This window comes from Curtobacterium sp. MCSS17_008 (genome assembly GCF_003234185.1).
GTDB lineage: Bacteria > Actinomycetota > Actinomycetes > Actinomycetales > Microbacteriaceae > Curtobacterium.
In genome coordinates this window covers 342492-573177 of record NZ_QKSM01000001.1, presented here as the reverse complement: position 1 = coordinate 573177, position 230686 = coordinate 342492, and the positions used below count along the sequence as shown (strand labels likewise).

Below are 230686 nucleotides of genomic sequence, written 5' to 3'. Positions count from 1 at the left end.
CGTGGGTCTCCTCGTGGTCGTCGGCCTGGTCGTTCGCCTCGGCCGGGATCGGCTGCGGCGTGGGCTGACGCGAGGTGGTCTTCGCCTGGATCGGGGTGCCGGGCTTCGCCTCGGCCGGCGCGTCCCCGGTCGCGGGCTGCTGCGTGGAGGACTGCCCCTGCGGTGCCGGGACCGCGCCCGTCGGGCCGGCGTCACCAGCGGCACCGGCGCCCTGCGAGCGGTGGTAGCTCTCGAGCACGGGCCACCACGACTTGTCGACGGAGTCCTTGTCGGCGACGAACTGCTCGTACAGCTCGTCGACGAGCCACTCGTTCGCCCCGAATTCCCCCGCGGTCTCGTCCGTACCCGTCAGATGGCTCGACACAGCCGATCGCCCACTCTCCGTCGATAGATGCTCGTGTGTGTCGTACGGGGCAACCCTGCTCCGCACTGCCCGCAAGCCTAACCGTTCCGCGCCGACCGTTCGGTGACCGTCCGACGCGAGCCGCGCCTCCCGTCCGCGGTCGCGCGTGTCGGGAGCGGGCCCGCCGACCGGGCGACAGCCGTCGTCCAGATCCGCGGGTCCGCGCGGGCGTCGGTGTCACTGCGGGGCCGTACAGTGAGACCCATGAGGTTCTACGAGACGCGGCCGACGCACGACCTGACCTACTCCGACGTCTTCCTCGTGCCGAGCCGCTCCGGGGTGACGAGCCGCTTCGACGTGGACCTCGCCACCAACGACGGCACGGGCGCGACCATCCCCATCGTCAGCGCGAACATGAACTCGGTGACCGGCCCGCGCCTGGCCGCGACCCTCGCCCGCCGTGGCGGCCTCGGCGTGCTGCCGCAGGACATGCACCTGCAGGACCTCGACGCCGCGATCCGCTGGGTCAAGGAGCAGCCGGTCGACTTCGACACGGCCTACGACATGCGCGCCGACACCACGGTGTCCGAGGCGCTCGAGCAGCTCCTGCCGGTCGCCGGCCGCGGCGTGGTCGTGCGGGACGCGGCGGGGGAGTACCTCGGCTGCGTGCCGGCCGCGCGGCTGGGCACCGCAGGCACGGACGCCACGCTCGGCGACCTGTTGCACGGTCCCTCCACCGCGATCGACGCGGACGACGCCGGCACCCCGCGTCACGTGTACGACGTGCTCACCGCGGCCGAGGTGGACTTCGCGCCGGTGGTGCGGCACGGCAAGGTCGTCGGCACCACGAGTCAGACGAGCGCGATCCGCTCCGACATCTACACGCCCGCGGTCGACGGGAACGGCCGCCTCCGGGTCGCCGCGGCCGTCGGCATCAACGGCGACGTCGCCGCGAAGGCCGAGGCCCTGGCCGCCGCCGGGGTGGACGTGCTGGTCCTCGACACCGCTCACGGCCACCAGGAGGGCATGCTCCGCGCGCTCCGCGCCGTGTCGTCGCTCGGCCTCGGGTTGCCGATCGTCGCGGGCAACGTCGTGACCGCCGACGCCGTCGCGCACCTCGTCGACGCCGGTGCCTCGATCATCAAGGTCGGTGTCGGTCCCGGCGCGATGTGCACCACCCGCATGATGACGGCCGTCGGCCGCCCGCAGTTCTCCGCCGTGCTCGAGACCGCGGCGGCGGCCCGGTCCCTCGGTGCGCACGTCTGGGCCGACGGTGGCGTCCGCTACCCGCGTGACGTCGCGCTGGCGCTGGCCGCCGGCGCGTCGAGCGTGATGATCGGTTCGTGGTTCGCCGGCACCCTCGAGGCGCCCGGGGTGCTCCGTCGCGACGCCGCGGGAAAGGCGTACAAGGAGAGCTGGGGGATGGCGTCCGCCAAGGCCGTCCGGGAGCGCTTCGAGCGGCTCGACCCGTACGAGCGGGCCCGCAAGGCGCTCTTCGCCGAGGGAATCTCGTCGTCGACGATCTACCTCGACCCCGAGCGTCCCAGCGTCGAGGACCTGCTCGACATGATCACCACCGGCATCCGCAGCTCGGCGACGTACGCGGGCGCGTCCTCGCTCGCCGAGTTCTCCGAGCGGGCGCTGGTCGGCATCCAGTCGGCCGCCGGGTACGAGGAGGGCAAGCCGCTGCCCGTCAGCTGGTAGCGCGCCGGCCCTTCGCGGGCGGCGACCAACGACGGACGGGAGGCGCGGTGCCAGCCGGCACCGCGCCTCCCGTCCGTCGTCGTGGTGTGCCTAGCGGCGCCGGGTCGCGTCCTCGACGGTGCCGACGAGTTCCTCGAGGATGTCCTCGAGGAACAGGACGCCGACCGTGCGACCGTCGGCGTCGAACGCCCGTGCCACGTGCCGCCCCGCGGCACGCATGGTCGCGAGGGCGTCCTCGAGGTCCATGTCCGTGTACAGCGAGATGAGCTGACGGATCCGCTTCGGGGGCACCGGCGCGTCGAACTCGTCCGGCCGCAGGTCGATGACGTCCTTGACGTGCACGTAGCCGGTCGGGTCGCCGTCCTCCCCGACGAGCACGTACCGCGAGAAGCCTCGCTGCGCGACGGCACGCTCGACGTCCTCGGGGGTGGCGTCCTCGGGCAGCGTGACCAGGTCGGACATCGGCACGGCGACGTCCTTGACCTTCTTCTCCGTGAACTCGAACGCCATCGCGAGCTTGCCGTCGTCGGTCAGCGTGCCCTCGCGACGCGACTGCTCGACGATCGTCTGGACCTCCTCCACGGTGAAGGCGCTCACCGCCTCGTCCTTCGGTTCCACCTTGAACAGGCGCAGCACGCCGTTCGCCGCCGAGTTCAGTCCGACGATCACCCAGTGCAGGCCGTGGCCGATGTACCAGAGGGTCGGGACCAGGAGGAGTGCGGCGCGGTCCGGCATCGAGAACGAGATGTTCTTCGGCACCATCTCGCCGAACACGACGTGCAGGAACGACACGAGCAGCAGCGTGAAGACGAACGCGACGGTACCGATGACCTCGACGCTCCAGCCGGTCAGACCGAGCGGGACCTCGAGCAGGTGGTGGATCGCCGGCTCGGAGACGTTCAGGATGAGGAGCGAGCAGACCGTGATGCCGAGCTGGGTCGTGGCGAGCATGCGCGTGGCGTGCTCCATCGCCCAGAGCGTCATCTGCGCGGACTTCGACCCGGCCTCGGCGCGCGGTTCGATCTGCGAGCGTCGTGCCGAGATGACGGCGAACTCGGCCGCCACGAAGTACGCGTTGCCGAGCAACAGGACGACCAGCCAGAAGATGCCCCACCAGTCGGATCCGGTGGAGGCGGACTCGCCGGCGGCGAGGACCAGGCCGTCGTGGACGGACGCGGCGCTCATCGGGAGCCTTCCTTCGTGGCGGGGATGATGATCCCGGTCGCCGGGCGGGTGTCGGAGGACGGTCCGGCCGCGGACGTCCCGGGGACCGGGTCGGGTTGCGTCGGGGTCCACCGGATGCGGTCGACCCGGCGGCCGTCGAGGCGCTCGACGCGGAAGACGCCGTCGTCGAGCGCCACCTCGTCGCCGACGGCGGGCAGGCGGCCGAGGGTCGACATGATGAAGCCACCGACGGTCTCGTACGGACCGTCCTCGGGCACCTTCACGCCGGCGCGGTCCTCGAGCTCGTCCGGACGCAGCAGTCCGGGGAACGTCAGCCAGCCGCGGGAGCGCACCACGTCGATCCGGGCGCGGTCGTGCTCGTCGGACACCTCGCCGACGATCTCCTCGACGAGGTCCTCGAGGGTGACGACCCCCGCGGTGCCGCCGTACTCGTCGACGACGATCACCATCTGGTAGCCGCGGCTCCGGACCTCGGCGAGCAGCGTGTCGCCCGGCATCGTCTCGGGCACGCGCTCGGCCTCGGTCATCAGGGCGCCGACGGGGACCTCGGGGCGCTTCTCGCGGGGGACCGCGACCGCCTGCTTGACGTGCACGATGCCGACGACGTCGTCCGCGTCCTCCTCGATGACGGGGAAGCGGCTGAACCCGGTGCGTCGAGCGAGGGCGATGACGTCCTCCGCCGGCTCGGACACGCGGATGGTCGACAGCCGGGGGCGCGGGGTCATCACATCGCTGGCGTTCAGTTCGGAGAACGCGATGGTGCGCTGGAGCAGCGTCGCGGTGTCCTGTTCGAGCGAACCCTCCGACGCGGAGCGGCGGAGCAGCGAGCTGAGCTCCTCGGCGCTCCGGGCGCCGGACAGTTCCTCCTGCGGCTCGATGCCCATCGAACGCAGCACGGCGTTCGCGGTGCCGTTGAGGAGCGCGACGGCCGGCTTGAACACGGTCGTGAACGCGACCTGCAGCGGCACCACGAGCTTCGCGGTCTGCAGGGGCAGCGCCAGCGCGAAGTTCTTCGGCACGAGTTCGCCGAGGATCATCGACAGCAGGGTCGCGATGACGAGCGCCACGATCGAACCGACCGTCTCGACGATCGCCTCCGGCAGCTGCATCGCGAGGAACGGCGCCTCGAGCAGCGTCGCGATCGACGGTTCGAGCAGGTAGCCGGTCAGCAGGGTCGTCAGGGTGATGCCGAGTTGCGCGCTCGACAGGTGGGTCGAGGTGACCTTGAGCGCGCCGATAACCGGGGCGAGGCCGGACTCGCCGCGGTCGCGTCGGGCCTCGACCTCGGCGCGGTCGAGGTTCACGAGCGCGAACTCCGAGGCGACGAAGACACCGGTACCGAGGGTCAGCAGGATGCCGCCGACCAGCATGACGATGTCGAGGGGACTCATTCTCCACCTCCCGACACAGGGGAAGCGGGGCTGCTCACCGAGTGAGCGCCGGATGAGTGGGAAGGCGAAGAGGAATTCGGGGGATCGTCCACAGTGAGAGTCATCGTACTGGGTGAGCGGTGTCGGAGCCGAGAGGACGTACAGGGAGCGCCCCGCGCCGCTCCCCACCGGCACGGCCGGGACGGCGTGGGCCCGGTCCGATGTCGGCTGACCGGACGGGAGGCGCGGAGCACGCTGGGCGTGCCTGCCTACGCCGTGACGCGGGCCCGGTGGTACTGCTGCGGCTCGTAGTCGACCGCCACGCCGAGCTCGGCGGCTGCGCGCAGGGCGAAGGACGGGTCGCGGAGGAACTCGCGGCCGACCATGACGACGTCGGCCTGGCCGGTGGCGACGATCTGCTCGGCCTGGAAGGCGGTCGAGATCATGCCGACCGCGATCGTGCCGATGCCGGCCTCGCGGCGGACGGTCTCGGCGAAGGGCACCTGGTAGCCGGGGCCGACCGGGATCGAGGCCTTCGCGACGTTGCCGCCGGTCGACACGTCGGCCAGGTCGGCGCCGTGCTCGGCGGCCCAGCGGGCGACCTGGACGGTCTCGTCGAGCGTGAGGCCGCCGTCGACCCAGTCGGTGGCGGAGAACCGGACGACCACGGGGAAGCCCTCGCCGACCTCGGCGCGCACGGCGTCGATGCTCTCGAGCAGGGCCCGTGCGCGGTTCTCGAGCGAGCCGCCGTACGCGTCGGTGCGGTGGTTGCTCAGCGGCGACAGGAACTGGTGCAGCAGGTACCCGTGCGCGGCGTGCAGTTCGACCAGGTCGAAGCCGGCCTCGACGGCGCGGCGTGCGGCGGCGGCGAAGGCCAGCGCCACCACACGGATGTCCTCGGTCTCGAGCTCGCGCGGCACCGCGTAGCCGTCGAAGGCGACGGCGGACGGGGCGACGGTCTGCCAGCCGCCCTCGGCGTCGGGCACGGTGCCCTGGACGTCGTTCCACGGCCGGTACGTGGACGCCTTGCGGCCGGCGTGCGCTAGCTGGATGCCGGCCGCGGCGCCCTGCGCGTGCAGGAAGTCGACGATCGGACGGAAGGCGTCGCGCTGCTCGTCGTTCCAGATGCCGACGTCGTGCGGGGTGATCCGCCCCTCGGGCACGACCCCCGCCGCCTCGACGACCACCGCGCCCGCACCGCCCTTGGCGAACCCGCCGAGGTGCACGAGGTGCCACGGTGTCGGGACGCCGTCCTGCTGCTCGACCGAGTACTGGCACATCGGCGAGACCCAGATCCGGTTGCGGACGGTGAGGTCGCGGATGGTGATCGGTTCGAACAGGGCGTGCGTCACGCGGGTGCTCCTTCGGCGGTCCGTGCCGCCAGGTCCAGCAGGAAGGTCCGCAGGGCGGCAGGCGACGTGTAGTGGTGGCCGACCGCCCCGATCGCGTCCGCGCCGGTGGCGTTCTCGGCCCTGTTGTCGACGAACACCATCTGCTCGGGCGTGATTCCCAGTCGCTCGCACGTGGTGCGGTAGATGGACGGGTCCGGCTTCAGGACGTGCTCCTCGGCGCTCACCACGACGGTCTCGAAGAGCGAGCCCATCGGCGACCGTCGGTACGGGTCGCCGAAGTCGAAGCCCGCGTTCGACAGGAGGGCGAGGCGCGTGCCGGCGTCGTGCAGCTCCTCGACGATCGCGAGGGCCTCGGGGTCCACCTCGAACCAGCCGGTGAAGTCGACGGCCCAGAAGCGGTGGATGTCGGTGAGGCTCCAGTCCCGCCCGGTCCGCGCGGCGACCGCCCGCCAGTACTCGACGACGGACAGGTCACCGCGGTCGAGGTCGTGCCGGAGCTCCTGGTACACGGGGAGCAGCTCGTCCGCCGGCACGCCGGTCATCGCGACGAGGGCGTCCCACGCGCCGTGCGGCGTCCTGCTGATCACCTCGCCGTAGTCGAAGACCACCACGCGACCGGGCAGGAACAGGCTCATGCGGTCCACCGTAACGTGGCGGTCGTGAACGACTCCGCCCCCTTCGCACCCGCCGACGCCGCAGCCTGGACCACCGCTCCGCACCGTGAGTCCACCAAGTACCGACGGGGCGTCCTCGGCGTCGCGACGGGCTCCGACCGCTACCCGGGAGCGGCCGTCATGGGCGTCGACGCGGCCGTGCACACCGGCGTCGGCATGGTCCGCTACGTCGGTCCCGACCGGGCGACCGACCACGTGCTCACCCGTCGGCCCGAGGTGGTCTCCGGAGTCGGGCGCGTGCAGGCCTGGCTCGTCGGCTCCGGGATCTCCGCCGGTTCCCTCGACGAGCTCGACCCGTCCACGGCGGAGGCCTTCCGACACGCCTCGGACGACGGGGTGCCGGTCGTCGTCGACGCCGGGGCGATCCCGCTCGTCGACCTCGGCCCGCTGGCGGTGCTGACGCCACACGCGGGGGAGCTCGCCCCGGTCATCGACGCCGAGCGTGCCGACGTCGAGCGCGACCCGGCGGACGCCGCCCTCCGTGCCGCCGTGGCGACGGGCAGCGTGGTACTCCTCAAGGGGGAGGCGACGCACGTGGCGACACCCGACGGGTCGGTCCGGCTCGTGGCGTCGTCGGCGACCCCCTGGCTCGCGGCGGCTGGCGCCGGTGACGTGCTCGGCGGGGTGCTCGGCGCCCTCGTCGCGACGCGGCAGGGCGCAGCGGAGGCGGCCGGCGGGACGCTGTCGCCGTCGGACCTCGCACACCTCGCCGCGTCGGCTGCGGTCGTGCACGGGGTCGCGGCCCGACGGGCATCGCGTGGTGGGCCCTTCACGATGACGGCGCTCGTCGAGCAGCTGCCCGGCGTCGTCCGCGACCTGGTCGTGGAGGGCGACGCTCGGAGCGAGTAGGGGTGCACCCCGGCGCACCTCGTCGAGGCGACCAGACGCCGGACGGGAGGCCCGTGCCGGCCCGCACCGCGCCTCCCGTCCGGCGGATGCCGCGTCAGGAGGCGGGGGTGGCGTGCACCAGGAACTCGATCTCGCCCGCGTCGTCGACCTCGACGAAGCCGAGGTCGGGGGCCTGCACGCCGTAGTCCGAGAACGTGATCGGCACGGACCCCGAGACGGCGACGCCGTCCCCGTCGAGTCCGATCTGTAACGCTGCCCGGACCGGCTTCGTCACGCCGTGCAGGGTGAGCTCGCCGTCGGCCTCGACCGAGGTCGTGCCCGACCCGCTCGGCACGGCGTCAGCGACGGGCTCGGTGAGGGTGAAGGTCGCCTCGGGGAAGGCCGCGACGTCGAGAGCGGAGTCACGGAAGTAGGAGTCGCGCTGCGCCGAGTCGGTCGTGATCTCGGCCACCTGCACGGTGATGGTCGCCGCGGTGATCGAGGTGCCCTCGACCGTCGCGGAACCCGTCACGCTGTCCGTGCGGCCGGTGACCGTGACGTCGGAGCCGTTGAGCACCTCGTGGACCCGGTAGCCGGCCTCCGAGCCACCGCCGACCGTCCAGTCGCCGGACACCTGTTCCGTGTCGAGCGTCGACGGAGCGCGGGACGCACCGACGGACGGTACTGCCGAGGCCTTCGCGTTCTCGCTCGACGAGTACACGTTCGTCCCGACGGCCACACCGACGACGGCCAGCACGGCCACCAGGAGGACGACGCCGGCCCACACGAGGGGCTTCCGGGTGCCGGGGCGGGGTGGCTGACGGGGCTCTGGGGTCACGTCGAGAACGGTGACACGTCCTCCTCAGGAGTGGCTGTGGACCGCCCGCTACGCTCACACGGTGCAGCAGCGGTTCCGGTGGGTCGAGGGCGTCTCGCTCGCCGTGGTCTTCGTGCTGGTGCACGCCGTGCTGTGGTGGCTGGCGACGACGGCACCGAACCAGCCGCTCGGCGACGTCACCATCACCTACCGGCGGTGGGTCGAGGTCGGCCGGATCGACCACTCGTGGGTCGGGGTGGACTCCGACTGGGTGTACCCGGTGTTCGCGCTCGTGCCGATGGCTGCTGCGGCGCTCGGTGGCACCGCGGCGATCGCGACCGGCTGGCTCGCCCTCATGGTGCTGCTCGACGCCGTGGCCTGTGCCGTCCTCTGGCGGTTCCGTGCGTTCGGCGTGCGGGTCGTCTGGTGGTGGCTCGTGTTCCTGCTCGCGCTCGGACCCATCGCACTCGGGCGGATCGACACCGTGGCCACCGCCCTCGCCCTCGTCGGGGTGGCCTTCGTCGTGACCCGTCCGGCGGTCGCGTCGGCGCTCTTCACCGCGGCGGCGTGGACGAAGGTGTGGCCGGCCGCCCTGGTGGGCGTCCTGGTGCTGCTGCGTCGAGGACACCGCGGCGCCGTCGTGACCGGTGCCCTCGTCGTGACCGGGCTGATCGTGCTCGTCGACGTGCTCTACGGCGGCGCGGCGCACCTGCTGTCCTTCGTCACCGAGCAGAGCGACCGCGCACTGCAGATCGAGGCGCCGCTCGCGACGCCCTTCATGTGGGCGGCGGCGCTCGGGGCGCCGGGGGCGGGCGTGTACTACAACCGGGAGATCCTGACGTTCGAGGTGTCCGGCGCGGGCACCCACGCCGCGGCTGCGCTGTCGACGCCGCTGATGGCGGTCCTGGTGGTCGGCGGCGTCCTCCTCGCCCTGCTCGCGGTGCGGCGGGGTGCCCGTCGTCCCGAGGTCGCGCCGATCCTCGCGCTGCTGTTCGTCGCGGCGCTCATCGCGGTGAACAAGGTGGGGTCGCCGCAGTACGTCGGGTGGTACGCCGTGCCGGTCGTCTGGGGGCTCGTCGCCGGACGTCCGAGCGCGCGGCGCTTCCTGCCCGTCGCGATCGGGGTGCTGCCCCTGGCGCTGTTGACCCAGGTGGTCTACCCGGGGTTCTACGACGAACTCCTCGCGGTGCACACCTGGACGGTGTTCGTGCTCACGGTGCGGAACGTCCTCGAGGTCGCCGTGCTCGTCTGGGCGGTCGTCGTGCTGGTGCGGCTCGCGCGGCATTCGCCAGGGCGTCGGGGCTGGCTCTCGTCCGGCCGTTCGTCGGGCCGCTCGTCGGAGCCGGCGTCCGAGCCATCGGTGCGCCGAGGGGCCGACCGGGGCAGGATGGACGCATGATCGTCGCGTTCTCCGTCGCTCCGTCCGGTGGTCCCTCGGCGTCCTCGGACGGGTCCGTGCACGATGCGGTGGCCGCCGCGGTGCGGGTCGTCCGCGAGTCCGGGTTGCCGAACCGCACCTCGTCGATGTTCACCGAGGTCGAGGGGGAGTGGGACGAGGTCATGGACGTCGTCAAGCGCGCCACCGAGGCCGTCGGCGCCTACGGCACCCGGGTGTCCCTCGTGCTCAAGGCCGACATCCGTCCGGGCCACACGGGGGAGATCGAGGGGAAGCTCGAGCGGCTCGAGGCGGCGCTCGGCGAGTAGGGCGGGCGCGCTCAGGGGTACATGCGGGCGTTGTTGCGATCGTACGCTGGCTGCAAGGTGCAGGACACGCCGAGCGCCTCCCCGTGATGTCGGTGGTCGGGTGTCTCATGGTCCGCATCGAGCCGCACCGGTGGCTCGGGACGACCCGGACGACGACGAGGAGCGCGTGATGATGCACGACGGCTGGTGCCCCGACTGCGACCTGCAGACGGTCGTCATCGACAGTGACGAGCAGGGCGGCAACGCCTGGGCGAGCTGCACCGAGTGCGGGTCCGGGTGGGTCCACCGCGACGATCTGCCCGAACCGGTGGCGCTCGGCTCCGCGAGCGAGGACCGCCGCGCGGCCTGAGGCCTGTCCCGCCGCGGCGAAGCCGTCCACGCCGATCGGTGATCCGACGGCCGATGTCGAATCGATTCGGCCCGTCGTCTTCCGTCGGCCGTTTGGAGCGGTCTACACTGCTCGGACCGGGCCGCTCCAGGTGTGCCCGGATCGTTCGACGCCGAACACGGACCGACCCTGCTGCCGTCCGCCCGTCGCATCGCTGAGGTGCGTGGGCCGGAGCAGTGGGACCGCGTGGTGACGACGGGGCGGTCCGGATGACGAACCGGAGGCCATCCGGAACCCGGCCTCCTCCGCCCGCCCCGCTCCTCCCGATCCAGACAGGTCGTATGACGCTCACCACGCCGACGCAGCGCGCGTTCGCCCTCATCGCCCTCGCCCTCGGTGGCTTCGCCATCGGGTCGACCGAGTTCGTCGCGATGGGCCTGCTGCCGAACATCGCCGAAGCCCTGTTGCCCGCGCAGTACGCGGCCGATCCCGCCGCCGGGGTCGCGCACGCCGGCTGGCTCGTCAGCGCCTACGCACTCGGCGTCGTGGTGGGCGCGCCGACGATCGCGGCGATCTCCGCGACCTTCCCGCGCAAGGGGCTGATCCTCGTGCTGCTCGTCGGCTTCGTGGTGGCGACGGTCGCGAGCGCGGTGCTGCCGAACTTCGGGCTGGTGCTCGTCGCGCGCTTCGTCGCCGGGCTGCCGCACGGCGCCTACTTCGGCATCGCGTCGATCGTCGCTGGCGAGATCATGGGACCCGGCAAGCGCGGCAAGGGCATCGCGATGGTGATGCTCGGCCTGTCGATCGCCAACGTCGTCGGCGTGCCCGCGATCACCTGGATCGGGCAGAACGCCGGCTGGCGGATCGCGTACGGCGTCGTCTCGCTCCTGTTCGCGCTGACCTTCCTCGCCGTCGCGGCGTTCGTCCCGCGCAGCGCCGCCGACGAGCACGCGACGATCGGGCGAGAACTCCGAGCCTTCCGGTCACCGCAGGTCTGGATCGTGATGGGGCTCGGCGCGGTCGGGTTCGGCGGCTTCTTCGCCGTGTACTCGTACATCTCGCCGCTCGTGCAGAACGTGACGGGGCTGCCGGAGTCCGCCGTGCCGATCGTGCTGGTCGTGGTCGGGCTCGGCATGGTCGTGGGCGGGGTCCTCGGCGGGCACCTCGCCGACCGGAGCGTCAAGCGCACGATCTACATCGGCATGCTGGCGCTCATCGGCGCCCTGCTCGTGACGGTCTTCACCGCGCAGTGGGTGTGGGGTGTCTTCCTCGGTGCGTTCCTGCTGGGGGCGACCTCGTCGGCGATCCCGCCGGCGGTGCAGTCGCGCCTGATGGACGTCGCCGGTGACGCCCGGACGATCGCGGCGGCGCTGAACCACTCGGCGTTCAACATCGGGAACTCGCTCGGCGCAGCGCTCGGTGGGGCGGTCATCGCCGCCGGGTTCGGGTTCCTGGCCCCGGCGTGGCTCGGCATCGTGCTCGCCCTGCTCGGTCTGCTCGTGACCATGGTCAGCTACGGCGTCGAGCGGCGGTCGGTCCGCCGTGCCGCGCTGCGCGCGTCGTCGCCGTCGACCGGGCCGATCACGGCGCCGGTGCCCACGGTCTGACGCGGCGCGCGCCGTCGACGCTGCGCGACCGCTCCCGTCGATGGAGCAGGAGCTGTCGGGTGGGCGGACCGGACCTGACATCGTCTGCTCCACCGACGGGGTGACGGGGTGCTGCGCGCCGACCGGCTGACGCACCCACACGACGGACGGGAGGCCCGTGGCGGTGTCGCCACGGGCCTCCCGTCCGTCGTGTGGGTGCGGTCACAGCCCGACCGGGCTGCCGTCCTGCACGATGATGCCGTCGGTGATGGCGCGCTTTCGCAGCGCGACCTTCGTGCCGACGTCGAAGCCCGCAACGCGGTACTTCTCTCGGATGCGCTTGAGGTAGCTCTTGGCGGTCTCCTCGGAGATGCCGAGCTGGTAGGCGACGCTCTTCACGGGCTCGCCGCCGCCGTACAGCGCCATGACGCGGCGCTCCTGCGCGCTGAGCTTCGGGACGCCACCGACGTCGCCGCTGTTGATCGCGAGGTCGAGCTCGGCGGAGACGTACTGCTCGCCGCGCTGCGCCGCGCGGATCGCCTCGACGATCATGTCGGCGTCCTCGCTCTTGACGAGGTAGCCGAGGGCCCCGGAGGCCAGGGCCTCGCGGACGACGTTCGGCTCGGAGTAGGTGCTCATGACCACGGTCTTCACGCCGGCGGTCTTCAGCGTCGAGATCTTCAGCGAGACCGGGATCGAGTCCTTGAGGTCGAGGTCGAGCAGCACGACGTCGACCGGGAAGGCGGGGCTCGTGAGGAGCTCGGGCCAGGTCGTGACGGCGGCGACGAGCGTGATGTCGTCGGCGGCGCTGCGGATCCACTCCGTCAGTGCGCCGAGCAGCATCCGGTGGTCGTCGACGAGCGCGAGTCGGATCGGTTCCTCTGGAGTCGCCATCAGGCGTCCTTTCTCGAAGGCGGTGCGTGGCCGATCCTAGGTGGAGGGACCGTGCGGGCCGGACAGGCTGACCGGGTGTCCCGGAGTTCTGGTCCCGTCACATCGACGGGTGCCGGTCGACGACGCAGTGCGAGACCACGCGGAGCACACCGTCACGCACCGAGTCGGTGGAGGGACCGATGCGCTGCAGCGCGCTCCAGGCGGTCGGACCGAGACGGCGTCGCGGCACCCCGCGCGACTCGAACACGATCGGCACGTCCATCCGCTCGTCGGACACCGGGTGTCCGTCCGAACCGATCGGGCCGAGGGTCACCGAGACGACCGGGACGCCCGGCTGGGTCGCCCGCCCGTCGCCCACCATCTGCCACAGCGCCTGCAGCAGGCCGTCGCGCTGCGCCGGCGACAGGTGCCCGGCGAGCGACTGGGGGTCGGCGACGCTGACCGAGCGACCGAGGTGGTCCGACTCGGTGATCGCGTGGTAGAGCCAGGTCTCACGGCGCCCCTCGATCAGGTGGAGTCGGAGTTCCGTGGCGAGGGACGCGGCGACCGACGCCGAGGCGTCCGAGAGCGGCAGCGGGTCGGAGCCGTTCGCGACCGCGTCGAGGAGCTTCTCGGCGGCGAGGTCGAGGCGTGCGAGCTCGTCGGAGGCGAGCATGCCGACGGCGAACTGCGGCGCTTGGACGTTGCTCTGCACGAGCACCCGGTCGAGTTCCCGTTGCACGAGCTGCCGGAACCGGTGCACGACGAACAGCGAGATCGACGGGGGCACCACCACGAGTGCGAGCAGCGAGACGATGCCGGGCAGGGTCTCCGGGGTGATGGGCGTCGACACCGCTGCCATCACGGCGAACGCGAGCCCGAGCACGCCGACCGCGGTGCCGACCTCGCGGGCCGGTCGGAGCGCGGCGACGGGCAGCAGTGCGAACCCGGCGGCGACGGACGCGCTGGCGGTGTGGGCGATGTCGCGCTCGGGGAAGATCCCGACGAAGTCGAGGGTCACCACGCAGGCGAGGACCGCGCAGATGAGTGCGAACGCCGTGCCGGTCAACCGCTCGCCGTAGGTCATCAGGCTGAGCCCGACGCCGATGGCCGCCACGATGTACAGCGCCCACGCGGCCGCGGGCAGCCAGGGGTCGGAGTACTCGGGCAGGCGGACGAGGAAGAAGACGATGCCCGCGACGGCCTCGATCCCGGCGAGGATCGCGGCTCCGAGGCCGAGGTACCCGGCGCCGAGTGACGCACCCGGTTTGGCCGCCTGGCGGAGCGACCGGGCCCCCGTCGACGTCGACGGCAGCCCGCGGGCCTGGCGCCGTTCGCTGCCGCGGTAGCGCTCACGCGCCTCCCGGCGGGTGCGCGGGGCAGGCTGGACGGTGTCGCCCGGGAGCCCGCGGGTGATCGTGTCCTCGGGGATGCCGGTCATCGGGGAGCCTCCAGGACGACGGTGGTGCCCGATCCGGGGGCGGAGAAGAGCTTCGCGTCGCCGCCGACCTCACGGAGACGGCTCACGACGCTCTCCTTGAAGCCGAGGCGCTCGGGACTGACGGCCTCGAGGTCGAACCCCACGCCGGAGTCGGTCACCATGGCCCGCACGGTCTCCTGGTCGTGCACGATCGTGACGTGGGCCTCGCCGACACCGGCGTGGCGGCGGACGTTCTCCAGGCACTCGCCGAGCGCGAGCAGGAACGCGTCGAGCACGTTCGACGGCAGCAGCACCTGGCCGGTGCCGTGCCAGCTCACCTCGAGCCCCATGCGGCCGAAGCGCTGCTTGACGGACTCGAGGGTCTGTCCGAGCGGTGACTCCTCGACACGGGTGAGGGAGTAGTCGCCGGACTGCTGCGGTTGCGGGGTCGCACCGAGGCGGAGGTGGCGGAGGAGCCGGGCGTCCTCCGCCGCCTGCTCGCGCATCGCCTGCTCGGAGACGCCGACGCCGGAGTGGGCGAGCAGGGTCAGCGTCGCGAGCACCGTGTCGTGCAGGAGCCGCGCGCCCTGTCGACGCTGCGCCTCGGTCTCGCTCGCCTGTCGCTCGGCGCGGTGGGCGGTGCCGATGCTCTGGATCCGGCGGGCGACCCGAGGGATGCTCCTGGCGATCCACACCGAGACGACGGCGACCAGCACCCATCCGAGCGCGACGCCCGCTGCTGCGCCCGAGAGCACGCTGCCGGAGGCCCAGACGACGGCACCGATCGCGGCGATCCCGGCGGTGATGGTCATCGCGAGCCCGAGCGGCGCCCCGCGCTGCGCCATGAGCGGCGCGGACAGGGAGCCCGCGGCCAGCGGCACCACGGCGCTCGCGACGACGTCGCGGGTGTCCGGGTCTGCGCCGAGGAGCAGCAGGGCGAGGGCGCCGAGTCCGGCGGCGAGCGCGAGGGCCGTCCACCAGACGGAGCCGTTCGTCCCGAACACGAGCAGGGCGGCGATGAGCACCGCGATGCAGGCGAGCGCGCCGAGCAACGGGAGCAGGGGCACGGCGAGCGAGCTGATGATGCCGACGACGGAGACCAGCGCGCACGTGACGCCGACGACACGGGTGGTCGACCGCAGCAAGCGGTCGCGTTCCTGTGCGATGAAGTCCATCGATGTCCTGGTTGGTGACGTCAGTTCGTGTTCGGTGGGTGTCCGGCGGGAAACCGAGCCCCGGTCAGGGCTCCCGACGCCATCATTCCACGCGCGCCACCCGTTGGGGGGTGTTCGGCGCGCGGTGCCGTCCGGATGGCTCGGAACGACCGCCGGGCGCGGCGCGGCACCGCCGCCCGGCGCGCTCGACACTGCCGCCCGCGTGGCTGCTCAGTCGAGCAGACGTCGCAGGTGCGCGCCCACCGCTTCGTGCTCGATGAGGAACCCGTCGTGCCCGAACTCGCTGTCGAGCACCGCGGCGCGGTCCCCGTCGAGCGTGTCCGGCACACCGGCGGCGATCCGGTGCTGGTCCTCGAGCGGGAACAGCCGGTCGCTCGACACGCCGAGCACGAGGGTCCGTGCGGACACGAGTCCGAGCGCCGCCGACACGCCACCGCGACCGGCTCCGACGTCGTGCGAGTCCATGGCGTGGGTGAGCGCCACGTACGACGAGGCGTCGAACCGCCGGGTGAACCGGTTCCCGTGGAAGTCGAGGTAGCTCTCCACCGAGAACCGTCCGTCGTCGCCGAGGGGGGAGACGTCGCTCTGCCACGACCGGGCGAACCTGCCGTTGAGCTCGTCCGGCGCCCGGTAGGTCATGAGTGCCATCCGGCGGGCGAGCGACAGACCGCGGTGCGGGCCCTCGCCGGCCTCGGCCTCGTAGTAGTCACCGCCGTTGTACGCGGGGTCGGTCTGGATCGCGGCGCGCTGCAGGGAGTTCGCCGCGATCTGGTCCGCGGTGGTCTGCGCCGTGGACGCGAGGACGGCGAGCCTGGCGACCCGGGAGGGGTGTGCGATCGCGAACTCGAGCGCGTGCATGCCGCCCATGGAGCCACCGACGACGGCCGCGAAGACGTCGATGCCGAGCAGGTCGGCCAGCTGCACCTGCACGGCGACCTGGTCTCGCACCGTGACGAACGGGAAGCGCGAGCCCCACTCGAGACCGTCCGGCGCCACCGACGACGGTCCGGTCGTGCCCTGGCACCCGCCGAGCATGTTCGGCGCGACGACGTACCACCGGTCGGTGTCGATCGCCCGGCCCGGTCCGACGACGTCGCCCCACCAGCCGGCCGTCCGGTGCCCGGGACCGGCCGGACCGGCGACGTGCGAGTCGCCGGTCATCGCGTGCAGGAGCAGGACCGCGTTGTCCCGCTCCGCGTTCAGCTCGCCCCACGTCTCGTACGCCACGCGCACGGACGGGATCCGGCCGCCGCGCACCCACTGCTCGCCGAGTGCGGCGAACTGCCGCGCACCGGGGTGGTCACCGGGGCGCCAGGCGCCCGTGACGGGCGGCTTGCCGAGCGTCCCCAGCTCGGTCCCGGGCACGAGGGTGGACGGGACCGAGTCCTCGGGGATCGTCTGCCAGTCCATCGCGTCCAGTCTGCCGGGAGGCGCGCCCCACCTCCGCCGTGTTACGTCACGACGGTACGTCCGGGCCGCTCCCGTGACACGCGACGTCGGCGGTCCCTCGCAGCGGTACTGCGCTGCGGGGAACCGCCGACGTTGCGTCGTGCGAGCCCGGTGGGCGGGGTGCTACGCCCGCAGGCCCTCCTGCGAGACCGCACGCGCCGCCGCGAGCCCCGCCTCGAGGTCGGCGCGCAGGTCCTCGACGTTCTCGATCCCGACCGAGAGACGCACGAGCCCGGGGGTGACCCCGGTCGTCAGCTGCTGCTCGGGAGTGAGCTGCGAGTGCGTCGTCGATGCCGGGTGGATGACGAGCGAGCGCACGTCCCCGATGTTGGCCAGGTGCGAGAACAGCCGGAGCTCGTCGACGAACGCCTTGCCCGCCGGCACGCCGCCCTTGAGTTCGAACGACAGCACGGCTCCGACCCCGCGCGGCGCGTACTTCGTCGCGGCCGCGTACCACGGCGACGTCGGCAGGCCGGCGTACGACACCGACGCCACGTCCGGGTGCCGGTCGAGCCACTCGGCGATCTCCTGCGCGTTCGACACGTGCCGCTCGATGCGCAGCGACAGCGTCTCGATGCCCTGCAGGAGCGCGAACGCCGTGTCCGGCGAGTTCGACGCCCCGAGGTCGCGGAGCAGCTGCACCCGCGCCTTCACCACGTACGCGAGCTCGTTGCCGACCGCCTGCGCGAACACCGCGCCGTGGTACGAGGGGTCGGGGGAGTTGAACTCCGGGAAGCGCTCGGCGTGCTCCGACCACGCGAAGCGCCCGCCGTCGACGATGACTCCGCCGATGACCGTGCCGTGTCCGCCGAGGAACTTCGTCGCCGAGTGCACGACGATGTCGGCACCGTGCTCGAACGGGCGGATGAGGTACGGCGTCGCGATCGTGTTGTCGACGATGAGCGGCACCCCGTTCTCGTGCGCGACGCTGCTCACCCCGGTGATGTCGAGGACGTTGATCCGCGGGTTCCCGATCGTCTCCGCGAAGAACAGCTTCGTGTTCGGGCGGACGGCGCGGCGCCACTCCTCGAGGTCGTCCTGGTCCTCGACGAAGGTCGTCTCGATGCCGAGCTTCGCCAGCGTGTACTTGAACAGGTTGTAGGTGCCGCCGTAGATCGACGACGACGAGACGATGTGGTCACCGGCACCCGCGATGTTGAGCACCGCGTACGTCTCGGCGGCCTGACCGCTGGACACCAGGAGCGCGCCCGTGCCGCCCTCGAGCGCGGCGATCCGCTGCTCCACGACGTCGTTGGTCGGGTTCATGATCCGCGAGTAGATGTTGCCCGGCTGCGCCAGGGCGAACAGGTCGCGCGCGTGGTCGGAGTTCTCGAACACGTACGAGGTCGTCTTGTAGATCGGCGTCGCCCGCGCTCCGGTCGTCGGGTCGGGCTGCGCGCCGGCGTGGACCTGCGCGGTCTCGAACCGCCAGGCGGCGGCGTCGTTCGTGCTCATCGGTGCTCCTGTCGGGTTCGGTCCGTCCTCGGGTCGCACCTGCCGGACCGGAGGCCCGCGGCAGCACTGCGACGGTCGTCACGGTACGCAGGTGACCGGGCGGGCACCAGCGTGCGTGACGTCGGACGTAACGCGCCCTGCGCAGGGATCCCGCGCCTCCCGGCTGCCGGCGGCCGCGTCAGCGGTCGACCGCGTCCTTCCGGAACAGCCAGTCGACCTTCGGCTCGAGCAACCAGCGCATCCCGCGGCGCACGAACGGCTGCGCCAGGAACAGGCTCACCGCGCAGGCGACCGCGACCATGAGCAGCACGTACGGCCACGCCGAGTGCTCGCCCGCCAGGACCCCGGACTCGCGGATCGGGTACAGGACGAACGTGTGGAGCAGGTAGACGTACATCGTCGCGGCGCCGAAGCGCGTGATCCACACCGTCCGACGGGGGACCAGCAGCAGGAACGAGGCCGTCAGGAGCGTCGCGAGCAGCACGAGCCCGAGCCGGACGCCGCCGGCCCACCAGGCGTCCTCGCCGAGGCCCGAGTACGAGTCGTCGTAGAAGAACCAGTGGTGCAGGTCGAAGTCCTTGAACTGCGGGATGAACAGCAGGCACGCCACCGCCCACACGGCGAAGACCGCCGCGGCCGCCACGCGGAGCCGGACGACGACCCGCCGCGGGGCCTCGTACCAGCGGTCGAACACGCCCCACTGCTTCACCTGCCAGCCGAGCAGGAAGAACGGCAGCAGGCTGATCGCCCGGCCGAGCGAGAACGTGGAGTCGACGTTGTCGAGGTAGCCCACGCCGACGCTGAGCACGACCGCCCACACGAGCGGCGCCCGCAGGATCGCGAGGTACGGCAGGATCAGCCGGAAGATCCCGAGGGCGAGCAGGAACCAGAGGGTCCAGGTCGGCTTCGTCGGGTTGAAGTCCTTGCCGCCCTCGACGATCGCCTGCACCACCGTCCAGATCGTCTGCATGACGACGTACGGCACCACGATGTCCGTGAAGGTCCGTCGCATCCGGGTCGCGGTGGGCGTGGCCGCGGACGAGAAGTACCCGCTGATGACACCGAACGCGGGCATGTGGAACGCGTAGATGAACGTGTACAACGCGAGGGCGTGCTCGCTGCCGGCGGTCTGCCGCTGGATGGCGTGACCGATCACGACGAGCGTGACCGCCACGAAGCGCGCGGTGTCCCACATCGGGATGCGGCGCGGCGACCGCCCCGGCTCGAGCGTGGTCGCCGGAGCGGAGGGCGCTGGGGGAGCGGCGTCCGTCGTCATGGCCGGTCACGTTACCGGATCGTGACCTCTGCGGTCGGTACGGTGGTGGCCGACACCACCTGGAGGAGCCCATGGCAGCACGTCCCGACACCACCGAGCGGCTCGCCGTCGTCACCGGCGCGAGCTCGGGCATCGGCGCGGCCACCGTCCGCCTGTTCCGCGAGCGCGGTTGGCAGGTCCTGGCCGTGGCCCGGCGACAGGAGAAGCTCGAGGCGCTCGCCGCGGAGACCGGGGCAGCGTCCCTGGTCGCGGACGTCACCGACGCGGACGCCGTCGCGGCGCTCGCCGCGTGGGTCGAGGAGGCCGGCGGGGCGGACGTCCTCGTCAACAACGCCGGAGGGGCCCTCGGTTCGGCGAGCGTCGAGGAGTCCGACGTCGAGGACTGGCGCGCGATGTTCGAGGTGAACGTCATCGGCACGAAGCGCGTCACCGCGGCCCTGCTCCCGCAGCTCCGGCGACGCGCGGCCACCGCGGGCGTCGCGGACGTCGTCACGGTGACGAGCACCGCGGGGCACGTGGCGTACGAGAACGGCGGCGGGTACAACGCCGCCAAGTTCGCCGAGCACGCCCTGGTCGCGGCGTTGCGGCTCGAGCTGAACGGGGAGCCGCTCCGCGTGGTCGAGATCGCACCGGGGATGGTGAAGACCGACGAGTTCGCCCTGACGCGCTTCCGCGGAGACCGAACGCAGGCCGCGGCGGTGTACGCCGACGTGCCGGAGCCGCTCGTGGCCGAGGACGTCGCCGAGGCGATCGTGCACGCGGTCGAGCTCCCCGCCCACGTCAACCTGGACCTGGTCACCGTGCGACCGGTCGCCCAGTCCGCACAGCACAAGCTCGCCCGCGGGCCGCTCGCGCCCAGGAGCTAGGGCGGGCGGACGCGCGCGGCCGCGGGCCACGGGTCGCGGCGGCGGGGTCGCTGCCGGTACCGTGGGCGGATGCCGATCAGCAGCGAACCCGGGTCGACCGCGCAGGCACCCTCGACCGTGACCGTGACGAGCGGGCCCGAGGTGCTCGGCTGGTTGGAGTTCGGCGACGCGGCACGGCTGCTCGCGAAGGACGTCCTGTCGTCCGGCTTCGAGCCCGAGGTCGTCGTCGCGGTCGCCCGCGGCGGGCTGATCATCGCCGGCGCGGTGGCCTACGCGCTCGGTACGAAGGAGTGCGGTTCGATCAACGTCGAGTTCTACACCGACGTCGAGCAGCGCCTGGACGAGCCGGTGATCCTGTCGCCCGCGCTCGACGCCCCGAGCCTCGCCGGCAAGCGGGTCCTCGTGGTGGACGACGTCTCCGACTCCGGTCGGACGCTGCGCCTGGTCGTCGAGATCATCCGCAACGCCGGCGCCGACGTGCGCAGCGCGTGCCTGTACTCGAAGCCCGGCACCGTGCTCGAGCCCGACCACGTGTGGCGTCGCGTCGACGGGTGGATCACCTTCCCGTGGAGCGCCCTCGCCCCGGTGACGGCCGAGTCGTGAGCATCCACCTCGTCGGCGGGGGACCCCTCGTCGCGGCGGACGTCGCCGCCCCGTTCCTCGCCGAGGCCACGGCCCGTTCCGCAGCCGTCGGCCGGAGCGTGCCCCGCATCGCGCTGCTCTCCGTCGCCGACTCCGCCGGTGCGACGCCGTCGTCCACCGCGGACATCGCCGAGGTCCTCGGCGGCGCCCGGCAGGCCGAGGTCCTCGTGACCGAGGTCGCCGCGGGCGACGTGTTCGCGACGACCGTCCTCAGCGACGTCGACGCCCTGGTGGTCGGCGGGGGCGTCACCCCGGCGTACCTCGACGCGATCCAGCCGCTCGTCGACCAGATCCGCCTCCTCGTCTCCGACGGCCTGCCGTACCTCGGCTACTCCGCCGGCGCCATGGTCGCCGCCGACCGTGCCCTGGTCGGCGGCTGGCGCATCGGCGGTGTCGAGGTCTGCCCGCAGGAGGCGTCCGAGGGGATCGACGAGGTCGAGCTCCGCGAGGGTCTCGGACTCGTCGACCTGACGATCGACGTGCACGCCGTGCAGGCCGGCACGCTCGCCCGGCTCGTCGCCGCGGCCGAGGCCGAGTTCGTCACCGCGGGCCTGGCGATCGACGAGGACACGGCGTTGGTCGTCGGCGAGGGCGCCCTCGAGGTCCGTGGGACGGGCAGCGTCTGGCGCGTGGTCGCCGGTGACGAGTCCGTCTCCGTCGCGACCATGGGCGCCTAGGCGCGTGCGCCCCCACCCCCTCAGCGAACTCGTCGACCCGGGCTGGGCCGAGGCGCTCGCCCCCGTCGAGGACGACGTCCACCGCGTGGGCGCCTGGCTCCGGGACGAGGTCGCCGCCGGTCGGCACTACCTGCCCGCGGGCGACGTGGTCCTCCGCGCGTTCACGCAGCCGTTCGCGGACGTGAAGGTGCTCGTCGTCGGCCAGGACCCGTACCCGACGCCCGGCCACCCGATCGGTCTGTCCTTCGCGGTCGACCCGCACGTGCGGCCGGTCCCGCGCAGCCTGGCGAACATCTACCGCGAGCTGCACGACGACCTCGGTCTGACGGCGCCGCAGCACGGCGACCTCCGGGCGTGGTCCGAGCAGGGCGTGCTGCTGCTCAACCGGGTCCTGACGGTCGGGGCCGGGGCGCCGGGCAGCCACCGGGGCAAGGGGTGGGAGGCGGTCACCGACCAGGCCGTCCGTGCCCTCGTCGGCCGGGGGACCCCGCTCGTCGCCGTGCTCTGGGGAGCGCAGGCGGCGTCCGTTCGTCCGCTGCTGGGGGACACCCCGGTGGTCGCGTCGGCGCACCCGTCGCCGCTCAGTGCGTCACGCGGCTTCTTCGGCAGCCGGCCGTTCTCGCAGGTCGACGCACTGCTGCGCGAGCAGGGTGCCGAGCCCGTCGACTGGACGCTCCCCGCCTGACCGGGGTGCACCCCGTAGGCTCGGACCGTGCTCGAGGAGGAATACCAGCGCCGGCGCGTCCTGCCGCGGCACCTGCGCGCGCCCGTGCCGGTCGAGGCCGCGTTCTCGTACACGATCCGCGCCGCGGAGCCGCGGGACCTGCCGGACGTGCGCGAGATCCACACGCACTACGTGCGGAACTCGTCGGTGACCTTCGACCCGGCAGCGTTCACGTTCGCCCGGTGGAAGCAGCGCTACGACGAGGTCCGCCGGCGTGGGCTGCCGTTCCTGGTCGCGGAGAACCCCTCGGGGCAGATCCTCGGGTACGCGCTCGTGGACCCGTGGAACCCCCGTGACCGGTCGAACCACGTCGTCGAGGACTCGATCTACCTCGGCGCCGCATCGGGCGGGAAGGGCCTCGGGCGCGCGCTCATGGAGGCGCTGCTCGACGAGTGCCGGGCAGCCGGCGTCCGCGAGGTCATCGCCGTCATCGCCGACCGCCAGGCCGAGGCGTCGATCCGCCTGCACGAGCGGCTCGGCTTCGAGGAGGTCGGCCGGATGGGCAGGGTCGGCTTCAAGTACGATCGGTGGCTCGGCACCGTCACCATGCGGCTCCGGTTGCGGGGTCCGCGGTTGTTCGCGCGCACCAAGCGCTGACGGCGCGCGGGGCGTCGGCGCGGGTCGACCGCCCCGCGCCTCCCGTCAGGAACCGGGCGCCTCGGCGATGAACTCGTCGCGGGTCACGCGCAGCAGTGCTGTCGCCGCATCGCCCGCGCCGGTCGCGTCGCCCGCGACCACCGCCACCGCGACCGCCTCGTGCCGTGCCGCGGCGTCCCGCGTCCAGCGCGTGATGGTGTCGCGCGACTCGGAGGTCCGGGTGCGCAGGAGCGCCTCGACGGTGCCGGCGAAGTGCGTGAACACCGCGTTGCCGGAACCGGTCAGGAGTGCACGGTGGAACCGGACGTCGGCCTCGAGGTAGGCGCGGCTGTCCTCGCGGGCGCAGGCGTCGAGCATCGCCCGGGCCGCCTCGAGCACGGCGTCGCCCGGTGCAGCACCGCCTCCGTCACTGCCGCCGTCACCCGGGCCGTCGTCACGGGAGACGCGGCCGGCGACGAGCGCCGCCGCCACGGGCTCCACCCCGAGCCGGAGCTCGAGCAACTCGCGCTGCTGCACGAAGTACGCGGGGGAGGCGCCACGCCACCGGATCACGGTCGGCGCGAGGAGCTCCCACGACGAGATCGGGAGCACCTGGGTGCCGACGCGCTGCCGGGGCTCGACGAGCCCGAGGGACTGCAGGACGCGGAGCGACTCGCGGACGACCGAGCGTGACACGCCGAACTCGGTTGCGACGAGCTCCGGTCGGACGACCGCGCCGGCAGGGAGCAGTCCGTCGACGATCCGCTGCCCGAGCGTCTCGAGCACGTGGGCGTGGAGACCGCGGGCGGTGGTCATCGTTCCTCCGGGGGTGGACTCGAGCAGGGCGGCGTCGGCGTGACGTGGACTCCATCGAAGCGGCAGACTGCGTCGCACGGCGGGTGCCGCGCGGCAGATCGCTGTACAGTCTGATTTATCAGATTATTGCGAGCGGCTGGAGGGACCGGCCGCCCGGAGCGTGACGACACGCACACGAAGGCGACGGAGCCGCGAGGCAGCGGCTCCAGGAAGGGGCACAGATGCCTCACGCACCCACCGGAGGGACCGCTCCGACCGACGCGCTGCACGGCCTGACCGTCCTCGCCGCCGAGGGCGGCGGCACGCAGACGGTCGACCCGTCCGGACCGATCGGGCAGCTGATCACCGCCGCGCTCCTCGGCATCGTCGTCATCATCGTGCTCATCACCTGGCTCAAGGTGCACCCGTTCGTCGCCTTGACGATCGGCGCACTCGGGGTCGGCATCGGCGCCGGGCTCGCGCCGGACGCCACGGTCACGAGCTTCGGCAACGGGTTCGGCGCGACCATGACGAGCGTCGGCATCCTGGTCGGCCTCGGGTCGATGTTCGGCCGCATGCTCGTCGACTCCGGTGCCGCCGACCGGGTCGTGGACACCCTCGTGCGGCGCTCGTCGAAGGCGGCGCTGCCGTGGACGATGGCGCTCATCGGGGCGCTGATCGGCCTGCCGATGTTCTTCGAGGTGGGCCTGGTGCTCCTCATCCCGATCATCGTGCTCGTCGCGAAGCGCAGCGAGGTGCCGATCATGCGGATCGCAGTGCCCGCCCTGGTCGGTCTCTCGACGATGCACGCCTTCGTCCCGCCGCACCCGGGCCCGCTCGTCGCGGTCTCGACCGTGGGCGCGAACCTCGGCACGACGCTCGCGTTCGGCATCGTCCTGGCGATCCCGGTCATCATCCTGGCCGGCCCCGTCTTCGCCCGGTTCGCCGCGCGCTGGGTCGACATCCCGGCGCCCGACATGTTCGGCTCCCGCGGTACCGGGTCGTCCGACCCCGCGCACGCGGGCCGGGAGGCACGCCGCGGCCCCGCGACGCAGGACACGGCGTCGCTGCCGAACGGCAAGAGCGACTTCACGCGCGTGATCAGCGAACCGCGCAGCCCGTCGTTCACCGTCGCGCTCGTCGGCATCCTGCTGCCGGTCGTCCTCATGCTCGCCCAGGCCGTGCGCGAGGCCACCGCTCCCGACGCCTCCGGCGGTTGGGTGTCGCTGCTCGACTTCCTCGGCAGCCCGATGATCGCGATCGGCATCGCGACCGTGTTCGCGATGGTGTTCTTCGCGATCGGCGGCGGGATGGACCGGAGCGCGGTGGCGAAGTCGCTCGAGGACGCCCTGCCCCCGATCGCGGGCGTGCTCCTCATCGTCGGTGCGGGCGGCGGCTTCAAGCAGGTCCTCATCGACACCGGCATCGGCGGCGTGATCGCCGACGCGGTCCAGGAGTCCGGCATCTCGGTGCTGCTCGTCGCGTGGGTGGTGTCCGCTCTGGTGCGCGTCGCCACCGGGTCCGCGACCGTCGCCACCGTCACCGCCGCGGGCATCATGGCCCCGATCGCCGCCGACCTGTCGACGCCGGAGACGTCGCTCCTCGTGCTCGCGATCGGTGCGGGTTCGGTGTTCCTCTCGCACGTCAACGACGCCGGCTTCTGGCTCGTCAAGGGCTACCTGGGCACGACCGTCGGGCAGACCTTCAAGACGTGGACGGTGCTCGAGTGCCTCATCTCGGTGATCGGCCTGGTGGGCGTGCTCATCGCCGGGGTGTTCCTCTGATGGTCGGCACCGAACCGCGCGTCCTCGTGGTGATGGGCGTCTCGGGCTCCGGCAAGTCCACGCTCGCGGCCACGGTGGCGGGCCAGCTCGGGTGGGACTTCGCCGAGGGCGACGAGATGCACCCGCCTGCGAACGTGGCGAAGATGCAGGCGGGCACACCCCTCACCGACGACGACCGCTGGCCGTGGCTCGACGTCGTCGCCGGCTGGATCCGCGACCGGCTCGACTCCGGCACCCCCGGCGTGGTCACGTGCTCGGCGCTGAAGCGCTCCTACCGCGAGGTGCTGCGTGCACCCGGGGTGGTGTTCGTGCACGTCGCCGGCGACGCGGCGCTCGTCGAGCAGCGGATGTCCGCCCGCTCCGGGCACTTCATGCCGACGTCGCTCCTCGCATCGCAGCTCGCGACGCTCGAACCGCCGCAGCCGGACGAAGCACACCTGACCGTGTCGGCTGACCGGACGCCCGACGAGGAAGGGGCCGAGGTCGTGGCACGGCTGGGCCTCCGCCCGGTCAGCTGAACCAGATCGCGGTGCCGACCGGCAGCTCCGACAGGGTCTTCGTCATCGCCGCGGAGATCCGGACACACCCGTGCGAGCTGCCGGTCGGGTCCGGGTAGTAGTGCAGCGCGGTCAGGGCCGCGTTGCCGCCGTACTGCGGGATGCGTGACGAGTGCGCGCCGGTGAGGATGATCGGGTTGCCCTGCGTGTAGGTCACGCGGGTGTCGACGTAGGCGGCCTCGACGTAGGTCGCGGTCGCGGTCGGCGTGGGGTCCTCCGGGGTCCCGAGCCGCGCCGGTTCCGACGCCGACACCGTTCCGTCCTTCCCGACGACGGACACCGTCGACGCGGCGACGTCGACCCGGATCATCCGGTCCGTCCGCGCGATCGTGAAGTCGGCGGCCCGGGCCCAGGCGAACGTCGCGCTCGGCGCCGTCGGGTCACCGCCGTCGCCGGGCGTCCGGTTCCGCGCGGGGGTCGAGACGAGGACCATGCCGCCGTCCTTCCCGGCCGACCGGCCCCACACGGCGGTCGCGGCCGGCGTCTCGATCGTGGAGACCGTCGAGGCGAGGGTGGCGACCGGCTCGGCGTCCGGCGAGGCCTCCGCGTAGAGCGCCACGAGACGCTGGTTCGGGGTGGCGATCTCCCACCGGTTGTCGGGCCGCACGTGACTGCCGTCGAGCAGCTCGGGCACGACCGCGTCGTGGAACGCGAGGGGGAGCGCCGCGAGCTCGGCCTCGGACGCGGCCGCCGGGACCGCGGGGAGCGTCGGCGTGGGTGTCGGTGTCGGTGTGGGGGTCGGCGTCGGCGTGGTCCGCGTGGCCGTGGTCGCGATCGGCGCCGGGGTCTGCACCGCCGCCCCGATCCCCACCGCTGCGAGCGTCACCGCTGCCACCGCTGCGATCGTGATGCCCCAGGTCCTGCGTCGCATGTCCCCTCCCGTGTCCAGTCCACCAGATCCTGCCCGTGAGGGCACGTCGGGACGCGCTGGCAGCATGGCCGGCATGGCGATCGACGACTCCCTCGGACTCCTCACCCGCGGTTACGGCTTCGGCGCCGACCTGTGGCGACGCACCCGCCCCGGTGCCCGTGCGGTGCCGTTCCGGCTGCTCGGCAGGCAGGCGTTGCTCGTGCGGGGCAAGGAGGGCGTGGACCTGTTCTACGACGGCGACCGCACCGCCCGGCACGGCGCCATGCCCGCGGTCGTGCAGCGGACCCTGTTCGGGGTCGGTTCGGTGCACTCGCTCGACGGCGCGGAGCACCGCCACCGCAAGGCGACCTTCGTCGACGTCGCCTACGAGGACGAGCAGGTCCGCCGGCTCACCCCGTTCCTCGCCGAGGAGTGGGCACGCGAGCTCGACGCCTGGCTCGCCGGCGGTCGTCGCACCGCGTACGACGCGGCGGTCGGCGCCATCGGTCGTGCGGTGATGCGCTGGGCCGGGCTGCCCGGCACCCCGGCGGCGAAGACGCGCTGGGCCGGGAAGCTCGCCCAGGTCGTCGACGGCTTCGGCGTGCCGTACTCGCCGGAGTACCTGCTCGCCGTGCTGAACCGACACTGGTCGGACCGGCACGCCGCCCGGCTCGTCGAGGCGGTCCGCGGTGGCCGCTTGCACCCCGCCGAGGGCACGGCGCTGCACGAGTGGGCCTGGCACCGTGACCCGGAGGGTGCCCTGCTCCCGCCACGGACCGCCGGCATCGAGCTGCAGAACTCGATCCGTCCGGCGATCGCCGTCGCCCGGTTCGTCGCCTTCGCGGCGAAGGAGCTGCACGACCGGCCGGAGTGGCGCGGTCGGATCGCCGAGGAGACCACCGGGCGGGGCTCCCTCGTCGACGGGCCCGTCGCCGTCGCGTTCGCGCAGGAGGTCCGCCGCACCGCGCCCTTCGTCCCGATGCTCCCGGCCTGGGCCACCGAGGACGTCGAGCTCGACGGCGAGCACGTCCACGCGGGCGATCGCGTGGTGCTCGACATCCTCGGCACGGACACCGACGACCGCTCCTGGTCCGACGCCGACCGGTTCGACCCCGCCCGCTGGCTCGACGTCACGAGCTGGGACGACGTCGAGGCCGTGGAGGCCTTCGTGCCGCACGGCGGTGCGGACGTCGCGACCGGTCACCGGTGTCCGGGGGAGAAGGTGGCCGTCGCGGCCCTCGCCACCGCGGTCGCGGCGCTCAGCGACCCACGGATCGAGGTGCTCGACGAGGGGCTCGGGGTCGACCGGCGCCGGATGCCGACGAAGCCCGCATCCGGCGGACGTGTGACGCGCCGCGGCGCGCGCGCCGCGGGGTCCGGTGGCTGCCCGTTCCACCGGTCCGCGCACTGACCCGACGGGAACGACGGACGGGAGGCACGTGACGGGCCCGTCACGGGCCTCCCGGCCGTCCCGTCACACCTCCGTGACGCAACCCGCCTCGACCCGCCAGCGGCGGTCCAGCCGCACGGTGTCGAGCATCCGCCGGTCGTGCGTGACGAGCAGCAGGGTGCCGTCGTAGGACTCCAGGGCCTGCTCGAGCTGTTCGATCGCCGGCAGGTCGAGGTGGTTCGTCGGCTCGTCGAGCACCAGGACGTTCACCCCGCGGGCCTGCAGCAGCGCGAGACCGGCGCGGGTCCGCTCGCCCGGCGAGAGCGCCGACGACGGTCGGCCCACGTGGTCCGCCCGCAGCCCGAACTTGGCGAGCAGGGTGCGCACGTCGGCCGTCGTCATCTCCGGCACCAGTTCCTCGAACGCGGCGGCCAGGGGCTGCCCGCCCGTGAACGCCGCGCGGGCCTGGTCGACCTCGCCGATCGCGACGCTCGACGCCAGCGACGCCGAACCGCTCGTCGGCGTGGTCCGGCCGAGCAGCGCGCGGAGCAGGGTCGACTTGCCGGCGCCGTTCGGGCCGGTGATGCCGATGCGGTCGCCGCCGGAGACCTGCAGCGACACCGGGCCGAGCGTGAAGTCGCCCTGCTCGTAGACGGCGTCGGACAGGGTCGCGACGACGGCGGACGAGCGCGGCGCGCTGCCGATCGTGAAGGCGAGCTGCCACTCCTTCCGGGGCTCCTCGACCTCGTCCAGGCGGGCGATGCGGGACTCCATCTGCCGGACCTTCTGCGCCTGCTTCTCGCTCGACTCGCTGGCGGCCCGGCGGCGGATCTTGTCGTTGTCGGGGTTCTTCTTCATGGCGTTCCGGACGCCCTGGCTGGACCACTCGCGCTGCGTCCGCGCCCGGGAGACCAGATCGGCCTTCGTGGCGGCGTACTCCTCGTAGGCGTCGCGCTTGTGCTGGCGGGCGACCTCGCGTTCCTCGAGGTACGCCTCGTAGCCGCCGCCGAACAGCCGGTGGGAGGACTGGGCGAGGTCGAGCTCGAGGACGGCGGTCACCGAGCTGGCGAGGAACTCGCGGTCGTGGCTGACCAGGACGGCACCGCCGCGCAGCCCCCGGACGAACTGCTCGAGCCGGTCGAGGCCGTCCAGGTCGAGGTCGTTCGTCGGCTCGTCGAGCAGCACCACGTCGAAGCGCGAGAGCAGCAGGGCCGCGAGCCCGACGCGGGCGGCCTGACCGCCGGACAGTGCCGTCATCGCCGAGTCGGGGCCGACGCCGGTGCCGTCCGCAGCGACGTCGAGGCCGAGCTCGGCGAGCACGACGGGGAGCCGTTCCTCGAGGTCGGCGGCACCGGACGCCAGCCAGCGCTCCAGCGCGGCGGAGTACCGGTCGGACGCCGCGTCGCCAGCGTCCGGAGCGCCGAGGGCGTCGGCCGCGCGGTCGATCTCGGCCGTGGCCTCGGCGCATCCCGTCCGACGGGCGACGTACGCGGCGACGGTCTCGCCCGCGATGCGCTCGTGCTCCTGCGGGAGCCAGCCGACGAAGGCGTCCGGCGGGTTCGTCGAGACGGTACCGGCGAGCGGTTCGTCCACACCTGCGAGCAGGCGGAGGAGCGTCGACTTGCCGGCACCGTTCACCCCGACCAAGCCGATGACGTCACCGGGTGCGACGGTGAGGTCGAGGCCCTCGAAGAGCGTTCGTGCGGCGTACCCGCCGGCGAGGTCCTTGGCGACGAGCGTGGCGGTCATCCGCCAATCGTCCCACGGCCGGGATGCCAGGCGCGGGGCCGGCTCGCACCACGCCTCCCACCCGTCGGTCCGTCCGGACCCGGCGGTCGGCATGATGGAGCCGTGCCGACGCTCATCGTGACCGCCCACCCCGATCCCGACTCGCTGACGCTCGCCGTCGCCCACCGCCTCGACGCGGCCTTGACCGCGGCCGGGGCTGGGCCGGTGACCGTCGCGGACCTCGCAGCGGAGGGCTTCGACCCGCGCTTCACGGACGCCGACCGCCACACGTACCGCAGTGGTACCGACCCGGCACCGGACGTCGCGGCGGAACAGGCCAGGCTCGACGGGGTCGATCACCTGGTGCTCGTGTTCCCCGTGTGGTGGTGGTCGGTGCCGGCACTGCTCAAGGGATGGCTGGACCGGGTGTTCGTCAACGGGTGGGCGTTCGGCGTCGGGGACGACGGGCGCATCGAGCGACGGCTCGGGTGGTTGACGGTGTACCTCGTCCCGATCGCCGGCGACGACGCCGGCGTGTACGAGCGGCACGGGTACGAGCAGGCACTCCGGACGCAGCTCGAGCACGGCGTGGTCGACTACTGCGGCGCGCAGCGCGGGGCGACGGCCTTCGTGTACGAGTCCGAGCACGAGGACCCCGCCGTCCGCGAGCGGGCCGTGGCGGCCGCGGTCGAGCGGGTCGTCGTCGCGGTGCGCCCGCCGGCCTGACACGGCGACCGCACGCCTGTCCGCCTGTCCGGGCGTGCCCGTTCGTTCCCAAAGCGGATGCGATGCCTGGCGGGATCGGGCGTACCTGGTGGAACAGGAGGACCAGGTACGCCCGGAACGACCAGGTACGCCCGGAAGGACCCGCCGCCGCCTGCGCCTACCCCTCCGGCACCGACACGACCCGGTTCTGGTACGCCCACACCACGGCCTGCAGCCGCGAGCGGACCCCGAGCTTCGGCAGCATCCGAGCCAGGTGCGACTTGACGGTCGAGACCTCGACGACGAGCTCCGCCGCGATCTCCTCGTTCGACATGCCCTGCGCCAGGAGCAGCAGCACGTCGCGCTCCCGCGAGGTCAGCACCTCCGAAGCACGGTCACCCGTCACCGGCTGCAGGCTCCGTCGCGACACGAACTCCCGCAGCACCCGGCGGGTGAGGCTCTGGTCGATCGTGCCGTTGCCCGCAGCGACCTGCCGCACCGCCTCGACGATCACGTCGGGCTCCGCGTCCTTGAGCAGGAACCCGGACGCCCCCGCCTCGAGCGCCCCGAACACCAGGTCGTCGAGGTCGAACGTCGTCAGCATCAGCGTCGGTACGGCCGGGTCCGCGTCCGGCGCGCAGAGTTCCCGTGCGACCTCGATGCCGTTCCGCACCGGCATCCGGATGTCGAGCACGGCGACGTCCGGTCGGGTGGTCCGCGCGAGCGCGAGCGCCTCGCCGCCGTCCGCCGCCACGCCGACGACCTCGACGTCCGGCTCGGCCGCCAGGAGCGTCGACACCCCAGCCCGCACCAGCGGCTGGTCGTCCGCGACGAGCACCCGGATCACGGGGTCACCTCCGGCGCCTCACGTCCGAGTCCCAGCGTCACCGACCAGCCTCCCGTCTCCGTCGGACCGGTCTGGAGGCGCGCCCCCACCAGGTCCGCCCGCTCGCGCATGCCGCGCAGTCCGTTCCCGCCCGCTGCCGTGCTCCCCGACGCCGGTGCGGCGGGTGCGGCGTTCTCCACCCGGAGCTCCAGCTGGTCGTCGGCGCGGTCGTCGATCGTCACGGTGACCGCGGCACCGGGAGCGTGCAGGGCGGCGTTCGCCAGGGCCTCCTGTGCGGCGCGGTGGGCGGCGAGCTGCGCGAGGGGGCCGACGCCCTCGGCGAGCGGGCGGTCGCCGGCGAGGACCTCGAGTCGCACGTCCGACCGGTACCGCGCCCGTTCGACCAGGTCGACGATCCCGGCGACGGTCTCCACCGCCCGTTCGGCCGGGGCGTCGTCACGGAGCAGCCCGACCAGACGGCGGAGGTCCTCGAGCACCGCGGTGCTCTGCTCCCGCACCTGACGGACGCCCTCGTGCGCGGCGGCCGGGTCGGTGTCGATCTGCCGGTCGATCACGGCGGACATCAGCGCGATGCCGGACAGGTGGTGCGCGGCGATGTCGTGCAGCTCCCGTGCCATCGCGGCGCGTTCCCGGGAGACCGCCGCGTCGACCCGGGCGTCCTGTTCGCGGAACACTGCCGACGCCTCGGCGGTGCGGGCCGCGACCTCGGCGTCCTTCGCGGCCCGGACCTCGCGCCGGGACCGCACCACGAGCGCCACGACGAGCGGGAGCCCGACGGCACCGATGGCCTGCGTGACGCCCTGTGGGAGCGCGTCGACGAGTGCTTCGCCGAGGGAGCGGCCGGACAGCGCGCCGTTCAGCTTGATCCAGTTGCCCGCGGCGCCGGCAGCCACGAGAGCCGCCGCCCCGACGACCGAGGGCCAGAGCCGCGCGAGGGGTACCCGCACGGCGGCGAGGACCACCGCCACGACGACGGGGAGCGCGGTGATGCCGAACAGGTCGCCGCCGGAGGTGACGGCGACCACGAGGACGGGTACGGCAGCGACCGCGAGCAGGACCGCCCGGGGAGCCCGACGAGCACCGAGCAGGACCGCGGACTGCACCAGGAGCCCGAGCGCGGTCGCCGTCCAGTCAGCACCGCCGACCGCGGGAGCCGAGAGCGGCCGGCCGAGGGTGTCCGGGTCGGCGGCGTCGAGCGGCGGCAGCCCGAGCAGCAGCCCGAGCGAGACGACGGCGGTCGCGACGGCGACCAGGACGTCGGTGCGACGGACACGGCCGCCGCCGGCGTCCCGCTCCGGGCGGGACGGGGCGGCGACGTGCGCGTCGCGGGCCTCAGCGGGTGCCATCATCCGATCCTACGAGGCGGACGGAGGCCGACGCGGGCAGGTGATCCGCGCCTCCCGGCCGGACGTAGCCCAACCGCCCACGGGTCGCCACCAGCAGGACGGCGGCGGCCACCGTCGACACGATCGCCAACCCGTGCATCATCGTGCCCGCCGTCATCCCCGGGTACATGTCCGCCCACAGGGTCGAGATGGTGTTGTTGACGCCGACGTGCAGGAGCAGGGCGATCGGCAGGCTCTCGCCCGTCCGGTTGAACACCCACGTCATCACCACGTTGAACGTGATCGTGAACAGGGCGAACACGAGCGGCTCGGACCAGTGCGCCTCCGGCCACCCGCCCCAGTCGGACAGGTACAGCGGCATGTGCCACAGCGCCCACAGCGGCCCGAGCACCGCAGCCGCACCGAGCGGCCCGTAGCGCTCCTGCAGCCGGGGGAGCGCGAAGTCACGCCAGCCGGGCTCCTCGGACAGCCCCGTGGTGAACAGCTGGACGACGAGGCCGGGGACGAGCGCCAGGAGCGCGAGCGTGCTCGGCGCCTGTACCTGCCCGCCGGAGAACGGCAGCCCGGTGACGACGACCAGGGCGGGGACGCCGACCAGGGCGAGCGCGTACCAGTACCAGGAGACCCGCCAGCGCCAGAGGCGGCCCACCCAACGGCGCAGACCAGGACGGCCGTCGGCCAGCGCGGTCACCAGGAACGCGCCGCCGAGCGGACCGAGGAGCGCTCCCGGCAGGATGCCCGTGAACTGGGCGGAGCCGAGGAACTCCGGGAAGTGGAGGTCCCACACACCCAGACCGTGCGGGCTGAGGATGTACGGCACCCACGCCAGCCAGCTGAGGCCGAGCGCCAGGGTGGCGAAGGAGGCGAGCGGGTGCCGGGACACCACGCCCCGGACCCCCGACGGACGAGGGGTGGCGGTGCCGGCGCCGGGCCGGACTTCGGTCGTGTTCGTCATGACACCGACGCTAGGAACGCCCGCGCGCCGGGACGACCGGCGGAGGGACGCACCACGGGGAGTTCCACCGAAGGATGCAAGACCGGGCCGACCCCGCCGTCCGTGCGTAGCGTCGGGGGCATGACCACCACCGTCCTCGTCGCCGGCGCCACCGGCGACCTCGGCACACGCATCGTGCGCGCGCTCCTCGACCACGACCACGACCACGACGTCCGCGTCCGCGCGCTCAGCCGCTCCGGCTCCTCACCCGCAGCCGAGCGGCTCGGAGCACTGTCCGACCGCGTGTCACTGGCCACCGCCGCGTACGACGACCACCGAGCGCTCGTGACGGCGCTCGCCGGGGTCGACGTCGTGGTCTCGGCGCTCAGCGGCACGCGGTCCGTGATCGTCGACGCACAGACCGCCCTGCTCCGGGCAGCGGTCGACGCCGGCGTACCCCGGTTCGTGCCGTCCGACTACTCGGCCGACTACCGGGCCGTCACCCCGGGAACGAACCGCAACTTCGAGCTGCGCCGCGAGTTCGCCGCGACGGTCGACGCCGCAGCGATCCGGGCGACCTCGGTGCTGAACGGCGCCTTCACGGACATGCTCACCGGCCAGGCCCCGATGATCCTGTTCGACCGCCGCACGGTGCTGTACTGGTCCTCCCCGGACCAGGTGCTCGACTTCACCACGAAGGACGACACCGCCTGGGTCACGGTACGCGTCGCCCTCGACCCGGACGCCCCGCGCGTGGTCGAGGTCGCCGGCGACCGGGTGACGGCGCGGAGCGTCGCGGACACGCTCTCGCGGCTCACCGGCACCCGCTTCCGCACGCAGTGGGCGGGGACCGCGGGCACGCTCTCCGCCATGGCACGCGTCGGACGGCGTCTGTCGAAGGCCGACGACGCCGAACCGTTCCCCGCGTGGCAGGGCATGCAGTACTTCGTGAGCATGTTCAGCGGCGAGGCCGAACTGCACCACGTGGCGAACGACCGCTACGGCCCGCACGACTGGACCACCGTCCGCGACGTGCTCGCGGCACACCTCGGCACCCCCGCGCACGCCTAGGCTCGGGGACCGTGTTCGAACTCCACCACCTGTCCGCCCAGGAACTCTGGGACTGGGTCCGCCGGGGTGACGCCACCGTGCTCGAGGTCACCGAGCACTACCTCGCCCGCATCGAGCGACTCGACCCCTCGCTCGGTGCGTTCGTCACCGTCACCGCCGACACCGCACGGTCGCGGGCGGAACAGCTGGGATCGCTCGTCCCGACCTCCCGACCGCTGTGGGGCCTGCCGACCGCGGACAAGGACCTGTACGACCGCGCCGGCGTCCCCACCCGGCACGGCTCCGTGGCACTGCCCGTGACGCCCGCGACGGCCGACCACCCCCTGGTGGCGGCGCTCGCCGCAGCGGGCACGATCAGCCTCGGCAAGACGACGTCGCCCGAGTTCGGCATGTCGTCGTCGTCGGAGACCCGGTTCGGCACCACCAGGAACCCGTACGACACCACGCGGGCTCCCGGTGGGTCGTCGAGCGGTACCGCCGTGGCTGTCGCCGCCGGACTCGTCCCCGCCGCCGTCGGGACGGACGGCGGGGGATCGGTGCGCATCCCCGCCGCCGCGACGGGCCTGGTCGGCCTGAAGCCGAGCCGCGGCCGCGTGCCGTCGATGCCCGGCCGGTCCGGGCTCGGTGGTCTGAGCGTCGCCGGGCCGATCACCCGGAACGTCGCGGACGCGGGGATGCTCCTCGACGCCCTCGTCGCGCCGACCGGGCTGCCCGAGCCGTCCCCCTCCGCGCTCGTCACGCCCGACGTCGGCGACGGCCCCTTCACCGCCGCCGCCGTCCGGGGCGAAGGACGCTTCGTCGTGGGGCTCCTGGACGGCTCCCCGTGGGACGACGCGGTCGACGTCGTGGTGGACCCCGCCGCCCGGGCCGCCGTCGAGACGGCCGTACGGGTCCTCGGCGAGGTCGGCCACGGTGTCGAGGACGTCGCGATGCCCCGGCTGCCGTACGCCGACGCCTTCCGCGTGGCGTGGGAGTCGGGCGCAGCGGGGCTGCCGCGCGTGCCGGGCATCGACCTGGCGCGGCTCACACCGCTCGTGGCGTGGCTCGTCGACCGGGCGCAGCACCTCACCGCGACGCGGGTCCTCGACGCGATGACCGCGCTCGACGGGTTCTCGGCCGGGCTGATCCGTGCGTTCGACCGCTTCGACGCCGTGCTCACGCCGACCCTGGCGCTCACGCCGCGGCCGCTCGGGTGGTACGGCGACGACCCGGAGGAGGACTTCCGACGACAGTGCGCCTACTCGCCGTGGACGTCGATGGTCAACGTGTCGGGGCTGCCTGCGATCACGCTGCCGGTCGGCGTCACCGAGGAGGGGCACCCCGACGGCGCCGGACTGCCGATGGGCGTGCAGCTGATCGGGCGTCCGGGCGGGGAGCGCGTGTTGCTCGCGATCGGTGCGCAGCTCGAGCGACGACTGCGCTGGCAGCGGAGGCACCCGGCGGTGTGGTGACGCGGGGCTGGCGCCGGCGCGGTGTCGGCTGCCGTGTCCGCGGGTGATCGTGGGCCGACGCCCGGTGCGACGTCGTGGTCGTCGCACGACGGCGGTCCTGTCGCTCGAACCGATGCCCGGTCGCGCCCCCGCTTGCCCCCGCCCGCGCCCCTACGGCAGCGTCGGCGCCGCCGCCACCAGCGCCCGGGTCACGGCGTGCTGCGGGTCGTCGAGCAGCGAGACCGGCCCCTGCTCGACGATCCGGCCGGCCGAGAGCACCGCGACGGTGTCGCACAGCCGCTGCACGACGCCGATGTCGTGCGACACGAGCACGAGCGTGAGCCCGAGGTCGTCGGCGAGGGAGCGGAACAGGTCGATCACCCGGGCGCGGACGACCACGTCGAGGGCGCTCATCGGCTCGTCCCCGAACAGGATCCGCGGCCGGTGCACGACGGCCCGGGCGATCGCGATCCGCTGCCGCTGCCCACCGGAGAACTCGTGCGGGTAGCGCTCCGCGGCGTCGGCCGGCAGGTCCACGCGTTCGAGCACGTCGCGGACCAGGCCGGCGTGCGAGCCGGGCACCCGCAGGGCGCGCAGCGGCTCGGCGACGATGGTGCCGACGCGCATCCGGGGGTCGAGGGACGCGTACGGGTCCTGGAAGACCACGCCGGTCTCGCGACGGAACCAGCGCATCGCGGACGCGGACGCGGAGGCGACCACCGGACGGCCGCCGGCCGACACGGTGCCGGAGGAGGGTGCCTCCAGACCGGCGAGCAGGCGGACCAGGGTGGACTTGCCGGAGCCCGACTCGCCGACGATGCCCAGTCGCGATCCGGGGGAGACCGAGAGGTCGACGCCGTCGACCGCGGTCCGCACCGGACCGGGCTCGAACGGCCCGCGCCGGGGGAGCCGGTACGTGCGGTGGAGGTCGGTGCCCTCGAGGACGGGAGCGGTCACGGGGTCCTCCTGGCGGTGGCGCGGGCGGCCTCGACGAGTGCCGCCGTCGCCGGGTGCTGCGGAGCGTCGAGCAGGGCGCGGACGGAACCCTGCTCGACGACGCTGCCGTGGTCGAGCACGACCGCGGTGTCGGCGATGCGGGCGAGCACCGCCAGGTCGTGCGTCACGAAGAGCATCCCGGTGCCCCGGTCGGTGGACAGCCGCTCGAAGAGCTCCAGGATGCGTGCCTCGGTCGTCACGTCGAGCGCGGTCGTCGGCTCGTCGGCGACCAGGTAGGCGGGGGAGCCGGCCATCGCCATCGCGATGCAGATGCGTTGCCGCTGCCCGCCCGACAGCTGGTGCGGGTACTGCCGGAGCAAGGAGACCGGATCCGGCAGCCCGACCGCGTCGGCCAGCGCGACGGCCGCCGTCGCCGACGCACGGCGGTCGAGGCCGCGGTGCAGCCGGATCGGCTCCGCGATCTGCGCGCCGACCCGCCGCAGCGGGTCGAGGGCGGTCGCGGGCTCCTGGAACACCATGCCGACGCCCGTCCCGCGGTGCCGCGCGCGGTCCCGGTCGCGCAGGCCGACGAGCTCGGTGCCGTCGATCCGGATGCTCCCGGTCACCTCGGCCCCGCTCGGTTCGAGACCCATCAGGGCGAGCGAGGTCATCGACTTGCCGGAGCCGGAGGCGCCGATGACGCCGACGCGTCGGCCGGGAGGCACGGTGAACGTCACGTCGTCGAGCACCGTCCGTCCCGCGATGCGGACCGTGAGGCCGCGCACCTCGAGTCCGTCGCGGTCCGGGCGCTGGTCGCTCATGCCGTCACGCCCGGGGTCGTGGTGGTCGTGGCGGCGTCGTCCGCGTCGCGGTCGCCCGTGCCCGTCGCTGCGCGGTCGCCCGTGGTCAGGCGCGGGTCCGTCGCATCGCGGACCGCGTCGCCGAGCAGCGAGAGCGCCGCGACGACGAGGGCGATGGCCGCGCCGGGCCAGGTGGCGCTCCAGGGGTGGACGCCGATGTACGTCTGCAGGTCGGCGAGCATGTTGCCCCACGAGGCGGTGTCCGACCCTGCGCCGTACCCGAGGTACGACAACCCGGCCTCGGCGAGGACCGCGGTCGCCATCGCGAGTGACAGCTGCACGGTGAAGAGCGGTGCGGCGTTCGGGACGAGGTGCCGGGTGAGCACGCCGACGGGGCCGACTCCGGAGGCCCGGGCGGCGACCACGTAGTCGCTCCGGGCGATGCGGCGGATCTCGCCGCGTGCGACCCGGGCGATCGTGACGCCGAAGGACAGCCCGACGCTCACCACCACGATGCCGAGCGAACCACCGAACACGGCCGTCAGGAGCATGGCGGTGAGCAGCGTCGGGAAGGCGACGAGGATGTCGAGGAGCACGGCGGTGCCCTCGCGGACCCACCGTGCCGTCAGCGAACCGATCGCGGTGAGCGCGATGCCGACCACGCTCGCCACGACGCCGGACCCGACCGCGACGAGCACGGTCGTCCGGGTACCGGCGAGCAGGTAGCTCGCGATGTCCCGCCCGGAGGCGTCGGTGCCGAACCAGTGTGCGGGGCTCGGCGCCGCCCACTGCCGGAAGGGATCGGTGCGGAACGGGTCCTGCGGCGTCCAGACCAGCGAGACCGCGGCGAGGACGACCAGGAGCGCGAGGACCACCACGGCGAAGCCGCCGGTCGGCCGTGCCAGGAGCCGGCGGATCACTCGCCCACCTCCCGCTGCCGTGGGTCGAGCGCGCGGTGCACGACGTCCACCGCGAACCCGACGAGCAGCACGAGGCCGGTGAGCACGAGGAGTTCGGACTGCACCTTCGTGACGTCGCGGCGTCCGACGTCGGTCACGAGCATCCGACCGACACCGGGGAGCGAGAACAGCTGCTCGACGACGACGGCACCGACGAGGAGCCCGGCGATCTGCACGCCGAGGACTGCGAGCACGGTGAGGGCCACGGAGGGCAACCCGTGCCGCAGGAGCGCCTGCGTGCGGGTGAGGCCGATCGCGGCGGCGGTCCGGACGTGGTCGGCGTCGAGCACGGTGAGCGTGGCGGACCGGGTGAAGCGGAGGATCACGGCACCCTCGACGGCCCCGATGGTGAGCGCCGGGAGCACGAGCGACGAGAACGCCCGGCCGGGTTCGTCCCACCCGTCGAGCGGGAAGCCCTGCGTCGGCAGCCAGTGCAGCGTGACGGCGAACAGTGCGATGAGGAGCATCCCGGCCCACACCACGGGCACCGCGGCGACGGCCTGCGCGACGAACCCGATGAGCGCCCCTCCAGCGCGGCGTCGGAGGACCGCGGCGAGCACGCCGAGCGGCACCCCGAGGACGAGCGCAGCGACGAGGGACATGGCCGCGAGCGGCAGGGTGACCGCGAGCTTCTCGGCGATCTCCGGACCGACGGCGCCGTTCGTCACGAGGGAGCGACCGAGGTCGCCGCGGAGCACGCCGCCGATCCAGTCGACGTACTGCACCACGACGGGGCGGTCGAGCCCGAGCTGCTGCCGGAGCTGGTCGACCTGCGCCGGCGTGGACTGGGTGCCGGCGACGACCTGCGCGACGTCACCGGGGAGCACCCGCAGCGTGGCGAACACGATGATGCTCGCCACGAGCAGGCCGACGACGAGCAGGAGCAGTCGCCCGACGAGGAACCGGGTCACGGTTCCGATGCTACGGGGACCGCACCTGCTCCGCGGACCGCACCGCCGCCACACGGAGCCGGGGTCACTCCACCGCCAGCATCGACAGGTCCAGACGGGAGTTGCCGCCGTCGACGGGGAACCCGGTCACGCCCTTGCGCACCGCCGTGATCTCCGTCGCGGTGTACAGCCACTCGCCGGCGGCGTCCTCGCTCACGATGCGCGCGGCCTCGCGGAGCGCCTGCTCCTTCTCGCGCTGCGACGTCGTCGCGATCGACTCGGCGTACAGCCGCTGCACCTCGGGGTTGTCGTACCCGAAGTAGTAGTCGGGGTTCGCCCAGTTGCCGAAGTCCCGTGCCTCGACGTGGTCGACCACCGACAGCTGGAAGTCCTTCTCCTGGAAGACCTGCGACAGCCACGTGGCGAAGTCGACGCGCTGCACCCGGAGTGTGATGCCGACGTCCGCGAGCTGCGACTTCAGCACGTCGCCGATCGTCGCCGGGTACACGTTCGCGTACGTCAGTGTGAGGTCGAGGTCCTGCTGCCCGGCCTCGGCCAGGAGCTCCTTCGCGTTCTCCGGGTCGTACGCGTCGATGTCCGTCAGGTCCTCGTACCCCGGGTCGAGCTCGGGGATGGGGCCGCCCTGCTCGACGCCCGTCCCGCCGATGGCCTTGATGAGCGCCTCCGGGTCGATCGCCTGCCGGATCGCCCGCCGGACGCGGACGTCGGTGAAGGGCGCCTCGGCGTCGTTGAAGGCGAGCGTGTACTTGTCGGTCGTCTTGCCGCGGTGCAGCGTGATGTCCTGGTTGCCCTGCAGCTGGCTCTGCAGCGTGCCGTCGACGGGGTTGAGCACGTCGAGGTCGCCGTTGGCCATCGCGTTCACCGCGGTGGACGGGTCGGTGATGTAGCGGAAGACGATCTCCGCGACCTCCGGTCGGGCGCCCCAGTAGTCGTCGTTCCGGGTGAAGGTGAGCGAGTCGCCCTGCTTCCACGACGACACCTCGTAGGGCCCGGTGCCGTTGGCGCTGTCGGACAGGTCGTTCGTCGCGTCCTCTTCGAGCACGAGCCCGGCGCGACCGGTGAGGTTCCACAGCAGGTCGGAGTCCGGCTCCGCCAGGCGCAGCTCGACGACACCGTCCGAGGGCGACGTGATCGAGGTCACGCCGGCGAGCTTGGCGGAGTCGACGTAGGAGTCGTCCTCCTTGACCTGCTGCAGCGACCACACGACGTCGTCAGCGGTGACCGGCTCGCCGTCCTGGAACGTCGTGCCGTCGCGGAGCGTGAACGTGTAGGTCTTCCCGTCCGACGACACCTCGTGCTCCGATGCGAGCACGTCGCGGATCTCCCCGTCCGCCGTCCGCCCGACCAGGCCCTGGTACACGTTGTCGATGAGCACCTGGTCGAGCGCGGCGCCGGACTGCGTGCGGATGTCGAGGCTCGTCGGTTCGAGCACGAGACCGACGCGCACGGTGGCGTCGTCTCCGCCGCGGTCGTCCGAGGAGCCGGAGCAGGCGGTGAGCGTCAGGGCCGACGCGACGGCGACCGCCGTGGCGACCAGGGCGGCGCGTGCTGCGCGGCCGCTGCGTCGGGGGAGGAGCGGACTCATGGGATGTGGGTTCCTTCCGGGCGCGTGGGGGCGACGGTCGTCGCAGCGCGCTCGCACGAGGTTACCGGCGTTCGGCGCCGGATGACGGTTGTTGGACCTCGTGCAACAACCCGTGCCCCGCGCCCCATGCCCGGATCGCCGACGCCAGTTCGAGGGGTGCCTGGTTCTGCACCGCGTGGCGTGCCGTGACCGTGACGACCTCGGCGCGCGGCAGCCGCTCGGAGAACCCGGCGTGCAGTTTCGGGGAGACGTAGCCACGGTCCCCGCGCACGAGCAGGATCGGGACGTCCAGGGCCTCCAGGTCGGGCCATGCGTCGGCGAACCGGCCCACCGACGCCGTGCGTCCCGCGGGCAGGTGCGGGAAGTGGTGTCGACGGACCAGTCGACCGTCCTCGCCGAGCCGCGTGGTGTGGCGGGCCTCGCGGAGGAGCACCGCGCGGTCGTCGCCGACACGGGCCTCGACGGCGCGGTCGACGACCTCGTCGAGCGACGCGAACGGCGTCTCGTCCTCGAGCGCCCGGGCGATGCGGTCCACGGCGCGCTGCGCGAAGTCGGGCGACATGTCGACGAGGACGAGCCCGGTCACGCGTCCCGGTGCGGTCGCCGCCACCCGTGCCGCCAGGATCGCTCCGAGGGAGTGCCCGACCAGGACGCCGGGCCCGACGCCCAGGGCGTCGAGCGCTGCGAGCACCTGGGGCGCCGTCGCGGTCGCCCCGTAGTCGGCGTCGTCCCGCCAGGACGACCTGCCGTGCCCGGGCAGGTCGAGGGCAACCGCGGGCTCGCCGACCGCGATCGCGGTCTGGTCGAAGCTGTGCGCGTCGATGCCGAGCCCGTGCAGGTAGGTGACCCGCGCCTCCCGGCCGTCTCCCGCGTCCCAGCGGATGGCCGCGGTCTCGCGTCCGTCGGCGTCGCGCACCACCTGCCTGGAGGCGCGGAGCGGCTCCCGCACGCCGCTCGCCGCCGCGAGCGCGGGCAGGTCCGAGAATTCGTCGTCGGGTTCGTGCACGGACCGATCCTCGCACCCGGATCGGTACCTCGATGCCCTGGAAGCCTTAGGTAAGGCATGCCATACTCGTTGATCGTGGCAGCCCGGTACCGTGTCTTCTCCGTCCGCGTGGCAGCCGTCACCGCGCTCACCCCGTCGTTCGTCCGGGTGACGCTGACCGGGGACGCGCTCGCGGACTTCTCCGCGGTGGGCCTCGACCAGCGGATCAAGATCGTGCTGCCCATCCCGGGGCACGGCTTCACCGACCTGCCCGACGGCGACGACTGGTACGGCGCGTGGCGTGCCCTGCCCGACGCCGAGCGGAACCCCCTGCGCACCTACACCGTCCGGTCCTTCCGGCCGGACGCCCGCGAGCTCGACATCGACTTCGTCGCGCACGGTGACACCGGTCCCGCCTCGCGCTGGGTCTCCTCGTGCCGGGTGGGCGACGAACTGCGCATCGTGGGGCCCGCCGTGCCGTCCTCGCCCGCCGAGCTGCCGAGCGGTGCCGCGGAGTTCGCACCGGGCAGCGCGACCCGCATCCTGCTCGCCGGCGACGAGACCGCAGCGCCGGCCATCTGCGCCATCCTCGAGGCCCTCGACGTCACCACCGTCGGCCACGTGTTCATCGAGGTCCCGACCGACGCCGACCGGCTGCCGGTGACCGCCCCCGCCGGGGTCGAGGTCCGCTGGATCGCCCGGAACGGCGCCTCGCACGGTGTCCGGATGACGGACCAGGTGCACGCGTGGGCGTCCGACGTCGTGACGGCGGGCGCCTGCACGGGCGACGTCGGCGCTGCTGCGCTCGAGGTCGCTGCGGTGGATCCGGGAGACGTCGACGTCGACCAGCACGTCCTCTGGGACGTCCCGGCACCCGTCGACGAGCGGCCCGTCTACGCGTGGATCGCGGGCGAGGCCGGATGCGTGAAGGACCTCCGTCGGCACCTGGTGCGGGGGGTCGGGCTCGCGCGGGAGCAGGTCGCGTTCATGGGCTACTGGCGGCACGGCAAGGCGGAGCACTGAACGGCGCGGCGCCGGCCCCCACGCGGGCAGCGGTGCCCACGACCGCACTCGGCGCGCGCGGGCTGACCCTGGCGTACGACGACCGGGTCGTGGTCTCCGCACTCGACGTGGACGTGCCCGACGGGGAGCTCACGGTCATCGTCGGGCCGAACGCCTGCGGCAAGTCGACGTTGCTGAAGTCGTTCGCGCGGACGCTGACGCCGAGCGCCGGGACCGTGTACCTCGACGGGGCGCCGATCGGGTCGTACCGTCCGAAGGCCGTCGCGCGGCGGGTCGGCATGCTGCCGCAGACGCCGATCGCCCCGGAGGGCATCACCGTCCGTGACCTCGTCTCCCGCGGTCGGTTCCCGCACCAGGACCTGTTGCACCCCTCGTCGGGTTCGGACCGGGCAGCGGTGCAGACGGCGCTCGAGCAGACCGACACCGTGTCGCTCGCCGACCGCAGCGTCGGGGAGCTCTCGGGCGGGCAGCGTCAGCGGGTGTGGATCGCGATGGTGCTCGCGCAGGAGACCGACATCGTCCTGCTCGACGAGCCGACGACGTTCCTCGACATCGCGCACCAGTACGACGTGCTCGAACTCGCCTCGGCACTGCACGCGTCCGGTCGGACCGTCGTCGCGGTGCTGCACGACCTCAACCAGGCGGCCCGGTACGCCACGCACCTCGTGGCGATGCGGGACGGTGCGATCGTCGCGGAGGGGACGCCGGCTTCGGTGCTCACCGCGGAGCTGGTCGAGGACGTCTTCGGTCTGCCGTGCGTGGTCGTCCCCGACCCCGAGACCGGCACGCCCCTCGTCGTGCCGCGGCGCCGCGCGGTCTGACGGCGCCTGCTGCCCGCCGTCCGTCTGCTTCCGGTCGCACGACGCGCCGCCCGCGGACGCTCGGGTCGCGCGACCCGCCGTGTCGCCGCTCGCCTCGCGGCGTGTCCTGCGACCGGAACCGTCGCGCGCGGGCACGGGGCCGTCGCGCGCGGGCGCGGAACGGGCGCGCGCGGGCACGGCGCGCCGGCCGTCGCGGGTCGGTCGTCGCTCACCGCCGGGCGAGGCCGGTCCGGGTCAGCGGTAGCCGCCGTCCTCCAGGCCGGCCTCGACCTCGAACCGGTTGCGGAGCGGATCCCGACCGGCCACGGCGTACAGCAGCGGCATGAGGATGCCGTACCGCCGCCACTGCGCGACGTGCACCCGCTCGTGGCGCAGGACCCGTCGCCCGTCGTTGTCGCGGGTCAGGTAGACCGATCCGATGCACGTGCCGCCGCGCCGGAAGACCCAGCGCGGCAGCCCCGTGCAGATCACCAACCCGCCCTCGACGCGGATCCGGCCGGTCGAGAGCGGGACCCCGACGGCGAGCCCGACGGCGGTGGCGAACAACCAGCCCGCTCGGGAGACGGGGGAGTCGAGGAACGGGTTCGCCACCCCTACTCCGGGCGGCCGTAGGTCTCGAGCAGGCGCAGCCAGATCTCGTTCATCGTCGGGTACGCGGGCACCGCGTGCCAGAGCCGGTCGACCGGGACCTCGCCGACGACGGCGATCGTCGCGGCGTGGAGCATCTCGGCGACGTCCTGCCCCACGAAGGTCACACCGACGACGACACCGCGGTCCTCGTCCACGACCATCTTCGCGCGACCGGTGTACCCGTCGGCCTGCAGCGCGGACCCGGCGACCGCGCCGAGGTCGTACTCGACCGCGCGGACGTCGATCCCCTGCTCACGCGCGGCGGCCTCCGTGAGACCGATGCTCGCGACCTCCGGATCGGTGAAGGTGACCTGCGGGACGGCCGCGTGGTCGGCGGTGGCGACGTGCGCGCCCCACGGCTCGGCGTGCACGGGGCGGCCCTGGTGCCGTGCGGCGATCGCCTCGCCGGCGGCACGCGCCTGGTACTTGCCCTGGTGGGTGAGCAGCGCGCGGTGGTTGACGTCGCCGACGGCGTAGAGCCAGTCGGTGCCCTGCACGAGCATCGTGTCGTCGACCTGCAGCCAGTCGCCCGCGGTCAGGCCGACCGACTCGAGACCGAGGTCCGCCGTGTGCGGCTTGCGGCCGGTCGCGGCGAGGACCTCGCTCGTGACGACCGTCGTGCCGTCGTCGAGCGTCGTGGTGACCAGGCCGTGCTCGTCACGGTCGACGCGGGTCGGGTTGACGCCCGTGCGCACGTCGATGCCGAGCTCGCGCATCGCGTCGGCGACCAGCTCACCCGCGAACGGTTCCATGCCGCCGAGCAGCCCGTGCCGGGCGACGAGGGTGACCTTGGCGCCGAGCGACGCCCACGCGGTCGCGAGCTCGGAGCCCGCGACGCCGCCGCCGATCACGAGCAGGCTCTCCGGGACCTCCTGCGCACTGGTGCCCTCCCGCGTGCCCCACGGCTTCGCCTCGGCGAGCCCGGGCACGTCCGGCAGCGCGTGGAGCGACCCGGTGACGACCGCGACGGCGGCCTTCGCGGTGTGCGTCTCGCCGCCCACCTCGATGGTCTTCTCGCCGGTGATGCGGGCGTGCCCGCGGATGAGGGCGATGCCGGCGGAATCCAGCCACGCCACCTGGCTGTCGTCCTGGTAGTCCGAGGTGAACGAGTTGCGGCGGGCGAGGACCTTCGCGGCGTCCACGTGACCGGTGACCGCCTGCGCAGCGCCGTCGACCCGCTTCGCTGCGGCGACCGCGTGTCCGCTGCGGAGCAGGGCCTTCGACGGCATGCACGCCCAGTAGGAGCACTCGCCGCCGACCAGCTCGGCCTCGACGACGGCGACCGACAGGCCGCGCTTGTGGGCGTAGTCCGCCACGTTCTCGCCGACAGCGCCGGCTCCGATCACGATGAGGTCGTAGTCCGTCATGCCCTCGAACCTACGCGCGGCGGCGGAGGACCGGCCGGGTGCGGCGCGTGTTCCCGGACGGGCGCTGCGGCACGACGGACGGGAGGCGCGGGTCCGTCCCGTCGGGCTGCGCGCGACCCCGACGGACTGCGCGCGACGCCGACGGGCTGCGCGCGAACCGGTCGGGCTGCGCGCGACGCCGTCGGGCGGCGTGACGCCGACGGGCTGCGCGCGACCCCGTCGTCAGACCGCGCGCGACGCCGTCGTGAGCGCGCCGACCGCGCGGAGGATCACGCCGAGGTCGTCCACCGCCCGTTCCGGGTCCACCGGTGCGAACCCCGTCAGCGCAGCGCCCACGAGCCGCCGACCGCGGGCAGCCGCCTGGATCCGCTCGACCAGGCCGGAGGCGTCGAGGCCGAACGGTACCGGCTCGAGCAGCCCGTCGACCTCGGCCGGGTCGAGGACGTCGAGGTCGACGTGCACGAAGACCGCCTCGGCGCCGGTGGCGTCGACGGCGGCGGCGACGGCGTCGGGGGTCGCCGCGTCGACGTCGAGGTGCGTGATGCCCACGCGGTCGAGGGCCGCGAGCTCGGCGTCGTCGGTCCCGCGGATGCCGGCGAGCACGACGGCGGCGGGGTCGATCGTCGGCAGGTCCGGGAAGAGCTCGTCGGGCCGGTCGACCAGCAGCCGGAGCACGGCGGTCTCGGCCGCCACCGGCTGCGCGCGGTTCAGTGACCGGTAGCCGCTCGACCCGGCCAAGCGCACGAAGGCGGTGCCCGGGCGCACGAGCACGGTCGCGCCGAGGACGCTCGACCCGTCGCCGCCGACCACCAGGACGGGATCGCTCGCGACCCCTGCCTCCTCCGCGACGCGCTCGGCGACGGCGCGGATCGACGTGTACCGCGCGACCGCGGTCTCGAGCCGGTCGCCGGCGCCAGCGGGCACGTCGACGACGGTGGTGACGGCGCGGGGGAGATCGGCCGCGATGGCCTGGGCACCGTCGCCGAGGCGCATCGCGCGCGACGACGCCGAACCCTGCCACTGACCGACGACGAGGAACTGCATCGCCTCAGTCTGTCAGCACGGCCCGGCGTCGTCCGGGGAACCGCGTCAGATCGACGCGGACCCGCCGTTCTTCATCGCGGCGAGACGGGCCTCGACCTCGGCGTCGCGGCCGACGTCGTCGAGGCTCTCGAACTGCGCGTCGAGGCTCGACGCCTGCAGTTCCTGCTGTCCGAGCACCTTCGCCTCCTCGCGACGGACCTTCTCCTCGAAGCGGTTGAGGTCGCTCGTCGGGTCGGTGATGTCGATGTTGCCGATCGCGTCGTTGACCTTCGACTGGGCCTCGGCGGTCTTCTGCCGCGCGACGAGCGAGTCGCGCTTGGCCTTGAGCTGCTCGAGCTTCTGCTCCATGCCGGCGAGACCCGACTTGAGCTTCTCGACCTGCTCGTTCTGCGTCGCCAGCGGGCCCTCGTTGTCCTTGACCTCCTGCTCCGCGGCGATCTGCTTGCCGATCGCGATCTTCGCGAGGTTGTCGAACTTGTCCGCGTCGGCGGTCTTGCCCTCGGCGCGGTACTTGTCGGCCGCAGCGGAGGCGTTCGCGGCCTTCTGCCCCCACTCGGTCGCGGCGCGCTTGTCCTCCTCGTGGTCCTGCTCGAGCAGGCGCAGGTTGCCGATCGTCTGCGCGATGGCGGTCTTGGCGTCCGCGATGTTGTTCGTGTAGTCGCGCACGAGCTGGTCCAGCATCTTCTGCGGGTCCTCGGCGTCGTCGATGAGCTGGTTCACGTTCGCCCGGATGAGCGAGGAGATCCGGCCGAAGATGGTCTGCTTTGCCATTGCTTTCCCTTTCGTGGAAGGTCTGTCGTCCTGCTGCTGGTCTGTGTCGTCGGTCAGAACCGGCCGCCGCCGGAGAAGCCGCCCCCGCCGCCGAAGCTGCCACCGCGGCCGCCGAGCAGACCGCCCAGCACGAGACCGGTCACCAGGCCACCGAGCTGTGCGCCGTTCCCGCCGCCGCCCTGACCGGGCCACCCGCCCATGTCGTCGTTCGCCGCGTCCATCGCGGCTGCGGCGTACTGCTCGGCGGACCGCGCGGCCTGTACCGCGCGGGCCGGGTCGCTCGTGGCGAGGTCGACTGCGTCGTCGAGAGCGCGCTCGGCCTCCGACAACCGGGTCCTGGCGGTCGGGCCGACGGCACCTCGGCGGAGCGAGATGAAGTCCCGTGCCTGGCTGATGCGCGCACGGGCGTCCCGCAGCGCGGCGTCGAGGGCCCGTCGAGCACGCTGCTGCTGTTCCTGGGCGCCGCGGGCGGCGGCGAGGGCTGCGTCGATGTCGGTGTTCGCCCCGGTGAGCGCATCGACCGCGGCGATCGGGTCACGCGGGTCGACGCCCTGTCGCAGGACGGCCTCCGCCCGGGTGACGGCCGAGGCGAGGGCGGGATCGCCCGAGCGCATGGTCCGCGCTGCGGCGACGTCGCCCTCGATGTCGACGCGCATCGCTCCGGCCCGGGCCGCGGCCTCGGAGAACGCCCGCTCCGCGCCGGTCGCACTCGCGGTGAGCTGCTGGACCTGGGCGAGCGCGTGCTGGGCGTCGCGCACCGCGATGACCGCCTCGCCCTTGTCGCCGGCGGCGATCGCCGCGGTGGCGGCCTGTGACCGCTCGGTCGCGTAGCCGAGCACCCGCTCCGCCTGGTCGACGTTGTCGGCGACCGTCGCGAGCGTCCGCCCGCCGTAGGTCCCGCGGACGCGCTCGACGGAACGACGGGCGGCGTCGAGCTCGATCGGCGCTGCGGCGACAGCGGACGCGAGCGCGGCCGCGGCGTCCTCGACGCCGTCCTCGAGCGAGCGCAGGCGGTCGAACGCCTCGGTCTGCTGGTCGATGGCCGCGTGCGCCTGCTCGCAGATGGCGATGATCTGGTTCGCCCACTGCGCACGCTGCTGCGGGCTGTCCGGGACCTCGTCGTCGAGCTGCTGCTGGTACGAGAACGCCTGGCGCACGTTCTTCTTGGCGGCGGCCACGGCCTCGGCGAAGGGCCTCGCGGCGTCCTCACCGAACTGGGCGGTGGCGAACCCGACCTCCTGCTCAGCGGTCCGGAGCTCGTCGTCGATGGTGACGAGGGCTGCGCCGGCCCTGCGTTCGAGCCCCGCCAACGAGGCCTCCTGCGCCCGGGTGGCCTCGGCCGTCCTGCGCTTGTTGCGCGTGCGGACGACGAGCACGACGACCACGAGCCCGACGACGACCACGAGGAGCAGCACCCACAGCCACGTGAGGTTCGGCGGTGCCTGGGTGTCGACGAGGCCGTCAGCGAACGCGACCGCGGCGCCGGCCCAGTCGCCGTTCCGGAGCTGCGGCACCGCGTCCTGCTGGTAGGCCGACTCGACGTCGCTGCTCGACAGCGTGGTCTCGTTCGTCTGCTGGATGTCGGCGACCCGGTCGTCGACCGCGACGGAGAGCACGATGCTGTCCGCGTCGATCTGGTTGCGCTCCATGAGCGCGTCGCCCCACGCGGTGTGGTCGCTGGGGTTGGTGAAGGTGGGCACGTACACGACGAAGAGCTGCGTCTGCGTCTCGTCGTAGAGGTCCTGGACCGCCCGCTCGACCTCGCTCCGCTGGCTGCTCGTGAGCGCCCCGGCCTCGTCGACGACGTACGCGCCACCGAGGTCGACCGGATCGGTCGCACGTGCGCCCGTGGCCGGGGCGAGCACCAACCCGGCGGCGAGGAGCAGCGCGGCGGAGCGACCGGCGAGTCGGGCACCGCGGCCGTCGGGGGAGGGACGCGTCCGCCGCCGTGGCCGTCGGAGCACCCGACGGGCCACCCGGTCGTCCGTGCTCGATCCGTCGTGGACCGCTCGCATCCGTCCTCCATCCGTCGAGGGAGCCCTCACGATGCCCCACGGCACCCGGACGGGCACCCTCGTGGAGATGCTATCCAGACCACGCACAGAGCGGGTGGATACGTGAAGAACCCCAGGCGACGGGCGTCGTCTGACGGACTTGTACCCCGAACCGGGGTATGGTGGTGGTCATCGTTCGACGACGAACGGAAGGGGAGAGCGATGGAGCGTACGACGAGCACAGAGGTCGTCCCACTGGAGGACGGGTACCACCGCGTCTCGACGCCGGCGAGCGGCGTCATCGGGTTCGTCCGAGAGCAGGACGGCCGGTACGAGGTCCTCCGTGGGCGGGTCCGGCAGGCCACGCGGTCCGAGGGGGCCTACAGCACGATGAACGTCGCGCTCATCGCCCTCACGCACGCCTGACACCGAGGGAGCCGACGGACCGCGGGTCGGTCGGGGGGCGCCGGCCCCGCTGTGCTCGCGGCCGGAGGGCTCCCCGTCGTGGTCGAGGACCGGGTCAGCGCACCGGGCGGGTGAGCACGTCGGCTCCGTCCTCGGTGATCGCGATCGTGTGCTCCGTGTGTGCCGTGCGCGATCCCGTGGCGCTGCGGAGCGTCCATCCGTCCGGGTCGGTGACGAGTTCGTCGGTGTCCGCCATGACCCAGGGCTCGAGTGCGAGCAGCAGCCCCGGCCGCAGGGTGTAGCCCCGCCCCGGCCGACCGGTGTTCGCCACGTGCGGGTCCTGGTGCATCGTCGACCCGATGCCGTGTCCGCCGAACTCCGTGTTCACCCGGTACCCCGCGGCGCTGAGCACGCCGCCGATCGCGTGCGACAGGTCCCCGGTGCGGGCTCCCGGACGAGCGGCGGCGATGCCCGCGTCCAGGGCGCGCTCGGTGGCCTCGATCAGGGCCGTGTCGGCCGGGTCGGCCGTGCCGACGACGAAGCTGATCGCGGCGTCCGCCGCGACGCCGTCGAGCGTCACGGCGAGGTCGAGGGTGAGCAGGTCCCCGTCGTCGAGCACGCGGTCGTGCGGGAGGCCGTGCAGCACGGCGTCGTTCACCGCGGTGCAGACGTGGTGGCCGAACGGGCCACGACCGAACGACGGCGCGTAGTCGACGTAGCAGGACCCGGCGCCGGCGTCCTCGATCATGGACCGCGCCCACCGGTCGATGTCCAACAGGTTCGTGCCGACGGCCGTGCGTTCGCGGAGCGTCTGCAGGATGGTGCCGACGAGCGCACCGGTCCGGCGTGCGCGGTCGACCTCGGTGGGGGAGAGGATCTCGATCACGGGATGATCGTACCGGTATTGTCCGGCCGGTACTAGCATCGGGTCCATGGTCCGTCTCCCGCTCAGCCCGGACGAGCTCGAACGCGGTCGTCGACTCGGCGCGCTGCTGCGTCGTGCTCGCGGCGACCGCTCGATGCTCGAGGTCGCCATCGCGGCGGGTGTCTCACCGGAGACCCTGCGGAAGATCGAGACCGGCAGGATCGCCACGCCGTCCTTCGCGACGATCGCCGCGGTCGCGGGGGTCGTCGGGCTATCCCTCGACGCCCTGTGGGCCGAGGTGCACCCGACCGCGGTCACCGGGGACAGCCGGGTCGGAGCCGCCCGGTCCTAGCCCGCGCCGTCGGCGGGGAGCGCGGGTACGCCGGGTTCGTCGATCCACGGCCCCGTGACCTGCCGCACGGCGAGCACGGGGACCCCGGCTGCGCTCGCGAACGCCTCGTGCACGTCCGCCGCCGCGACGGAACCGTGCCGGTGCTCGGCCGTGATCGTGCGGAGCCCGCTCGTGAACGCCGCGTCGCCGAAGGTCCGACGCACGGCGTGCAGGGCGAGGGCGCCGCGCTTGTACACCCGGTCGTCGAACATGTCGGCGGCTCCTGGGTCGGCGACCACGAGGTCCTGCGGCCCGGCGAGCAGACCCTGTCGGTGGTGCTCGGCGAGCGTGTCAGCCGTGTCCCCGCCGCGGTGCTCCGACCAGAGCCACTCGGCGTAGCAGGCGAAGCCCTCGTGCAGCCAGATGTCGCGCCAGCGCGCCGCGGTCACCGAGTTCCCCCACCACTGGTGCGCGAGTTCGTGCGCGATCAGCCGGTCGGTGCCGTGCTCGCCGTCGACGTGGTTCCGCCCGAAGACGGCCAGGCCGTGGGCCTCGAGCGGGATCTCGAGCTCGTCGTCCGTCACGACGACCCCGTACGACGAGAACGGGTACGGCCCGAAGACGTCCGCGTACAGGGCGAGCATGTCCGGCACCCGGCCGAAGTCCGTCCGCACGGCGGCGGTCAGGTCGGCCGGGTGGTGCACGGTCACGGTGGGGAGGCCCCCGCGGCTCGCGGACCCGGGGGAGCGGCGCAGCGTCGTGGTGCGGTACCGCCCGATCTGCACCGTCGCCAGGTACGTCGCCATCGGCTCGGTGACCGCGTAGGTCCAGGCCGTCCCCGCCCGTGCTCGTCCGCGCCCGAGCAGGTCGCCGTTCGCCACGACGTCGTAGTCGGACTCGGCGGTGATCTCGAACCGGTAGGTGGCCTTGTCGTCGGGCCGGTCGTTGCAGGGGAACCACGACGGAGCGCCGGTGGGCTGCGCTGCCACGATGACGCCGTCGGTCAGTTCCTCCCACCCGATCTGTCCCCAGGGGCTGCGCAGGGGGTGCGGAGCCCCGCGGTAGCGCACGTGCACGGTGAACTCGGCACCGGCGGCGACGGGCGCGGCCGGTGTGACCGTCAGCTTGTGCGTCGAGGTCGACACCTTCGCCGCGCGGGCGCCGTCGACGTCGACGCAGTCGACCCGCAGGCCGTGCAGGTCGAGCACGATCCGGTCGAGGGGCCCCACCGCGCGGCCGGTCACGGTCGCGGTGGCGTCGAGCCGGTTCGTGGCGACGCGGTAGCCGAGGCGGAGGTCGTAGTGCAGCGCGCTCCACCGCCGGTCGCCGCTGTGCGGGGTGTAGGGGTCGGCGTCGAGGTTCGGCTTCACGGTGTCGTCGAGTCTGCCACGGGGACGTCCTCGTCGGCCGCGACGGTGCGCTCCGCGACCGGGACGGGCGGGGCGGAGGGCCACGGCGCGATCGGGTTGCCCGCCCACTGCGTCCCGCCGGGCACCTGCTCGCCGCGCATCACCAGGGACGCCGGCCCCACGGTCGCGCCGGCACCGATCCCCGCGGCGGGCAGGGCGACGCTGTGCGGCCCCAGCGTGGCGCCGTCGTCGAGCAGGACGGTGTCGAGCTGCATCACCCGGTCGTGGAACAGGTGCGTCTGCACCACGGTCCCGCGGGCCACCGCCGCACCGTCGCCGATGGAGACGAGGTCCGCCTCCGGCAGCCAGTACGTCTCGATCCACGTGCCGCGGCCGATCCGGGCGCCGAGGCTCCTGAGCCAGGCGGCCAGTGCCGGTGTGCCGGTCGCCTGCTCGGCGAACCACGGCCGTGCGACGGTCTCGACGAAGGTGTCCTGCACCTCGTTGCGCCACACGAAGGACGACCACAGCGGGTGCTCGCGGGCGTGGATGCGGCCGACGAAGACCCACTTCGCGACGGTGGAGACGGCGGCGGCTACGGCTCCCGCGGCGATGAGGACGGGGCCGGCGAGGAGCACGGTCCAGCCGATGCCCACGGCGGACCACAGTGCGAGCAGGGCCCCGGCGACCCCGAAGGCGATGGCTGCCGACACCATCGGTGCGACCAGGCGCAGCACCTCCCAGCAGGCGCGGGCGACCTTGAGCCTGCGCGGCGGCCGGAACGTGCGCTCCTCGTCGAACTCGGTGGCGGCACGGCGCAGCCGGACCGGGGGCGACCCGAGCCAGGAGGACCCGCGCTTGGCCTTCTTCGGCACGGCGGAGAGCACCGCGACCAGGGCCTCGCGGGGGACCGAGCGCCCGGCGCCGGTCATGCCGGAGTTGCCGAGGAACGCGCGCCGACCGACCTTCGACCGGCCGATGCGCACGGAACCGCCGCCCAGCTCGTACGTCGCGACCATCGTGTCGTCCGCCAGGAAGGCACCGGACGCGATCTGCGTGAGCGAGGGGATGAGCAGCACGGTGGAGATCTCGGTGTCCCGGCCGACCCGCGCACCGAGGACGCGCAGCCACAGCGGGGTGACGAGCGACGCGTAGAGCGGGAAGAGCAGGGTCCGGGCAGCGTCGAGCACCCGTTCGGTGCACCAGGCCTGCCAGCCGGACCGGGATCGCACGGGGTGCCGCCCCTCGTGCAGCCCGAGGGCGAGCAGCCGGACGGCAGCGACCACGAGCGCGGCGTACACGAGCCCCGCGACGAGCGTGGCGAGCGGCACGGCCGCGAGCCCGCGCAGCACGGCCTCGCCGATCGTGCCCACCGGACCGACCAGCGCGACCGCGACCGCGAGCCCCGCGGCGACGCCCACGACCGGCAGAGCGGCGACGACGACCGAACCGACCCCGTACGCGACGAGCCAGCGGCGTGGGGCGGGGGGACGCGCCTCCCGGCCGTGACGCGCCGAGCCGACGCGTTCCGCAGGCGAACCCGCCCAGCGCTCCCCGCCGGGCACCCGTCCGGCCACGGCGGAGCCGGCCTCGATCTCGGCTCCCTCGCCGACGTGCGCGCCGGGCAGCAGGGTGGAGCGGCTGTGCACCACCGCGTCGGCGTCCACCGCGACGTGCCCGAGCCGGAACAGGTCGCCGTCGACCCAGTGTCCGGCGAGGTCGACCTCGGGCTCGATCGACGCGCGCTTGCCGACGGTGAGCATGCCCGTGACGGGCGGGAGGGTGTGCAGGTCGACGTCGCGCCCGACACGGGCGCCGAGCGCCCGTGCGTAGTAGCTGATCCACGGTGCACCGGCGGTCGAGGGGCCGTCGACGGCCTCGGCGATGCGCTCGGCGAGCCAGACGCGCACGTGCACCGAGCCACCCCGCGGGTGGTCGCCCGGACGGACGCCGACGAGCAGGAGCCGCGCGAGCAGGACGGTCACGGTCATCTTGCCGACCGGTGTGACGAAGAGCAGCAGGGCGGCGACGAGCGCCCACCACGGCAGGACCGGCACGACCGGCAGGGTCGTCGCGTGCAGGACCGCCGCCACGAGCGCCGTCCACGTCAGCACGCGCAGCCCGCGGAGCACCTGGACCGGCAGGCCGAGCAGGGTGAGCAGGAGCCCGGTCGTCGGCGGGACCGGGCGCACGGATCGGCGCGCGGCAGCGGCGGGTCCGGCGTCGTCCAGGGCTGCGGCCAGGGCACCGATGCGCGGGTGGTCGTAGACGTCGGCGACGGTCGTCGTCGGGAAGCGCTCGCGGATCGCGGACACGAGCTGCGCGGCGGTCAACGACCCGCCGCCGTGGGCGAAGAAGTCGTCGTCGACGCTCGTCACGGGAACCCCGAGGATCGCCGACCAGCGCTCGGCGATCCACGCCACGGTGTCGGGGAGCAGGGCGGCGTCGGTGGCGCCGGGCAGCGGCCAGGGGAGTGCGGCGCGGTCGACCTTGCCGGACGTCCTGGTGGGCAGGGAGTCGACCACCGCGAGGAGCGGCACGAGGGCGGCGGGCAGTTCCTCGCGCAGGCGGGCGTTCGCCGCGGCCGTGTCGATCGTCGCGCCGGCCGCGGGGGCGACGTACCCGACGAGCACCTGGTTGCCGGCCGGGGTGCGCTGCACGACGGCCGCGCCGCCGCCGACACCGTCGAGCCCCTGCAGGGCCGCGTCGACCTCGCCGAGCTCGATCCGGCGGCCGCCGAGCTTCACCTGGTCGTCGGCGCGGCCCTGGAAGACGAGCCCCTCGGGCTCGTAGCGGACGAGGTCGCCGCTCCGGTACGCCCGGTCCCAGCCGAGCTCCGGGAACGGCGCGTACTTCTCCGCGTCCTTCGCCGGGTCGAGGTACCGACCGAGGCCGACCCCGCCGATGACGAGCTCGCCGACCCCGCCCGGTGCGACCCGCCGACCCTGCTCGTCGACGACCGCCAGGTCCCACCCGTCGAGCGGCAGCCCGATGCGCACCGGCTGGCCGCCGTCCATCAGGGCGCCGCACGCGACGACGGTCGCCTCGGTCGGACCGTAGGTGTTCCAGAGCTCCCGGTCGCGCGACGCGATGCGGGCGGCCAGTTCGGGTGGGCACGCCTCGCCGCCGAAGATCACGAGCCGGACCTGCTCGAGGGCGTCGTCGGGCCACAGCGCCGCGAGGGTCGGCACGGTGGACACGACGGTGATCGTGTGCGCGATGAGCCACGGACCGAGGTCGACCCCGGTGCGGACCAGCGACCGCGGTGCGGGCACCAGGCACGCGCCGTGGCCCCAGGCGAGCCACATCTCCTCGCACGAGGCGTCGAACGCGACGCTCAGGCCGGCGAGCACGCGGTCCCCGGGGCCGATCGGGGCGTCCTGCAGGAACATCCGCGCTTCGGCGTCGACGAAGGCAGCCGCGGAGCGGTGGGTCACGGCGACGCCCTTGGGCACGCCGGTGGACCCGGACGTGAAGATCACCCAGGCGTCGTCCTCGACCGTCGGCGCCTCGGCGCGGGCGTCCGGGTCGACGACGGGAGCGGGCTCGGCGTCCGGGTCCCCACTCGTGCGCAGGACACCGCCGGCCCCGACCACGCCGACGACCCCGGCCTCGCCGAAGACCAGGGCGGCGCGTTCTCCCGGGTCGTCCGCGTCGACCGGGACGTAGGCGGCACCGGCCGCGAGGACCGCGAGGATCGCCAGGTACAGGTCGCGCCCGCCGGACGGGATGCGCACGCCGACCCGGTCGCCGCGTCGGACGCCGCGCGTGGCGAGGTCGTCGGCCTGCGTCCGGACGAGCCGCAGCAGCGATGCGTAGTCGATCGTGCCCGCCGGGTCCTCGAGCGCGAGGGCGTCCGGTGCGGCCGCCGCGGTCGCCTCGAGGACGTCGAGGAGGGTGCGCGGGGCGGGCGCGTGCTGGCCGCGGGCGAGTGCTGCCTGGGGGTCCGTGGTGCCGGTGCTCATCGGCGCGGATCATACTGACGCCGGGTGTCGTCCCCGAGAACACCGGGACGGGTGCTCGACACGGGGAACGCAAGAGCCCCGGCGATGGTCGCCGGGGCTCGCTGTGCCCCCAGGAGGATTCGAACCTCCGCCCCTGCCTCCGGAGGGCAGTGCTCTATCCCCTGAGCTATGGGGGCCCGTGGGTGACACCAACCGTAGCAGGTCCCGCGACCCGGTCCCGACAACGCGTGTCGCGGTGGTGTCGTGACGGCCCTCGGACGGGAGGCGCGGGTCGGGTCGGTGCCGTGCCTCCCGTCCGGCGGTTGGTCGGCTCAGCCCGCCGGCGTCGCCGACGCGGTCGGCTGCAGCACCGCGCGCACCGCGTCGACGACGGGCTGCGCTCCGCCCGGTTCCGTGTAGAGCGTCGACTCCGTCGTGATCCAGTACGGGTCGGGGAAGGCGTCGGCCCGGCCGACGCCGCCGTCCAGGGCGTAGTACCCCTCGACGCGGTAGGTCGGGACGGACCCACCGCGTTCGTAGAGGGCGTCCTTCAGGGTCGTGAGCGACTTCTCAGGCAGGTGCGCGACGGCGAGCGTGATCGTCGTCGACGGGTCGTCCGTGGCGACGAGGTGGCAGACGCGACCACGCTGACGCGCGATCGTCGCCGCAGGCGTGCCCTTCGCGGGCGCCCACGCCGTGTCCTGCTCGAAGGTCTTCCCGTAGACCGCGAGGGCGCTCGTGGGCAGCAGTTCGGCGCACGTCTGCCCCACGGCGGTGCCGATCGGGGTCGCGCTCGCGCTCGGGGCCGCGTCGCCGGGACCGCCCGTGCAGCCGGCCAGGGCGACGGACGCGGACACGGTGAGCAGGGCGAAGGTGATCGCCCGGGCACGGCTGCGGGTGGTCATCCCGACATGATGGTCCATCGGCCGGGAGGCACCTGGGCGTCCCGGTAGACTCGACCCTCGTGACTCCTGCCGAACTCTCCGCCGCGTACCTGTCGATCCTGACCGGGATCGTCGAGCGACGAGGCGCGTCCGACACCGTGACGATCGGGGAGTCCCACGTGGCCCTCGAGCGGCCGAAGAACCGTGCACACGGGGACTGGGCGTCGAACGCGGCCATGCAGCTCGCGAAGCGCCTCGGCACGAACCCGCGTGAGCTCGCGACGGAGATCGCCGGTGAGCTGACCGAGCTCGACGGCGTCGCCTCGGTCGACGTCGCCGGTCCGGGCTTCATCAACATCACGCTCGAGGCCGCTGCCGCCGGCGAGGTCGCGCGCACGATCGTCGAGCAGGGCGGCGCCTTCGGGCACGGCGACCTCTACGACGGCGTCCGCATCGACCTCGAGTTCGTCTCCGCCAACCCGACCGGCCCCATCCACATGGGCGGCGTCCGCTGGGCCGCGGTGGGTGACAGCCTGGCGCGCGTGTTCGAGGCGCAGGGCGGACTCGTCACCCGTGAGTACTACTTCAACGACCACGGTGCCCAGATCGACCGCTTCGCCCGGTCGCTCGTCGCCTCGGCACTCGGCGAGCCCACCCCCGAGGACGGCTACGGCGGCGCCTACATCGGCGAGATCGCGGCGCGCGTCATCGCGACCCTGCCCGCCGGCACCGACGTGCGGGACCTCCCGCGCGACGAGGCGCAGGAGCTGTTCCGCCGCGAGGGCGTCGAGTTCATGTTCGCCGACATCAAGTCGTCGCTGCACGACTTCGGCGTCGACTTCGACGTCTACTTCCACGAGAACTCGCTGCACGAGTCGAAGGCCGTCGAGCGCGCCATCGACCGGCTGCAGTCGCTCGGCAAGATGTACGAGGCCGAGGGCGCGCTCTGGCTCCGCACGACCGACTTCGGCGACGACCGGGACCGCGTGGTCATCAAGTCGGACGGTCAGCCGGCGTACATCGCGGGCGACCTGGCGTACTACCTCGACAAGCGCGAGCGCGGGTTCGAGCGGAACCTCATCATGCTCGGCGCCGACCACCACGGGTACGTCGGCCGCATGATGGCCATGTGCGCCGCGTTCGGGGACGAGCCGGGCACGAACCTCGAGATCCTCATCGGGCAGATGGTGAACCTGCTCAAGGACGGCCAGCCGTTCCGGATGTCGAAGCGCAACGGCACGATCGTGTCGATGGAGGACCTCGTCGACGCCGTGGGCGTGGACGCCGGTCGGTACGCCCTCGTCCGGTTCGCGAGCGACACCTCGATCGACATCGACCTCGACCTGCTCACGAAGCGGACCAACGACAACCCGGTGTTCTACGTGCAGTACGCCCACGCCCGCACGCAGTCGGTGGCCCGGAACGCCGCCGCCTCGGGGGTGGACCGCTCGGCGTTCGACGCGTCGCTGCTCACGCACGAGACGGAGAGCGCGCTGCTCGGGGCCCTCGCCGAGTACCCCCGCGTGGTGCGCCAGGCGGCCGAGCTCCGTGAGCCGCACCGCATCGCGCGGTACATCGAGCAGCTCGCCGGGCTGTACCACCGCTGGTACGACGCCTGCCGTGTGACGCCGCTCGGGGACGAGGCCGTGACGGACCTGCACCGCACCCGCCTCTGGCTCAACGACGCCACCGGTCAGGTCGTCCGCAACGGCCTCGGTCTCCTCGGGGTGAGCGCGCCCGAGCGCATGTAGTCGCTGCGGTGGCGCCGGGACGCGACGCCGCTCGTCGGGCGCACCCCACGCCTCCCAGGCGGGCTGCCGGGGGAGCCTGGCAGGGTGGGAGCCATGTCCGCAGCCACCGAGCCCTCCCGGAAGCGCCGTCGCTGGCCCGTCGTCCTCGTCGTCCTGGTGCTCGTGCTCGCCGCGCTCGTCGTCGTCGCGGAGTTCGTCCTGCGCGGCGTCGTCGACCGGACCATCGCCGACCAGGTGGAGCAGTCCCTGCCCGAGGGCGCCACCGGCGAGGTCAGCGCCCACGCGGACGGCGTCGTCGTCCCGCAGCTGCTCGCCGGAACGCTCGACCGCGTCGACATCACGTCGGACCGCCTGACGGTCGACGGCATCCCGCTCGCAGCGGACGTCACGGCGCACGACGTCCCCGTCGACGGCGTGGGTGACGTGCACGACGTCGACGGTCACGTCACGCTCGCCGCCTCGAGTGTCAAGGACCTCGCCAAGTACAGCCCGCTGTTCGACCGGCTGCGGCTCGTGGACGACGGCGTCGAGCTGTCCGGGTCGACCGCGGTGCTCGGCTACGACGTCACCTACGCTGCGACGGGCGACGTCGCGACCCAGCGCGACGGTCGTGGCGTGAGGATCACCCCGCAGAGCGTGCGGATCACGAACTCCGCGCTCGGCCTCGAGGTCGGTTCGATCCCCGGGGTCTCGAACGTCCCCGTCGAGGTCTGCACCGCGCAGTTCCTGCCCGAGCAGCTGCGCATCCGGTCCCTGGACATCAGCGCGCAGCAGGCCACGGTCCGGGTCACCGCCGACACGCTGCCGCTCACCGAGCAGGGGCTCCGCACGGTCGGCAGCTGCGACTGACCGTCGGCGTAACACCGGACGGGAGGGTCGGTCCGGCTCGGTAGGATCGGGTCCCGTGAGCGCGAACCCCCTTGCCCCGCCGCGGCTGCGGTTCCCGGCCGACGCGTCCGCCCTGACCGCGCGCATCTGGCCGGCCTCCGCGACCCGCACCGACGACGGCGAACTCGTCGTCGGCGGCATCACCGCGTCGGACCTCGTCGCGCAGTTCGGTTCGCCGCTCTACGTGGTGGACGAGCGCGACGTGCAGGCCCGCGCAGCGCGCGTCCGCACCGCCTTCACCGAGGCGTTCGAGCGCATCGGCACCCGTGCCCACGTCTACTACGCGGCCAAGGCGTTCTTCACGACGCAGGTCGCCGCGTGGATGGCCGAGGCCGGTCTCCGCCTCGACGTCTGCACCGCCGGCGAACTCGCGGTCGCCCTGGCCGGGGGAGCGGACCCCGCGCTCCTCGGCTTCCACGGCAACGACAAGTCCGACGCCGAGATCGCCCGAGCGGTCGAGGTGGGGCTCGGCACGATCGTGCTCGACAGCCACGAGGAGATCGGCCGCGTCGCCCGCGCCGCCGCCGACGCCGGCACGGTGCAGCGCGTCCGCATCCGGATCAACAGCGGGGTGCACGCCTCGACGCACGAGTACCTCGCCACGGCGCGCGAGGACCAGAAGTTCGGCATCCCCCTGACCGAGGCGGCCGCGGCCGCCGCCGCCGTGCGGGCCGAGCCGTCGCTCGCGTTCGTCGGGCTGCACTCGCACATCGGTTCGCAGATCTTCGACGAGTCCGGTTTCCGCGAGGCCGCGCGCCGCCTGATGGACGTGCACGCGGAACTCGTGGCGTCCGGTCCGGTGCCGGAGCTCAACCTCGGCGGGGGCTGGGGCATCGACTACACCGAGGCGGACGAGGCGTTCGCGCCGGAGGACGTCGCCGAGGCCCTCGCGACGATCGTCGCCGAGGCCTGTGCGGAGCGGGGCATCCCGGTGCCGGAGATCGCGGTGGAGCCCGGGCGCTACATCGTCGGCCCCGCAGGCGTGACGCTCTACCGGGTCGGCACGATCAAGCCCGTCGCGCTGGAGACCGACGACGGCACGTCCGCGACCCGTACCTACGTCTCGGTCGACGGCGGCATGAGCGACAACGCACGTCCGGCGCTGTACGGCGCCGACTACACGGCGCGGCTCGCCCGCGGATCCGACGCGCCCGCGGTGCTCACCCGGGTCGTCGGGAAGCACTGCGAGTCCGGGGACGTCGTGGTGAACGACGAGTACCTGCCGGGCGACGTGCACCGCGGCGACCTGCTCGCCGTCGCCGCCACCGGTGCGTACTGCTGGTCGCTCGCGAGCAACTACAACCACGTCGGACGTCCGCCGGTCGTCGCGGTCGCGGACGGCGCAGCCCGTATCCTCGTCCGTGGCGAGTCGATCGACGACCTGCTCGCCCGCGACACGGGGGTCGTCGCCGGCTCCGGCCGCTGACCCCGACCGACCGGGCTGACGCCCGACCCACAGGAATGCGCACCACATGATCGAATACCGCAATGTCCGCGTCGCGCTGCTCGGAGCCGGCTCCGTCGGTTCCCAGGTGGCCCGCCTGCTCCTCGAGCACGGCGACGAGCTCGCCTCCCGCGCGGGCGCCGGCCTCGAGCTCGTCGGCATCGCGGTCCGCGACGTGGACGCCCCGCGCGACGTGGACCTGCCGAAGGAGCTCTTCACGACGGACGCGGGGGCCCTGATCCTCGGTGCCGACATCGTCGTCGAGCTCATCGGCGGCATCGAGCCGGCGCGCACCCTCGTGCTCCAGGCGCTGCAGTCCGGGGCCGACGTCGTCACCGGCAACAAGGCGCTCCTCGCGACCCACGGCCCCGAGCTCTTCGCCGCCGCCGAGCAGGTGGGCGCGCAGCTGTACTACGAGGCCGCCGTCGCCGGCGCGATCCCGATCATCCGCCCGCTGCACGACTCGCTCGCGGGTGACCGCATCGAGCGCATCATGGGCATCGTCAACGGCACCACCAACTTCATCCTCGACCTGATGGACCGTGAGGGGTCCACGTTCGAGGCCGCCCTGTCCACCGCGACGGAGCTCGGGTACGCCGAGGCCGACCCGACCGCCGACGTCGAGGGCTACGACGCGGCGCAGAAGGCCGCCATCCTGGCCTCGCTCGCGTTCCACACGTCGGTGCCCCTGGCCGCCGTGCACCGCGAGGGGATCACCGCCGTCACCATCGAGCAGGTCCGTGCCGCGCGCAAGGCCGGCTACGTCGTGAAGATCCTGGCGACCGCCGAGCGCCTGACCGACGAGGACGGCGTCGAGGGCGTCAGTGCCCGCGTCTACCCGGCGCTCGTGCCGGAGTCGCACCCGCTCGCGAGCGTGCACGGCGCGAAGAACGCCGTGTTCGTCGAGGCGGAGGCCGCCGGCGACCTCATGTTCTACGGCGCGGGTGCCGGTGGTGTCGAGACGGCGTCGGCGGTCCTCGGCGACCTGGTGTCCGCGGCACGCCGACACGTCATCGGTGGCCCGGGCATCGCGGAGTCGACGCAGTCGGCACTGCCCGTCTTCCCGATCGGCACCGTCCGGACGCGCTACCAGATCACGCTGCACGTGGCGGACGCCCCCGGCGTGCTGTCGACCGTCGCCGGCGTCCTGGCGACGCACGGTGTCAGCGTCGAGACCGTCGAGCAGTCCGCCGCCACCGACCCGGGTGACGGCACGGCCGGCACCGCGAACCTCGTCATCGGGACCCACCTGGCCCGCGAGTCCGACCTGGCCGCGACGGTCGTCGCGCTCCGGAACGAGGACGTCGTCGTCGAGATCACCAGCGTCCTCCGGGTCGTCGGGGTCTGAGCCCCCGACCGTCCGCCCCCGACTGCACAACACCGAACAAGGAGAGCCTGATGGCCCACCAGTGGCAGGGAGTCCTGCGCGAGTACGCCGACCGCCTCGACGTCAGCGAGGCGACGCCCGTCGTCACCCTCGGCGAGGGCGGCACCCCGCTCATCCCGGCTCGCCGCCTGTCCGAGCGCACCGGCGCCGACGTGTACGTGAAGTTCGAGGGCATGAACCCGACCGGGTCGTTCAAGGACCGCGGCATGACGATGGCCATCTCGAAGGCCGTCGAGCACGGTGCGAAGGCCGTCATCTGCGCCTCGACCGGCAACACCAGCGCCTCGGCGGCCGCGTACGCCACGCACGCGGGCATCACCGCCGCGGTGCTCGTGCCCGAGGGCAAGATCGCGATGGGCAAGCTCAGCCAGGCCGTCGCGCACGACGCCCAGCTGCTGCAGGTGCAGGGCAACTTCGACGACTGCCTCGACATCGCGCGCGACCTCGCCGAGAACTACCCGGTGCACCTGGTCAACTCGGTCAACAACGACCGCATCGAGGGTCAGAAGACCGCCGCGTTCGAGGTCGTCGACGTGCTCGGCGACGCACCGGACTTCCACTTCCTGCCGGTCGGCAACGCGGGCAACTACACCGCGTACTCCCGCGGCTACCGCGAGGACGTCGCCGCCGGCCGCTCGACGAGGATGCCGCGGATGTTCGGCTTCCAGGCAGCGGGCTCCGCCCCGATCGTCTCCGGCGAGGTCGTGCGCCACCCGGACACCATCGCCTCGGCGATCCGCATCGGCAACCCGGCGTCGTGGCAGTACGCGCTCGAGGCACGCGACGAGACCGACGGCTACTTCGGCGCCATCACCGACGAGGGCATCCTCGCGGCGCACCGCATCCTGTCCGCCGAGGTCGGCGTCTTCGTCGAGCCGGCGTCGGCCATCGGCGTCGCCGGGCTCCTCGAGCGCGCGGACGCGGGCGTCGTGCCGCAGGGCGCGAAGGTCGTCATCACCGTGACGGGCCACGGCCTCAAGGACCCGCAGTGGGCCCTCCGCACGCAGGACGGCGGTGAGGTCGCTCCGACGAGCGTCCCGGTCGACACGAAGTCGGTCGCCGAGGTGCTCGGACTGGTCGGCTCCGCGTGAGCCCCGACCGCTCGTCCGGACCGGGGGAGGGCGCGACCGCCCGCAACGCTGTACCGGCCGGACGGGCGGTCCGCGTGCGGGTCCCGGCGACCTCCGCGAACCTCGGTCCGGGCTTCGACTCGCTCGGCCTGGCGCTCTCGGTCTACGACGAGGTCGTCGTCCGCGTCCGCCCCGAGCCCGGCGCGACGGTGACGGTCGAGGGCGTCGGCGCCGGCGAGGTCGCCACCGACGACGCGAACCTCGTGGTGCAGGCCGTCCGTCGCGGGCTGGCGCACGCCGGCATCCAGCAGCCGGGCCTCGAGCTGCACGCGGTCAACGCGATCGCGCACGGTCGTGGCATGGGGTCCTCGGCCGCGGCGATCGTCGCCGGTCTCATGGCCGCACGTGGGCTGCTCGAGGGGATCGTCGACCTCGACGCGTCGACCCTGCTGACCCTCGCCACCGAGATGGAGGGCCACCCGGACAACGTCGCGCCCGCGCTCTTCGGCGGCCTCACCATCGCCTGGATGACGGCGGAGGGCCCGGCGGTCAAGCGGCTGCTCGTGCACCGCGGCGTCTCGCCCGTGGTGTTCGTGCCGACGTCGACCCTGTCGACGAAGCTGGCACGCTCCCTGCAGCCGGCGAGCGTGCCGCACGAGGACGCCGCGTTCAACGTGTCCCGCTCGGCCCTGTTGGTCGCGGCGCTCATCCAGAGCCCCGAGCTGCTGCTCGCCGCGACCGAGGACCGCCTGCACCAGGCGTACCGCGCGAGCGCCATGCCGGAGACCGACGCGCTCATCGGGCTGCTCCGGCAACACGGGCTGGCCGCGGTCGTGTCGGGCGCGGGGCCGAGCCTGCTCGTCCTGGGCAGCGACCCCTCGCAGCGCCTCACCGCGGCCGACCTGGTCGCGCGACACGCACAGTCCGACTGGCGGCCGCTCATGCTGGCCGTCGACCTCGGTGGTGCTACAGTGGTGCCGCACTCGGCGCTCGAAGCCGATCCCGCGTAGGCGCAAGGACTGATCCGCACCGGACCCATCCGCGCTGGCGCAGGGTCCGGTGCGCGGGGGCACTCTCTTTCTGATCACCGAATCCCGGTCCGTCGTCTGAACGGCGGTCGCAGCGTTCATCCGGAGCGCATCCGTGCACCGGGACGGTGGAAACTCTCCGCGTTCTGCGGTTCGAAAGGAAACACCCACCTTGACGAACGTCAACGACTCCACCGCGGTGGAGATCCCCAGCGATCTGCGTGCTCTCCGCCTGCCGGAGCTCCAGCGCATCGCCTCCTCGCTCGGCATCACCGGGCTCTCCAAGCTCCGCAAGGGCGACCTCATCGCGTCGATCGAGGACAAGCGTCCCGAGTCCGCAGCCACCGGCGCCGACGAGCCGGTGGCGGAGCAGGCCGCGCCGGCGGAGCAGCCGACGCTCGCCGCCCCGGCGACCTCCCCGGCCGCCGACGAGGCGCCCGAGCCCGTCGGTGCGGAGCCCGCCGCTGAGCAGGCGACCGCCGAGCCGCGTGGGCGTCGTTCGCGCCGTGCCTCGTCGGGCGGCACGGTGAACGCCGGGCCGACCTCGGCTGCCGAGCACACCAACCACGGCCACACCGGTACCGAGGACCTGCTCGCTGGTCTCGACCAGGTGCGTGCCGAGCGGGACGCCGAAGAAGCCGCGCAGACCGGTCGTCGTCGTGGCCGTCGCGGCGGTCAGGACGCCGCCCAGCAGAACGGCGCCCAGCAGCAGGACGGTGCCCAGCAGCAGGACGCGGCGCAGCGGGAGTCCGACGCCTCCGTCGAGCAGCCGACCTCGGCCCCCGAGCAGGGCGAGCAGTCGGAACAGTCCGACCAGCAGGGCGAGGGCGGTTCGCGCCGCGGTCGCCGCAGCCGTGGGCGCGGCCGTGGCCGCGGGCAGAGCGCCGAGAACGGCGAGCAGCAGAACGGCGAGCAGCAGGGCGGTCAGCAGCAGAACGGTCAGCAGGGCGGCAAGAACGGCCAGCAGGGCGAGCAGAAGGCCGACGCGAAGCAGGACGACCGCCAGCAGAAGCAGAACGGCCAGCAGCAGAACGGTCAGCAGAAGCAGCAGTCCGGCGACGAGGCCGAGACGGGCCGCGGGCGTCGTCAGCGCGACCGCAAGCGCGGCCGCGGTGGGCAGAACGACGAGTTCGAGCCGGAGATCACCGAGGACGACGTCCTCATCCCGATCGCGGGCATCCTCGACGTGCTCGACAACTACGCGTTCGTCCGCACCACCGGGTACCTGCCCGGCCCGAGCGACGTCTACGTGTCGCTCGGCCAGGTGAAGAAGTACCACCTGCGCAAGGGCGACGCGGTCGTCGGCGCCATCAAGCAGCCGCGGGACAACGAGCAGCAGAGCCGCCAGAAGTACAACGCGCTCGTCAAGGTCGACACCGTCAACGGCCAGACCGCGGACGAGGCGGCAGCGCGCGTCGACTTCCAGGACCTCACGCCGCTCTACCCCAACGAGCGCCTGCGCCTGGAGACCGAGCCGCAGAAGCTCTCGACCCGGATCATCGACCTCGTCGCCCCGATCGGCAAGGGCCAGCGCGGCCTCATCGTCTCGCCGCCCAAGGCCGGCAAGACCGTCGTCCTGCAGGCCATCGCCAACGCGATCGCGAAGAACAACCCCGAGGCGCACCTCATGGTCGTCCTCGTGGACGAGCGGCCCGAAGAGGTCACCGACATGCAGCGTTCGGTGAAGGGCGAGGTCATCGCCTCGACCTTCGACCGTCCGGCCGAGGACCACACCACCGTCGCCGAGCTCGCCATCGAGCGTGCGAAGCGCCTGGTCGAGCTCGGCCACGACGTCGTCGTGCTGCTCGACTCGATCACCCGCCTGGGCCGCGCCTACAACCTGGCGACCCCGGCCTCGGGTCGCGTGCTCTCCGGCGGCGTCGACTCGGCGGCGCTCTACCCGCCGAAGCGCTTCTTCGGTGCAGCCCGCAACATCGAGGACGGCGGCTCGCTGACCATCCTCGCGACCGCGCTCGTCGAGACCGGTTCGAAGATGGACGAGGTGATCTTCGAGGAGTTCAAGGGCACCGGCAACATGGAGCTCCGCCTCAACCGGCACCTCGCCGACAAGCGGATCTTCCCGGCCGTCGACATCAACGCCTCGGGCACCCGTCGCGAGGAGCAGCTGCTCTCCGCCGACGAGGTCGAGATCACGTGGCGCCTCCGCCGCGCGCTCGCGGGCCTCGACCCGCAGCAGGCGCTCGACGTCGTCCTCCGGAACCTCAAGGAGACGCAGTCGAACGTCGAGTTCCTGGTCCAGGTGCAGAAGTCGGTCCCGACGACCGGCGGCCACCACAACGGCCACCAGGAGTAGGGCGTGTTCGAGTCGGTAGCGGGGCTGCTGGCGGAACACGAGGACCTGACGCAGCAGCTGTCGGACCCCGCGCTCCACGCCGATGCCGCCCGGGCGAAGAAGGTGAACCGGCGGTACGCCGAGCTCAGCCAGATCAAGGCCGCGTACGAGGCCTGGCAGGCGGCGGGGAACGACCTCGCCGCCGCACAGGAGCTCGCCCGCGAGGACGAGGCGTTCGCGGACGAGGTCCCCGCGCTCGAGGAGCAGCTGACGGAGCGCCAGGAGCGTCTCCGTCGGCTGCTCATCCCGCGCGACCCGGACGACGGCCGTGACGTCATCATGGAGATCAAGGGCGGCGAGGGCGGCGAGGAGTCCGCGTTGTTCGCGGCCGACCTCCTGCGCATGTACTCGCACTACGCCGAGTCGAAGGGCTGGAAGGTCGAGCTCCTCGAGCGCACCGAGTCGGACCTGGGCGGCTACAAGGACGTCCAGGTGGCGATCAAGTCGAACGCGACCGACCCGTCGCAGGGCGTCTGGGCGCACCTGAAGTACGAGGGCGGCGTGCACCGCGTCCAGCGCGTGCCGGCGACCGAGTCGCAGGGCCGCATCCACACGTCGACCACGGGCGTGCTCGTCTTCCCCGAGGTCGACGAGCCCGAAGAGGTGCAGATCAACCAGAACGACCTGAAGATCGACGTCTACCGGTCCTCCGGCCCCGGTGGACAGTCCGTCAACACGACGGACTCCGCGGTCCGCATCACGCACCTGCCCACGGGCATCACGGTGGCGATGCAGAACGAGAAGTCGCAGTTGCAGAACCGTGAGGCGGCGATGCGCGTCCTGCGTGCCCGCATCCTCGCGAAGCAGCAGGAGGAGCTCGACGCCATCGCCTCGGACGCGCGCAGGTCGCAGATCCGCGGCATGGACCGGTCGGAGCGCATCCGCACGTACAACTTCCCGGAGAACCGCATCGCGGACCACCGCACCGGGTACAAGGCGTACGACCTGGACCGCGTGATGAACGGCGCGCTCGAGCCCGTCGTCCGGTCCGCCATCGCGGCGGACGAAGAGGCCCGACTGGCCGCCATCGGCGACCAGGACGCCTGATGGGGACCGCCGCGTGACCGACGACGCCGCGGCCGGCACGTTCGCCGCGGACCGTCTCCTCAGGGAGGCGGCCGCGGCGCTCGGTGCGTCCGGCGTGCCGACCCCGCAGGTGGACGCCGAGCTCCTGCTCGCCTGGGCGACCGACACGTCGCGCGGTGCGGTGCAGGCGCGCGCGCTGACCGGGGGCGCGATCGCCTCCGAGCACGTCGAGCGGTTCCGGCACGCGGTCGCCCGGCGCGCGACCCGCGAGCCGCTGCAGCACGTCACGGGCGAGGCGCACTTCCGCGCGCTCACCCTCGCGGTGGGACCCGGCGTCTTCGTCCCGCGGCCGGAGACCGAGGGTGTCGTGCAGTTCGCGATCGACGCGCTCCGCGCCACCGCAGTACCGGCCCCGGTCGCCGTGGACCTGGGTTCCGGGAGCGGCGCGATCGCCATCGCGATGGACACCGAGGTGCCGAACGCCGTGGTCTACGCGGTCGAGCGCTCGTCGGACGCCCTGCCGTGGACCCGGCGCAACGTCGACGCGCACGGCGGCACGGTGCGGCTCGTCGAGGGGGACCTCGCCGACGCGCTGCCCGAACTCGACGGGACGGTGTCGGTCGTGGTGTCGAACCCGCCGTACGTGCCCGACGACATGGTGCCGGTCGATCCCGAGGTCCGCGACCACGACCCCGCGCTCGCGCTGTACGGGGGAGCGGACGGTCTCGACGCGGTGCGCGCGCTGACCGGGACGGCCTGGCGCCTGCTCGTGCCGGGCGGGCTGCTCGTCATCGAGCACGCGGAGCAGCAGGGTGCCGGCGTGCGCGAGGTCCTCGCCCGTCGGGGGTTCCGGTCCCCGGAGACGCACGTCGACCTGACCGGGCGCGACCGGACGACCACCGCGACCCGCTAGTCGGACCGGCGCCGCGCCTCCCGGCCGTCCCGGAGCTGCTCAGGCGAGCTGGGTGGTGCGCGCGGCGACGAAGTCGCGGACCGCCGTGCGCAGGTCGGTGTGCTCGTCGACGAGCACCGCGTGGATGCCGACGCGGCGTGCCCCCTCCACGTTGACCGGCATGTCGTCGGCGAAGAACGTGTGCTCGGCGGAGACCCCGTGGTGGGCGAGCGCCCGCTCGAAGACCTCGGGTTCGGGCTTCCGCGCGCCGAAGTTGCTCGTCGTGTCCAGGTGCTCGCCGAACAGCGGGGGCAGGGACGGCGCCCAGCGACCGATCCAGCGTCCGGCCAGCGGACCGTTGTTCGTGAGCAGGCCGACGCGCCCGTGCTCCGCGGCGATCCGCACCGCCTCGATCCGCTCGGGGAGCTCCGACATCGCCGCACCCCGGATCCGGGCCCAGTCCGCCTCGGGCACGTCGCAGCCCATCGCCTCGGTGAACGCGGCCAGGTACGCGTCGCCGTCGGCGTAGTGCCCGGCCTCGGCACGGGCCTCGTCCCCGCAGTCCCACCAGCGACGACGGAGCTCGTCGAAGGAGTGCCCGGTGTACTCGGCGAGGGCCGCCATGCGGACGCGCCAGTCGTACCGGACGAGCACCTCGTCCATGTCGAAGAGGAACAGGAGTCGGGGCGCGGGCGTCTCGTTCACGATGGCACCATTGTGGCGCACTATCATCGTCGAGTCATGGCCTCCCGATACGACTGCACCGACCCCGACGGGCTCCTGACCGGGATGCGGCTCGCACGTGCCGCGCTCGGGCGGGGCGAGCTCGTCGTCGTCCCCACCGACACCGTCTACGGCGTCGCTGCGGACGCCTTCAGCGCGACCGCCGTCCAGCGGCTGCTCGACGCGAAGGGCCGCACGCGCCAGTCGCCGCCGCCCGTCCTCATCCCCGGGCCGCCGACGCTCGAGGCCCTGGCGACCGAGATCCCGCAGCAGGTGCGCGACCTCGTGGACGAGTTCTGGCCGGGCGGGCTCACCGTGATCCTCCGTGCGCAGCCGTCGCTCGACTGGGACCTGGGGGAGACCCGGGGCACCGTCGCCCTGCGCATGCCCGACTCGCGGATCGCCCTCGAGCTCCTGCAGGAGGTCGGGCCGCTCGCGGTGTCGTCCGCCAACTTCACCGGCGACCCCGCAGCGATGGACGTCGACCAGGCCGAGTCGATGCTCGGCGACAGTGTGTCGGTGTACCTCGACGGCGGCCCGCTCGCGCTGCACGACGGCTTCGCAGCGTCGACCGGCTCCACGATCGTGGACGCGACCGCGCTGTCCACCGGCGGGAAGCTCACGATCGTGCGGCACGGGGTGATCGCCGACGAGGACATCGTCCGGGTCGTCGGAGCCGACCTGGTGACGTGAAGTACTACCTGCTCGCGGGGGCCATCGCGGCCGTCGTGAGCTTCGTGTGCAGCTGGGCGGTGTGGAAGCTCGGCCTGCGGTACGGCTGGTACCCCAAGGTCCGCGAGCGTGACGTGCACCGCACGCCCACGCCCCGGTTGGGCGGCATCGCGATGTACCTCGGGGTCATCGTCTCGCTCCTGGCGGCCTGGTTCCTCTTCCCGTCGATCGCCGGTACCGACTACTTCCGGCTGGTGTTCTCGGAGCCGGGTCGCGTCCTCGCGGTCCTGGCCGGGGCGACGATCATCGTGGTGCTCGGCGTCGCCGACGACATCTGGGACCTCGACTGGATGACGAAGCTCGCCGGGCAGATCATCGCCGCGGGGATCCTGGCGTGGCAGGGCGTGGCGATCGTCTCCTTGCCGATCGGCAACACGCTCGGCGTCGGGTCGTCGTACATGAGCCTGATCTTCACCGTGCTCGCCGTCGTGCTCGTGATGAACGCGGTGAACTTCATCGACGGACTCGACGGCCTGGTCGCGGGCGTCGCGATCATCGCGGGCGGCGTGTTCTTCCTCTACACGTTCTTCATCAACCGCGTGGTCGTGCAGACGGAGTTCTTCTTCAACCTGCCGTCGCTGCTGACGGCGGTGCTCGTGGGTGCCTGCTGCGGCTTCCTCGTCCTCAACTGGCACCCGGCGAAGCTCTTCATGGGCGACGCGGGGGCGCTGCTCGTGGGGTTCCTCATGGCCACGAGCGCCGTCTCGGTGACGGGCAACATCGACCCGGCGGTGATCCAGACCCGCCAGGCCCTGCTGCCGGCGTTCATCCCGATCCTGCTGCCGTTCGCGATCCTGATCGTGCCGATCCTCGACTTCGGCCTCGCCGTCACCCGCCGTCTGAGTGCGGGGAAGTCGCCGTTCTCGGCCGACCGCAAGCACCTGCACCACCGCCTGCTCGACATGGGGCACTCGCACTTCCACGCCGTGCTCGTCTTCTACGCATGGACGGCGACGGTCGCCTTCGGGTGCCTGCTGTTCCTGTTCGTCGAGTGGTACTGGGTCGTGACCTTCGTCGCCGTGGGCTTCACCGTGTGCGCGATCGCCACCTTCGCCCCGCTCGGCCGCAAGCGCGCCGAGTTCGCCGCGCAGGCCGCCACCCGCTCGAACACCGTGGTCGACGCCAGCCTCGACCCGCTCGACCGCGCCGCCAACGAACGATCGATCCCTGGAGACCCCTCGTGACCGCACCGAACGCCCTCGACCACGTCCGGCCGGTGTTCCGCCGGATCCTCATCTGGGCGGCCGTGCTCGCCGTCGCCCTGGCCGTCGTCGGGGGAGTCACGGGACTCGTCGTCGCCGGCACGCCGGGTCTCGCGGGCGGTCTGCTCGGCGCCGTGCTCAGCGTGGTCTTCCTCGGCCTCACCGCCGTCTCGGTCCTGGTCGCTCTCCGGGTGTCGAAGGGGCAGATGATCTCGGGCGCCTTCTTCGGCATCGTGATGGGCACGTGGATCCTGAAGTTCGTGCTGTTCCTGGTGGTCCTCATCGCGCTGCGCGACCGTGCCTGGGTGGACTTCCCGGTGCTCGCCGTCGTCATCATCGTCGGGGTCGTCGGCTCCCTGGTGATCGACGTCGTCGCCGTGGCGAAGGCCCGCATCCCGATCGGCGTGGCCCTGCCCGGTGACGGTGGCTCGTCCGCGTCCGGCGGCTCCGCCGACGCTGGGAACGACACCCCCCGCCCCTGAGAGCCCGAGAAGCCTCTCGCACCTGATAGGCTTCTCGAAGTCCGCGTCCGGAGCCTCGCTCGGAGCGGACGAGCCTCCACAAAGTCCACCATCGCGTGCCGTGTGTGCGCGCGCCGACACAGGAGACAGCGCTGCTATCCCACGCTCTTCCCCTGTCCCTCACCGCCGCGGCCAACACCGTGGCGGCGGGGAGCAGCAAGGCCGCCGAATTCCATGGTCCGTCGATCAACGAGTTCTTCCCGGACCCGATCTTCTTCGCCGGGACCCCGATCGAGATGGACCGCATCGTCCTCATCCGCCTGTTCGCGGTGGCCGTGCTGCTCGTCTTCGCGTTCGTCGGGACCCGTGCGCTGAAGCTGGTCCCGAACCGCGGACAGGCCTTCATCGAGTACGCGTTCGACGTCGTCCGCCGCAACACCTTCGACAACCTCGGTGAGAAGGACGGCAAGCGCTTCCTGCCGCTCCTCGCCACCATCTTCTTCGGTGTGCTCTTCATGAACCTGACGGGTCTCATCCCGTTCATGAACATCGCCGGCACCAGCCGCATCGCGATGCCGATGATCCTCGCGATCGTCGCGTACGTCGCGTTCATCTACGCGGGTCTGCGCAAGCACCCGGGCACGTTCCTCCGGAACGCGCTCTTCCCGCCCGGCGTGCCGTGGTACCTCTACATCATCGTGACGCCGATCGAGCTCGTCTCGACCTTCGTGCTCCGTCCGGTGACGCTGACGCTGCGACTCCTGATGAACATGGTCGTCGGTCACCTCCTCCTGGTGCTCTTCTTCTCGGCCACCTGGTTCTTCTTCTTCGACGCCGAGAGCCTGTTCAAGCTCTTCGGCATCGGGACCCTGGCGTTCGGCATCGCGTTCAGCTTCTTCGAGATCCTCGTCGCGCTGCTGCAGGCGTACGTCTTCATGCTGCTGACCGCTGTGTACATCCAGCTGGCGCTGGCTGACGAGCACTGACCTACTGACCCCCATACGGCACGACATCCGTCGGGCCGCACTCGAAAGGAAAACACGTGGACGCAACGACCGTTCTCGCGGAGATCAACGGCAACATCGCAACGGTGGGCTACGGCCTCGCCGCGATCGGTCCGGCCATCGGCGTGGGCATCGTCGTCGGCAAGACGATCGAGTCCGTCGCTCGCCAGCCGGAGCTCCAGGGCCGTCTGACGACCCTCATGTACATCGGTATCGCCTTCACGGAGGCCCTGGCCTTCATCGGTATCGCGACGTACTTCATCTTCACCAACTAAGGCTTCTCGATGCAGACTGCACTCATCATCGCGGCGGAGGAGACCCACAATCCGCTGATCCCACCGGTGTACGACATCGTGTGGTCCGCGGTGGCCTTCGTCATCATCTTCCTCGTGATGTGGCGCGTCGTGACGCCGCGCATCACGAAGATGCTCGATGAGCGCACCGAGGCCATCGAGGGTGGCATCAAGAAGGCGGAGGCCGCTCAGGAGCAGGCCGCCGCTGCACTCGACGAGTACAACAAGCAGCTCGCCGACGCGCGTGCCGAGGCGTCGCGGATCCGCGAGCAGGCCCGCGCCGACGCGACCGCGATCGGCAACGAGGTCCGCGAGCAGGCGCAGGCCGATGCAGCACGCATCACCGCCAACGCCCAGGCGCAGATCGAGGCCGAGCGTCAGAGCGCGCTCCAGTCGCTGCGAAGCGAGGTGGGCACCCTCGCCCTCGACCTCGCCTCCGGTGTGATCGGGGAGTCCCTCAAGGACGACGCGAAGTCGGCTGCGGTCGTCGACCGCTTCCTCGCCGACCTCGAGGCGTCGCAGGGCCAGACGGCCGGGGAGCGCTGACCATGCGCAGCGCCACCAGGGAAGCGCTCGCGTCGACGCGGGCGGTGCTCGCCGACCTCGGCGACGCCGTCCAGCTCGGCACGGGTGTCGAGATCCTCGCCGCAGGGCGTGCGGTCGCCGGGGCGCCCCAGCTGCTCGGTCTGCTCGCCGACCCGACGGCTGACGTCGTCGGGAAGAAGGCGGTCATCGACCGCGTCTTCGGCGGCCAGTCCGACGCCACGCGTGCGGTCCTGACCGCGGTGGCCGGCTCGCGCTGGTCCTCGCAGCAGGACCTGCTGGCAGGGATCGAGGACGCGGGGATCCGCGCCGTCGCCCGGACCGCATCGGCGGAGACGTCGATCGAGGCCGAGCTGTTCTCCTTCGAGACCGCCGTCCGTTCGGACGCCGCCCTCGAGCTGGCGCTGGGCACCAAGCTCGGCAGCCCGTCGGAGAAGGGTGCGCTCGTGCAGCGCCTCGTCGGTTCCAAGGTCTCGCCGCAGACCACCGCGATCCTGGAGCACCTCGTGCAGCAGCCGCGGGGTCGCCGCATCGGTGAGATCGTCCGCGACGCCTCGCGCATCGTGGCCGACCAGGCCGGCAAGGTCGTCGCGACGGTCATCACGGCCTCGCCGCTCTCCGATGGCCAGGCGGCCCGCGTCGCCCGTGGCATCGCCGAGCGCTACGGCAAGGACGTCAGCGTGAACCAGGTCGTCGACCCCGCGGTCGTCGGCGGGGTCCGCGTGCAGGTCGGTGGCGACGTCATCGACGGCACGGTGTCCACGCGCCTGTCGGAGCTCCGGCTCCAGCTCGCCGGCTGAGCGTACCGTCGAAGCCGACTCCTCCAAGTCCACAACGGGAACTGCCCCTCACCGGGCAGCATCACCCTCTCGGAGCCGAAGGGCCCCGGAAACCAACAAGGAAAATCCCATGGCAGACATCACCATCAGCCCCGATGAGATCCGTGATGCCCTGAAGGACTTCGTCTCGAACTACGAGCCGACGAAGGCCTCCACGGCCGAGGTCGGGCACGTCACCGACGCCGGTGACGGCATCGCGCACGTCGAGGGCCTCCCCGGCGTCATGGCGAACGAGCTCATCCGCTTCGAGGACGGGACCCTCGGTCTCGCGCAGAACCTCGACGAGGACGAGATCGGCGCCATCGTGCTCGGCGAGTTCGGCGGCATCGAAGAGGGCCAGGAGGTCACCCGCACCGGCGAGGTCCTCTCGGCCCCCGTCGGCGACGGCTTCCTGGGTCGCGTGGTCGACCCGCTCGGCAACCCGATCGACGGTCTCGGCGAGATCCAGGCCGAGGGCCGCCGCGCCCTCGAGCTCCAGGCCCCGGGCGTCATGTCCCGCAAGTCGGTCCACGAGCCGCTGCAGACCGGCATCAAGGCCATCGACGCGATGATCCCCGTCGGCCGCGGTCAGCGTCAGCTGATCATCGGCGACCGCCAGACCGGCAAGACGGCCATCGCGATCGACACGATCATCAACCAGAAGGCCAACTGGGAGTCGGGCGACGAGGACAAGCAGGTCCGCTGCATCTACGTCGCGATCGGCCAGAAGGGGTCCACGATCGCCTCCGTCAAGGGCGCGCTCGAGGACGCCGGCGCGATGGAGTACACCACCATCGTCGCCGCCCCGGCCTCCGACCCGGCCGGCTTCAAGTACCTCGCCCCCTACACCGGTTCGGCCATCGGCCAGCACTGGATGTACGGCGGCAAGCACGTCCTCATCATCTTCGACGACCTGTCGAAGCAGGCCGAGGCCTACCGCGCCGTGTCGCTGCTGCTGCGTCGTCCGCCGGGCCGCGAGGCGTACCCGGGTGACGTCTTCTACCTGCACTCCCGCCTGCTGGAGCGTTGCGCCAAGCTGTCCGACGACCTCGGTGCCGGTTCGATGACGGGTCTGCCGATCATCGAGACCAAGGCGAACGACGTCTCGGCCTACATCCCGACCAACGTGATCTCGATCACCGACGGCCAGATCTTCCTGCAGTCGGACCTGTTCAACGCGAACCAGCGCCCGGCCGTCGACGTGGGCATCTCGGTGTCGCGCGTCGGTGGTGACGCACAGGTCAAGTCGATCAAGAAGGTCTCCGGCACGCTCAAGCTCGAGCTGGCGCAGTACCGCTCCCTCGAGGCGTTCGCGATGTTCGCGTCCGACCTCGACCAGGCGTCGCGCCGTCAGCTCGACCGCGGTGCGCGTCTGACCGAGCTCCTCAAGCAGCCGCAGTACTCGCCGTACCCGGTGGAGGAGCAGGTCGTCTCGATCTGGGCCGGCACGAACGGCAAGCTCGACGAGGTGCCCGTCCCCGACGTGCTCCGCTTCGAGGCCGAACTGCTCGAGCACCTGCGTCGCAACTCCGACGTCCTCACCACGCTCCGCGAGACCAACCAGCTCAGCGACGAGACCGTCGCTGCGATGGACCGCGAGATCGACGCCTTCACCAAGGGGTTCCAGACGAGCGACGGCCGGACCCTCGGGTCCGAGCAGTTCGACGCGGCGGACGCCGAGGACGTCGACCAGGAGCAGATCGTCAAGGGTCGTCGCTAGATGGCAGCACAGGTCCGGGTCTACCGGCAGCGAATCCGCTCCGCGAAGACCACGAAGAAGGTCACCCGCGCGATGGAGCTGATCTCGGCGTCGCGGATCCAGAAGGCACAGGCGCGCATGGCCGCGTCCGGTCCGTACTCGCGGGCCGTGACGCGGGCCGTGTCGGCCGTGGCGACGTTCTCGAACGTCGACCACGTGCTGACCACCGAGCCCGAGTCGTCGACCCGCGCCGCCGTGGTGCTGTTCACCTCGGACCGTGGCCTGAACGGCGCGTTCAGCTCGAACGTCCTCAAGCAGGGCGAGGAGCTCGCCTCCCTGCTCCGCAGCGAGGGCAAGGACGTCGTGTTCTACCTCGTCGGCCGCAAGGCGGTCGGGTACTTCACGTTCCGTGAGCGGGCGTCCGAGCAGCAGTGGATCGGCGGCACCGACCAGCCGGAGTTCTCGACGGCGAAGGAGATCGGCGACGCGGTCGTGTCGAAGTTCCTCCAGGACACCGCCGAGGGCGGCGTGGACGAGATCCACATCGTCTTCAACCGGTTCGTCAGCCTGGCGACCCAGGAGCCGCAGGTCGTGCGCCTGCTCCCGCTCGAGGTCGTCGAGGGGGTCGAGGAGCCGTCCGACGGTGAGCCCCTGCCGCTCTACGAGTTCGAGCCCGACGCCGACGCCGTCCTCGACGCGCTGCTCCCGGTCTACATCGAGAGCCGCATCTTCAACGCCATGCTGCAGTCGGCCGCTTCCGAGCACGCCGCCCGCCAGAAGGCCATGAAGTCCGCGAGCGACAACGCCGACTCGCTCATCAACGAGTTCACCCGGCTCGCGAACAACGCGCGTCAGGCCGAGATCACCCAGCAGATCTCCGAGATCGTCGGCGGCGCCGACGCCCTCTCGTCGAAGAAGAAGTAGTCCGCGAACGTTCGCGGACAGACACCACCCCTCAGGAAGGCACACGCCATGACCGACACCGCCACCACCGCGGTCGAGACGTCGTCGGCGCCCGGTGTCGGACGGATCGCCCGTGTCACGGGTCCCGTCGTCGACATCGAGTTCCCGCACGACGCCATCCCCGACATCTACAACCTCCTGTACACGACGGTCTCCATCGGTGACCAGACGCAGGAGATCGGCCTCGAGGTCGCGCAGCACCTGGGCGACGACCTGGTCCGTGCCATCTCGCTGAAGCCGACCGACGGTCTCGTCCGCGGTCAGGAGGTCCGTGACTCGGGCGCCCCGATCTCGGTCCCCGTCGGCGACGTCACCAAGGGCAAGGTCTTCGACGTGCTCGGCAACGTGCTGAACACCGACGAGAAGCTCGAGATCACCGAGCGCTGGCCGATCCACCGCAAGGCCCCGGCCTTCGACCAGCTCGAGTCGAAGACCACCATGTTCGAGACCGGCATCAAGTCGATCGACCTCCTCACCCCGTACGTGCAGGGTGGCAAGATCGGTCTCTTCGGTGGTGCGGGCGTCGGCAAGACGGTCCTCATCCAGGAGATGATCCAGCGCGTCGCGCAGGACCACGGTGGTGTCTCGGTGTTCGCCGGTGTGGGCGAGCGCACCCGTGAGGGCAACGACCTCATCGGCGAGATGGAAGAGGCGGGTGTCTTCGACAAGACGGCCCTCGTGTTCGGCCAGATGGACGAGCCGCCGGGAACGCGTCTGCGCGTGGCCCTGTCGGCGCTGACGATGGCGGAGTACTTCCGTGACGTCCAGAAGCAGGACGTGCTCCTCTTCATCGACAACATCTTCCGCTTCACGCAGGCCGGTTCCGAGGTCTCCACGTTGCTCGGTCGCATGCCGTCCGCGGTGGGCTACCAGCCGAACCTCGCCGACGAGATGGGTGTGCTCCAGGAGCGCATCACCTCGACGCGTGGTCACTCGATCACCTCCCTGCAGGCGATCTACGTGCCGGCCGACGACTACACCGACCCGGCGCCGGCGACCACGTTCGCGCACCTCGACGCCACGACGGAGCTCTCGCGTGAGATCGCGTCGCAGGGTCTGTACCCGGCCATCGACCCGCTGACCTCGACGTCGCGGATCATGGACCCCCGGTACCTGGGCGCCGACCACTACGAGACCGCGACGCGCGTCAAGCAGATCCTGCAGAAGAACAAGGAGCTGCAGGAGATCATCGCGATCCTCGGTGTCGACGAGCTCTCCGAAGAGGACAAGATCACGGTCGAGCGCGCTCGTCGTATCCAGCAGTTCCTCTCGCAGAACACGTACATGGCCAAGAAGTTCACGGGTGTCGAGGGTTCGACGGTCCCGCTCAAGGACACCATCGAGTCCTTCCGCGCGATCGCCGACGGCGAGTTCGACCACGTGGCCACGCAGGCCTTCTTCAACGTCGGTGGCATCAACGACGTCGAAGAGAAGTGGGCGCAGATCCAGAAGGAGAACCGCTGACATGGCGGCACTCACCGTGAGCGTCGTCTCGGCGGACCGCGAGGTCTGGACGGGCGACGCCACCATGGTCGTGGCACGCACGACGGAGGGCCAGATCGGCATCCTCGCGGGGCACGAGCCGCTGCTCGCGACCCTCGCGCAGGGGCAGGTCCGCATCACCCGGGCCGACGGCTCGACGGTGACGGCGGACGCCGAGGACGGCTTCCTGTCGGTCGAGCACGACACGGTCACGATCGTGGCGCGGCAGGCCGCGCTGGCGTCCTGACCGATCTGACCGTCCTCCTCCCGCCGTCGGAGACGAAGCGGGAGGGCGGGGATCCGACACGAACCCTCGACCTGGGTGCGCTGTCCTTCCCGGAACTGGCCGACGAGCGGGCCGCGGTGATCACCGCGGCCCGCTCCGTCAGTTCCGAGGAGTCCTCCGCGCGGACGGCCCTGAAGCTCGGTCCGAGGTCGATCGCCGAGCGCCTCCGGAACCTCGAGCTGGACTCGTCCCCGACGATGCCGGCCATCGAGCGGTACACCGGGGTGCTCTACGACCCGCTCGGCGCCGAGGGTGCGGACGAGACCACCCGTCGGTGGTGGGCGGAACACGTGGTGATCCAGTCCGCCATGTTCGGGCCCATCGGTGCCGGTGACCGGATCCCGGCCTACCGGCTGTCGCACGACTCGCGACTGGGCGCGCTCCGGCTCGCCAAGCACTGGCCCGCTGCGGCCGCCGATGCGCTCGTCGCGCGGTCCCACGGACTCGTCCTGGACCTGCGGTCCGAGGGGTACCGCGCGCTCGGTCCCGTTCCGGGGGCGGTGGCGCTGCGCGTCGTGAGTGTCGACGAGGGCGGGCGTCGGAAGGCGTTGAACCACTGGAACAAGACGGCGAAGGGGCGACTCGTCGCGCTGCTCGGCCGGACGGCTGCCGAGGTCGTCGACACGGACGAGCTGCTCGCGTGGGCACGGGCGCACGACGTGGTGCTCGAGCGGACCGCGGACGGCTGGGACCTGGTCGCGGATAGCTTGGAGGCCGTGCCGGCCTGATCCTGCACAGCCTGGTCGTCACCGTTCGCGGTCCACAGGTTCGTGCACGGAGCGGTCCGGAGGCGCGTGCTCCGTCACGATCTCGAGCATGACCTCGACGAGACACGGACACCCTGCCACCCCGATGCGCTACCCCCGCGAGATCGCGGCTGCCGTCACCCTCCGCGCGGCGTGCGCCGCACTGGTCGCACCCCCGCCGGCCGGGGCCTCCGCCGACCAGCTCGACCGCAGGCGCGCGGTGGCGGTGGTCACGGCGTGCGGCGCGCTCGCGACGCGGTTCGCGATGGTCGGCTTCCTCGCTGACCGTCGTGGTCCGGATCCGCGCGAGGTGGTCCCGTTCGACCCGTTCCGCGACCCGACGCCAGCGGCGCTCGGCGGGTCCGGCCCGGAACCCGACCGTGCTCGGCTGCGGCTGGCGGGGGACCGGTGCGCCACGGCGTGGCGGGCGTGGCGGACGGACGGCGGGCCGTCGGGTGACGTCGCGATCGGTGCGGCCGGCGCGCTCGCGCTCGGGTCGTGGTGTGCCTGGGCCGTGGGCTCGGCCGCCCGGGCCGAGGTCCGCGCTCGGCACGCACTCGACACCCGTCCGGACGACCCGTTCGCGTGGCTGGTGCTCCGGGCCGTGCGTTCCGGCTACGGACCGGCGTGGTGAGGGAGCCCCACGGGGCGGACCGGATCGTCTACGGTGGGATGACCATGGAGGCAGGGCGGGAACGCGGCGACGACGTCGACGACACGGTCATCCGTGCGCGTCCTGACACCGACGCCGAGGACGACGACCGCGCGGCTCCGGCTGCGGACGACACCGTCGTCCGTCCGCCCGCCGCCGTGCCGGACGACGACGACCCGCTCGGCGACACCGTCCTCCGCCCGCGCTCTGCCCGGCTGCTGCCCGGTGACCCGCTCGTCGACACCGTCATCCGGACCGGGGCGGAGGATCGTGCCGCAGGCGGAGGACCCGTCGACGACACCGTCGTCCGACCGCACCCGCGTCCGGGCGCGGCGTACTCCGGTGCGTCGGACGGCGGCATCGGCACGGCGCGACCGACGGCCGGGGCGAACGGTCCCGGCGGCGGTGCCGCGGGCCTCCCGGCTGGCCCGGAGACCCGCGCACGGGTGCCGTCGATCCGGATCGGCGGCCGTGTCGTCCGCCTCGACCGACCGGTGCTCGTGGGCCGCAGGCCCGCGCTGCCCCGGGTGGTGCGGGGCGCCGAGCCCCGCCTGCTCACCGTGCCGTCCCCGAGCGGGGAGGTGTCGTCGTCGCACCTGTTGGTGCACGCCGAGGGCGAGGCTGCGGTCGTCGACGACCTGCGATCGACGAACGGCACCGTGGTCCGTCCACCCGGAGCCGCGCCGTTCCGGATGGCGGCGGGTGCGTCGATCGTCGTCCTGACGGGTACGGTTGTCGAGATCGGCGACGGCAACGTCATCGAGTTCCTGTCGCCGCATCTCCGGGCCGGACCGGACGACGGCCTCCCACCGTTCCCGTCGGTCCCCTGACGGATCGACCGACCGGCACGCCCCCGACCCCCAGAGAGCGACCCTGAAACCGTGACCGAACTCGGCCGAGCTGCCACCGAGCACGCCATCGACATCCCCGGTGCCGACGGCACCCCCCTGACGCTCTCCTGGGGCGCCGCGACCGACGTCGGTCGGCGCCGTGACCACAACGAGGACAGCTACCTCGTCGGCGCGCCGTTCTTCGTCGTCGCCGACGGCATGGGCGGGCACCTGGCAGGGGACCGCGCGAGTGACGCCGTCGTGCGCCGGCTCGACCAGGCGACGGACGGGCCCTTCACCACCCGGCAGCACATCCAGAGGGCGCTGCTCCTCGCGACCGCGGACATCGAGCGCGCAGCGGGTGGCAACGCCCTCGGCGCCGGCACCACCGTGACCGGCGTGGCACTCGTCGCCGCCCAGGGACAGCCGGCCGCGCTCGTCTTCAACGTGGGCGACTCGCGCACGTACCGCATCGAGGGCGGCGCGCTGCACCGTGTGACCGTCGACCACTCGGTGGTGCAGGAGATGGTGGACGCCGGACTGCTGCGTGCCGAGGACGCCGAGCAGCACCCGGACAGCAACGTGATCACCCGCGCGGTCGGGTTCGGCGAACCGCCCGAGCCGGACTGGTGGACGCTCCCGTTGCGCGCGGGGGACCGGTACGTCATCTGCTCCGACGGGCTGACGAAGGAGCTCGGCGACGCCGGTATCGCCCGCATCGCCGCCCGGGTGCCCTCTGCACAGGCCCTCGCGGAGCGGCTGGTCGGCGACGCCGTGGTGGCGGGCGGGCGTGACAACGTGACGGTGGTCGTCGTCCAGGTCGACGGCGCACCAGCCGACGCCGACGTCGAGGACACCCTCCCACGCCACTGAACACCTCCCCCCCCGAAGTGGGGGATGGTCGCTGTCCACAGGGTCACCCGCACGGCCTGGGCGTCCTGCGGGGCTTCGTACAATGACCTGGCCGCGAGGAAGGAACGGCCGACGGTCGGCCGGGGAACAGGAGGAGGCACTTGGCTCGACGCCTGCCGTCCGACCCGCCTGTCATCGCGGGGTTCAGTCCCGTGCACGTGCTCGGCTCGGGTGGCTTCGCCGACGTCTTCCTGTACGAGCAGGACATGCCGCGGCGCCAGGTCGCGGTGAAGGTGCTGCTCGACGAGGTCGTGGACGACCGGGTGCGCCAGATGTTCCAGGCCGAGGCGAACCTGATGGCACGCCTCAGCACCCACCCGTCGATCCTGACCGTCTTCCAGGCGAGCATCGCCGCCGACGGCCGCCCGTACCTCGTGATGGAACTCTGTTCCTCGTCGCTCAGCGAGCGCTACCGACGTGAGCCCGTCCCCGTGTCCGAGGTCCTGGCGATCGGCGTCCGGATCGGGTCCGCGCTCGAGACCGCGCACCGCGAAGGCGTGCTGCACCGGGACGTCAAGCCGTCGAACATCCTCCGCACCGCCTACGGTGCTCCCGTCCTGTCGGACTTCGGCATCGCGGCGACCATCGGCAGCGCCGCTCCTGACGAGCCCGTCGGCATGTCCATCCCGTGGTCCGCGCCCGAGGTGCTCGGCGACGAGTCCCGGGGCTCGGTCCAGTCCGAGGTCTACTCGCTGGCCGCGACGGTCTGGTCGCTGCTCGCGGGCCGCAGCCCCTTCGAGGTGCGCGGTGGGGCGAACTCGGCGGCCGACCTCATGGACCGCATCGACAAGGGCGGCGTGAAGCCGACCGGACGCACCGACGTGCCGCCCTCGCTCGAGCGGATGCTCGCGACGGCCATGTCGCGTCGGGTCGCCGCCCGCCCGGCGACGGTGATGGAGTTCGTCCGCGGTCTCCAGCAGGTCGAGGCCGAACTCGGGCTCCCGCAGACCCCCGCGGACGTCGCGGTCGAGGCCTGGGCGGTGAGCACGCCGTCGTCGGACGGCGACCGGACCGTCGTGCGCGAGCTCCAGGCGCCGTCACGGGTCGGTGCTCGTCGGCGGGTGCGTCGTCCCGTGCAGGGCGGGACCTCCGTCGGGGTCCAGAGCGTCGGCACGGTGCACCGCACCGGATCGGTGACGCGTGCCCGGCGGCGCAGCCGGTCCGCCTTCCTCTGGGCGGGTTCGGCAGGGGCGTTGGTGGTCGCGGCACTCGCGGTGGTCACCGTCCTGCTCGTGACCCGGGTCGGGACCGCGGCCATCCCGACGGTGTCGGACGTCCGTACGCAGGCGGGCGCGGACTCGGTGTCGTTCAGCTGGGCCGACCCCGGACTCCGGACCGGTGACACCTACGTCATCACCTCCGGCGGCGCCACGAGCCAGCAGACGGGCACGACCTTCGTGGTCTCCGGGGAGCCGGGCGCCGAGGAGTGCATCACCGTGGCGGTGAACCGCGACGGCAAGACCGGGACGACGAGCGCAGAGCAGTGCGGCACGATCGGCGGTGCAGGGTGATCCGCACGTTCCTCGCCAGGCACCGCTCAGCAGCCGTCTCGGTGGGGGCGTCCGTCGTGGTGGGAGCGGTCGTCGCGACGGCGGCCGTCGTGTCCACCGGCTACCACACCCAGCGTGTCGACCTCGGCGACGGCACGGTGTGGGTCCCCTCCGCCCAGTACGGTGCCGTCGGTCGGGCGAACACCGGAGTGCTCGAGCTCAACACGGCGGTCGAGACCCCGGGCGACGACCTGTCGGTCCTGCAGCGCGGCGCGGACGTCTACAGCGTCGACGGCACGAAGGGCACGGTCTCGAAGGTCGACGTCGCGGACGCGACCGTCGGTGACGCCGTGACGCTGCCCGCCGGGTCGCCGCAGGTCTTCCTCGCCGGTGACACCGCGATCATCGGGAACGGTGACACCGGTGAGATCTGGGCGACGCCCACGGCGGACCTCGCCGACTTCGACGTCGCGACGGAGGCCGACCTCACCCTCGGCGCGGACGCGGTCTTCGACACCTCCGACCGCCACGTCGCGGTCTACTCGCCGCGCACGGGACGGGCGTCCCTCGTCGACGTGGCCACCGACCTGACCGTCGACCGACGGTGGGACGTCCGCTTCGACCGCGACCACGACTTCCAGGTCGCCTCGTTCGGCGACCACGTCGCCGTGCTCGACCGCACCACCGGTCAGCTCTCCGTCGACGGCGACACGATCGACCTGGGGGACCGAGTGGGCGACGCACCGGCCCTGCAACGGTCGTCCGACGCCTCGTCCGACGTCGTCGTCGCCGGGACCGCCGGGCTGGTCCGCGTGTCCGCCTCCGGGCAGGTCGACCGCACCGCGCTCCGGGTGTCCGGTCGCGCCGCGCGCCCGGCCGTCGTCGGGACGTGCACGTACGCCGTGTGGGCCGGGGGCCAGGCGATGGACTCCTGCCGCGGCTCCGGGCTGCAGCAGCTCGCCAGGACCGCGGACAGCGAGGACCTGCAGATCGTGCACAACGGCGAGACCGTGGTGGCGAACGACCCGCGGTCCGGACGCTCCTGGGCCATCGACCGCAGTGGGCAGCTCATCGACAACTGGGCCGACCTGATCGAGCAGGACGACGAGCAGCAGCAGGAACGGGTGTCGGACGACGACCCCGAGGTCGACAAGGACCAGAAGCCGCCGGTCGCGGTCGACGACGACCTCGGTGCACGCCCGGGCCGGACGACCAGCCTCCCGGTCCTGCTCAACGACCACGACCCGAACGGCGACCCGCTGGTGATCAGCGACGCGGGCAGCGTCGACGAGGCCGCCGGGAGCGTCGCGGTGGTCGGGGACGGGCAACGCCTGCAGATCACCCTCGCGGACGACGCGCGGGGCACGCTGTCCTTCCCCTACACGATCACGGACGGCAACGGCGGGTCGGACTCCGCGACCGTTCGGGTGACGGTCCGTCCGGGCGCCGAGAACGAACCGCCGCGACAGGTCCGCAGCACCTCGGCCGACGTCGTGCAGAACGGGCACGTCGTCACGAACGTGCTGTCCGACTGGGTCGACCCGGACGGCGACCCGGTGTACCTGGAGTCCGCCACCGCCGACGGCGACCAGGTGTCGACGACCCCCGACGGCATGCTCGACTTCCGGAACGCGAGCGGCCGCACGGGCGAGCGGTCCGTGCAGCTCGTGGTGAGCGACGGGCGCGACCGCGGCCGCGGTGCGATGACGGTCCGCGTCGCGGAACAGGGGAGCGTCCCGCTGCACGCGGACCCGTTCGCCGTGCAGGGGTACGCGGGCAAGGCCTTCACGGTCGACCCGCTCGAGCACGTCCGCGGCGGCAACGGGACCATCACCCTGACGAGCGTGTCGTCCGCCGCCGGGCTGACCGTGACCCCGGCGTACGACGCCGGCACCTTCCGCGTGCAGGGCGCAGGCGCGGGCGACCACCAGCTCGAGTACACCGTGACGGACGGGACGAAGACCGCGAGCGGCGTCGTGCGCGTCACCGTCCTCGCGCCGCCGGATGCCTCGACCCCGCCGATCACCACGCCGAAGACCGTCTTCGTGAACACCCTGTCGACGAAGGACACGGACGTCACCGCGACCGACACGGACCCGGCGGGCGGGGTGCTCATGGTCACGGCGCTCGACGGGCCGGAGCAGGCGAGCGGCGTCCAGGCGGACATCCTCGACCAGCACGTGGTGCGCGTCACGCTCACCGCGCCGCTCGAGGGTCCGGTCTCCTTCCGGTACACCGAGTCGAACGGGCTCGCCACCGCGACCGGCACGATCACGGTCGTCGAGATCCCGAAGCCCGACCGGATCCAACCGCCCGTGGCCCAGGCGGACACGGCCACGGTCCGGGTGGGTGACGTGACGGAGATCGACGTCCTCGCCAACGACACGCAGCCCGAGGGCGAACCCCTGACGCTCGACCCCGACCTCGTGCAGAACGTGCCGGGCGACGGCGGCCTGCTCTTCGTGTCCGGTGACCGGCTCCGGTACCTCGCGCCGGACACACCGGGCAACCACACGGCCGTCTACCGGGTCGCCGGGCCCGACGGCCAGTACGCCGACGCCACGGTCTCCATCTCGGTGCGCGAGCGGGACGCGGCGACGAACAACCCGCCCGTCCCGGAGACCGTCACCGCTCGCGTGGTCGCCGGGCAGTCGGTCCGTGTGACCGTGCCCCTCGTCGGCATCGACCCGGACGGTGACTCGGTCCAGCTCGTCGGCGTCGCGGACAACCCGGACAAGGGGTCGGTGAGCGACGTCACGTCGGACGCGCTGACGTACGACGCGGGTGACTACTCGGCCGGCACGGACGAGTTCAGCTACACCGTCGTCGACGCCGTGGGCGCCCGTGCCACGGGGACGGTGCGGCTCGGGATCACCCCGCGTGCCGAGCAGGCGGCCAACCCGGTGGCGGAGGCCGACCACGTCACGATCCGGCCCGGCGGATCGGTGACCGTCCGGGTCCTGCAGAACGACTCCGATCCGCAGGGGGGCCAGCTCTCGGTGGCCGCCGCCGAGCCGACCGCGGCGGGCGTGACCGCGGAGGTCCTGCACCGGAGCCAGATCCGGGTCACGCCGCCACGCTCCGCGACGGAGGGCGACTTCGCCGTGCTCTACACCGCGGCGAACCCGAGCGGCGGGTCGAGCACGGCATTCCTGACCGTGACGGTGGACCGGGACGCCCCGCCCCTCCGTCCCGAGGTGGACGACACGACGCTCGACCTGCAGGACATCCTGCGTCGCCAGAGCGTCACCGTCGACGTGCTGCGGAACGTCTTCTTCGCCGAGGGCTCGACCGCGCGGCTCCGGGTCGGCGTGGTGGACGGCTACGGCGACACAGCACGGGTCACTGCGGACCGTCGCATCACGGTCCAACTCACGGACTCGTCGCAGGTGATCCCGTTCTCGGTCGCCCGGACGGACCACCCCGACGTCGTGTCGTACGGGTTCGTCCACGTGCCCGGGTTCGACGACGCCCTGCCGCAGGTCGACCGCAGCGCCGGGGTCGTGACCGTGAAGAGCGGGGCGACGGTGCGGATCCCGCTCGACCGGTACGTCGTCACGGCGAACGGTCGGACCGCCGAGCTGACCGACCGCGGCACGGTGAAGGCCACGCACGCGAACGGGCAGGACCTGGTGGTCGACCGCTCGACGCTGCAGTTCACGTCGTCGAAGCTCTACTACGGCAACGCCTCGATCTCGTTCGAGGTCACCGACGGGTCGAAGGCGAACGGGGGCAAGGGCCGGGTCGCGACGCTCGCACTGCCGATCACGGTCACGCCACGCTCGAACCAGCCGCCGGCGTTCACCGGGTCCACGCTCGACATGCAGCCGGGGGAGTCGCGGACCATCGACCTCACGAAGCTGACCGACTACCCGTACCCGGACGACGTGCGCGAACTGCGGTACTCCGTGGTGAGCCGGCCGGGATCGGGGACGACCGCGACGGTGCAGGGGCAGCGTCTCCGGATCACCGTCGCCGAGACCGCGAGGAAGGGCACGGCCGCGTCGATCGGCGTCGGGGTCGCGGACGACGCGAACGCCGGTCGTTCCGGCGTGGTGCAGGTCGGCGTCGTCGGGTCGACCCGACCGCTCGTGCAGCCGGGGGCCGACCGTGCCGTGGTGGAGCGGGGCCGGACGTCCACGATCGACGTCCTGGCGAACGACGAACCCACGAACCCGTTCCCGGACGAGCGACTCCGCGTCGTCGCGATCCGGGGCCTGTCCGGCGGGCTGCCGCCGGGGGTCAGCGTGACGCCGAGCGCCGACCGGACGCGACTGCAGGTCGCGGTCTCCGGGCGGGCCGAGCCGGTGGACGCGCACCTGCAGTACCAGGTCGCGGACGCCACCGACGACCCGAGCCGCTCCGTCTGGGGCGACGTCACGATCTCCGTCCAGGACGTGCCGGACACGCCGGGTGCGCCGAGCCGGACGGGTACGTTCCAGGGCGGCCAGGCGACGCTGTCGTGGTCCGCTCCGCGGGCGAACAACGCGGCCATCACGGGCTACCGGATCCAGGGGAGCAACGGGGTCACGAAGGACTGCGGCACGTCGACCGTGTGCACGATCACCGGACTCGACCCGGCGGCGTCCTACCGGTTCTCGGTCATCGCGCGGAACGCCGTCGGCGACTCGGACCCCTCCGCCACCTCGGCACCGATCAGTGCGGACTTCGTGCCGGCGGCGCCGAAGGGGCTGCGCGTGGCACCGAGCAGCGCGACGCCGAACCAGCTCGACGTGACCTGGGGAGCGGTGAACACGCCGAACGGCGGGTCGCCGGTGTCGAACTACGTGGTGTCCGTCGACGGTCCGGGCCTCTCGACGACGCGGAACGCGGGCACGGCGACGAACGTCTCCTTCTCCGGCGCGCAGAGCGGTGCGGCGTACACCGTGCGCGTCTCCGCCCGGAACGCCGCCGACCGCGACGGCAGTCCCGTGCAGTGGAACGAGGCGTCCGCCTCGGGCTCCGCGGTCGGTGCACCGGCGACGCCGCAGTTGAGTGCCACTGGCGAGCAGAGCGGGGCCACGACGGCCGTCACCCTGCGGGCGTCGGAGTCCGACTGGGGCGGCGGGGGTGCGAGCTGGCGGATCGCCAAGTACGCGAGCACCACCCCCGTGCCCTCCGGCTGCTCGACGGCCGGAGCCGTGGAGGTCTGGAACGAGTCGACGGCGTCCGACCGGATCTCGAGCCAGTACCGGTACGTCGCACTCGCGAGCAACGGCCTCTTCTGCACCGCGTCGCAGCCGGCCAGCGTCCAGGGCTACCAGACGCCGGACGCTCCCACCGGGACGATCGAAGCTGTCCAGGACGGGGAGACCTCTCCGAACTGGGACATCCGCGTGACCGCGAAGCCGACCTCGGAGTACCTGTACTACTCGGTGAACGGCGGAGCCCCGGTGCGCTTCAGCGGGGCCGCCTCGCTCGGCGCTGGGTCCGGCTACGGCATCCAGACCAGCGTGGTGTTCACGGCGTGCGCGACCGACGGGCAGTACTGCGCGTCGGGCGGACCGGTCTCCGACACGGCCTTCACCACCCGGGCGAGCGTCGTCAGCGCAGTCGTCGGCCAGGCGCCTGTGATCAATCCGCCGGACAACAACGGGCGGTTGGTCCCGGAGCCGGAGGACTACCAGATCTCGTACTGCCGACCGCTGCTCGGCTGCTCCGACACGAACCCGGCGACGAACGCGCCGTGGACGACGACCGACCCGGTGCCCGAGGGCTCCTCCTCCATCCGGGTCAAGGCGACCGTGAAGGGTGAGCAGGACCCGGTCGGCGCCACGAAGGACGTCACCACGCCGGACACCGGCGCGACCGACCCACCGCCCGGTACCGGCACGAGCGACCCGGGCGCGGGCTAGTGTCACGACCCGCAACGATCCTGCCCTTCGAGAACGAGGACCCCACCGCATGAGCATGACCCCCGAGCAGGCCACCTGGTTCGCCGACGTCGCCGGCCGCATCGTGACCAACGTCGAGCAGGTGCTCCTCGGGAAGACGTTCGTGATCCGCCTCGCCGTGACGGCCATGCTCAGCGAGGGGCACCTGCTGCTCGAGGACGTCCCGGGCACCGGCAAGACGAGCCTCGCACGGGCGATGGCGCAGAGCGTGCAGGGGACGACGAACCGCATCCAGTTCACCCCCGACCTGTTGCCGGGCGACATCACCGGCATCAGCGTCTACGACCAGCGCGCGCAGGAGTTCGACTTCCACCGCGGCCCGGTCTTCGCGAACATCGTGCTGGCCGACGAGATCAACCGCGCCAGCCCGAAGACCCAGTCAGCGCTGCTCGAAGCGATGGAGGAGGCCGCGGTCACGGTCGACGGCGTGAACCACCGACTCGCGGCACCCTTCATGGTCATCGCGACGCAGAACCCCGTCGAGCAGGCGGGTACCTACCGCCTACCGGAGGCGCAGCTCGACCGCTTCCTCATGCGCACCTCCATCGGCTACCCCGACCACGCCGCGACCGTACGCATCCTCGAGGCCTCGTCGGCGCCGTCGGCGTCGGTACCGCTCGCGAGCGTCGTCCCGGCGGCGACCGTGACCGAGATGGCGGCGCTCGCCCGCATAGTCCACGTCGACCCGACCATCGCGGACTACGTCGCCCGCCTGGTGGACGCCACCCGCGCGGCGAGCGAGGTCCGTCTCGGCGTCAGCGTCCGTGGGGCGATGGGCCTCGTGCGTGCCGCCCGCGTGTACGCCGCGGTGCAGGGCCGCCACTACGTCACCCCGGACGACGTCAAGGCGCTGGCGGTGCCGGTGCTCGCCCACCGCCTCGTCCTCGACGCCGAGGCGGAGTTCGACGGCGTCAGCGCCACGAGCGTCGTCGCGCAACTCCTCGTGGAGACGCCGCCGCCCGCCGACCGAGCGGTGTCGTGACCGACCGCCGCCCGACGGCCACGCGATCACGGCGCGACGTCACGCGGTCGCGGCGCGGGACGACCGTGTCCGAACGGACCAGGACCGTCGCCGGACTCACCAACGTGCGGACCCGCCTGGTCGGGGACCGCGACGGCGTGGCCGCCGACGCCGTCGTGGGCGCGGCGAAGGCATGGGCGTCGGCCGGGAGGCTCGTCCGCCGCGGGTGGGCGGAGGTCGCGTCCGTGGTCACGGGCCTGGGTTGGACGGTCGCCGCCGTCACGCTCCTCGCGTTCGTCCTCGGGTACCGGTTCGGGCTCCGCGAGGTCGTCGTGGTGGGCTTCGCCGGCGCGGTCCTCGTCGTGGTCGCCGGCATCGCCCTGATCGGGCGTTCCCGGCTGGTCATCCGGATGCGGCTGCCGCAACGCCGCGTCGCCGTCGGCGACGAAGCCGGTGTCGTGGTGACGGCCCAGAACCCCGTGCGCCTGCCCTCCGTGCCGACGAGCGTCGAGGTACCCGTCGGGAGCGGCCTGGTCGACGTCGCGATCCCGGCGGTCGCGCCGCAGGGCGTCTTCGAGCAGCAGGTGCCGGTCCCGACCGTGTGCCGGGGCGTCCTCGACGTGGGCCCGGTCACCGGGGTGCGCGCAGACCCGGTCGGGCTGGTCCGCCGAGAGGTGGTGTGGACTGCCCGCGAGCAGGTCATCGTGCACCCGCGCACGATCGCGATCCCGTCGACGAGCACGGGCCTCGTGCGCGACCTCGAGGGGCAGGCGACGACGGACCTCTCACCCGCGGACATCGCGTTCCACGCGATCCGTGAGTACCTGCCCGGCGACGACCCCCGCACGATCCACTGGAGGTCGACGGCGAAGTCCGGCTCGCTCATGGTCCGGCAGTTCGAGGACACGCGGCGCTCCCACCTCGTCGTCGCCCTGGCGACCGGTCGCGGCGAGTTCGCGGACGACGACGAGTTCGAGCTCGCGGTCAGTGCCGCTGCCTCGCTCGGCACACGGGCGGTGCGGGACGGCCGCGACGTCTCGGTGGTCGTGTCCGAGCGCACCCCCGAGTACGCGAAGCGGCCGGTGTACGCCGTGCAGGGGCTCCCGACGGTCACGCCGACCCGCCTCCTCGACGAGTTCGCGACCGTCGGTCTGTCCGACTCCTGCCTGCCGATCGCCGAGGTCGCCCGCATCGTCGGCACGGACACCGCCGGGATCTCCGTCGCGTTCCTGGTCGTCGGGTCGTCGGTCGGGCTGCCGGCGCTGCGGCTCGCGGCGACGCGGTTCCCGGTCGGGGTCGAGGTGGTCGCGGTGACCTGCGAGCCCGAGGCCCAGCCACGGTTCCTCCGCGTCGCCGGGTTGACCGTCGTGACGATCGGCTACCTCGACGACCTGCGTCAGGCGCTGCACCGATCGGCGGCGGCAGCGTGAGCGCGACGTCGACCCCGCCCTCGCGGAGCCGGACGCGGCGGGCGGCGCGGCGCTCGGACCGTCGTCGAGCACCCCTGCGGCTCGCGGGCGGGACGCTCGTCGTCTGGCTCCTGCTCGCGGTCGCGAGCACGTCCTGGTGGCCCGTGCACCGTGACGGTGCCATGGTCGGTGCCGGGGTGACCGCCGTGATCGCCGGTACCCTGGTCGCACTCGCGGGCACCACCGCCCGACTGCCCGCCGTGGCGGTCGGCGCGTCGACCGTCGCCGTGTTCGCACTGACCGGTGTGCCGGCGGCGGTCCCCGAGCAGGCCGCCGGTCTCCTGCCCACCGGACCGGGACTCGTCGACCTGTTCGCCGGCGTCGCCCTCGACTGGAAGCGACTGGTGACCATCAGCCTGCCGGTCGGGTCCTACGAGTCGTTGCTGGTGCCGTACTTCGTGACGACGCTCGTCGCGACCGTGGCGTCCGTCAGCGTGGCGACCCGCGCCTCCCGGCCGGAGCTCGCCAGCATCCCCGCCCTCGTGGTGTTCGCGGCTGGTGTCGTCGTCGGGCCGAGCCGTCTGGACGTCTCGGTGGTGACGGCCGTCGCACTCGGCGGGATGGCGCTCGTCTGGGCGCTCACGGTACGGCACGCCCGGCGCGCCGTCTCGGTGGCGACCACGGTCGGCGCGAGCGTCCCGGTCTGGCGGTCGGTGGTGCGTCCCGCGGTCGTCGGGACCGGGACGATCCTCGCCGCGGCGGTGGTCGCGACCGGGCTCGGACTCGTCGCGCCGCCGTCCGTCGGGCGCACGGTCGCGCGGACCGACGTCGTGAAGCCGTTCGACCCACGCGACGAGGTGAGTCCGTTGAGCGCCTTCCGATCGTACGAGGAGCCCGACGCAGCGGATGCGCCGCAGCTGCGCGTGACCGGGTTGCCGCAGGGCGGGTTCGTGCGGATCGCGACCCTGGACACCTACGACGGCGTCGTCTACCGGGTGGGCGGTGACGACGGGTCCGCGGCGTCGGGGACGTTCGAGCGCGTCCCGACGACGGTCGACGTCAGTGGCATCCGGGGGAGCGACGTCGAGGTCGGGGTCGACGTCGACCGCTACCGCGGTGTGTGGCTGCCGACGGTGGGCGACCTCGAAGCGGTCGCGTTCCGGGGGAGCGACGCGGCCCGCGACCGTGGTGCCTTCTTCTACAACCGGTCGACCGGCACGGGCGCGGTCGTCGGCGGGGTGGGTGCGGACACCCGTTACGACCTCGACGCCGTCCTGCCGGACCAACCGAGCGACGACCAGCTCGCGACGGCCCGGCCGGGCCCGGCCGACCTCCCCGCGCCGACCGGTGTGCCGGACGCGGTCCGGGAACGCGTGGACGCGACGACCGCCGACGCGGGGACCGACGGCGCGAAGCTCGTGGCGGCGATCGCGTCGTTGAAGCGTTCCGGGTACGTGAGCCACGGTGTCGGTGACGAGCGGGCGAGCCGTTCCGGGCACGGAGCCGACCGGATCCAGGAGCTCCTGACGGCACCGCTGATGATCGGCGACCAGGAGCAGTACGCCGTCGCCGCCGCGCTCATGGCCCGTGAGCTGGGGTTCCCGTCGCGGGTCGTGATGGGGTTCACCCCGGGCGGTGACGCGGGCGGCGCGACCTCCGGCGGCGGCGCGGGCGGAACGACCACGCTGCGCGGGTCGGACGTCACCGCACGGGTCGAGGTGGACACCGCCCAGTGGGGCTGGGTCATGGTGAACCCGAACCCGGTGGTGCGGGAGATCCCCGACGAGCAGGACCAGACCCCGCAGCCCGTCACCCGACCGGAGACGATCGTGCCGCCGCCGCCCGTCGAACAGCAGGACCAGGACCAGCAGGCTCCGCCGCAGAGCGACCGGGACACCCCGCCGGTGCAGCCGCTGTGGCTGCAGATCCTGCTCGCGGCGCTGCCGTGGGTGCTCGCGACGCTCGGCTTCGTCGCCCTCGTGCTCCTGCCGTTCGCCGTCGTGGTCGCGCGCAAACGCCTGCGGCGGCGGCGACGACGGCGTGCCCCCACCCCTCGGGCGCGGGTCGTCGGCGCGTGGGACGAGTACCGGGACGCCCTGGTCGACCGGGGCCACGAGGTCGGTCGTGCGGCGACGCGGCGTGAAGCGGTCGCCGGTGCTCCGGGCGAGGGCGGCGCGGGACTGGCGGCGCTGGCCGACCGGAGCGTGTTCGGACCGGACGACGTCGACGACGGCACCGCCGACCGCATGTGGGCGGCCAGCGGCGCGGCCATCGCCAGCCTGCGGCAGGGACGGAACCGGCGGGAGCGGTGGCGAGCCGCCGTGTCGCTCCGGTCGCTGCGGAGCGGGGCGGCGCGACCGTCCGGTCAGCGGCAGGGGCGTACCGCGCGGACGACGGGTGTCGCGGTGCTCGACCACCGTGACCAGGGTCGTCGCGGGCCCCGGGACTACGATGGGCCGGAGGCCGGCGAGCGTCGTGGACGGCCGAGTGAGGACAGAGGCGAACCGTGATCACATGCGAACACTGCGGATCGATGCTGCCCGACGGGGCGATCTTCTGCGGTGAGTGCGGGCGGTCGGTGAACGTCTCGGCGAACCGCCGGCCCGCTCCGGCGGCGCCCGTCGACGACACACCGCCGCCGCCACTGCGTCAGCCGGACCGGCAGGGCCGACACCCCGACCCCGCGTCCGAGGCCTGGCTGCCCGAGGCGACGCTCGACCCCGCCACCCGTGCCTGGCTCACCGGCGAGGACCGGCAGCGAGGGCACGCCGGCCCCGCACAGGACGGGCGTCAGTCCGCCGATCGTCAGTCCGCCGAGCAGCCGCCGGCTCCGGTGCAGGCGCCGGCGCACGTCAACGCCGCACCCCACCGCACCACGGACCGGGCCGAAGCCGGACCCGTGACGGGCGGACGCGCAGGAGATCCGACGCCGACCGGTGCCGGGTTCGCCGACCCGGAGCCGCCGCTCGACCCCGACGCCTACCCGGCGTCACCGGACGACCCGGTGACGGTGACGGACACGCAGCAGACCACACCGCCGCCGGACCGGCCCTCGCACACCGGTCCGGTGCAACCCGTCACGCCCCGTGCCGACTCCTCCCCGAGCGGACCGGAGCGACCGGCGGAGGACGTCGGTGCACGACCGGCAGACCCGGAGACCGCACCGCCCGCCGACCGGTGGGGCGTGCCGGCATGGAACCGGCCCGCGCCGCAGGCACCCGTCCCGCCCTCGCGACCGTCCTGGTGGGTCGGACGCGGTGCCACCGAGGCGGAACCGCCCGTGGGCGAGGAACCACAGGACGTCGACACGAACGCGGACCAGCGGCCGCGGCCCGGGGACACGGCGGCGGTCGAGCCGCTCGTCGACCGCCGTCCGGCACCGACCCCGCTCATCGCACCGGGCAGCGGTCCCGCGACCTGCCCGGTGTGCGGGCACACGCTCGAACCCGACGACATCTTCTGCGCCGAGTGCGGGGCCGTCCGCCCGACGGTGACCGCCGCGTTCACCGGGCCGGTGGTGCCGCTGCCGATGGCCCGGCCCGACTGGGCCGCCGACGAAGAGGCGCCCGACGAGGCGCCGAGCGGCGAGCTGCCGAGCGACGAGGAGCCCGACGAGGCGCCGAGCGACGAGCTGCCGAGCGACGAGTTGCCGAGCGACGACCTGGGCGGCGAAGCGGAGCAGCCAGACGCAGGCGGCGGAGTGGCCCCGGTCGCCGGTGCACCGGTGCAGGGTTCCTCGCCCGCCACGGGCGACGACGTCCGGGCCGGGCAGGTCGACCCGGTCGCACCGGGCGAGGACCCGGTCCGGACCGCCGCTCGCGACGCTCACGAGAGCCTCGACACCACCCCGCGCACGCCCACCCTGCGCACCCGTCCACCGGGCCGACGGGCCCACGTCGCGACCATCGGTGACCCCGACACGGCGGTCCCGTCCGCTCCGGTGTCGCCGACCGTCCCGTCCTCCGCGCCCCTCGCCGGTGCGGACGGCGCTCCGTCCGTGCCCACCGCGGCACCGCTCCCGCCCCTGCCGGGGTCGACCGGTCCGGTGCTCCCGGCAGTCGGACGGGCGCAGGTCCCGTCGAGCGGCGAGACAGGGTTCGACGACGAGGAGGACGTCGAGGAGACGCGCATCGTCGCCGCGAACACGACGAACGCTCCGTTCGTGCTGCACTTCAGCACGGGTGAGCGTGCCGCCGTCCGGGGCACCGGACTGCTCGGACGTCTGCCGCGCCCGCAGCCGGGCGAGCGGTTCGAGGACCTGCTGACGGTGCACGACCCGGGCAAGTCGGTGTCGAAGACACACCTCGAGCTCGGTCGTGACGGTGACGACCTGTGGGTGTCCGATCGCTTCTCCGGCAACGGCACGGTGATCCGCCACATCGACGGCAGCATCCGCCGGTGTGAACCCGGACGTCGTTACCGCGTCGAACGTGGAGCGCGCGTGGACATCGGGGAGCAGTTCTTCCTGGTGCAGTGACGTCCCGTCCGGGCTCGGGGCCGCCCTGGCGTGCCGCACGTTCCTGCACAAGAGCCGTCCAGAGCTGACCCGTCCCCAGACAGCCACGCGCTCCCGCCACGTGGGGTGCGAGGCTGCTTCGCTCGGCGCGTGTCCCCGTTCGCCGCTCGCTGCTGCCTCGTCGGGGCTGCGGTCCTGCTCGCGGCCCTCGGCGTGGTCGCCGAGCTGCCGGGAGCGCAGCGCTCGGTCCTGCTCCTGGCGGCCGGGTGCTGCGGGGCGCTCGACGTCCTGGTCGTCCGGACGGCACCGGTGGCGGAGCCGAGCGGACCGCTCCTGGTCGACCCCGTCGGTGCTGACCCGCTCACTCCTCGCGAGGAAGCACGCGAACCTCGCGCGGTCGTGCTCGGACGGTCGTCGGACGGCCGTCCGGTGCGGATCGCCGTCGGTGCGGGCGGCACCTGCCACGTGGTGGTCGTCGGCGTCGGCGCACTGGCCGAGGCGGTGTTCGCAGCGGTGTCCGAGCAGCTCGCTGACCTCGCCCTCCACAGCACCCTCGACGGTGCCGCAGCCCCCGACAGGGTCCGTACGGCGACCGGTCCCCGACCCGGCCCGGACGTGTCGGCCGGTGCGGGTGTGCCCGGGCTGCCGAGCGGCACGGCGGTGGCCGTGCGCCTCGGACCCGAGGGGGAGCCGCGCACGACGGTCGTCCTCGTGCCGGGCCTCCACCTGCTGCCGCGGAGGTGGGACCTCCTCGTCGAGGTCTCCCGGCACGGCTGCCGGGTGCAGGACGTTCCCGGTGCCGCGCCGACCGCGATCGAGCCCGTCCTGCCCGTCCTCTCCGGGTGACCGGACGTCGCGGGACCGGACGTCGCACGACCGGACGTCGCACGACCGGAGGTCGCACGACCGGACGCCGGGTGTCCGGTCGTCGCGAGGACCGCCGTTCAGCGCAGGCCGGCCCCCGCCCGCATGGAACCGACGGGCACGCCGCCGCCGAGCACCTGCTCGCCGGTCGCCGTCATGACGTCGGCGACGCCCGCGGCGTCGACCAGGCCGTTCCGCTCGAGCAGCGTGAGCGCCGCGAGCGTGCCCGCGCGCTGCGATCCGTCGAGGGTCTTCACCGCGACGGCGGCCCCGCCCGGAAGGCCCATGACCATGACCCCTTCTGCGCCGAACTTCGCGAGCACCCGCAGGCGCTCGATCGTCACGGTGTTCGCTCGTCCGATGCCGTCGATCGCCCACGGGTGATCGAGCACGGCGTCGACGAGCGCCGCGGTGTCCTGGTCCGAGCGGGCGACGACGCCCGCGAAGCCACGTGCGAGTCCGCTCAGGGTGAGCGGGAAGACCGGGGCGCCGCAGCCGTCGGTCCCGACGACGTCGAGGACCTCGCCCGTGAACTCCTCGACGGTCTCGCGGACGCGCTGCTGGAGCGGGTGGGTGATGTCGAGGTAGCTCGCCTCGTCCCAGCCGTTCACGCGGCACGCGGCGAGCATGCCCGCGTGCTTGCCCGAGCAGTTCATCGCCAGACGCCGCGGGCCCGCCATCGTGCGGGCGGTGGCCCGGTCGAAGGGCAGGTCGGGCGGGCAGCCGAGGTCGGCCTCCTCGTGGTCGAAGGACTCGAGCATGTGCAGCGCGAGCGCCTGGTGCGCAGCGGTGCCCGCGTGGCTCGCGGTGGTGAGCACGAGTTCCTCGTCGCTGAAGGACGCACCGGCGCGGCGGATCGCGAGCGCCTGGAACGGTTTCATCGTCGACCGGGGGTAGATGCTCGCGCCGACGTCACCCGCGGCATCGAGCACGTTCCCGTCGGCCGTGACCACGACACCGGCACCGACGTGTCGGCTCTCGTCGAACCCGTTGCGGTCGAGCACCGCGAGCTCGACGGAGCCGGCGGCGGTGAGAGGATGGCGGTCGGTTCGGACGTCGGGGCTCACCGTCATGTCGTCATCGTAGCGAGCGGCGACACGACCACGGCACGCGTGCCGCAGCGCACGGACCACCCCGCAGCGCACGGACCACCCGCAGCGCACGGACCACCCGCAGCGCACGGACCACCCCGCAGCGCACGAACCACCCCGCAGCGCACGAACCACCCCGCAGCGCGGGACCACCACCGCACGAAGGAGCGCACCGTGACCGACCACACGTTCGAGGTCTCCATCCGCTGGACCGGCGACCGCGGCACCGGAACGAGCGGGTACCGCGACTACGGGCGCGACCACGACGTGCTCGCTGCGGGCAAGCCCGACATCGCCGGCTCGGCCGACCCGGCGTTCCGCGGCGACCGCGACCGGTGGAACCCGGAGGAGCTGGTCCTCGCCGCGCTCGCGCAGTGCCACATGATGAGCTACCTGTACGTCGCCGTGCAGCAGGGCTTCACGGTGGTCGGCTACGAGGACACCGCCACGGCGTCCCTCGACGTCCACCGGGACGGCACCGGCGAAGTCACCGGTGTGACCCTGCGCCCGGTCGTCACGGTCGTCGAGGCCGACCGGGTCGAGGACGCCGAGGCCGCGCACGCCGAGGCGAACCGGTTGTGCTTCATCGCGCGTTCGGTGGCGTTCCCCGTCCACCACACGCCGGTCACCAAGGTCCGTGCGGCAGGATAGGTCCCCGTGAAGCGTCTCCGCCTGCTCCCGATCGCCATCGTCCCCGCCGTCGTGCTCGGACTCGCCGCCTGCTCCGGGAACGGCTCGGGTGACGCCTCGGCATCGCCCAGCGCGTCGTCCAGCGCCTCGGCGACCCCGATCTCGTCGTGCCCAGAGCCCGGATCCGCTTCGGAGGCGGTCACGGTCAGCGGCACCGTCGGTGGCGACCAGGCACCGAAGGTGTCGTTCGACAAGGGCATCAGCGCGGAGACGCCGCAGGCGACCACCGTCGTCGAGGGGTCGGGCAAGGCCCTGGAGGACGGCGAGTTCGCGCAGGTCTCCTACGCCGTGTACAAGGCGTCGGACGCGTCGAAGCTCGGCGCGGTCGGCTTCGACCAGGGCAACCCGCAGGTGCTGTCGGTGGGCGGTACCGGCTTCGGTGCGCTCCTCGCGTGCACCAAGGTCGGCGACCGCGTCGCCGCCGTCGGCGATTCCGCGGCGCTCGGTTTCAACACCGGCGGTGAGATCGTCGTCGTCGCCGACGTGATCGCCCAGACGCCGACCAAGGCGACCGGTACCCCGCAGGAGCAGGACCCCGCACTGCCGACCGTCGAGGACAAGGCCGACGGCGAGCCGGAGATCACCATCCCGTCCGGCGCCGAGGCCCCGTCGAAGACGGAGGTCGAGGTCCTCAAGCAGGGCGACGGCGAGGCGATCGCGAACGGCGACACCGCCCTGGTGCAGTACAAGGGCGTCCAGCTCGACGGCGGCAAGGAGTTCGACTCGTCCTGGTCGAAGGGTGCCCCGACGACGTTCACCATCTCGGAGGGGTCGCTCATCAAGGGCTTCGTCACGGGACTCGTCGGGCAGAAGGTCGGCTCGCAGGTGCTCATCGTGACCACGCCGGAGGACGCCTACGGTGCCAACCCCCCGGAGGGCTCGGGCATCCCGAAGGACGCATCACTCGTCTTCGTCGTCGACATCCTCGCCAAGGGCTGAGACCGTGGCCCCGCGTCGCATCGTCGTCCTCGGCAGCACCGGCTCGATCGGTACCCAGGCCCTCGACGTCGTCGCGCGCAACCCCGACCGCTTCGAGGTCGTCGGACTGACCGCCGGCACGAACCACGAGCTGGTCGCCGAGCAGGCCTCGCGCTTCGGCGTCCGGGACACGGCCTTCGGAGCCGAGGACGCCGAGCGGCTCGTCCGGAGCGTCGAGGCGGACGTGGTGCTCAACGGCATCACCGGATCGGTCGGCCTCGGCCCCACGCTCGCCGCGCTGGAGTCCGGTGCCACGCTCGCCCTGGCGAACAAGGAGAGCCTCATCGTCGGCGGCCCGCTCGTGCAGCGGGTCGCTGCCCCGGGGCAGATCGTGCCCGTCGACAGCGAGCACTCCGCGATCGCGCAGGCACTGCGCTCCGGCTCCGACGCCGAGGTCCGTCGACTCGTCCTGACCGCGAGCGGTGGCCCGTTCCGCGGACGCTCCCGCGCCGACCTCCGTGACGTCACGCCGCCACAGGCGCTCGCCCACCCCACCTGGGACATGGGCCTGGTGGTCACGACGAACTCCGCGACGCTCGTCAACAAGGGACTCGAGGTCATCGAGGCGCACCTGTTGTTCGCCGTGCCGTACGACCGCATCGACGTGACCGTGCACGCGCAGTCGATCGTGCACTCGATGGTCGAGTTCGTCGACGGCTCGACGATCGCCCAGGCGTCCCCGCCCGACATGCGCCTGCCGATCGCGCTCGGCCTGGCCTGGCCCGACCGTGTCCCCGGCGTGGGCGTGCCGCTCGACTGGACGACCGCGAGCACCTGGACGTTCGAGCCGCTCGACACCGATGCGTTCGGCGCGGTCGACCTCGCGAAGCACGTGGGCGTCCTGGGTGGCACCTTCCCCGCGGTCTTCAACGCGGCGAACGAGCAGGCCGTCGCCGCCTTCCACGCCGGTGCCATCGGCTTCCTCGACATCGTGGACACCGTCCGACGGGTCGTCGACGAGCACACCGCGGGGGAGCCGTCCCTCGAGGGCGTGCTGGCCGCCGAGCGCTGGGCACGCGCCACGGCGGACCGCGTGCTGGCCGGCTGACGCGACCAGGCGTCGCGAGCCCGCAACACGGGCCCGTGACGAACGCGCCTGCGCCACCCCGTGCCTCCAGACCGGTCTGGAGGCACGGATCACCTCTCAGGAGGCGCTCGGCTCCGTCATGGGCGGGGTCCCGTACCCTCTGACGGTGACCGTCGAATCCGTGCTCCTCTTCGTCCTCGGCGTGGTCGTCTTCATCATCGGCCTGCTGGTCTCGATCGGACTCCACGAACTCGGGCACCTGTCCTTCGCGAAGCTCTTCAACGTGAAGGTGACGCAGTACTCGCTCGGGTTCGGCAAGGCGATCTGGTCGTTCCGGCGGGGCGAGACCGAGTACGGCATCCGGCCGATCCTGCTCGGCGGCTACATCTCCATGGTCGGGATGCTCAAGCCCCGTGCGACGGGTCGCCCGAACGCGATCACCAACACCGGGATGTACGGCGCCTTCGTGCAGGACGCCCGCCAGGCGAGCGCGGAGCAGATCGCTGACGCCGGCGGCGACGACTCGCGGGCGTTCTACCGCCTGACCCCGTGGAAGCGCATCATCGTCATGGTCGCCGGACCGGCGATGAACCTCGTCATCGGCATCGTGCTCTTCGGCGTGCTGCTGTGCGGTTTCGGCGCCCCGACGACCACGTTCACGTCGAGCGTCGACTGCGTCCTGCCGACCAGCCAGTCGACCCGCTGCGCTCCCGGCGACGGGTCGTCCCCGGCGAAGGAGGCGGGCATCCGGGACGGCGACGTCGTGCTCGCGGTGAACGGGACGCAGGACCCGACCATCGCCGAGGTCTCCCGGGTGTTCAAGCGGTCGGCGGGCAAGGCGGTGACGGTCGTCGTCGAGCGCGACGGCCAGCGGAGGACGCTCGAGGTCACGCCGCAGCTCGCGACCCGTGACGTGGTCACCGACCGGGGCACGGTGGCGAAGAACGCGGACGGCAGCACGAAGACGCAGCAGGTCGGCGTCGTCGGCGTGAGCATCGGCCAGTCACTGGTCCGACAGTCGCCGGCGGCCGTGCTGCCCGCGACGGGGGCCCAGATCGCCGCGTCCGCACACCTCATCATCGACCTGCCGCAGCGCCTGGTCGCCGTCTGGAACGCCGCGTTCGGCGCCGAGGAGCGATCGCAGGACAGCCCGGTGTCGGTCGTCGGCGTCGGTCGGGCGATCGGCGAGGTCTCGTCGATGAGCGGTGTCCCGGTCGTCGACAAGGCCTACACGATCCTCGGACTGCTCGCCTCGCTCAACATCGGCCTGTTCGTGCTCAACATGGTGCCGCTCCTGCCGCTCGACGGCGGGCACATCGCGGGGGCGCTGTGGGAGGCCGTCAAGCGCCGCGCCCACCAGCTCGCGGGCAAGCCGGACCCGGGCGCGATCGACCTCGCGAAGTCGATGCCGCTGACCATGGTCGTGGTGGTGCTGCTCGCCGGCATGAGCGCACTGCTCATCTACGCGGACCTCGTGCGGCCCGTGGACCTGTTCGGGTAGCAGGGCGCCCACTACGCTCGGCGCATGAGCACAGCGCCCATGCCCCCCGTCGCGGAGCTCCGCACCGTCGAACGCCAGGGCACCGACGTCATCGCCGAGTCCGACCGGAAGGGCACGCCGCGGGGACTGTTCTGGCCGTGGTTCGCGGCGAACGTCTCGGTGCTCGGCCTGAGCTACGGGTCGTTCGTCCTCGGGTTCGGCATCTCCCTCGCGCAGGCCACGATCGTCTCGGTCGTCGGGGTCGTGTTCTCGTTCCTGCTCTGCGGCGTCGTCGCGATCGCCGGGAAGCGCGGGTCGGCGCCGACGATGGTCCTCAGCCGAGCGGCGTTCGGCGTCCGGGGCAACCGGCTGCCGTCGTTCCTCAGCTGGGTGCTCACCGTCGGCTGGGAGACGGCGCTGGCGTCCCTCGCCGTGCTCGCCACGTCGACGGTCTTCCGCGAGCTCGGCTGGGACGACGGGGTCGTCACGAAGCTCGTCGCCCTGGTGGTGGTCGCGGCGCTCGTCGTCGGCGCGGGCATCGCCGGCTTCGACGTGATCATGCGCCTGCAGACCGTCATCACGGTCGTCACCGCCGTCCTCACGGTCGTGTACGTGGTCCTCGCGGTGCCGTCGATCGACCTCGGCGTGCTCGGAGCGTTGCCGGCCGGCAGCGCGCAGAACGTCATCGGTGCCCTCGTGCTCGTCATGACCGGCTTCGGGCTCGGGTGGGTGAACGCCGCAGCCGACTACTCGCGCTACCTCCCGCGCACCTCCTCGACGGGTGGGGTCGTCGGGTGGACGACGTTCGGCGGCGCCCTCGCCCCGGCGGTGCTCGTCGTGGTCGGCATCCTGCTCGCCGGGTCGTCGCCGGACCTGGACAGCGCCATCGGAGCCGACCCGATCGGCGCGCTCACCACGATCCTGCCGGTCTGGTTCCTCATCCCGTTCGCCCTCGTCGCGATCCTCGGGCTCGTCGGCGGGGCGGTGCTCGACATCTACTCGTCCGGGCTGGCGCTGCTCAGCGCGGGCGTGCGCATCCCGAGGCCGGTGGCGGCGGGCATCGACGGTGTCGTCATGGTCGCCGGTGCCGTGTACGTGGTCTTCTTCGCGAAGGACTTCATCGGCCCGTTCCAGGCGTTCCTCGTCACGCTCGGCACGCCGATCGCCGCGTGGGCCGGGGTCTTCGTCGCGGACGTGCTGCTGCGTCGCGGGGCCTACGCCGACGCCGAGCTCGAGGACGTCCGCGGGCGCTACGGCGACGTCCGCTGGTCCGCGATCGGGCTCGTCGCGCTCGGGACGGCGCTCGGGTGGGGGCTCGTCACGAACACCTACGGCGTGCCGGCGTGGCTGAACTGGCAGGGCTACCTGCTCGGCCCGGCCGGGCTCGGCGGCCGCGAGGGTGCGTGGGCCTACGCGAACCTCGGTGTCCTCGTCGCCCTGGTCGTCGGCTTCGTCGGCACGCTCCTCACCGCGCGGGGGACGGTCCGCCGTCAGGAGCACGCGCCGCAGCCGGGTGCGGACGCGGGTCCCGAGCCGGACCGCGCCGCCGGGCCGGGGACGGCCGCGTGAGCGTCGTGGTGCCGGCCGACGCCTGGCTCGTGGCGATCGACCTGCAGCAGGTGTTCACCGGCGACAGCCCGTGGGCGACGCCCCGCTACGACGAGGCCGCGGCCGGGACGCAACGGCTGCTGCCGCGGTTCGCCGGACGCACGGTGTTCACCCGCTTCGTCGCGCCGGAGCGCCCGCGGGGCGCATGGGTGCCCTACTACCGCGAGTGGTCGTTCGCCCTCGTGCCCGACGCCGACCCGCTCTACGCGCTGACCGATCCCTTCGCAGCCGCCGTGACCGAGGGCCGTGCCCGCGTCGTGACCGAGCCGACGTTCGGCAAGTGGGGGACGGACCTCCAGGCCGTCGTCGGTGACCACCCGCACCTGGTGCTCACCGGGGTCTCCACCGACTGCTGCGTCGTGTCCACCGCCCTGGCCGCGGCCGACGCCGGGGCGACCGTCACGGTCGTCGCGGACGCGTGCGCCGGCGCGAGCGACGAGGACCACGAGCGTGCCCTCGCGCTCATGCGGCTCTACGCGCCGCTCGTCACGGTCGTGGACCGCGGTACGGACCTGGTGACCGGCCAGGTGTGACGTCGCCCGGAGCGCGTAGAGTCACACCCGTGCCAGCAGTGAACCTCGGTCTGCCGAAAGTCCCGGAAACCCTGAGCCCGCGCCGGAAGTCGCGGCAGATCCGGGTGGGGAAGGTCCTCGTGGGCGGTGACGCGCCGGTCTCCGTGCAGTCGATGACGACGACGCCGACGACGAACATCAACGCGACGCTGCAGCAGATCGCGGAGCTCACCGCCTCCGGTTGCGACATCGTCCGCGTGGCGGTCCCGAGCCAGGACGACGCGGACGCCCTGCCGATCATCGCGAAGAAGTCGCAGATCCCGGTGATCGCCGACATCCACTTCCAACCGAAGTACGTCTTCCAGGCGATCGACGCCGGGTGCGCCGCCGTCCGCGTGAACCCGGGCAACATCCGCAAGTTCGACGACCAGGTCGGTGCGATCGCCAAGGCCGCGAAGGACGCCGGCGTGAGCCTGCGCATCGGCGTCAACGCCGGGTCGCTCGAGCCGAGCCTGCTGCAGAAGTACGGCAAGGCCACGCCCGAGGCCCTCGTCGAGTCCGCGGTGTGGGAGGCGTCGCTGTTCGAGGAGCACGACTTCCACGACTTCAAGATCTCGGTCAAGCACAACGACCCGATCGTCATGGTCAAGGCGTACCGCCAGCTCGCCGCCGCGGGGGACTGGCCCCTGCACCTCGGCGTCACCGAGGCCGGCCCGGAGTTCCAGGGCACCATCAAGAGCGCGACCGCGTTCGGCATCCTGCTCGCCGAGGGCATCGGCGACACCATCCGCGTCTCGCTCTCGGCCCCGCCCGCGCAGGAGGTGAAGGTCGGCCTGCAGATCCTGCAGTCGCTCAACCTGCGGGAGCGCAAGCTCGAGATCGTCTCGTGCCCGAGCTGCGGCCGCGCCCAGGTCGACGTCTACCAGCTGGCCAACGACGTCACGAAGGGGCTCGAGGGCATGACCGTGCCCCTGCGCGTCGCCGTGATGGGCTGCGTCGTGAACGGCCCGGGCGAGGCGCGTGAGGCAGACCTCGGCGTCGCCTCCGGCAACGGCAAGGGCCAGATCTTCGTGAAGGGGCAGGTCATCAAGACCGTGCCGGAGCGCGAGATCGTGCAGACCCTGATCGAGGAGGCGAACCGCATCGCCGACGAGATGGGCCCCGACGCCGCCACCGGGACCCCGCAGGTCGTCACCACGACCTGAGCCGTCGCGCCCGACGCGGCCACGCGGCGGACGGGAGGCGCGGTGCCAGCTGGCGCCGCGCCTCCCGTCCGCCGTCAGGTGCCGTGCCGCGCGTGTCGAGCGACACCGTCCGCTCGGCGCGTCCCGAACGCGCCGCTAGGCTTGCGTCCGTGGTCACACGGCTCTCCCATCTGTTCCTCCGCACGCTCCGCGACGACCCCTCCGACGCCGAGGTGACGAGTCACAAGCTGCTCGTCCGCGCCGGGTACGTCCGTCGCCAGTCCCCGGGCATCTTCGCGTGGCTGCCGCTCGGCCTGCGGGTGCGCCACAAGATCGAGGACATCATCCGCGAGGAGATGGTGGCCGCCGGCGCGCAGGAGGTCCTGCTCCCCGCGCTCCTGCCCCGCGAGCCCTACGAGGCGACCAACCGCTGGACCGAGTACGGCGACGGCATGTTCCGGCTGCAGGACCGCAAGGGCTCCGACTACCTGCTCGCGCCCACGCACGAGGAGATGTTCGCGCTCCTCGTGAAGGACCTGTTCGGCTCGTACAAGGACCTCCCCGTCACGCTGTTCCAGATCCAGGACAAGTACCGCGACGAGGCGCGCCCCCGTGCGGGTCTGCTGCGCGGCCGCGAGTTCACGATGAAGGACGCGTACTCGTTCGACCTCACCGACGAGGGGCTCGAGCGCAGCTACCAGGTGATGCGCGACGCGTACGAGAAGATCTTCGCCCGCCTGGGCCTGGAGTACGTCATCGTCAAGGCCGATGCCGGTGCGATGGGCGGCTCGAAGTCCGAGGAGTTCCTGCACCCGATCGGGGTCGGCGAGGACACCTTCGTCCGCAGCGCGGGCGGCTACGCGGCCAACGTCGAGGCGTACGTCACGCCGGTGCCCGACGCCCTGCCGATCGAGGGCAAGCCCGAGCCCGTCGTGCTGCCGGCGGCCGACACCCCGACGATCGACACGCTCGTCGCGCACGCCAACGAGGTCGCCCCGCGTGACGGTGAGCCGTGGACGGCGGCGGACACACTGAAGAACGTCGTGCTGGCACTGACGCACCTCGACGGCACCCGCGAGGTGGTCGTGGTCGGTCTGCCCGGCGACCGCGAGGTCGACCTGAAGCGCGCCGAGGTCGCCTTCGCTCCCGCCGAGGTCGAGGCCGCCGGGGACGACGACTTCCGGAAGCACCCGGGGGTCTTCGTGAAGGGCTACATCGGCCCGCAGGTGCTCGGTGCCGAGAGCCCGTCGGGCATCCGCTACTTCGTCGACCCTCGCGTCGTCGACGGGACGAGCTGGATCACCGGTGCGAACGAGCGGGGCGTGCACGTCTCCGGGCTCGTGATGGGCCGCGACTTCAGCGCCGACGGCGTCGCCGAGGTGTCCGACGTCCGTGCGGGCGACCCTGCTCCGGACGGTTCCGGCCCGCTCGAGACCGCGCGCGGCATGGAGATCGGTCACGTCTTCCAGCTCGGCCGCAAGTACGCCGAGGCGCTCGACCTCAAGGTGCAGGACGAGAACGGCAAGCTCGCCACGGTCACGATGGGGTCGTACGGCATCGGCGTGACGCGCATCATGGCGATCCTCGCCGAGGCACACAACGACGAGAAGGGCCTGGCCTGGCCGAAGGAGGTCGCCCCGTTCGACGTCCACGTCGTCGCCACGGGCAAGGACCAGGTCGCGTACGACCTCGCCTCGTCGCTCATCGACACCCTCGAGGGCGAGCGCTACGACGTCGTCTACGACGACCGTCCGAAGGTGTCGCCGGGCGTGAAGCTGCGCGACGCCGAGCTGCTCGGTGTCCCCGTCGTCGTGGTCGCCGGGCGGAACGCCGCCGACGGCGTCGTCGAGCTGTGGGACCGCCGTTCGGGGGAGCGCCGCGACGTCGCCGTCGCCGAGCTGCTCGAGGCGGTCCGCGCGATCTAGTGGGTCTCGTCCCGGAGCACGCACGTGACGGACGGGAGGCGCGGTGTCGGCTGGCACCGCGCCTCCCGTCCGTCGCTCGTTCTGGGGTACGCTGGTCGCCGACTTCCGCGCAGATCCATCCTGCGGGAGCGACTCAGCTGAATACGGAGGCACCTCGGTGAAGATCGACCTCGCAGTCCTGCGACTCATGGAGCGCGAGCGGGAGATCCCGTTCGACGAACTCGTCCGCATCATCGAACAGGCCATCCTGACGGCGTACCAGAAGCACCGCGCGGAGAACGGCGAGCCCGTCGACCCGCAGGCGCGCGTCGAGCTCGACCGCAAGTCGGGCGAGGTGTCGGTGTACGCCCCGGAGCGCGACGACGAGGGCACCGTCGTCGGCGAGGCCGTGGACCAGCCGAGCGACTTCGGCCGCATCGCCGCCTTCGCCGCGAAGCAGGTCATCAACCAGCGCCTGCGCGACATCGGCGACGACAAGATCCTCGGTCAGTTCCGGGGCAAGGAGGGCGACATCGTCGCGGGCGTGATCCAGCAGGGTCCGAACCCGAAGATGGTGCACGTCGACCTCGGCACCGTCGAGGCGATCCTGCCGCCCGAGGAACAGGTGCCGGGCGAGGAGTACAAGCACGGCAACCGCATCCGCGTGTACGTCACGAGTGTCGGCCGTGGTGCCAAGGGTCCGCAGATCACCGTCTCCCGCACCCACCCGGGCCTGGTCCGGAAGCTCTTCGCGCTCGAGGTGCCGGAGATCGCATCCGGCGTGGTCGAGATCACGTCGATCGCGCGCGAGGCGGGGCACCGCACGAAGCTCGCGGTCAAGGCGAACGAGCCGGGCGTCAACGCCAAGGGCGCCTGCATCGGTGAGCTCGGGGCCCGCGTCCGTGCCGTGACGACGGAGCTCGGCGCCGAGAAGATCGACATCGTCGACTACTCGTCCGACCTGGCGTCCTTCGTCGCGAGTGCGCTGTCGCCGGCGAAGGTGACGAGCGCGTTCGTGCTCGACGCCTCGACGAAGGCCGTCCGTGCCCTGGTGCCGGACTACCAGCTGTCGCTCGCCATCGGCAAGGAGGGGCAGAACGCGCGTCTGGCCGCGAAGCTGACGGGCGCACGCATCGACATCCAGCCCGATTCCATCCTGGACGGCGAGGACTGACGACCGTGACCGGGGTCACGCCGGAAGCGGGTCGTTCCGCTCTCGGCGTGGCCGGTCCGGGCGTGCCGGATCGCGGTCGTCGGAGGCAAGGAGTAAGGTGGAACCCGTCAGAACATGCATCGGCAGTCGTCGTCGTGCTCCCCGGTCCTCTCTCCTCCGTGTCGTCGCCCTGAGCGACGGCCGCGTCGTGGCGGACCCGAAGGCAGTCATGCCGGGGCGGGGAGCCTGGCTCACCCCGACCGTCGAAGCACATGATCAGGCCGTCAAGCGCAGGGCGTACCGCCGTGCACTCCGGCTCGATCGTGAACCCGACACGTCAGCGGTACGTGACTACCTCGAGGCGCTCAGCGCTGCAGAGCAGGCGCGTCACCGGGACACGACAGAACAGGCTGAACGGCTTATGGACAACTGATGAGCGGCTCGAAATGAGACCCGTCATCCAGTGAGTCCTGCCCCCTTCGCGGGGTGGGACCCGTGAAGGAGAACTGTGGCAAAACCACGCGTACACGAGATCGCATCCGAACTCGGTGTCGACAGCAAGACCGCAATGGAGAAGCTCAAGGAACTCGGCGAGTTCGTCAAGGGCCCGAGCTCCAGTGTGGAGCCCCCCGTCGCGCGCAAGCTCCGTGCTGCGCTGCAGGCGGACGGCGCCTCGACGGCGTCGAAGCCCGCGGCCTCGGCGACCCCGAGCGCTCCCGCGAAGACCGCGGCACCGCGTTCCGGCGCCCCGAAGCCCGGCGGTCCCCGTCCGGGACCGGCACGTCCGGCCCCCGCACCGAAGCCCGAGCCCGAGGTGCAGGCACCTGCTGCCGACACCCCGACGCCCGCTGCGCCGAAGTCCGTCGCGCAGCGCCAGGCCGAGGCCGAGGCCGCGCAGAAGGCCGCCGCCGCCGAGAAGAAGGCCGCCGGCGGCTCGTCCGAGCCGAAGGGTGACGCCGTCAAGCCCGGCGGTGCCCCGAAGCCGGGTGCTGCAGCAGGTCCGAAGCCGGGCGGCCCGAAGCCGGGTGCCCGCCCGGGGAACAACCCCTACGCGTCGAGCCAGGGCATGGGCTCGCGCCCGCCGCGTCCGGGCAACAACCCCTACGCGTCGAACCAGGGCATGGGACAGCGTCCCGCCGGCGGCGCCGGTGGCGGCAACGGCATCCCGCGTCCTGCGCCGCCGCGTCCGGGGACCCCGCGTCCCGGCGCCCCGCGTCCGGGTGGCCCCGGCCAGGCGAACCGCCCGAACGGCTTCGGGCAGCGCCCGGGTCAGGGTGGCCGTGGCGGCCCCGGTGGTCGTCCGGGTGCCGGTGCAGGTGCCGGCGGCGGCTTCCCCCGTCCGGCCTTCAGCGGCCCGCGTCCCGCCGGTGGCGGCGGTCGTGGTCGTGGTCCCGGCGGTGGTACCGCTGGTGCCTTCGGTCGCGGTGGCGGCAAGAGCCGTGCCCGCAAGTCGAAGCGGACGAAGCGCGCCGAGTACGAGATGCGGCAGGCGCCGTCGCTCGGCGGCGTGCAGGTCCCGCGCGGCGACGGCAACACGGTCGTCCGTCTGCGTCGTGGCGCGAGCATCTCGGACTTCGCGGACAAGATCGACGCGAGCCCCGGCAACCTCGTGACGGTGCTGTTCCACCTCGGTGAGATGGCGACCGCGACCGAGTCGCTGGACGAGGCCACGTTCGAGGTCCTCGGTGAGGAGCTGGGCTACAAGATCCAGATCGTCTCGCCGGAGGACGAGGACCGCGAGCTCCTCGAGGGCTTCGACATCGACATCGACGCCGAGTACGCCGACGAGGACGACTCCGTCCTGCAGCAGCGTCCCCCGGTCGTCACCGTCATGGGTCACGTCGACCACGGTAAGACCCGCCTCCTCGACGCCATCCGCAACTCGAAGGTGGTCGAGGGCGAGGCCGGCGGCATCACCCAGCACATCGGTGCGTACCAGATCGTCACCGAGCACGAGGGCACCGAGCGTCCGATCACCTTCATCGACACCCCGGGTCACGAGGCCTTCACGGCCATGCGTGCCCGTGGTGCCCAGGTGACGGACATCGCGATCCTCGTGGTCGCGGCGGACGACGGCATCATGCCCCAGACGATCGAGGCGCTGAACCACGCACAGTCGGCCGGTGTGCCGATCGTGGTCGCGGTGAACAAGATCGACAAGGAGGGCGCGAACCCGGCGAAGGTCCGGCAGCAGCTCACCGAGTACAACCTGGTGGCCGAGGAGTACGGCGGCGACGTCATGTTCGTCGACGTGTCGGCGCGCAACAACGTCGGCATCCAGGAGCTGCTCGACGCGGTGCTGCTCACGGCGGACGCCGGTCTCGACCTGCGTGCGAACCCCGACAAGGACGCCCGCGGTGTCGCGATCGAGGCCCGACTCGACAAGGGTCGCGGTTCGGTCGCCACGGTGCTCATCCAGTCCGGCACGCTCCACGTCGGTGACGCCATCGTGGCGGGTACGGCGTACGGCCGTGTCCGTGCGATGACGGACGAGAACGGTGTGGCGGTCAAGGCCGCGACGCCGAGCCGTCCGGTCCAGGTGCAGGGTCTGTCGTCGGTGCCGCGCGCCGGTGACACGTTCCTCGTCACCGAAGAGGACCGCACGGCCCGCCAGATCGCCGAGAAGCGTGAGGCCGCCGAGCGCAACGCCCAGCTGGCCAAGGCCCGCAAGCGCATCTCGCTCGAGGACTTCACCCGCGCACTCGAAGAGGGCAAGGTCGACTCGCTCAACCTCATCATCAAGGGTGACGTCTCCGGTGCCGTGGAGGCACTCGAGCAGTCGCTCCTGGACATCGAGGTCGACGACAGCGTCCAGCTCCGGATCCTGCACCGCGGTGTCGGTGCGATCACGGAGTCGGACATCGACCTGGCCACGATCGACAACGCGATCGTCGTCGGCTTCAACGTCCGTCCGGACGTCAAGGCCCGCGAGCGTGCGGCCCGTGAAGGCATCGACGTGCGCTTCTACTCGGTCATCTACAACGCACTCGAGGACATCGAGCAGTCCCTCAAGGGCATGCTCAAGCCCGAGTACGAAGAGGTCCAGTCGGGTGTCGCCGAGATCCGCGAGGTGTTCCGCTCCTCGAAGTTCGGCAACATCGCGGGTGTCATCGTCCGCTCCGGCACGATCACGCGCAACGCCAAGGCGCGCGTCATCCGTGAAGGTGTGGTGCTCGCCGACGGCCTGGCCATCGAGTCGCTGCGTCGCTTCAAGGACGACGTCACCGAGGTCCGCACGGACTTCGAGGCCGGTATCGGTCTGGGCAAGTACAACGACATCCAGATCGGCGACGAGATCGAGACCACCGAGCTCGTCGAGAAGCCGCGCGACTGACGCCTGGCTATCCTGGACCCCGCTCCTCCCTCGGGAGGGGCGGGGTCCGTCCCGTTCCACCAGAAGATTCCCTGCCCCCAGGAGGCACCCATGGCCGATCCGCAGCGCGCACGCAAGATGGCGGACCGCATCAAGGAAGTCGTCGCACGGCGGCTGGACAAGGGGCTGCGCGACCCGCGCCTCGGTTTCGTCACCATCACCGACGTCCGTGTGACCGGCGACCTGCAGCACGCGTCGGTCTTCTACACCGTGTACGGGTCGGAGCAGGAGCGCGCCGACTCGGCGGCGGCCCTCAAGGCGGCCACCGGCATGCTCCGCAGCGAGGTCGGCAAGAACATCACCGCGCGGCTCACCCCGTCGCTCGAGTTCATCGCGGACGCGCTGCCGGAGACCTCGGCGCACATGGAGGACCTGCTCGTCCAGGCTCAGCAGCGTGACGCGCAGGTGCGTGCCGCGTCGGCCGGCGCACAGTACGCCGGCGATGCCGACCCGTACAAGCACGACGACGACGACGAGGACGAGGAGCGCGACGAGCGCGCCTGACCCTGATCGTCATCCCCGCGGCCGCCGGACACCACGTGGCCGGCGGCCGCGGCCCGTCCGGCTGCCGTCGCCCGTCCGGCGGTCAGGCATCCGGGAGTCGGTAGCCCGTCGCGTCGTCGCCGACGACGAGCCCGTCGCGGAGCAGCGACGCGAGGGCACGGGCACGCTGCTCGGCGTCCGGCCAGACCAGGTCGACCTCGTCGCGCGTGACGGGGACGTCGCTGGCACGGAGCTCCGCCATCACGAGCCCACGCACCTGTCGGTCGCTCCCCGCGAAGCGCGACTGCTTCGGAGCACGCGGTCCGTCGTGCTCCGGGTAGCCGGCGGCACGCCACGCGCACCGGTCGGCGATCGGGCACGCGTCGCACGCGGGGGAGCGGGCGACGCACACGAGCGCGCCGAGCTCCATGACCGCGGCGTTCGTCGCGGCCGCGTCGTCGCGGTCCTCGGGGAGGACCGACTCCATGAGCGGCAGGTCCTGCTTCGCCTTCGCCGGGCCGGGCTCGCCGTGCCCGAGGACGGCCCGCGCCAGCACCCGACGCACGTTGACGTCGACGACCGGGTGCCGGTCACCGTACGCGAACACCGCGACGGCCCTGGCGGTGTAGTCGCCGATCCCGGGCAGCGCCAGGAGCGCCTCCACGTCGCGCGGGACGACGTTGCCGTGCCGCTCGGCGATGGCGGTCGCCGCGGCGTGCAGCGCGAGCGCCCGTCTCGGGTAGCCGAGCCGGTCCCAGGCCCGGACCGCCTCGCCGGCAGGCGACGCCGCGAGGTCCGCGGGTGTCGGCCACCGGGTGAGCCACGCCTCCAGGCGGGGGACGACGCGCGCCACCTGCGTCTGCTGGAGCATGATCTCGCTCACGAGCGTGCCCCAGGCGGGGAACCCCGGCCGGCGCCACGGCAGGTCGCGCGCCTCGGTGCGGAACCAGGCGACGAGCGGGGTCGCGATGTCCCCCCGGTCGGGCCCCGGTCCCTCCACAGCGACTGCGACCGACGGATCGTCCACGACCTGCCGGGAGGCTCGACGCGCGTTCACCACGACAGCCTACGGTGGGTCCATGGCACGCTGGGCACCGCAGGAGACCGACACGATGGCCGCGATCGCGGGGGAGGTGATCGCGCAGGTCGGGACGAACCGCACCGTCGTGGGCATCGACGGGCAGGACGGCGCGGACCTCGAACGCGTCGCCGCAGGGCTCGTCACGGGCTTCCAGCAGCACGGCGTGTCGGCGATGGCGGCAGCGGCGCCGTCGTCGGACGTCGACGTCCTGCGCGCCGACATCGTCACGCCCTTCCGCACCACCGGAGCCGGCGAGGGAGTCCTCGTCGTGCACGGTCACGGACTGCTCGCACCCGGCGCACGCGGGCTCTGGCGCTGGTCGCTCTGGGTCGAGCAGGAGCAGGGGCGGCTCGAGCGCCGGGCCGACGTCAAGATCGCGGCGTCCGCCATCCTCGACGTCACCGATCCGGAGCACCCGCGCCGGGAGTGGAACGACGCCTGCTGACCCGCTGTCCGCCGGCGGCGCTGGTAACCTCGTCCGGTGCTCGCAACCGCGCCTGACGGCATCCTCCTCGTCGACAAGCCGCAGGGCATCTCGAGCCATCGTGTGGTCTCGATCGCCCGTCGTCGGCTCGGGCTCAAGAAGATCGGCCACGCGGGCACGCTCGACCCGATGGCGACCGGCCTCCTGCTCCTCGGGGCGGGACCCTCGACGCGGCTGCTGACGCACCTGGTCGGACTCGGCAAGACCTACATGGCGACGATCCGGCTCGGGGTCGGGACCGACTCGGACGACGCCGACGGCGCGCCTACGTCAGCGCGCGGCGTCGCGGGTGCCGACGTGTCGGACGACGCCGTGGAACGCGCCGTCGCAGCGCAGCGCGGGGTCATCGACCAGGTCCCGTCGACCGTCAGCGCCATCAAGGTCGACGGTCGACGCGCCTACGACCTCGCCCGCAGGGGTGAGGAGGTCGTGTTGCGCTCGCGCACCGTGACCGTCTCCCGGTTCGACGTCACCGGGCGGAACGGCCGGACCGTGTCGGTGGACGGGCAGGAGATCGCCGTGGTCGATCTCGACGTCGTCGTGGACTGCTCGTCCGGCACCTACGTCCGCGCGCTCGCCCGTGACGTCGGCGCCGCGCTCGGAACGGGCGCGCACCTCACCGCGCTCCGCCGGACCGCCGTCGGTCCGTTCGACGTCGCGGCGGCGATCGACCTCGAGGACGACGGCGTCGACGTCGGTGCCGCGCTCGTCCGTCCCGCGGACGTCGCGCGGCGCCTGTTCGACGTCGTGACGCTCGAGCCCGGTGCCGCGAAGGACCTGACCGACGGCAAGCGCGTCGCTGTCGAGCACCCCGACTCGGACGGGCCGGTCGCCGCGATCGCCGCCGAGGACGACCGGCTCGTGGGGCTGGTGTCGGTCCGGCGCGGGCGGCTCCGGGTGATCACGAACTTCCCGGCGCCGACGTCCGCGGGCACGACGAGGTCCGGAGCGGGCGCGTGATCGAGTGGTTCATGTGGGTGCAGCTCGCGGTGGCCGTGGTCGCGGGGCTGTTCGCCGTCGTGGTCGGCTTCCTCGGGTGGAGACCGAACGACTACACCGTCGGGTCGCTCGCGCTCATCGAGCTGCTGCTCCTGGCGCAGGGCGTCATCTCACTCGTGCTGCCCGCGGTCGGCAGTCCGCCGCAGGGGAACGCGCTCGAGTTCGGCGTGTACGCGGTGTCCGTGCTGCTCGTGCCGCCGGCGGCGATCCTCTGGGCGCTCATCGACCGGACGAAGTGGAGCACGATCGTCCTCGGCGCCGGCGCCTTCACGGTCGCCGTGATGGTGTACCGGATGTACCAGATCTGGTTCGCACTGAACTGAACCGCCGCGACCGCCGCGACCGCCGCGACCGTGGTGGGCGCCGTGCGTCGCCCGGGCCGTCGGCCGTCGGTAGACTCGGTGCAATGGCGACCAGATCCTCCCTCGCGACCGGCGTCGGCCGAGTCCTCATCGCCGTGTACGGCATCCTCGCCCTCGCGGCGACCGGGCGCAGCGTCGTCCAGATCATCGAGAAGTTCTCCTTCGCGCCGTTCGCCTACACGCTCAGCGCCGTCGCGGCCGTCGTCTACATCGTCGCGATGATCGCCCTCATCGCGCCCGGCCGTGCGTGGTACCGGGTCGCCTGCGTCACGATCGGCTTCGAGATGGCGGGCGTGCTCGTCGTCGGCACCCTGTCGCTGGTCGACAGCCAGCTGTTCCCCGACGACACCGTGTGGTCCTACTACGGTCTCGGGTACCTCTTCGCGCCCCTCGTGCTGCCGATCGCCGGTCTGTGGTGGCTCCGCAAGCACCACCGCACCGCCGTCGTCGCGCCAGCGCGCGCGTCCGCTCCGGTCGGCGAGTAGGGGGCCGGCCGTGCAGTACTACGACGACGTCGAGGACGTGGCGCAGGGCTTCGGCCCGAGCGCGGTCACGATCGGCAAGTTCGACGGCGTGCACGTCGGGCACCGTGCGGTCATCGCACACCTCGAACGTGCAGCGCGTGAACGGGGCCTCGTGTCGACGGTCGTGACGTTCGACCGGCACCCGCTCAGCGTGATCGACCCGGACCGCGTGCCGCCGGCGCTCACCAGCACGGCGCAGCGACGGGAACTGCTCGAGGAGATCGGCGTCGACGCGATGCTGCTCCTGCGGTTCGACCAGGACCTGCAGTCGCAGGCGCCCGAGGCGTTCGTCTCCGAGGTGCTCGTGGGCACGCTGCACGCCGAGCTCGTGTTCGTCGGCAGCGACTTCCGCTTCGGTGCCCGGGGCGCCGGCGACGTGGCGCTCCTGCGACGGCTCGGGGAGCAGTACGGCTTCCGGGTCGAGCTCATCGACGACGTCGACCTCCGCGACGACGTCCGTCCGTCCGACGAGCGGCGGGTGTCCTCGACCTGGATCCGGGAGCTGCTCGGGGCCGGACGGGTCGCCGAGGCCGCGCGCCTGCTCGGTCGCGAGCACGCGGTGCGCAGCACCGTGGTGCACGGCAACCAGCGCGGGCGCGCGATGGGCTACCCGACGGCGAACCTCGACCCGGCGTGCGAGGGTTTCGTCCCCGCCGACGGCGTCTACGCGGCACGGGTCCTGCACGAGGGCACCGTCTACCCGGCCGCCGTGTCGGTGGGCAACAACCCGACGTTCGAGGGCGTGCCCGCGAAGCAGATCGAGGCACACCTGCTCGACGTCGACATCGACCTGTACGGCGACACCATCTCGGTGCTCTTCGTCTCCTACGTCCGGGGGATGGTCGCGTTCTCGTCGATGGACGAGCTCGCGGCCCAGATGCGGCAGGACGACCTCGACATCAGACTGTTGCTCGGCCTGCCCGCACCGGTCCAGTAGCGCAGCGGCGGTCGGTCGGTGCACGACTCGCGACCGGCCGCCCGCGCGACGCCCGCCCGACACGACGAGAGCCCCCACGACCATCGGTCGCGGGGGCTCTCGTCGTGTCGGTGGGGTGGCGTCAGCCGCCGAGTGCGTCCAGCCAGATCTTCCGGGCGTCCAGGGCTTCCTGCGCCTCCTTGATCTTGCGGGCGTCGCCGGACGCCTGGGCGGCCTCGAGCTCCGACTGCAACTTGCCGATGGCGTCCTCGAGCTGGCTCGCGAGGCCGGTCTGCCGGGCCTTGCGCTCCGGGTCCGAGGCCTTCCAGTGCTCGTCCTCGAGACCGCGCACGTGGTCCTCGACCGCACGGAGCCGGTCCTCGATGCGGCGGACGTCGCCGCGGGGGACCTTGCCGATCTCGTCCCAGCGGCGCTGGATGTCCGTCAGGGTCCGGCGGGCGGCGACCCGGTCCCGCTGCTGCAGGAGCGGCTCGGCCTCGGCCAGCAACGCCTGCTTCGCGACGAGGTTCGCGGAGAACTCTTCGTTCTCGGCTGCGGCCTCGGCGTGGCGGTGCTCGAACAGGACGTCGCCGGCTGCCTTGAACCGTGCCCAGAGCGCGTCGTCGTGGCGCTTGCCTGCCCGCCCGGCGCGCTTCCAGTCGTCGAGCAGCTCCCGGTAGGCGGGGATGCCGTCGGAGCCGCGCGACGCCAGGGCCTCGGCCTGCTGCACGAGCTCCTGCTTGCGGTTGCGGGCGTCGCGGTGCTGTGCGTCGAGCTCCGAGTAGAAGGCACGACGGTGCTGGTCGACGGTCGAGCGCGCGGCCCGGAACCGCTTCCACAGCTCGTTGGCCTCGTTCTTGGGCAGACGCGGACCGTCGTGCTGGTGCTGCTGCCACCGGGCGAAGACGTCGTCCAGCTGCGCGGTGATCTGCTTCCACTGCGCACGAGCGGGATCGACCGCAGCGAGGGACTCGGCTTCCTCGACCAGCGACGTGCGGTGGGCGAGCGCCTCGGTGAGGGCCTGCTGCGCCTGCGCCTGCTGCTCCTTGGTGAGCGAGCCGACCTGCTCGGAGAGTGCCGCGACGCGGTTCTCGAGCGACTTGAGGTCACCGACCACGCGGGCCTCGGCGACCTGCGAGCGCAGGTGCTCGACGGTCCGGGCGACGTCGTTCGCCGAGGCGCCGCGCTGTGCGCGCTGCTCGGCGATCTTCACCTGCCCCTCGAGGTCGGCGTACTTGCGCGCGAAGTACGCGAGGGCCTCGTCCGGGGTGGCGTCCGGGTACTCACCGACCGCCTTCTCGGTGTCCTCGTACCGGACGTACACCGTCCCGTTCTCGTCGACCCGGCCCCAGGTCGTTGCTTCGTCAGGTCCCACAGGTCTCGCCTCGATCGTGGTCGTGCATCGCCGACGTCCCCGTCGGCACGGTCAGGTCGTCAGCCTATTGCACGGAAGGGCCCGCGCGACCAGCGTGACGTGCGGCCTGTGGACGAGCGTCCGGCGACGGGTCGCTCAGTCGTCCTCGCGGATGGTCGCGCCGGTGATCGTCGTCGCCACCTCCGGCTCCCCGGTGCCGTCCGCCCCGGGCGAGGTGATCCCCTTCGAGGTGATCTCCGACTCGAGGTCGTCGAGCCCGCTCGTGACCCTGCCGACGACCGTGTAGCCACCGGTCGAGCCGTCGAGGGTGGTGTCGCCGTAGACGATGAAGAACTGCGTGCTCTGCGAGTACGGTGACGCGCCGCGCGCGATCGCCAGCGTGCCCGCCGCGTACTCCCCGTCGCTCGGCACGTTCTCGAGCGGGCCGTACTCGAAGCCGGCGTCGCCGGTCCCGTCGCCGTTCGCCGACCCGCACTGCAGGAACCGGAAGCCCTTGCCGTCGGCGAGCCGGTGGCACGTCGTGCCCTCGTAGAACTGCTTGCGGATGAGGTCGATCTCGACGCTCGCGGCCTGGGGTGCCCGCGCACCGTCCAGCTCGATGCCGAGCTCCACGCTCTCGTTGAGCGTCAGCGTCCCGGTCCAGGTCTTCCCGTCCGCGATGTCCTTGCTGGGCACCTCGCCGGTGTTCCCGGCGGTCGCGCTGGCGCTCGGGGTCGGGCTCGCCGAGGAGGTCGCGCTCGCGCCCGCGCGGTCGGCGCCGCGGGAACCGGCGAAGGCCAGCTGCGACCCGGTGGCGAGTGCCGCGACGAGCACGAGCACGCCGACCCCGACCACGTCGTCCCGCACCCGGCGGCGTCGCTGCCGGGCGTGCAGGCCCTGACGGGCCTGGTACAGACGGAGCCGCTCGCGCGCCTCGCGGTTGTCACGCGCCTGGTTCTTCGGTGCCACGGTGCTGATCGGACCTCTCGTCGACTGTGCCGACGAGCGTAGCGGACCGGGGGCGCCGCCCGGCCGGGAGGCACACAGCGCGTCGGTGGCTCGGCCTACGATTGACGCATGGCAGCGGATCGATCGGGCATGCGCGCGCCCACCACCGGCGGTCGCGCCGGGTTGGCGCAGGGCTCGGTCCCGCTCGCCGTGCGGATGCGTCCGACGAGCCTGGACGAGGTCGCCGGTCAGCAGCACCTGCTCGGGCGGGGGAGCCCGCTCGTGCAGCTCGCCACCGGCACGCGCGAGAACCCCGGCGGCGTCTCGGTGATCCTCTGGGGGCCGCCCGGCACTGGCAAGACGACCCTGGCGCAGGCGATCGCCCGCCAGTCCGGCCGTGAGTTCGTCGAGCTCTCGGCCGTCACCGCCGGCGTGAAGGACGTGCGCGAGGTCATGGAGAAGGCCCTCACGCACCGTGACCTCTACGGGTCGACCACCGTGCTGTTCCTGGACGAGATCCACCGCTTCAGCAAGGCACAGCAGGACGCCCTGCTCCCCGGCGTCGAGAACGGCTGGGTGATCCTCATCGCGGCGACGACCGAGAACCCGTCCTTCTCGGTGATCTCGCCGCTCCTCTCGCGCTCGCTGCTGCTGACCCTCAAGCCGCTCACCGACGATGACCTCGGAATGCTCGTCGACCGCGCGGTCGAGGACCCCCGCGGGCTCGGCGGTTCCGTCGTGCTCGGTGACGACGCCCGGTCGGCCATCGTCCGGCTGTCCTCCGGCGACGCGCGACGGGCGCTCACGGCGCTCGAGGCGGCGGCGTCCTCGGCCGTCGCGGCGCAGACCGACGACGACGAGGACGAGGACGTCTCGCTCGACGGCGTCGAGACGGTGCCGCTCGTCGACGCGGACACGGTCGCGGCAGCGGTCGACCGTGCCCTGCTCCGGTACGACCGTCAGGGCGACGAGCACTACGACGTGATCAGCGCCTTCATCAAGTCCGTCCGGGGGAGCGACGTCGATGCGGCGCTGCACTACCTCGCCCGCATGATCGAGGCCGGGGAGGACCCGCGGTTCATCGCCAGGCGCATCATCATCTCGGCGTCGGAGGACATCGGGATGGCCGATCCGCAGGCGCTGCCGATCGCGGTCGCCGCCGCACAGGCGGTGCAGCTCATCGGCATGCCGGAGGGGCGGATCCCGCTGGCCGAGGCGGTCGTGTACCTGGCCACCGCCCCGAAGTCGAACGCTGCGTACAACGGCGTGAACGCGGCCATCGCCGACGTCAAGGCCGGTCGCATGGGTGTCGTGCCGGTGCACCTCCGCGACGCGCACTACCCCGGGGCGAAGCGCCTCGGGCACGGCAAGGGCTACGTGTACTCGCACGACGCCGAGCACGGTGTCGCCCGACAGCAGTACCTGCCCGACGCGCTCGAGGGCACCGAGTACTACGCGCCCACCGCCAACGGGTACGAGCGCGAGGTCGGCCCGCGGCTGGAACGACTCCGGAAGATCACCCGCGGCGAGTGAGCAGGGTGCTCCTGTCCACGGCGAGATGCTGCTATCGTTGACGGGCCTACGTCCTGGTCCTCGCGTGCGGCTGCGTCGAGGACAGAGTCCCACCGCGGTGGGACGGGGGCAGAGGTTCGGACTGTAGCCGTCCGATCCCACAGGCTCATCCCTCTGGATCCCGTCGTCGGGATCGATCCCCGTCGTGTGCCCAGCGTGCGCGGACGATCGAGTGTCCGGCGAGTCATTCAGTTCAGACAGAGAAAAGGACCCTGTGTCTACCAAGTCACGTACCCGCAGCAAGACCCGTCTCTCGCGTGCGCTCGGCATCCCGCTGACGCCGAAGGCGGCCCGTTACCTCGAGAAGCGGCCCTACGGCCCCGGTGAGCACGGCCGCACCCGCCGTCGCGCGGACAGCGACTACGCCGTCCGTCTCCGTGAGAAGCAGCGTCTGCGCGCCCAGTACGGCATCCGCGAGAAGCAGCTCCGCATCGTCTTCGAAGAGGCCCGCAAGACGAAGGGCCTGACCGGTGAGAACCTGGTCGAGCTCCTCGAGCAGCGCCTCGACGCCCTCGTGCTCCGTGCCGGCTTCGCCCGGACGACCGCGCAGGCCCGTCAGCTGATCGTGCACCGCCACATCCTCGTCGACGGCAAGCTCGTCGACCGTCCGTCCTTCCGCGTCAAGGAGGGCCAGCTCATCCACGTGAAGCAGCGCTCCGAGTCGCTCGAGCCGTTCCAGGTCGCCGCCGCCGGTGGGCACCAGGAAGTGCTCCCGAAGGTCCCGGGCTACCTCGAGGTCGAGATCGACAAGCTCCAGGCCCGCCTGGTCCGCCGCCCGAAGCGCGCCGAGGTCCCCGTGACCTGTGAAGTGCAGCTCGTCGTCGAGTACTACGCAGCCCGCTGATCCACCGATCGCACCCGAACGGCGGGTCGTCCTCCCAGGAGGGCGGCCCGCCGTTCGGCGTCCCGAGGGTGCGCCACTACACTCGTTCGGGCACGCACCGCTCGCGTGCGCGAGAGGGAGGGGCACCGTGAAGCAGCTGGTCTTCGTCGCCGTCGGCGTCGTCATCGGGTTCGCCGCTGCGCACCGGATCGCGAACACCCCGGGCGGCGCGCGCTTCTTCGCGGACGTGAACGCCCGGACGAAGGCGTTCACCGACGCCGTCGCCGACGGCTACCGCTCCCGCGAGGCCGAACTCCGCACCGACGTCTGAGCGCCACCGCCGACCGGCCCGTCACCGCGCCCCCGCTCCACGCACCTCCCGCCGACCTGAATCAGGAAGCACCATGCAGACCGCAGAGATCCGCCGCCGTTGGCTCCAGTTCTTCGGTGACCGCGGACACACCGTCGTCCCGTCCGCGTCGCTCGTCTCGGACGACCCGTCCCTGCTCTTCACGGTCGCCGGCATGGTCCCCTTCATCCCGTACCTGACCGGGCTGGTCCCCGCGCCGTACCCCCGTGCGACGAGCGTGCAGAAGTGCATCCGGACGAACGACATCGACGAGGTCGGCAAGACCCCCCGGCACGGCACGTTCTTCCAGATGAACGGCAACTTCTCGTTCGGGGACTACTTCAAGGAGCAGGCGATCCAGTACGCCTGGGAGTTCCTGACGACCCCCGAGTCGGACGGCGGTCTCGGGTTCTCGCCCGACGACCTGTGGGTCACCGTGTACGAGGAGGACGACGAGGCGATCGCCTTCTGGAAGGAGCACTCGTCGCTGCCCGACGAGCGGATCCAGCGCCTCGGCAAGGACACCAACTACTGGTCCACGGGGCAACCCGGCCCCGCCGGCCCCTGCTCCGAGATCTTCTTCGACCGCGGTCCGGCGTACGGCATCGACGGCGGTCCGGCGACCGACGACGACCGCTACGTCGAGATCTGGAACCTCGTCTTCATGCAGTACCAGATCGCCGACGTGCGATCGAAGTACGACTTCGAGATCACGGGCGAGCTGCCCGACAAGAACATCGACACCGGCATGGGGCTCGAACGCGTCGCCTTCATCAAGCAGGGCGTCGACAACATGTACGAGATCGACCAGGTGCGTCCGGTCCTCGACCGCGCCGCCGCGATCTCCGGCCGTGCGTACGGCTCCGTGCACGAGGACGACGTCCGGATGCGCGTCATCGCCGACCACGTCCGGTCCTCGCTCATGCTCGTCGCCGACGGGGTCACGCCGTCGAACGAGGGCCGCGGGTACATCCTCCGCCGTCTGCTGCGCCGCACGGTCCGCGCCATGCGACTCCTCGGTGTCGAGGGCGCGACCTTCCCGGAGCTCTTCCCGGCGTCGCGCGACGCGATGCAGGGTGCGTACCCCGAGGTCGCCGAGCAGTACGACCGGATCGCCCGGATCGTCTACGCGGAGGAGGAGACGTTCCTCCGTACCCTGGCGCAGGGCACGACCATCCTCGACGTGGCCGTCGAGCGCGCGAAGCAGGACGGCGCCCCGTCGATCGGTGGGGACACCGCGTTCCTGCTGCACGACACCTTCGGCTTCCCGATCGACCTCACCATGGAGATGGCCGAGGAGGCCGGCGTCCGGGTGGACCGCGGCGCCTTCGAGACCCTCATGTCCGAGCAGCGTGCCCGTGCCAAGGCGGACGCGAAGAGCAAGAAGACCGCCCTCGCCGACCTCAGCGTCTACAGCGCCTTCCGTGCCGCGGGTGAGACGGTCTTCCTCGGCTACGACGCGCTCGAGGCCGAGTCCGCGGTGCTCGGCATCATCGTCGACGGCGTGAGCGTCGACCGCGCGGTCGTCGGCGACATCGCCGAGGTGATCCTCGGCGAGACCTCGCTCTACGCGGAGTCCGGTGGTCAGGACGCCGACCAGGGCTCGATCGTCGGCAACGGCTTCGACCTCGAGGTCCTCGACGTGCAGCGTCCGGTCGCGGGGCTCTGGAGCCACAAGGTGCAGGTCCGTTCCGGCGAGGTCGGGGTCGGCGACGCCGCGACGACCGTGGTCGACGCCGAGTACCGCCGCGGTGCGACGCAGGCGCACTCCGCCACGCACCTCGTGAACGCGGCACTCCGCGACGTGCTCGGACCGGAGGCGCTGCAGGCCGGCTCGTACAACAAGTCCGGCTACATGCGGCTCGACTTCTCGTGGTCCCAGCCCGTGTCGGGCGAGACGCGTTCGGAGATCGAGGAGGTCGTCAACGCGGCGATCCGGTCCGACCTCGCGGTGCAGACCCGGGTGCTGCCGCTCGACGAGGCGAAGGCCCTCGGCGCGCAGGCGCTCTTCGGCGAGAAGTACGGCGCCGAGGTCCGCATGGTCGACATCGGCGGCCCGTGGTCGCGCGAGCTCTGCGGCGGCACGCACGTCGCATCCAGCGCGCAGGTCGGTCTCGTCAACCTCGTGGGGGAGTCCAGCGTCGGTTCGACCAACCGTCGCGTCGAGGCGCTCGTCGGGCTCGAGGGCTTCCGTGACCTCGCGGTCGAGCGGACGATCGTGTCGCAGCTCTCCAGCGCGCTGAAGGCACCCCGGGAGGACCTGCCGACCCGTGTCCAGGGCTTGATGGAGGACCTGCGGACCGCCCAGAAGCGGATCGCGGAGTTCGAGTCGGCGAACCTGCAGCAGCGTGTGCCCGCCATCGCACGGCAGGCCACGACCGTCGGGGCGACCACCGTGGTGGCCGAGACCGTCGACGGCCTGCAGTCCGGTGACGACCTGCGGTCCCTCGCGACCGGCGTCCGGGGCCAGCTCGGCGACGGTGCCGCGGTCGTCGTGCTGGGCGCGGTCGTCGGTGGCAAGCCGGTCGTCATCGTGGCCACGAACGACGCGGCGCGTGCTGCCGGGGTCCAGGCCGGCCCGCTCGCCAAGGAGGCCGCCGGCGTCCTGGGCGGCGGCGGTGGCGGGAAGCCGGACCTGGCGCAGGGCGGAGGGACCGACGCGGCCGCGCTCCCGGCGGCGCTGCGTGCCGTGACGGCACGTCTGGCGGGCTGAGCGTGGCGATCCGTCCGGGCCGCCGGCTCGGCGTCGACGTCGGCAAGGCGCGCATCGGCGTCGCCGTCTGCGATCGGGACGGCCTGCTGGCCACCCCGGTCGAGACGGTTCCGCGGAACGAGGCGACCGACGTGCGTCGCATCGTCGAGCTGGCCGAGGAGTACGACGTGCTCGAGGTCGTGGTGGGGCTCCCGCTGTCGATGTCCGGCGACGACACCCCGTCGACCGCGGATGCACGTGCGTTCGCCGAGCGCCTCGCGGAGCACCGGCCCGTGCGACTGGTCGACGAGCGACTCTCGACGGTGACGGCCCAGCGGGGCCTGCACCAGGCGGGCCGGAACACGAAGAAGTCCCGGGCCGTGATCGACCAAGCGGCCGCTGTTATCATTCTGCAACACGCGCTCGACCACGAGCGTGCGTCCAGCGCCGCTCCCGGCGCCACGCTCCCCTGACCGACCGGCCCCGGGGCGGGTCGGGAGACCGTCGTTCCCGGACCGACGGGGCCCAGGTGGAGCCCCCGACCCGAGAGACCGAGGATCCCTTGGCAGACGACCTGGACTGGGACGCGATCATCGCGCCCGGCGACGATGCCGGGCGGCGACGCCGGCCTTCCGACCCCGCCAGCGAGCCGGAGCGCCCGATGTCGCGCCGCGAGGCGCGTGCCGCCGAGGCCGCGGCCGCCGAGGCTGCCGCCGCCGGGGCCGTGCCTGACCGCTCCGCCAGTGAGCGCACCCGCCCCGACACGGCGGACACGACGGGCGACGGCGTCGCACGGTCGGTGGCGGACGATGCGGCGCCGGTGTCACCGGCGGACGCGCCGGTGGCCCGGTCGCACGACGAGCTGCACCCCGAGGTGCAGGCGCTCCTGACCGGCGAGGTCCCGGCGCCGGACGCGCGCGCGGTACGCGACGCCCGTGGTCGGACCGCTGGTGACGGGGAGGCCCGTGGCCACGAGGTCGGCGGCGCGGGAGGCGGCGGACGCGGGGGACCCGGCGGGGGCGGACGTCCCTCCCGGCCGCCGCGCGAACCGCGACCGCAGCGGCGTCGCGGCCCGCTCATCGCAGGCATCGTCATCGTCGCGATCGTCCTCGGCGCGGGCGTCGGCGCGTACGCGTTCGCGGCACCGAAGGTCCAGCAGCTCGTGGGCGCGTTCAGCGGGTCACGGGAGCCGGAGGACTACACGGGGTCCGGGACGGGCAAGGTCACCGTCACGATCAAGCAGGGCGACATCGGCGAGGACGTCGCGAGGACGCTGCAGCGGAGCGGTGTCGTCAAGAGCTCGAACGTCTTCTACGAGTTGCTGCTGAGCTCGCCGTCCGTCGACTTCCAGCCCGGGTCCTACGCGCTCAAGAAGGAGATGAGCTCGAAGGCCGCCCTCGCGGCCCTGCAGGACGAGGACAACCGCGTGCAGGCCTCGATCGTGATCCCGGAGGGCACCGCACTGGAGGACATCGAGGCCGGGATGGTCTCGAAGGCCGGGCTCAGCGAGGCCGAGGTGTCCGCGGCGGCGGAGGACGTCTCCGCGTACGGGCTCCCGGACGACGCGAAGACGCTCGAGGGGTGGCTGTTCCCGGCGACCTACCCGATCAACCCGGGGTGGACCGCGAAGCAGTACTTCCAGTCGATGGTGGACACCATGAAGGAACACCTGGCGGCCGCCGGTGTGGCCGAGGCGGACCAGGAGCGCGTGATCGTCCTCGCGTCGCTCGTGCAGAAGGAGGCAGGCCTCGCCGCGGACTACCCGAAGGTGGCGCGGGTGTTCCAGAACCGGCTCGACATCGACATGCCGCTGCAGTCCGACGCGACCGTCGCCTACGGCACCGGCAACACCCACCGGGTCACCACGACCGACGCCGAGCGAGGCGACGCGTCGAACGAGTACAACACCTACGTGCACAAGGGGCTGCCGCCGGCACCGATCTCGAACCCGGGCGACGTCGCGATCAAGGCCGTGACGGACATGGCGCAGGGGAAGTGGCTCTACTTCGTCACGATCGACCTCGAGACGGGGGAGACCGCGTTCTCCGACACGTACGCGCAGCACCAGGTCGAGGTCGCGAAGTTCCAGGCCTGGCTCCGTGCACACCCCGACTACCAGTAGCGGGGTGCCCGTGGACGGCGACGTCTCGCGACGACCCACTGTGGGAGGATTGGCACCATGCTTCGTTGGTTGACCGCTGGTGAGTCCCACGGACCCGAACTCATCGCGATGCTCGAGGGCCTGCCCGCGGGCGTCCCGGTGTCGTTCGAGTCCATCCGCACCGACCTCGCACGGCGCAAGCTCGGGTACGGGCGTGGCTCGCGCATGAAGTTCGAGCAGGACGAGCTCCACGTCTCCGGCGGGGTCCGCCACGGGTACTCCCTCGGCAGCCCGATCGCGATCCGCATCGGCAACACCGAGTGGCCGAAGTGGGTCGAGGTGATGAACCCCGAGCCGGTCGAGTCCACCGAGATGTCGCGCGGCCGCAGCGCGCCCCTGACCCGTCCGCGTCCGGGTCACGCGGACCTGGTCGGCATGCAGAAGTACGGTTTCGACGAGGCCCGCCCGATCCTCGAGCGCGCCTCCGCCCGCGAGACCGCGGCACGCGTGGCCCTCGGAGCGGTCGCGAAGTCGTTCCTCGCGGAGCTCGGCATCCGATCGGTCGCCCACACGCTCCAGGTCGGCACCGTCCGGGTGCCCGACGGCACGGCACTGCCCCTGCCCGACGACGTCGACCGGCTCGACGAGGACCAGCTCCGGTGCGCCGACCCCGAGACCTCGGCGCGCATGGTCACCGAGGTCGAGGCCGCCAAGAAGGACGGGGACACGCTCGGCGGAGTCGTCGAGGTGCTGTTCTACGGCGTGCCGCCCGGGCTCGGCTCGCACGTGCAGTGGGACCGCCGGCTGGATGCCCGTCTCGCCGCCGCGGTCATGGGCATCCAGGCGATCAAGGGTGTCGAGGTCGGTGACGGCTTCGCCACCGCCGGCCGTCGTGGCTCCGAGGCGCACGACGAGCTCTCCCGCGAGGACGGCGAGATCATCCGCACGAGCGACCGCGCCGGCGGCACCGAGGGCGGCATGTCCACCGGCACGGTGCTCCGTGTCCGTGCGGGCATGAAGCCGATCGCGACCGTGCCGCGCGCACTGCACACCATCGACGTCGCCACCGGCGAGGACGCCTCGGCGCACCACCAGCGCAGCGACGTCTGCGCCGTCCCGGCCGCCGGCGTCGTCGCCGAGGCGATGGTCGCCCTCGTGCTGGCGGACGCCGTGCTCGAGAAGTTCGGCGGCGACAGCGTGGCCGAGACGAAGCGGAACCTCGACGCCTACCTCGCGTCCATCCCGGAGACCCTGCGCTCCCGTCGGACCGAGACCGCCGAGCCGTCGACCGCCCGGTGAGCAGCACCGACGCCCCGTCGCCCGAGGGTCCCGCCGCAGGGCCCGCGGACACGGGCGCGCCCGTCGTCGTGATCGGGCCGATGGGCGCGGGGAAGTCGAGCGTCGGCAAGCGCGTGGCGAAGGCGCTCGGTGTGCCGTTCACCGACACCGACCGGGTCATCGTCCGTGAACACGGGCCCATCCCGGGCATCTTCGCGGACCGGGGGGAGCCGGCGTTCCGCGAACTCGAGGCCGAGGCGGTCCGTGGCGCGCTGGCGACCGGCGGCGTGGTCGCCGTCGGCGGGGGAGCGGTCACGCACCCCGACACCCGGGCGGCGCTGCGCGGTACGCGGATCGTCCTGCTGACCGTCTCGCCCGAGGCCGTCGCGGCGCGCATCGCCGGCAGCGACCGGCCGCTCCTGGCGCAGGGCGGCATCGACGCCTGGCAGACCATCGCGGACGCCCGCGCGGCGACCTACGCCGAACTCGCGCACGCGACCTTCGACACGTCGCGGCGACCGATGTCGCACGTCGTGCGTGACGTGGTCGCCTGGCTCACCGAAGACCAGCACACCACCGGAGGGACACCGTGACCGCGTCGAACCTGCCCGAGGGCACCACCGAGATCCGCGTCGGCGGTCAGGACGGCTACCCCGTCGTGGTCGGCAGCGGCCTGCTCGCCTCGGTCCCCGCGCTGCTCGGCCCCCGGGTCGCGAAGGTCCTCATCGTGCACGCCCCGACGCTCGGCGCTCGGGCGAACGACCTCCGTGCCGTCCTGGTCGAGGCCGGGCTCGACGCGCTCATCGCCGAGGTGCCGGACGCCGAGGCCGCCAAGCGCGTCGAGGTCGCGGCGTTCTGCTGGCAGGTGATGGGCCAGGCCGACTTCACCCGCACCGACGCCGTGATCGGGCTCGGCGGCGGTGCCGTGACGGACCTCGCCGGATTCGTGGCCGCGACCTGGCTGCGCGGGGTGCCGTTCGTGGCCATCCCGACGAGCGTGCTCGGCATGGTGGACGCCAGCGTCGGTGGGAAGACCGGCATCAACACGAACGAGGGCAAGAACCTCGTCGGCGCCTTCCACCACCCGCGTGCAGTCGTCGCGGACCTCGACCTGGTCCGCTCCCTGCCGCGGAACGACGTGCTGACCGGCTTCGCGGAGATCGTGAAGGCGGGCTTCATCGCCGTGCCGGAGATCCTCGACGTGATCGAGGCCGACGTCGACCGCGTGACCGACCCGACGACCCCGGAGTTCCGCCGCGTGGTCGAACTCGCGATCGCGCTCAAGGCCGAGGTGGTCGCGGACGACTTCACCGAACAGGGTCGCCGGGAGGTCCTCAACTACGGGCACACCCTCGGGCACGCGATCGAGCACGCCGAGCGCTACCAGTGGCGGCACGGGGCCGCCGTGTCGGTCGGGATGGTGTTCGCCGCCGAGCTCGCTCGGTTGACCGGCCACCTCGACGACGCCACCGTGGACCGGCACCGCTCGATCCTCGAGTCCCTCGAGCTGCCGACGTCCTACGGGCTCGGACGGTGGGAGGGGCTCCTCGCGACGATGCGACGGGACAAGAAGGCGCGTGCCGGCATGCTCCGGTTCATCATCCTCGACGGTGTCGGAAAGCCGGTCACGCTCGAGGGGCCGGAGGACCACCTGCTCTTCACCGCGTACCAGGAGGTCGGCGTCTAGCCGTCCCACCGCGGCGGTCTCCGCCGCGCCTCCGGGCGGTGCCGGAACGCGGCGGCCGCGCAGGGCGCGAGAGCAGACTGGCTCCGTGCCCACCCCGCCCCGCCTGAGCGACCTCGGCCAGCAGGAGGTCGCCGTCGGCAGCCTGCGGTCCCGCGCCCGCCGCTCCGCCGAGCTCCTCGCCATCGCCCGCCGCCACGAACTGCTGCCCTTCCGGCGGCTCGACTTCTCGCGCGACCCCGGGACGGCCGAGCTGCGGCGTCGGCAGGCGGACCACCTGCGTCGTGCGCTCGAGGAGGCCGGCGGCGGCTTCGTGAAGATGGGGCAGCTGCTCTCCACGCGCGACGACCTGCTCCCCGACGAGTGGACCGAGGAGCTCGCGCACCTGCAGCGCAGCGTCCGGCCCGCCGATCCCTCCGCCGTCGCGGCCCTGCTCGAAGAGGAGCTCGGCGTACCCGTCGACGAGGTGTTCGCGACCTTCGACCCGGAACCGGTCGCCGCTGCGTCCATCGCGCAGGTGCACCGTGCCACCCTGCGCGACGGCACGACGGTCGCCGTCAAGGTGCAGCGCCCCGGCATCGACGCCGCTGTCCGCCGCGACGTCGACATCGCGCTGCGCGTCGTGCGGTTCCTCGTCCGGACGAGCGCCGAGGCGCGGCAGATCGGTGTCGCCGAGGTCGCGCAGCAGTACGCCGACGACCTCGTGCGCCAGGTGGACTTCACGTCGGAGATGCGGAACCTGACCGCGCTGCGTGCGGCGCAGACCCGCAGCGCCCGCCCCGACGAGATCGTCTTCCCCGAGCCCCACCGCGACCTGTCCGGGCGGCGGGTCCTGGTGATGGAGTACCTCGAGGGCGAGACGCTCAGTGCACTGCGCGCCGCCGGGACCGGCCAGGACCTCGACACCCCGATGCGTGCCGTGCTGGACGCCTTCCTCCGCCAGGTCGTCTTCGACGGCATCTACCACGCCGACCTCCACCCGGGGAACGTCGTGCTCCTGCCGGACGGGCGTCCCGCCCTCATCGACTTCGGGTCGGTCGGGCGACTCGACCCGGGGCTGCGGGCCACCGTCCAGGACCTCCTCGCCGGCTACGTCCAGGACGACACCGAGCGGATCGCCGACGCCGTGATGCGCATGGCGCCGGTGCGTGACGCCGAGGACGAGCCGGACTTCCGGCGCGACATCGCCGCCTTCGTCGCGGACGAGCTCGGGCCGGGCGCCCGGATCGGGGTCGAGACGGTGGACGACGCCGTCGCGGTCTTCGGGCGCTACCGGCTCAAGCCGCCGCCGGACTTCGTCGCCGCGGCGCGGGCGCTCGCGATCTTCGAGGGAACGCTCCGCAGTCTGGCCCCGTCGTTCGACCTGCTCGAGGAGTCGCGGGACCTGGCCCGACGGCAGATCCGTGACCAGCTGCGGCCGCGGACGGTGCGGGACCTGGCCCTCCGTGAGCTGTTCGGCGTCGTGTCGACGGTCCGCAAGTTGCCGCGCCGGGTGGACCGCATCGGCGAGGCGCTCGAGACCGGCAGGCTCGCGGTGAACATCCGGCTCTTCTCGGACCGGCGCGACCGCGAGGTCGTCTCGGGGCTGGTCCGACGCGTGCTCCTCGTGCTCCTCGGGGCGGGGGCCGGGGTGCTGGCGATCGTCTACCTGGCGTCGCCGCCGCGGCCCGGCGCGGTCCTGTCGACCGGCGCGGCGGGCGCGGTCCTCGCCGGGACGGCGGTGGTACTGCTCGTCTGGGCGGCGGTCGACGCCTGGCGGGCCCGCCGGCGGCGGTGACGGAGCCGGAGGTCGACCCTCCGGCCCGACGCCGTCGCGGCGGCGAGCCGACGCCCGGGACCCTCGGCGAGGGTCCGCTACACTCGTCGGGGCGTCGGCACGGGCTCTGGCCGCCGTCGCCAGGACCGGACGCACGTCCGGGAGACCTTCACAACCACATCGAACGGAAGACCCATGGCGAGTACCACTGACATCAAGAACGGCGCCGTTCTCATCATCGACGGGCAGCTCTGGTCGGTCGTCGAGTTCCAGCACGTCAAGCCGGGCAAGGGCGGCGCGTTCGTCCGGACCAAGCTGAAGAACGTCGTCTCGGGCAAGGTCGTCGACCGCACGTTCAACGCCGGCGCGAAGATCGACACCGCGACCGTGGACCGTCGCGACTACCAGTACCTGTACCAGGACGGCGAGTCCTACGTCTTCATGGACACCGACACCTACGACCAGGTCCCGGTCTCGGAGACCGTCGTCGGCGACGCGAAGAACTACCTGCTCGAGTCCGCCATGGTGACCATCGCGATGAACGAGGGCAACCCGCTCTACATCGAGCTCCCGACGTCCATCGTCACCGAGGTCGAGACCGAGCCGGGCCTGCAGGGCGACCGCTCGTCCGGCGGCACGAAGGACGCGACCATCATCGCGACCGGTCACCGCATCCAGGTCCCGCTCTACCTCGAGAACGGCACCACCGTGAAGATCGACACGCGCGACGGCAGCTTCCTCGGCCGCGTCAACAACTAGGCGCTCGCCCCATGAGTGCTCGTTCGAAGGCCCGGAAGCGCGCCCTCGACATGCTGTACGTGGCCGAGGTGCGCGAACTGCCGATCGCAGACGTCCTCGCCACCGAGACGGTCCGTCACCTCGACCAGCCCGAGCGTGCGTCGAGCTGGGACTACGCCCGGCAGATCGTCACGGGCATCGACGACGACCGTCCGGCGATCGACGAGGTGATCGTCGAGCACGCGCAGGGCTGGTCCATCGCCCGCATGCCCGTGCTCGACCGGTGCATCCTGCGGATGGGTGTCTGGGAGCTCCGGTACAACCCGGAGGTCCCGGACGCGGTCGCGATCGCCGAGGCGGTCGAGCTCGCGCAGTCGTTGTCCACGGACGACTCCGCCGGCTTCGTCAACGGCGTGCTCGGTGCCGTCGCGGGCGGCCGTGCGCCGTCCGGACGGACCGCCGACCAGGCAGCCGCACCGTCTGGTCGGACGGTCGCAGGGGGCCAGGAGTCCGAGTAGGGTTGAGCACGTCAGCGTCCTTTAAGTCCGTCCGGTGAGGCGGGGAAGGAGGTCGGCGTGGGCACCAGAACGGTCCTGCAACACCCCGACATCACGCGTGCTCTGACACGCATCGCGCACGAGATCCTCGAGGCCAACCGCGGCGCCTCGGACCTCGTGCTCCTGGGCATCCCGACACGGGGTGCCGTCCTGGCAGAGCGGCTCGACCGCATCCTCGCCGACATCGAACCCGAGTGGACGAGCGGTGCCGGCACCGGCCGCGTCGGCACGCTCGACGTCACGATGCACCGGGATGATCTCGGTCACGGCATCGGCCGCGCCCCGCACCGCACGACCATCCCCGCCGGCGGCATCGACGGCAAGGTCGTCGTGCTGGTGGACGACGTGCTGTACTCCGGACGCACCGTGCGCGCGGCCCTCGACGCCCTCCAGGGCATCGGGCGGCCGCGCGCCGTCCGGCTCGCCGTCCTGGTGGACCGCGGCCACCGGGAGCTCCCCATCCGTGCCGACCACGTGGGCAAGAACCTGCCGACGGCGTCCGACGAACGGGTCACCCTGCACCTGACGGAGACGGACGGCAGCGACGAGCTGCTCATCGTGCACCCGGGCGGTGACTCCTGATGCGCCACCTGCTCTCCACCGCCGACCTGTCGCGCGCCGACGCGGTCCACGTCCTCGACGTCGCCGAGGAGATGGCCGAGGTCAACACCCGCGAGGTCCGGAAGCTCCCCGCCCTCCGCGGCAAGACCGTCGTGAACCTCTTCTTCGAGGACTCGACCCGCACGCGGATCTCCTTCGAGGCCGCCGCCAAGCGCCTCTCCGCCGACGTCATCAACTTCGCCGCGAAGGGCTCGAGCGTCTCCAAGGGCGAGTCCCTCAAGGACACCGTCCAGACCCTCGGTGCGATGGGCATCGACGGGATCGTGATGCGGCACGGCGCGTCCGGCGCGCCGCGGGTGCTGGCCGAGGCCGACTGGATCGACGTCCCGGTCGTCAACGCGGGCGACGGCACGCACGAGCACCCGACGCAGGCGCTGCTCGACGCCTTCACGATGCGCCGCCGCCTGCACGGCGAGGCGAGCCGCGGGAAGGGCCTCGACGGCGTCCGGGTGACGATCGTCGGCGACGTCCTGCACAGCCGGGTCGCCCGGAGCAACGCCTGGTTGCTGCGCACCCTCGGCGCCGAGGTGACCTTCGCCGCGCCGCCGACGCTCCTGCCGGCCGTCGACCGTCCGTTCGGCGCAGCCGTGCACCACGACCTCGACGCCGCCCTCGCCGAGGACCCGGACGTCGTCATGCTCCTGCGGATCCAGCAGGAGCGGATGAACGACGCGTTCTTCCCGAACCCCCGCGAGTACACCCGGCACTTCGGCCTGACGGCCGCCCGGGCGGCCGCGCTCTCCGAGCGCACGCTCATCATGCACCCGGGCCCGATGAACCGTGGGCTCGAGATCGCCGGTGTCGCGGCCGACGACCCCCGCTCGACCATCGTCGAGCAGGTCGCCAACGGCGTGTCGGTCCGCATGGCCGTCCTGTACCTCGCCCTCACCGGCGAGCACGAACCGAAGGAGACCGTCGCATGACCGCCCACCTCATCCGCGGCGCGCAGCTGGTCGACGGCTCGCGAGCCGACATCCGCCTGGAGGGACGACGCATCACCGCGGTCGGGTCCGGTCTCGACGCGGCCGGCGCCACGGTCGTCGACGCGGACGGTCTGATCGCCCTGCCCGGTCTCGTGGACCTGCACACCCACCTGCGCGAGCCCGGCTTCGAGGAGTCGGAGACCGTCCTCACCGGTTCGCGTGCCGCCGCCGCCGGCGGCTTCACCGCGGTCAACGCGATGGCGAACTCGTCGCCGGTCGCCGACACCGCGGGCGTCGTCGAGCAGGTGCAGGCGCTCGGGGACGACGCCGGGTACGTCACGGTCCGCCCGATCGGCGCCGTCTCGCAGGGGCTGCAGGGCACGCACCTCTCCGAGATCGGCGCGATGGCGACCTCGCGCGCCAGGGTCCGGGTGTTCTCGGACGACGGATCGTGCGTGGCGGACCCGCTCCTCATGCGCCGGGCCCTCGAGTACATCAAGGGCTTCGGCGGGGTGCTCGCGCAGCACGCGCAGGAGCCCCGGCTGACCATCGGCGCGCAGATGAACGAGGGCCGGCTGTCGTCGGAGCTCGGGCTCGCCGGCTGGCCGGCCGTGGCGGAAGAGGCCATCATCGCCCGTGACGTCCTGCTCGCCGACCACGTCGGCGCCCGGCTGCACGTCTGTCACGTCTCGACCGCGGGCAGCGTCGAGGTCATCCGCTGGGCGAAGTCCCGCGGGATCGACGTCACCGCCGAGGTCACGCCGCACCACCTCGTGCTCACCGAGGACCTGATCGCCGGCGTCGATGGCGCCCCCGGGTACGACGCCCGCTACAAGGTCAACCCGCCGCTGCGCTCCCGCGAGGACGTCGACGCCCTGCGCGCCGCCCTGGCCGACGGCACGATCGACATCGTCGCGACCGACCACGCCCCGCACACCGCCGAGGCGAAGTGCTGCGAGTGGCCCGCAGCGGCGAACGGCATGGTCGGGCTCGAGTCGGCGCTGAGCGTCGTGCACGCCGCCGTGGTCGAGGACGGCCGGCTCGACTGGGCCGACGTCGCACGGGTGCTGTCCGAGGCCCCGGCACGCATCGGGCAGGTCACGGGCCACGGCCAGCGCATCGCCGAGGGCGCCCCCGCCGAGGTCACGCTGTACGACCCGACCGCGGTCCGGGAGTTCTCGGTCGACGACCTCGCCGGCCAGTCGCAGAACTCCCCGTACCTCGGGATGCGCCTGCCCGGGCGGGTCGTCGCGACGTTCCACCAGGGGTACCCCACGCTCCTCGACGGCTCGCTCGTCGACACCGGTACCGTGGCGGCCGCGGCGAAGGCGGCGACCGCGTGAGCCGGGCGGTGACACGGTGAGCGGCGACGCGCTGCGCTGGCTGGTCGGGGGAGTCGTCCTCGTCCTGGTGGCCGCCCTGTTCGTCGCGATGGCGCGCACGTGGCGGACGCGGGCCCGGCGACAGGCCGACACCGTGCCTCCCGTCCCGGTCCCGTCCGACCCGGGTCCGACGGTCGGGTCGTGGGACGGGTTCACCGTCGCGACGACCCGCGCCGACGAACCCCTCGAACGGATCACGGCGGGCGGGCTCGGCTTCCGGGCGCGCGGCGGCGTGACCGTCCACGACACCGGGGTGGTCCTGCGCCACGCCGGCGACGAGGACCGCTGGATCGCCGCGGCCGACGTCCGCGGCGCCGACCGGGCCACCGCGGCCATCGACCGGGTGGTCGAACCGGGGGGACTGGTCCGTCTGCGATGGACGGCGACCGGCGCCGCAGCAGCGACGGACCTCGACACCTACTTCCGGTTCCCGGAGGGCGGCGCAGCAGCACTCGCCGCCCTGCAGGGACTGACGACGACGCACGAACACCCGCACACCGCGGGCGAAGGGACGAACTGATGACACGCGAACGGGCCGTACTGGTCCTCGAGGACGGCACCCGCTACGACGGACGGGCGTACGGCGCCCGGGGCCGATCCCTGGGAGAGGTCGTCTTCGCCACCGGCATGACCGGCTACCAGGAGACGCTGACCGACCCGTCCTACGCCGGGCAGATCGTGGTGCAGACCGCGCCGCACATCGGCAACACGGGCGTCAACGACGAGGACCCCGAGTCCCGTCGCATCTGGGTCGCCGGCTACGTGGTCCGCGACCCCAGCCGCATCGTGTCGAACCACCGCGCGAACGCGACCCTCGACGACCACCTGGTGCGCGACGGGATCGTCGGCATCTCCGGCATCGACACCCGTGCGCTGACCCGCCGCATCCGCGACGCCGGCGCCATGAAGGGCGGCGTGTTCAGCGGCGCGGAGGCGGACCTGTCCGCCGACGAGCAGCTGCGGATCGTGCGCGACCAGGCCGCCATGGCCGGCGCGAGCTTCTCGTCGATCGTGTCGACGCCGGAGACGTACGTGGTCCCCGCCGTCGGCGAGCAGATCGGGAAGCTCGCGGTGCTCGACCTCGGGGTGAAGGCCTCGACCACCCGCTACCTCGCCGAGCGCGGGTTCGAGGTGCACGTCGTGCCGCAGGACATCAGCGCCGCGGAGCTCGAAGCCCTCGCGCCCGACGCCCTCTTCTACTCGAACGGCCCCGGCGACCCCGCCGCCTCGGACGCGCAGGTCGAGCTGCTCCAGGCGTCGCTGCAGACCGGTCGTCCGTTCTTCGGCATCTGCTTCGGCAACCAGCTCCTCGGTCGCGCGCTGGGCTTCGGCACGTACAAGCTGCCGTTCGGCCACCGCGGCATCAACCAGCCCGTGCTCGACACCACGACCGGCAAGGTCGAGATCACGAGCCAGAACCACGGCTTCGCGGTCGACGCGCCGCTCGGCGAGGTCGTCGAGTCGCCGGCCGGCTTCGGCCGGGTCGAGGTCTCGCACTACTCCCTGAACGACGACGTGGTCGAGGGGCTCCGCGCGCTCGACGTGCCCGCGTTCAGCGTGCAGTACCACCCCGAGGCGGCCGCCGGCCCGCACGACTCCATGTACCTGTTCGACCGGTTCGCGGACCTGGTGCGTGAGCGCCGCGCGGGCGAACCGCTCGACCCCGCGACCGCCACCGCGACCACCCCGGCCGCCGACATCACCAAGGAAGCCAACTGATGCCGAAGCGCGCAGACATCAACTCCGTCCTCGTCATCGGCTCCGGCCCGATCGTCATCGGGCAGGCCGCCGAGTTCGACTACTCCGGCACCCAGGCGTGCCGTGTCCTCCGCGCCGAGGGCGTCCGCGTCATCCTCGTCAACCCGAACCCGGCGACGATCATGACCGACCCCGACTTCGCCGACGCGACCTACATCGAGCCGATCACGAGCGCCTCGCTCGAGGAGATCATCAAGATCGAGCGCCCCGACGCCGTGCTCCCGACCCTCGGTGGCCAGACGGCGCTCAACGCGGCGATCAAGCTCGACGCCGAGGGCATCCTCGACAAGTACGACGTCGAGCTCATCGGTGCCAAGGTCGACGCCATCCAGCGCGGCGAGGACCGCCAGCTCTTCAAGGAGCTCGTCCTCGAGTCGGGCGCCGACGTGGCCCGCAGCCACATCGCCCACACCCTCGAGGAAGCCAAGGAGTACGCGCAGGACCTCGGGTACCCGCTCGTCGTCCGGCCGTCCTTCACGATGGGCGGCCTCGGTTCCGGCTTCGCGTACAACGAGGAGGAGCTCGTCCGCTTCGTCGGCGACGGCCTCCAGTCCAGCCCGACCACCGAGGTGCTCCTCGAGGAGTCGATCCTCGGCTGGAAGGAGTACGAGCTCGAGCTCATGCGGGACAACCACGACAACACGGTCGTCATCTGCTCGATCGAGAACGTCGACCCGGTGGGCGTGCACACGGGTGACTCGATCACCGTCGCCCCCGCCCTGACGCTGACCGACCGCGAGTACCAGAACATGCGGAACATCGGCATCGACATCATCCGTCGCGTCGGTGTCGACACCGGTGGCTGCAACATCCAGTTCGCCGTCGACCCGTCGAACGGGCGCGTGATCGTCATCGAGATGAACCCGCGCGTCTCCCGTTCGTCCGCGCTCGCGTCGAAGGCGACGGGCTTCCCGATCGCGAAGATCGCCGCCAAGCTCGCCATCGGCTACCGCCTCGACGAGATCGAGAACGACATCACCCGGGTCACCCCGGCGAGCTTCGAGCCGACGCTCGACTACGTCGTCGTGAAGACCCCGCGCTTCGCGTTCGAGAAGTTCCCGGCGGCCGACGCCACGCTCACCACCACCATGAAGAGCGTCGGCGAGGCCATGGCCATCGGCCGGAACTACGCCACCGCCCTGCAGAAGTCGCTGCGCTCGCTCGAGAAGCGCGGCTCCTCGTTCCACTGGGACACCCCGGCGGCCGAGCTCGACAAGGACGCGCTGCTCGAGAAGGCGCAGACGCCGACCGACGGCCGCATCGTCACGGTGCAGCAGGCCCTCGTCGCCGGCGCCACGGCGGAGGAGGTCTTCGAGGCCACGGGGATCGACCCCTGGTTCATCGACCAGATCGTCCTCATCAACGAGGTCGCGGACGAGGTGCGTGCCGCCGCCGAGCTCGACGCGGACACGTTGCGCTGGGCGAAGGAGCACGGCTTCAGCGACGCCCAGATCGCGTCGCTGCGCGGCATCTCCGAGCAGGAGGCGCGTGACGCGCGGCACGCGCTCGGCATCCGCCCGGTGTTCAAGACGGTCGACACCTGCGCCGGCGAGTTCCCGGCGCTCACGCCGTACCACTACTCGTCGTACGACACGGAGACCGAGGTCGCCCCGAGCGATCGCAAGAAGGTTGTCATCCTCGGCTCCGGCCCGAACCGCATCGGCCAGGGTGTCGAGTTCGACTACTCGTGCGTGCACGCCTCGTTCGCGCTGTCGGACGCCGGCTACGAGACGATCATGATCAACTGCAACCCCGAGACGGTGTCGACCGACTACGACACCTCGGACCGGCTCTACTTCGAGCCGCTCACCACCGAGGACGTCCTCGAGGTCATCGAGGCCGAGGCGGCGTCCGGCGAGCTCGTCGGTGTCGTCGTGCAGCTCGGTGGGCAGACCGCCCTCGGGCTCGCGAAGCCGCTCGAGGCCGCCGGCATCCCGATCCTCGGCACGACCCCGAGCGCGATCGACTCCGCCGAGGAGCGCGGCCAGTTCGCCGCGATCCTCGAGCAGGCCGGGCTGCTCGCACCGCGCAACGGCACCGCGCACGACCTCGCCAGCGCGACCGCGGTCGCCGAGGAGATCGGCTACCCCGTCCTCGTCCGCCCGTCCTTCGTGCTCGGCGGCCGCGGGATGGAGATCGTCTACGACCCGGCTGCCCTGGCGGACTACTTCGAGCGGATGGCCGACCAGGCGATCATCGGCACGGACCTGCCGCTGCTGGTCGACCGGTTCCTCGACGACGCCGTGGAGATCGACGTCGACGCGCTCTTCGACGGGGAGCGGCTGTACGTCGGCGGCATCATGGAGCACATCGAGGAGGCCGGTATCCACTCCGGTGACTCGGCCTGCACCCTGCCGCCGGTCGGACTCGGCAAGGCGGAGATCCGCGGCGTGGTCGAGGCGACCGAGAAGATCGCCCGCGGCATCGGCGTGCAGGGCCTGCTCAACGTGCAGTTCGCGATCGGCGCGGGCGTCCTCTACGTCCTCGAGGCGAACCCGCGCGCCAGCCGGACGGTCCCGTTCGTGTCGAAGGCGCTGGGCATCCCGCTCGCCAAGGCGGCCTCGCGTGTGATGACCGGCACCTCGATCGACGCGCTCGTCGCGGAGGGCCTGCTGCCCGAGCGCGACGGCTCCTCGGTACCGCCGCAGGCACCGGTCGCCGTCAAGGAAGCCGTGCTGCCCTTCCGCCGCTTCCGCACCCACGACGGTCAGGTCGTCGACTCGGTGCTCAGCCCGGAGATGCGCTCGACCGGCGAGGTCATGGGCATCGATCGCGACTTCCCGCGCGCGTTCCTCAAGTCGCAGGACGCGGCGTACGGCGGCCTGCCGACGAGCGGCACGGTCTTCGTGAGCGTCGCCGACACCGACAAGCGCCAGGTCGTCCTGCCCGTGCACCGCCTGCAGCAGCTCGGGTTCACGATCACCGCGACGGAGGGGACCGCCGAGGTGCTCCGCCGCAACGGCATCGAGGTCACGCTGGTCGGGAAGTACAGCGAGGGTGGCGAGAGCGTCGTCGACCTGCTCGCCCGCGACGCGGTCGACATCGTCATCAACACGCCCTCCGGTGCCGCCGGTCGCGCGGACGGCTACGAGATCCGTGCGGCCACCGTCGCCGCGGACAAGCCGCTGTTCACGACGATCGCACAGCTCGGTGCAGCGGTCGCGGCGATCGAGACGATCGGCACCCCGCTCAGCGCCCGCAGCCTGCAGGACTACGCGCTCGAGCGCGCGACCTGGTGACGGCAGCTGACGTGACCACGGTGCAGCCGGGAGGCGCGGCCTCCTTCGGCGTCCGGCTCGCCGCCGCCATGGGGGAGCGTTCCCCCCTGTGCGTCGGCATCGACCCCCACGCCGCCACCCTGGCGGCGTGGGGGCTCGGCCGCGACGAGCAGGGCCTGACCGCCTTCGGCGCGACCCTGGTCGACGCGGCCGCCGGCCACGCAGCGATCGTGAAGCCGCAGATCGCCTTCTTCGAGGCGGCCGGGATCCCCGGCTACCGCGCGCTCGACGCGACCCTGCGTCGGGCACGCGATGCGGGCCTCCTGGTCGTCGCCGACGTGAAGCGGGGCGACATCGGCTCGACCGGTGACGACTACGCGCTCGCCTGGCTGGACCGCGAGGGGCCGTTCCGGGCCGACGCGATGACGGTGTCGCCGTACCTCGGGTACGGGTCGCTCGCCGGCACGATCGCCGTCGCGCGGGAGAACCGGGCGGGGGTCTTCGTCCTCGCCGCGACGAGCAACCCGGAGGCCCGGGTGCTGCAGACCGCGGTGCTCGCCGAGGGGCCGCGTGCCGGACGCTCCGTCGCGGCCGGTATCGTCTTGGATGTGGCAGACGACAACCGGACCGGCGGCGAGCAGCCGCTCGGGGACGTCGGGCTCGTGCTCGGCGCCACCCTCGACCTCGACGACTTCGGCATCGACGCCGGGACCATCGGCTCCGCGCCGGTGCTCGCGCCGGGCTTCGGTGCCCAGGGCGCCCGGATCGAGGACCTGCGCGCCCGGTACGGTGCGCGGGCCGAGCAGGTGCTCGTGAACGAGTCCCGCGGGCTGCTGACGGACGGACCGGACGGCGTCGCCGCCCTCGTGCAGGACCGCGCCGACCGCATCCGCACGGCGCTCGGGGCCGCCGCGTGACGGACGAGACGCCCACGACCGCAGACCGCAGCGACCTGCCGGCGCACCGCAACCCGCCGGAGGTCGACCGCGTCGCCGCCGCCCGTGCCGCGGTCGCGGCGCGTCGCGCACGGGCCGCGGTCAAGGCGCAGGTCGCCTCGGGGGAGCGCAGCCCCCTCGAGGTCGCCCGCGCCGCGTGGTCCGACGCCGACCTGCCCGCCGAGAAGTCCCTCCGCGTGCGCGACCTGCTCACGAGCATCTCCGGCATCGGTCCCGCGCGTGCCGAGGCCGTGATGGGCGAACTCCGCATCGCCCCGTCGAAGCGTCTCGGCGGGCTCGGGACCCGGCAGCGCAGCGCCCTGGCCGACTGGCTCGCCGCGCGCGGCCGGAAGCGCGGGGCGTCGAAGCTCGTCGTGCTGGCCGGACCGACCGCGGTGGGCAAGGGCACGGTCAGCGCCCACATCCGCGAGCACTACCCCGACGTGAACCTCAGCGTCTCGGCGACGACCCGCAAGCCCCGCCCGGGCGAGGTCGACGGCGTGCACTACTACTTCGTCGACGACGCCGAGTTCGACCGGATGATCCGCGACCGCGAGCTGCTCGAGTGGGCGGTCGTGCACAACTCCTACCGGTACGGCACGCCGCGACCGCCGATCGACCGCGCGCTCGACGCCGGCGACAAGGTCATGCTCGAGATCGACCTGCAGGGTGCCCGCCAGGTCCGCGACGCCATGCCCGAGGCGGTGCTCGTGTTCCTGCTCCCGCCGACGTGGGAGGAACTGGTCCGCCGGCTCATCGGCCGTGGCACCGAGTCAGCCGAGGAACAGGCGCGTCGTCTCGAGACCGCGAAGGTGGAACTGGCGGCGCAGGACGAGTTCGACGTGCGGATCGTGAACTCCGATGTCGGCACGGCGGCACGCGAGGTCGTAGACTTGTTCTCTGCGCCCTGACACGGCGCACCCGCGCGCGCCTCCTCGGCGCCGCGCCCGCGCAGTCCGACCTCGGTCGGGCGGTCCGATCCGGTCGGACCCGCGCCCCACGCACCCGCAGCTGACAGGAGACACCATGGCCAACCCCCAGGGCATCATCGACCCGCCCATCGACGACCTGCTCGCCAAGGTGGAGTCGAAGTACGCGCTCGTCATCTTCGCCTCGAAGCGTGCGCGCCAGATCAACGACTACTACGCCGACCTGCACGAGGGTTCGCTCTTCGACAACGTCGGCCCGCTGGTCGACTCGACGATCGACGACAAGCCGCTGTCGGTGGCGCTGCACGAGATCAACGAGGACAAGCTGACCGTCACCAAGCAGCAGCAGCCCTCCGACTGATCCTGTGAGCAGCACCAACCTGCGCCTCTTCACGTCCGAGTCGGTGACGGAGGGGCACCCCGACAAGATCTGCGACCAGATCTCGGACACGATCCTCGACGCCCTGCTGACGGTCGACCCGCACGCGCGCGTCGCCGTCGAGACGATGGTGACGACCGGGCTCGTGCACGTCGCCGGCGAGGTCACCACCTCCGGCTACGTCGAGATCCCGAAGCTCGTCCGTGACGTCATCACCGGCATCGGGTACAACTCGTCCGAGGTGTCCTTCGACGGCCGGACCTGCGGTGTCGAGGTGTCGATCGGCGCGCAGTCGCCGGACATCGCCCAGGGCGTCGACGAGTCGCTCGACAGCCGTTCCGGTGCCGGGGTCGACCCGCTCGACCGTCAGGGTGCCGGAGACCAGGGCATCATGTTCGGCTTCGCGACGAACGAGACGCCCGAGTACATGCCCGTCGCGATCTGGCTCGCGCACCGCCTGGCGGAGCGGCTGGCCGAGGTCCGCAAGACGGGACTCCTCGACTTCCTCCGTCCGGACGGCAAGACGCAGGTGACGGTCGGGTACGACGGTGTCGTGCCGAAGACCGTCGAGACCGTCGTGCTCTCCACCCAGCACTCGCCCGCGGTGACGCTCGACGAGCTGACCGCGCAGATCACGGAGCACGTGATCCGTCCGGTCCTCGACCTGGTCGACCTCGACTCGTCGCACGTCGACGTCATCGTCAACCCGACCGGTCGGTTCGAGATCGGTGGCCCGCAGGGCGACGCCGGTCTGACCGGCCGCAAGGTCATCGTCGACACGTACGGCGGTGCCTCCCGGCACGGTGGCGGTGCCTTCAGCGGCAAGGACCCGTCGAAGGTCGACCGCTCGGCCGCGTACGCGCTGCGCTGGGTCGCGAAGAACGCGGTCGCCGCGGGGCTGGCGGACCGGCTCGAGGTGCAGGTCGCGTACGCGATCGGTCGTGCGAAGCCGGTCGGGCTGTACGTCGAGTCGTTCGGTACCGGACACGTCGACGACGCCACGATCGAGGCCGCGATCACCGAGGTCTTCGACCTGCGGCCGGCCGCGATCATCCGCGACCTCGACCTGCTCAAGCCGCGGTACGCGCAGACCGCCGCCTACGGGCACTTCGGCCGCGAGCTGCCGGGCTTCACGTGGGAGCAGCTCGACCGCGTCGAGGAGCTCCGCGCCGCAGCAGGACTCGTCACCGCCGCCGTCTAGGGCACGGTGTGACCACCGTCGCGCGCGTCGTCCTCGACTCGCCGCTCCCGCAGTTGGACCGTCTGTTCGACTACCGGGTGCCGGCCGAGCTCGAGGACGACTGCGTGCCGGGGGTCCGCGTGAAGGTCCCGCTGCGCACCGGCGCGCGCATGTCCGACGCGTACGTCGTCGAGCTGGTCTCCGAGGGGGACTGGCCGGGAGAGCTCAGTCCCGTCGAACAGGTCGTCTCGCCGGTGCCGGTCCTGGCGCCCGAGATCTGGTCGCTCGCGCGCGCCGTCGCCGACCGCGCGGCCGGCGTCGCGTCCGACGTACTGCGCCTCGCCGTGCCCCCGCGCCAGGTCCGCGCCGAGAAGGCCTGGCTCGCGCGCGACACCGGGTGGTCGCCGTCGCCGGTCGCGGCACCGCCCGTCACCGGTTACGCCGAGGGCGCCCTGGAGGCCCTGGTCGCGGACCGCGGGCGGGCTGCGGTCGCCGCCGTCCCCCACCCGGTCGCGTTGACGCCGGCCCCCGGTTCGGCCGCGGCGTCCGGCGCTGCCGGGCCGTCCGCGGCGACAGCGGCGTCCGGCGCGACGGGCACGGCGCCGGACGGTCCGGCGTCCGCCGTGTGGGTACCGGGGTGGGCCGCCACCATCGCCCAGGCCGCCGCGCACGCCGTCGCCGCGGAGCGCTCCGCGGTCGTGGCCGTCCCGGACTTCCGTGACGTGACGGACCTCGAGCGCGCCCTGCACGCGGTGCTGCCAGCGGAGCGCGTGGTCCGCTTCGACGCCAAGCAGACGAACGGTCAGCGCGCCGCCGCACTCCTGCGCGCGCGGACCCACGCGGTCGTCGCGATCGGGAACCGGACGGCCGCGTACGCGCCCGCGACCGAGCTCGGTCTCATCGCGATGTGGGACGACGGCGACGCGTCGTTCGTCGAGCCGCGCGCCCCGTACGTGCACACGCGCGACGTCGCGCTGGTCCGGGCGGCGCAGTCGGGTGCCGGGCTGCTGTTCGTGTCGCACGCCAGGAGCACCGACGTGCAGCGCCTGGTCGAGCTGCAGTGGCTCCAGGACGTCGCGCCGTACCGGGTGCCGACGCCGAAGGTGATCCCCACCGTGCAGCAGAGCGGCGCCGAGGGCTTCGCCGCGCAGGCCCGCATCCCGAGCACCGCGTGGCGGGCGGCACGTGAGGCCAGCCAGCACGGACCGGTCCTGGTGCAGGTGGCCAGCCCCGGCTTCGGCACGGGGCTCGTCTGCGCCGAGTGCGGGGAGCGCGCGCACTGCCGGGTCTGCGGCGGTCCGCTCGGGCAGCCGCACCGGGGCGCCACCCCGCAGTGCCGGTTCTGCGGCGCGCTGGCCGTCGGCTTCCGGTGCCCGACGTGCGGCAACGGCACGGTGAAGCCCGTCGGGCAGGGCGCGCAGCGCACCGCCGACGAACTCGGACGCGCGTTCCCCGGCACCCGCATCGTCGTCGCCGACGGCTCCCGGCCACTCGACGAGGTCCCCGCGCGGCCTTCCGTCGTCGTCGCGACCCGCGGCGCGGAGCCGAGTGTGCCCGGGGGCTTCGCTTGCGTCCTCCTGCTCGACGGGGACCGGATGCTCGCACGCGAGGGGCTCCGCGTGCAGGAGGACGTCCTCCGGTTCTGGACCGGTGCCGCGGCGAAGGGCGCACCGGGCGCCGAGGTCTACCTCGTCGGCATCGGGGGGAAGCTCGCGACCGCGATGGCGCTCTGGCGGCTCGACGGTCCCGCGCACGACGAGCTCGTCGACCGGCGTGCGTTGCACTTCCCGCCGGCGGTCCGGGTGGCGACGCTCACCGGCACGGACGAGGCCGTCACCGCCGCGGTCGAGGCCCTCGGCGACGCGACGGTCGGGGCCGTGCTCGGTCCCGTGCCGGTGCCCGAGGACCCGGTGCCCGGCACCGTCCGGGCGATCGTGCGCTTCCCGTACGCGCACGGTGCCGAGGTCGCGGCGACGCTCAAGGCCGAGGTCATCCGGCGCTCCTCCACACGACGCGTGCTCCCCGGCGGGAACCGTCGCCGGGCGGCGCCGGCGCTCCGCGTCCGCCTGGACGACGTCGAGCCGTTCACCGAGGTGTAGCCGGACCACCACGACCACGAGACGCGACGTGGGCGGGTCCCCACAGCGGTACTCCGCTGCGGGGACCCGCCCACGTCGTGTGTTGCGGCGGAGACGCCCGGGTCAGGCGCCGACCGGACGGCGACGCTCCCGCGGGAAGACGATCCCGAGCGCGACCATGCCGACGGCGAGCACGAGGTGCAGCCAGTTGTCGGCGTCGTTGAGCGGCACGAAGTTCGCGCCGGAGCTGTGGCCCGCGGTGAAGAGGCCGTAGATCCACAGCACGAAGTAGACGATCCCGCCGATCACCAGGTACATCCGCGAGCCCGAGGCGCGAGCGGCCGCGAGCAGCCCGACCACGCCGAAGAGCAGGTGGACGACGTTGTGCAGGACCGAGACCTGGAAGACACCGAGCAGCATCGCCATCGACCCGTGCCCGGCACCCGCGAGGTCACCCGTGGTCAGACCGGGGACGAAGCCGGCGATCCCGACGAGCAGGAACACGATGCCGACGACGAGCGCGACCTTCTGGATCGACGATCCGGCGTAGCGGTTGGTGGAGGTGGTGACGTCACTCATGGGTGCTCCTTCGTCAGCGGCGCGGCTGCGCCGGGTTGGTGGGGACGCCGTGCGAGGGCGGGTTGATCGCGGGGCCGGAGGTGTCCGGGGAAACCTGCGCGGGCGCGGGCGCGCCGTCGGCGACCTCGGGGAGGTCGTGCGGCACGGAACCGCTCGGTTCCGCGCCGGCGTCGAGTGCCTCGGCGCGGTGCCGGAGGACCTCGAGGACCGGAAGCCGGCCACCGTGCGTCTGCTCGTGGTCGAGCAGGGCCTGCAGCTGCGTCCGGTCGAGCGGTCGGATGCGCTCGGCGAGGTTCCCCAACGGCAGGTGGTCGAAGTCCGGCAGGGGCAGTTCTGTGTTGGTCATGGTGCTCCTCCTGGTGTGCTGCGGACGGGGTGTGTCCCGGGTCCGCGTCGACCCGGACGGTACCCAGAGCCGCCTCAGCGCGTCCGGAGGCCGGCTCCGACCCCGCGCACGGAGGGCACCGCGCCCGTGGGACGATGGAACCCATGCGCCTCGTCGTCGCCGGCAGCCCCGCTGCGGCCGTCCCCACCCTCCGCCGTCTCGCGGCGTCCGACCACGAGATCGCGGCGGTGCTCACCCGTCCGCCGACGCCCCAGGGGCGCAAGCGCGTCCTGACGTCCACCCCGGTGGCGCAGGCGGCGGAGGAGCTCGGGCTGCCGGTCATCGAGGCGACGCGGGTGGACGACGCCGTCACCGCGGAGCTCGTCGACCTGCACGCCGACCTCGGTGTCATCGTCGCCTACGGAGCGCTCCTGCGCCGACCGGCACTCGACGCGCCGCGCCTCGGCTGGGTGAACCTGCACTTCTCCGACCTCCCGGCGTACCGGGGGGCCGCCCCCGTCCAGCGCGCCGTGATGGCGGGGGACACCCGCACCGCCGCGACGGTGTTCCAGCTCGTCGAGGCGCTGGACGCCGGTCCGGTGTACGCCAGCGACCCGTTCGACATCGACCCCGAGGCGACCGCGGGCGAGGTCCTCGCGGCCATGGCCGAGACCGGCGCGGAGACCGTGCTCCGGGTCGTCGACGGCCTGGCCACCGGCACCGCGGTCGCGCACGAGCAGGTCGGCGAGCCCTCGACCGCCCCGAAGACGACGATCGCGGACGGGCACGTGGACTTCGCCCGGCCCGCCGCCACCGTGCACGCCCACCTCCGCGGGGTCACGCCGGAGCCCGGCGCCTTCGCCCTCCTCGGTGAGACCCGGGTGAAGCTGCTCCGCAGCCGCCGGTCCGGGCCCACGCCCCCCTCGGGCCCGACGCTCGCACCCGGCAGGGTCGAACTGGTCGACGGGCGGCTGCTGGTCGGGACCGCCGACGACCCCCTCGAGCTCGTCGAGGTGCAACCCGCCGGCAAGAAGGCGATGGACGGTGCCGCCTGGGCGCGCGGCCTCGGTGCCCTCGAGGGCGTGGTGCTCTCGTGAGCCCGTCGCAGCACCCCCGCGCCGACCGTCGCCCCCGTCCGACCAGCGCGCGCCGGGTCGCGTTCGACGTGCTCCGTGCGGTGCAGGTCGACGACGCCTATGCCAACCTGCTCCTGCCGACCCGCATCCGCCGCGCCGGGCTCTCCGCGCGCGACGCCGCGTTCGCCACGGAGCTCACCTACGGCGCGCTCCGGATGCTCGGCCGCTACGACGCGATCGTCGGGGTCGCGTCCGGCCGTCGCGTGGACAACATCGAGTCCGACGTCCTCGACGTCATGAGGCTCGGCGTCCACCAGCTGCTCGGCATGCGCACCCCGACGCACGCCGCGGTCTCGGCGACGGTGGAGCTCGCCCGCGAGGTCGGCGCCCGTCGCGCCACCGGCTTCGTGAACGCCGTGCTGCGGAAGGTCGCCGCGCGCACCGACGACGAGTGGGACGCGCTCGTCACCGAGGGACGGAGCGGGGACGCCCTGCTCGCGACGCGCTGGTCGCACCCGTCGTGGGTCGTCTCCGCGCTGCGCGACGCCCTCGCCGCCGAACGCTCGCGTGACGAACTCGCCGCCTTGCTCGCCGCCGACAACGTGGCCCCGCGGGTACAGCTGGTCGCCCTGCCCGGACTCGCGACCGACGAGGACGTCGCCACCGCCACGACGACGGACGCCCCGGACTCCGGAGGCGCGGCGGTGGACGCGGCAGGAACGACGGCCGACGAGGAGACCGGCACCGTGCCCGGCGCCCCGGTCGCCGAGGCAGACGCCGGTCCGGTGTCGCCCGTCGGGATCCGCGGGACCACCGGGGACCCCGCCCGGGTGCCCGGGGTCGCGGCCGGGAGACTCCGCGTCCAGGACGAGGGGTCCCAGCTGGCGGCCCTGTCGCTCACGCGGTCCGCACCGGTCCGTGCGGGGGAGCGGTGGCTCGACATGTGCGCCGGCCCCGGCGGGAAGGCGGCGCTGCTCGCCGCCGAGGCGGCCGTGGGCGGCGCGACCCTCGTCGCGAACGAACTCGTGCCCGCGCGGGCCGGGCTCGTGCGGAAGGCCCTGGCGACGGTCGCCGACGAGGACGTCGTCACGGTGGTCGAGGGGGACGGCCGACGCTTCGGCCGTCCGGGGGACGAGCGCTTCGACCGCATCCTGCTCGACGCTCCCTGCACCGGCCTCGGCGCGCTCCGGCGCCGTCCGGAGGCGCGGTGGCGCAAGCAGCCCGAGGACGTGCCGGAGCTCGCGGCGCTGCAGGCCGAACTCCTCGACGCGGCCGTCCGGGCACTCGCCCCCGGCGGCACCCTGGCCTACGTGACGTGCTCCCCGCACCTCGCCGAGACCCGCGGCCAGGTCGACGCGCTCATGGCCCGGCACGGCGACGTCCTCGAGCAGCTCGACACCGCCGGAGTGGTGCGGTCGGTGGCCGGCCGTGACCCGCGGGTGGCGGACGGTGCCACGGTGCAGCTCTGGCCGCACCGCATCGGCACGGACGCGATGTTCGTCGCCCTGTTCCGCCGCACCGCCTGAGCGCCGAGGTGGTGCGCGGTCGTCGGTAGGGTGGGCGGGTGACGATCCGCATCTCGCCGAGCATCCTGTCCGCCGACTTCGCGAACCTCGAACGCGAGCTGCACCGCATCGAGACGGCCGACATGGTGCACGTCGACGTGATGGACAACCACTTCGTGCCGAACCTCACCCTGGGCCTGCCGATCGTGCAACGCCTGCAGGAGGTCTCGCCGGTGCCGCTCGACGTGCACCTCATGGTCACCGACGCGGACGCGCAGGCGCCGAAGTACGCGGAGACGGGGGCGTCGAGCGTCACGTTCCACTTCGAGGCCGCCGACGACCCGGTGGCGACCGCCGCGGCGATCCGGTCGAACGGCGCCCGCGCGGCCGTGGCCGTGAAGCCCGGCACGCCGATCACGCAGGTGCTCCACCACCTCGACGCCTACGACATGATCCTGCTCATGACCGTGGAGCCGGGCTTCGGCGGCCAGGCGTTCATGTCGTCCGTCATGCCGAAGCTCGCCGACGCCCGTGCGGCCGTGGACGCCTCCGGTCTCGACGTCTGGCTCGAGGTCGACGGCGGCATCGCGGTCGACACCGTGCCCGAGGCGGTCCGCAGCGGCGCCGACACGCTCGTCGCCGGGTCCGCCGTCTACGGCGGCGAGCCCGCGCAGCGCATCGCCGACCTGCGCGAGGCGGCCGCGGCGGCACGCGCGTGACCGACCAGGTGGGTGGCACGGCCGAGGCGACCAGCGCCTCCCGTCCGGACGGTGCGTCCGACGCACCCGCGCAGGACGGTAGCCTGGTCCTCGTGAAGACGTTCGACGACCTGTTCGCGGAGCTGACCGAGAAGGCGCGGACGCGCCCCGAGGGCTCCGGCACCGTCGCCGAACTGGACGCCGGCGTGCACCAGATCGGCAAGAAGATCGTGGAAGAGGCCGCCGAGGTCTGGATGGCGGCCGAGTACGAGGGCGACGAGCGCACCTCGGAGGAGATCTCCCAGCTGATCTACCACCTCCAGGTGCTCATGGTCGCGAAGGGGCTCACCCCGGCGGACGTCTGGCGACATCTGTAGGACCTGCAGCCGCGCCCTCCGGCGCAGCCGCGACCTCCAGCAGTCATCGACCTCCAGCAGAAAGCAGACCACCTGATGCTCCGCATCGCCGTGCCCAACAAGGGCTCGCTGTCCGAGACCGCCTCCGAGATGCTCAGGGAGGCCGGGTACGCCGGCCGCCGCGACCCGAAGGCGCTCCACCTGCTCGACGAGCGCAACGGCGTCGAGTTCTTCTTCCTCCGTCCGCGGGACATCGCGACGTACGTCGGCTCTGGCGCGCTCGACGTCGGCATCACCGGCCGCGACCTGCTGCTCGACTCCGGGTCCGCGGCGCACGAGGTCGACGCCCTCGGGTTCGCCGACTCGACGTTCCGGTTCGCCGGGACACCCGGACGGTTCACCGAGCTGCAGGACCTCGACGGCGTCCGGGTGGCGACGAGCTACCCGGGCCTGGTGGGGGAGTTCCTCGCACAGCACGGAGTCACCGCGACGCTCGTGGGGCTCGACGGGGCCGTGGAGAGCGCGGTCCGCCTGGGTGTCGCCGACGCGGTGGCCGACGTCGTGTCGACGGGCAGCACGCTGCGCGCCGCCGGCCTCGAGATCTTCGGCCCGGTCATCCTCGAGTCGACCGCGCTGCTCATCTCCACCGACGAGACGATCCCGGGCATCGACGTGCTACGCCGCCGGCTGCAGGGCGTGCTCGTCGCGCGCGGCTACGTCATGCTCGACTACGACATCCCGACCGACCTGCTCGAGCAGGCGACGGCGGTGGCGTCGGGCATCGAGTCCCCGACGGTCTCCCCGTTGCACGGCCGCGACTGGTCCGCGGTGCGCGTGATGATCCCGCGCGAGGACGCCAACCTCATCATGGACGCGCTGTACGACCTCGGCGCCCGCGCCATCCTCGTCAGCCCGATCCACGCCGCACGCCTGTGAACGCCCCGACGACGGGGACGCCCGCGGCGCAGGGCGGCGTCGCCGTCCGCGTCATCCCATGCCTCGACGTGCAGGGCGGGCGGGTCGTCAAGGGCGTCAACTTCCTCGACCTGCAGGACGCCGGCGACCCGGTCGAGCTCGCCGCACGCTACTACGAGCAGGGCGCCGACGAGCTGACCTTCCTCGACGTCGGCGCGACGGTGGAGAACCGCGCGACGATGTACGAGACCGTGACGCGCACCGCCGAGCAGGTCTTCATCCCGCTGACCGTCGGTGGCGGGGTCCGGAGCGTCGACGACGTCTCCCGACTGCAGCAGTGCGGTGCGGACAAGATCGGCGTGAACAGCGCGGCGATCGCCCGACCCGAGCTGGTGAGCGAGATCGCCGACCGCTTCGGCGCCCAGGCGGTCGTGCTGTCGCTCGACGTCAAGCGCTCGGACCGGATGCCGTCCGGGTTCGTCGTCACGACCCACGGTGGGCGCACGGAGTCCGACCTCGACGCGATCGCCTGGGCCCGCGAGGGCGTCGAGCGCGGCGCGGGGGAGCTGCTGGTCAACTCGATCGACGCCGACGGCACGAAGAACGGCTTCGACCTCGCGCTCATCGCCGCCGTGCGGGCGGTCTCCTCCGTGCCCGTCATCGGTTCGGGAGGCGCTGGTCGCCTCGAACACTTCGCCCCGGCCGTCGAGGCGGGTGCGGACGCGGTGCTCGCCGCGAGCGTCTTCCACCGGGGCGAGATGACGATCGGCGACGTCAAGACGGCGCTCCGCGCCGCCGGCCAGCCGGTCCGCTGACCGTCCGTGGTCCGGGTCGTCCGCCGGGCCGTCCACCGCGTCGTCGGCTCGCCGGTCGGCTCCGTCCGGACGCCGTAGGCTAGGAGCCTCATGACCGACAGCACCAGCAGCAGCACGGACGCGGTCCTCGACCGCGCGCGGTTCGGTGCGGACGGGTTGCTCCCCGCCGTCGTGCAGGAGGAGTCCACGAAGGACGTCCTCATGCTCGGCTGGATGGACCGGGAAGCCCTCCGCCGCACCCTCACCGAGGGGCGGGTGACGTTCTGGTCGCGCTCCCGGCAGGAGTACTGGCGCAAGGGCGACACGTCCGGTCACGCGCAGTTCGTGCGCGCCGCGGCGCTCGACTGCGACGACGACACCCTGCTCGTCACGGTGCAGCAGGTGGGCGCCGCGTGCCACACCGGTGCGCACAGCTGCTTCGACGTGGACCCTCTCGACCCGGTCACCGCCTCGGCACCCGGCCCGACGACCGTCGGGACCGCGTCCGCCCAGGCGACCACCGCAGTGGAGGAGACCCGATGAGCACCGCGACGGGCGTCGAGGAGCCGCGCACCACCTCCCGGCAGGACTTCGACGACCTGCTCGACGGCCACCGCGTCGTGCCCGTGGTGCGCGCCCTGTACGCGGACAGCGAGACGCCGGTCGGCGTGTACCGGAAGCTCGCGGACGGCCGCCCCGGGTCGTTCCTGCTCGAGTCGGCCGGCCAGGGCGGTCTGTGGTCGCGTTGGTCCTTCGTGGGCGTGCGCAGCTTCGGCGTCCTGACCCAGGACGGCGACCGCGCGGCCTGGATCGACACCGGCATGCCGGCGTCGCGCGCCGTGGGCTCGGTCGACGGCGAGCCGCTCGAGGTGCTCGCGCGCCTGCACGCCCGCTGGGCGACCCCGCGCGTGCCTGGCACCCCGCCGCTCGTCGGCGGGACCGTCGGCTTCATCGGGTGGGAGGCCGTCCGGCAGCTCGAGCACCTGCCGGACGTGCCGACCGCCGACTTCGACGTGCCCGGACAGGCGCTCGCGTTCGTCTCGGAGCTCGCGGCGCTCGACCACCGCACCGGACTGGTGCTCCTCGTCGCGAGCGTCCTGAACGACGGCACCGACGACGCCGACACGATGTGGGCGGACGCGCAGACCCGGCTCGACCGGATGCAGGGCGACCTGGTGCAGCCGAGCCCGGCGACGGTCGCCGAGGCGTTCGAGATCGCGGAGCCGACGCCGCGACACCGGACGCGCCCCGAGGACTACATGGCCGCGGTCGAGCGGTCGAAGGACTTCATCCGCGACGGCGACGTGTTCCAGGTCGTGATCTCGCAGCGGTTCGACCACGACGTCACGGCGGACCCGCTCGACGTCTACCGGGTGCTCCGGACCCTCAACCCGAGCCCGTACATGTACTTCCTCGCCCTGGCGGACACCGCCGACGAGCGGTTCTGGATCGTCGGCGCCTCGCCCGAGGCGCTCGTCAAGGTGCAGGACGGACGGGCGATCACCCACCCGATCGCCGGGTCGCGCCCGCGCGGCGCGAGCCCGGTCGAGGACGTCCGGCTCGGCGACGAGTTGCTCGCCGACCCGAAGGAGCGCGCGGAGCACCTCATGCTCGTCGACCTCGCACGCAACGACCTGCAGAAGGTCTGCGAGCCAGGGACCGTCGCCGTGACCGAGTTCATGACGGTCGAGCGCTTCAGCCACATCATGCACCTGGTGTCGAGCGTCGAGGGTTCGGTCCGGCCGGGGGCGTCGGCGATCGACGTGTTCCGCGCGACCTTCCCGGCAGGCACGCTCTCCGGCGCGCCGAAGCCGCGCGCCCTCGAGATCATCGACGAGCTGGAGCCCGCGAAGCGCGGCGCCTACGCAGGTGTGGTCGGCTACTTCGACTTCGCCGGGGACGCCGACCTCGCCATCGCCATCCGCACGGCGCTCATCAAGGACGGCGTCGCCCGGGTGCAGGCGGGGGCCGGACTCGTCGCCGACTCCGACCCGCACACCGAGCACGTCGAGGCGGTCAACAAGGCGGCTGCGCCCCTGCGCGCCGTCGCCACGGCGAACCGGATGCGCGAGGTGCGCCCGTGAAGCGGTCCCGCCCCCTGGTCGTCGTCGCGGGGCTCGCGGTGGCGGGCATCGTGATGCTGGCGTGGACGCAGACCTGGTTCACGGTGCACCTGCACGCAGGGTCGGCGGTCGTGCCGCGTGTGGTCGCGGACGGCGCGGCCGTGGTGCCGCAGTACACGGCGCTGGCGATCGCGAGCCTGGCGCTGTTCCTCGCGCTGACGATCGCCGGTCGGGTGCTCCGGGTGGTGCTGGCGGCGGTCGAGGTGCTCCTCGGCGCGGCCGTCGTCGCCACCGGCATCGGCGCCCTGGCGGATCCGGTCGGCGCCTCGAAGGGCGCGGTCGGGGAGGTCGCGGGTGTGAGCGACGCCGCCGGGGTCCGGCAGGTCGTCGAGCGCGTCGACGTCACGGTCTGGCCGGCGATCGGCATCGCTGGCGGGGTGCTCGCCGTGCTCCTGGGCGTGGTCGTCTTCGTGGTGCAGCGCTCGTGGCCCGGTCCGACGCGGAAGTACGCCGCGGCGACGTCCGGCGCACCGGCGGAGGCACGCGCGGCAGCACCCGCCGAGCGTGACGCCATCACGGACTGGGACGACCTGAGCGCGGGTGCCGACCCCACGGCCGCGGACGTCCCGGTGGTCCGCACCGGGACGGACGGCGGCGCGGTGGAGGAGTCGCCCACGGTCGGCACGGTAGGATCGGAGCGGCGTCGATCGGACGACGGCGCCGGAGCAGAACGAGGAGCACCGTGAGCAACACTGAGCCCGCAGAACTCGGCGAGGGCCACTCGCCCGCCGCCTGGACCGCCGTCGTGATCATGCTGATCGGCTTCGCGGCGGGCACGCTGTTCTTCTGGTTCGACCTGGCGTGGGGCGTCTGGGCCTCCGCCGCCGTCGTCGTGATCGGTCTGGTCGTCGGCGCCGTGATGGCGAAGGCGGGCTACGGCGTCAACGGTCCGAAGTTCGTCCCCAAGCACCACTCGGAGTAGTCACCGTGCCGAACGTGCTCGAGACCCTCGTCGCGGGCGCGCTCGAGGACGCCGCCGCCCGTCGTGCCGACCGTCCGCTCTCGGACGTCGAGCGTGACCTGGACCGGGTGGCGTCGCCGCTCGACGCCCTCGACTTCCTGTCGCCCGGCGAGCGGGTGAAGATCCTCGCCGAGGTCAAGCGCGCGAGCCCGTCGCGCGGCTCGATGGCCCCGATCGAGGACCCGGCCGCCCTCGCCGCGGACTACGAGCGTGGTGGTGCGTCGACGATCAGCGTGCTCACCGAGGGGCGGAAGTTCCTCGGCAGCCTCGCCGACCTCGAGGCCGTGAAGGCCCGTGTCACACTGCCGGTGCTCCGCAAGGACTTCATCGCCGACCCGTACCAGGTGCTCGAGGCCCGCGCCGCCGGTGCCGACCTGGTGCTGCTCATCGTGGCCGCGCTCGAGCAGCGGCAGCTCGTCGAACTGCACGAGCTCGCCGAACAGCTCGGCATGCGCGTGCTCGTCGAGGCGCACTCCGCCGACGAGGTCTCGCGTGGCGTCGACGCCGGCGCGCGCGTCCTCGGCGTGAACGCCCGTGACCTGACCGACTTCTCGCTGGACCGCGACCTGTTCGGCTCGCTCGCCGAGCGCATCCCCGACGGGGTCGTCCGCGTCGCCGAGTCGGCCGTCGCCGGTCCCGCCGACGTCGCGCACTACCGCGCTGCGGGTGCCGACGTCGTCCTGGTGGGGGAGGCGCTCGTCACGGGCGCCGACCCGGCCACCACCCTCGCGTCGTTCATCGCCGCGGCGGACGGCCTCGCCCGCCCGCGCGCCTGACCGGCTCCGTCCCACCGGCCACCGGCGCACGCCGGGCCCGGCCGCTCCACCCCGGGAGACCCACCGTGACCTCACTCCGTGACCTGCAGGGCCCGTACTTCGGCGACTTCGGCGGACGCTTCGTCCCCGAGTCCCTGGTCCTGGCCCTCGACGAGCTCGAGACCGCCTTCCGCGAGGCATGGGCCGACCCGGCGTTCCGCGACGAGCTCGACACGCTCCAGCGCGACTACACCGGCCGCCCGTCGATCATCACCGAGGCGCCGCGCTTCGCGCAGCACGCCGGCGGTGCCCGGATCATCCTCAAGCGCGAGGACCTCAACCACACCGGCTCGCACAAGATCAACAACGTGCTCGGACAGGCGCTCGTCGCGAAGCGGCTCGGCAAGACCCGGCTCATCGCCGAGACGGGCGCCGGGCAGCACGGTGTCGCGACCGCGACCGCCGCGGCCCTGTTCGGCATGGACTGCGTCGTGTACATGGGCGCCGTCGACACGGAGCGCCAGGCGCTGAACGTGGCGCGGATGCGGCTGCTGGGCGCGGAGGTGATCCCGGTCGAGACCGGCTCCCGGACGCTGAAGGACGCCATCAACGACGCCCTGCGCGACTGGGTCGCGAACGTCGAGTCGACGCACTACCTGCTCGGCACCGTCGCGGGCCCGCACCCGTTCCCGGAGATGGTCCGCGAGTTCCACAAGGTCATCGGGGAAGAGGCCCGCCAGCAGGTCCTCGACCGGATCGGACGGCTGCCGGACGCGGTCGCCGCGTGCGTCGGCGGCGGCTCGAACGCGATGGGCATCTTCGAGGCGTTCCTCGACGACGAGTCCGTCCGGCTGCACGGGTACGAGGCGGGTGGCGACGGCATCGAGACCGGTCGGCACGCCGCGAGCATCTCGCTGGGGCGTACCGGCGTGCTCCAGGGCACGATGTCGTACCTCATGCAGGACGAGGACGGCCAGACGATCGAGAGCCACAGCATCTCGGCGGGCCTCGACTACCCGAGTGTCGGACCGGAGCACGCCTACCTGGCGTCCATCGGACGCGCGCAGTACGAGCCGATCACCGACGCCGAGGCCATGGAGGCGTTCCGCCTGCTGAGCCGGACCGAGGGCATCCTGCCCGCGATCGAGTCGTCGCACGCGCTGGCCGGCGCGATCAAGCTCGGCAAGGAGCTCGGCCCCGAGGGGGTCGTGCTCGTGTCCCTGTCCGGACGCGGCGACAAGGACGTGGCATCCGCCAGTCGCTACTTCGGCATCCTCGACGAGAACGCGGTGCAGCTGTGACGAACCCCGAGACGAACCGGTCGGTCGCGACGACGATCGACACCGCGAACGCGGAGCGCGCGGGCGCCGTCGTCGGCTACCTGCCGGCCGGGTTCCCGGACCTGCAGACGAGTGTCGACGCTGCGGTGGCCCTCGCCGAGAACGGCGTCGACGTCATCGAGCTCGGCCTGCCGTACTCGGACCCGGTCATGGACGGCCCCGTCATCCAGCGCGCGGCGGAGGAGAGCCTGGCGAACGGCTTCCGCGTCGCGCAGGTGTTCGACGCCGTCGACCGGATCACGGACCGCGTCGACGTGCCGGTCCTCGTGATGACCTACTGGAACCCGGTGCTGCGCTACGGCGTCGACCGGTTCGCCGACGACCTCGTCGCCGCGGGTGCCTCGGGACTCATCACACCGGACCTCATCCCCGACGAGGGCCGGGCATGGATCAACGCCTCGGAGCGCACCGGCCTCGACCGCGTCTTCCTCGCGGCGCCGTCCTCGACGGACGCGCGCATGGAGCAGGCCGTCCGGTCGAGCCGCGGCTTCGTCTACGCCGTCTCCACCATGGGGGTCACCGGGGCGCGGATCGGCGTCGACACCGCCGCTCGCACGGTCGTCTCGCGCCTGCGCGACGCCGGCGTCGAGCGCACCTGCGTCGGCCTGGGCATCTCGACGGCCGACCAGGTGGCCGAGGTGCTCGAGTACGCGGACGGCGCGATCGTCGGGTCCGCCTTCGTCCGCGCCCTCGCCGACCTCGGCGTGCAGGGCGTCGCGGAACGTGCCGCCGACCTGACCAGCGGCGCCCGGCGCGGCTGACGCGAGCAGGCGTCGGACAGGAGGCGCGGTGCGGGTGCGGGACGTCGGTCACCCGCACCGTTCCTCCTGACCGTCCTGGTCACGGTTCCCACAGGACGGCCCGCTGCGTTCCTGGTCGGCGCGGTTCCCGCGCTACAGTGAGCGGGGCCGACCCTCCAGCGGCACCGCGGCCGTCCAGCACCGAAAGGCGACAGCACCTCCATGCACCTCCTGAGCATCCCGAGCCCGAGCACCGCGTGGCAGTACTTCGACCTGACCGCCTGGCTGCGCGACGTCTTCGGGTGGTCGCTGCCGCTCGACTTCCGGATCCACGCCTACGCCATCTGCATCCTGCTGGGGATCGTCGCCGCCGTGGTGCTGGCGAACCGGCGTCTCAACGCGCGCGGGGTCGAGCGGTGGATCATCATCGACATCGCGATCTGGGCGGTACCGGCCGGCATCATCGGCGGGCGACTGTTCCACGTGTTCACCCACGTCAGCGACTACTTCGGCCCGGGGCGTGACCCGTTCTCGCTCCTCTACGTCTGGGAGGGCGGCCTGGCGATCTTCGGGGCGCTCATCCTCGGATCGGTCGGCGCGTACATCGGCTGCCGCCAGGTGGGGCTGCGCTTCTCGACCCTGATCGACGCGATCGCGCCGGGCGTCCTGCTGGCGCAGGCGTTCGGCCGTCTCGGCAACTACTTCAACCACGAGCTGTTCGGGATGCCGACCAGCCTGCCGTGGGGCCTGGAGATCGAGTCGTCGAACCCGGCGTTCCCGACGGGTCTGCCCGAGGGCACCCTGTTCCACCCGACGTTCCTCTACGAGATCATCTGGAACGTCGTCGGTGTGGTCGTCATCCTGCTGCTCGACAAGCGGTTCCGCCTGCAGTGGGGCAAGGTCATGGCGCTCTACCTGATCTGGTACGGCACCGGCCGCGCGGTGCTCGAGTCGATCCGCGTCGACACGAGCGAGACCTTCGCCGGCGTCCGCACGAACGTCTGGATGTCCTTCGCCGCGATCCTGCTCGGTGTCATCGTCTTCCTGGTGCAGACGCGTCGGCACACCGGCAACGAGCCGAGCCCGTACCTGCCGGGTCGCGAGCCGCGTCGGAGCACCGATGTAGACTCGGACGACACCTGGTCGGAACACGACGACGACGCTCCTGCGGCCGCCGCCGACGCCGATCCGGTCCCCGCAGCGGGTCCCGCCCGGTAACACCCCGTCCGGCCGGCCTGCTCGGTGGACGGCATCCGCCGGTCACGAGCACCCGTCGCACGGTCGGGCCGCCACGAGCGGCCCCACCACCTCGCGCGTCGTCCGCGCACCCTCCACGACGACGCGCACGGGCACCAGTCCCGCCCGCTCGGGCGGAACGCACCACCGGGCCACCGACGTCCCTGTTCCACTTCCTCGTGAGGACGGTTCCCCATGGCGCTCCAGCCAGACCCTGCCCCCCGCTCGACGCGCTCCCTGCAGCCGGCGCACCGACGCTTCTCGGCCGTGCCGGAGGCGACGGGCGCGTACGACCCGGCCAACGAGAAGGACGCCTGCGGCCTCGCGATGGTCGCGACGCTCCGCGGCACCGGCGGCCACGACATCGTCGACGCCGCGCTCGGCGCGCTCCGGAACCTCGAGCACCGGGGTGCCGTGGGGTCCGACGCGGGCACCGGGGACGGCGCGGGCATCCTGTGCCAGGTACCGGACGCGTTCCTGCGCGACGAGGTCCCCTTCGAGCTCCCCGCCGCGGGCGAGTACGCCGTCGGTACGGCCTACCTGCCCGTCGACGAGGACGAGCGTCACGCGGTGAAGGGCGCCGTCGAGCGGATCGCGCGCGAGGAGGGCCTGAAGGTCCTCGGGTGGCGCGAGGTCCCGGTGCGCCCGGAGGTCCTCGGCACGCTCGCCCGTGCGGCCATGCCCGCCTTCGAGCAGCTCTTCGTGGCCTCCACCCGGCACGACGTGCACGGTGCTGCGTGGAGCGGGATCGCCCTCGACCGCCAGGCCTTCCGCCTGCGCAAGCGCGCGGAGCACGGCGTCGAGGCCTACTTCATGTCGCTCTCGAGCCGCACCATGGTCTACAAGGGCATGGTCACGACGCTGCAGCTCGAGCCGTTCTACCCGGACCTCAGCGACGAGCGCTTCGCCTCGAAGCTCGCGATCGTGCACTCCCGGTACTCGACGAACACGTTCCCGTCGTGGCCGCTCGCCCAGCCGTTCCGCACGCTCGCGCACAACGGCGAGATCAACACGGTGCGCGGCAACCGCAACTGGATGCGCGCACGCCAGTCGCAGCTCGAGAGCGAGCTGCTCGGCGACCTCGCACCGCTCCTGCCGATCGTGAGCCCCGGTGCGAGCGACTCCGCCTCGTTCGACGAGACCCTCGAGCTGCTCACGCTGACCGGCCGGAGCCTGCCGCACGCGGTGTCGATGATGGTGCCGGAGGCCTGGGAGAACCAGGTCGGGATGGACCCGGACCTCCGGGCGTTCTACGAGTACCACTCGATGCTCATGGAGCCGTGGGACGGTCCGGCCGCGATCACCTTCACGGACGGTGCGATCGTCGGCGCCACGCTCGACCGCAACGGCCTGCGGCCCGGACGCTTCCTCGTCACCGACGACGGGCTCATCGTGATGGGCTCCGAGACCGGCGTGATCGACGTGCCCCCCGGCAAGGTCGTCCGCAAGGGGCGTCTGCGCCCCGGTCGCATGTTCGTCGTCGACACCGAGGCCGGACGCATCATCGAGGACGACGAGGTCAAGCGCGACCTCGCGGCCTCCGGCCCCTGGGCGCAGTGGCTCGACGAGGGCCGGATCAACCTGTCCGACCTGCCGGAGCGCGAGCACATCGTGCACACCCCGGCGTCGGTGACCCGACGGCAGCGCGCCTTCGGGTACACCGAGGAAGAGGTCCGCATCCTGCTGCGTCCGATGGCGCAGACGGGCGCGGAGCCCCTCGGCGCGATGGGTTCGGACACGCCGATCGCGGTGCTGTCCGAGCGTCCTCGCCTGCTGTTCGACTACTTCACGCAGCAGTTCGCGCAGGTGACGAACCCGCCGCTCGACTCGATCCGCGAGCAGGTCATCACCTCGATGGGGATGGGCCTCGGCCCGGAGCGCAACCTGCTGAGCGCGGGCCCCGAGCACGCGAAGCAGATCGTGCTCGACTTCCCGGTCATCGACAACGACGAGCTCGCGAAGATTCAGCACTTCGAGACCTCCTCCGGGCGCCACCTCACGGTGACGATCAAGGGCCTGTACCGCGTCGACGCGGGCAAGAAGGCGATGCAGAAGCGCATCGCGGCGGTCTGCGACGAGGTCGACCAGGCGATCGACTCGGGCAAGCAGTTCATCGTGCTGTCCGACCGCGACGGCAACGCGGAGCAGGCTCCCGTCCCGAGCCTGCTGCTCCTCGCCGCCGTCCACCACCACCTCATCCGCACCGAGCAGCGCATGAAGGTCGGGCTCATCGTCGAGGCCGGCGACGTCCGCGAGGTCCACCACGTCGCCACCCTGATCGGCTACGGCGCGTCGGCGATCAACCCGTACCTGGCGATGGAGACGTGCGAGAACCTCGTGCGTTCGGGGATGATCACCGGCATCACGCCGGAGCAGGCCGTGCAGAACGTCATCAAGGCGCTCGGCAAGGGCGTACTGAAGATCATGTCGAAGATGGGCATCTCGACCGTGTCCAGCTACGCGGGCGCCCAGGCGTTCGAGGCGGTCGGGCTCAGCCAGGAGTTCGTCGACAAGTACTTCACCGGGACGTCGTCGATCCTCGGCGGCGTCGGCATCGAGGTCATCGCCAAGGAGAACGCCGAGCGGCACGCGCAGGCGTACCCGCAGGACGGTGCGGTGCTGTCGCACGAGCGGCTGCAGACGGGTGGCGAGTACCAGTGGCGCCGCGAGGGGCCGCCGCACCTGTTCAACCCGGACACGGTGTTCCGCCTGCAGCACGCGACCCGCGCACGCCGCTACGACATCTTCCGTGAGTACTCGCAGGCGGTCGACGACCAGTCCGAGGAGCTCATGACGCTCCGCGGCCTGTTCCGCTTCCGCCACGGGGTGCGGAAGCCGATCCCGCTGGACGAGGTCGAGCCGATCGAGTCGATCGTCAAGCGGTTCAACACCGGCGCGATGTCCTACGGGTCCATCTCGCAGGAGGCCCACGAGACCCTGGCGATCGCGATGAACCGTCTCGGTGCGCGCTCGAACACGGGCGAGGGCGGCGAGGACGTCGAGCGCCTGCTCGACCCCGAGCGACGGAGCGCGATCAAGCAGGTCGCGTCCGGCCGGTTCGGCGTGACGAGCATGTACCTCACCCACGCCACCGACATCCAGCTGAAGATGGCGCAGGGTGCGAAGCCGGGCGAGGGCGGGCAGCTGCCCCCGACGAAGGTGTACCCGTGGGTCGCCCGCACCCGGCACGCGACCGCGGGCGTGGGCCTCATCTCGCCGCCGCCGCACCACGACATCTACTCCATCGAGGACCTCAAGCAGCTGATCTTCGACGTGAAGCGGGCCAACCCGTCCGCTCGTGTCCACGTCAAGCTCGTGAGCCAGTCCGGCATCGGTGCGGTCGCCGCGGGCGTGACGAAGGCCCTGGCCGACGTCGTGCTCGTGTCCGGCCACGACGGTGGGACGGGAGCGTCGCCGCTCAACTCGCTCAAGCACGCGGGCACGCCGTGGGAGATCGGGCTCGCCGAGACGCAGCAGACGCTCATGCTCAACGGCATGCGCGACCGCGTGGTCGTGCAGGTCGACGGGCAGATGAAGACCGGCCGCGACGTCGTCGTGGCGGCGCTGCTCGGAGCCGAGGAGTACGGCTTCGCCACGGCACCGCTCGTCGTCGAGGGCTGCATCCTCATGCGCGTGTGCCACCTCGACACGTGCCCGGTGGGTGTCGCGACGCAGAACCCGGAGCTCCGCAAGCGCTTCACCGGCAAGCCCGAGTTCGTCGTGAACTTCTTCGAGTTCATCGCCCAGGAGGTCCGCGAGCTCCTCGCCGAGCTCGGCTTCCGGTCGTTGGACGAAGCGATCGGCCAGGTCGACGCGCTCGACACCGACCGTGCGGTGGAGCACTGGAAGGCGTCGGGCCTCGACCTCGCGCCGGTGCTGCACGGGCCGGAGTTCGGACGCGACGAGCCGCGGCGCCACGTCCGCGAACAGGACCACGAGCTCGACGAGCACTTCGACGTGCAGCTCATCCAGCAGACGGCGGACGTGCTGGAGCACGGCGGGTCGGTCGCGCTCGACCTGCCGATCCGGAACACGGAGCGTGCGGTCGGCACGATGCTCGGTCACGAGGTGACGCTCCGCCACGGCGAGCACGGGCTGCCCGCCGGGTCGATCGACATCACGCTGCGCGGGTCGGCCGGGCAGTCGCTCGGTGCGTTCCTGCCCGCGGGCGTCACGCTCCGACTCGTCGGTGACAGCAACGACTACGTCGGCAAGGGACTGTCCGGCGGCGCGATCGTGGTCCGCCCGGACTCCGAGTCGGCCTTCGACCCGTCCGAGAACGTCATCGCCGGCAACGTGATCGGCTACGGCGCGACGCAGGGCAGCATGTTCATCCGCGGCATCGTGGGCGAGCGCTTCCTCGTCCGCAACTCCGGTGCCACGGCGGTCGTCGAGGGTGTGGGCGACCACGCGCTCGAGTACATGACCGGTGGGCTCGCGCTCGTCCTGGGCGAGACCGGCCGCAACCTCGGAGCGGGCATGTCGGGCGGGACGGCGTACGTGCGCGGGCTCCGGCGTGAACACGTGAACGCCGACGCACTGGCGAGCGGCGAGCTCCGGCTCGAGGAGCTGGACAGCGCCGACGTCGAGATCGTCACCGACCTGCTCCGGCAGCACCTCGCCGAGACCGGATCGACCGTCGCGGGCGACCTGCTCGAGTCGGGCGACCTGGGCGACTTCGTCAAGGTGCTCCCGCGCGACTACGCAGCCGTGCTCCAGACCCGCAAGCAGGCGGTCGACGAGGGGCTCGACCCGGACGGCACCGTCGTCTGGAACCGCATCCTCGAGGTGACCGGTGGCTGACACGAACCCGACACCGACCGCCGCGCGGAACCCGATGCGGGGCGACACGCGCACCCACACCCAGACCCACACCGAACAGGAGGCGGACCATGGCTGACCCGAAGGGCTTCCTCAAGGTGCAGGAGCGCGAGCTCCCGCCCCGTCGCCCCGTCCCCGTGCGGCTCATGGACTGGAAGGAGGTCTACGAGCAGCAGGAGTCCGGCGCCCTCAAGCGCCAGGCCGGGCGGTGCATGGACTGCGGCGTCCCGTTCTGCCACCAGGGCTGCCCGCTCGGCAACCTCATCCCGGAGTGGAACGACCTGACCTGGCGCGGCGAGGGCCGACAGGCGATCGAGCGGCTGCACGCGACCAACAACTTCCCGGAGTTCACCGGGAAGCTGTGCCCCGCCCCGTGCGAGGCGTCCTGCGTGCTCGGCATCAACCAGCCGCCGGTGACGATCAAGCAGGTCGAGGTCTCGATCATCGACGAGGCCTACAAGAACGGCTGGGTCACTCCGCACCCGCCGGAGCGTCTGACCGGCAAGACCGTCGCCGTCGTCGGGTCCGGCCCGGCCGGGCTCGCCGCCGCGCAGCAGCTCACCCGCGCCGGCCACACCGTCGCCGTCTACGAGCGCGACGACCGCATCGGGGGCCTGCTCCGCTACGGGATCCCGGACTTCAAGATGGAGAAGCGCCAGATCGACGCGCGCCTCGCCCAGATGCAGGCCGAGGGCACCCGCTTCCGCGCCGGCGTCGAGATCGGCGTCGACATCACCTGGGACGACCTCAAGTCCCGGTACGACGCGGTCGTCGTCGCCACCGGCGCCACGGTGCCGCGCGACCTGCCGATCCCGGGGCGCGACCTCGAGGGCGTGCACTTCGCGATGGACTACCTCGTCCAGCAGAACAAGGCGAACGCCGGCACGACCGTCGACAACCAGGTCACCGCCGAGGGCAAGCACGTCGTCGTCATCGGCGGCGGCGACACCGGAGCTGACTGCATCGGCACCGCCCACCGCCAGGGCGCGCTCAGCGTGACGAACCTGGCGATCGGCAAGCAGCCGCCGCTCGAGCGTCCCTCCGAGCAGCCGTGGCCGATGTTCCCGACCGTGTTCGAGGTGACGAGCGCCCACGAAGAAGGGGGCGAGCGGCAGTTCCTCGCGTCGACGGTCGAGTTCCTCGGCAACGCCGCGGGCGAGGTCCGGGCGCTCCGCGTCGCCGAGACCGAGTACCTCGACGGCCGTCGCGTGCCCAAGGCCGGGACGGAGCGCGAGATCCCCGCGGACCTGGTGCTCATCGCCATGGGCTTCACCGGACCGGAGACCGAGACGATCGAACCGCAGCTCGGCCTGCCGGTGACGGTGTCCGGCGCGGTGTCGCGCCAGGCCGACTACTCGACGAACGAGCCCGGCGTGTTCGTCGCCGGGGACGCCGGTCGCGGACAGTCGCTCATCGTGTGGGCGATCGCCGAGGGCCGCGCCGCGGCGTCCAAGGTCGACGAGTACCTCGAGGGTTCGACGATCCTCCCGGCACCCGTCAAGGCCACCGACCGTGCGCTCACGATCTGACGTCGTGGACGCCCACGGAACACCGGTCCGTCGGTGAGCAGCAGGCCACCGGCACTCGATAGGGTGCTGGTGGCCTGCTCTCGTTCCGCGCGGCCCCACAGCGCGGAACCCCGGCACCATCCACCACACGAAGGAATCCATTGAGACGCGCAAAGATCGTTTCGACGCTCGGCCCGGCTACGTCGGACTACGAGACCGTCAAGGAGATCATCGAAGCGGGCGTCGACGTCGCCCGCCTCAACCTCAGCCACGGTGACTACAGCGTCCACGAGGCCAACTACGAGAACGTCCGCCGTGCCGCCGAGGAACTGGGCAAGCCGGTCGCGATCCTGGTCGACCTGCAGGGCCCGAAGATCCGTCTCGCGAAGTTCGCCGACGGGCCGCACGAGCTCGCCGTCGGCGACGTCTTCACGATCACGACCGAGGACGTCCCCGGCTCGAAGGAGATCTGCGGGACGACGTTCAAGGGCCTGCCGCAGGACGTCAAGCCCGGCGACCCGTTGCTCATCGACGACGGCCGCGTCCGCCTCCGCGTCCTCGACACCGACGGCGTGCGTGTGCGGACCGAGGTCGTGGTCGCCGGCACCGTCTCGAACAACAAGGGCATCAACCTGCCCGGCGTGGCCGTCAACGTCCCCGCGCTGAGCGAGAAGGACGAGGCCGACCTGCGCTGGGCGATCCGCCAGGGCGCCGACCTCATCGCGCTGTCGTTCGTGCGCAACGCCGCCGACGTCGACCGTGCGCACGAGATCATGGACGAGGAGGGCAAGCGCCTCCCGATCATCGCCAAGGTCGAGAAGCCGCAGGCGGTCGACGCCCTCGAGGAGATCATCGACGCCTTCGACAGCATCATGGTCGCCCGCGGTGACCTCGGCGTGGAGCTCCCGCTCGAGGCGGTCCCGATCGTGCAGAAGCGCGCCGTCGAGCTGTCCCGCCGCATGGCGAAGCCGGTCATCGTCGCGACGCAGATGCTCGAGTCGATGATCTCGTCGCCGATCCCGACCCGTGCCGAGACCTCGGACGTCGCCAACGCCGTCCTCGACGGCGCGGACGCCGTCATGCTCTCCGGCGAGACCAGCGTCGGCGAGTACCCGGTGCAGACGGTCCGCACCATGGCCCGTATCGTCGAGTCGACCGAGGACCACGGCCTCGAGCGCATCGCCCCGCTCGGCACGAAGCCGCGCACACTCGGCGGCGCGATCACGCTCGCCGCGGTCGAGATCGCGGAGTTCACCGAAGCGTCGTACCTCTGCGTCTTCACCGAGTCCGGCGACTCGGCCCGTCGCATGTCGCGCCTGCGCCACGGTCTGCCGATCATCGCCTTCACCCCGAACGAGGCGACCCGTCGCCGCATGGCGCTCACGTGGGGCGTCCGGTCGTTCCTGGTGGAGCGGAAGACCCACACCGACGAGCTCTTCTCGCAGGTCGACGACGTGCTGCTCGCGAACGGCCTCGCTTCCCCCGGTGACCGGGTCATCGTGACGGCCGGCTCGCCCCCCGGACTCGAGGGTTCGACGAACGACCTCCGCGTGCACCGGGTCGGCGACGCGCATGCCGAGGCGGCGCCCGCCTACGTGCGGGACTGACCCCGGATCACCACGCCGACAGGGCGCGGACGGGAGGCACGGCGCAGCACGCGCACGACGCCTCCGGTCCGCGCCCTGTCGCGTCGTGACCCCGACGGCAGTGTCCCGTCGGGACGCCCTCCGGCCAGCGAGGCGACCCCGGAACCTGCGGCGCCGCACCGAGGGTGAGGCGTCCCGCCGTCACGGCGGCGGGCGGGGGCCCGAGGTACCCGTCCGTCGGACCGAGCGGGCAGGATTGGTGCCGTGAGCCTCCAGGACGAACGCCCCACCCCACCCACCCCGGCGGACGTGCGTCGCTGGCGCCGCTACCTGGCGGACGAGCGGGCCGAGGCAGCCGTCTACCGCAACCTCGCGGCGCGACGGTCGGGCGAGGAGCGCGAGATCCTCGCGGCGCTGGCCGAGGCCGAGGGGCGCCACGAGCAGCACTGGCTCGAGCTGCTCGGCGACGACGCCGGGCGTCCGCTCCGGGGGAGCCTGCGCACCCGCGTGCTCGCCGCGCTCGCGAAGCGCTTCGGCTCGGTGTTCGTGCTCGCGCTCATGCAGCGGGCCGAGGACCGGTCGCCCTACGCCGAGGACGACGACGCGACCGCCCGGATGGCCGCCGACGAGCGGATCCACGGCGAGGTCGTGCGCGGTCTCGCAAACCGTGGCCGCATGCGGCTGTCCGGCACCTTCCGTGCCGCCGTGTTCGGGGCGAACGACGGCCTCGTCTCGAACCTCGCGCTCATCATCGGCATCAGCGCCTCCGGCGCGGACCGGCACTTCGTGCTGCTGAGCGGCGTCGCCGGCCTGCTCGCCGGTGCCCTCTCGATGGGCGCGGGGGAGTACGTGTCGGTGCGGTCCCAGCGGGAACTGCTGGACGCCTCCGCGCCGCACCCCGAGGCCGGACGCGCCGTCGCGGACCTCGACGTGGACGTCAACGAGCTCGCACTGGTCTACCGCGCGAGGGGGATGAGCGAGGCGGACGCGCAGGCCCACGCGGCCGAGGTCCTGGGCGGCCGGACCGTCACCTCGGCCACGGCGGTCGACGAGCACGAGGCCGTCGGCAACGGCATGAGCGCCGCCGTGTCGAGCTTCTGCTTCTTCGCCTCGGGCGCGGTCATCCCGGTGCTGCCGTACCTGTTCGGGCTGGAGGGCTGGCCGGCGGTCGTCCTCGCGGCCGTGCTGGTCGGCATCGCGCTGCTGGGCACCGGTGCGGTGGTGGGGGTGCTCAGTGGAGCGTCGCCGCTGCGGCGTGCGGTGCGGCAGCTCGCGATCGGGTTCGGCGCCGCGGTGGTCACCTACGGACTCGGCCTGCTGTTCGGCACCGGGAGCTCCTAGCCGCTGGCCGTCGGTCGGCAGCGGACCGAGCAGGGTGCCGCATGCACGAGTCGCGGGCGCTCAGCGGCGCATCGCGGCCCGCGGCGGCAGCAGCAGGAGCGCGGCCGCACCGACCACGACGAGCGCGATCCCCGAGAACACCGTGAAGACCGTCAGCGCGAGGCCCGGCGCCACGAGCACGACGATGCCACCGATGATCGACAGCACCCCGCTCACCACGGTCGGGAGGCGCGACGAGCCGGGGTGCCCGACGAAGCCGCCGACGAGTGCCGCGACGCCCTCGGCCAGGAACGCGACCCCCGCGAGCACCGCGTACGCCAGCAGCGGGATCGCGGGGTCGAGCAGGGTCACGAGCCCGGCGACCCCGACCAGGCCGCCCACGACGCCCGAGGTCCAGCGCCAGACCGCCGGCGTGCCGTGGCCGCGCACCGCGGCGACCACGCGCATCACACCCGAGACCACCAGGTAGACGCCGAAGACCAGCGCGACGAGCACGAGGGACGGCCGCGGCCAGACGACCGCGACGACGCCGAGCACGATCGCCACCGTCGCCGCCATGACGACGAACGCACGGAACGAGCGCACGGCACGAGAGTCCACGGGTGCACCTCCCTGTCGGTCCCGCGAGGACCCCGACGGTACCCGTGAGCGGCCGGGTCGTCCGCGCGCGTCGCCCCTCGCCGGTCCTTCCCGCTCGGTCCGCGACGACGCGATGCGGGGCTGTCCTGCGGCATGCCGCTCTGCCACCATGGAGACGTGAGCGCACTGCAGGAGGAGGGTCGGGTCGTCGCGGTCAGCCGCGACGGTGAGCACCGGTTCAGCAAGCCCGTCGTCGAGGAGATCACCCTCGTCGAGGGCTGGGGCATCGAGGGCGACGCGCACGCCGGGACCACCGTGCAGCACCGGTCGCGGGTGGCGCGGGACCCGTCGCAGCCGAACCTGCGGCAGGTGCACCTGCTGCACGCGGAGGTCTTCGACGAGGTCGCCGTCGACGGCTACACGGTCGGGCCCGGGCAGATGGGGGAGAACGTCACGACCCACGGGGTCGACCTGCTCGGGCTGCCCGCAGGGACGCTGCTGCACCTCGGAGACCACGCCTGCGTCCGCGTCACGGGCCTCCGGAACCCGTGCCGGCAGATCGACGACTTCGAGCCCGGGCTCCTGCGTCGGGTGGTCGGCCGGACCGAGGACGGCGCGGTCGAGCGGAAGGGCGGGGTGATGGGCGTCGTCGTCACCGGCGGCGTCGTCCGCGGCGGTGACCCCGTGCGCGTCGAGCTGCCCGAGGGTGAGCAGCGGGCGCTCGAGCCGGTGTGACGAACGGAGCGGGTGCGGTGTCCTGCTAGCCTGGAGCCCTCGCGAGTGTGGTGGAACGGTAGACACGGGGCACTCAAAATGCTCTGCCTCACGGCGTGCGGGTTCGAGTCCCGCCACTCGTACGATGCGCTCACGGCGCGCGGGACGGTGCCGGTCGGCGGGTCCCGCCACTCGTACGATGCGCTCGCGGCGCGCGGGGCGGTGCCGGCCGGCGGATACCGCCACCCGTACGGACGACCTGACGGAAGCCGCGTGCTCCGTCTAGTAGGCTCTCGGTCGTGAGTGACACAGAAGCAACCCCAGCAGCACCGCGTCGCGTCGTCGTCGCCGAGGACGAGTCGCTCATCCGTCTCGACATCGTCGAGATCCTCCGCGACAACGGGTTCGACGTCGTCGGCGAGGCCGGCGACGGTGAGACCGCCGTCCAGCTCGCGACCGACCTCCGCCCGGACCTCGTCGTCATGGACGTCAAGATGCCCCAGCTCGACGGCATCTCGGCGGCCGAGAAGCTCTCCAAGAACCACATCGCTCCGGTGGTCCTCCTCACGGCGTTCAGCCAGAAGGACCTCGTCGAGCGCGCGACCGAGGCCGGTGCGCTGGCCTACGTCGTGAAGCCCTTCACCCCGAACGACCTGCTCCCCGCGATCGAGATCGCGCTCTCGCGGCACCAGCAGATCATCACGCTCGAGGCCGAGGTCGCCGACCTGGTCGAGCGCTTCGAGACCCGCAAGCTCGTCGACCGGGCCAAGGGCCTGCTCAACGAGAAGATGGGCCTCACCGAGCCCGAGGCGTTCCGCTGGATCCAGAAGGCCTCGATGGACCGCCGTCTGACCATGCACGACGTCGCCAAGGCGATCATCGAGCAGCTCAGCGCCAAGAAGTAACGAGCACCACTCGCTCACAGGGAGAGCGCCGCAGGACCAGGTCCTGCGGCGCTCTCTGCGTCCGCCCCGTGTGCGCCGCGAACGCTGGTGCGTCCCCGTCGGTGGAGCAGGAACCGTCGGGTGGACGGCGGTGAGGCGACGTCTCCTGCTCCACGAACGCGGTCGTCACGGGAGGGGGAGCGAGGCCGCGCCGACCGCGTCACGGTGTGGTCGGACGGGAGGCGCGGCTCGGCGCGCCGCAGAGCCGTCACCTGGCAGGGTGGAGCGATGGACGACGTGGTGATCCGTGCCTCCCGGCCGGAGGACATGGCAGCGGTGGCCGACCTGCGCTGGCGGTGGAGCGTCGACGAGGACGGTGCGGACCCGGCGGTCACCCCGGAGCGCCACCGCGAGGCGATGGCAGCGTTCGCACGCGAACACCCGGACTCGCACCGGTGCGTCGTCGCGGAGCGCGACGGCGTCGTGCTCGGCATGGCGTGGCTCGCCATGAACCCGCGACCGCCGGCGCCGCACCGGCCCCACGGCCGGTTCGCTGCGGAACTGCAGACCGTCTACGTGGACCCTGCTCTGCGCGGTCGGGGTGTCGCGGGGCGGCTCGTCGCCCGACTCGTCGAGCTCGCGGACGAGCTCGGTGCGGAACGGATCGTCGTCCACTCGAGCATCGTCGGCGAGACGCTCTACCGGCGGCTCGGGTTCGGTGATGCCCGGCTGCTGCTGCAGCGGCCGCCGGAGGACTGACCGGGAGCGGTCAGCGCCGCTCGCGGATCATGTTCGTGATCCGCACGGTCGAGCACCGTCGGCCCTGGTCGTCGGTCAGGACGATCTCGTGCGTCGTGAGGGTGCCGCCGAGGTGGATCGCGGTGCAGGTGCCGGTGACCGTGCCGCTCGTGGCGCTCCGGGAGTGCGACGCGTTCAGCTCGATGCCGACGGCGTAACGGCCGGGGCCGGCGTGCACGTTCGCGGCCATCGACCCGAGGCTCTCGGCGAGGACGACGTAGGCGCCGCCGTGCAGGAGACCGACCGGCTGGCGGTTCCCCTCGACGGGGATGGTGCCGACCGCGCGTTCGGCGGTCAACTCCGTGATGACCATGCCCATCTTCTCGGCGAGCTCGCCCATGCCGCGGTCGGCGAGGCGCTCGTCGACGGTCCCGGTGGTGCTCACTTCGTCGGTCACGCTCGCGGACTCCCGTGTCGGATGGCGTCGGTAGGCTGTCCGGGTGTCGGACTCCGCAAAGCCTACCCTCATGGTCATCGACGGCCACTCGCTCGCCTTCCGGGCCTTCTACGCGCTCCCGGTCGACAGCTTCGTGAACCGCGAGGGGCAGCACACGAACGCCATCCACGGCTTCATCTCGATGCTGCTCATGCTCCTGCAGCGCGAGAAGCCGACCCACCTGGCGGTCGCGTTCGACATCTCCCGCTTCTCGTTCCGTACCCGCGAGTACGAGGACTACAAGGGCACGCGATCCGAGACCCCGCCGGAGTTCAAGGGGCAGATCCCGCTCCTGCAGCAGGCGCTCGAGGCGATGGGCATCACGACGGTCACGAAGGAGGACTACGAGGCCGACGACATCCTCGCGACCATGGCGCGGCAGGGGTCCGAGCAGGGGTACCAGGTGTACGTCGTGTCGGGTGACCGCGACTCGATCCAGCTCGTGAACGACGACGTCACGCTGCTGTACCCGTCGGTCCGTGGCGTGTCCGAGCTCACGCGCTACGACCGTGACAAGGTGTACGAGCGGTACGGCATCGAGCCCCACCAGTACCCGGACATCGCGGCGCTCGTGGGCGAGACGAGCGACAACCTGATCGGCATCGACAAGGTCGGCGAGAAGACCGCCGTCAAGTGGGTCACCGCCTACGGCTCGCTCGACGGGGTGCTCGAGCACGCCGACGAGATCAAGGGCGTGGTCGGCAACAACCTCCGCGAGCAGAAGGACCGGGCGATCCGGAACCGCAAGCTCAACCGGCTCGTGGACGACGTCGAGCTGCCCGTCGGTCCCGCCGACGTCGCGCTCCGCCCGCTCGACGAGCAGGCCGTGCGTGACCTCTTCGCCAAGCTGCAGTTCCGCACCCTGCTCGACCGCGTCTTCAAGGTCGCCGGCACCGGTGAGCCGACCGAGGCCGCCGACGCCCCCGGCTCGGTCGACAGCGGCGCCCCGACGCCGCCGCCGGTGCAGACCGTGATCGACGAGGAGCTCGGCTACTGGCTGGAGCGCAAGGGTGCGAACGACGCCGAGAACGGGTTCGGCGTCGCGGTCGAGGTCATCGACGGCCGCCTCAGCGCGATCGGCATCGCGACCCACGAGGACGCGGTCCTGGTCCCCGGTGGCAGCGGGGCGAAGGACTACGAGCAGCTCGCCGCCTGGTTCGCCTCCGACGCTCCGAAGCACTTCCACGACGCCAAGGCCGCGATCAAGGCCCTCGGTTCGGTCGGCATCACCGTGGACGGCATCGCCGGTGACGCGCGCATCACGGGGTGGCTCGCGCAGCCCGGCAAGCAGGGCCAGTCCCTCGCCGACCTCGTGTACCAGGAGCTCGGCGAGGAGCTGCCGACCGCCGACCCCAACCAGCTCGTCCCCGAGACCGAACCGGTCAACGTCGGTGTGCACGCCTGGTACGTGCTCCGCGTCGACACCGCGCTGCGTGCCCGCGTCGACGAGTCCTCGCTGCGCGTGCTCGACACGATCGAGCTGCCGCTCGTCCCGGTGCTCGCGGGCATGGAGACCATCGGCGTCGGCATCGACCGCCCCGTGCTCACCGGGCTGTCGCACGACCTGGGGGAGCGTGCGGCCGACCTCGCGCAGCAGGCCTTCGCCGAGATCGGGCACGAGGTGAACCTCGGATCGCCGAAGCAGCTGCAGGAGGTGCTCTTCACCGAGCTCGCGATGCCGAAGACCCGGAAGACGAAGACCGGCTTCTCGACGGACGCCGCGAGCCTCGCCGACCTGCAGGAGCAGCACCCGCACCCGTTCCTCGGGCTGCTGCTGCAGCACCGCGACGCCACGAAGCTCCGGCAGATCGTCGACACGCTCGACGCCGCCGTCGTCGACGGGCGCATCCACACCCGCTACGAGCAGACCGGCACGAGCACCGGCCGCATCTCGTCGACCGAACCGAACCTGCAGAACATCCCGGTGAAGACGGCGGTCGGTCGTCGCATCCGGTCGGCCTTCGCGGTCGCCGAGCCGTACACGACGCTCGTCACCGCCGACTACTCGCAGATCGAGATGCGCATCATGGCGCACCTGTCCGGCGACCCGGGCCTCATCCAGGCGTTCAACGAGGGCGAGGACCTGCACCGCTTCGTCGGCGCCCGGGTCTTCTCCGTCGAGCCGGCGGACGTCACGCCCGAGATGCGCACCAAGGTCAAGGCGATGTCCTACGGCCTGGCCTACGGCCTCAGCCCGTTCGGCCTGTCGAAGCAGCTCCGGATCGACCAGTCCGAGGCGCGGACGCTCATGAACGAGTACTTCGCCCGCTTCGGTGCGGTCCGCGACTACCTCCGCGGCGTCGTCGAGCAGGCCCGTGAGGACGGCTACACCGAGACGATCTTCGGCCGCCGCCGTCCGTTCCCCGACCTGAAGAGCCCGAACCGGGTGCTGCGCGAGAACGCCGAGCGCGCCGCGTTGAACGCGCCGATCCAGGGTTCCGCGGCCGACATCATGAAGATCGCGATGCTCGGTGTCGACGAGGACCTGCGCGAGGGCGGTCTGGAGTCGCACCTGCTGCTCCAGGTGCACGACGAGCTCATCCTCGAGGTCGCGCCGGGGGAGCAGGAGCGCGTCGAGGAGATCCTGCGGACCCGCATGGGCGCTGCGGCGGAGCTGAGCGTGCCGCTCGACGTGTCGGTCGGCGTCGGCCCGAACTGGGAGGCCGCGGCGCACTGAGCCCCGTCTGCCCGAGACGCCGCGCTGCCGCCGAGACGCCGAGCTGCCGCCGAGACGCCGCGCTGCCGCCGAGACGCCGTCGGATCCGGCGGCGTCTCGGCGGGCGGAGCGCGTCTCACGTCCACGCACCCGTCTCGACGTCACCACCCCCGCCCGGGCGGTGCCGCTCGGTAGGGTCGGGGCATGAGCGAAGACCGACCCGTCCGCCAGCCCTCCGCCGTCGACCGCGTCGCGGAGGACTGGGTGTCCACCCTCGTCGACCTCGACCCCACGATCGCCACCTACATCGGCGTGCCCGGCCGCACCGACGGCTACGGCGACACGTCGCCCGCCGGCGCCGACGCCCTCGCCGACGCCGCACGCACCGCCCGCCGGGCTCTCGACGCCGCCGAGTCCACGGACGACGTCGACCGGGTGACCAAGACCGACCTCGGGGCGGAGCTCGACCTGGTCGTCGAGTCGCACGAGCGGAAGCTCCACCTGCGCGACCTCAACGTGATCGCGAGTCCGGCGCAGGAGTTGCGCGACGTCCTCGACCTCATGCCGACGGCGACCACGGACGACTGGCAGGACGTCGCCGGCCGCCTGCACGCGCTGCCGGACGCCCTGGAGGGCTACCGCGAGACCCTGCTCCAGGGCACGCGTGAGCAGGTCACGCCGGCACGACGCCAGGTCGAGCTCATCGCCGAGCAGGCCGCGCGCAACGGGGCCGAGGACGGTTTCTTCCGTCAGCTCGTCGACGGTGCCGCGCTCGAGGGCGGTGCGCCGCTGCCGGAGTCGCTGCGGTCCGAGCTCGTCCGCGGCGCCGAGGTCGCCGCCGCGGCCTACCGTTCCCTCGGGGGCTTCCTGGAGCACGAGCTGCTGCCGCTCGCGACGCCCGTCGACGCGGTCGGGCGCGAGGACTACGAGCTGCACTCCCGTCACTTCCTCGGCGCCGTCGTGGACCTCGACGAGACGTACGAGTGGGGCATCGAGGAGCTCGCCCGCATGCGCGACGAGCAGGAGCGCATCGCCGACCGCATCGAGCCCGGAGCCTCGGTCGCCCGCGCCATCGAGGTCCTCGACGCCGACCCCGCCCGCATCCTGCACGGTACGGACGCCCTGCAGCAGTGGATGCAGCAGACGAGCGACGAGTCGATCCGCGCGATGGACGGCAGGTACTTCGACATCGCCGACCCGATCAAGCGGCTCGAGTGCCGGATCGCCCCGACGCAGGAGGGCGGCATCTACTACACCGGCCCCTCCGACGACTTCTCGCGCGCGGGCCGCATGTGGTGGTCCGTGCCGCAGGGCGTGACCGAGTTCGGCACCTGGCGCGAGAAGACCACCGTCTACCACGAGGGCGTCCCCGGCCACCACCTGCAGATCAGTCAGGCGGTCTACAACCGCGGCGAGCTCAACACGTGGCGTCGGCAGCTTGCGGGGCCGTCCGGCCACGTCGAGGGCTGGGCGCTCTACGCCGAGCGCCTGATGGAGCAGCTGGGCTTCCTCGACGACGACGGCGACCGCCTGGGCATGCTCGACGGCCAGCGGATGCGCGCCGCCCGTGTGGTGCTCGACATCGGTGTGCACCTGCAGAAGACGAACCCCGACGGCGGCGGCTGGACGTGGGAGTACGCGCTCGACTTCATGGGCCGCAACGTCAACATGGCGCCGGAGTTCGTGCAGTTCGAGGTCGCCCGGTACTTCGGGTGGCCGGGACAGGCGCCGTCCTACAAGGTCGGGCAGCGGGTCTGGGAGTCGATCCGCGACGAGCTGGCGGCGCGCGAGGGTGCGGCGTTCGACCTCAAGGCGTTCCACCACCGCGCCCTCGCGCTCGGCGGGGTCGGTCTGGACACGCTGCGGAGCGCGCTGCTCGGCTGACGCGCCACGGACGGGAGGCACGTGGCGGCGCCGCCACGTGCCTCCCGTCCGTCCCGGGCGCGTGATCCGATCCGCGACACACGGCGACACGCCCGGTTGTCAGCGCCGTCGCGCTGCGGTTAGACTCGATCGGCGCAATCCGCGCCGACCAACACACCGCTGCGACGGCTCGCACCTGCGACAGGTGCGGACCAGGGGGTCGCTCCCTCGCCGTCACGGCCCGACTCATGTCCGTTCGGAGCAATCTCTACATGACAACCACCACGACCAAGGCTCCCAAGCAGGTCGCCATCAACGACATCGGCTCGGCTGATGACTTCCTGGCCGAGGTCGAGAAGACCCTGAAGTTCTTCAACGACGGAGACCTCATCTCCGGCACCGTCGTGAAGATCGACCGCGACGAGGTCCTCCTCGACGTCGGGTACAAGACCGAGGGTGTCATCCCCTCGCGCGAGCTCTCGATCAAGCACGACGTCGACCCCAACGAGGTCGTCGAGGTCGGCGACGAGGTCGAGGCCCTGGTCCTCCAGAAGGAGGACAAGGAAGGCCGCCTCATCCTGTCGAAGAAGCGTGCGCAGTACGAGCGTGCGTGGGGCGACGTCGAGAAGATCAAGGAGTCCGACGGCGTCGTGACCGGTACGGTCATCGAGGTCGTCAAGGGCGGTCTGATCGTCGACATCGGCCTCCGTGGCTTCCTCCCGGCCTCGCTCATCGAGCTGCGTCGCGTCCGCGACCTGACCCCGTACCTGGGCCAGGAGCTCGAGGCGAAGATCCTGGAGCTCGACAAGAACCGCAACAACGTGGTCCTCTCGCGCCGCGCCCTGCTCGAGCAGACGCAGTCCGAGTCGCGCACCACCTTCCTCAACAACCTCCACAAGGGCCAGGTCCGCAAGGGCATCGTGTCGTCGATCGTCAACTTCGGTGCGTTCGTCGACCTGGGCGGCGTCGACGGTCTCGTCCACGTCTCCGAGCTCTCCTGGAAGCACATCGAGCACGCCAGCGAGGTCGTCGAGGTCGGCCAGGAGGTCACCGTCGAGATCCTCGAGGTGGACCTGGACCGCGAGCGCGTGTCGCTCTCGCTCAAGGCCACGCAGGAGGACCCGTGGCAGGTCTTCGCCCGCACCCACGCGATCGGCCAGATCGCACCGGGCAAGGTCACGAAGCTCGTGCCGTTCGGTGCCTTCGTCCGCGTCGCCGACGGCATCGAGGGTCTCGTCCACATCTCGGAGCTCTCGAACAAGCACGTCGAGCTCGCCGAGCAGGTCGTCTCCGTCGGTGACGAGGTCTTCGTCAAGATCATCGACATCGACCTCGACCGTCGCCGCATCTCGCTCAGCCTCAAGCAGGCCAACGAAGGCGTGGACCCGGAGGGCACCGAGTTCGACCCGGCGCTCTACGGCATGCCGACCGAGTACGACGAGCAGGGCAACTACAAGTACCCCGAGGGCTTCGACCCGGAGACCAACGAGTGGCTCGAGGGCTACGACACCCAGCGCACCGAGTGGGAGGGCCAGTACGCGGCCGCCCAGTCGCGCTGGGAGGCCCACAAGGCGCAGGTCGCGAAGACCATCGCCGACGAGGCGCAGGGTGGCTTCGACCTCCCCGCCACCGCGTCGAGCTCCTCGTCGTCCTCGTTCTCGAGCGAGTCGAACGGTCAGGGCACCCTGGCCGACGACGCCTCGCTCGCGGCGCTCCGCGAGAAGCTCAGCTCGAACAACTGATCGAGCGGGTCGCACCGTACCGGAAGCCCGGCACTCCTGGAGGGGGTGCCGGGCTTCCGGCGTTCCCGGGCTGCGGTGGTCGGCGGGGTCCTGGGTAGCCTGGTCGTGTGCGCATCATCGGTCTGACAGGCGGCATCGCCGCGGGCAAGTCCACCGTGTCCCGTCGCTGGGCGGATCACGGTGCCGTCGTGGTCGACGCCGACCAGCTCGCCCGGCAGGCCGTCGCGCCGGGCAGCCCGGGGCTCGCCCGGGTCGCCGAACGCTTCGGGAGCCGTGTGATCGCCGACGACGGCTCGCTCGACCGCGCGGCGCTCGGCAGCATCGTCTTCGCGGACCCGGCGGCGCGGAAGGACCTCGAGGGCATCACGCACCCGGAGGTCTGGCGTCTCGCGCAGCAGGCGTTCGACGCGGCCGCGGCAGCGGATCCCGACGCCGTGGTCGTGTACGACGTGCCGCTCCTGGCAGAGGCCCGGGGGAGTCGGCCGATCTCGTTCGACGCGGTCGTCGTGGTCGACGCCCCGGCCGCTCAGCGGGTCGAACGACTCGTGGAGCACCGGGGGATGCCGCGTGACGAGGCCGAGCGACGCGTCGCGGCCCAGGCGTCGGACGCCGAACGGTTGTCGCTGGCCGACCACGTCGTCGACGCCACCGGGACGCTCGAGGGCACCGTCCGGTCCGCCGACGCGGTGTGGCAGCGCATCGCGTCCTGAGCGGGCTCGGCGGGCCCCGTCGCCCGCTCTGCTGTGGGCGATCAGGGCCGCGGGTGTCAGGGGTCACGACTACCGTTGAGCGCATGGCAGTGTCGATCGAGCCCACGCGGGCGATCCGTCCGTTCGAGGTGATCAGCGAGTACTCGCCGAGCGGTGACCAGCCGGCGGCGATCGCCGAGCTCGCCGGCCGGATCAACGCCGGTGAGACGGACGTGGTGCTGCTCGGCGCCACCGGTACCGGGAAGTCGGCGACGACGGCCTGGCTCATCGAGCAGGTGCAGCGGCCGACGCTCGTCCTGGCGCACAACAAGACCCTCGCGGCGCAGCTCGCGAACGAGTTCCGCGGGCTCCTGCCGAACAACGCGGTCGAGTACTTCGTCTCCTACTACGACTACTACCAGCCCGAGGCGTACGTCCCGCAGACCGACACCTTCATCGAGAAGGACTCGTCGGTCAACGCCGAGGTCGAGCGCCTCCGGCACTCGACGACGAACTCGCTGCTCAGCCGGCGGGACGTCGTCGTGGTCTCGACCGTGTCCTGCATCTACGGCCTCGGTACTCCCGAGCAGTACATGAACGCCTCGATCGCGCTGCACGTCGGCCAGACGATCTCGCGCGACCAGCTCGTCCGCAAGTTCGTCGGCATGCAGTACCAGCGCAACGACGTCGACTTCGCGCGCGGCACCTTCCGTGTCCGTGGGGACACCATCGAGATCATCCCGATGTACGAGGAGCACGCGATCCGCATCGAGATGTTCGGTGACGAGATCGAGGCGCTCACCTCCCTGCACCCCCTGACCGGCAACGTCATCACCGACCTCCCCGGCGTGTCGATCTTCCCGGCGTCGCACTACGTCGCCGACACCGACGTGATGCACCGCGCGATCGAGCGGATCAAGGACGAGCTCGCGGAGCGGCTCGCCGAGCTCGAGGGCCAGGGCAAGCTGCTCGAGGCCCAGCGGCTGCGGATGCGCACCACCTTCGACATCGAGATGATGGAGCAGATCGGGTTCTGCTCCGGCATCGAGAACTACTCGCGCCACATGGACGGGCGTGCGGCGGGCGAGGCTCCGCACTGCCTCATCGACTACTTCCCGGACGACTTCCTCATCGTCATCGACGAGTCGCACGTGACCGTGCCGCAGATCGGCGCGATGTACGAGGGCGACGCGTCGCGCAAGCGCACGCTGGTCGAGCACGGGTTCCGTCTGCCGAGCGCCCTCGACAACCGGCCCCTGACGTGGGAGGAGTTCCTCGACCGCGTCGGGCAGAAGGTGTACCTGTCGGCGACCCCGGGCAAGTACGAGCTCGGTGTCACGGACAGTGTCGTCGAGCAGATCATCCGCCCGACCGGTCTGGTCGACCCGGAGATCGTGGTGAAGCCGAGCGACGGCCAGATCGACGACCTGCTCGAGGAGATCAAGCTGCGCGTCGAGCGCGACGAGCGTGTGCTCGTGACGACGCTGACGAAGCGCATGGCCGAGGAACTCACGGACTTCCTCGGCAACGCCGGCGTCCGCGTGCGGTACCTGCACTCCGACGTCGACACCCTGAAGCGCGTCGAGCTCCTGACCGAGCTGCGCCAGGGCGTGTACGACGTGCTCGTCGGCATCAACCTCCTGCGCGAAGGTCTCGACCTGCCCGAGGTGTCGCTCGTTGCGATCCTCGACGCCGACAAGGAGGGCTTCCTGCGGTCGTCGACGTCGCTCATCCAGACGATCGGTCGTGCCGCCCGCAACGTGTCCGGCCAGGTGCTCATGTACGCGGACAAGATGACCGACTCCATGCAGCAGGCGATCGAGGAGACCGACCGGCGTCGCGAGAAGCAGATCGCCTACAACACCGAGCACGGCATCGACCCGCAGCCCCTCCGGAAGAAGATCGCCGACATCACCGAGGTCCTGCAGCGGGAGAGCGACGACACCAAGGCCCTGCTCGAGGGTCGTCCGGCCGCAGACGGCCGCCGCTCGCCCACGCCCAACCTGCGCCGTGAGGGCATCGCCGGTGAGGGCGCGACCCAGCTCGAGGCCACCATCGCCGACCTCAACGACCAGATGCTGCAGGCCGCGGCCGAGCTCAAGTTCGAGCTCGCGGCACGGCTCCGCGACGAGGTCCAGGACCTCAAGAAGGCGCTGCGCCAGATGGAGTCCGCGGGGCATGTCCGCTGACGCCGACCGACGCACCGTCGTCGTGACCGGTGCGAGTGCCGGTCTCGGGTACCACGCGGCCGAGCAGCTCGCCGCCCAGGGGCACCGAGTCGTCCTCGCGACGCGGAACGCCGAGCGTGGCGCAGCCGCCGCGCGGAGCGTCCGGGAACACGTCGACCACGCGGACCTCGTGCACCTGCACCTCGACCTGGCCGACCTCGACAGCGTGCACGCCGCCGTCGACGAACTCGGCGAGCTGGGCCCGGTCCACGCGCTCCTGAACAACGCGGGCGTCGTCGGGTCGGCCGAGCGGCAGGAGACCGCGCAGGGCTTCGAACTGCAGGTGGGGACGAACCACCTCGGACACTTCGCCTGGACGGCGCTCGCCCTGCCGATGCTCGACCAGGACATCGGTCGGGTCGTGCACCTCGGGTCGATCGCGCACCGTTTCGCGACGCTCGACCGGTCCGACCCGCTCGCGGTCGGCCGCTACGAGTCACACCGGCAGTACGCCAGGAGCAAGCTCGCGGTGATGCTGTTCGGCTTCGAGCTCGCCCAGCGCCTCGGGGACGCCGGTTCGAACGTCCGCAGCATCGTCGCCCACCCCGGGTTGTCGCTCGACGCCGCGGCTCCGCCACGGCCGGCCATCGCGCCGACCCGTCGTGAGCCGGCGTGGATGCGCGCCGGCTCGGGATGGGTGGCGCAGGGCAAGGACGCCGGAGCGCGGCCGCTCGTGCACGCCGTCGTCGGCGACGAGGTCCGGTCGGGGGAGTACTGGGGTCCCGGTGGCCCGCTCCAGTTCGCGGGGGCACCGGCGCTCGTCCCGGCGCGGCCCCGGGCGCACGACCGGAACGCCGCGGCCCGGCTCTGGACCGCGAGCGAGCGGGCCACCGGCGTCGCGTTCGCTCTCGACGCACTCGCGTGAAGCCGCACCGCGGACGGATGTCGGTCCTGCTTCGTAGAATCGTCTGCGATGACCATCACCTCTGACCGCGGTACCGCGACCCCTGGCCGGAACGCCTTCGGCGAGCCTGCCGACCTCCACCTCCCGGGCGGGACGGCACCGCACAGCACCTCGACGCTCAGCGTCCGTGGTGCCCGCGTCCACAACCTCCGCGACGTCGACCTCGAGATCCCGCGTGACTCGCTCGTCGTCTTCACCGGGCTCTCGGGGTCGGGCAAGTCCTCGCTCGCGTTCGACACGATCTTCGCCGAGGGGCAGCGCCGGTACGTCGAGTCCCTGTCCGCGTACGCGCGGCAGTTCCTCGGCCAGGTGGACCGTCCCGACGTCGACTTCATCGAGGGCCTGTCGCCCGCCGTCTCGATCGACCAGAAGTCGACGAACCGCAACCCCCGGTCGACGGTGGGCACCATCACCGAGGTCTACGACTACATGCGTCTGCTCTGGGCCCGCATCGGTGTCCCGCACTGCCCGGTCTGTGGCGAGGTCATCAGCAAGCAGAGCGTGCAGCAGATCGCCGACCAGCTCATGGAGTTCGAGTCGGGGACGCGCTTCCAGGTCCTGGCACCCGTCGTCTCCAAGAAGAAGGGCGAGTTCGTCGACCTCTTCCAGGAACTCGCGGCCTCCGGGTACGCCCGCGCGATCGTCGACGGCGAGCGGATCCAGCTCAGCGACCCGCCGAAGCTGAAGAAGCAGGTCAAGCACGACATCTCGGTGATCGTGGACCGCCTCGTCGCGAACGAGGACATCCTCGGTCGCCTGACGGACTCGCTCGAGACGGCGCTCCGCCTGACGAACGGCACCGTGGCGATCGACATGGTCGACCACGAGGGGCCCGGGGCCGTCCGGACGTACTCCGAGAACCTGTCCTGCCCGAACAACCACCCGCTCGCGCTCACCGAGATCGAACCCCGCACCTTCTCGTTCAACGCACCCTTCGGTGCCTGTCCCGAGTGCTCCGGTCTCGGCACCCGGATGTCGGTCGACCCGGACCTGGTGCTCGGTGACCCCGAGGCGTCCCTGCGCGACGGCGTGCTGCTGCCGTGGACGGGCACGAGCGGGCTCTACTCGTACTTCGAGAAGCTCCTCGCAGGTCTCGGCAAGGACCTCGGGTTCAGCCTCGACACCCCGTGGAACCAGCTCGACCCGTCAGTCCAGGCGGCGATCCTGACCGGGAAGGACTTCCAGGTCTCCGTGTCGTGGAAGAACCGCTTCGGCCGCGAGATGCGGTACACGAGCGGGTTCGAGGGCGTCATGCCCTACATCGAGCGCAAGTTCGCCGAGGCCGAGTCGGACTCGCAGCGCCAGCGCTTCCAGGGGTACCTGCGCGAAGTGCCGTGCCCGGTCTGCGACGGCACCCGTCTGAAGCCCGAGGTCCTCGCTGTGACGGTCGACGGCCGCAGCATCGCCGACGTCACCGACATGTCCCTGGACCAGGCCTACGGCTTCATGGAGTCGCTCACGCTCACCGAGCGCGAGGCGCACATCGCCGCCGCGGTCCTCCGTGAGATCCGGGCGCGTCTCGAGTTCCTGCTCGAGGTCGGGCTCAACTACCTCACGCTCGCGCGGGGCGCGGGCGGGCTGTCCGGTGGTGAGGCGCAGCGCATCCGTCTCGCGACCCAGATCGGCTCGGGTCTGACCGGTGTGCTCTACGTGCTCGACGAGCCGAGCATCGGCCTCCACCAGCGTGACAACCGACGGCTCATCGACACGCTCGTCAAGCTCAAGGACCTCGGCAACACCCTCATCGTCGTCGAGCACGACGAGGACACGATCCGCACGGCCGACTGGGTGGTCGACATCGGACCGGGCGCCGGCGTGAACGGCGGCAAGGTCGTCCACTCCGGTTCGTACGAGGGCATCATCGCGAACCGCGAGTCCGTCACGGGCGACTACCTGGCCGGGCGCCGCGCGATCGAGGTGCCGACGGAGCGACGGAAGATCAACCCGAAGCGCGTGATCAGCGTCCAGGGAGCGCGGGCGAACAACCTCAAGCAGGTCGACGTCGACTTCCCGCTCGGCGTCTTCACCGCGGTCACCGGCGTGAGCGGTTCGGGCAAGTCGACCCTGGTCAACGACATCCTGTACAAAGTGCTCGCGAACCAGCTCAACGGTGCACGGCACATCGCCGGCAAGCACACGCGCGTCAAGGGCCTGGACCAGCTCGACAAGGTGGTGCACGTCGACCAGGCGCCGATCGGCCGCACCCCGCGGTCGAACCCGGCGACGTACACGGGAGTGTTCGACCGCATCCGGCAGCTCTTCGCCGAGACCCCCGAGGCGAAGGCGCGTGGCTACCAGCCCGGGCGCTTCAGCTTCAACGTCAAGGGCGGGCGCTGCGAGAACTGCTCGGGCGACGGCACGATCAAGATCGAGATGAACTTCCTGCCCGACGTCTACGTCGCGTGCGAGGTCTGCGGCGGTGCGCGGTACAACCGCGAGACGCTGCAGGTGCACTACAAGGGCAAGGACATCTCCGAGGTCCTGGACATGCCGATCAGCGAGGCGGCCGAGTTCTTCGAGCCGATCTCCGCGATCCACCGGTATATGCAGACACTCGTCGACGTGGGTCTCGGGTACGTCCGGCTCGGGCAGAGCGCGACCACGCTCTCCGGTGGCGAGGCGCAGCGCGTGAAGCTCGCCACCGAGCTGCAGCGTCGCTCGAACGGTCGGACGGTCTACGTGCTCGACGAGCCGACCACGGGCCTGCACTTCGAGGACGTCCGGAAGCTGCTGCTCGTGCTGCAGAGCCTGGTCGACAAGGGCAACACGGTGATCACCATCGAGCACAACCTCGACGTGATCAAGTCCGCCGACTGGCTCGTCGACATGGGCCCCGAAGGCGGCGCGGGCGGCGGCACCGTGCTGGCCGTCGGTACGCCGGAGCACGTCGCGGACGTGCCGGAGAGCCACACCGGGGTCTTCCTGCGCGAGATCTTCGACGCGCAGGACGCCCGGGTCGGCAAGGAGCAGGCGGTGGGTGCGCGCCAGGCGACCCGGAAGCAGCAGCAGAAGGCGGGTGCTCGGTAGGTGTCGGACACCGTCTCCTGGCGGCCGAAGGCGGGGGAGATCCCGACCGATCCGGGCGTCTACCGGTGGCGTGACGAGGCCGGGAGGGTGCTCTACGTCGGCAAGGCGAAGAACCTCCGTGCCCGGCTGAGCAACTACTTCGCCCCGCTGCCGACGCTGCACGAGCGCACCCGACGCATGGTGCTCACGGCGCGGAGCGTCGAGTGGACCACGGTCGGCTCTGAGATCGAGGCACTGCAGCTCGAGTACACCTGGATCAAGGAGTTCGACCCGCCGTTCAACGTCAAGTTCCGGGACGACAAGTCGTACCCGTACATGGCGATCACCCTCGGCGAGGAATCGCCGCGGGTGATGGTGACGCGGAACCGCAAGATCAAGGGCGCGAAGTACTTCGGGCCGTACCCGAAGATCTGGGCGGTGCACGACACCATCGACCTGATGATCAAGGTGTTCCCGATCCGGACCTGCTCGGACTCGTCGTACAAGAAGGCGATGCAGACCGGCAAGCCGTGCTTCCCGGGCCAGATCGGCAAGTGCGGCGGGCCATGCTCGCAGAAGGTCTCGATCGCCGAGCACCGCGCGATCGTCGACCAGTTCGTCCGCTTCATGTCCAGCTACGACCGCCGGGTCATCACCGAGCTCCGGCAGCGCATGGCGGCCTCCGCGGATGCGATGCAGTACGAGCAGGCCGCGCGCTACCGGGACCAGGTCGGTGCCCTCGAGGCGGTGCTCGAGAAGTCGGCCGTGGTGCTCCGTGACTCGGTCGACCTCGACCTGTTCGGCGTGGCCGAGGACGAGCTCGCCGCGGCCGTGCAGCTGTTCTCCGTCCGCGGGGGCCGCATCCGCGGTGTCCGTGGCTGGGTGGTCGACAAGGAGCTCGACATCAGCACGGGCGACCTCATCGAGCAGATCGTGCAGGGCCAGTACGCGTCGACCGAGGAGCCGCCGCGCGAGGTCGTCGTCCCCGAACTGCCCGAGGACGCCGAAGCGCTGCAGCAGTGGCTCAGCGAGCGCCGCGGCGGTCGCGGTACGAAGCTCAGCACCGCGCAGCGGGGCGACCGAGCGGGCCTCGCTCGCACCGCGGCGCAGAACGCGGCGCAGGCGCTCATGCTCTACAAGACGAAGCGGAGCGCCGACTACACGACCCGCTCGGCAGCGCTGGCGGACATCCAGGACGCGCTCGGCATGACCGACGCCCCGCTCCGCATGGAGTGCTACGACATCTCGCACCTGCAGGGCACGAACGTCGTGGCCTCGATGGTGGTGTTCGAGGACGGTCTGCCCCGCAAGGACCAGTACCGCCGGTACACCATCGCCGAGACGACGGACGACACCGACAGCATGTACCAGGTGCTGTCGCGGCGGCTCGCACGGCTCGACGAGGACGCCGCGGTGCCGGACGTCCCGGACGCCACGAGCGACGACGTGGTCGAGGGCACGAAGCCCACGAAGCGGTTCGCCTACCGGCCGCAGCTCCTCATCGTCGACGGCGGGCAACCGCAGGTGCAGGCGGCGAAGCGGGCGATGGACGAGGCGGGTGTGCACGACATCGCGCTCGTCGGCATCGCGAAGCGGCTCGAGGAGCTCTGGCTGCCCGACGACGACTTCCCGGTGATCATGCCGCGGAACTCGGAGGCGCTGTTCCTCATCCAGCGGATCCGTGACGAGGCGCACCGGTTCGCCATCACCCACCAGCGCACCAGGCGGAAGCGGGACGTCCGATCGCAGCTGTCGGAGATCCCGGGGCTCGGGCCGACACGGGTGAACGCGCTGCTGAAACACTTCGGTTCGGTGGCACGCCTGCGCGACGCGACGGCGGAGCAGATCGCCGAGGTGAACGGCGTCGGTCCCGCCACTGCTGCGGCGGTGGTCGCGAAGCTGGCGCAGGCGCCGCAGAGCGCACCGGACTCCAGCGCTCCCACCCCCAGCGCTCCCACTGCCGGCGCGGACGAGCCGACCAGCGCGGACGAGCCAGCCGGCGCGGACGAGCCAGCCGGCGCAGACGCGCCGGCCAGCGCGGACGCGCGAGCCAGGGCGGAGGCGCCGGCCAGCGCACCCGGTGCCACCGACGGGGCGGAGCCGGACCGCTCCTCCCGTCCGGCGGGCCCCGTCCGCGTACCGGACGTGACCGACGACGGCCCGCACCGCCCGCGGTGACGCCGTCGCCGGAGGGTGCAGGACCGGCGCCGCCACCCGGCGTCGGCCCTGCGCCGTCCAGCGCGCGGGCGATAGCCTGGACGCAGCCGAGACCTCCCCGGGCCGTGGCCCGGGCCGCCACGACGGAGCCCTCCCACACATGAGCGACACGAGCGACGACCACGCCCGCGACGACGACCACGCCCGCGACGACGACCACGCCCGCGACGCCACGACCACCGCGTCGCAGCAGCACGACATCCTCATCGTCACGGGCATGTCCGGAGCGGGCCGGTCGACGGTCGGCAAGGCTCTCGAGGACCTCGGCTGGTACGTCGTCGACAACCTGCCCACGCAGATGCTCGGTCCGCTCACCGAGCTCGCCGACCGTGCTGGTGAGAAGATCCCGAAGATCGCCACCGTGGTCGACGTCCGCGGCGGCCGCTTCTTCACCGACCCCGAACAGGCGGTCGAACAGGTGCGCGCGAGCACGTCCGCGCGCGTGCGCGTGCTGTTCCTCGAGGCCACGGACGCGGTGCTCGTCCGTCGGTTCGAGCAGGTCCGCCGGCCGCACCCGCTGCAGGGCGACGGGACGCTCCTCGACGGCATCGGGCTCGAGCGGTCGCGTCTCTCCGGCCTCCGCGAGGCATCCGACGTCGTCATCGACACCTCGGACCTCAACATCCACCAGCTCGCGAACAGCGTGACCGAGCGCTTCGCCGACGACCACTTCGTCGGCGTGCAGGTCACGCTGATGAGCTTCGGGTTCAAGTACGGGCTGCCCGCCGACGCGGACATGGTCGCCGACGTCCGCTTCATCCCGAACCCCTACTGGGTCCCGGAACTGCGGCCGCACACGGGCCTCGACGCCCCCGTCTCGGAGTACGTCCTCGCGCAGCCGGGAGCCCGCTCGTTCGTGGAGCGCTACGCCGCCGTGCTCGAGCCCGTGCTCGCCGGCTACCAGCGCGAGAACAAAAGACACGCTACGATCGCCATCGGCTGTACCGGCGGCAAGCACCGCTCGGTCGCCGTCGTCGCCGAGTTGGCGAACCTCCTCCGCGGGATGCCCGACGTCGCCGTGCGTGTGAAGAACCGAGATCTCGGCCGGGAGTGACCGTTCCTCCGGCCGCTCCACACGACGTGCGCCGGGGCCGCGGACCCCACCAGAGAAAACGTTAGGAATGATGCTGTGCCGTTGACTGCCGAGGTCAAGGACGAACTGGCCAGGGTCGTCGTGAACCGCAACACGGTCCGCGCCGCCGAACTCGCGACCATCCTGCGGTTCGCGGGCGGCCTGCACGTCATCTCGGGCAGGATCGCGGTCGAGGTCGAGCTCGACACCCGGATCATCGTCCACCGCGTGCGGAAGGACCTGGCGGAGCTGTACGGCGTGCGGAGCGAGGCGTCGGTGGGGTCGGCCGCATCCTCCCGCCGCGGCACCCGCTACCTCGTCCGCGTGCTCGAGGCGGGGGAGACCCTCGCTCGCCAGACCGGGCTCATGGACGCCCGCCGCCGCCCGGTGCGGGGCCTCCCGAACCGCCTCACCACGGGCAACCGCGAGGACCTCGCCGCCATCTGGCGCGGTGCCTTCCTCGCGTCCGGCACGCTCACGGACCCGGGCCGAGCCGCCGCGCTCGAGGTGACCTGCCCGGGCAACGAGGCCGCGATGGCCCTCGTCGGAGCCGCGTCGCGCCTCGGCATCGCCGCGAAGGGCCGCGAGGTCCGCGGCGTCCACCGCGTCGTCATCCGTGACGGCGAGGCGATCGGGCAGATGCTCACCGTGATGGGTGCCGCCCGCACCACCGCCGAGTGGGAGGAGATGCGGCAGCGCCGCGAGGTCCGCGCCACCGCGAACCGTCTCGTCAACTTCGACGACGCGAACCTCCGTCGTTCGGCGCAGGCAGCCGTCGCCGCCTGTGCCCGCGTCGAGCGCGCGCTGGAGATCCTCGGCGACGAGGTCCCGGACCACCTCAAGTACGCCGGCTCGCTCCGTCTCGAGCACCGCGACGCCTCGCTCGACGAGCTCGGCCAGCACGCCGAGCCGCCGATGACGAAGGACGCGATCGCCGGCCGGATCCGCCGCCTGCTCGCCATGGCCGACAAGAAGGCCTCCGACCTCGGCATCCCGGGGACCGAGGCCAGCGTGCCGGAGGAGCTCGAAGGGGCCTGATCGGTCGCGTTCGCACGTCCGGGCGGGAGGCGCGGTGCCAGCTGGCGCCCGGCCCACGCCGCCGGTTCCGGAGCGATGCGCCAGCGGCGCTGCGACCGTGCCGGTGGGGAGCCGCCCGGCCGTCCGTGGGGACACGCGGCACCGGCCGCGACCGTCCGGACGGACCGTCATCCAGCGCGGGCGTGCAGTGTCCGACTGCTAGGGTCGTGACGGCGACGTTACGGGGCGTATCGTCCACCACACGTGGGCCGAACGGGCTCGCGACTCCGAAAGCAGCGCCCCCGGGGCGCTCCACACCCACCAGGAGATCCATTGACCGTCAAGATCGGCATCAACGGCTTCGGCCGCATCGGCCGTAACTTCTTCCGGGCCGCCCTCGCCAAGGGCTCCGACCTCGAGATCGTGGCGGTGAACGACCTCACCGACAACGCGGCTCTCGCGAACCTGCTGAAGTTCGACTCCATCACGGGTCGTCTCGGCGTCTCCGTCGAGCTCGAGGGCGACAGCATCGTGGTCGACGGCAAGCCGATCAAGGTCCTCGCGGAGCGCGACCCCGCGAACCTCCCCTGGGGCGAGCTGGGCGTCGACATCGTCATCGAGTCGACCGGCTTCTTCACCAAGGCCGCCGACGCGCAGAAGCACATCGACGCGGGCGCCAAGAAGGTCATCATCTCCGCCCCGGCGACCGGCGACGACGTCACCATCGTGCTCGGCGTGAACGAGGACCAGTACGACGCCGAGAACCACAACATCATCTCGAACGCGTCGTGCACCACGAACAGCCTCGCGCCGCTCGCCAAGGTGTTCCACGACAAGTTCGGCATCGAGCGCGGTCTCATGACGACGGTGCACGCCTACACGGCCGACCAGAACCTGCAGGACGGCCCGCACAAGGACCCGCGTCGTGCCCGTGCCGCCGCGCTCAACATCGTCCCGACGTCGACCGGCGCCGCGAAGGCCATCGGCCTCGTCATGCCGGAGCTCGCCGGCAAGCTCGACGGCTACGCGCTCCGCGTGCCGGTGCCCACCGGTTCGATCACCGACCTGACGCTCGAGACGTCCTCCGAGGTCACCGTCGACGAGATCAACGCCGCCTACAAGGAGGCCGCAGAGGGCCCGCTCAAGGGCATCCTGCTCTACAGCGAGGACCCGCTGGTGTCGACCGACATCACGACGGACCCGCACTCGTCGATCTACGACTCGGGCCTGACCAAGGTCATCGGCAAGCTCGTCAAGATCACCTCGTGGTACGACAACGAGTGGGGCTACTCGAACCGTCTCGTCGACCTGACCGAGTACGTGGGCGAGCGACTCCCGGCATGAGCCTGCGCACCCTCGAGGACCTCGGCGACCTCGCCGGCAAGCGCGTCGTCGTCCGGTGTGACCTGAACGTCCCGCTCAAGGACGGCACGATCACCGACGACGGCCGCGTGCGGGCGTCGCTGACCACGCTCAACACGCTCGTCAACGCCGGGGCGCGGGTCATCGTGATCTCGCACCTCGGTCGTCCGGACGGCAAGCCCGCGCAGGAGTACTCGCTCGCCCCCGTGGCGCAGCGCCTCTCCGAGCTGCTGGGCAAGGAGGTCACCTTCGTCGGTGAGACCGTCGGCGACGAGGCGACCTCGGCCGCCGAGGACCTCGGGGACGGCGACGTCCTGCTGCTCGAGAACCTCCGCTTCAACCCGGAGGAGACCTCGAAGGACGCGTCCGAGCGCCAGGCGTTCGCGGAACGCATCGCCGCCCTCGGCGACGCGTTCGTGTCCGACGGCTTCGGTGTCGTGCACCGCAAGCAGGCCTCGGTCTACGAGCTCGCCGCGGCGCTCCCCAGCGCCGCCGGGTCGCTCATCGAGTCCGAGCTGACGGTGCTCGAGCGCCTGACGAAGGACCCGCAGCGGCCGTACACGGTCGTGCTCGGCGGATCGAAGGTCAGCGACAAGCTCGGCGTGATCGAGCACCTGCTCCCGCAGGTGGACACGCTGTGCATCGGCGGCGGGATGCTCTTCACCTTCCTCGCGGCCCAGGGCCACGGGGTGGCGAAGTCGCTGCTCGAGCAGGACCAGCTCGACACCGTCCGCGCCTACCTGGCGAAGGCCGACGAGCTCGGCGTGACGATCGACCTGCCGACCGACGTCGTGGTGGCCTCCGGCTTCGCGGCCGACGCGGCGCACGAGACCGTCGCGGCCGACGCCATCGAGTCCTCGTCGTTCGGCGCGGACGGCATCGGCCTCGACATCGGTCCGGAGACGGCGTCGCGCTTCGCCGCGGCGGTCGCCGGTTCGAAGACGGTCTTCTGGAACGGCCCGATGGGCGTGTTCGAGTTCCCCGCGTTCGCCGCCGGCACGAAGACCGTCGCGCAGGCCCTGACCGAGGTCGACGGCCTCGGCGTGGTCGGCGGCGGCGACTCCGCGGCGGCCGTGCGGTCGCTCGGGTTCCCGGACGACCGCTTCGGGCACATCTCGACCGGAGGAGGAGCGAGCCTCGAGTTCCTCGAGGGCAAGCCGCTCCCCGGTCTCGAAGCACTGGGGTGGTCCCGATGACCCGCACGCCGTTCATCGCCGGGAACTGGAAGATGAACCTGGACCACCTCCAGGCGATCGCCACCGTGCAGAAGCTGGCCTGGACGCTGAAGGACGCGCGCCACGACCACGACGACGTCGAGGTCGCGGTGTTCCCGCCCTTCACCGACCTGCGGAGCGTGCAGACGCTCATCGCGGCGGACAAGCTGTCGATCGAGTTCGGCGCGCAGGACCTCTCGCAGTACGACGCCGGTGCGTACACCGGTGACGTCTCGGGAGCCTTCCTCGCCGCCCTCGACGCGAAGTACGTCATCGTCGGCCACTCGGAGCGTCGCACGATGCACGGGGAGACGGACGAGATCGTCGCCGCGAAGACCGCCGCGGCCGTCAAGCACGGCCTCGTGCCGGTCGTCTGCGTCGGCGAGACCGGCGAGGAACGCGAGCAACGCGGCGCGGGCGTGGTCCCGGTCGAGCAGCTCCAGGTGGTCCTCGACGCCGTGCAGCCGTCGGAGATCGTCGTGGCGTACGAGCCGGTGTGGGCCATCGGGTCCGGGCAGGCCGCGACGCCCGAGCAGGCCCAGGACGACTGCGCCGCCCTCCGCCGGGCCATCGCTGCGGCGTGGGGCGACGAGGCCGCTGCGGCCACCCGCGTGCTCTACGGCGGTTCGGTGAAGTCGGGCAACATCGCCGGCTTCCTCCGCGAGCCCGACATCGACGGCGCGCTCGTCGGCGGGGCATCGCTCGACGTGCAGGAGTTCGCGGCCATCGCGCGCTTCCGGCAGCACGTCGGACTCTGACACACCCCGCTCAGGCCGGTCGCGTCCTCGTGACCGGCCTGAGCCACGCCCGTGCCGGTGCCCGGGCTGCTGCTGCGGCCCGGTACACTTGCATGGCTGACTGACACGAAAGGTACGTCGTGGCGATACTCTCCGTCGTGCTGCAGGTCCTGCTCGCGATCACGAGCCTCCTGCTCACGCTCCTCATCCTCCTGCACAAGGGCCGCGGTGGCGGTCTCTCCGACATGTTCGGCGGCGGCGTGACGAGCAACCTCGGGGCGTCCGGCGTCGCCGAGCGCAACCTCAACCGCATCACGGTGATCCTCGGTCTGGTCTGGATCGTGTCGATCATCGTGCTCGGTCTCATCAACAAGTTCACGGCGGGGAGCTGATCCATGGCAACCGGAGGCAGTGCAATCCGAGGGTCGCGCGTCGGCGCGGGCCCGATGGGGGAGCAGGACCGCGGCGTCCAGGCGGAGCGCGTGGCCGTCTCGTACTGGGACGCCCTCGGCAACGAGGTCGTGCGGTACTTCGCCGCGAACCTGCCGGAGGACGAGATCCCCGAGACGGTCGACTCGCCGTCCACGGGCCTCCCGGCCGGCCGTGACAAGGAGAACCCGCCGCAGGTCGCGAAGACCGAGCCGTACAAGACGCACCTCGCGTACGTGAAGGAGCGGCGCACCGAGGAAGAGGCAGCGCAGCTCCTCGAGGACGCGCTGCAGCAGCTCCGGCAGCGTCGCGGTACCGCGAAGTAGCACCAGACGTCCGAAGGCCCCCGCACCGGTCCGGTGCGGGGGCCTTCGTCGTTCCGGGCGGCGGGCGGCGGGCGAGGTCGGGGGGCTCGTCGTCGCACGACTCGCCATGCGCGGACGCTCTCGTCGCATGACTCGCCGCCGGGGCCGGAGGTGAGCGGCAGGTCGTGCGACCGGAAGCCGCGGGTCGCGCCCCGTCCCGGCGGTGGACCCGCACCGACGAAGACGGGAGGCGCGGTGCCAGCCGGCACCGCGCCTCCCGTCCGTCCGGGGGTCGCGGTCTAGTACGTCGACGCGATGAGGTTCTCGGGGACGTCGCGCGCGGCGTCCTGGTCGACGAAGAACACGGTGCGCTTCCGGCCCTGCACGCCGCCGACGGGGACCTCGTCCACCGAGGCGCCGGCCAGTGCGAGACCGAGCACGGATGCCTTCTCGGCTCCCGACAGGATGACCCACACGCGCTGCGACGCGTTGATGACCGGGAACGAGAGCGTCAGGCGCTGCGCCGGAGGCTTGGGGGAGTCGTCGACGGTGAGCACCGCACGATCCGTCACCGCGAGCTGCGGGAACTCGGGGAACAGCGAGGCCGTGTGCCCGTCGGGGCCGACGCCGAGCAACGTGATGTCGAAGCGCGGGGCGACCGCGCCCTCGGGGGCCGCCTCCTGCAGCTCGCGCTCGTACTGCGCGGCGGCCTCGTCGATCGACAGACCGGCGTCGGACGGCGCCATGGGGTGGATGTTCACCTGCGGGATGTCCACGTGTGCGAAGAAGTCGCCCTGCGTGCCGGTGACGTTGCGATCCGCGTCCCCCTCGGCGACCCAGCGCTCGTCGACCCACCACACGTGCACCTTCGACCAGTCGACGCTCTCGCGCGCCGGCGACTGCCCGATCGCGGCGAGGACGAGGGACGACACCGAGCCACCGCTGATGGCGATGTCGGCGCGCTCCTGCTCGTCGAGCACGTCGATGATCTTCGTGATGAAGCGAGCGGCGACCGACGCGCCGAGGGACTGCTTGTCCGGGTGCACCAGCACCCGTCGTTCGTTGGTCACGTGTCTCCCGTGTTCGTGGCGGCCGACCGGTGCGACCGCCTTCGGTCCGACCGGGGCGGGCGGTGCTCGGTGCGAGCACCGCCCGGGGTCCGGTCGTGTGGGGCGTTCAGCCGGCGATCGACTCGCGGAGCTGGGGCACCCCGTGCTTGACGACGTCCCCGAACAGGACGTCCGGGTCGAGTCTACGGAGTTCCTCTGCGAGGCAGTCACGCAGGTTCCGCCGCGGCAGCGACAGGTCGTGCGTGGGCTGGCCCGGCATCGACAACGTCGCGACGTCGACGAGCGAGCGCTCGAGGTCGATCGCGCCCGAGGCGCGCTCGAGCTTCACCCCGTGGATGCCACTCGACCCGGTCGCGCGGGGCGACGTGACGACGGACACCGGGACCTGCAGCTGCAGCTGGAGCCAGGCGGCGAGCAGGATCGTCGACGGGCTGTCGCTCGCTCCGGAGACCTCGACGCCCGTGACCGGCTCGTAGGGCGGCTGGTCGAGCGCCGCGGCGAGCTGGTTCCGCCACAGCGTCAGACGGGTCCACGCGAAGTCGGTGTCACCGGGCACGTACGACTTCCCGAGCGCCTCGATCGCGCCGTTCGGGTCCTTCTGGGCGGCGGCGTCGGTGATCCGGCGCTGCGCGATCCGTCCGAGTGCGGACGCGGCCGGCTGCTCCGGAGCGATCTGTGGCCACCACGCGACGACGGGCGCGTCGGGGAGGAGCAGGCCGGTGACCAGGCTCTCCTCGTCCGTCGCGGTCTCGCCGTAGGCGCGGAGGACGATGACCTCGCTGGCGCCCGCGTCGCTGCCGACGCGGATCTGCGCGTCGAGGCGACCGGGGGACTTCGTGTCGCCGTCGTTCTTCGACACGATGATCACGCGCATCGGGTGCTCGCGCGACGCCTCGTTCGCGGCCGAGATCGCCTCTTCCTCGTGCCCGAGGGCGGTCGAGATGATCAGCGTGAGGACGCGGCCGAGCGCGACCGCGCCGCCCTCCTCGCGGATGTGGACGAGTTTCTTCTGGATCTTCGAGACCGTGGTGTTCGGCATGTCGATCTTCATGGACGCCTCCAGGTCCGGCCGTCGCGGGCGAGCAGGGCGTCGGCGGACGCCGGGCCCCACGTGCCGGGACGGTACTGCTCGGGCTGGCCCTGCGTGGCCCAGAACTCCTCGATCGGGTCGAGGATCTTCCACGACAGTTCCACCTCTTGGTGACGGGGGAACAGGGGCGGGTCGCCGAGGAGCACGTCGAGGATGAGTCGCTCGTACGCCTCCGGCGACGCCTCGGTGAACGCGTGTCCGTAGCCGAAGTCCATCGTCACGTCACGCACCTGGGTGCCGACGCCCGGGACCTTCGAGCCGAAGCGGAGCGTCACGCCCTCGTCCGGCTGGACGCGGATGACGAGCGCGTTCTGCCCGAGGGGCGACTGCGTGTTGCCGTAGACGTCCTCGGGGACGCGCTTGAAGACGATCGCGATCTCGGTGACGCGGCGCCCGAGACGCTTGCCCGCGCGCAGGTAGAACGGAACGCCCTGCCAGCGGCGGGTGGCGATGTCGAGCTTGATCGCCGCGTAGGTCTCCGTCGTGGACTCGGGGTTCATCCCCGCCTCCTCGAGGAAGCCGAGCACCTTCTCGCCGCCCTGCCACCCGCCGGCGTACTGTCCGCGGGCGGTGGCCGTGGCGAGGTCCTCGGGCAGCCGTACGGCGGAGAGCACCTTCTCCTTCTCCGCGCGCAGGTCCGCGGCCTTGAACGAGACGGGCTCCTCCATCGCGGTCAGCGCGAGCAGCTGCAGCAGGTGGTTCTGGATCACGTCGCGCGCGGCGCCGATGCCGTCGTAGTAGGCGGCGCGGCCGGCGACACCGATGTCCTCGGCCATCGTGATCTGCACGTGGTCGACGTAGTTCGAGTTCCAGATGGGTTCGTACATCTGGTTCGCGAACCGGAGCGTCAGGAGGTTCTGGACGGTCTCCTTGCCGAGGTAGTGGTCGATGCGGAAGACGTCGTCGGGTGCGAAGACGCTCTCGACGATCGCGTTGAGCTCGCGGGCGGTGCGGAGGTCGGAGCCGAAGGGCTTCTCGACCACCACGCGGCTCCAGGAGCCCTCGCGCTTCTCGGTCAGGCCGGAGACCTTGAGCTGCTCCGTCACGACCGGGAACATCTTCGGCGGGATCGACAGGTAGAAGGCGTGGTTGCCGAGCGTCCCGCGCTGGGCGTCGAGCTCGTCGACGGTGCGCTTCAGCTCGAGGAACGCCTCGGGGTCGTCGAACGAGCCCTGGACGAAGCGGATGCCCTGCTCGAGCTGCTTCCAGACGGCCTCGTCGAAGGGGGTGCGGGAGTGGTCTCGGACCGCGTCGTGCACGAGCTGGGAGAAGTCCTGGTCCTCCCAGTCGCGCCGGGCGAACCCGACGAGCGCGAAGCCCGGGGGCAGGAGGCCCCGGTTCGCGAGGTCGTAGACCGCGGGCATCAGCTTCTTGCGCGACAGGTCGCCCGTCACGCCGAAGATGATGAGGGTGCTGGGACCCGCGATCCGGTTCAGACGTCGGTCGGTCGGCAACCGGAGCGGGTTGTGCTCCGGGGTGATCGCCACCGGTGACATGAGTCGGTGAACTCCTTACGAGTCGAACGGAGACGGCGGAGCGCTGCGCTGCGGGGGCAGCGGCGACTCCGCCGTCGTGGTGGTCAGGTCCGGCCGGGAGGCTCGTCGCGGCTCCGGCGGGCGGGTCCTGACCGTGGGTGCCTGCGTCCCGAGGACGGTGGTCCCGTCGTCGGGACGCAGGCTCCGGTTCTGCTTACTTGCTGTTCTCGAGCGCGGTCTTCACCGTGTCGACGAGCTCGCCCCAGGAGACGTTGAACTTGTCCACGCCCTCCTTCTCGAGCAGGGCCACGACGTCGTCGTAGTCGACACCGGCGGCGGCGATCTGGTCCATGACCTGCTGCGCACCCTCGTACGAACCGGCGATGGCGTCGCCGTGGACCTCGCCGTGGTCGAAGGTCGCGTCGAGCGTCTTGCCCGGCATGGTGTTGACGGTGTTCGGCGCGGCGAGCTCGGTCACGTAGAGCGTGTCCGGCAGCGACGGGTCCTTGACGCCGGTCGAGGCCCACAGCGGGCGCTGGGTGTTCGCACCGGACTCGAGCAGGCCCAGGGCACGCTCGGTCGCGAACGCCTCGGTCCAGACCTGGTAGGCGAGCTGCGCGTTGGCGATGCCGGCCTTCGACTTGAGGGCCTTGGCCTCGTCCGTGCCGACGGCGTCGAGGCGCTTGTCGATCTCGGAGTCGACGCGCGACACGAAGAACGAGGCGACCGAGTGGATCTTCGACAGATCGTGGCCGGCGGCCTTGGCCTTCTCGAGGCCACCCAGGTAGGCGTCGATGACGGCGCGGTAGCGCTCGAGCGAGAAGATCAGCGTGACGTTCACCGAGATGCCGGCGCCGATGACCTCGGTGATGGCCTCGAGGCCCTCGAGGGTCGCCGGGATCTTGATGAGGACGTTCTCGCGGCCGACCTTCTCGAACAGGAACTTGGCCTGCTCGATGGTCTTCTGCGTGTCGTGGGCGAGGCCCGGCTCGACCTCGATCGAGACGCGGCCGTCGAAGCCCTTGGTCTCGTCGTAGATCGGCGTGAACACGTCGGAGGCGTTCGCGACGTCCTGCGTGGTGATCTCGAAGATCGCCTCGGTGACGTCGGCGCCCTTCGCCGCGAGCTCCTTGACCTGCGCGTCGTAGCGCTCGCCCTTGGCGAGGGCCGACGCGAAGATCGTCGGGTTCGTGGTGACGCCGACGACGTTCTTCTGCTCGATGAGCTCGGTCAGCTTGCCGGTCTCGAGGAGCTCGCGCGACAGGTCGTCGAGCCAGATGCTGACGCCGACCTCGGAGAGGGCGGCGGTGGGGGTGTTCTCAGCCATGGGTTTCTCTTCTTCTTTCGTCGACCGGCCCGGTGCGCGTGCCGCGCCCGGTGCCGTGGTGTCGTGGTCTGTGGGCCGGGAGGCGCGGGACGGACCCGCACCGCGCCTCCCGGCAGAGGGGCCGGATCCGGCGGACCGGACCCGGCCCCTCGTGGGTCAGGAAGCTGCGATCGATTCCTTGGCAGCGGCGACGACGTGCTCGGTGGTGAAGCCGAACTCGGCGAACAGGCGCTGGTAGTCCGCCGAGGCACCGAAGTGCTCGATCGAGACGCTGCGGCCCTTGTCGCCGACGATGTCGCGCCAGCTCATGCCGATGCCGGCCTCGACGGAGACGCGCGCGGTGACGGCCTTCGGGAGGACCTGCTCGCGGTACGCCTCGTCCTGCTCGAAGAACCACTCGAGCGACGGGGCGCTCACGACGCGGGCGTTGACGCCCTCGCCCTGCAGGACCTCGCGGGCCTCGAGAGCGATCTGGACCTCGGAGCCGGTGCCGATGAGGATGACGTCCGGGGTGCCGTTCGGCGCCTCGGCCAGGATGTACGCACCCTTGGCGACGTTCTTCGCCGAGGCGAGCGTCTCGCCGGAGGCCTCGCCCTCGCCGCGCTCGAAGACCGGGAGGTTCTGGCGGCTCAGCGCGATGCCGGCCGGGCGGTCCTTGTGCTTGAGCATCTCGAGCCAGGCGTACGAGACCTCGTTCGCGTCGGCCGGGCGGACGACGTCGAGGCCCGGGATCGCACGGAGGGCGGTGAGCTGCTCGATCGGCTGGTGCGTCGGGCCGTCCTCGCCGAGGGCGATGGAGTCGTGGGTCCAGACGTAGATCGCCGGCGCCTTCATGAGCGCGGCCAGACGGACCGCCGGACGCATGTAGTCGCTGAAGATGAGGAACGTGCCGCCGAAGGGGCGGGTGTTCCCGTGCAGCACGATGCCGGACAGGATCGAGCCCATCGCGTGCTCGCGGATGCCGAAGTGCAGGACGCGGCCGTACGGGTCGGTGCTCCACGTCTTCGTGCTGGCCTCGGCCGGACCGAAGGACTTGGCGCCCTCGATCGTGGTGAGGTTCGACTCGGCGAGGTCCGCCGAACCGCCCCAGAACTCGGGCATGAGCGGCGCGATGGCGTTGATGACCTTGCCGGAGGCGGCGCGGGTCGAGACGGCCTTCTCCGTGGAGAACACCGGCAGGGCCTCCTCGAGGCCCTCGGGGAGCTCACCGGAGTTGATGCGGTCGAGCATCGCCTTCTTCTCCGGGTTGGCAGCGGCCCACGCGTCGAAGGTCTCGTTCCACTCGGCGTGCTGCTCCTGGCCCTTGGCGATCGCGCCACGGGTGTACTCGAGCACCTCGGGGTCGACGTCGAAGGTCTTCTCCGGGTCGAACCCGAGGACCTCCTTGAGGCCCTTGAGCTCGTCGGCGCCGAGCGCGGAGCCGTGGATCTTGCCGGAGTTCTGCTTCGTCGGCGACGGCCAACCAATGATCGTCTTGAGGACGATGAGCGACGGCTTGGTCGTCTCGGCCTTCGCGGCCTCGACGGCGCGGTACAGCTCCTCGACGTCCTCGGAGTACTCGCCGGTCTTCTTCCAGTCGACGTGCTGGACGTGCCAGCCGAGCGACTCGTAACGGGCGGCGACGTCCTCGGAGAACGCGATGTCGGTGTCGTCCTCGATGGAGATCTGGTTCGAGTCGTAGAACACGACCAGGCGACCGAGCTGCTGACGACCCGCGAGGCTCGCGGCCTCGTTGGTGACACCCTCCTGCATGTCGCCGTCACCGGCGATCACGTAGGTGAAGTGGTCGAACGGCGACTCGCCGTCGGCGGTCTCCGGGTCGAACAGGCCGCGCTCGAAGCGCTGCGCGTACCCGAAGCCGACGGCAGACGCGAGGCCCTGGCCGAGCGGGCCGGTGGTGATCTCGACGCCGTCGGTGTGGCCGTACTCCGGGTGACCCGGGGTCTTCGAGCCCCACTTGCGCAGGTGCTGCAGGTCCTCGAGCTCGAGGCCGTAGCCGTGCAGGTAGAACTGCACGTACTGCAGGATCGAGGCGTGACCCGCCGAGAGGATGAAGCGGTCGCGGCCGATCCAGGTGGAGTCGCTCGGGTCGCGACGCATCACCTTCTGGAAGAGCAGGTGGGCGACGGGCGCGAGGCTCATCGCGGTGCCGGGGTGACCGTTGCCGGCGGCCTCGACCGAATCGGCGGCGAGGACGCGCGCCGTGTCGACGGCCTTCCTGTCGATGGCGTCCCAGGTGAATTCAGCCACTTGGATGTTGACCCTTCGTTGTTGCGACATGTGCGAGGGCTCGTGCCATCGCACGGACATGGTCGCCGTCCCGGGGCCGTTCGTCGTGTCGCCGTCGAGCGGCGGCCGACCGGCTCGTCACGGACCGACGTCTTCGGGGCTCGCGATGCGGGAGGGCGTGTCCAGCATAGTGACCACGCACTCAGAAGGTGTCCAGGTGACGACGGTGCCGTGTCGGGCTGCTGGCCCGGTCGGCGGGGCGGGGCATCGTCGCGGCGCCTCGATGGCCTAAACTGGTCTCGACCCGTGTGCATTCCGGGTCGACGCACGCCCCGACGACGACGGAGCCGTCCACCGGGTGTGCGAGCCGATGCGAACAGACTGAGGTTCCCCTGTTGACTGCCACCGTGACCCGGCCGGACACCGATCGACCCCACTCGTCGCTGTCCCGCAAGGTCCGTGCGTACGTCTCGCTGACGAAGCCCCGCGTGATGGAGCTCCTGCTCGTCACCACCGCGCCGACGATGTTCCTGGCGGAGCGGGGTGTGCCGGACCTGTGGCTCGTGTTCTGGACGATGCTCGGCGGTGCGATGTCGGCCGGTTCGGCCTCGGCGTTCAACTGCTACATCGACCGCGACATCGACCGGCTCATGAAGCGCACGAGCCAGCGCCCCCTGGTCACCGGTGAGCTCTCCGACCGCGAGGCGCTGGTCTTCTCGTGGGTGCTCGCGGTCCTGTCGACCGCCGTGCTCGGCTTCCTCGTGAACTGGCTCGCCGCGGCGCTGAGCGTCGTCGCGATCCTCATCTACGTCTGCGTCTACACGCTCTGGCTCAAGCGCCGGACCCCGCAGAACATCGTCTGGGGTGGCTCGGCCGGCTGCATGCCGGTGCTGATCGGCTGGGCCGGTGTCACCGGATCGTTGACGTGGGCGCCGGTGATCCTGTTCATGGTGATCTTCCTCTGGACGCCGCCGCACTACTGGCCGCTGTCGATGAAGTACCGCGACGACTACGACGCGGCCGACGTGCCGATGCTCGCCGTGGTCCGCGGACGCACGGTCGTCGGCCTGCAGGTCGTGCTCTACGCCTGGGCGACGCTCGTCTGCTCGCTGCTGCTCATCCCGGTCGCACACATGGGCCCGCTGTACACCGTGGTCGCGCTGGCTGCCGGCATCTGGTTCGTCGTCGAGTCGCACCGCCTGTACTCCCGGGCGATCCAGCACGTCGAGCAGGTGCAGCCGATGCGCGTGTTCCACAGCTCGATCACGTACCTGACGCTGCTCTTCATCGCCGTGGGCATCGACCCGCTGCTGCCGCAGGTCTTCGCCTTCACGATCTAGCGCGGGCTCGCCGCCCGCACACGACAGCGCCGCCGGTCCGCCGGCGGCGCTGCCGTCCCTCGTGGGGGAGCGAGCGCTCGTCCGGGCGAGGGCGGGCGCGTGTGTCGTTGCGGCGTCGCGCGCGCCGGCGGGGCGGTCCCGGCCGAGACGACGGTTCCGCTGTCGCACGACGACGGTGGCGCGGCGACCGCAGGGTCGCGAGCGTGCGCCGGACGGGAGGCGCGGGGCGGCCGGTTGCCGAGCCTCCCGTCCGTACCACGGCCGGAACGGTGCCGGGGCCGCGAACGGGTTCGTCTGGGTGAGACGCCGATCTGCAGGCGAGACGCCGCCGGATCCGCAGGCGTCTCACGCGTTCGGCGCGGTCCTGCGGCGACGACAGCGTCTCGCGTGCGTGCATCGCGCTGTCAAGCCCCCGGTCGACGACGTCCCACGCGTCGGCGATCGGGCAGGCGGCGATCCCTGGGTTGTCAGATCCCTGGGATGTCAGAGGAGGGGCGTGACCCGGAGCGAGCGCCGGTCAGGCGGTGATCGGCTCCCGGGCCGCGGCGCGACCGGCGCTGCCGCGCGTCGAGAGCACCACGACGGTCACCGCACCCACCAGGAGCCCGGCGAGGACCATGTGCGTGCCGACGAGTCCGACCGGCAGGCCCGTCCGCGCCTGCGTCAGGCCGACCGCGATCTGGACGAACTCGACGACGAGCAGCAGGAGCGCCCACCGACTCGACATCCGCAGCACGACGGCGCCGACCACGAGCACCAGGGTGAGGGCGAACAGGACGTAGGCGGGCACCGCGTGCAGGTGCTCCATGAGCTGCGGGTCGAACCCGGTGCGGTGCAGGCGCCCGCCGTCGACGGCTTCGTCCGCCCCGGCGTGCGGACCGGAGCCGGTCGTGAGGATGCCGACCAGGACGGTGACGACGACCGCTGCGACGGTGACACGGACGACGCCCGTGTACCAGCGGGGGACGAGGCGTGCCGCGGTCCGCGGACCGTTCACCGACCGGTACACGAGCGTCGCGGTGACGGCGACGAGGGTCGTCGACACGACGAAGTGGAGGCCCACCACGAAGGGGTTGAGGTCCGTCAGCACGCTGAGGCCGCCGATCACCGCCTGCACCGGGATCGCGACGCCCTGGGCGAACGCGAGCCAGAACAGCTCGGGCCGGGTCCGACGCATCCGCACGACGGCGAGGAAGGTGGCGATCGCGACGACGACGAGGACGAAGGTGAGCAGCCTGTTGCCGAACTCGATCACCCCGTGGACGCCCATCTCCGGGGTGGAGACGAGCGACTCGGCCGTGCACTTCGGCCAGGTCGGGCAACCGAGGCCGGACGCGGTCAGGCGCACGAGGCCACCGGTGCCGATGAGCACGACCTCGACCACGAACGATGCCCACGCGAGCCAGATCACGCGGCGGTCGACGGCACGGGGGAGCGACCACCACCGCGGGTTGCGGCTGTCCGGCTGGACGCCCTGCTCGACGGTGGGTCCGACGCGAGTCACGAGGGTGGTGCCTTCCTGTTGTTCCGTGCGGTGAACCTGTAGGATTCGAGGGTTCAGCAGCAGTCAAGTCTAGGCAGGCGCCGGCTCCGAATGGGCCGAGATCGCCGAACGGTCCGAGGACTGCGTGGGACCATCGACGTTGCGAGGCAGCGACGCCGTGGAACTCCTGTCGGGGGTCCGCGGTGGAATGGCGTCCGGACGCCACGGGTTGCACCCGCGAGACGCTGCCGCGAGAAGGAAACGAGGAGACCATGTCCGACGTGCTCATCGACCGTCCCGAGCTCGAAGGGCTCGGCCAATACGAGTTCGGCTGGTCCGACTCCGACACGGCCGGTGCCTCCGCGCGCCGCGGCCTCTCGGACGAGGTGGTCAGCGACATCTCCGCCCGCAAGGACGAGCCCGAGTGGATGCGCAAGCTCCGCCTCAAGGCGCTGACGCTGTTCGACCGCAAGCCGATGCCCTCGTGGGGTGCGGACCTGTCGGACATCGACTTCGACAACATCAAGTACTTCGTGAAGTCCACGGAGAAGCAGGCCCAGACCTGGGAAGAGCTGCCCGAGGACATCCGCAACACGTACGAGCGTCTGGGGATCCCCGAGGCCGAGCGCCAGCGCCTGGTCGCCGGTGTCGCGGCGCAGTACGAGTCCGAGGTCGTCTACCACCAGATCCGCGAGGACCTGGAGCAGCAGGGCGTCATCTTCATGGACACCGACACGGCGCTGCGCGAGCACCCCGAGTTCTTCGAGGAGTACTTCGGCTCCGTGATCCCCGCCGGCGACAACAAGTTCGCTGCGCTCAACACGGCCGTGTGGTCCGGCGGTTCGTTCGTGTACGTGCCGAAGGGCGTGCACGTCGAGATCCCGCTGCAGGCCTACTTCCGGATCAACACCGAGAACATGGGGCAGTTCGAGCGGACGCTGATCATCGCGGACGAGGACTCCTACGTCCACTACATCGAGGGCTGCACCGCCCCGATCTACAAGTCGGACTCGTTGCACTCGGCCGTGGTCGAGATCATCGTGAAGAAGAACGCCCGCGTGCGCTACACGACGATCCAGAACTGGTCGAGCAACGTCTACAACCTCGTCACCAAGCGCGCGATCGCGCACGAGGGCGCGACGATGGAGTGGATCGACGGCAACATCGGCTCGAAGGTCACGATGAAGTACCCGTCGATCTACCTGGCGGGCGAGCACGCCAAGGGCGAGACGCTCTCCGTGGCCTTCGCCGGTCCGGGGCAGCACCAGGACGCCGGCGCGAAGATGATCCACATGGCGCCGTACACGACGTCGTCGATCGTCTCGAAGTCGATCGCGCGCGGCGGTGGCCGTGCCGGCTACCGCGGCGAGGTCCGCGTCGACCCGGCCGCACACCACGCGGCCAACACCGTCCGCTGTGACGCGCTGCTCGTCGACACCGTGAGCCGGAGCGACACGTACCCGGCGATCGACATCCGCGTCGACGACGTGCAGCTCGGACACGAGGCGACGGTCTCCCGCGTGAGCGAGGAGCAGCTGTTCTACCTCATGTCGCGCGGCATGCCGGAGGACGAGGCGATGGCGATGATCGTCCGCGGCTTCATCGAGCCCATCGCCCGTGAGCTCCCGATGGAGTACGCGCTCGAACTCAACAAGCTCATCGAGATGAGCATGGAAGGATCCGTCGGCTAGATGTCGAACACCAGCACCAACCCGACACCGACCGACGGGGCCACGACGGTTCCGCACATCGACCAGCCGGTGGAGCCGTCGGCAGTGGCGCAGGGCAAGCGGCCTGCGACCGGCCAGGGCACCGAGCAGCACGGCGCACGGGCGCACTCCGACGGCGGTTGGGACACCAAGGTCCCGGTGCAGACGCGCTCCGAGCGCCCGCAGTCCGGCGAGCTCGACGCGTTCCCGCCGGTGACCGGCCGCGAGGTGAACTGGAAGTTCGCGCCGCTCGCCAAGCTCCAGCCGCTGCTCGACAGCGGTCTCGACGGCTCCGCGTACCCCTTCCTCGCCCGCCAGACCGAGGGCGCCGACGTCGAGTGGGGTCGTCGTGACGATCCGGTCGTCGGGACCGCCGGCCTGCCCGAGGACCGCGCCGCCGCAGCGGCCTGGACGGCGCGCGACGCCGTGCTCAAGGTCACCGTCAAGGCGACCGAGGCGCACGAGTCGATCTCGATCACCCGGTCGGACTTCGGCACGCAGCCCCGGGCGGCGCACACCGTCATCACCGCGGAGCAGCACGCCCAGGGCATCGTCGTGATCGACAACCGCGGCACGGCGCTGCTCAGCGAGAACGTCGAGATCGTCGTCCGCGACGGCGCCCGGCTCACGGTCGTCAGCCTGCAGGACTGGGACGACGACGCGGTGCACGTGTCGACGCAGTTCGCCGAGGTCGGGCGCGACGCCTTCCTCAAGCACGTCGTGGTCTCGCTCGGCGGTGACGTCGTGCGTGTCAATCCGTCGACACACCTCGGCGCCCAGGGGGCGGACACCGAGATGTACGGCGTGTACTTCGCCGATGCCGGGCAGTACATCGAGCAGCAGGTGTACGTGAACCACGACGCCCCGAACACCCGCGGTCGCGTCAACTACAAGGGCGCGCTGCAGGGCGAGGGCGCGCACACGGTGTGGATCGGCGACGTGCTCATCGGGCGTGACGGCGACGGCACCGACTCGTACGAGCAGAACCGCAACCTCGTCCTCACCGACGGCACGCGGGCGGACAGCATCCCGAACCTCGAGATCGAGACGGGCAACATCGAGGGCGCCGGGCACGCGAGTGCGACCGGCCGCTTCGACGACGAGCAGCTGTTCTACCTGCAGGCCCGCGGCATCCCCGAGGAAGAGGCACGTCGACTCGTCGTGCTCGGCTTCCTGGTGGAGGTCATCCAGAAGATCGGCGCCCCGGAGCTCGAGGAGCGTCTCATCGCGGCGGTGGAGCAGGAGCTCGCCGACGGCCGCACGGCGGTCGCCGCGGCGGAGCCCGAGGCCGAGCAGGCGGACGCCTGATGGCCGAGAAGGTCTGCGCCGAGTCGGAGATCGCGGTCGACAGCCCGATGCGGGTCGTCGTCGACGGCACCGCGGTCGCGATCGTCAAGGACTCCGCGGGCACCGTGCACGCGATCGGCGACACCTGCACGCACGGGGACATCTCCCTGGCCGAGGGGTTCGTCGAGGGTGACACCCTCGAGTGCTGGGCCCACGGGTCCCGGTTCTCGCTCGCGACCGGCAAGCCGCAGAACTTCCCGGCGTACGAGCCGGTGCCGGTCTTCCGGGTCGAGGTCCGTGACGGCGACGTCTACGTCGACGTGCACGACCCGGTCCCCGTCGACTGAGCGACACCCCCACTCTTCCCGCGCGGCTGACGCCGCACAGCAGCTGTAACCGAAGGAACGCAATGTCCACGCTTGAAATCCGCGACCTGCAGGTCTCGATCGACACCGACCAGGGCACCAAGGAGATCCTGAAGGGCGTCGACCTCACCATCAACGAGGGCGAGATCCACGCGATCATGGGGCCGAACGGCTCCGGCAAGTCCACCCTCGCCTACACGATCGCCGGTCACCCGCGTTACAACGTCACCGGTGGCTCCATCACGCTCGACGGCGAGGATGTGCTCGCGATGAGCGTCGACGAGCGCGCCCGTGCCGGCATGTTCCTCGCGATGCAGTACCCGGTCGAGATCCCGGGCGTCACGGTGTCGAACTTCCTCCGCACCGCGAAGACCGCGATCGACGGCGAGGCCCCGGCGCTCCGCGGCTGGGTCAAGGACCTGCGCCAGTCGATGGCCGACCTCAAGATGGACTCGTCGTTCGCCGAGCGCAACGTCAACGAGGGCTTCTCCGGCGGCGAGAAGAAGCGCCACGAGATCATGCAGCTCGAGCTCCTCAAGCCGAAGTTCGCCGTGCTCGACGAGACGGACTCGGGTCTCGACGTCGACGCGCTGAAGATCGTGTCGGAGGGCGTCAACCGCGCCAAGGCCGCGACGGGACTCGGCGTCCTGCTCATCACGCACTACACGCGCATCCTCCGCTACATCAAGCCGGACTTCGTGCACGTGTTCGTCGCGGGCAAGGTCGCCGAGCAGGGTGGCCCGGAGCTCGCCGAGCGCCTCGAGAACGAGGGCTACGACCGCTACGTGCAGGCCGCGGCGGCGGGCAACTGATGATCACCGCACTCTCTCCGGAGAAGTTCGACGAGGTCGTCGAGGGCCTCAAGGAGGTCCAGGACCCGGAGCTCGGCGTCAACATCGTCGACCTCGGCCTGATCTACGACCTGGCGATGGACGACGAGGCGAACGCGCTCGTGATCAGCATGACGCTGACGAGCGCCGGGTGCCCGCTCACCGACGTGATCGAGGGCGACACCGCCAACGCGCTCGACGGCATCGTCGACGCGTTCCGCATCAACTGGGTCTGGATGCCGCCGTGGGGTCCGGAGCGGATCACCGACGACGGGCGCGAGATGATGCGCGCGCTCGGCTTCTCGATCTAGACGCGACAACCTGACGGACGGGAGGCGCGGTGCCGGTCGGCACCGCGCCTCCCGTCCGTCGTCCGGCGGGGCCGCGGGAGTGCGCCGCTCCGGTCCGCGCGACTCGCCGCTCACGTCCGGCGAGGTCGCACGACGCGCCGCCCCGCGACGCGGCGGACGGCGTGTCGTGCGACCGGAGTCTCCGCCGTCGTGCGTCGTCCGACGTCCGACGTCCGACGTCCGGCGCCCCGTCCGTCGTCCGGCGGGGCCTCGGGAGGGCGCCGCTCTGGTCGCGCAACTCGCCGCTCACGTCCGGCGAGGTCGCACGACGCGCCGCGCCGCGTCGTGGCGGACGGCGTGTCGTGCGACCTGGGTGCCCGCCGACGAAGGCGCGCCCGGGCACCACATCGACGAAGGGCCCCGCACCGGACGGTGCGGGGCCCTTCGTCGATCCGTGGGTCAGCGGCGGCCGACGAGCTTCCAGGCCAGCGGCAGGACGCCCGCGGCGATGAGTGCCTTGGCGACACCGCCGATGATGAACGGGTACAGGCCGGCGGCGAGCACCGACTGCAGGTCGTTCGGCAGGCCGAGCGCGCCCAGTGCGACGGCGAGGTACGGCAGACCGGTGACGAAGGGGATGGCGCTCGCGAGCAGCATCGCCGCCGTGGCGCGGCCAACCTTGCGGTCCCAGTTGCGACGGGCGAGCCAACCGATGACGCCCGCAGCCGGCACGAACCCGATGACGTACCCGAAGCTCGGGAGCGCGAGAGCCTGCAGGCCGCCCTGCATGTCGGCGAAGAACGGAGCCCCGGCAAGGCCGGCGACCGCGTAGACGAGCAGGGAGAGCATGCCGCGGCGGGCGCCGAGCGTCGCGCCGACGAGCACGACCGCGAGGGTCTGCCCCGTGATCGGCACCGGCCACATCGGGACCTCGACCTGCGCCATGGCGGCGGTGAACAGGGCACCGCCGGCGACCAGGGCGGCATCGGTGGCGAGCCCCGAGGTGCGAAGACGGTCGGCGAGGACTGCGCGGCGAGCGAACCCGGTGGCGTTCGTCATGGATTCTCCTAGAATGGACTGCTGGTCCCGTTGCAGGACCATCGGTCCCGTCAGCGTAGCGGTGCACCTCCCGCACACGTCGTTGTGCACATCACCAACTGATTGGACGTCCTCTAGTGCTTGCCGTGCACGACCTCGAGATCCGTGTCGGGGCCCGCCTCCTGATGGAGCACGTGTCCTTCCGTGTCGAGAAGGGTGACAAGATCGGGCTCGTCGGGCGCAACGGCGCCGGCAAGACCACGATGACGAAGGCCCTCGCCGGCGAGGCGCAGCCGACCGACGGCAAGATCGAACGCTCCGGCGAGATCGGGTACCTGCCGCAGGACCCGCGTTCCGGGAACCCCGAGGACACGGCGCGGAAGCGCATCCTCGACGCCCGCGGTCTCGGTGAGCTCGTGGAGGGCATCCGCCAGGCGACGCTCGACATGGCGAGCGAGGACCCGGACACCGCCGAGAAGGCCATGCGCCGGTACAGCCGGCTCGACGACCAGTTCAACGCGCTCGGCGGGTACGCGGCCGAGGCCGAGGCGGCGTCGATCGCATCGAACCTCAAGCTGCCCGACCGCATCCTCGACCAGCCGCTCAAGACCCTGTCCGGCGGTCAGCGGCGTCGCATCGAGCTGGCACGCATCCTGTTCTCGGACGCCGAGACGATGATCCTCGACGAGCCGACGAACCACCTGGACGCCGACTCGATCATCTGGCTGCGTGAGCACCTCAAGACGTACGCGGGCGGTGTCATCGTCATTTCGCACGACGTCGAGCTCGTCGACGAGGTCGTCAACCGTGTCTTCTACCTGGACGCGAACCGCCAGACGATCGACGTCTACAACATGGGCTGGAAGCTGTACCAGCGGCAGCGCGCCGCCGACGAGGAGCGCCGCCGGAAGGAGCGCGCGAACGCCGAGAAGAAGGCCGCGACCCTCAAGGACCAGGCCGCCAGGTTCGGTGCGAAGGCGACGAAGGCGGCTGCGGCGCACCAGATGGTCGCCCGCGCCGAGAAGCTCCTGGCAGGGCTCGAGGACGAGCGGGCCGTGGACCGCGTCGCGAAGCTGCGCTTCCCGACGCCCGCCGCCTGCGGCCGCACCCCGCTCATGGCCGAGGGGCTGTCGAAGTCCTACGGCTCGCTCGAGATCTTCGCCGGCCTCGACCTGGCGATCGACCGCGGCTCGCGCGTCGTCATCCTCGGCTTCAACGGCGCCGGCAAGACGACGCTGCTCCGCATCCTCGCGGGCGCCGACCAGCCGGACACGGGTGAGATCCTGCCCGGGCACGGCCTGCGCATCGGCTACTACGCACAGGAGCACGAGAACATCGACGTGAACCGCACGGTGATCGAGAACATGGTCTCGGCGTCGCCGGACCTCACCGAGACCGAGGCCCGCCGTGTGCTCGGCTCGTTCCTCTTCACCGGTGACGACGGCTACAAGAAGGCCGGGGTGCTGTCCGGCGGCGAGAAGACCCGCCTGTCGCTCGCGATGATCGTCGTCTCGGGTGCGAACGTGCTGCTGCTCGACGAGCCGACGAACAACCTCGACCCCGCGTCGCGCGAGGAGATCCTCGGGGCGCTGGCTGGCTACGAGGGCGCGGTCGTCCTCGTGTCCCACGACGCGGGCGCGGTCGAGGCCCTCAACCCGGAGCGCGTCCTGCTGCTGCCCGACGGCACCGAGGACCACTGGAACAAGGACTACGCGGAGCTCATCGAGCTCGCGTAGCGGCCACCGACGGCCGGACGGGAGGCGCGGTACCGGGCGGCACCGCGCCTTCCGTCTTGTGAGTGGTAGCGAGCCGCCTGTCGGCGGCTCCTCGTCAGCGGTGCGCGCCCAGCAGCTCGTCCTCGACCTCGTCGTCGGACCGTGGCTTGGCGTCCTTCCGCCGCTGGCGATCGAGGGCCCGCTCGCGCTCCTCCGGGTCGTCCTGGTTGAGGTTCCGGTACTCCTGCACCATGACGTAGGCGAGGAACCCGAAGCCACCGACGGCGAACAGGAACCACTGGATGAAGTAGCTGAGGTGCAGGCCCGTGTCGGCCGACGGTCGCTCCCAGCCGAGCGGCCGCGACTCCGTCGACGCGGGCGACTCGGACGCGAGCTGTCCGTAGGCACCGGTCCAGATCGGCGCGCCCACCTTCCGGGCGACGTCCGCGAGGGTGACGGACTGCACCTGGTCGGTGTGCGACGGGTCGGTCCGACCGGGGATGCGCGGCTCGCTCTGCTGCAGTCGTGCGGTCACCGTCACCTCGCCGGTCGGCGGGGCTGGCACGTGGTCCGGGGCGTCCTGCCGGTTGCCCGTCGGCACCCAGCCGCGGTCGACGACGAAGGCGCGGCCGTCCGCGGTCACGAGCGGCGTGAGGACCTCGAACCCGGGCTGCCCGTTGTGCACACGGTTCCGGACGAGGAGCTGGTCGTCGACGTCGTACGTGCCCGTGACCTCGACCCGCAGCCACTGCTGGTCGTCGTCCCAGCTCGAGGCGCGGGGGAGCGCCTGGTCGAGGGGCACGGGGGTGTGGTCGTAGTTCCGGGCGATCTGCTCGTTCTGGCGCACTGCTCCGTTGCGGCGGTCCCACTGCCACATGCCGAACAGCGTGCAGATGATCGCGAAGGCGACGGCGATCGCGAAGTACCCGAGCCAGCGGCGGCTGCGGACGAAGCCCCAGCCCACGGAGCTCCCGCCCGCGCCGTGGGCCCGCGCGGGGTCGATCCCGTCCTGCTCGGCTCCGGTGGCCCGGTCGGAGCCAGGCAGGCGCTCGCGCTGGAGCTTCGCGGCGTGCTTCCGGCCGTAGCGGGCGCTCGGGTCGAACTCGTCCGTCATCGCCCGGTGCCGGTGGAGCGCACCCCGACGTCGTTCTTCGGCGCGTCCTCGCGCACGCGGACGTCGTCGAGGCGGTCGACGTCCTCCTGCATCCCCGTCACGCGGACGGGGAACGCACGGGAGCGCAGGTAGTCGGCGAGGAAGTCGCAGTGGTCCTCGCACGCCGCCCAGATCTTCACGCGGTCGATCGCGTGGATCCGCGGGTTCCGCCAGTTGATCCGCCACTCGGCGGTGTTCGTGCACCCGGCGCGGGAGCACACCGGCGTGGAGCCCGGTTCGGTGAAGAGGTCGAAGGTCGCCCCCATCAGCGCCGCGTCCTCGGCCTGGCCGACCACACGCGGGACCGGTCGCCGTTCCGCTGCCATTCCTCCTGCGCGTGCTGGGCCGCTTCGCGCAGACGGTCCTGCTCGGCACGGTAGGCCTCGGCACGGGCGTCCTCCTGCTGCTCACGCAGGCGCGGGTCGACGGCGTCGTACAGCTCGATGGCCCCGGCGGGCGAGACGATGTCGCTCTCGGCGCGGCTGCCGGCGTTCGCCAGGATGACCGCGACCCACGGGATGACCGCGGCGAGGACGATCGGGATGACCGCCAGCCACGTGTGCCACGTCGTCCACACGAGCACGGCCCCGACGAAGCAGACCACGCGCACGGCCATCTGCCAGACGTACTTGGACAGGCGGTGCGCCCGGTCCAGCTCGGGGGAGTCCGGCAGGGACGTGATGCTCTGCGTGGAACCCGAGTGGGTGTGCGTCGCGTGGAACCGGCGCTGCGTCGACTTCATACGGTGTTCTTTCCTTCGCCCGACCACAAGCCTAAGCCCGCACCACCGACAGTCTGCCAGCCGCGCGGGGGACAGCTGCGCGGAACGGCTCCGGTACGCTCGGTCGGGCGTGTCCGGCCGGCACCGGACGTCGACACGCAGCGTCACCACCACTCGAACGGAGCGACCATGACCACCCCCCGTACCGTCCTCATCACCGGCGGCAACCGCGGCATCGGCCACGCCCTCGCAGCGCGCTTCGTCGCCGCCGGGCACCGCGTCGCCGTGACGTCCCGCAGCGGCCAGGGCGGCCCCGAGGGAGCGCTCACCGTCGCCGCCGACATCACCGACTCCGCCTCGGTCGACGCCGCGTTCACGCAGGTCGAGGCCGAGCTCGGTCCGGTCGAGGTCCTCGTCGCGAACGCCGGCATCACGAACGACCAGCTCCTGCTCCGCATGTCGGAGGAGGACTTCACGAGCGTGATCGACACCAACCTCACCGGCACGTTCCGCGTGGTCAAGCGCGCCACGAAGGGCATGATGAAGGCCAAGTTCGGCCGGATCGTCCTCATGTCGAGCGTCGTCGGCGCCTACGGTCAGGTCGGCCAGGTCAACTACGCCTCGTCGAAGGCCGCACTGGTCGGCATGGCCCGGTCGATCACCCGGGAGCTCGGGTCGCGCGGCATCACCGCGAACGTCGTGGCCCCCGGGTTCATCCAGACCGACATGACGGCCGCGCTCCCCGAGGAGCTGCAGGCCGAGTTCAAGAAGCAGATCCCCGCCGCCCGGTACGGCACGGTGGACGACGTGGCCGACGCCACGCTCTTCCTCGCCGGTGACGGCGCTGGCTACGTGTCCGGCGCGGTGATCCCGGTCGACGGCGGCCTCGGGATGGGCCACTAGGCACGACCAACCGCGCGGACGAGGCTCGGCCGGACGGACGCCTCGAGCCTCGCCGCCGTGCGGGAAGGAACGCCGTTCGGCGAGGAGTGCCGTTCGGGGAGCGTCGTACGGGGGTGTCAGCCCCGCAGGCCGAGCGCGGCGAGCACCGGCGAGAGGTCCCGGTCGACGACCGCCACGTCCGCCTGCTCGCGCACGCGGGGCTTGGCGTCGAACGCCACCGCGAGGGCGGCGACGCGCATCATCTCGAGGTCGTTCGCCCCGTCGCCGACCGCCACCGTACGCGAGAGGAGCACGTCGTCCTCCGCGGCCCAGGCACGCAGCGTCGCGGCCTTCGCGTGCGCGTCGACGACGTCGCCAAGCACCCGGCCGGTGAGCACACCGTCGACGACGTCGAGCCGGTTCGCCCGGCAGTGGTCGAGCCCGAGGCGCTCCGCGAACGGGTCGAGCACCTCGTGGAACCCGCCGGACACCACGCCGACCGTGCCACCGGCGGCGTGCACGGTGCGCACGAGCTCCTCGGCGCCCCGCGTGACGCGGACCGCCTCCTGCGCGCGGGTGACGACGTCGACCCGGAGGCCCGCCAGCGTCGCGACCCGCTCCCGGAGGCTCTCCGTGAAGTCGATCTCGCCGCGCATCGCACGCTCCGTCACCGCCTGCACCTGCGGCCGGGTCCCGGCGTGGTCGGCGAGCAGCTCGATGACCTCGTCCTCGAGCAGCGTGGAATCGGCATCGAGGACGACGAGGAAGCGTGGCACGGCACCAACGCTACCGACAGCAGGAGGCGCGGCGACGTCGCGTGACGTCAGCCGCGCCTCCAGGGCGCCGTCCTCGGGGCGCTACGCCTCGACGCGCACGCCCTTGCCCACGACCGTGATGCCGGACTCGGTGACGGTGAAGCCGCGGGCCTCGTCCGTCTCGCGGTCGACGCCCACACGCGCCCCGGGCGCGATCACCACGTCCTTGTCCAGGATCGCGCGGTTCACGACCGCACCCGCACCGATCGAGGCCCGCTCGAAGACGATCGAGTCGAGCACCTTCGCCCCGGAGTCGATGCCGCACCACGGACCGATCACGCTGCGCTCGACCTGCGCGCCGGAGAGCAGACAGCCGAGGGCGACGATCGAGTCGACGGTCGAGCCCGTGTCGCCATTGGCGTCGCGCACGAACTTCGCCGGGGGCAGGTTCGTCTGCTGGTTGAAGATCGGCCAGTCCTGGTTGTACAGGTTGAAGACGGGGACGGGCGCGATGAGGTCCATGTGCGCGTCGAAGAACGAGTCGATCGTCCCCACGTCACGCCAGTAGTAGCGGTCGCGCTCGTTCGACCCGGGGACGTCGTTGCGCTGCAGGTCGTACACGCCGGCGTCACCGCGGGACACGAAGTCCGGCACGATGTCCCCGCCCATGTCGTGCTTGCTCGTCTCGATCTGGCCGTCGCGGAGCACGGCGTCGACCAGCGCGTCGGCGTCGAACACGTAGTTGCCCATCGAGGCGAGGATCTCGTCGGGGGAGTCCGCCAGGCCGACGGCGTCCTTCGGCTTCTCGAGGAACGCGTCGATCTTGGTCGGGTCGTCCTGGTCGACCTGGATGACGCCGAACTGGTCGGCGAGCCCGATGGGCTGGCGGATCGCCGCGACCGTGGCACTGCGGCCGGAGGCGATGTGGGCCTCGATCATCTGGTGGAAGTCCATGCGGTAGACGTGGTCGGCACCGACCACGACCACGATGTCCGGGCGCTCGTCGCGGAGCAGGTTGAGCGACTGCAGGATGGCGTCCGCGGAACCGGCGAACCACCGCTTGCCGAGCCGCTGCTGTGCGGGCACCGACGCGACGTAGGAGCCGAGGAGCCCCTCCATGCGCCAGGTCTCGGCCACGTGGCGGTCGAGGCTGTGCGACTTGTACTGGGTCAGGACGACGATCTTCTGCAACCCGGAGTTGACCAGGTTCGAGAGCGCGAAGTCGATGAGGCGGAAGTTCCCGCCGAACGGGACAGCGGGCTTCGCGCGGTCGGCCGTGAGCGGCATGAGCCGCTTGCCCTCGCCTCCGGCGAGGACGATGCCGAATACCTTCTTTGGTGCCATGGGGTTCACAGTAGGCGTCCGGACTGCGAACCCGTTACGTTGAGTCCGTGCGAGTCGATCTACTGACCAGGGAGTATCCGCCGGAGGTCTACGGCGGAGCGGGTGTCCACGTGGCCGAGCTCACGGCTGCGCTGCGGTCGGGGACGGACACGGACGTGCGCGTGCGGGCCTTCGGGGCCTACCGCGACGAGCAGGACGTGTGGGCGTACCGCACGCCCGAGGGACTCGAGGACGCCAACGGCGCACTCCAGGCGCTCGGCACCGACGTCCGCATCGCCGCCGACGTCGAGGGCGCCGACCTGGTCCACTCGCACACCTGGTACGCGAACGCCGCCGGACGCATCGCGCAGTTGACCCACGGGATCCCGCACGTGGTCACCGCGCACAGCCTCGAGCCGTTGCGTCCCTGGAAGGCCGAGCAGCTCGGCGGCGGCTACCGCCTGTCGAGCTGGATGGAGCGCGAGGCGTTCGAACAGGCCGACGGCGTCATCGCGGTGTCGAAGGCGATGCGGGCGGACATCCTCCGGTCGTACCCGACCATCGACCCCGCGAAGGTCCACGTCGTCTACAACGGGATCGACATCGACGAGTGGAAGCCCACCGTCGACGAGGACGCCGTGCGTGCCCTCGGCATCGACCCGTCGCGCCGGTCGGTGGTGTTCGTCGGCCGCATCACCCGTCAGAAGGGCCTGCCCTACCTGCTCCGCGCGGTGGCGTCCCTGCCGGAGGACGTGCAGATCGTCCTCTGCGCCGGTGCGCCGGACACGCCGGAGATCATGGCCGAGGTCACCGGCCTCGTCGACTCCCTGCGCTCGACGCGTCAGGGCGTGGTCTGGATCGACCGGATGCTCTCCCACCAGGAGATCGTCAACGTGCTGTCCTCCGGCACCGTGTTCGTCTGCCCGTCGATCTACGAACCGCTCGGCATCGTGAACCTCGAGGCCATGGCGTGCGGCATCCCGGTCGTCGGGACCCGCACCGGTGGGATCCCCGAGGTCGTCGCCGACGGTCTGACCGGACGCATCGTCCCGATCGACCAGGCGCAGGACGGCACCGGTACGCCGAACGACCCGGACCGGTTCGTCGCGGACCTGGCCGCGGGGCTCGAGGAGGTCCTGGCGGACGAGGGGCTCGCGAAGCTCATGGGCCGGGCCGGGCGGATGCGCGTCGAGAGCGAGTTCACCTGGGACGCGATCGCCCGCCGGACACGGCAGGTCTACGACGAGGTGCTCGCCCGGAAGCCGTAGGCTGGGGCCATGCCCTCGGTCGTGCGCTTGTCAGACGTCTCCGTGGTCCGCAACGGGGCCACCATCCTCGACGGGATCTCGTGGGAGGTGCAGGACGACGAACGCTGGGTGGTGCTCGGTGCCAACGGCGCCGGCAAGACCACGCTGCTGCAGGTGGCCGGCGCCCAGACGTTCCCGACCTCGGGCGACGTCGAGGTGCTCGGGACCGAGCTCGGCGGAGCCGACCTGTTCGACCTCCGCCCGCGCATCGGCTTCGCCTCGACCGCCCTCGCCCGCCGCATCCCGGTGACCGAGAAGGTCGTCGACGTCGTGCTCACCGCCGCGTACTCCGTCACGGGCCGCTGGAACGAGGAGTACGAGGAACTCGACGTCCGCCGCGCCCAGCGTGTGCTCGACGAGTGGGGCCTCGGCGACTTCACCGAGCGGACCTTCGGTGAGCTCAGCGACGGCGAGCAGAAGCGCGTCCAGATCGCCCGTGCGGTGATGACCGACCCGGAGGTCCTGTTCCTGGACGAGCCGGCGGCGTCGCTCGACCTCGGCGCGCGCGAGAGCCTGGTCCGGACGCTCGGCGGCTACGCGCAGAGCGCCGACTCGCCGGCGATCGTCATCGTCACCCACCACGTCGAGGAGATCCCCGAGGGCTTCACGCACGCCCTGGTGCTCGCCGACGGCAGGGTCCAGGCCGCCGGCCCCATCGACGACGTCCTGACCGCGGAGACGCTGACGACGGCCTTCGGCGTCGAACTGACCGTGTCGAAGGACGCCGGTCGGTACACGGCACGCGCCGCCTGACGCTCCCGGTACGGGTCGTCGTCTGGTAACGTGGACGGCTGGCGCACGCCGCAGTCTTCCCGCGCGGTGCTCCCCGATCGGGTCCGCTCGAACCGGGGCAGCCCGGTCCGGGCATCCGTGCAACTCCCACCATCTCCAACCGAGGAATCTCCATGAAGACCGACACCCACCCCGAGTACAACGCCATCGTCTTCCGCGACCTGGCCTCCGGTGAGACGTTCCTGACGCGTTCGACCGCGACCAGCGACAAGACCATCGAGCTCGACGGTGCGACCTACCCGGTCATCGACGTCGAGATCTCGTCCGCGTCGCACCCGTTCTACACGGGCAAGCAGCGCATCCTCGACTCGGCCGGTCGCGTCGAGAAGTTCAACCAGCGCTTCAAGGGCTTCAGCAAGTAAGTCCGCGTCCGCGCGCACGACGGGCGGTCCTCCTGCGGGAGGGCCGCCCGTTCGGCGTTCCTGGGGCTGCGGACGAGCGCATACGTGCCCGGGGCCGCGGCCCGCGGCCCTGGCCCCGGCCGGCGCTCAAAAACACCGGTGTCTTGCCGGAACACGGTTCTGCGGCTGTTCGGAGCGTGAACACCGGTGTGTTGCGAGCGAGACAGCGGGGGAGACCGCCGGGGAGACAGCGTCGGGCGGGGGGAGCACCCGTCGGGCGCGGCGGGAGGGCCGCGGACGTCCGCCTCAGCCGTTGCGGTGCGGCCAGCGACCGTCTGCGGTGAAGGACGGGTCCCGCTTCTTGCGCATGTAGTCCTGGAACGACGACGCCTGCTCGGCGCACCAGCCGACCTGCTTGCGGTGCAGTTCCTCGGCGGAGACACCGAGCTCCTCCGGGTACCTCGCCGCGATGGCCTGCGCGACACGCCCGGCCGCGATGGCGTCTGCACCGGCGTCGTGCGCGTCGGACAGGGTGACGCCGTAGAGCTCGGACGCCGCCTCGAGCGTGCGCTTGCCCTTCCGGTAGGTGTCGAGCGCCTTGTCGATGACGAGCGGGTCGACCACGTTGCCGATGACCGGGGAGGCGATGCCGTGCCGCCGGGCCTCGCGGTCGAGGACGGTGAGGTCGTACGGGGCGTTGTAGATGACGAGCGGGATGCCACGCGCGAACACGGCCTCGACCGCCGCGACGATCTCCGCGACGACCTCACCCGCGGGTCGGCCCTCGGCCTGGGCGCGTTCGGTGGTGTAGCCGTGGACGGCAGCGGCACCCTCGGGGATCGCGACCCCCGGATCGGCGACCCAGGCGCCCTCGACGATGGAGCGCCCCGTCATGTCGATGAGCCCGACGTGGGCGGTGACGATCCGGGCGGTCTCGACGTCGACGCCGGTCGTCTCGAGGTCGAACACGCCGAGGGCGTGCCACCACGGACGACCGCTGAGGTCCTGCGCCGCGGCGGCCGGTGCTGGTGTGTCGAGCGCTGCTGCGGAGTACGTCACGGCACGAGGCTAACGGGACGCACCGACACGCTCCACGCGACCCGCCCGCCGGAGCCGAGCCGCGCCTCCCGGCCGTGACGACGACGCGGCCACCGGCTGGAGCCGGTGACCGCGCAGGGAACCGTGCCCGCGGCCGCGGTCCTAGACGCCGACCGGCGCCCCCACGTGCAGCCAGAAGAACGACTGCGTGCCCATGGTGAGCGTGACGTTCCCGTCCTCGTCGAACGACGGGAACGAGCCGCCCCCGAACAGGTCGTACAGCGGGCGCCCCGCGAACTCCGGCGCCGAGATCGTGACCGACGTCGGGTTCGTGGCGAACGAGAACACGCACAGGACGTCCTCGGCGGAGGGGCCGAACTGCTGCCCGGAGCCTTCCCACGACCGCACGAACGCGAGCACCGAGTCGTTCGACGTGTCCTGCACGTGCAGGCTGCCCATGCCGAAGACGGGGTGTGCCTTGCGGACGTGGATGACGTTGCGCACCCAGTGCAGCAGGGACCGGGACTGCGCGAGCTGCGCCTCGACGTTGACCTGCGCGTAGTTGTACACGAGGGACTGCACGACCGGCAGGTACAGCTTCCCGGGGTCCGCGGTCGAGAAGCCCGCGTTGCGGTCCGGGGTCCACTGCATCGGCGTGCGCGAGGAGTCGCGGTCGGGCAGCCAGATGTTGTCACCCATCCCGATCTCGTCGCCGTAGTAGAGGAACGGCGACCCGGGGAGCGAGAACAGCAGCGCGTGGATGAGCTCGAGTTCGGCGCGCGAGTTGTCGAGCAGCGGGGCGAGGCGGCGACGGATGCCGATGTTCGACCGCATGCGCGGGTCGTACCCGTACCAGCCGTACATGGCCTGTCGGTACTCCTCGCTCACCATCTCGAGCGTCAGCTCGTCGTGGTTGCGGAGGAACACGCCCCAGGCGGCCTTCTCGGGCACGTCGAGGGTCTCGGACAGGATCGCCTTGAGCTCGGCCGCGTGCTGCGCGCGGAGCGAGTAGAAGATGCGCGGCATCACCGGGAAGTCGAACGCCATGTGGCACTCGGGCTCCTCGTCGGTGCCGAAGAACGCGGCGGTCTCACGCGGCCACTGGTTCGCCTCGGCGAGCAGGACGCGCCCGGGGTACTCGTCGTCGACCATCGCCCGGAGCTTCTTGATGAACTCGTGCGTCTCGGGCTCGCCCTCGCCGTTGCCCTCCTCGGACTCGAACAGGTACGGGATCGCGTCGAGCCGGAGCCCGTCGACGCCCATGTCGAGCCAGTGCCGGACGACGTCGTACACGGCCTCGACGACGGCGGGGTTCTCGAAGTTCAGGTCGGGCTGGTGCGAGAAGAACCGGTGGAAGAAGAACTGGCGACGGACGGGGTCGAACGTCCAGTTCGACTCCTCGGTGTCGACGAAGATGATGCGGATGTTCTCGTAGTGCTCGTCGGTGTCGCGCCACACGTAGAAGTCGCCGTAGGGACCGTCCGGGTCCTCGCGCGACTGCTGGAACCACTCGTGCTGGTCCGAGGTGTGGTTGATCACCATGTCGATGACGATGCGCATGTTCCGCTCGTGCGACTTCGTCACGAGTTCGCGGAAGTCGTCGAGGGTGCCGAACTCGGGCAGGATCGCCTTGTAGTCGGAGATGTCGTACCCACCGTCGCGCATCGGCGACTGGAAGAACGGCGGCAGCCAGATGGCGTCGACGCCGAGCCACTGCAGGTAGTCGAGCTTGCCGATGACACCCTGGATGTCCCCGATGCCGTCGCCGTTCGAGTCCACGAACGAGCGGATCATGCACTCGTAGAAGACCGAACGCTTGTACCACTGCGGGTCCAGGGTGAGTCCGGGCAGCTGGATCGGGGCCGTGAACGTCAAGCGTGCTCCTCGTCGTCGGCGGGCCGGCGGCGTGGCCCGACCCAGCACACAGTAGGCGCGTGCTCCTGCTGCTGTCCGCGGGTTGCGGTCACGACCGCGTGTCGCGACCGCGTTCCACGAGCCGGACGGGAGGAACGCCCTCCTCCACGGCGCACCTCCCGCACGTCGTCCTCCACAGCGTGGGCGCGGGGCGCCGGCCCGACGCGCGGCTTCGTAGACTGGCCGCGATGCAACCGCCCGTGATCTCCCCGTACCAGTCGCTCGTCGCCGCGACCCCGGTCGTGCACCGCGCCGTGGCGGTCGACGGCCGCACCACCCACTACTGGGAGTACGGTCCCGACGACGCCGCCGAGACCGTCCTGGCGGTGCACGGGTTCCGCGGCGACCACCACGGGCTCGAGACCATCGCCGCGCACCTCCGGGGCGTCCGGGTGATCGTGCCCGACCTGCCCGGGTTCGGGATCTCCGACCCGCTGCCCGTGTCCGACATCGACGGGTACGTCGCTTGGTTGACGGGTCTCCACCGGGTGCTGGGCCTCGATCGCGACACCGTGGTGCTCGGGCACTCGTTCGGCTCCATCGTCACCGCCGCCGCCGTCGCCGCGGGGCTCGCGACGCGGCTCCTCGTGCTCGTGAACCCGATCGCCGCCCCGGCGCTGCAGGGCCCGCGCGCCCTGGCCACCGGGTTCGCGATCGGCTACTACCGCGCGGGTGCGGTGCTGCCACGCGCGCTCGGGCTCGGTCTGCTCCGCAACGCCGCGATCGTGCGGGCGATGAGCGTGGCGATGCTCAAGTCGCACGATCGCGAACTGCGTCGGTGGGTGCACGACCAGCACGACCGGTACTTCTCGGCCTTCGCGGACCGTACCAGTGTGCTCGAGGCGTTCCGCACGTCGGTGACACACGACGTGTCGGAGTACGCGGACCGCATCGACGCTCCCGTGCTCCTGGTCGCGGCCGAACACGACGACATCACCGCCGTGCCCGAGCAGCGTGCCCTGGCCGCACGGCTCCGCGACGCCGAGCTCGTGATCGTGCCGGGCGTGGGGCACCTCGTGCACTACGAGACGCCCGGTGCCGCGGCGGACGCCGTGCTGCGGCGGATGGCGGACACCACGGCGAAGCGCAGCACCAGACGGACGGGGACGAAGCGTGCCTCCCGGAAGGGCTCGAGCTCGGAGTCGGGTGCGAGTGCGGGGGAGTCGGCCTCGTGACACGGCTCCGGATCGGGATCGACTGCCGCTACGTCCGCGTCGGGCGCCACGACGGCATCAGCCGCTTCACGGCCGGCATCGTCGCGCACCTGCCCGACCGGCACGACCACGTCCTGCTGGTCCACGACGAACGCCAGCTCGACTCGTTGCCCGACGGCATCCCCTGGGAACGTGTCCCGGCGCCGACCGAGGCGGGCGAGCCGCTCGTCGCACGGGTGGTGAACCGCCTCGGGCTCGACGCGGTGTTCTCGCCCATGCAGACCATGGGGTCGCGTGGCCGTCGCTACGCACTCGTGCTCACCCTGCACGACCTCATCTACTACCGGAACCGGACGCCCCCGCGGGAGTTCTCGTGGCCCATCCGGCTCGGGTGGCGACTGTTCCACCTGAGCTGGGTGCCGCAGCGCCTCCTGTTGAACGGGGCCGACGGGGTCGTCACGGTGTCCGAGACGACCGCGGGTCTCATCGAGCGGCACCGCCTGACGAAGCGACCGGTCACCGTCGCCCACAACGCTTCCGACCCGGCCGAGCCCCGCGACCCGGGCGCCGGCCGCGACCGGACGCTCGTCTACATGGGCTCGTTCATGCCGTACAAGAACGTCGAGACCCTCGCTGCTGCGATGCCGCTGCTCGGAGCCGACTGGACGCTGCACTGCATGTCCCGCGTGTCCGACGCCGACCGCGCGCGGCTCGAGCGGCTCGCGCCGGCGGGCTCGATCGTCTTCCACGACGGCGCCCCGGACGACGAGTACCTCGCGGTCCTCCGGTCGGCGACCGCCCTCGTGACGGCATCGCGGGACGAGGGCTTCGGCATCCCGCTGGTCGAGGCCATGGGAGTCGGTACGCCCGTGGCGGTCAGTGACATCCCGATCTTCCGCGAGATCGGCGGCACCGCGGCCGAGTACTTCGACCCCGCCTCGCCGTCCGCGGTCGCCGCGGCCGTGCGGCGGCTCGAGTGCCGGTGGGACGACGCGTCGCGGGCATCGCTCGAGCGTGCTGCCCGGTTCCGGTGGGAGGACTCGGCGGAACAGGTGGTGCGCGCGGTCGAGCGGGCGGTGGAGGACCGCCAGCGGCGCTGAACGGGGCGCTGTTCCCCGTCAGGACGGCTTGCGGGAGCTGAGCTCGGCCCCGGGGAAGACCGCGTGCGTCTCCCGCTCGGCCACCGCCGTGATCGCCGCGAGTGCGACGCCCGTCCCGACCGTGGTGAACTCGACCCGTTGCGCGTCCGGTTCGTCGGAGGGGACACCCTCGCCCCAGTCGCACCGGACGCCGACCACGCCCCCGATGGCCGCGACCGCCCGGGCCACGTCGAGCCGCTTCGTCGTCGCGTCGGCGTCGCTCGTGACGCCGACGACCAGGGGCCCGAAGCGCACCTCGGCCACGACGACGACGCCGTTCCCGTCCGCGTCCCCCGCTGCCGCGCTCAGCGCCCGGACCGCGTCGACCTGCTGACCGTGGGAGAGGTCGGGCGACGCGTCCACCACGGCCGCGACCTCGTACGCCGCCAGTGAGCTCCGCGTCGTCTCCTCGTCATGCACCGCCCGGACACCGGGCACGTCACCCGCGGCGGTCCGGAAGCGGTCCAGGGCTGCCTGGGGTTGGGGGAAGACCGAGCCCACCCCGGTCTGGATGCTCCCCACGATCGTCGACAACACCACGGCGATGACGACGCCGACGGCCGCGAACGACAGCGTGATGACGGTCCCACGACGGACCCGCTGCCCAGTCGACGGTGTCGTGACCGAGGCCGTGTCGGGGCCGAAGGCGCGGTCGAGGTCGTCGCGCACCGGGGTGCGGTCCGGTCCGTCGTCCGGTCCCTGGATCGTCATGGCCCCTCCTCGCGCGCGGATGCGAGTGCCGCCGACCCGCGTTCGGGCCGTCCGTGGACCGGAGCCTAGTCGGCGTCGGCGCGGGGGTGTCCGGCAGCCCGGGTCACGGTCGGGTCTCGTTCTCGCCGGGTTCGGTCGGACGTCGTGCTCGCGTTCGCGTTCGCGCTCGCGTTCGTGCGCGCGTCGATGGAGCAGAAGACGTCGGGTCGCGCGCTCGGCCCTCAGCCCCGGCGCTCGAGTGGGTTCTGCTCGGCGAACGACTCGTCGCCCGTCTGCTCCGAGACCTCGTCCAGCGGATCGTCGAACCGCACGAGCTCCGCACGGAAGCGCTCCTGGTCCCAGCGGAAGGAGTGGACGGACCCGTTCCGGATCGGCGTCGTGTACCGGTCGGCCGTACCGGGAGCGGCGGCGTTCACGACACTCCTGATGACCGCGCCGTGGGTGGCGACGACGACCGACCCGGCGTCGTACCGCACGGCGATCTCGGCGAGGGTCTCGGTCGCGCGCGCGAGCAGCGCCGCGCGCGACTCCCGGCCGGGCACGTCGTCGTGTGGGTAGCGCCGTGCGACCTCGGTGTCGGTCAGGCCCTCGGCCTCGCCGTACGAACGCTCGGCCAGGCCGGCGTAGGTGTCCGGCTCGGCCAGCCCGAGGTGCCGGGCGATGATCGCCCCGGTCTCGAAGGCGCGGGCCAGCGGCGAGGCGACGACCGCGTCGAACCGCCGGCGCCCGAGCAGCAGGGCCGTGGCGGCAGCCTGCGAGCGGCCGGTGTCGTTGAGGGGGATGTCGGTCGAGCCCTGGATGCGGCGCTGCGCGTTCCAGTCGGTCTCGCCGTGCCGGACCAGAGTGAGGAGCGTCGTCACCCGTCGATCATCGCAGACGGCTCGGTCGTGGTCGGCAGGAGCCGCGCTGCCAGGGCCTCGAGCGTCTCGGTGGTGCCGGCGTCGAGCTTCGCGACCGCGCGACGATCGCTCCGCGTCGCACCGCGGTTGACGATCACGACGGGGTGCTTGCGCCTGGTGGCGTGGTCGACCAGCCGGACGCCGGAGTTCACGGTCAGCGAGGAGCCCACGACGAGCAGTGCGTCGGCGTCGGCCACGATCGACACCGCCTCGCGGAACTTCTCCGCCGGCACGAACTCGCCGAAGAACACCACGTCGGGCTTCAGGACGCCCCCGCAGACCGAGCAGTCCGGCACGCGGAAGCGCTCGACGTCGCTGATCTCGACATCGCCGTCCGGCTGCAGCTGCACGGTGCCGGGTTCGTCGATCCACGGGTTCTCGCGGTCGAGCACGGCGGCGAGGTCGGCGCGGGAGAACACCTGGCCGCACGTCAGGCACACGGCGCGGTCCATCGAGCCGTGGATCTCCACCACCCGCCGGGACCCGGCGCGCAGGTGCAGGCCGTCGACGTTCTGGGTGACGACCCCGCTGAGCACGCCGGCACGCTCGAGCTCGGCGAGCGCACGGTGCCCGGCGTTCGGTCGGGCCGCGGCGAAGGTCCGCCAGCCGAGGTGCGAGCCCGCCCAGTACCGCTGCCGCTTCGCGGGGTCGGAGCGGAACTCCTGGAAGGTCATGGGCTTCCGCACGACGCGGCCCTCGCCGCGGTAGTCGGGGATGCCGGAGTCGGTGCTCAGGCCGGCGCCGGAGAGCACGGCGATGCGCTTGCCCGCCAGGAGCTCGACGACGCGGTCGAGCTCGTCCTGCATCGGGTCGGTCAGCACGTCGTCCACGGTACCCTCAACAGCCGAACGCCCAGCCGCCTTCCCACGAAACGAGCCCCGTGCACCCCGTCCGCATCGACGCCCTCGACGACCCCCGCCTCGACGACTTCGCACGGCTCACCGACGTGGCGCTCCGCCGGGTGACCGAGCCCGAGGGCGGTCTGTACATCGCCGAGTCGAACACCGTCATCGAGCGGGCGGTCCGGGCCGGACACGTCCCGCGCAGCGTCATCGTGCAGGAGAAGTGGCTCGACAGCGTCCTGCCGCTCGTCGCCGAGCACGACGGACCGGTGTTCGTCGGCCCGGACGCGTTGCTCGAGCAGCTGACCGGCTTCAAGATGCACCGGGGCGCCCTCGCCGCGATGCACCGCCCCGTGCTGCCCACGGTCGCCGAGGTGGTGCGTGACGCGAAGGTCGTGGTCGTGCTCGAGGACGTCGTCGACCACACCAACGTCGGCGCGGTGTTCCGCAGCGTCGCCGGGCTCGGCGCGGACGCGGTGCTCGTCAGTCCGCGGTGCGCCGACCCGCTCTACCGGCGGAGCGTCCGGGTGAGCATGGGCACCGTGCTGCAGGTGCCGTGGACCCGCATCGGGGAGTGGCCGGCCGCGGGCGAGGAGCTCCGCGCGCAGGGCTTCCACCTCGCGGCGATGGCGCTCACGGACCGGTCGGTGGACCTCGACGCGTTCGTCGCCGACGTCCCCGGGAAGGTCGCACTGGTGATGGGCACCGAGGGGCAGGGCCTGACCGACGCCGCGATCGCCTCCGCCGACACGACCGTGCGCATCCCGATGTCGCACGGCGTGGACTCGCTCAACGTCGCCGCGGCGAGCGCCGTGGGGCTCTGGGCCGTCACGCGCGCACAGCACGCCGCCGGGTCCGCACCGCGCTGACGCCCGCGGCATCGGGTCGCGACGCCCGTCCCGCACCGGGCCGGCTCATGCCGCACCGGCCGGGAGGCCCACCCCCACCCCGTCGGGCATCCACCGCTCGGCGACGGTCACCAGGGCGCGGTCCGTCCCGGCCCCGCCGGTCAGGCACAGCCCGACGGGCGCGCCGTCGACCGTCAGGGCCGGCACGCTGAGGGACGGCACGCCGCCCACGCTCGCCAGCGCGGTCATGGCGGTGGTCGCGGTGCGGACGCGCTCGAGCTCGGCCGTGTCGGCGGCCAGGGCCGGTGCCGGTCCCGGTGCGGTCGGGGCGACGAGCACCCGCGCCGCCAGCGCCGTCCGGACGGCGCTCCGGACGCCGTCGAAGCGGGCCCAGGCGTCCGCGACCAGGGCAGGCGGGTTCGCTGCGGCGGCGGCGAACCGGTCGCCGACGACCGTGCCGAGCGCTCCCGGGTGGGCGGCGATCCACGCCCCGTGCACGGCGGTCGCCTCGGCACCCTGCACGAGCCGGAGGAGCTCACGGAGGTCGTCGAGCGCCGGGAGCCCGAGGTCGGCGAGCGTGACGACGTCCAGGTCGTGGACGACCGCGCGGAAGACCTCCTGCGTCGGCGGATCGGCCGCCTCCAGCAGCTCGGCGAGCACGACGGGCGTCCCGGCGTCCGCGCGGAGGACGCCGGGACCGGCACCGTCGGGGACGGACGCATCGAGCGCCCGGAGCAACGTCTCGGCGTCGCGCGTCGTCCACCCGACCGTGTCGAACGACGGTGCGAGCGGGAGCAGCCCGGCGCGGTCCACGAGTCCGTGGGTGGTCCGGAGTCCCCAGAGGCCCTGGTACGAGGCGGGGATCCGCAGCGATCCCGCGGTGTCGGTCCCGAGGCCCACGTCCGCCCCGCCGGTCCGGACGGCCGATGCGGACCCGCTGGACGAGCCTCCCGGCAGTGCCGACGGGACCACGCCGTTCGGTGGCGTGCCGTGGTGCTCGTTGCGGCCGGTCAGGGCGTAGGCGAACTCGTCGGTCCGCGCGATGCCACGGACCGACGCGCCCGCGGCGAGGAGCGCCCTGACGGCCGCGGCCGACGCGTCCGCGGGCTGCGACTCCCGCAGGAAGGTCGGGTTGCCGGCTCCGACCCGGTGCCCGGCGACGGCGTAGAGGTCCTTCACGGCGACCGTCGTGCCGTCGAGCGGGCCACTGCCCGTCGGTGGGACGAGTGGATCGCCGACCACGCGCCAGACGGTGGTGTCGAGCGGGCGTGGGCGACCGGTGACGTGGGCGGCCTCGATGCGCCAGACACCGACCTCGCGCCGCCAGAGCTGCGTCTGCAGACCGGACCCGCCGGCGTCGAAGGTCGAGACGGAGACGACCAGCGCCAGGTCGTCGGCCAGCGTGCGGACCTCGACCCGGGTCAGCCGGCGCGGGGCCACCCCGCCCCGGGCACCGCGGAACGCGCTGATCGCGTCGTGGCCGACCAGCAGGCCGCGGTCGTCGCCGCGCAGCGTGCCGGGGGAGCGGACGAAGGCGTCGTCGAGGGCGGCCAGGTCGTCGGTGGCGAGGGCTCGCTCGTACGCGTCGAGCGCGGCGAGCAGGCCGTCCGGCGCGGGGCGCAACGCGTCCGTGCCCGGGTGCTCACCCGGGGTCCCGGCACTCACCGGACGTCCGCGAAGTCGGCCTTGCGGATGCGGGCGTGCGCGCCGGTCACCAGGTCGACGACCTGGGACACGTCGAAGTCGGTGGCCGCGCTGAGGTAGGCGTACGCCAGGTGCGGCTCCATGCCGTAGCGCGCGCCGAGGATCGCGATGGCGTGTCGGACGCAGGCACGCACGGCCTCGTCGAGGTCCGGGTCCAGACCGGTCGGCACGAGGTACTCGTGCGTCTCGACGAGCGGCCAGGCGAGCTCGCCGAAGCGCTGCGCTGCCTCGGCGGCCGGGGTCAGGTCGAAGCGGACCGTCGCGCGGAGGGACGCCTCCATCGCGGTGAGCGCGACCTCGCCGTCGCCCTGGGCGAAGTGCGGGTCCCCGACGTAGGCGAGCGCGCCGGGCACGAGCACCGGCAGGTGGAGCTGCGCCCCGGCCTGCAGCAGGTTGACGTCGAGGTTCCCGCCGTGCCGTCCCGGCGGCACGGAGTGGAGCCGTCCGCCGGGTGTCGCCACGCCCATGATGCCGAGGAACGGCGCGAGCGGGAACCGCACGTACCGGTCACCGCCCTCGGTGAGCGGGATCCGCCCGCGGGGGCCGTCGTCGTCGGACACCACGTCGGCGAAGACGCTCACGGTCCTGCCGTCGACCGGGTACTCGCCGTGCAGGGCACCGCGGCCGTGGCGGTTCGACACGACGCCGTACGGCACACGGGGGAGCGTCTCGAGGACGGTCATCGTGAGCACGTCCCCGGGCTCGGCGCCCTCCACGCCGATCGGCCCGGTGACGACGTGCGGCCCGTCGTGCTCCCGGTGGCGACGTCCGGCCCGGGCGACGGCGACGGCGTCGGCGAGGACGTGCTCGGGCGGGACGCCGTGCCGGCCGAAGAACGCCACGGGGTCGCTCCCCTGGTCGGGCAGGAGCCCCTCGTGGCTGACGGTGTCGATCGTCAGGTCCTCGCCGGGCGCCAGGGTGACGACGGGTCGGTCGCCGCCGCTCGGGAGCCGTCCCCAGAGCACCTGGTCGGCCT

General features: G+C 72.2%; 203 protein-coding genes and 2 tRNA genes (2 of these 205 only partly in view). 143 read left to right on the top strand and 62 right to left on the bottom strand.

What is annotated here, in order from left to right; all coding sequences use genetic code 11:
• Window positions 1-364: the 5' portion of a multifunctional oxoglutarate decarboxylase/oxoglutarate dehydrogenase thiamine pyrophosphate-binding subunit/dihydrolipoyllysine-residue succinyltransferase subunit gene (locus DEJ23_RS02620; RefSeq protein WP_181429068.1), read on the bottom strand. Its footprint begins 3377 nt before the window's first position; 364 of the gene's 3741 nt are visible here — the first part of the coding sequence; its start codon is at window positions 362-364; the stop codon falls past the left edge of the window.
• A gap of 243 nt (window positions 365-607) precedes the next feature.
• Between DEJ23_RS02620 and DEJ23_RS02615 the strand changes: the two genes are divergently transcribed.
• Window positions 608-2047, top strand: a complete 1440-nt coding sequence (locus tag DEJ23_RS02615; protein ID WP_111238665.1) for a GuaB1 family IMP dehydrogenase-related protein — start codon at window positions 608-610, stop codon at window positions 2045-2047.
• A gap of 90 nt (window positions 2048-2137) precedes the next feature.
• Here DEJ23_RS02615 and DEJ23_RS02610 read toward each other — a convergent pair whose 3' ends face one another.
• The 4 genes from DEJ23_RS02610 to DEJ23_RS02595 all read right to left on the bottom strand — a co-directional run bounded on the left by DEJ23_RS02610 (window position 2138) and on the right by DEJ23_RS02595 (window position 6589).
• Window positions 2138-3232: a hemolysin family protein gene (locus DEJ23_RS02610; protein ID WP_258375217.1), complete on the bottom strand. Its 1095-nt coding sequence runs from the start codon at window positions 3230-3232 to the stop codon at window positions 2138-2140.
• Window positions 3229-4623 (bottom strand): hemolysin family protein, encoded by a 1395-nt coding sequence (locus tag DEJ23_RS02605; RefSeq protein WP_258375216.1) that lies wholly within the window; start codon window positions 4621-4623, stop codon window positions 3229-3231. Before DEJ23_RS02605 ends, DEJ23_RS02610 begins: the two co-directional genes overlap by 4 nt.
• Before the next feature lie 248 nt (window positions 4624-4871).
• Complete coding sequence (locus DEJ23_RS02600; RefSeq protein WP_111238664.1) at window positions 4872-5954, bottom strand: NADH:flavin oxidoreductase/NADH oxidase; 1083 nt, start codon at window positions 5952-5954, stop codon at window positions 4872-4874.
• Window positions 5951-6589, bottom strand: coding sequence for an HAD family phosphatase (locus DEJ23_RS02595; RefSeq protein ID WP_146240171.1), 639 nt, complete (start codon window positions 6587-6589; stop codon window positions 5951-5953). The genes DEJ23_RS02600 and DEJ23_RS02595 overlap by 4 nt, the downstream gene beginning before the upstream one ends.
• A 24-nt stretch (window positions 6590-6613) precedes the next feature.
• Between DEJ23_RS02595 and DEJ23_RS02590 the strand changes: the two genes are divergently transcribed.
• Window positions 6614-7477, top strand: a complete 864-nt coding sequence (locus DEJ23_RS02590) for an ADP/ATP-dependent (S)-NAD(P)H-hydrate dehydratase (protein WP_111238751.1) — start codon at window positions 6614-6616, stop codon at window positions 7475-7477.
• A gap of 94 nt (window positions 7478-7571) precedes the next feature.
• Here the strand turns inward: DEJ23_RS02590 and DEJ23_RS02585 are convergent, their stop codons facing one another.
• Entirely contained in the window at window positions 7572-8294 is a 723-nt protein-coding gene (locus tag DEJ23_RS02585; protein ID WP_258375215.1) for a YceI family protein, read from the bottom strand.
• Window positions 8295-8355: 61 nt separating this feature from the next.
• Between DEJ23_RS02585 and DEJ23_RS02580 the strand changes: the two genes are divergently transcribed.
• From DEJ23_RS02580 to DEJ23_RS02565, 4 genes are all read left to right on the top strand, one after another.
• A complete protein-coding gene (locus DEJ23_RS02580) occupies window positions 8356-9672 on the top strand; it encodes a DUF2029 domain-containing protein (RefSeq protein ID WP_111238661.1) in 1317 nt (438 codons plus the stop codon).
• Window positions 9669-9977, top strand: a complete 309-nt coding sequence (locus DEJ23_RS02575) for a thiamine-binding protein (protein ID WP_111238660.1) — start codon at window positions 9669-9671, stop codon at window positions 9975-9977. The genes DEJ23_RS02580 and DEJ23_RS02575 overlap by 4 nt, the downstream gene beginning before the upstream one ends.
• Before the next feature lie 130 nt (window positions 9978-10107).
• Complete coding sequence (locus DEJ23_RS02570; RefSeq protein WP_111238659.1) at window positions 10108-10326, top strand: hypothetical protein; 219 nt, start codon at window positions 10108-10110, stop codon at window positions 10324-10326.
• Between the two features lie 320 nt (window positions 10327-10646).
• Window positions 10647-11912, top strand: coding sequence for an MFS transporter (locus DEJ23_RS02565; protein ID WP_111238658.1), 1266 nt, complete (start codon window positions 10647-10649; stop codon window positions 11910-11912).
• 201 nt (window positions 11913-12113) lie between these two features.
• Here DEJ23_RS02565 and DEJ23_RS02560 read toward each other — a convergent pair whose 3' ends face one another.
• From DEJ23_RS02560 to DEJ23_RS02535, 6 genes are all read right to left on the bottom strand, one after another.
• Window positions 12114-12785, bottom strand: coding sequence for a response regulator transcription factor (locus DEJ23_RS02560; RefSeq protein WP_069710716.1), 672 nt, complete (start codon window positions 12783-12785; stop codon window positions 12114-12116).
• Between the two features lie 97 nt (window positions 12786-12882).
• Window positions 12883-14205 carry a hypothetical protein gene (locus DEJ23_RS02555; protein ID WP_111238657.1) on the bottom strand — a complete coding sequence of 441 codons (1323 nt, stop codon included), beginning with the start codon at window positions 14203-14205 and terminating at the stop codon, window positions 12883-12885.
• On the bottom strand, window positions 14202-15359 hold the full coding sequence (locus DEJ23_RS02550) for a sensor histidine kinase (protein ID WP_111238656.1): 1158 nt from the start codon (window positions 15357-15359) through the stop codon (window positions 14202-14204). Before DEJ23_RS02550 ends, DEJ23_RS02555 begins: the two co-directional genes overlap by 4 nt.
• A 210-nt stretch (window positions 15360-15569) precedes the next feature.
• Window positions 15570-16769: a homoserine O-acetyltransferase gene (locus DEJ23_RS02545; protein ID WP_111238655.1), complete on the bottom strand. Its 1200-nt coding sequence runs from the start codon at window positions 16767-16769 to the stop codon at window positions 15570-15572.
• A gap of 162 nt (window positions 16770-16931) precedes the next feature.
• On the bottom strand, window positions 16932-18263 hold the full coding sequence (locus DEJ23_RS02540; RefSeq protein ID WP_111238654.1) for a bifunctional o-acetylhomoserine/o-acetylserine sulfhydrylase: 1332 nt from the start codon (window positions 18261-18263) through the stop codon (window positions 16932-16934).
• Between the two features lie 178 nt (window positions 18264-18441).
• Window positions 18442-19539 carry an acyltransferase family protein gene (locus DEJ23_RS02535; RefSeq protein ID WP_111238653.1) on the bottom strand — a complete coding sequence of 366 codons (1098 nt, stop codon included), beginning with the start codon at window positions 19537-19539 and terminating at the stop codon, window positions 18442-18444.
• Window positions 19540-19610: 71 nt separating this feature from the next.
• On the opposite strand from DEJ23_RS02535, the gene DEJ23_RS02530 reads away from it, so the two are divergent.
• From DEJ23_RS02530 to DEJ23_RS02510, 5 genes are all read left to right on the top strand, one after another.
• The gene (locus DEJ23_RS02530; RefSeq protein ID WP_111238652.1) at window positions 19611-20405 is read left to right on the top strand and encodes an SDR family oxidoreductase; all 795 of its coding nucleotides are present in this window, start codon (window positions 19611-19613) and stop codon (window positions 20403-20405) included.
• Between the two features lie 69 nt (window positions 20406-20474).
• The gene (locus DEJ23_RS02525; protein ID WP_258375214.1) at window positions 20475-21008 is read left to right on the top strand and encodes a phosphoribosyltransferase; all 534 of its coding nucleotides are present in this window, start codon (window positions 20475-20477) and stop codon (window positions 21006-21008) included.
• Window positions 21005-21724 (top strand): Type 1 glutamine amidotransferase-like domain-containing protein, encoded by a 720-nt coding sequence (locus tag DEJ23_RS02520; protein ID WP_111238651.1) that lies wholly within the window; start codon window positions 21005-21007, stop codon window positions 21722-21724. Before DEJ23_RS02525 ends, DEJ23_RS02520 begins: the two co-directional genes overlap by 4 nt.
• Window positions 21725-21728: 4 nt before the next feature.
• Window positions 21729-22409, top strand: coding sequence for a uracil-DNA glycosylase (locus tag DEJ23_RS02515; protein ID WP_111238650.1), 681 nt, complete (start codon window positions 21729-21731; stop codon window positions 22407-22409).
• A gap of 27 nt (window positions 22410-22436) precedes the next feature.
• The gene (locus tag DEJ23_RS02510) at window positions 22437-23045 is read left to right on the top strand and encodes a GNAT family N-acetyltransferase (protein ID WP_111238649.1); all 609 of its coding nucleotides are present in this window, start codon (window positions 22437-22439) and stop codon (window positions 23043-23045) included.
• A gap of 45 nt (window positions 23046-23090) precedes the next feature.
• Here DEJ23_RS02510 and DEJ23_RS02505 read toward each other — a convergent pair whose 3' ends face one another.
• A complete protein-coding gene (locus DEJ23_RS02505) occupies window positions 23091-23840 on the bottom strand; it encodes a FadR/GntR family transcriptional regulator (RefSeq protein ID WP_111238648.1) in 750 nt (249 codons plus the stop codon).
• A 221-nt stretch (window positions 23841-24061) separates the two neighbouring features.
• On the opposite strand from DEJ23_RS02505, the gene DEJ23_RS02500 reads away from it, so the two are divergent.
• A complete protein-coding gene (locus DEJ23_RS02500) occupies window positions 24062-25603 on the top strand; it encodes a GntP family permease (protein WP_258375213.1) in 1542 nt (513 codons plus the stop codon).
• Window positions 25603-26121, top strand: coding sequence for a gluconokinase (locus DEJ23_RS02495; protein WP_111238647.1), 519 nt, complete (start codon window positions 25603-25605; stop codon window positions 26119-26121). The genes DEJ23_RS02500 and DEJ23_RS02495 overlap by 1 nt, the downstream gene beginning before the upstream one ends.
• Here the strand turns inward: DEJ23_RS02495 and DEJ23_RS02490 are convergent.
• A complete protein-coding gene (locus DEJ23_RS02490; protein ID WP_111238646.1) occupies window positions 26114-27031 on the bottom strand; it encodes a L,D-transpeptidase in 918 nt (305 codons plus the stop codon). The genes DEJ23_RS02495 and DEJ23_RS02490 overlap by 8 nt on opposite strands.
• A 73-nt stretch (window positions 27032-27104) precedes the next feature.
• On the opposite strand from DEJ23_RS02490, the gene DEJ23_RS02485 reads away from it, so the two are divergent.
• The gene (locus DEJ23_RS02485; RefSeq protein WP_309147070.1) at window positions 27105-28421 is read left to right on the top strand and encodes a cytochrome P450; all 1317 of its coding nucleotides are present in this window, start codon (window positions 27105-27107) and stop codon (window positions 28419-28421) included.
• A 63-nt stretch (window positions 28422-28484) separates the two neighbouring features.
• Here DEJ23_RS02485 and DEJ23_RS02480 read toward each other — a convergent pair whose 3' ends face one another.
• On the bottom strand, window positions 28485-30149 hold the full coding sequence (locus DEJ23_RS02480; protein ID WP_111238644.1) for an ABC-F family ATP-binding cassette domain-containing protein: 1665 nt from the start codon (window positions 30147-30149) through the stop codon (window positions 28485-28487).
• A gap of 102 nt (window positions 30150-30251) precedes the next feature.
• On the opposite strand from DEJ23_RS02480, the gene DEJ23_RS02475 reads away from it, so the two are divergent.
• On the top strand, window positions 30252-30854 hold the full coding sequence (locus DEJ23_RS02475; protein WP_111238643.1) for an NAD(P)H-dependent oxidoreductase: 603 nt from the start codon (window positions 30252-30254) through the stop codon (window positions 30852-30854).
• Between the two features lie 157 nt (window positions 30855-31011).
• Here the strand turns inward: DEJ23_RS02475 and DEJ23_RS02470 are convergent, their stop codons facing one another.
• From DEJ23_RS02470 to DEJ23_RS02460, 3 genes are read right to left on the bottom strand one after another with little or no spacing between them, the layout of a single operon-like run.
• Window positions 31012-31680 (bottom strand): response regulator transcription factor, encoded by a 669-nt coding sequence (locus DEJ23_RS02470; RefSeq protein ID WP_111238642.1) that lies wholly within the window; start codon window positions 31678-31680, stop codon window positions 31012-31014.
• On the bottom strand, window positions 31677-33026 hold the full coding sequence (locus DEJ23_RS02465) for a sensor histidine kinase (protein ID WP_111238641.1): 1350 nt from the start codon (window positions 33024-33026) through the stop codon (window positions 31677-31679). Before DEJ23_RS02465 ends, DEJ23_RS02470 begins: the two co-directional genes overlap by 4 nt.
• Window positions 33013-33981 (bottom strand): CPBP family intramembrane glutamic endopeptidase, encoded by a 969-nt coding sequence (locus DEJ23_RS02460; RefSeq protein ID WP_111238640.1) that lies wholly within the window; start codon window positions 33979-33981, stop codon window positions 33013-33015. The genes DEJ23_RS02465 and DEJ23_RS02460 overlap by 14 nt, the downstream gene beginning before the upstream one ends.
• Window positions 33982-34101: 120 nt before the next feature.
• Between DEJ23_RS02460 and DEJ23_RS02455 the strand changes: the two genes are divergently transcribed.
• On the top strand, window positions 34102-35031 hold the full coding sequence (locus DEJ23_RS02455; RefSeq protein ID WP_111238639.1) for an NmrA family NAD(P)-binding protein: 930 nt from the start codon (window positions 34102-34104) through the stop codon (window positions 35029-35031).
• Window positions 35032-35042: 11 nt separating this feature from the next.
• The gene (locus DEJ23_RS02450; protein WP_111238638.1) at window positions 35043-36482 is read left to right on the top strand and encodes an amidase; all 1440 of its coding nucleotides are present in this window, start codon (window positions 35043-35045) and stop codon (window positions 36480-36482) included.
• Window positions 36483-36632: 150 nt separating this feature from the next.
• On the opposite strand, the gene DEJ23_RS02445 is transcribed toward DEJ23_RS02450, so the two are convergent.
• The 6 genes from DEJ23_RS02445 to DEJ23_RS02420 all read right to left on the bottom strand — a co-directional run bounded on the left by DEJ23_RS02445 (window position 36633) and on the right by DEJ23_RS02420 (window position 42658).
• Window positions 36633-37418, bottom strand: coding sequence for an ABC transporter ATP-binding protein (locus DEJ23_RS02445; protein WP_111238637.1), 786 nt, complete (start codon window positions 37416-37418; stop codon window positions 36633-36635).
• The gene (locus DEJ23_RS02440) at window positions 37415-38218 is read right to left on the bottom strand and encodes an ABC transporter ATP-binding protein (protein WP_111238636.1); all 804 of its coding nucleotides are present in this window, start codon (window positions 38216-38218) and stop codon (window positions 37415-37417) included. The genes DEJ23_RS02445 and DEJ23_RS02440 overlap by 4 nt, the downstream gene beginning before the upstream one ends.
• Window positions 38215-39117 (bottom strand): ABC transporter permease, encoded by a 903-nt coding sequence (locus DEJ23_RS02435; RefSeq protein ID WP_111238635.1) that lies wholly within the window; start codon window positions 39115-39117, stop codon window positions 38215-38217. The genes DEJ23_RS02440 and DEJ23_RS02435 overlap by 4 nt, the downstream gene beginning before the upstream one ends.
• Entirely contained in the window at window positions 39114-40067 is a 954-nt protein-coding gene (locus DEJ23_RS02430; RefSeq protein ID WP_111238634.1) for an ABC transporter permease, read from the bottom strand. Before DEJ23_RS02430 ends, DEJ23_RS02435 begins: the two co-directional genes overlap by 4 nt.
• A gap of 64 nt (window positions 40068-40131) precedes the next feature.
• Entirely contained in the window at window positions 40132-41652 is a 1521-nt protein-coding gene (locus DEJ23_RS02425) for an ABC transporter substrate-binding protein (protein WP_111238633.1), read from the bottom strand.
• Between the two features lie 61 nt (window positions 41653-41713).
• Window positions 41714-42658: an alpha/beta fold hydrolase gene (locus DEJ23_RS02420; protein ID WP_111238632.1), complete on the bottom strand. Its 945-nt coding sequence runs from the start codon at window positions 42656-42658 to the stop codon at window positions 41714-41716.
• Between the two features lie 57 nt (window positions 42659-42715).
• Between DEJ23_RS02420 and DEJ23_RS02415 the strand changes: the two genes are divergently transcribed.
• Window positions 42716-43660, top strand: a complete 945-nt coding sequence (locus DEJ23_RS02415) for a siderophore-interacting protein (RefSeq protein WP_111238631.1) — start codon at window positions 42716-42718, stop codon at window positions 43658-43660.
• Window positions 43661-43692: 32 nt separating this feature from the next.
• On the top strand, window positions 43693-44481 hold the full coding sequence (locus tag DEJ23_RS02410; RefSeq protein WP_111238630.1) for an ABC transporter ATP-binding protein: 789 nt from the start codon (window positions 43693-43695) through the stop codon (window positions 44479-44481).
• 234 nt (window positions 44482-44715) lie between these two features.
• Here the strand turns inward: DEJ23_RS02410 and DEJ23_RS02405 are convergent, their stop codons facing one another.
• From DEJ23_RS02405 to DEJ23_RS02385, 5 genes are all read right to left on the bottom strand, one after another.
• The gene (locus tag DEJ23_RS02405; RefSeq protein WP_111238629.1) at window positions 44716-45072 is read right to left on the bottom strand and encodes a Fe-S oxidoreductase; all 357 of its coding nucleotides are present in this window, start codon (window positions 45070-45072) and stop codon (window positions 44716-44718) included.
• A gap of 2 nt (window positions 45073-45074) precedes the next feature.
• On the bottom strand, window positions 45075-46478 hold the full coding sequence (locus tag DEJ23_RS02400) for an NAD(P)/FAD-dependent oxidoreductase (protein ID WP_111238628.1): 1404 nt from the start codon (window positions 46476-46478) through the stop codon (window positions 45075-45077).
• Window positions 46479-46700: 222 nt separating this feature from the next.
• Window positions 46701-47522, bottom strand: coding sequence for an arginase family protein (locus DEJ23_RS02395; RefSeq protein ID WP_111238627.1), 822 nt, complete (start codon window positions 47520-47522; stop codon window positions 46701-46703).
• 45 nt (window positions 47523-47567) lie between these two features.
• A complete protein-coding gene (locus DEJ23_RS02390; protein WP_111238626.1) occupies window positions 47568-48293 on the bottom strand; it encodes a PspA/IM30 family protein in 726 nt (241 codons plus the stop codon).
• Between the two features lie 53 nt (window positions 48294-48346).
• Window positions 48347-50308, bottom strand: a complete 1962-nt coding sequence (locus DEJ23_RS02385) for a TPM domain-containing protein (RefSeq protein ID WP_111238625.1) — start codon at window positions 50306-50308, stop codon at window positions 48347-48349.
• Between the two features lie 201 nt (window positions 50309-50509).
• Here DEJ23_RS02385 and DEJ23_RS02380 point away from each other — a divergent pair, with 201 nt between their 5' ends.
• The gene (locus tag DEJ23_RS02380; protein ID WP_058729997.1) at window positions 50510-50713 is read left to right on the top strand and encodes a hypothetical protein; all 204 of its coding nucleotides are present in this window, start codon (window positions 50510-50512) and stop codon (window positions 50711-50713) included.
• Window positions 50714-50807: 94 nt separating this feature from the next.
• Here the strand turns inward: DEJ23_RS02380 and map are convergent, their stop codons facing one another.
• A complete protein-coding gene (gene map, locus DEJ23_RS02375; RefSeq protein WP_111238624.1) occupies window positions 50808-51578 on the bottom strand; it encodes a type I methionyl aminopeptidase in 771 nt (256 codons plus the stop codon).
• Window positions 51579-51624: 46 nt separating this feature from the next.
• Here map and DEJ23_RS02370 point away from each other — a divergent pair, with 46 nt between their 5' ends.
• Complete coding sequence (locus DEJ23_RS02370) at window positions 51625-51909, top strand: helix-turn-helix domain-containing protein (protein ID WP_111238623.1); 285 nt, start codon at window positions 51625-51627, stop codon at window positions 51907-51909.
• Here DEJ23_RS02370 and DEJ23_RS02365 read toward each other — a convergent pair.
• From DEJ23_RS02365 to DEJ23_RS02350, 4 genes are all read right to left on the bottom strand, one after another.
• Window positions 51906-53258 (bottom strand): M1 family metallopeptidase, encoded by a 1353-nt coding sequence (locus DEJ23_RS02365; RefSeq protein ID WP_111238748.1) that lies wholly within the window; start codon window positions 53256-53258, stop codon window positions 51906-51908. The two genes, DEJ23_RS02370 and DEJ23_RS02365, sit on opposite strands and share 4 nt — an antisense overlap.
• Window positions 53255-57202, bottom strand: a complete 3948-nt coding sequence (locus tag DEJ23_RS02360) for a Pls/PosA family non-ribosomal peptide synthetase (RefSeq protein ID WP_111238622.1) — start codon at window positions 57200-57202, stop codon at window positions 53255-53257. The genes DEJ23_RS02365 and DEJ23_RS02360 overlap by 4 nt, the downstream gene beginning before the upstream one ends.
• A 104-nt stretch (window positions 57203-57306) precedes the next feature.
• Window positions 57307-57378, bottom strand: a tRNA-Arg gene (locus DEJ23_RS02355).
• A gap of 135 nt (window positions 57379-57513) precedes the next feature.
• A complete protein-coding gene (locus DEJ23_RS02350) occupies window positions 57514-58086 on the bottom strand; it encodes a hypothetical protein (RefSeq protein WP_111238621.1) in 573 nt (190 codons plus the stop codon).
• A 59-nt stretch (window positions 58087-58145) separates the two neighbouring features.
• On the opposite strand from DEJ23_RS02350, the gene argS reads away from it, so the two are divergent.
• The 9 genes from argS (at window position 58146) to prmC (ending at window position 69925) form a co-directional block, all read left to right on the top strand.
• Window positions 58146-59816 (top strand): arginine--tRNA ligase, encoded by a 1671-nt coding sequence (argS, locus tag DEJ23_RS02345; protein WP_111238620.1) that lies wholly within the window; start codon window positions 58146-58148, stop codon window positions 59814-59816.
• A gap of 93 nt (window positions 59817-59909) precedes the next feature.
• The gene (locus DEJ23_RS02340; protein ID WP_111238619.1) at window positions 59910-60665 is read left to right on the top strand and encodes an LmeA family phospholipid-binding protein; all 756 of its coding nucleotides are present in this window, start codon (window positions 59910-59912) and stop codon (window positions 60663-60665) included.
• 55 nt (window positions 60666-60720) lie between these two features.
• Window positions 60721-62130 (top strand): diaminopimelate decarboxylase, encoded by a 1410-nt coding sequence (gene lysA, locus DEJ23_RS02335; protein ID WP_111238618.1) that lies wholly within the window; start codon window positions 60721-60723, stop codon window positions 62128-62130.
• Window positions 62131-62176: 46 nt separating this feature from the next.
• A complete protein-coding gene (locus DEJ23_RS02330; RefSeq protein WP_111238617.1) occupies window positions 62177-63496 on the top strand; it encodes a homoserine dehydrogenase in 1320 nt (439 codons plus the stop codon).
• Window positions 63497-63546: 50 nt separating this feature from the next.
• A complete protein-coding gene (thrC, locus tag DEJ23_RS02325; RefSeq protein WP_111238616.1) occupies window positions 63547-64626 on the top strand; it encodes a threonine synthase in 1080 nt (359 codons plus the stop codon).
• Between the two features lie 74 nt (window positions 64627-64700).
• Window positions 64701-65615: a homoserine kinase gene (gene thrB, locus DEJ23_RS02320; RefSeq protein ID WP_258375225.1), complete on the top strand. Its 915-nt coding sequence runs from the start codon at window positions 64701-64703 to the stop codon at window positions 65613-65615.
• Between the two features lie 190 nt (window positions 65616-65805).
• Window positions 65806-67947 carry a transcription termination factor Rho gene (gene rho, locus DEJ23_RS02315; protein ID WP_111238614.1) on the top strand — a complete coding sequence of 714 codons (2142 nt, stop codon included), beginning with the start codon at window positions 65806-65808 and terminating at the stop codon, window positions 67945-67947.
• Between the two features lie 3 nt (window positions 67948-67950).
• Complete coding sequence (prfA, locus tag DEJ23_RS02310; RefSeq protein WP_111238613.1) at window positions 67951-69033, top strand: peptide chain release factor 1; 1083 nt, start codon at window positions 67951-67953, stop codon at window positions 69031-69033.
• Between the two features lie 13 nt (window positions 69034-69046).
• A complete protein-coding gene (gene prmC, locus DEJ23_RS02305) occupies window positions 69047-69925 on the top strand; it encodes a peptide chain release factor N(5)-glutamine methyltransferase (RefSeq protein WP_111238612.1) in 879 nt (292 codons plus the stop codon).
• Window positions 69926-69964: 39 nt separating this feature from the next.
• Here the strand turns inward: prmC and DEJ23_RS02300 are convergent, their stop codons facing one another.
• Window positions 69965-70609: an HAD family phosphatase gene (locus DEJ23_RS02300; protein ID WP_146240170.1), complete on the bottom strand. Its 645-nt coding sequence runs from the start codon at window positions 70607-70609 to the stop codon at window positions 69965-69967.
• 36 nt (window positions 70610-70645) lie between these two features.
• On the opposite strand from DEJ23_RS02300, the gene DEJ23_RS02295 reads away from it, so the two are divergent.
• The 22 genes from DEJ23_RS02295 to DEJ23_RS02190 all read left to right on the top strand — a co-directional run bounded on the left by DEJ23_RS02295 (window position 70646) and on the right by DEJ23_RS02190 (window position 98306).
• Window positions 70646-71320, top strand: coding sequence for an L-threonylcarbamoyladenylate synthase (locus tag DEJ23_RS02295; RefSeq protein ID WP_111238610.1), 675 nt, complete (start codon window positions 70646-70648; stop codon window positions 71318-71320).
• The gene (locus DEJ23_RS02290; protein WP_111238609.1) at window positions 71317-72543 is read left to right on the top strand and encodes an MraY family glycosyltransferase; all 1227 of its coding nucleotides are present in this window, start codon (window positions 71317-71319) and stop codon (window positions 72541-72543) included. The genes DEJ23_RS02295 and DEJ23_RS02290 overlap by 4 nt, the downstream gene beginning before the upstream one ends.
• The gene (locus tag DEJ23_RS15580) at window positions 72540-73043 is read left to right on the top strand and encodes a hypothetical protein (protein ID WP_111238608.1); all 504 of its coding nucleotides are present in this window, start codon (window positions 72540-72542) and stop codon (window positions 73041-73043) included. The genes DEJ23_RS02290 and DEJ23_RS15580 overlap by 4 nt, the downstream gene beginning before the upstream one ends.
• A gap of 179 nt (window positions 73044-73222) precedes the next feature.
• Window positions 73223-74008: a F0F1 ATP synthase subunit A gene (gene atpB, locus DEJ23_RS02280; protein WP_111238607.1), complete on the top strand. Its 786-nt coding sequence runs from the start codon at window positions 73223-73225 to the stop codon at window positions 74006-74008.
• Window positions 74009-74064: 56 nt separating this feature from the next.
• Window positions 74065-74301 (top strand): ATP synthase F0 subunit C, encoded by a 237-nt coding sequence (gene atpE / locus DEJ23_RS02275; protein WP_027465781.1) that lies wholly within the window; start codon window positions 74065-74067, stop codon window positions 74299-74301.
• A gap of 9 nt (window positions 74302-74310) precedes the next feature.
• Window positions 74311-74865 (top strand): F0F1 ATP synthase subunit B, encoded by a 555-nt coding sequence (locus DEJ23_RS02270; RefSeq protein ID WP_111226178.1) that lies wholly within the window; start codon window positions 74311-74313, stop codon window positions 74863-74865.
• A gap of 2 nt (window positions 74866-74867) precedes the next feature.
• The gene (locus DEJ23_RS02265) at window positions 74868-75662 is read left to right on the top strand and encodes a F0F1 ATP synthase subunit delta (protein ID WP_111238606.1); all 795 of its coding nucleotides are present in this window, start codon (window positions 74868-74870) and stop codon (window positions 75660-75662) included.
• 109 nt (window positions 75663-75771) lie between these two features.
• On the top strand, window positions 75772-77400 hold the full coding sequence (atpA, locus tag DEJ23_RS02260) for a F0F1 ATP synthase subunit alpha (RefSeq protein ID WP_111238605.1): 1629 nt from the start codon (window positions 75772-75774) through the stop codon (window positions 77398-77400).
• Window positions 77401-78303, top strand: a complete 903-nt coding sequence (locus tag DEJ23_RS02255; protein ID WP_111238604.1) for a F0F1 ATP synthase subunit gamma — start codon at window positions 77401-77403, stop codon at window positions 78301-78303.
• Window positions 78304-78351: 48 nt separating this feature from the next.
• Window positions 78352-79806, top strand: coding sequence for a F0F1 ATP synthase subunit beta (atpD, locus tag DEJ23_RS02250; protein WP_111238603.1), 1455 nt, complete (start codon window positions 78352-78354; stop codon window positions 79804-79806).
• A gap of 1 nt (window position 79807) precedes the next feature.
• On the top strand, window positions 79808-80071 hold the full coding sequence (locus DEJ23_RS02245; RefSeq protein WP_058729238.1) for a F0F1 ATP synthase subunit epsilon: 264 nt from the start codon (window positions 79808-79810) through the stop codon (window positions 80069-80071).
• The gene (locus tag DEJ23_RS02240) at window positions 80068-80838 is read left to right on the top strand and encodes a YaaA family protein (protein ID WP_111238602.1); all 771 of its coding nucleotides are present in this window, start codon (window positions 80068-80070) and stop codon (window positions 80836-80838) included. Before DEJ23_RS02245 ends, DEJ23_RS02240 begins: the two co-directional genes overlap by 4 nt.
• Window positions 80839-80926: 88 nt before the next feature.
• Window positions 80927-81490, top strand: a complete 564-nt coding sequence (locus tag DEJ23_RS02235) for a DUF4192 family protein (RefSeq protein WP_111238601.1) — start codon at window positions 80927-80929, stop codon at window positions 81488-81490.
• A 38-nt stretch (window positions 81491-81528) separates the two neighbouring features.
• Window positions 81529-82338, top strand: a complete 810-nt coding sequence (locus tag DEJ23_RS02230; protein WP_146240168.1) for a hypothetical protein — start codon at window positions 81529-81531, stop codon at window positions 82336-82338.
• A gap of 51 nt (window positions 82339-82389) precedes the next feature.
• Window positions 82390-83211 (top strand): PP2C family serine/threonine-protein phosphatase, encoded by an 822-nt coding sequence (locus tag DEJ23_RS02225; protein ID WP_258375212.1) that lies wholly within the window; start codon window positions 82390-82392, stop codon window positions 83209-83211.
• Between the two features lie 140 nt (window positions 83212-83351).
• The gene (locus DEJ23_RS02220) at window positions 83352-84761 is read left to right on the top strand and encodes a serine/threonine-protein kinase (protein WP_111238599.1); all 1410 of its coding nucleotides are present in this window, start codon (window positions 83352-83354) and stop codon (window positions 84759-84761) included.
• The gene (locus DEJ23_RS02215) at window positions 84758-90595 is read left to right on the top strand and encodes an Ig-like domain-containing protein (RefSeq protein ID WP_111238598.1); all 5838 of its coding nucleotides are present in this window, start codon (window positions 84758-84760) and stop codon (window positions 90593-90595) included. Before DEJ23_RS02220 ends, DEJ23_RS02215 begins: the two co-directional genes overlap by 4 nt.
• Before the next feature lie 49 nt (window positions 90596-90644).
• Window positions 90645-91616 carry a MoxR family ATPase gene (locus DEJ23_RS02210; protein WP_111238597.1) on the top strand — a complete coding sequence of 324 codons (972 nt, stop codon included), beginning with the start codon at window positions 90645-90647 and terminating at the stop codon, window positions 91614-91616.
• Window positions 91617-91681: 65 nt separating this feature from the next.
• Window positions 91682-93025: a DUF58 domain-containing protein gene (locus DEJ23_RS02205; protein ID WP_258375211.1), complete on the top strand. Its 1344-nt coding sequence runs from the start codon at window positions 91682-91684 to the stop codon at window positions 93023-93025.
• On the top strand, window positions 93022-95514 hold the full coding sequence (locus DEJ23_RS02200) for a transglutaminase domain-containing protein (RefSeq protein ID WP_111238595.1): 2493 nt from the start codon (window positions 93022-93024) through the stop codon (window positions 95512-95514). The genes DEJ23_RS02205 and DEJ23_RS02200 overlap by 4 nt, the downstream gene beginning before the upstream one ends.
• Window positions 95511-97481, top strand: coding sequence for a zinc-ribbon domain-containing protein (locus tag DEJ23_RS02195; protein ID WP_375342256.1), 1971 nt, complete (start codon window positions 95511-95513; stop codon window positions 97479-97481). Before DEJ23_RS02200 ends, DEJ23_RS02195 begins: the two co-directional genes overlap by 4 nt.
• 129 nt (window positions 97482-97610) lie before the next feature.
• On the top strand, window positions 97611-98306 hold the full coding sequence (locus DEJ23_RS02190) for a hypothetical protein (RefSeq protein WP_111238593.1): 696 nt from the start codon (window positions 97611-97613) through the stop codon (window positions 98304-98306).
• A gap of 98 nt (window positions 98307-98404) precedes the next feature.
• Here the strand turns inward: DEJ23_RS02190 and DEJ23_RS02185 are convergent, their stop codons facing one another.
• The gene (locus tag DEJ23_RS02185; protein WP_111238592.1) at window positions 98405-99397 is read right to left on the bottom strand and encodes an asparaginase; all 993 of its coding nucleotides are present in this window, start codon (window positions 99395-99397) and stop codon (window positions 98405-98407) included.
• 192 nt (window positions 99398-99589) lie between these two features.
• Here DEJ23_RS02185 and DEJ23_RS02180 point away from each other — a divergent pair, with 192 nt between their 5' ends.
• The 12 genes from DEJ23_RS02180 (at window position 99590) to rbfA (ending at window position 113828) form a co-directional block, all read left to right on the top strand.
• Complete coding sequence (locus tag DEJ23_RS02180) at window positions 99590-100066, top strand: OsmC family protein (protein ID WP_111238746.1); 477 nt, start codon at window positions 99590-99592, stop codon at window positions 100064-100066.
• Window positions 100067-100072: 6 nt separating this feature from the next.
• Window positions 100073-101044, top strand: a complete 972-nt coding sequence (locus DEJ23_RS02175; RefSeq protein ID WP_111238591.1) for an FKBP-type peptidyl-prolyl cis-trans isomerase — start codon at window positions 100073-100075, stop codon at window positions 101042-101044.
• Window positions 101045-101048: 4 nt separating this feature from the next.
• Window positions 101049-102131 (top strand): 1-deoxy-D-xylulose-5-phosphate reductoisomerase, encoded by a 1083-nt coding sequence (gene dxr / locus DEJ23_RS02170; protein WP_111238590.1) that lies wholly within the window; start codon window positions 101049-101051, stop codon window positions 102129-102131.
• Window positions 102132-102276: 145 nt separating this feature from the next.
• On the top strand, window positions 102277-103611 hold the full coding sequence (locus DEJ23_RS02165) for an RIP metalloprotease (RefSeq protein WP_181429066.1): 1335 nt from the start codon (window positions 102277-102279) through the stop codon (window positions 103609-103611).
• Window positions 103612-103650: 39 nt separating this feature from the next.
• Window positions 103651-105159: a purine-cytosine permease family protein gene (locus DEJ23_RS02160; RefSeq protein WP_375342258.1), complete on the top strand. Its 1509-nt coding sequence runs from the start codon at window positions 103651-103653 to the stop codon at window positions 105157-105159.
• Complete coding sequence (locus DEJ23_RS02155) at window positions 105156-105731, top strand: cysteine hydrolase family protein (protein WP_111238588.1); 576 nt, start codon at window positions 105156-105158, stop codon at window positions 105729-105731. The genes DEJ23_RS02160 and DEJ23_RS02155 overlap by 4 nt, the downstream gene beginning before the upstream one ends.
• A 50-nt stretch (window positions 105732-105781) precedes the next feature.
• Entirely contained in the window at window positions 105782-106915 is a 1134-nt protein-coding gene (gene ispG, locus DEJ23_RS02150; protein ID WP_111238744.1) for a flavodoxin-dependent (E)-4-hydroxy-3-methylbut-2-enyl-diphosphate synthase, read from the top strand.
• Window positions 106916-107064: 149 nt separating this feature from the next.
• Complete coding sequence (locus tag DEJ23_RS02145; RefSeq protein WP_111238587.1) at window positions 107065-108819, top strand: proline--tRNA ligase; 1755 nt, start codon at window positions 107065-107067, stop codon at window positions 108817-108819.
• Window positions 108820-108976: 157 nt separating this feature from the next.
• Window positions 108977-109972, top strand: a complete 996-nt coding sequence (nusA, locus tag DEJ23_RS02140) for a transcription termination factor NusA (RefSeq protein WP_111238586.1) — start codon at window positions 108977-108979, stop codon at window positions 109970-109972.
• A gap of 97 nt (window positions 109973-110069) precedes the next feature.
• On the top strand, window positions 110070-110384 hold the full coding sequence (locus DEJ23_RS02135) for a YlxR family protein (RefSeq protein WP_111238585.1): 315 nt from the start codon (window positions 110070-110072) through the stop codon (window positions 110382-110384).
• A gap of 75 nt (window positions 110385-110459) precedes the next feature.
• The gene (infB, locus tag DEJ23_RS02130) at window positions 110460-113285 is read left to right on the top strand and encodes a translation initiation factor IF-2 (RefSeq protein WP_111238584.1); all 2826 of its coding nucleotides are present in this window, start codon (window positions 110460-110462) and stop codon (window positions 113283-113285) included.
• Window positions 113286-113375: 90 nt separating this feature from the next.
• Window positions 113376-113828, top strand: a complete 453-nt coding sequence (rbfA, locus tag DEJ23_RS02125; RefSeq protein ID WP_111238583.1) for a 30S ribosome-binding factor RbfA — start codon at window positions 113376-113378, stop codon at window positions 113826-113828.
• An 82-nt stretch (window positions 113829-113910) separates the two neighbouring features.
• Here rbfA and DEJ23_RS02120 read toward each other — a convergent pair whose 3' ends face one another.
• Window positions 113911-114777 carry an A/G-specific adenine glycosylase gene (locus DEJ23_RS02120; RefSeq protein ID WP_111238743.1) on the bottom strand — a complete coding sequence of 289 codons (867 nt, stop codon included), beginning with the start codon at window positions 114775-114777 and terminating at the stop codon, window positions 113911-113913.
• A 109-nt stretch (window positions 114778-114886) separates the two neighbouring features.
• Between DEJ23_RS02120 and DEJ23_RS02115 the strand changes: the two genes are divergently transcribed.
• The 5 genes from DEJ23_RS02115 (at window position 114887) to DEJ23_RS02095 (ending at window position 118194) form a co-directional block, all read left to right on the top strand.
• Window positions 114887-115333, top strand: a complete 447-nt coding sequence (locus tag DEJ23_RS02115; RefSeq protein WP_111238582.1) for a hypothetical protein — start codon at window positions 114887-114889, stop codon at window positions 115331-115333.
• A gap of 36 nt (window positions 115334-115369) precedes the next feature.
• A complete protein-coding gene (gene truB, locus DEJ23_RS02110; protein ID WP_111238581.1) occupies window positions 115370-116332 on the top strand; it encodes a tRNA pseudouridine(55) synthase TruB in 963 nt (320 codons plus the stop codon).
• Window positions 116329-116694 (top strand): hypothetical protein, encoded by a 366-nt coding sequence (locus DEJ23_RS02105; protein WP_111238580.1) that lies wholly within the window; start codon window positions 116329-116331, stop codon window positions 116692-116694. The genes truB and DEJ23_RS02105 overlap by 4 nt, the downstream gene beginning before the upstream one ends.
• An 83-nt stretch (window positions 116695-116777) precedes the next feature.
• The gene (locus DEJ23_RS02100) at window positions 116778-117218 is read left to right on the top strand and encodes a hypothetical protein (RefSeq protein ID WP_111238579.1); all 441 of its coding nucleotides are present in this window, start codon (window positions 116778-116780) and stop codon (window positions 117216-117218) included.
• Window positions 117219-117228: 10 nt separating this feature from the next.
• Window positions 117229-118194: a bifunctional riboflavin kinase/FAD synthetase gene (locus DEJ23_RS02095; protein WP_111238578.1), complete on the top strand. Its 966-nt coding sequence runs from the start codon at window positions 117229-117231 to the stop codon at window positions 118192-118194.
• Between the two features lie 121 nt (window positions 118195-118315).
• Here the strand turns inward: DEJ23_RS02095 and DEJ23_RS02090 are convergent, their stop codons facing one another.
• Together DEJ23_RS02090 and DEJ23_RS02085 are read right to left on the bottom strand one after the other, a co-directional pair.
• Window positions 118316-119548: a DUF349 domain-containing protein gene (locus tag DEJ23_RS02090; RefSeq protein WP_181429065.1), complete on the bottom strand. Its 1233-nt coding sequence runs from the start codon at window positions 119546-119548 to the stop codon at window positions 118316-118318.
• A gap of 135 nt (window positions 119549-119683) precedes the next feature.
• Complete coding sequence (locus DEJ23_RS02085) at window positions 119684-120496, bottom strand: peptidylprolyl isomerase (protein ID WP_111238577.1); 813 nt, start codon at window positions 120494-120496, stop codon at window positions 119684-119686.
• A gap of 129 nt (window positions 120497-120625) precedes the next feature.
• Here DEJ23_RS02085 and DEJ23_RS02080 point away from each other — a divergent pair, with 129 nt between their 5' ends.
• From DEJ23_RS02080 to DEJ23_RS01975, 23 genes are all read left to right on the top strand, one after another.
• A complete protein-coding gene (locus DEJ23_RS02080) occupies window positions 120626-122008 on the top strand; it encodes a replication-associated recombination protein A (protein WP_111238576.1) in 1383 nt (460 codons plus the stop codon).
• Window positions 122009-122261: 253 nt separating this feature from the next.
• Window positions 122262-122891 carry a 30S ribosomal protein S4 gene (rpsD, locus tag DEJ23_RS02075; RefSeq protein WP_058726527.1) on the top strand — a complete coding sequence of 210 codons (630 nt, stop codon included), beginning with the start codon at window positions 122262-122264 and terminating at the stop codon, window positions 122889-122891.
• A gap of 127 nt (window positions 122892-123018) precedes the next feature.
• Entirely contained in the window at window positions 123019-123201 is a 183-nt protein-coding gene (locus DEJ23_RS02070; protein ID WP_111238575.1) for a hypothetical protein, read from the top strand.
• A gap of 73 nt (window positions 123202-123274) precedes the next feature.
• Window positions 123275-125932 (top strand): alanine--tRNA ligase, encoded by a 2658-nt coding sequence (alaS, locus tag DEJ23_RS02065; protein ID WP_111238574.1) that lies wholly within the window; start codon window positions 123275-123277, stop codon window positions 125930-125932.
• 8 nt (window positions 125933-125940) lie between these two features.
• Window positions 125941-126384, top strand: a complete 444-nt coding sequence (gene ruvX / locus DEJ23_RS02060; protein ID WP_181429079.1) for a Holliday junction resolvase RuvX — start codon at window positions 125941-125943, stop codon at window positions 126382-126384.
• An 89-nt stretch (window positions 126385-126473) separates the two neighbouring features.
• Complete coding sequence (gene mltG / locus DEJ23_RS02055; protein ID WP_111238572.1) at window positions 126474-128033, top strand: endolytic transglycosylase MltG; 1560 nt, start codon at window positions 126474-126476, stop codon at window positions 128031-128033.
• Window positions 128034-128090: 57 nt separating this feature from the next.
• Entirely contained in the window at window positions 128091-129311 is a 1221-nt protein-coding gene (gene aroC / locus DEJ23_RS02050; protein WP_111238571.1) for a chorismate synthase, read from the top strand.
• Window positions 129312-129391: 80 nt separating this feature from the next.
• Window positions 129392-129883 (top strand): shikimate kinase, encoded by a 492-nt coding sequence (locus tag DEJ23_RS02045; protein ID WP_111238741.1) that lies wholly within the window; start codon window positions 129392-129394, stop codon window positions 129881-129883.
• Entirely contained in the window at window positions 129880-130977 is a 1098-nt protein-coding gene (gene aroB / locus DEJ23_RS02040; protein WP_375342255.1) for a 3-dehydroquinate synthase, read from the top strand. Before DEJ23_RS02045 ends, aroB begins: the two co-directional genes overlap by 4 nt.
• 85 nt (window positions 130978-131062) lie before the next feature.
• Window positions 131063-132751, top strand: coding sequence for an AarF/ABC1/UbiB kinase family protein (locus tag DEJ23_RS02035; protein WP_111238570.1), 1689 nt, complete (start codon window positions 131063-131065; stop codon window positions 132749-132751).
• 174 nt (window positions 132752-132925) lie between these two features.
• Window positions 132926-133489: an elongation factor P gene (efp, locus tag DEJ23_RS02030; RefSeq protein ID WP_058729119.1), complete on the top strand. Its 564-nt coding sequence runs from the start codon at window positions 132926-132928 to the stop codon at window positions 133487-133489.
• 11 nt (window positions 133490-133500) lie between these two features.
• Window positions 133501-133986, top strand: coding sequence for a transcription antitermination factor NusB (gene nusB, locus DEJ23_RS02025; protein ID WP_111238569.1), 486 nt, complete (start codon window positions 133501-133503; stop codon window positions 133984-133986).
• 57 nt (window positions 133987-134043) lie between these two features.
• Window positions 134044-134607 carry a bifunctional pyr operon transcriptional regulator/uracil phosphoribosyltransferase PyrR gene (pyrR, locus tag DEJ23_RS02020; protein WP_111238568.1) on the top strand — a complete coding sequence of 188 codons (564 nt, stop codon included), beginning with the start codon at window positions 134044-134046 and terminating at the stop codon, window positions 134605-134607.
• Window positions 134607-135569, top strand: a complete 963-nt coding sequence (locus DEJ23_RS02015) for an aspartate carbamoyltransferase catalytic subunit (protein WP_111238567.1) — start codon at window positions 134607-134609, stop codon at window positions 135567-135569. Before pyrR ends, DEJ23_RS02015 begins: the two co-directional genes overlap by 1 nt.
• Window positions 135566-136912, top strand: a complete 1347-nt coding sequence (locus DEJ23_RS02010) for a dihydroorotase (protein ID WP_111238566.1) — start codon at window positions 135566-135568, stop codon at window positions 136910-136912. Before DEJ23_RS02015 ends, DEJ23_RS02010 begins: the two co-directional genes overlap by 4 nt.
• Before the next feature lie 16 nt (window positions 136913-136928).
• Entirely contained in the window at window positions 136929-137471 is a 543-nt protein-coding gene (locus DEJ23_RS15330) for a hypothetical protein (protein ID WP_146240167.1), read from the top strand.
• Window positions 137471-138670, top strand: a complete 1200-nt coding sequence (carA, locus tag DEJ23_RS02005; RefSeq protein ID WP_111238739.1) for a glutamine-hydrolyzing carbamoyl-phosphate synthase small subunit — start codon at window positions 137471-137473, stop codon at window positions 138668-138670. The genes DEJ23_RS15330 and carA overlap by 1 nt, the downstream gene beginning before the upstream one ends.
• A complete protein-coding gene (gene carB / locus DEJ23_RS02000) occupies window positions 138670-141948 on the top strand; it encodes a carbamoyl-phosphate synthase large subunit (protein ID WP_111238565.1) in 3279 nt (1092 codons plus the stop codon). The genes carA and carB overlap by 1 nt, the downstream gene beginning before the upstream one ends.
• 20 nt (window positions 141949-141968) lie before the next feature.
• Window positions 141969-142844 (top strand): orotidine-5'-phosphate decarboxylase, encoded by an 876-nt coding sequence (gene pyrF / locus DEJ23_RS01995; protein WP_375342257.1) that lies wholly within the window; start codon window positions 141969-141971, stop codon window positions 142842-142844.
• Window positions 142841-143773 (top strand): guanylate kinase, encoded by a 933-nt coding sequence (gene gmk / locus DEJ23_RS01990; RefSeq protein WP_375342254.1) that lies wholly within the window; start codon window positions 142841-142843, stop codon window positions 143771-143773. The genes pyrF and gmk overlap by 4 nt, the downstream gene beginning before the upstream one ends.
• 115 nt (window positions 143774-143888) lie before the next feature.
• Complete coding sequence (rpoZ, locus tag DEJ23_RS01985; protein ID WP_065959155.1) at window positions 143889-144152, top strand: DNA-directed RNA polymerase subunit omega; 264 nt, start codon at window positions 143889-143891, stop codon at window positions 144150-144152.
• A 4-nt stretch (window positions 144153-144156) separates the two neighbouring features.
• Complete coding sequence (gene metK, locus DEJ23_RS01980) at window positions 144157-145371, top strand: methionine adenosyltransferase (RefSeq protein ID WP_111238563.1); 1215 nt, start codon at window positions 144157-144159, stop codon at window positions 145369-145371.
• An 8-nt stretch (window positions 145372-145379) separates the two neighbouring features.
• The gene (locus DEJ23_RS01975) at window positions 145380-147449 is read left to right on the top strand and encodes a primosomal protein N' (protein ID WP_111238562.1); all 2070 of its coding nucleotides are present in this window, start codon (window positions 145380-145382) and stop codon (window positions 147447-147449) included.
• Window positions 147450-147551: 102 nt separating this feature from the next.
• On the opposite strand, the gene DEJ23_RS01970 is transcribed toward DEJ23_RS01975, so the two are convergent.
• Window positions 147552-148007 carry a DUF4383 domain-containing protein gene (locus DEJ23_RS01970; RefSeq protein ID WP_181429064.1) on the bottom strand — a complete coding sequence of 152 codons (456 nt, stop codon included), beginning with the start codon at window positions 148005-148007 and terminating at the stop codon, window positions 147552-147554.
• Window positions 148008-148020: 13 nt separating this feature from the next.
• Complete coding sequence (locus DEJ23_RS01965; protein ID WP_111238561.1) at window positions 148021-148353, bottom strand: hypothetical protein; 333 nt, start codon at window positions 148351-148353, stop codon at window positions 148021-148023.
• Between the two features lie 143 nt (window positions 148354-148496).
• On the opposite strand from DEJ23_RS01965, the gene DEJ23_RS01960 reads away from it, so the two are divergent.
• From DEJ23_RS01960 to DEJ23_RS01870, 18 genes are all read left to right on the top strand, one after another.
• On the top strand, window positions 148497-149429 hold the full coding sequence (locus tag DEJ23_RS01960; RefSeq protein ID WP_111238560.1) for a methionyl-tRNA formyltransferase: 933 nt from the start codon (window positions 148497-148499) through the stop codon (window positions 149427-149429).
• Window positions 149426-150934 carry an RsmB/NOP family class I SAM-dependent RNA methyltransferase gene (locus tag DEJ23_RS01955; protein WP_111238559.1) on the top strand — a complete coding sequence of 503 codons (1509 nt, stop codon included), beginning with the start codon at window positions 149426-149428 and terminating at the stop codon, window positions 150932-150934. The genes DEJ23_RS01960 and DEJ23_RS01955 overlap by 4 nt, the downstream gene beginning before the upstream one ends.
• Window positions 150935-150972: 38 nt before the next feature.
• The gene (gene rpe, locus DEJ23_RS01950; RefSeq protein ID WP_111238558.1) at window positions 150973-151632 is read left to right on the top strand and encodes a ribulose-phosphate 3-epimerase; all 660 of its coding nucleotides are present in this window, start codon (window positions 150973-150975) and stop codon (window positions 151630-151632) included.
• 92 nt (window positions 151633-151724) lie between these two features.
• Window positions 151725-151988, top strand: coding sequence for a phosphoribosyl-ATP diphosphatase (locus tag DEJ23_RS01945; RefSeq protein WP_058726551.1), 264 nt, complete (start codon window positions 151725-151727; stop codon window positions 151986-151988).
• Between the two features lie 75 nt (window positions 151989-152063).
• On the top strand, window positions 152064-152903 hold the full coding sequence (gene hisG, locus DEJ23_RS01940; RefSeq protein ID WP_111238557.1) for an ATP phosphoribosyltransferase: 840 nt from the start codon (window positions 152064-152066) through the stop codon (window positions 152901-152903).
• On the top strand, window positions 152900-153697 hold the full coding sequence (hisF, locus tag DEJ23_RS01935; RefSeq protein ID WP_111238556.1) for an imidazole glycerol phosphate synthase subunit HisF: 798 nt from the start codon (window positions 152900-152902) through the stop codon (window positions 153695-153697). Before hisG ends, hisF begins: the two co-directional genes overlap by 4 nt.
• A gap of 90 nt (window positions 153698-153787) precedes the next feature.
• The gene (hisI, locus tag DEJ23_RS01930) at window positions 153788-154219 is read left to right on the top strand and encodes a phosphoribosyl-AMP cyclohydrolase (RefSeq protein WP_111238555.1); all 432 of its coding nucleotides are present in this window, start codon (window positions 153788-153790) and stop codon (window positions 154217-154219) included.
• Window positions 154216-155760, top strand: a complete 1545-nt coding sequence (locus tag DEJ23_RS01925; protein ID WP_111238554.1) for an anthranilate synthase component I — start codon at window positions 154216-154218, stop codon at window positions 155758-155760. The genes hisI and DEJ23_RS01925 overlap by 4 nt, the downstream gene beginning before the upstream one ends.
• Window positions 155757-156485, top strand: a complete 729-nt coding sequence (locus tag DEJ23_RS01920; RefSeq protein ID WP_111238553.1) for a Trp biosynthesis-associated membrane protein — start codon at window positions 155757-155759, stop codon at window positions 156483-156485. The genes DEJ23_RS01925 and DEJ23_RS01920 overlap by 4 nt, the downstream gene beginning before the upstream one ends.
• Complete coding sequence (locus DEJ23_RS01910) at window positions 156482-156721, top strand: DUF6704 family protein (protein WP_058729692.1); 240 nt, start codon at window positions 156482-156484, stop codon at window positions 156719-156721. The genes DEJ23_RS01920 and DEJ23_RS01910 overlap by 4 nt, the downstream gene beginning before the upstream one ends.
• 14 nt (window positions 156722-156735) lie before the next feature.
• On the top strand, window positions 156736-157536 hold the full coding sequence (gene trpC, locus DEJ23_RS01905) for an indole-3-glycerol phosphate synthase TrpC (RefSeq protein ID WP_111238735.1): 801 nt from the start codon (window positions 156736-156738) through the stop codon (window positions 157534-157536).
• A 65-nt stretch (window positions 157537-157601) separates the two neighbouring features.
• Window positions 157602-158816, top strand: coding sequence for a tryptophan synthase subunit beta (gene trpB / locus DEJ23_RS01900; protein ID WP_111238552.1), 1215 nt, complete (start codon window positions 157602-157604; stop codon window positions 158814-158816).
• Window positions 158813-159616, top strand: a complete 804-nt coding sequence (gene trpA / locus DEJ23_RS01895; RefSeq protein WP_111238551.1) for a tryptophan synthase subunit alpha — start codon at window positions 158813-158815, stop codon at window positions 159614-159616. The genes trpB and trpA overlap by 4 nt, the downstream gene beginning before the upstream one ends.
• Window positions 159617-159817: 201 nt before the next feature.
• The gene (gene lgt / locus DEJ23_RS01890) at window positions 159818-160813 is read left to right on the top strand and encodes a prolipoprotein diacylglyceryl transferase (RefSeq protein WP_111238550.1); all 996 of its coding nucleotides are present in this window, start codon (window positions 159818-159820) and stop codon (window positions 160811-160813) included.
• Between the two features lie 213 nt (window positions 160814-161026).
• On the top strand, window positions 161027-165634 hold the full coding sequence (gene gltB, locus DEJ23_RS01885) for a glutamate synthase large subunit (protein ID WP_258375209.1): 4608 nt from the start codon (window positions 161027-161029) through the stop codon (window positions 165632-165634).
• An 89-nt stretch (window positions 165635-165723) separates the two neighbouring features.
• On the top strand, window positions 165724-167181 hold the full coding sequence (locus tag DEJ23_RS01880; protein WP_111238549.1) for a glutamate synthase subunit beta: 1458 nt from the start codon (window positions 165724-165726) through the stop codon (window positions 167179-167181).
• Between the two features lie 140 nt (window positions 167182-167321).
• Window positions 167322-168767 (top strand): pyruvate kinase, encoded by a 1446-nt coding sequence (gene pyk, locus DEJ23_RS01875; protein WP_111238548.1) that lies wholly within the window; start codon window positions 167322-167324, stop codon window positions 168765-168767.
• A gap of 243 nt (window positions 168768-169010) precedes the next feature.
• Window positions 169011-170087 carry a VIT1/CCC1 transporter family protein gene (locus DEJ23_RS01870; protein WP_111238547.1) on the top strand — a complete coding sequence of 359 codons (1077 nt, stop codon included), beginning with the start codon at window positions 169011-169013 and terminating at the stop codon, window positions 170085-170087.
• Window positions 170088-170147: 60 nt separating this feature from the next.
• Here DEJ23_RS01870 and DEJ23_RS01865 read toward each other — a convergent pair whose 3' ends face one another.
• On the bottom strand, window positions 170148-170687 hold the full coding sequence (locus DEJ23_RS01865) for an HdeD family acid-resistance protein (protein WP_181429063.1): 540 nt from the start codon (window positions 170685-170687) through the stop codon (window positions 170148-170150).
• A gap of 156 nt (window positions 170688-170843) precedes the next feature.
• On the opposite strand from DEJ23_RS01865, the gene DEJ23_RS01860 reads away from it, so the two are divergent.
• The 4 genes from DEJ23_RS01860 to DEJ23_RS01845 all read left to right on the top strand — a co-directional run bounded on the left by DEJ23_RS01860 (window position 170844) and on the right by DEJ23_RS01845 (window position 173023).
• Entirely contained in the window at window positions 170844-171401 is a 558-nt protein-coding gene (locus DEJ23_RS01860) for an MOSC domain-containing protein (protein WP_258375208.1), read from the top strand.
• Window positions 171402-171442: 41 nt separating this feature from the next.
• Window positions 171443-171523: transfer RNA gene (locus tag DEJ23_RS01855), tRNA-Leu, on the top strand.
• 156 nt (window positions 171524-171679) lie between these two features.
• Window positions 171680-172285 carry an ANTAR domain-containing response regulator gene (locus tag DEJ23_RS01850; protein WP_022903868.1) on the top strand — a complete coding sequence of 202 codons (606 nt, stop codon included), beginning with the start codon at window positions 171680-171682 and terminating at the stop codon, window positions 172283-172285.
• A 267-nt stretch (window positions 172286-172552) separates the two neighbouring features.
• The gene (locus tag DEJ23_RS01845; protein WP_111238544.1) at window positions 172553-173023 is read left to right on the top strand and encodes a GNAT family N-acetyltransferase; all 471 of its coding nucleotides are present in this window, start codon (window positions 172553-172555) and stop codon (window positions 173021-173023) included.
• 10 nt (window positions 173024-173033) lie between these two features.
• Here DEJ23_RS01845 and DEJ23_RS01840 read toward each other — a convergent pair whose 3' ends face one another.
• The gene (locus DEJ23_RS01840) at window positions 173034-173402 is read right to left on the bottom strand and encodes a PaaI family thioesterase (protein WP_111238733.1); all 369 of its coding nucleotides are present in this window, start codon (window positions 173400-173402) and stop codon (window positions 173034-173036) included.
• Window positions 173403-173502: 100 nt separating this feature from the next.
• Here DEJ23_RS01840 and polA point away from each other — a divergent pair, with 100 nt between their 5' ends.
• The 15 genes from polA to DEJ23_RS01765 all read left to right on the top strand — a co-directional run bounded on the left by polA (window position 173503) and on the right by DEJ23_RS01765 (window position 194960).
• The gene (gene polA / locus DEJ23_RS01835) at window positions 173503-176175 is read left to right on the top strand and encodes a DNA polymerase I (protein ID WP_111238543.1); all 2673 of its coding nucleotides are present in this window, start codon (window positions 173503-173505) and stop codon (window positions 176173-176175) included.
• Between the two features lie 183 nt (window positions 176176-176358).
• The gene (locus tag DEJ23_RS01830) at window positions 176359-178038 is read left to right on the top strand and encodes a DUF885 domain-containing protein (RefSeq protein WP_111238542.1); all 1680 of its coding nucleotides are present in this window, start codon (window positions 176359-176361) and stop codon (window positions 178036-178038) included.
• Between the two features lie 251 nt (window positions 178039-178289).
• A complete protein-coding gene (rpsA, locus tag DEJ23_RS01825; protein ID WP_111238541.1) occupies window positions 178290-179759 on the top strand; it encodes a 30S ribosomal protein S1 in 1470 nt (489 codons plus the stop codon).
• Between the two features lie 107 nt (window positions 179760-179866).
• Entirely contained in the window at window positions 179867-180469 is a 603-nt protein-coding gene (coaE, locus tag DEJ23_RS01820; RefSeq protein WP_111238540.1) for a dephospho-CoA kinase, read from the top strand.
• A gap of 83 nt (window positions 180470-180552) precedes the next feature.
• Complete coding sequence (gene uvrB, locus DEJ23_RS01815; RefSeq protein ID WP_181429062.1) at window positions 180553-182637, top strand: excinuclease ABC subunit UvrB; 2085 nt, start codon at window positions 180553-180555, stop codon at window positions 182635-182637.
• Window positions 182627-183541, top strand: coding sequence for an SDR family NAD(P)-dependent oxidoreductase (locus tag DEJ23_RS01810; RefSeq protein ID WP_111238539.1), 915 nt, complete (start codon window positions 182627-182629; stop codon window positions 183539-183541). The genes uvrB and DEJ23_RS01810 overlap by 11 nt, the downstream gene beginning before the upstream one ends.
• Window positions 183542-183589: 48 nt before the next feature.
• Window positions 183590-186607, top strand: a complete 3018-nt coding sequence (uvrA, locus tag DEJ23_RS01805) for an excinuclease ABC subunit UvrA (RefSeq protein WP_111238538.1) — start codon at window positions 183590-183592, stop codon at window positions 186605-186607.
• Window positions 186608-188764, top strand: coding sequence for an excinuclease ABC subunit UvrC (uvrC, locus tag DEJ23_RS01800; RefSeq protein ID WP_111238537.1), 2157 nt, complete (start codon window positions 186608-186610; stop codon window positions 188762-188764).
• Window positions 188765-188903: 139 nt separating this feature from the next.
• Entirely contained in the window at window positions 188904-189857 is a 954-nt protein-coding gene (gene rapZ / locus DEJ23_RS01795) for an RNase adapter RapZ (protein WP_258375207.1), read from the top strand.
• 75 nt (window positions 189858-189932) lie between these two features.
• Complete coding sequence (gene whiA / locus DEJ23_RS01790) at window positions 189933-190913, top strand: DNA-binding protein WhiA (protein ID WP_111238536.1); 981 nt, start codon at window positions 189933-189935, stop codon at window positions 190911-190913.
• A 312-nt stretch (window positions 190914-191225) separates the two neighbouring features.
• Window positions 191226-192236, top strand: a complete 1011-nt coding sequence (gene gap / locus DEJ23_RS01785) for a type I glyceraldehyde-3-phosphate dehydrogenase (RefSeq protein ID WP_111238535.1) — start codon at window positions 191226-191228, stop codon at window positions 192234-192236.
• Window positions 192233-193450, top strand: coding sequence for a phosphoglycerate kinase (locus DEJ23_RS01780; RefSeq protein WP_111238534.1), 1218 nt, complete (start codon window positions 192233-192235; stop codon window positions 193448-193450). The genes gap and DEJ23_RS01780 overlap by 4 nt, the downstream gene beginning before the upstream one ends.
• Window positions 193447-194226 carry a triose-phosphate isomerase gene (gene tpiA, locus DEJ23_RS01775; protein WP_111238730.1) on the top strand — a complete coding sequence of 260 codons (780 nt, stop codon included), beginning with the start codon at window positions 193447-193449 and terminating at the stop codon, window positions 194224-194226. The genes DEJ23_RS01780 and tpiA overlap by 4 nt, the downstream gene beginning before the upstream one ends.
• 119 nt (window positions 194227-194345) lie before the next feature.
• A complete protein-coding gene (gene secG / locus DEJ23_RS01770; protein WP_058727797.1) occupies window positions 194346-194597 on the top strand; it encodes a preprotein translocase subunit SecG in 252 nt (83 codons plus the stop codon).
• 3 nt (window positions 194598-194600) lie between these two features.
• Entirely contained in the window at window positions 194601-194960 is a 360-nt protein-coding gene (locus tag DEJ23_RS01765; RefSeq protein WP_111238533.1) for an RNA polymerase-binding protein RbpA, read from the top strand.
• A 278-nt stretch (window positions 194961-195238) separates the two neighbouring features.
• On the opposite strand, the gene pgl is transcribed toward DEJ23_RS01765, so the two are convergent.
• The 5 genes from pgl to tkt form a co-directional block, all read right to left on the bottom strand.
• On the bottom strand, window positions 195239-196009 hold the full coding sequence (pgl, locus tag DEJ23_RS01760; protein WP_111238532.1) for a 6-phosphogluconolactonase: 771 nt from the start codon (window positions 196007-196009) through the stop codon (window positions 195239-195241).
• Between the two features lie 106 nt (window positions 196010-196115).
• Complete coding sequence (locus tag DEJ23_RS01755; RefSeq protein ID WP_111238531.1) at window positions 196116-197060, bottom strand: glucose-6-phosphate dehydrogenase assembly protein OpcA; 945 nt, start codon at window positions 197058-197060, stop codon at window positions 196116-196118.
• Window positions 197057-198595: a glucose-6-phosphate dehydrogenase gene (gene zwf / locus DEJ23_RS01750; RefSeq protein ID WP_111238530.1), complete on the bottom strand. Its 1539-nt coding sequence runs from the start codon at window positions 198593-198595 to the stop codon at window positions 197057-197059. The genes DEJ23_RS01755 and zwf overlap by 4 nt, the downstream gene beginning before the upstream one ends.
• A 193-nt stretch (window positions 198596-198788) precedes the next feature.
• Window positions 198789-199901: a transaldolase gene (tal, locus tag DEJ23_RS01745; RefSeq protein ID WP_111238529.1), complete on the bottom strand. Its 1113-nt coding sequence runs from the start codon at window positions 199899-199901 to the stop codon at window positions 198789-198791.
• 156 nt (window positions 199902-200057) lie between these two features.
• Window positions 200058-202151 carry a transketolase gene (tkt, locus tag DEJ23_RS01740; RefSeq protein ID WP_111238528.1) on the bottom strand — a complete coding sequence of 698 codons (2094 nt, stop codon included), beginning with the start codon at window positions 202149-202151 and terminating at the stop codon, window positions 200058-200060.
• Between the two features lie 386 nt (window positions 202152-202537).
• Here tkt and DEJ23_RS01735 point away from each other — a divergent pair, with 386 nt between their 5' ends.
• A complete protein-coding gene (locus DEJ23_RS01735; RefSeq protein ID WP_111238527.1) occupies window positions 202538-203470 on the top strand; it encodes a heme o synthase in 933 nt (310 codons plus the stop codon).
• Window positions 203471-203987: 517 nt separating this feature from the next.
• On the opposite strand, the gene DEJ23_RS01730 is transcribed toward DEJ23_RS01735, so the two are convergent.
• On the bottom strand, window positions 203988-204974 hold the full coding sequence (locus DEJ23_RS01730; protein WP_111238526.1) for a heme A synthase: 987 nt from the start codon (window positions 204972-204974) through the stop codon (window positions 203988-203990).
• Window positions 204975-205225: 251 nt separating this feature from the next.
• Between DEJ23_RS01730 and sufB the strand changes: the two genes are divergently transcribed.
• The 5 genes from sufB to DEJ23_RS01705 all read left to right on the top strand — a co-directional run bounded on the left by sufB (window position 205226) and on the right by DEJ23_RS01705 (window position 209455).
• On the top strand, window positions 205226-206644 hold the full coding sequence (gene sufB, locus DEJ23_RS01725; protein WP_058727805.1) for a Fe-S cluster assembly protein SufB: 1419 nt from the start codon (window positions 205226-205228) through the stop codon (window positions 206642-206644).
• Window positions 206645-207970 carry a Fe-S cluster assembly protein SufD gene (gene sufD / locus DEJ23_RS01720; RefSeq protein ID WP_111238525.1) on the top strand — a complete coding sequence of 442 codons (1326 nt, stop codon included), beginning with the start codon at window positions 206645-206647 and terminating at the stop codon, window positions 207968-207970.
• Window positions 207970-208296, top strand: a complete 327-nt coding sequence (locus DEJ23_RS01715) for a non-heme iron oxygenase ferredoxin subunit (protein ID WP_213143203.1) — start codon at window positions 207970-207972, stop codon at window positions 208294-208296. The genes sufD and DEJ23_RS01715 overlap by 1 nt, the downstream gene beginning before the upstream one ends.
• 62 nt (window positions 208297-208358) lie before the next feature.
• Window positions 208359-209126 carry a Fe-S cluster assembly ATPase SufC gene (gene sufC / locus DEJ23_RS01710; protein ID WP_066654406.1) on the top strand — a complete coding sequence of 256 codons (768 nt, stop codon included), beginning with the start codon at window positions 208359-208361 and terminating at the stop codon, window positions 209124-209126.
• On the top strand, window positions 209126-209455 hold the full coding sequence (locus DEJ23_RS01705) for a metal-sulfur cluster assembly factor (protein ID WP_022902786.1): 330 nt from the start codon (window positions 209126-209128) through the stop codon (window positions 209453-209455). Before sufC ends, DEJ23_RS01705 begins: the two co-directional genes overlap by 1 nt.
• Before the next feature lie 438 nt (window positions 209456-209893).
• Here DEJ23_RS01705 and DEJ23_RS01700 read toward each other — a convergent pair whose 3' ends face one another.
• Window positions 209894-210493 (bottom strand): biotin transporter BioY, encoded by a 600-nt coding sequence (locus DEJ23_RS01700; protein WP_111238523.1) that lies wholly within the window; start codon window positions 210491-210493, stop codon window positions 209894-209896.
• 116 nt (window positions 210494-210609) lie between these two features.
• Here DEJ23_RS01700 and DEJ23_RS01695 point away from each other — a divergent pair, with 116 nt between their 5' ends.
• Window positions 210610-212208, top strand: coding sequence for an ABC-F family ATP-binding cassette domain-containing protein (locus DEJ23_RS01695; RefSeq protein ID WP_111238522.1), 1599 nt, complete (start codon window positions 210610-210612; stop codon window positions 212206-212208).
• A gap of 94 nt (window positions 212209-212302) precedes the next feature.
• On the opposite strand, the gene DEJ23_RS01690 is transcribed toward DEJ23_RS01695, so the two are convergent.
• From DEJ23_RS01690 to DEJ23_RS01680, 3 genes are read right to left on the bottom strand one after another with little or no spacing between them, the layout of a single operon-like run.
• The gene (locus DEJ23_RS01690; protein WP_111238521.1) at window positions 212303-213301 is read right to left on the bottom strand and encodes an SURF1 family protein; all 999 of its coding nucleotides are present in this window, start codon (window positions 213299-213301) and stop codon (window positions 212303-212305) included.
• Window positions 213298-213606 (bottom strand): hypothetical protein, encoded by a 309-nt coding sequence (locus DEJ23_RS01685; RefSeq protein ID WP_375342253.1) that lies wholly within the window; start codon window positions 213604-213606, stop codon window positions 213298-213300. Before DEJ23_RS01685 ends, DEJ23_RS01690 begins: the two co-directional genes overlap by 4 nt.
• The gene (locus DEJ23_RS01680; RefSeq protein ID WP_111238520.1) at window positions 213606-214082 is read right to left on the bottom strand and encodes a DUF3099 domain-containing protein; all 477 of its coding nucleotides are present in this window, start codon (window positions 214080-214082) and stop codon (window positions 213606-213608) included. Before DEJ23_RS01680 ends, DEJ23_RS01685 begins: the two co-directional genes overlap by 1 nt.
• Window positions 214083-214250: 168 nt before the next feature.
• Between DEJ23_RS01680 and fabG the strand changes: the two genes are divergently transcribed.
• Window positions 214251-214964, top strand: coding sequence for a 3-oxoacyl-ACP reductase FabG (gene fabG, locus DEJ23_RS01675; protein ID WP_111238519.1), 714 nt, complete (start codon window positions 214251-214253; stop codon window positions 214962-214964).
• A gap of 116 nt (window positions 214965-215080) precedes the next feature.
• On the opposite strand, the gene serB is transcribed toward fabG, so the two are convergent.
• Complete coding sequence (serB, locus tag DEJ23_RS01670; protein WP_111238518.1) at window positions 215081-215719, bottom strand: phosphoserine phosphatase SerB; 639 nt, start codon at window positions 215717-215719, stop codon at window positions 215081-215083.
• A gap of 81 nt (window positions 215720-215800) precedes the next feature.
• Entirely contained in the window at window positions 215801-217042 is a 1242-nt protein-coding gene (glgC, locus tag DEJ23_RS01665) for a glucose-1-phosphate adenylyltransferase (RefSeq protein WP_111238517.1), read from the bottom strand.
• 47 nt (window positions 217043-217089) lie between these two features.
• Between glgC and glgA the strand changes: the two genes are divergently transcribed.
• The 3 genes from glgA to DEJ23_RS01650 all read left to right on the top strand — a co-directional run bounded on the left by glgA (window position 217090) and on the right by DEJ23_RS01650 (window position 219482).
• Window positions 217090-218289: a glycogen synthase gene (glgA, locus tag DEJ23_RS01660; protein ID WP_111238516.1), complete on the top strand. Its 1200-nt coding sequence runs from the start codon at window positions 217090-217092 to the stop codon at window positions 218287-218289.
• 9 nt (window positions 218290-218298) lie between these two features.
• A complete protein-coding gene (locus tag DEJ23_RS01655; RefSeq protein WP_111238515.1) occupies window positions 218299-219081 on the top strand; it encodes an ABC transporter ATP-binding protein in 783 nt (260 codons plus the stop codon).
• A gap of 152 nt (window positions 219082-219233) precedes the next feature.
• On the top strand, window positions 219234-219482 hold the full coding sequence (locus tag DEJ23_RS01650) for a type B 50S ribosomal protein L31 (RefSeq protein ID WP_022905175.1): 249 nt from the start codon (window positions 219234-219236) through the stop codon (window positions 219480-219482).
• 285 nt (window positions 219483-219767) lie between these two features.
• On the opposite strand, the gene DEJ23_RS01645 is transcribed toward DEJ23_RS01650, so the two are convergent.
• Entirely contained in the window at window positions 219768-220520 is a 753-nt protein-coding gene (locus tag DEJ23_RS01645) for an exonuclease domain-containing protein (RefSeq protein ID WP_111238514.1), read from the bottom strand.
• A gap of 141 nt (window positions 220521-220661) precedes the next feature.
• Window positions 220662-222374 carry a maltose alpha-D-glucosyltransferase gene (gene treS / locus DEJ23_RS01640; RefSeq protein ID WP_111238513.1) on the bottom strand — a complete coding sequence of 571 codons (1713 nt, stop codon included), beginning with the start codon at window positions 222372-222374 and terminating at the stop codon, window positions 220662-220664.
• Window positions 222375-222601: 227 nt separating this feature from the next.
• Between treS and DEJ23_RS01635 the strand changes: the two genes are divergently transcribed.
• Together DEJ23_RS01635 and DEJ23_RS01630 are read left to right on the top strand one after the other, a co-directional pair.
• Window positions 222602-223588, top strand: coding sequence for an alpha/beta fold hydrolase (locus DEJ23_RS01635; RefSeq protein ID WP_111238512.1), 987 nt, complete (start codon window positions 222602-222604; stop codon window positions 223586-223588).
• Window positions 223585-224667 carry a glycosyltransferase family 1 protein gene (locus DEJ23_RS01630; protein ID WP_111238511.1) on the top strand — a complete coding sequence of 361 codons (1083 nt, stop codon included), beginning with the start codon at window positions 223585-223587 and terminating at the stop codon, window positions 224665-224667. The genes DEJ23_RS01635 and DEJ23_RS01630 overlap by 4 nt, the downstream gene beginning before the upstream one ends.
• An 18-nt stretch (window positions 224668-224685) precedes the next feature.
• Here DEJ23_RS01630 and DEJ23_RS01625 read toward each other — a convergent pair whose 3' ends face one another.
• From DEJ23_RS01625 to DEJ23_RS01615, 3 genes are all read right to left on the bottom strand, one after another.
• The gene (locus tag DEJ23_RS01625) at window positions 224686-225417 is read right to left on the bottom strand and encodes a hypothetical protein (RefSeq protein ID WP_111238510.1); all 732 of its coding nucleotides are present in this window, start codon (window positions 225415-225417) and stop codon (window positions 224686-224688) included.
• A gap of 221 nt (window positions 225418-225638) precedes the next feature.
• Window positions 225639-226277, bottom strand: coding sequence for a histidine phosphatase family protein (locus DEJ23_RS01620; RefSeq protein WP_111238509.1), 639 nt, complete (start codon window positions 226275-226277; stop codon window positions 225639-225641).
• The gene (locus DEJ23_RS01615) at window positions 226274-227122 is read right to left on the bottom strand and encodes a Sir2 family NAD-dependent protein deacetylase (RefSeq protein ID WP_111238729.1); all 849 of its coding nucleotides are present in this window, start codon (window positions 227120-227122) and stop codon (window positions 226274-226276) included. Before DEJ23_RS01615 ends, DEJ23_RS01620 begins: the two co-directional genes overlap by 4 nt.
• Window positions 227123-227196: 74 nt before the next feature.
• Here DEJ23_RS01615 and DEJ23_RS01610 point away from each other — a divergent pair, with 74 nt between their 5' ends.
• A complete protein-coding gene (locus DEJ23_RS01610; RefSeq protein WP_111238508.1) occupies window positions 227197-228027 on the top strand; it encodes an RNA methyltransferase in 831 nt (276 codons plus the stop codon).
• 45 nt (window positions 228028-228072) lie between these two features.
• Here DEJ23_RS01610 and DEJ23_RS01605 read toward each other — a convergent pair whose 3' ends face one another.
• Both DEJ23_RS01605 and DEJ23_RS01600 read right to left on the bottom strand, forming a co-directional pair.
• Window positions 228073-229671 (bottom strand): AtzH-like domain-containing protein, encoded by a 1599-nt coding sequence (locus DEJ23_RS01605; protein WP_111238507.1) that lies wholly within the window; start codon window positions 229669-229671, stop codon window positions 228073-228075.
• On the bottom strand, window positions 229668-230686 hold the 3' portion of the coding sequence (locus tag DEJ23_RS01600) for an acetamidase/formamidase family protein (protein WP_111238506.1). The gene runs 106 nt beyond the window's last position; the window shows 1019 of its 1125 coding nt (coding positions 107-1125); its start codon lies beyond the right edge, outside the window — the gene reads right to left on this strand; it ends in the stop codon at window positions 229668-229670. Before DEJ23_RS01600 ends, DEJ23_RS01605 begins: the two co-directional genes overlap by 4 nt.

Coding starts and splice junctions, on each gene's coding strand:
- DEJ23_RS02615 (WP_111238665.1), top strand. CDS start 608: ATGAGGTTCTACGAGACGCGGCCGACGCACGACCTGACCTACTCCGAC.
- DEJ23_RS02610 (WP_258375217.1), bottom strand. CDS start 3,232: ATGAGCGCCGCGTCCGTCCACGACGGCCTGGTCCTCGCCGCCGGCGAG.
- DEJ23_RS02605 (WP_258375216.1), bottom strand. CDS start 4,623: ATGAGTCCCCTCGACATCGTCATGCTGGTCGGCGGCATCCTGCTGACC.
- DEJ23_RS02595 (WP_146240171.1), bottom strand. CDS start 6,589: ATGAGCCTGTTCCTGCCCGGTCGCGTGGTGGTCTTCGACTACGGCGAG.
- DEJ23_RS02575 (WP_111238660.1), top strand. CDS start 9,669: ATGATCGTCGCGTTCTCCGTCGCTCCGTCCGGTGGTCCCTCGGCGTCC.
- DEJ23_RS02565 (WP_111238658.1), top strand. CDS start 10,647: ATGACGCTCACCACGCCGACGCAGCGCGCGTTCGCCCTCATCGCCCTC.
- DEJ23_RS02560 (WP_069710716.1), bottom strand. CDS start 12,785: ATGGCGACTCCAGAGGAACCGATCCGACTCGCGCTCGTCGACGACCAC.
- DEJ23_RS02555 (WP_111238657.1), bottom strand. CDS start 14,205: ATGACCGGCATCCCCGAGGACACGATCACCCGCGGGCTCCCGGGCGAC.
- DEJ23_RS02550 (WP_111238656.1), bottom strand. CDS start 15,359: ATGGACTTCATCGCACAGGAACGCGACCGCTTGCTGCGGTCGACCACC.
- DEJ23_RS02545 (WP_111238655.1), bottom strand. CDS start 16,769: ATGGACTGGCAGACGATCCCCGAGGACTCGGTCCCGTCCACCCTCGTG.
- DEJ23_RS02540 (WP_111238654.1), bottom strand. CDS start 18,263: ATGAGCACGAACGACGCCGCCGCCTGGCGGTTCGAGACCGCGCAGGTC.
- DEJ23_RS02535 (WP_111238653.1), bottom strand. CDS start 19,539: ATGACGACGGACGCCGCTCCCCCAGCGCCCTCCGCTCCGGCGACCACG.
- DEJ23_RS02530 (WP_111238652.1), top strand. CDS start 19,611: ATGGCAGCACGTCCCGACACCACCGAGCGGCTCGCCGTCGTCACCGGC.
- DEJ23_RS02525 (WP_258375214.1), top strand. CDS start 20,475: ATGCCGATCAGCAGCGAACCCGGGTCGACCGCGCAGGCACCCTCGACC.
- DEJ23_RS02505 (WP_111238648.1), bottom strand. CDS start 23,840: ATGACCACCGCCCGCGGTCTCCACGCCCACGTGCTCGAGACGCTCGGG.
- DEJ23_RS02500 (WP_258375213.1), top strand. CDS start 24,062: ATGCCTCACGCACCCACCGGAGGGACCGCTCCGACCGACGCGCTGCAC.
- DEJ23_RS02495 (WP_111238647.1), top strand. CDS start 25,603: ATGGTCGGCACCGAACCGCGCGTCCTCGTGGTGATGGGCGTCTCGGGC.
- DEJ23_RS02490 (WP_111238646.1), bottom strand. CDS start 27,031: ATGCGACGCAGGACCTGGGGCATCACGATCGCAGCGGTGGCAGCGGTG.
- DEJ23_RS02485 (WP_309147070.1), top strand. CDS start 27,105: ATGGCGATCGACGACTCCCTCGGACTCCTCACCCGCGGTTACGGCTTC.
- DEJ23_RS02480 (WP_111238644.1), bottom strand. CDS start 30,149: ATGACCGCCACGCTCGTCGCCAAGGACCTCGCCGGCGGGTACGCCGCA.
- DEJ23_RS02465 (WP_111238641.1), bottom strand. CDS start 33,026: ATGGCACCCGCTGAGGCCCGCGACGCGCACGTCGCCGCCCCGTCCCGC.
- DEJ23_RS02460 (WP_111238640.1), bottom strand. CDS start 33,981: ATGACGAACACGACCGAAGTCCGGCCCGGCGCCGGCACCGCCACCCCT.
- DEJ23_RS02455 (WP_111238639.1), top strand. CDS start 34,102: ATGACCACCACCGTCCTCGTCGCCGGCGCCACCGGCGACCTCGGCACA.
- DEJ23_RS02440 (WP_111238636.1), bottom strand. CDS start 38,218: ATGAGCGACCAGCGCCCGGACCGCGACGGACTCGAGGTGCGCGGCCTC.
- DEJ23_RS02425 (WP_111238633.1), bottom strand. CDS start 41,652: ATGAGTCCGCTCCTCCCCCGACGCAGCGGCCGCGCAGCACGCGCCGCC.
- DEJ23_RS02415 (WP_111238631.1), top strand. CDS start 42,716: ATGCCATACTCGTTGATCGTGGCAGCCCGGTACCGTGTCTTCTCCGTC.
- DEJ23_RS02400 (WP_111238628.1), bottom strand. CDS start 46,478: ATGACGGACTACGACCTCATCGTGATCGGAGCCGGCGCTGTCGGCGAG.
- DEJ23_RS02395 (WP_111238627.1), bottom strand. CDS start 47,522: ATGCAGTTCCTCGTCGTCGGTCAGTGGCAGGGTTCGGCGTCGTCGCGC.
- DEJ23_RS02390 (WP_111238626.1), bottom strand. CDS start 48,293: ATGGCAAAGCAGACCATCTTCGGCCGGATCTCCTCGCTCATCCGGGCG.
- DEJ23_RS02385 (WP_111238625.1), bottom strand. CDS start 50,308: ATGCGAGCGGTCCACGACGGATCGAGCACGGACGACCGGGTGGCCCGT.
- DEJ23_RS02380 (WP_058729997.1), top strand. CDS start 50,510: ATGGAGCGTACGACGAGCACAGAGGTCGTCCCACTGGAGGACGGGTAC.
- DEJ23_RS02370 (WP_111238623.1), top strand. CDS start 51,625: ATGGTCCGTCTCCCGCTCAGCCCGGACGAGCTCGAACGCGGTCGTCGA.
- DEJ23_RS02360 (WP_111238622.1), bottom strand. CDS start 57,202: ATGAGCACCGGCACCACGGACCCCCAGGCAGCACTCGCCCGCGGCCAG.
- DEJ23_RS02350 (WP_111238621.1), bottom strand. CDS start 58,086: ATGACCACCCGCAGCCGTGCCCGGGCGATCACCTTCGCCCTGCTCACC.
- DEJ23_RS02340 (WP_111238619.1), top strand. CDS start 59,910: ATGTCCGCAGCCACCGAGCCCTCCCGGAAGCGCCGTCGCTGGCCCGTC.
- DEJ23_RS02330 (WP_111238617.1), top strand. CDS start 62,177: ATGATCGAATACCGCAATGTCCGCGTCGCGCTGCTCGGAGCCGGCTCC.
- thrC (WP_111238616.1), top strand. CDS start 63,547: ATGGCCCACCAGTGGCAGGGAGTCCTGCGCGAGTACGCCGACCGCCTC.
- DEJ23_RS02295 (WP_111238610.1), top strand. CDS start 70,646: ATGGCCTCCCGATACGACTGCACCGACCCCGACGGGCTCCTGACCGGG.
- DEJ23_RS02270 (WP_111226178.1), top strand. CDS start 74,311: ATGCAGACTGCACTCATCATCGCGGCGGAGGAGACCCACAATCCGCTG.
- DEJ23_RS02265 (WP_111238606.1), top strand. CDS start 74,868: ATGCGCAGCGCCACCAGGGAAGCGCTCGCGTCGACGCGGGCGGTGCTC.
- atpA (WP_111238605.1), top strand. CDS start 75,772: ATGGCAGACATCACCATCAGCCCCGATGAGATCCGTGATGCCCTGAAG.
- DEJ23_RS02255 (WP_111238604.1), top strand. CDS start 77,401: ATGGCAGCACAGGTCCGGGTCTACCGGCAGCGAATCCGCTCCGCGAAG.
- atpD (WP_111238603.1), top strand. CDS start 78,352: ATGACCGACACCGCCACCACCGCGGTCGAGACGTCGTCGGCGCCCGGT.
- DEJ23_RS02245 (WP_058729238.1), top strand. CDS start 79,808: ATGGCGGCACTCACCGTGAGCGTCGTCTCGGCGGACCGCGAGGTCTGG.
- DEJ23_RS02235 (WP_111238601.1), top strand. CDS start 80,927: ATGACCTCGACGAGACACGGACACCCTGCCACCCCGATGCGCTACCCC.
- DEJ23_RS02230 (WP_146240168.1), top strand. CDS start 81,529: ATGACCATGGAGGCAGGGCGGGAACGCGGCGACGACGTCGACGACACG.
- DEJ23_RS02210 (WP_111238597.1), top strand. CDS start 90,645: ATGAGCATGACCCCCGAGCAGGCCACCTGGTTCGCCGACGTCGCCGGC.
- DEJ23_RS02185 (WP_111238592.1), bottom strand. CDS start 99,397: ATGACGGTGAGCCCCGACGTCCGAACCGACCGCCATCCTCTCACCGCC.
- DEJ23_RS02160 (WP_375342258.1), top strand. CDS start 103,651: ATGCCCCCCGTCGCGGAGCTCCGCACCGTCGAACGCCAGGGCACCGAC.
- rbfA (WP_111238583.1), top strand. CDS start 113,376: ATGGCCGATCCGCAGCGCGCACGCAAGATGGCGGACCGCATCAAGGAA.
- DEJ23_RS02115 (WP_111238582.1), top strand. CDS start 114,887: ATGGCACGCTGGGCACCGCAGGAGACCGACACGATGGCCGCGATCGCG.
- DEJ23_RS02100 (WP_111238579.1), top strand. CDS start 116,778: ATGGCGACCAGATCCTCCCTCGCGACCGGCGTCGGCCGAGTCCTCATC.
- DEJ23_RS02080 (WP_111238576.1), top strand. CDS start 120,626: ATGCGCGCGCCCACCACCGGCGGTCGCGCCGGGTTGGCGCAGGGCTCG.
- alaS (WP_111238574.1), top strand. CDS start 123,275: ATGCAGACCGCAGAGATCCGCCGCCGTTGGCTCCAGTTCTTCGGTGAC.
- aroC (WP_111238571.1), top strand. CDS start 128,091: ATGCTTCGTTGGTTGACCGCTGGTGAGTCCCACGGACCCGAACTCATC.
- DEJ23_RS02045 (WP_111238741.1), top strand. CDS start 129,392: ATGGGCGCGGGGAAGTCGAGCGTCGGCAAGCGCGTGGCGAAGGCGCTC.
- efp (WP_058729119.1), top strand. CDS start 132,926: ATGGCGAGTACCACTGACATCAAGAACGGCGCCGTTCTCATCATCGAC.
- nusB (WP_111238569.1), top strand. CDS start 133,501: ATGAGTGCTCGTTCGAAGGCCCGGAAGCGCGCCCTCGACATGCTGTAC.
- DEJ23_RS02015 (WP_111238567.1), top strand. CDS start 134,607: ATGCGCCACCTGCTCTCCACCGCCGACCTGTCGCGCGCCGACGCGGTC.
- DEJ23_RS02010 (WP_111238566.1), top strand. CDS start 135,566: ATGACCGCCCACCTCATCCGCGGCGCGCAGCTGGTCGACGGCTCGCGA.
- carA (WP_111238739.1), top strand. CDS start 137,471: ATGACACGCGAACGGGCCGTACTGGTCCTCGAGGACGGCACCCGCTAC.
- carB (WP_111238565.1), top strand. CDS start 138,670: ATGCCGAAGCGCGCAGACATCAACTCCGTCCTCGTCATCGGCTCCGGC.
- rpoZ (WP_065959155.1), top strand. CDS start 143,889: ATGGCCAACCCCCAGGGCATCATCGACCCGCCCATCGACGACCTGCTC.
- DEJ23_RS01970 (WP_181429064.1), bottom strand. CDS start 148,007: ATGAGTGACGTCACCACCTCCACCAACCGCTACGCCGGATCGTCGATC.
- DEJ23_RS01965 (WP_111238561.1), bottom strand. CDS start 148,353: ATGACCAACACAGAACTGCCCCTGCCGGACTTCGACCACCTGCCGTTG.
- DEJ23_RS01960 (WP_111238560.1), top strand. CDS start 148,497: ATGCGCCTCGTCGTCGCCGGCAGCCCCGCTGCGGCCGTCCCCACCCTC.
- hisG (WP_111238557.1), top strand. CDS start 152,064: ATGCTCCGCATCGCCGTGCCCAACAAGGGCTCGCTGTCCGAGACCGCC.
- hisI (WP_111238555.1), top strand. CDS start 153,788: ATGACCGACAGCACCAGCAGCAGCACGGACGCGGTCCTCGACCGCGCG.
- DEJ23_RS01925 (WP_111238554.1), top strand. CDS start 154,216: ATGAGCACCGCGACGGGCGTCGAGGAGCCGCGCACCACCTCCCGGCAG.
- lgt (WP_111238550.1), top strand. CDS start 159,818: ATGCACCTCCTGAGCATCCCGAGCCCGAGCACCGCGTGGCAGTACTTC.
- gltB (WP_258375209.1), top strand. CDS start 161,027: ATGGCGCTCCAGCCAGACCCTGCCCCCCGCTCGACGCGCTCCCTGCAG.
- DEJ23_RS01880 (WP_111238549.1), top strand. CDS start 165,724: ATGGCTGACCCGAAGGGCTTCCTCAAGGTGCAGGAGCGCGAGCTCCCG.
- DEJ23_RS01845 (WP_111238544.1), top strand. CDS start 172,553: ATGGACGACGTGGTGATCCGTGCCTCCCGGCCGGAGGACATGGCAGCG.
- DEJ23_RS01840 (WP_111238733.1), bottom strand. CDS start 173,402: ATGGGCGAGCTCGCCGAGAAGATGGGCATGGTCATCACGGAGTTGACC.
- DEJ23_RS01830 (WP_111238542.1), top strand. CDS start 176,359: ATGAGCGAAGACCGACCCGTCCGCCAGCCCTCCGCCGTCGACCGCGTC.
- rpsA (WP_111238541.1), top strand. CDS start 178,290: ATGACAACCACCACGACCAAGGCTCCCAAGCAGGTCGCCATCAACGAC.
- uvrB (WP_181429062.1), top strand. CDS start 180,553: ATGGCAGTGTCGATCGAGCCCACGCGGGCGATCCGTCCGTTCGAGGTG.
- DEJ23_RS01810 (WP_111238539.1), top strand. CDS start 182,627: ATGTCCGCTGACGCCGACCGACGCACCGTCGTCGTGACCGGTGCGAGT.
- uvrA (WP_111238538.1), top strand. CDS start 183,590: ATGACCATCACCTCTGACCGCGGTACCGCGACCCCTGGCCGGAACGCC.
- rapZ (WP_258375207.1), top strand. CDS start 188,904: ATGAGCGACACGAGCGACGACCACGCCCGCGACGACGACCACGCCCGC.
- DEJ23_RS01780 (WP_111238534.1), top strand. CDS start 192,233: ATGAGCCTGCGCACCCTCGAGGACCTCGGCGACCTCGCCGGCAAGCGC.
- tpiA (WP_111238730.1), top strand. CDS start 193,447: ATGACCCGCACGCCGTTCATCGCCGGGAACTGGAAGATGAACCTGGAC.
- DEJ23_RS01765 (WP_111238533.1), top strand. CDS start 194,601: ATGGCAACCGGAGGCAGTGCAATCCGAGGGTCGCGCGTCGGCGCGGGC.
- DEJ23_RS01755 (WP_111238531.1), bottom strand. CDS start 197,060: ATGAAGATCGACATGCCGAACACCACGGTCTCGAAGATCCAGAAGAAA.
- zwf (WP_111238530.1), bottom strand. CDS start 198,595: ATGTCACCGGTGGCGATCACCCCGGAGCACAACCCGCTCCGGTTGCCG.
- tal (WP_111238529.1), bottom strand. CDS start 199,901: ATGGCTGAGAACACCCCCACCGCCGCCCTCTCCGAGGTCGGCGTCAGC.
- sufB (WP_058727805.1), top strand. CDS start 205,226: ATGTCCGACGTGCTCATCGACCGTCCCGAGCTCGAAGGGCTCGGCCAA.
- sufD (WP_111238525.1), top strand. CDS start 206,645: ATGTCGAACACCAGCACCAACCCGACACCGACCGACGGGGCCACGACG.
- DEJ23_RS01715 (WP_213143203.1), top strand. CDS start 207,970: ATGGCCGAGAAGGTCTGCGCCGAGTCGGAGATCGCGGTCGACAGCCCG.
- sufC (WP_066654406.1), top strand. CDS start 208,359: ATGTCCACGCTTGAAATCCGCGACCTGCAGGTCTCGATCGACACCGAC.
- DEJ23_RS01705 (WP_022902786.1), top strand. CDS start 209,126: ATGATCACCGCACTCTCTCCGGAGAAGTTCGACGAGGTCGTCGAGGGC.
- DEJ23_RS01700 (WP_111238523.1), bottom strand. CDS start 210,493: ATGACGAACGCCACCGGGTTCGCTCGCCGCGCAGTCCTCGCCGACCGT.
- DEJ23_RS01690 (WP_111238521.1), bottom strand. CDS start 213,301: ATGACGGACGAGTTCGACCCGAGCGCCCGCTACGGCCGGAAGCACGCC.
- DEJ23_RS01685 (WP_375342253.1), bottom strand. CDS start 213,606: ATGGGGGCGACCTTCGACCTCTTCACCGAACCGGGCTCCACGCCGGTG.
- DEJ23_RS01680 (WP_111238520.1), bottom strand. CDS start 214,082: ATGAAGTCGACGCAGCGCCGGTTCCACGCGACGCACACCCACTCGGGT.
- fabG (WP_111238519.1), top strand. CDS start 214,251: ATGACCACCCCCCGTACCGTCCTCATCACCGGCGGCAACCGCGGCATC.
- glgC (WP_111238517.1), bottom strand. CDS start 217,042: ATGGCACCAAAGAAGGTATTCGGCATCGTCCTCGCCGGAGGCGAGGGC.
- DEJ23_RS01655 (WP_111238515.1), top strand. CDS start 218,299: ATGCCCTCGGTCGTGCGCTTGTCAGACGTCTCCGTGGTCCGCAACGGG.
- DEJ23_RS01650 (WP_022905175.1), top strand. CDS start 219,234: ATGAAGACCGACACCCACCCCGAGTACAACGCCATCGTCTTCCGCGAC.
- DEJ23_RS01635 (WP_111238512.1), top strand. CDS start 222,602: ATGCAACCGCCCGTGATCTCCCCGTACCAGTCGCTCGTCGCCGCGACC.
- DEJ23_RS01625 (WP_111238510.1), bottom strand. CDS start 225,417: ATGACGATCCAGGGACCGGACGACGGACCGGACCGCACCCCGGTGCGC.
- DEJ23_RS01615 (WP_111238729.1), bottom strand. CDS start 227,122: ATGCAGGACGAGCTCGACCGCGTCGTCGAGCTCCTGGCGGGCAAGCGC.